The sequence below is a fragment of the Cupriavidus sp. CP313 genome (assembly GCF_054072015.1).
This window is the reverse complement of sequence record NZ_JBSVZB010000018.1, coordinates 1-183974: the sequence shown is the minus strand read 5'-3', so window position 1 is coordinate 183974 and position 183974 is coordinate 1. Positions and strand designations below refer to the sequence as shown.

The 183974-nt window shown below is 65.8% G+C and carries 188 protein-coding genes, 5 tRNA genes and 1 rRNA gene; 147 read left to right on the top strand and 47 right to left on the bottom strand.

Annotated features, from left to right (window positions below; all coding sequences use genetic code 11):
• Positions 1-146 precede the first annotated feature (146 nt).
• The 20 genes from rrf (at position 147) to rpsJ (ending at position 22216) form a co-directional block, all read left to right on the top strand.
• Positions 147-259 (top strand): 5S ribosomal RNA (rrf, locus tag ACW4E8_RS23810).
• Positions 260-548: 289 nt separating this feature from the next.
• Positions 549-634: transfer RNA gene (locus ACW4E8_RS23805), tRNA-Tyr, on the top strand.
• Between the two features lie 51 nt (positions 635-685).
• Positions 686-759: transfer RNA gene (locus ACW4E8_RS23800), tRNA-Gly, on the top strand.
• Positions 760-796: 37 nt separating this feature from the next.
• Positions 797-871: transfer RNA gene (locus ACW4E8_RS23795), tRNA-Thr, on the top strand.
• A gap of 45 nt (positions 872-916) precedes the next feature.
• Complete coding sequence (tuf, locus tag ACW4E8_RS23790; protein WP_456806762.1) at positions 917-2107, top strand: elongation factor Tu; 1191 nt, start codon at positions 917-919, stop codon at positions 2105-2107.
• A gap of 84 nt (positions 2108-2191) precedes the next feature.
• Positions 2192-2267 (top strand) — tRNA-Trp (locus tag ACW4E8_RS23785).
• A 59-nt stretch (positions 2268-2326) separates the two neighbouring features.
• A complete protein-coding gene (gene secE, locus ACW4E8_RS23780; RefSeq protein WP_456806761.1) occupies positions 2327-2707 on the top strand; it encodes a preprotein translocase subunit SecE in 381 nt (126 codons plus the stop codon).
• Positions 2708-2717: 10 nt separating this feature from the next.
• Positions 2718-3299 carry a transcription termination/antitermination protein NusG gene (nusG, locus tag ACW4E8_RS23775; RefSeq protein WP_010810468.1) on the top strand — a complete coding sequence of 194 codons (582 nt, stop codon included), beginning with the start codon at positions 2718-2720 and terminating at the stop codon, positions 3297-3299.
• A gap of 159 nt (positions 3300-3458) precedes the next feature.
• A complete protein-coding gene (gene rplK, locus ACW4E8_RS23770) occupies positions 3459-3890 on the top strand; it encodes a 50S ribosomal protein L11 (RefSeq protein WP_010810467.1) in 432 nt (143 codons plus the stop codon).
• Positions 3891-4586 (top strand): 50S ribosomal protein L1, encoded by a 696-nt coding sequence (gene rplA / locus ACW4E8_RS23765; protein WP_013958262.1) that lies wholly within the window; start codon positions 3891-3893, stop codon positions 4584-4586.
• Positions 4587-5008: 422 nt separating this feature from the next.
• Positions 5009-5536, top strand: coding sequence for a 50S ribosomal protein L10 (gene rplJ / locus ACW4E8_RS23760; protein WP_114133304.1), 528 nt, complete (start codon positions 5009-5011; stop codon positions 5534-5536).
• A gap of 68 nt (positions 5537-5604) precedes the next feature.
• Complete coding sequence (gene rplL, locus ACW4E8_RS23755) at positions 5605-5979, top strand: 50S ribosomal protein L7/L12 (protein WP_456806760.1); 375 nt, start codon at positions 5605-5607, stop codon at positions 5977-5979.
• Between the two features lie 418 nt (positions 5980-6397).
• Entirely contained in the window at positions 6398-10504 is a 4107-nt protein-coding gene (gene rpoB / locus ACW4E8_RS23750) for a DNA-directed RNA polymerase subunit beta (RefSeq protein WP_456806759.1), read from the top strand.
• 124 nt (positions 10505-10628) lie between these two features.
• Complete coding sequence (gene rpoC / locus ACW4E8_RS23745; protein ID WP_456806758.1) at positions 10629-14873, top strand: DNA-directed RNA polymerase subunit beta'; 4245 nt, start codon at positions 10629-10631, stop codon at positions 14871-14873.
• 185 nt (positions 14874-15058) lie between these two features.
• Complete coding sequence (gene recQ, locus ACW4E8_RS23740) at positions 15059-16906, top strand: DNA helicase RecQ (protein ID WP_456806757.1); 1848 nt, start codon at positions 15059-15061, stop codon at positions 16904-16906.
• 351 nt (positions 16907-17257) lie between these two features.
• A complete protein-coding gene (gene rpsL, locus ACW4E8_RS23735) occupies positions 17258-17635 on the top strand; it encodes a 30S ribosomal protein S12 (protein WP_010810460.1) in 378 nt (125 codons plus the stop codon).
• Positions 17636-17860: 225 nt separating this feature from the next.
• Positions 17861-18331 carry a 30S ribosomal protein S7 gene (rpsG, locus tag ACW4E8_RS23730; protein WP_010810459.1) on the top strand — a complete coding sequence of 157 codons (471 nt, stop codon included), beginning with the start codon at positions 17861-17863 and terminating at the stop codon, positions 18329-18331.
• Positions 18332-18448: 117 nt separating this feature from the next.
• Positions 18449-20557: an elongation factor G gene (gene fusA / locus ACW4E8_RS23725; protein ID WP_456806756.1), complete on the top strand. Its 2109-nt coding sequence runs from the start codon at positions 18449-18451 to the stop codon at positions 20555-20557.
• 81 nt (positions 20558-20638) lie between these two features.
• Positions 20639-21829, top strand: a complete 1191-nt coding sequence (gene tuf, locus ACW4E8_RS23720) for an elongation factor Tu (RefSeq protein WP_078198162.1) — start codon at positions 20639-20641, stop codon at positions 21827-21829.
• 78 nt (positions 21830-21907) lie between these two features.
• Complete coding sequence (gene rpsJ, locus ACW4E8_RS23715) at positions 21908-22216, top strand: 30S ribosomal protein S10 (protein ID WP_006160488.1); 309 nt, start codon at positions 21908-21910, stop codon at positions 22214-22216.
• A 98-nt stretch (positions 22217-22314) separates the two neighbouring features.
• On the opposite strand, the gene ACW4E8_RS23710 is transcribed toward rpsJ, so the two are convergent.
• On the bottom strand, positions 22315-23328 hold the full coding sequence (locus ACW4E8_RS23710; RefSeq protein ID WP_456806755.1) for an AraC family transcriptional regulator: 1014 nt from the start codon (positions 23326-23328) through the stop codon (positions 22315-22317).
• A gap of 282 nt (positions 23329-23610) precedes the next feature.
• Between ACW4E8_RS23710 and ACW4E8_RS23705 the strand changes: the two genes are divergently transcribed.
• From ACW4E8_RS23705 to dsbD, 34 genes are all read left to right on the top strand, one after another.
• On the top strand, positions 23611-24840 hold the full coding sequence (locus ACW4E8_RS23705) for a dienelactone hydrolase family protein (RefSeq protein WP_456806754.1): 1230 nt from the start codon (positions 23611-23613) through the stop codon (positions 24838-24840).
• Between the two features lie 83 nt (positions 24841-24923).
• Positions 24924-25712, top strand: a complete 789-nt coding sequence (locus ACW4E8_RS23700) for an SDR family oxidoreductase (protein ID WP_456806753.1) — start codon at positions 24924-24926, stop codon at positions 25710-25712.
• A gap of 33 nt (positions 25713-25745) precedes the next feature.
• Positions 25746-26987, top strand: coding sequence for a styrene monooxygenase/indole monooxygenase family protein (locus tag ACW4E8_RS23695; protein WP_456806752.1), 1242 nt, complete (start codon positions 25746-25748; stop codon positions 26985-26987).
• Position 26988: 1 nt separating this feature from the next.
• Complete coding sequence (locus ACW4E8_RS23690) at positions 26989-27489, top strand: flavin reductase family protein (protein WP_456806751.1); 501 nt, start codon at positions 26989-26991, stop codon at positions 27487-27489.
• 298 nt (positions 27490-27787) lie between these two features.
• Entirely contained in the window at positions 27788-28438 is a 651-nt protein-coding gene (gene rplC, locus ACW4E8_RS23685) for a 50S ribosomal protein L3 (RefSeq protein WP_013958246.1), read from the top strand.
• Between the two features lie 12 nt (positions 28439-28450).
• Positions 28451-29071, top strand: coding sequence for a 50S ribosomal protein L4 (gene rplD, locus ACW4E8_RS23680; protein ID WP_010812396.1), 621 nt, complete (start codon positions 28451-28453; stop codon positions 29069-29071).
• Positions 29068-29382 carry a 50S ribosomal protein L23 gene (gene rplW, locus ACW4E8_RS23675; protein ID WP_006576245.1) on the top strand — a complete coding sequence of 105 codons (315 nt, stop codon included), beginning with the start codon at positions 29068-29070 and terminating at the stop codon, positions 29380-29382. The genes rplD and rplW overlap by 4 nt, the downstream gene beginning before the upstream one ends.
• Positions 29383-29384: 2 nt before the next feature.
• On the top strand, positions 29385-30215 hold the full coding sequence (gene rplB / locus ACW4E8_RS23670) for a 50S ribosomal protein L2 (RefSeq protein WP_078198155.1): 831 nt from the start codon (positions 29385-29387) through the stop codon (positions 30213-30215).
• Positions 30216-30237: 22 nt separating this feature from the next.
• Positions 30238-30513, top strand: a complete 276-nt coding sequence (rpsS, locus tag ACW4E8_RS23665) for a 30S ribosomal protein S19 (RefSeq protein WP_010812394.1) — start codon at positions 30238-30240, stop codon at positions 30511-30513.
• 9 nt (positions 30514-30522) lie between these two features.
• Positions 30523-30852, top strand: coding sequence for a 50S ribosomal protein L22 (rplV, locus tag ACW4E8_RS23660; protein ID WP_013958244.1), 330 nt, complete (start codon positions 30523-30525; stop codon positions 30850-30852).
• A 9-nt stretch (positions 30853-30861) separates the two neighbouring features.
• Positions 30862-31662, top strand: coding sequence for a 30S ribosomal protein S3 (gene rpsC / locus ACW4E8_RS23655; protein WP_456806750.1), 801 nt, complete (start codon positions 30862-30864; stop codon positions 31660-31662).
• Between the two features lie 2 nt (positions 31663-31664).
• Entirely contained in the window at positions 31665-32081 is a 417-nt protein-coding gene (gene rplP / locus ACW4E8_RS23650) for a 50S ribosomal protein L16 (protein WP_013958242.1), read from the top strand.
• Positions 32082-32092: 11 nt separating this feature from the next.
• A complete protein-coding gene (gene rpmC / locus ACW4E8_RS23645; RefSeq protein ID WP_010812390.1) occupies positions 32093-32287 on the top strand; it encodes a 50S ribosomal protein L29 in 195 nt (64 codons plus the stop codon).
• Positions 32284-32562 carry a 30S ribosomal protein S17 gene (rpsQ, locus tag ACW4E8_RS23640; RefSeq protein WP_010812389.1) on the top strand — a complete coding sequence of 93 codons (279 nt, stop codon included), beginning with the start codon at positions 32284-32286 and terminating at the stop codon, positions 32560-32562. The genes rpmC and rpsQ overlap by 4 nt, the downstream gene beginning before the upstream one ends.
• A 279-nt stretch (positions 32563-32841) precedes the next feature.
• The gene (gene rplN, locus ACW4E8_RS23635; RefSeq protein WP_010812388.1) at positions 32842-33210 is read left to right on the top strand and encodes a 50S ribosomal protein L14; all 369 of its coding nucleotides are present in this window, start codon (positions 32842-32844) and stop codon (positions 33208-33210) included.
• A gap of 9 nt (positions 33211-33219) precedes the next feature.
• On the top strand, positions 33220-33528 hold the full coding sequence (gene rplX / locus ACW4E8_RS23630) for a 50S ribosomal protein L24 (protein WP_010812387.1): 309 nt from the start codon (positions 33220-33222) through the stop codon (positions 33526-33528).
• A gap of 25 nt (positions 33529-33553) precedes the next feature.
• Entirely contained in the window at positions 33554-34096 is a 543-nt protein-coding gene (rplE, locus tag ACW4E8_RS23625) for a 50S ribosomal protein L5 (RefSeq protein WP_010812386.1), read from the top strand.
• 9 nt (positions 34097-34105) lie between these two features.
• Positions 34106-34411 (top strand): 30S ribosomal protein S14, encoded by a 306-nt coding sequence (rpsN, locus tag ACW4E8_RS23620; protein ID WP_010812385.1) that lies wholly within the window; start codon positions 34106-34108, stop codon positions 34409-34411.
• 27 nt (positions 34412-34438) lie between these two features.
• Entirely contained in the window at positions 34439-34834 is a 396-nt protein-coding gene (gene rpsH / locus ACW4E8_RS23615) for a 30S ribosomal protein S8 (RefSeq protein ID WP_010812384.1), read from the top strand.
• A gap of 10 nt (positions 34835-34844) precedes the next feature.
• Positions 34845-35378 (top strand): 50S ribosomal protein L6, encoded by a 534-nt coding sequence (gene rplF / locus ACW4E8_RS23610; protein ID WP_114132188.1) that lies wholly within the window; start codon positions 34845-34847, stop codon positions 35376-35378.
• Positions 35379-35389: 11 nt separating this feature from the next.
• Positions 35390-35746 carry a 50S ribosomal protein L18 gene (gene rplR, locus ACW4E8_RS23605; protein ID WP_026201241.1) on the top strand — a complete coding sequence of 119 codons (357 nt, stop codon included), beginning with the start codon at positions 35390-35392 and terminating at the stop codon, positions 35744-35746.
• A 21-nt stretch (positions 35747-35767) separates the two neighbouring features.
• Positions 35768-36286 (top strand): 30S ribosomal protein S5, encoded by a 519-nt coding sequence (rpsE, locus tag ACW4E8_RS23600; RefSeq protein ID WP_006160449.1) that lies wholly within the window; start codon positions 35768-35770, stop codon positions 36284-36286.
• Positions 36287-36296: 10 nt separating this feature from the next.
• Positions 36297-36479: a 50S ribosomal protein L30 gene (gene rpmD, locus ACW4E8_RS23595; RefSeq protein ID WP_010812381.1), complete on the top strand. Its 183-nt coding sequence runs from the start codon at positions 36297-36299 to the stop codon at positions 36477-36479.
• Positions 36480-36501: 22 nt separating this feature from the next.
• Positions 36502-36936, top strand: coding sequence for a 50S ribosomal protein L15 (gene rplO, locus ACW4E8_RS23590; RefSeq protein WP_010812380.1), 435 nt, complete (start codon positions 36502-36504; stop codon positions 36934-36936).
• Between the two features lie 43 nt (positions 36937-36979).
• Complete coding sequence (gene secY / locus ACW4E8_RS23585; protein WP_456806749.1) at positions 36980-38323, top strand: preprotein translocase subunit SecY; 1344 nt, start codon at positions 36980-36982, stop codon at positions 38321-38323.
• A 23-nt stretch (positions 38324-38346) separates the two neighbouring features.
• On the top strand, positions 38347-38565 hold the full coding sequence (gene infA, locus ACW4E8_RS23580) for a translation initiation factor IF-1 (RefSeq protein ID WP_010812378.1): 219 nt from the start codon (positions 38347-38349) through the stop codon (positions 38563-38565).
• A 30-nt stretch (positions 38566-38595) separates the two neighbouring features.
• Positions 38596-38712 (top strand): 50S ribosomal protein L36, encoded by a 117-nt coding sequence (gene rpmJ / locus ACW4E8_RS23575; protein WP_008642959.1) that lies wholly within the window; start codon positions 38596-38598, stop codon positions 38710-38712.
• A 19-nt stretch (positions 38713-38731) separates the two neighbouring features.
• Complete coding sequence (gene rpsM / locus ACW4E8_RS23570; protein WP_010812377.1) at positions 38732-39097, top strand: 30S ribosomal protein S13; 366 nt, start codon at positions 38732-38734, stop codon at positions 39095-39097.
• A gap of 24 nt (positions 39098-39121) precedes the next feature.
• The gene (gene rpsK, locus ACW4E8_RS23565; protein WP_010812376.1) at positions 39122-39520 is read left to right on the top strand and encodes a 30S ribosomal protein S11; all 399 of its coding nucleotides are present in this window, start codon (positions 39122-39124) and stop codon (positions 39518-39520) included.
• 301 nt (positions 39521-39821) lie between these two features.
• Positions 39822-40445, top strand: coding sequence for a 30S ribosomal protein S4 (rpsD, locus tag ACW4E8_RS23560; RefSeq protein ID WP_456806748.1), 624 nt, complete (start codon positions 39822-39824; stop codon positions 40443-40445).
• A gap of 167 nt (positions 40446-40612) precedes the next feature.
• Complete coding sequence (locus ACW4E8_RS23555; protein WP_340521742.1) at positions 40613-41593, top strand: DNA-directed RNA polymerase subunit alpha; 981 nt, start codon at positions 40613-40615, stop codon at positions 41591-41593.
• A gap of 136 nt (positions 41594-41729) precedes the next feature.
• Complete coding sequence (gene rplQ / locus ACW4E8_RS23550; RefSeq protein ID WP_010812373.1) at positions 41730-42125, top strand: 50S ribosomal protein L17; 396 nt, start codon at positions 41730-41732, stop codon at positions 42123-42125.
• 119 nt (positions 42126-42244) lie between these two features.
• The gene (gene cutA, locus ACW4E8_RS23545; RefSeq protein WP_456806747.1) at positions 42245-42628 is read left to right on the top strand and encodes a divalent-cation tolerance protein CutA; all 384 of its coding nucleotides are present in this window, start codon (positions 42245-42247) and stop codon (positions 42626-42628) included.
• Positions 42629-42701: 73 nt separating this feature from the next.
• Positions 42702-44600 (top strand): protein-disulfide reductase DsbD, encoded by a 1899-nt coding sequence (dsbD, locus tag ACW4E8_RS23540; protein ID WP_456806746.1) that lies wholly within the window; start codon positions 42702-42704, stop codon positions 44598-44600.
• A gap of 16 nt (positions 44601-44616) precedes the next feature.
• On the opposite strand, the gene ACW4E8_RS23535 is transcribed toward dsbD, so the two are convergent.
• The 3 genes from ACW4E8_RS23535 to yihA all read right to left on the bottom strand — a co-directional run bounded on the left by ACW4E8_RS23535 (position 44617) and on the right by yihA (position 47812).
• Positions 44617-45831 carry a magnesium transporter CorA family protein gene (locus tag ACW4E8_RS23535; protein WP_456806745.1) on the bottom strand — a complete coding sequence of 405 codons (1215 nt, stop codon included), beginning with the start codon at positions 45829-45831 and terminating at the stop codon, positions 44617-44619.
• Positions 45832-45853: 22 nt separating this feature from the next.
• Entirely contained in the window at positions 45854-46846 is a 993-nt protein-coding gene (gene hemB / locus ACW4E8_RS23530) for a porphobilinogen synthase (RefSeq protein ID WP_010812369.1), read from the bottom strand.
• Between the two features lie 264 nt (positions 46847-47110).
• Positions 47111-47812 carry a ribosome biogenesis GTP-binding protein YihA/YsxC gene (gene yihA, locus ACW4E8_RS23525; protein WP_456806744.1) on the bottom strand — a complete coding sequence of 234 codons (702 nt, stop codon included), beginning with the start codon at positions 47810-47812 and terminating at the stop codon, positions 47111-47113.
• A gap of 497 nt (positions 47813-48309) precedes the next feature.
• Here yihA and ACW4E8_RS23520 point away from each other — a divergent pair, with 497 nt between their 5' ends.
• The 8 genes from ACW4E8_RS23520 (at position 48310) to msrQ (ending at position 56441) form a co-directional block, all read left to right on the top strand.
• The gene (locus ACW4E8_RS23520) at positions 48310-48969 is read left to right on the top strand and encodes a c-type cytochrome (RefSeq protein WP_456806743.1); all 660 of its coding nucleotides are present in this window, start codon (positions 48310-48312) and stop codon (positions 48967-48969) included.
• A gap of 187 nt (positions 48970-49156) precedes the next feature.
• Positions 49157-51355 (top strand): cytochrome c biogenesis protein ResB, encoded by a 2199-nt coding sequence (locus ACW4E8_RS23515; RefSeq protein ID WP_456806742.1) that lies wholly within the window; start codon positions 49157-49159, stop codon positions 51353-51355.
• Positions 51356-51371: 16 nt separating this feature from the next.
• Positions 51372-52574: a c-type cytochrome biogenesis protein CcsB gene (ccsB, locus tag ACW4E8_RS23510; protein ID WP_456806741.1), complete on the top strand. Its 1203-nt coding sequence runs from the start codon at positions 51372-51374 to the stop codon at positions 52572-52574.
• Positions 52575-52730: 156 nt separating this feature from the next.
• Complete coding sequence (locus ACW4E8_RS23505) at positions 52731-53159, top strand: COG4315 family predicted lipoprotein (RefSeq protein ID WP_456806740.1); 429 nt, start codon at positions 52731-52733, stop codon at positions 53157-53159.
• Between the two features lie 30 nt (positions 53160-53189).
• Positions 53190-53726, top strand: coding sequence for an RNA polymerase sigma factor (locus ACW4E8_RS23500; RefSeq protein WP_456806739.1), 537 nt, complete (start codon positions 53190-53192; stop codon positions 53724-53726).
• On the top strand, positions 53723-54562 hold the full coding sequence (locus tag ACW4E8_RS23495; protein ID WP_456806738.1) for an anti-sigma factor family protein: 840 nt from the start codon (positions 53723-53725) through the stop codon (positions 54560-54562). The genes ACW4E8_RS23500 and ACW4E8_RS23495 overlap by 4 nt, the downstream gene beginning before the upstream one ends.
• A 179-nt stretch (positions 54563-54741) precedes the next feature.
• Entirely contained in the window at positions 54742-55743 is a 1002-nt protein-coding gene (gene msrP / locus ACW4E8_RS23490) for a protein-methionine-sulfoxide reductase catalytic subunit MsrP (RefSeq protein ID WP_456806737.1), read from the top strand.
• The gene (gene msrQ / locus ACW4E8_RS23485; RefSeq protein WP_456806736.1) at positions 55743-56441 is read left to right on the top strand and encodes a protein-methionine-sulfoxide reductase heme-binding subunit MsrQ; all 699 of its coding nucleotides are present in this window, start codon (positions 55743-55745) and stop codon (positions 56439-56441) included. Before msrP ends, msrQ begins: the two co-directional genes overlap by 1 nt.
• Before the next feature lie 19 nt (positions 56442-56460).
• Here msrQ and lysA read toward each other — a convergent pair whose 3' ends face one another.
• Positions 56461-57720: a diaminopimelate decarboxylase gene (gene lysA / locus ACW4E8_RS23480; RefSeq protein ID WP_456806735.1), complete on the bottom strand. Its 1260-nt coding sequence runs from the start codon at positions 57718-57720 to the stop codon at positions 56461-56463.
• Between the two features lie 2 nt (positions 57721-57722).
• A complete protein-coding gene (locus ACW4E8_RS23475) occupies positions 57723-57956 on the bottom strand; it encodes a hypothetical protein (protein WP_316151727.1) in 234 nt (77 codons plus the stop codon).
• Between the two features lie 144 nt (positions 57957-58100).
• Between ACW4E8_RS23475 and cyaY the strand changes: the two genes are divergently transcribed.
• The gene (cyaY, locus tag ACW4E8_RS23470; RefSeq protein WP_456806734.1) at positions 58101-58436 is read left to right on the top strand and encodes an iron donor protein CyaY; all 336 of its coding nucleotides are present in this window, start codon (positions 58101-58103) and stop codon (positions 58434-58436) included.
• Between the two features lie 71 nt (positions 58437-58507).
• Here the strand turns inward: cyaY and ACW4E8_RS23465 are convergent, their stop codons facing one another.
• A complete protein-coding gene (locus ACW4E8_RS23465; RefSeq protein ID WP_456806733.1) occupies positions 58508-60883 on the bottom strand; it encodes a penicillin-binding protein 1A in 2376 nt (791 codons plus the stop codon).
• A 402-nt stretch (positions 60884-61285) separates the two neighbouring features.
• On the opposite strand from ACW4E8_RS23465, the gene pilM reads away from it, so the two are divergent.
• The 11 genes from pilM (at position 61286) to ACW4E8_RS23410 (ending at position 77082) form a co-directional block, all read left to right on the top strand.
• Entirely contained in the window at positions 61286-62356 is a 1071-nt protein-coding gene (gene pilM / locus ACW4E8_RS23460) for a type IV pilus assembly protein PilM (RefSeq protein ID WP_035820419.1), read from the top strand.
• A gap of 17 nt (positions 62357-62373) precedes the next feature.
• Positions 62374-63033 (top strand): PilN domain-containing protein, encoded by a 660-nt coding sequence (locus ACW4E8_RS23455; protein ID WP_456806732.1) that lies wholly within the window; start codon positions 62374-62376, stop codon positions 63031-63033.
• Between the two features lie 2 nt (positions 63034-63035).
• Positions 63036-63707: a type 4a pilus biogenesis protein PilO gene (locus ACW4E8_RS23450; protein ID WP_456806731.1), complete on the top strand. Its 672-nt coding sequence runs from the start codon at positions 63036-63038 to the stop codon at positions 63705-63707.
• Entirely contained in the window at positions 63704-64255 is a 552-nt protein-coding gene (locus ACW4E8_RS23445) for a pilus assembly protein PilP (protein ID WP_456806730.1), read from the top strand. The genes ACW4E8_RS23450 and ACW4E8_RS23445 overlap by 4 nt, the downstream gene beginning before the upstream one ends.
• Complete coding sequence (gene pilQ / locus ACW4E8_RS23440) at positions 64252-66384, top strand: type IV pilus secretin PilQ (protein ID WP_456806729.1); 2133 nt, start codon at positions 64252-64254, stop codon at positions 66382-66384. The genes ACW4E8_RS23445 and pilQ overlap by 4 nt, the downstream gene beginning before the upstream one ends.
• A gap of 345 nt (positions 66385-66729) precedes the next feature.
• Complete coding sequence (locus ACW4E8_RS23435; RefSeq protein ID WP_456806767.1) at positions 66730-67290, top strand: shikimate kinase; 561 nt, start codon at positions 66730-66732, stop codon at positions 67288-67290.
• Positions 67287-68393 carry a 3-dehydroquinate synthase gene (gene aroB / locus ACW4E8_RS23430; RefSeq protein WP_456806728.1) on the top strand — a complete coding sequence of 369 codons (1107 nt, stop codon included), beginning with the start codon at positions 67287-67289 and terminating at the stop codon, positions 68391-68393. Before ACW4E8_RS23435 ends, aroB begins: the two co-directional genes overlap by 4 nt.
• A 48-nt stretch (positions 68394-68441) precedes the next feature.
• The gene (locus ACW4E8_RS23425; protein ID WP_018313931.1) at positions 68442-69578 is read left to right on the top strand and encodes a deoxyguanosinetriphosphate triphosphohydrolase; all 1137 of its coding nucleotides are present in this window, start codon (positions 68442-68444) and stop codon (positions 69576-69578) included.
• A gap of 100 nt (positions 69579-69678) precedes the next feature.
• Positions 69679-70404, top strand: a complete 726-nt coding sequence (locus ACW4E8_RS23420; RefSeq protein WP_456806727.1) for a transposase — start codon at positions 69679-69681, stop codon at positions 70402-70404.
• A 288-nt stretch (positions 70405-70692) separates the two neighbouring features.
• A complete protein-coding gene (locus ACW4E8_RS23415) occupies positions 70693-75498 on the top strand; it encodes a glutamate synthase-related protein (protein WP_456806726.1) in 4806 nt (1601 codons plus the stop codon).
• A gap of 120 nt (positions 75499-75618) precedes the next feature.
• The gene (locus ACW4E8_RS23410; protein WP_035820399.1) at positions 75619-77082 is read left to right on the top strand and encodes a glutamate synthase subunit beta; all 1464 of its coding nucleotides are present in this window, start codon (positions 75619-75621) and stop codon (positions 77080-77082) included.
• Between the two features lie 84 nt (positions 77083-77166).
• Here ACW4E8_RS23410 and ACW4E8_RS23405 read toward each other — a convergent pair whose 3' ends face one another.
• On the bottom strand, positions 77167-77706 hold the full coding sequence (locus ACW4E8_RS23405) for a GNAT family N-acetyltransferase (protein WP_456806725.1): 540 nt from the start codon (positions 77704-77706) through the stop codon (positions 77167-77169).
• Positions 77707-77930: 224 nt separating this feature from the next.
• Between ACW4E8_RS23405 and ACW4E8_RS23400 the strand changes: the two genes are divergently transcribed.
• From ACW4E8_RS23400 to ACW4E8_RS23270, 27 genes are all read left to right on the top strand, one after another.
• On the top strand, positions 77931-79019 hold the full coding sequence (locus ACW4E8_RS23400; protein ID WP_456806724.1) for a Bug family tripartite tricarboxylate transporter substrate binding protein: 1089 nt from the start codon (positions 77931-77933) through the stop codon (positions 79017-79019).
• 144 nt (positions 79020-79163) lie between these two features.
• Positions 79164-79982 carry an ABC transporter ATP-binding protein gene (locus ACW4E8_RS23395; RefSeq protein ID WP_456806723.1) on the top strand — a complete coding sequence of 273 codons (819 nt, stop codon included), beginning with the start codon at positions 79164-79166 and terminating at the stop codon, positions 79980-79982.
• A complete protein-coding gene (mlaE, locus tag ACW4E8_RS23390; RefSeq protein WP_456806722.1) occupies positions 79979-80761 on the top strand; it encodes a lipid asymmetry maintenance ABC transporter permease subunit MlaE in 783 nt (260 codons plus the stop codon). The genes ACW4E8_RS23395 and mlaE overlap by 4 nt, the downstream gene beginning before the upstream one ends.
• Positions 80762-80846: 85 nt before the next feature.
• Complete coding sequence (gene mlaD, locus ACW4E8_RS23385) at positions 80847-81359, top strand: outer membrane lipid asymmetry maintenance protein MlaD (RefSeq protein ID WP_456806721.1); 513 nt, start codon at positions 80847-80849, stop codon at positions 81357-81359.
• Positions 81356-82411, top strand: a complete 1056-nt coding sequence (locus ACW4E8_RS23380) for an MlaA family lipoprotein (RefSeq protein WP_456806720.1) — start codon at positions 81356-81358, stop codon at positions 82409-82411. The genes mlaD and ACW4E8_RS23380 overlap by 4 nt, the downstream gene beginning before the upstream one ends.
• Positions 82412-82625: 214 nt before the next feature.
• Positions 82626-83255 carry an MlaC/ttg2D family ABC transporter substrate-binding protein gene (locus ACW4E8_RS23375; protein ID WP_456806719.1) on the top strand — a complete coding sequence of 210 codons (630 nt, stop codon included), beginning with the start codon at positions 82626-82628 and terminating at the stop codon, positions 83253-83255.
• 152 nt (positions 83256-83407) lie between these two features.
• A complete protein-coding gene (locus tag ACW4E8_RS23370; protein ID WP_456806718.1) occupies positions 83408-83704 on the top strand; it encodes an STAS domain-containing protein in 297 nt (98 codons plus the stop codon).
• Positions 83705-83955: 251 nt separating this feature from the next.
• Positions 83956-84906, top strand: coding sequence for an ABC transporter ATP-binding protein (locus ACW4E8_RS23365; RefSeq protein WP_456806717.1), 951 nt, complete (start codon positions 83956-83958; stop codon positions 84904-84906).
• Positions 84903-85724 carry an ABC transporter permease gene (locus tag ACW4E8_RS23360; RefSeq protein ID WP_456806716.1) on the top strand — a complete coding sequence of 274 codons (822 nt, stop codon included), beginning with the start codon at positions 84903-84905 and terminating at the stop codon, positions 85722-85724. The genes ACW4E8_RS23365 and ACW4E8_RS23360 overlap by 4 nt, the downstream gene beginning before the upstream one ends.
• 40 nt (positions 85725-85764) lie before the next feature.
• A complete protein-coding gene (locus ACW4E8_RS23355; protein ID WP_018313917.1) occupies positions 85765-86013 on the top strand; it encodes a BolA family protein in 249 nt (82 codons plus the stop codon).
• Between the two features lie 81 nt (positions 86014-86094).
• Positions 86095-87345: a UDP-N-acetylglucosamine 1-carboxyvinyltransferase gene (gene murA / locus ACW4E8_RS23350; RefSeq protein ID WP_114132220.1), complete on the top strand. Its 1251-nt coding sequence runs from the start codon at positions 86095-86097 to the stop codon at positions 87343-87345.
• Between the two features lie 9 nt (positions 87346-87354).
• Positions 87355-88029: an ATP phosphoribosyltransferase gene (gene hisG, locus ACW4E8_RS23345; protein ID WP_010812333.1), complete on the top strand. Its 675-nt coding sequence runs from the start codon at positions 87355-87357 to the stop codon at positions 88027-88029.
• A 29-nt stretch (positions 88030-88058) separates the two neighbouring features.
• Positions 88059-89399 (top strand): histidinol dehydrogenase, encoded by a 1341-nt coding sequence (gene hisD, locus ACW4E8_RS23340; RefSeq protein ID WP_456806715.1) that lies wholly within the window; start codon positions 88059-88061, stop codon positions 89397-89399.
• A 47-nt stretch (positions 89400-89446) separates the two neighbouring features.
• On the top strand, positions 89447-90547 hold the full coding sequence (gene hisC, locus ACW4E8_RS23335) for a histidinol-phosphate transaminase (protein ID WP_456806714.1): 1101 nt from the start codon (positions 89447-89449) through the stop codon (positions 90545-90547).
• 4 nt (positions 90548-90551) lie between these two features.
• Entirely contained in the window at positions 90552-91139 is a 588-nt protein-coding gene (gene hisB, locus ACW4E8_RS23330) for an imidazoleglycerol-phosphate dehydratase HisB (protein ID WP_456806713.1), read from the top strand.
• A gap of 92 nt (positions 91140-91231) precedes the next feature.
• Positions 91232-91855, top strand: a complete 624-nt coding sequence (locus tag ACW4E8_RS23325; RefSeq protein WP_010812329.1) for a YchE family NAAT transporter — start codon at positions 91232-91234, stop codon at positions 91853-91855.
• Positions 91852-92505 carry an imidazole glycerol phosphate synthase subunit HisH gene (hisH, locus tag ACW4E8_RS23320; RefSeq protein WP_456806712.1) on the top strand — a complete coding sequence of 218 codons (654 nt, stop codon included), beginning with the start codon at positions 91852-91854 and terminating at the stop codon, positions 92503-92505. The genes ACW4E8_RS23325 and hisH overlap by 4 nt, the downstream gene beginning before the upstream one ends.
• A gap of 138 nt (positions 92506-92643) precedes the next feature.
• The gene (gene hisA, locus ACW4E8_RS23315) at positions 92644-93390 is read left to right on the top strand and encodes a 1-(5-phosphoribosyl)-5-[(5-phosphoribosylamino)methylideneamino]imidazole-4-carboxamide isomerase (RefSeq protein WP_456806711.1); all 747 of its coding nucleotides are present in this window, start codon (positions 92644-92646) and stop codon (positions 93388-93390) included.
• A 66-nt stretch (positions 93391-93456) separates the two neighbouring features.
• Positions 93457-94227: an imidazole glycerol phosphate synthase subunit HisF gene (gene hisF / locus ACW4E8_RS23310; RefSeq protein ID WP_013958201.1), complete on the top strand. Its 771-nt coding sequence runs from the start codon at positions 93457-93459 to the stop codon at positions 94225-94227.
• Positions 94228-94229: 2 nt separating this feature from the next.
• Positions 94230-94634 (top strand): phosphoribosyl-AMP cyclohydrolase, encoded by a 405-nt coding sequence (gene hisI / locus ACW4E8_RS23305; RefSeq protein WP_010812325.1) that lies wholly within the window; start codon positions 94230-94232, stop codon positions 94632-94634.
• The gene (locus tag ACW4E8_RS23300) at positions 94631-95002 is read left to right on the top strand and encodes a phosphoribosyl-ATP diphosphatase (RefSeq protein ID WP_018313910.1); all 372 of its coding nucleotides are present in this window, start codon (positions 94631-94633) and stop codon (positions 95000-95002) included. Before hisI ends, ACW4E8_RS23300 begins: the two co-directional genes overlap by 4 nt.
• 60 nt (positions 95003-95062) lie before the next feature.
• A complete protein-coding gene (locus ACW4E8_RS23295; protein WP_456806710.1) occupies positions 95063-95452 on the top strand; it encodes a DUF4870 family protein in 390 nt (129 codons plus the stop codon).
• A gap of 63 nt (positions 95453-95515) precedes the next feature.
• Complete coding sequence (locus ACW4E8_RS23290) at positions 95516-95872, top strand: histidine triad nucleotide-binding protein (RefSeq protein ID WP_456806709.1); 357 nt, start codon at positions 95516-95518, stop codon at positions 95870-95872.
• A gap of 148 nt (positions 95873-96020) precedes the next feature.
• On the top strand, positions 96021-96254 hold the full coding sequence (tatA, locus tag ACW4E8_RS23285) for a Sec-independent protein translocase subunit TatA (RefSeq protein WP_010812321.1): 234 nt from the start codon (positions 96021-96023) through the stop codon (positions 96252-96254).
• A gap of 95 nt (positions 96255-96349) precedes the next feature.
• The gene (tatB, locus tag ACW4E8_RS23280; protein WP_018313907.1) at positions 96350-96862 is read left to right on the top strand and encodes a Sec-independent protein translocase protein TatB; all 513 of its coding nucleotides are present in this window, start codon (positions 96350-96352) and stop codon (positions 96860-96862) included.
• A 140-nt stretch (positions 96863-97002) separates the two neighbouring features.
• Complete coding sequence (gene tatC, locus ACW4E8_RS23275; RefSeq protein WP_153955126.1) at positions 97003-97800, top strand: twin-arginine translocase subunit TatC; 798 nt, start codon at positions 97003-97005, stop codon at positions 97798-97800.
• 242 nt (positions 97801-98042) lie between these two features.
• A complete protein-coding gene (locus ACW4E8_RS23270) occupies positions 98043-99143 on the top strand; it encodes a porin (protein ID WP_456806708.1) in 1101 nt (366 codons plus the stop codon).
• Positions 99144-99719: 576 nt separating this feature from the next.
• On the opposite strand, the gene ACW4E8_RS23265 is transcribed toward ACW4E8_RS23270, so the two are convergent.
• On the bottom strand, positions 99720-100913 hold the full coding sequence (locus ACW4E8_RS23265; RefSeq protein WP_456806707.1) for a Do family serine endopeptidase: 1194 nt from the start codon (positions 100911-100913) through the stop codon (positions 99720-99722).
• A 20-nt stretch (positions 100914-100933) separates the two neighbouring features.
• Between ACW4E8_RS23265 and ACW4E8_RS23260 the strand changes: the two genes are divergently transcribed.
• Positions 100934-101680 (top strand): Nif3-like dinuclear metal center hexameric protein, encoded by a 747-nt coding sequence (locus ACW4E8_RS23260; RefSeq protein ID WP_456806706.1) that lies wholly within the window; start codon positions 100934-100936, stop codon positions 101678-101680.
• Between the two features lie 72 nt (positions 101681-101752).
• On the opposite strand, the gene mscL is transcribed toward ACW4E8_RS23260, so the two are convergent.
• Positions 101753-102178, bottom strand: coding sequence for a large conductance mechanosensitive channel protein MscL (gene mscL / locus ACW4E8_RS23255; protein WP_456806705.1), 426 nt, complete (start codon positions 102176-102178; stop codon positions 101753-101755).
• Between the two features lie 214 nt (positions 102179-102392).
• Here mscL and petA point away from each other — a divergent pair, with 214 nt between their 5' ends.
• The 6 genes from petA (at position 102393) to ACW4E8_RS23225 (ending at position 106701) form a co-directional block, all read left to right on the top strand.
• The gene (gene petA / locus ACW4E8_RS23250) at positions 102393-103010 is read left to right on the top strand and encodes a ubiquinol-cytochrome c reductase iron-sulfur subunit (RefSeq protein WP_456806704.1); all 618 of its coding nucleotides are present in this window, start codon (positions 102393-102395) and stop codon (positions 103008-103010) included.
• Between the two features lie 2 nt (positions 103011-103012).
• Positions 103013-104416, top strand: a complete 1404-nt coding sequence (locus ACW4E8_RS23245; protein ID WP_456806703.1) for a cytochrome b — start codon at positions 103013-103015, stop codon at positions 104414-104416.
• A gap of 36 nt (positions 104417-104452) precedes the next feature.
• Positions 104453-105196, top strand: a complete 744-nt coding sequence (locus ACW4E8_RS23240) for a cytochrome c1 (RefSeq protein ID WP_035826002.1) — start codon at positions 104453-104455, stop codon at positions 105194-105196.
• A 219-nt stretch (positions 105197-105415) separates the two neighbouring features.
• Positions 105416-106027 carry a glutathione S-transferase N-terminal domain-containing protein gene (locus tag ACW4E8_RS23235; protein ID WP_010812311.1) on the top strand — a complete coding sequence of 204 codons (612 nt, stop codon included), beginning with the start codon at positions 105416-105418 and terminating at the stop codon, positions 106025-106027.
• Positions 106028-106084: 57 nt separating this feature from the next.
• The gene (locus ACW4E8_RS23230; RefSeq protein WP_456806702.1) at positions 106085-106573 is read left to right on the top strand and encodes a ClpXP protease specificity-enhancing factor; all 489 of its coding nucleotides are present in this window, start codon (positions 106085-106087) and stop codon (positions 106571-106573) included.
• A 52-nt stretch (positions 106574-106625) separates the two neighbouring features.
• A tRNA-Thr gene (locus ACW4E8_RS23225) sits at positions 106626-106701 on the top strand.
• Positions 106702-106799: 98 nt separating this feature from the next.
• Here the strand turns inward: ACW4E8_RS23225 and ACW4E8_RS23220 are convergent.
• A complete protein-coding gene (locus ACW4E8_RS23220) occupies positions 106800-108632 on the bottom strand; it encodes a DEAD/DEAH box helicase (protein ID WP_456806701.1) in 1833 nt (610 codons plus the stop codon).
• Between the two features lie 318 nt (positions 108633-108950).
• Between ACW4E8_RS23220 and ACW4E8_RS23215 the strand changes: the two genes are divergently transcribed.
• Both ACW4E8_RS23215 and ACW4E8_RS23210 read left to right on the top strand, forming a co-directional pair.
• Complete coding sequence (locus ACW4E8_RS23215) at positions 108951-109865, top strand: sensor histidine kinase (RefSeq protein ID WP_456806700.1); 915 nt, start codon at positions 108951-108953, stop codon at positions 109863-109865.
• Between the two features lie 15 nt (positions 109866-109880).
• On the top strand, positions 109881-110642 hold the full coding sequence (locus tag ACW4E8_RS23210; protein WP_456806699.1) for a LytR/AlgR family response regulator transcription factor: 762 nt from the start codon (positions 109881-109883) through the stop codon (positions 110640-110642).
• 38 nt (positions 110643-110680) lie between these two features.
• Here the strand turns inward: ACW4E8_RS23210 and ACW4E8_RS23205 are convergent, their stop codons facing one another.
• A complete protein-coding gene (locus ACW4E8_RS23205) occupies positions 110681-111004 on the bottom strand; it encodes a 2TM domain-containing protein (RefSeq protein ID WP_436222770.1) in 324 nt (107 codons plus the stop codon).
• Between the two features lie 305 nt (positions 111005-111309).
• Between ACW4E8_RS23205 and ACW4E8_RS23200 the strand changes: the two genes are divergently transcribed.
• The 6 genes from ACW4E8_RS23200 to ACW4E8_RS23175 all read left to right on the top strand — a co-directional run bounded on the left by ACW4E8_RS23200 (position 111310) and on the right by ACW4E8_RS23175 (position 116117).
• Entirely contained in the window at positions 111310-112044 is a 735-nt protein-coding gene (locus ACW4E8_RS23200; protein ID WP_456806698.1) for a FadR/GntR family transcriptional regulator, read from the top strand.
• 105 nt (positions 112045-112149) lie between these two features.
• On the top strand, positions 112150-113571 hold the full coding sequence (locus tag ACW4E8_RS23195; RefSeq protein WP_456806697.1) for an amidase family protein: 1422 nt from the start codon (positions 112150-112152) through the stop codon (positions 113569-113571).
• A gap of 15 nt (positions 113572-113586) precedes the next feature.
• A complete protein-coding gene (locus ACW4E8_RS23190; protein ID WP_456806696.1) occupies positions 113587-114591 on the top strand; it encodes a Bug family tripartite tricarboxylate transporter substrate binding protein in 1005 nt (334 codons plus the stop codon).
• Positions 114592-114854: 263 nt separating this feature from the next.
• Positions 114855-115262, top strand: a complete 408-nt coding sequence (locus tag ACW4E8_RS23185) for a hypothetical protein (protein WP_456806695.1) — start codon at positions 114855-114857, stop codon at positions 115260-115262.
• The gene (locus ACW4E8_RS23180) at positions 115259-115717 is read left to right on the top strand and encodes a DUF2846 domain-containing protein (RefSeq protein ID WP_456806694.1); all 459 of its coding nucleotides are present in this window, start codon (positions 115259-115261) and stop codon (positions 115715-115717) included. The genes ACW4E8_RS23185 and ACW4E8_RS23180 overlap by 4 nt, the downstream gene beginning before the upstream one ends.
• A gap of 145 nt (positions 115718-115862) precedes the next feature.
• Positions 115863-116117: a type II toxin-antitoxin system Phd/YefM family antitoxin gene (locus ACW4E8_RS23175; protein ID WP_456806693.1), complete on the top strand. Its 255-nt coding sequence runs from the start codon at positions 115863-115865 to the stop codon at positions 116115-116117.
• A gap of 195 nt (positions 116118-116312) precedes the next feature.
• Here ACW4E8_RS23175 and ACW4E8_RS23170 read toward each other — a convergent pair whose 3' ends face one another.
• From ACW4E8_RS23170 to ACW4E8_RS23155, 4 genes are all read right to left on the bottom strand, one after another.
• The gene (locus tag ACW4E8_RS23170; RefSeq protein ID WP_456806692.1) at positions 116313-116501 is read right to left on the bottom strand and encodes a hypothetical protein; all 189 of its coding nucleotides are present in this window, start codon (positions 116499-116501) and stop codon (positions 116313-116315) included.
• 357 nt (positions 116502-116858) lie between these two features.
• Positions 116859-117083 (bottom strand): hypothetical protein, encoded by a 225-nt coding sequence (locus ACW4E8_RS23165; protein WP_456806691.1) that lies wholly within the window; start codon positions 117081-117083, stop codon positions 116859-116861.
• Between the two features lie 46 nt (positions 117084-117129).
• On the bottom strand, positions 117130-118320 hold the full coding sequence (locus ACW4E8_RS23160; RefSeq protein WP_456806766.1) for a CaiB/BaiF CoA transferase family protein: 1191 nt from the start codon (positions 118318-118320) through the stop codon (positions 117130-117132).
• 130 nt (positions 118321-118450) lie between these two features.
• Positions 118451-119353, bottom strand: coding sequence for a LysR family transcriptional regulator (locus ACW4E8_RS23155; protein WP_456806690.1), 903 nt, complete (start codon positions 119351-119353; stop codon positions 118451-118453).
• A 157-nt stretch (positions 119354-119510) separates the two neighbouring features.
• On the opposite strand from ACW4E8_RS23155, the gene ACW4E8_RS23150 reads away from it, so the two are divergent.
• Positions 119511-120494, top strand: a complete 984-nt coding sequence (locus ACW4E8_RS23150; RefSeq protein WP_456806689.1) for a tripartite tricarboxylate transporter substrate binding protein — start codon at positions 119511-119513, stop codon at positions 120492-120494.
• Between the two features lie 54 nt (positions 120495-120548).
• Positions 120549-121037, top strand: a complete 489-nt coding sequence (locus ACW4E8_RS23145; RefSeq protein ID WP_456806688.1) for a MaoC family dehydratase — start codon at positions 120549-120551, stop codon at positions 121035-121037.
• A gap of 77 nt (positions 121038-121114) precedes the next feature.
• Here ACW4E8_RS23145 and ACW4E8_RS23140 read toward each other — a convergent pair whose 3' ends face one another.
• Entirely contained in the window at positions 121115-121288 is a 174-nt protein-coding gene (locus tag ACW4E8_RS23140) for a GTP-binding protein (protein ID WP_456806687.1), read from the bottom strand.
• Positions 121289-121415: 127 nt separating this feature from the next.
• On the opposite strand from ACW4E8_RS23140, the gene ACW4E8_RS23135 reads away from it, so the two are divergent.
• Positions 121416-122312 (top strand): endo alpha-1,4 polygalactosaminidase, encoded by an 897-nt coding sequence (locus tag ACW4E8_RS23135; RefSeq protein ID WP_456806686.1) that lies wholly within the window; start codon positions 121416-121418, stop codon positions 122310-122312.
• Here ACW4E8_RS23135 and ACW4E8_RS23130 read toward each other — a convergent pair.
• Both ACW4E8_RS23130 and ACW4E8_RS23125 read right to left on the bottom strand, forming a co-directional pair.
• On the bottom strand, positions 122297-122830 hold the full coding sequence (locus tag ACW4E8_RS23130; RefSeq protein WP_456806765.1) for a YgjP-like metallopeptidase domain-containing protein: 534 nt from the start codon (positions 122828-122830) through the stop codon (positions 122297-122299). The genes ACW4E8_RS23135 and ACW4E8_RS23130 overlap by 16 nt on opposite strands.
• Before the next feature lie 49 nt (positions 122831-122879).
• Positions 122880-123104, bottom strand: a complete 225-nt coding sequence (locus tag ACW4E8_RS23125) for a hypothetical protein (protein WP_010812270.1) — start codon at positions 123102-123104, stop codon at positions 122880-122882.
• 138 nt (positions 123105-123242) lie between these two features.
• Here ACW4E8_RS23125 and ettA point away from each other — a divergent pair, with 138 nt between their 5' ends.
• Positions 123243-124910 carry an energy-dependent translational throttle protein EttA gene (gene ettA, locus ACW4E8_RS23120; protein ID WP_456806685.1) on the top strand — a complete coding sequence of 556 codons (1668 nt, stop codon included), beginning with the start codon at positions 123243-123245 and terminating at the stop codon, positions 124908-124910.
• A 168-nt stretch (positions 124911-125078) separates the two neighbouring features.
• Positions 125079-125357 carry a hypothetical protein gene (locus ACW4E8_RS23115; RefSeq protein WP_456806684.1) on the top strand — a complete coding sequence of 93 codons (279 nt, stop codon included), beginning with the start codon at positions 125079-125081 and terminating at the stop codon, positions 125355-125357.
• A gap of 75 nt (positions 125358-125432) precedes the next feature.
• Here ACW4E8_RS23115 and ACW4E8_RS23110 read toward each other — a convergent pair whose 3' ends face one another.
• Positions 125433-126581, bottom strand: a complete 1149-nt coding sequence (locus ACW4E8_RS23110) for a metallophosphoesterase (RefSeq protein ID WP_456806683.1) — start codon at positions 126579-126581, stop codon at positions 125433-125435.
• A gap of 373 nt (positions 126582-126954) precedes the next feature.
• Between ACW4E8_RS23110 and ACW4E8_RS23105 the strand changes: the two genes are divergently transcribed.
• From ACW4E8_RS23105 to ACW4E8_RS23090, 4 genes are all read left to right on the top strand, one after another.
• A complete protein-coding gene (locus ACW4E8_RS23105; RefSeq protein ID WP_456806682.1) occupies positions 126955-129339 on the top strand; it encodes a carbohydrate-binding family V/XII in 2385 nt (794 codons plus the stop codon).
• A 199-nt stretch (positions 129340-129538) separates the two neighbouring features.
• Complete coding sequence (locus ACW4E8_RS23100) at positions 129539-130792, top strand: efflux RND transporter periplasmic adaptor subunit (RefSeq protein WP_456806681.1); 1254 nt, start codon at positions 129539-129541, stop codon at positions 130790-130792.
• Entirely contained in the window at positions 130789-133947 is a 3159-nt protein-coding gene (locus tag ACW4E8_RS23095) for an efflux RND transporter permease subunit (RefSeq protein WP_456806680.1), read from the top strand. The genes ACW4E8_RS23100 and ACW4E8_RS23095 overlap by 4 nt, the downstream gene beginning before the upstream one ends.
• Positions 133944-135392: an efflux transporter outer membrane subunit gene (locus ACW4E8_RS23090; protein WP_456806679.1), complete on the top strand. Its 1449-nt coding sequence runs from the start codon at positions 133944-133946 to the stop codon at positions 135390-135392. Before ACW4E8_RS23095 ends, ACW4E8_RS23090 begins: the two co-directional genes overlap by 4 nt.
• 33 nt (positions 135393-135425) lie before the next feature.
• On the opposite strand, the gene ACW4E8_RS23085 is transcribed toward ACW4E8_RS23090, so the two are convergent.
• The 3 genes from ACW4E8_RS23085 to ACW4E8_RS23075 form a co-directional block, all read right to left on the bottom strand.
• Positions 135426-136784 carry an MATE family efflux transporter gene (locus ACW4E8_RS23085; RefSeq protein WP_456806678.1) on the bottom strand — a complete coding sequence of 453 codons (1359 nt, stop codon included), beginning with the start codon at positions 136782-136784 and terminating at the stop codon, positions 135426-135428.
• Complete coding sequence (locus tag ACW4E8_RS23080) at positions 136777-137292, bottom strand: winged helix-turn-helix transcriptional regulator (protein ID WP_456806677.1); 516 nt, start codon at positions 137290-137292, stop codon at positions 136777-136779. The genes ACW4E8_RS23085 and ACW4E8_RS23080 overlap by 8 nt, the downstream gene beginning before the upstream one ends.
• Before the next feature lie 137 nt (positions 137293-137429).
• On the bottom strand, positions 137430-138344 hold the full coding sequence (locus tag ACW4E8_RS23075; protein ID WP_456806676.1) for a LysR family transcriptional regulator: 915 nt from the start codon (positions 138342-138344) through the stop codon (positions 137430-137432).
• A 125-nt stretch (positions 138345-138469) separates the two neighbouring features.
• On the opposite strand from ACW4E8_RS23075, the gene ACW4E8_RS23070 reads away from it, so the two are divergent.
• The 3 genes from ACW4E8_RS23070 (at position 138470) to ACW4E8_RS23060 (ending at position 141900) form a co-directional block, all read left to right on the top strand.
• On the top strand, positions 138470-139963 hold the full coding sequence (locus ACW4E8_RS23070; RefSeq protein WP_456806675.1) for an acyl-CoA synthetase: 1494 nt from the start codon (positions 138470-138472) through the stop codon (positions 139961-139963).
• A gap of 52 nt (positions 139964-140015) precedes the next feature.
• A complete protein-coding gene (locus ACW4E8_RS23065; protein WP_456806674.1) occupies positions 140016-141014 on the top strand; it encodes a Bug family tripartite tricarboxylate transporter substrate binding protein in 999 nt (332 codons plus the stop codon).
• 154 nt (positions 141015-141168) lie between these two features.
• A complete protein-coding gene (locus ACW4E8_RS23060; RefSeq protein ID WP_456806673.1) occupies positions 141169-141900 on the top strand; it encodes a hypothetical protein in 732 nt (243 codons plus the stop codon).
• 45 nt (positions 141901-141945) lie between these two features.
• On the opposite strand, the gene dapB is transcribed toward ACW4E8_RS23060, so the two are convergent.
• On the bottom strand, positions 141946-142755 hold the full coding sequence (dapB, locus tag ACW4E8_RS23055) for a 4-hydroxy-tetrahydrodipicolinate reductase (protein ID WP_456806672.1): 810 nt from the start codon (positions 142753-142755) through the stop codon (positions 141946-141948).
• Positions 142756-142800: 45 nt separating this feature from the next.
• On the bottom strand, positions 142801-143250 hold the full coding sequence (locus ACW4E8_RS23050; RefSeq protein WP_010809873.1) for an Lrp/AsnC family transcriptional regulator: 450 nt from the start codon (positions 143248-143250) through the stop codon (positions 142801-142803).
• Positions 143251-143378: 128 nt separating this feature from the next.
• Here ACW4E8_RS23050 and ACW4E8_RS23045 point away from each other — a divergent pair, with 128 nt between their 5' ends.
• The 3 genes from ACW4E8_RS23045 to ACW4E8_RS23035 all read left to right on the top strand — a co-directional run bounded on the left by ACW4E8_RS23045 (position 143379) and on the right by ACW4E8_RS23035 (position 146416).
• Positions 143379-144560 (top strand): saccharopine dehydrogenase C-terminal domain-containing protein, encoded by a 1182-nt coding sequence (locus tag ACW4E8_RS23045; RefSeq protein WP_456806671.1) that lies wholly within the window; start codon positions 143379-143381, stop codon positions 144558-144560.
• Positions 144557-146074: an L-piperidine-6-carboxylate dehydrogenase gene (gene amaB, locus ACW4E8_RS23040; protein ID WP_456806670.1), complete on the top strand. Its 1518-nt coding sequence runs from the start codon at positions 144557-144559 to the stop codon at positions 146072-146074. The genes ACW4E8_RS23045 and amaB overlap by 4 nt, the downstream gene beginning before the upstream one ends.
• 141 nt (positions 146075-146215) lie before the next feature.
• The gene (locus tag ACW4E8_RS23035) at positions 146216-146416 is read left to right on the top strand and encodes a hypothetical protein (RefSeq protein ID WP_078198041.1); all 201 of its coding nucleotides are present in this window, start codon (positions 146216-146218) and stop codon (positions 146414-146416) included.
• A gap of 69 nt (positions 146417-146485) precedes the next feature.
• Here the strand turns inward: ACW4E8_RS23035 and ACW4E8_RS23030 are convergent, their stop codons facing one another.
• The 6 genes from ACW4E8_RS23030 to hemA form a co-directional block, all read right to left on the bottom strand.
• Entirely contained in the window at positions 146486-147109 is a 624-nt protein-coding gene (locus tag ACW4E8_RS23030) for a UbiX family flavin prenyltransferase (protein WP_456806669.1), read from the bottom strand.
• 8 nt (positions 147110-147117) lie between these two features.
• Positions 147118-147429, bottom strand: coding sequence for a Grx4 family monothiol glutaredoxin (grxD, locus tag ACW4E8_RS23025; protein WP_456806668.1), 312 nt, complete (start codon positions 147427-147429; stop codon positions 147118-147120).
• Between the two features lie 121 nt (positions 147430-147550).
• Positions 147551-148444 carry a peptide chain release factor N(5)-glutamine methyltransferase gene (gene prmC / locus ACW4E8_RS23020; RefSeq protein WP_456806667.1) on the bottom strand — a complete coding sequence of 298 codons (894 nt, stop codon included), beginning with the start codon at positions 148442-148444 and terminating at the stop codon, positions 147551-147553.
• A gap of 144 nt (positions 148445-148588) precedes the next feature.
• A complete protein-coding gene (locus ACW4E8_RS23015; protein WP_456806666.1) occupies positions 148589-148918 on the bottom strand; it encodes a hypothetical protein in 330 nt (109 codons plus the stop codon).
• Positions 148919-149109: 191 nt separating this feature from the next.
• Positions 149110-150192, bottom strand: coding sequence for a peptide chain release factor 1 (prfA, locus tag ACW4E8_RS23010; RefSeq protein ID WP_456806665.1), 1083 nt, complete (start codon positions 150190-150192; stop codon positions 149110-149112).
• Positions 150193-150292: 100 nt separating this feature from the next.
• The gene (gene hemA, locus ACW4E8_RS23005; RefSeq protein ID WP_010809882.1) at positions 150293-151597 is read right to left on the bottom strand and encodes a glutamyl-tRNA reductase; all 1305 of its coding nucleotides are present in this window, start codon (positions 151595-151597) and stop codon (positions 150293-150295) included.
• A 146-nt stretch (positions 151598-151743) separates the two neighbouring features.
• Here hemA and ACW4E8_RS23000 point away from each other — a divergent pair, with 146 nt between their 5' ends.
• Positions 151744-151989: a hypothetical protein gene (locus ACW4E8_RS23000; RefSeq protein WP_456806664.1), complete on the top strand. Its 246-nt coding sequence runs from the start codon at positions 151744-151746 to the stop codon at positions 151987-151989.
• Between the two features lie 72 nt (positions 151990-152061).
• Here the strand turns inward: ACW4E8_RS23000 and ACW4E8_RS22995 are convergent, their stop codons facing one another.
• Positions 152062-152829, bottom strand: coding sequence for a 5'-methylthioadenosine/adenosylhomocysteine nucleosidase (locus tag ACW4E8_RS22995; RefSeq protein WP_456806663.1), 768 nt, complete (start codon positions 152827-152829; stop codon positions 152062-152064).
• Between the two features lie 153 nt (positions 152830-152982).
• Between ACW4E8_RS22995 and ACW4E8_RS22990 the strand changes: the two genes are divergently transcribed.
• Genes ACW4E8_RS22990 through ACW4E8_RS22980 form a run of 3 tightly spaced genes read left to right on the top strand, consistent with a single transcriptional unit; the run spans position 152983 to position 155635 of the window.
• Complete coding sequence (locus tag ACW4E8_RS22990; protein ID WP_456806662.1) at positions 152983-154020, top strand: DUF2157 domain-containing protein; 1038 nt, start codon at positions 152983-152985, stop codon at positions 154018-154020.
• A complete protein-coding gene (locus tag ACW4E8_RS22985; protein WP_456806661.1) occupies positions 154017-155135 on the top strand; it encodes a DUF4401 domain-containing protein in 1119 nt (372 codons plus the stop codon). The genes ACW4E8_RS22990 and ACW4E8_RS22985 overlap by 4 nt, the downstream gene beginning before the upstream one ends.
• Entirely contained in the window at positions 155132-155635 is a 504-nt protein-coding gene (locus tag ACW4E8_RS22980; protein ID WP_456806660.1) for a GDYXXLXY domain-containing protein, read from the top strand. Before ACW4E8_RS22985 ends, ACW4E8_RS22980 begins: the two co-directional genes overlap by 4 nt.
• A 75-nt stretch (positions 155636-155710) precedes the next feature.
• Here ACW4E8_RS22980 and ychF read toward each other — a convergent pair whose 3' ends face one another.
• Positions 155711-156802 carry a redox-regulated ATPase YchF gene (gene ychF / locus ACW4E8_RS22975; RefSeq protein WP_456806659.1) on the bottom strand — a complete coding sequence of 364 codons (1092 nt, stop codon included), beginning with the start codon at positions 156800-156802 and terminating at the stop codon, positions 155711-155713.
• A gap of 121 nt (positions 156803-156923) precedes the next feature.
• On the opposite strand from ychF, the gene ACW4E8_RS22970 reads away from it, so the two are divergent.
• The 5 genes from ACW4E8_RS22970 (at position 156924) to ACW4E8_RS22950 (ending at position 164451) form a co-directional block, all read left to right on the top strand.
• The gene (locus ACW4E8_RS22970; RefSeq protein ID WP_456806658.1) at positions 156924-158219 is read left to right on the top strand and encodes a UbiH/UbiF family hydroxylase; all 1296 of its coding nucleotides are present in this window, start codon (positions 156924-156926) and stop codon (positions 158217-158219) included.
• A gap of 51 nt (positions 158220-158270) precedes the next feature.
• Entirely contained in the window at positions 158271-159029 is a 759-nt protein-coding gene (locus ACW4E8_RS22965) for a DsbC family protein (RefSeq protein ID WP_456806657.1), read from the top strand.
• A gap of 112 nt (positions 159030-159141) precedes the next feature.
• Positions 159142-160146 (top strand): acrylyl-CoA reductase (NADPH), encoded by a 1005-nt coding sequence (gene acuI, locus ACW4E8_RS22960; protein WP_456806656.1) that lies wholly within the window; start codon positions 159142-159144, stop codon positions 160144-160146.
• Between the two features lie 70 nt (positions 160147-160216).
• Positions 160217-162031, top strand: a complete 1815-nt coding sequence (locus ACW4E8_RS22955; protein ID WP_456806655.1) for a M61 family metallopeptidase — start codon at positions 160217-160219, stop codon at positions 162029-162031.
• 50 nt (positions 162032-162081) lie between these two features.
• Positions 162082-164451, top strand: coding sequence for an FUSC family membrane protein (locus tag ACW4E8_RS22950; RefSeq protein WP_456806654.1), 2370 nt, complete (start codon positions 162082-162084; stop codon positions 164449-164451).
• Positions 164452-164461: 10 nt separating this feature from the next.
• On the opposite strand, the gene ACW4E8_RS22945 is transcribed toward ACW4E8_RS22950, so the two are convergent.
• Both ACW4E8_RS22945 and ACW4E8_RS22940 read right to left on the bottom strand, forming a co-directional pair.
• The gene (locus ACW4E8_RS22945; protein ID WP_456806653.1) at positions 164462-165805 is read right to left on the bottom strand and encodes an ABC transporter ATP-binding protein; all 1344 of its coding nucleotides are present in this window, start codon (positions 165803-165805) and stop codon (positions 164462-164464) included.
• A gap of 7 nt (positions 165806-165812) precedes the next feature.
• A complete protein-coding gene (locus tag ACW4E8_RS22940) occupies positions 165813-167564 on the bottom strand; it encodes an ABC transporter permease (RefSeq protein ID WP_456806652.1) in 1752 nt (583 codons plus the stop codon).
• Between the two features lie 212 nt (positions 167565-167776).
• Between ACW4E8_RS22940 and ACW4E8_RS22935 the strand changes: the two genes are divergently transcribed.
• A complete protein-coding gene (locus ACW4E8_RS22935; protein ID WP_456806651.1) occupies positions 167777-168055 on the top strand; it encodes an acylphosphatase in 279 nt (92 codons plus the stop codon).
• Between the two features lie 4 nt (positions 168056-168059).
• On the opposite strand, the gene ACW4E8_RS22930 is transcribed toward ACW4E8_RS22935, so the two are convergent.
• The 8 genes from ACW4E8_RS22930 to rpe form a co-directional block, all read right to left on the bottom strand.
• On the bottom strand, positions 168060-168836 hold the full coding sequence (locus tag ACW4E8_RS22930; RefSeq protein ID WP_456806650.1) for a uracil-DNA glycosylase: 777 nt from the start codon (positions 168834-168836) through the stop codon (positions 168060-168062).
• Between the two features lie 31 nt (positions 168837-168867).
• A complete protein-coding gene (locus ACW4E8_RS22925) occupies positions 168868-169497 on the bottom strand; it encodes a CYTH domain-containing protein (protein WP_456806649.1) in 630 nt (209 codons plus the stop codon).
• 3 nt (positions 169498-169500) lie between these two features.
• Positions 169501-170304, bottom strand: coding sequence for an indole-3-glycerol phosphate synthase TrpC (gene trpC / locus ACW4E8_RS22920; protein ID WP_456806648.1), 804 nt, complete (start codon positions 170302-170304; stop codon positions 169501-169503).
• Between the two features lie 11 nt (positions 170305-170315).
• Positions 170316-171344, bottom strand: coding sequence for an anthranilate phosphoribosyltransferase (gene trpD / locus ACW4E8_RS22915; RefSeq protein ID WP_456806764.1), 1029 nt, complete (start codon positions 171342-171344; stop codon positions 170316-170318).
• 65 nt (positions 171345-171409) lie between these two features.
• Positions 171410-171979 carry an aminodeoxychorismate/anthranilate synthase component II gene (locus ACW4E8_RS22910; RefSeq protein ID WP_456806647.1) on the bottom strand — a complete coding sequence of 190 codons (570 nt, stop codon included), beginning with the start codon at positions 171977-171979 and terminating at the stop codon, positions 171410-171412.
• Between the two features lie 20 nt (positions 171980-171999).
• Positions 172000-173517 carry an anthranilate synthase component I gene (gene trpE / locus ACW4E8_RS22905; protein ID WP_456806646.1) on the bottom strand — a complete coding sequence of 506 codons (1518 nt, stop codon included), beginning with the start codon at positions 173515-173517 and terminating at the stop codon, positions 172000-172002.
• Between the two features lie 432 nt (positions 173518-173949).
• Positions 173950-174693 carry a phosphoglycolate phosphatase gene (gene gph / locus ACW4E8_RS22900; RefSeq protein WP_456806645.1) on the bottom strand — a complete coding sequence of 248 codons (744 nt, stop codon included), beginning with the start codon at positions 174691-174693 and terminating at the stop codon, positions 173950-173952.
• Positions 174690-175391, bottom strand: a complete 702-nt coding sequence (gene rpe / locus ACW4E8_RS22895) for a ribulose-phosphate 3-epimerase (RefSeq protein WP_456806644.1) — start codon at positions 175389-175391, stop codon at positions 174690-174692. Before rpe ends, gph begins: the two co-directional genes overlap by 4 nt.
• 238 nt (positions 175392-175629) lie before the next feature.
• Between rpe and apaG the strand changes: the two genes are divergently transcribed.
• Complete coding sequence (apaG, locus tag ACW4E8_RS22890) at positions 175630-176004, top strand: Co2+/Mg2+ efflux protein ApaG (protein WP_456806643.1); 375 nt, start codon at positions 175630-175632, stop codon at positions 176002-176004.
• A 13-nt stretch (positions 176005-176017) separates the two neighbouring features.
• On the opposite strand, the gene ACW4E8_RS22885 is transcribed toward apaG, so the two are convergent.
• Positions 176018-176233, bottom strand: a complete 216-nt coding sequence (locus ACW4E8_RS22885; protein WP_456806642.1) for a hypothetical protein — start codon at positions 176231-176233, stop codon at positions 176018-176020.
• Positions 176234-176348: 115 nt separating this feature from the next.
• Here ACW4E8_RS22885 and mltA point away from each other — a divergent pair, with 115 nt between their 5' ends.
• The gene (gene mltA, locus ACW4E8_RS22880; protein ID WP_456806641.1) at positions 176349-177485 is read left to right on the top strand and encodes a murein transglycosylase A; all 1137 of its coding nucleotides are present in this window, start codon (positions 176349-176351) and stop codon (positions 177483-177485) included.
• A 64-nt stretch (positions 177486-177549) separates the two neighbouring features.
• Here the strand turns inward: mltA and paaK are convergent, their stop codons facing one another.
• The 3 genes from paaK to paaG are packed head-to-tail and all read right to left on the bottom strand — an operon-like array spanning position 177550 to position 180222.
• The gene (gene paaK / locus ACW4E8_RS22875) at positions 177550-178854 is read right to left on the bottom strand and encodes a phenylacetate--CoA ligase PaaK (protein WP_456806640.1); all 1305 of its coding nucleotides are present in this window, start codon (positions 178852-178854) and stop codon (positions 177550-177552) included.
• Positions 178855-178903: 49 nt separating this feature from the next.
• The gene (gene paaI / locus ACW4E8_RS22870; protein ID WP_456806639.1) at positions 178904-179356 is read right to left on the bottom strand and encodes a hydroxyphenylacetyl-CoA thioesterase PaaI; all 453 of its coding nucleotides are present in this window, start codon (positions 179354-179356) and stop codon (positions 178904-178906) included.
• Between the two features lie 41 nt (positions 179357-179397).
• Positions 179398-180222, bottom strand: coding sequence for a 2-(1,2-epoxy-1,2-dihydrophenyl)acetyl-CoA isomerase PaaG (gene paaG / locus ACW4E8_RS22865; protein WP_456806638.1), 825 nt, complete (start codon positions 180220-180222; stop codon positions 179398-179400).
• A gap of 267 nt (positions 180223-180489) precedes the next feature.
• On the opposite strand from paaG, the gene ACW4E8_RS22860 reads away from it, so the two are divergent.
• From ACW4E8_RS22860 to ACW4E8_RS22845, 4 genes are all read left to right on the top strand, one after another.
• A complete protein-coding gene (locus ACW4E8_RS22860; protein WP_456806637.1) occupies positions 180490-181275 on the top strand; it encodes an amino acid ABC transporter substrate-binding protein in 786 nt (261 codons plus the stop codon).
• Positions 181276-181385: 110 nt separating this feature from the next.
• Positions 181386-182039: an amino acid ABC transporter permease gene (locus ACW4E8_RS22855; RefSeq protein WP_010809912.1), complete on the top strand. Its 654-nt coding sequence runs from the start codon at positions 181386-181388 to the stop codon at positions 182037-182039.
• Positions 182040-182076: 37 nt separating this feature from the next.
• Complete coding sequence (locus ACW4E8_RS22850) at positions 182077-182829, top strand: amino acid ABC transporter ATP-binding protein (RefSeq protein WP_456806763.1); 753 nt, start codon at positions 182077-182079, stop codon at positions 182827-182829.
• Positions 182830-182922: 93 nt separating this feature from the next.
• Positions 182923-183699 carry an enoyl-CoA hydratase gene (locus ACW4E8_RS22845; protein WP_010809914.1) on the top strand — a complete coding sequence of 259 codons (777 nt, stop codon included), beginning with the start codon at positions 182923-182925 and terminating at the stop codon, positions 183697-183699.
• The last annotated feature ends 275 nt before the right edge of the window (positions 183700-183974 follow it).

Genomic DNA, 183974 nt, shown 5'->3' with positions numbered 1-183974 from the left:
CCCGTAAGGCTTGATCCTATAACCAGTGTGTTTCTCCTGGTGTGTGTGATCGCGACTGTGCCGAAACAGTTGACACAAGACGCACAACCCCCACTACATCCCTATTCGTGACGCTGGCTTCAACCCCAGCGCCACAACCCCTTATGCCTGGTGACCATAGCGAGCTGGAACCACCCCTTCCCATCCCGAACAGGTCCGTGAAACAGCTCCGCGCCGATGATAGTGCGGATACCCGTGTGAAAGTAGGTCATCGCCAGGCTCTTATTCCCAAAACCCCTCGACAGCGTGTGCTGCGAGGGGTTTTGTCTTTTCCGGCCGTGGTCGCGTGTGGCCTCGCGGCCCTGCCAGGCAGCCTCAGAGCCTCCAGGAGCCACGCTGGAAAGCCCCTATAGGGTGAGAACGCAGAAATCTAAACTGCGCTTGTGGGGGCGATCAGGCGGTTCAAGCGCCACGCTGGAACGCCTTCCCTGGTCTGGCCAAGTACAGCATCCGCAACGGAAAGTGCTTGACAGGCAAGGTGAGAAGCCCCATAATCGATAGTTCTCTGCGGAGAGGTGCCCGAGTGGCTAAAGGGGGCAGACTGTAAATCTGTTGGCTTACGCCTACGCTGGTTCGAATCCAGCCCTCTCCACCAGAATGCAAGACAGCAGCCGGCAGTGCCGGTGAAGAAGCAGGAAAGAACCGGGCGGGTGTAGCTCAATGGTAGAGCAGAAGCCTTCCAAGCTTACGACGAGGGTTCGATTCCCTTCACCCGCTCCAGTCGCGCGGTTGCTGTCAGAGTAGTACGTCAAGTTTCGCCCATGTGGCTCAGTGGTAGAGCACTCCCTTGGTAAGGGAGAGGTCGGCAGTTCGATCCTGCCCATGGGCACCAAATACCACGCACTGGCAATATCGCTACCGAGACAGGAGTCGCGAAATGGCAAAGGAAAAGTTCGAGCGGACCAAGCCGCACGTGAACGTTGGCACGATTGGTCACGTTGACCATGGCAAGACCACGTTGACGGCAGCGATCGCCACGGTGCTGGCTGCGAAGTTCGGTGGTGCCGCCAAGAAGTACGACGAAATCGACGCAGCGCCTGAAGAAAAGGCACGCGGTATTACCATCAATACCGCCCACGTCGAATACGAAACGGCCAACCGCCACTACGCGCACGTTGACTGCCCGGGCCACGCTGACTATGTGAAGAACATGATCACGGGCGCTGCGCAGATGGACGGCGCCATCCTGGTTTGCTCGGCCGCTGACGGCCCGATGCCGCAAACGCGTGAGCACATCCTGCTGGCCCGCCAGGTTGGCGTGCCGTACATCATCGTGTTCCTGAACAAGTGCGACATGGTGGACGACGCTGAACTGCTCGAGCTGGTCGAGATGGAAGTTCGCGAGCTGCTGTCGAAGTACGAGTTCCCCGGCGACGACACCCCGATCATCAAGGGTTCGGCCAAGCTGGCGCTGGAAGGCGACAAGGGCGAGCTGGGCGAAGTGGCCATCATGAACCTGGCCGACGCGCTGGACACCTACATCCCGACGCCGGAGCGTGCCGTTGACGGTACCTTCCTGATGCCGGTGGAAGACGTGTTCTCGATCTCGGGTCGCGGCACCGTGGTGACCGGCCGTATCGAGCGCGGCGTGGTGAAGGTCGGCGAGGAAATCGAAATCGTCGGCATCAAGCCGACGGTGAAGACCACCTGCACCGGCGTGGAAATGTTCCGCAAGCTGCTGGACCAGGGTCAAGCCGGCGACAACGTTGTCCTGCTGCTGCGCGGCACCAAGCGTGAAGACGTCGAGCGCGGCCAGGTGCTGTGCAAGCCGGGTTCGATCAAGCCGCACACCCACTTCACCGGTGAGGTGTACATCCTGTCGAAGGACGAAGGCGGCCGTCACACCCCGTTCTTCAACAACTACCGCCCGCAGTTCTACTTCCGTACCACCGACGTGACCGGCTCGATCGAGCTGCCGGCGGACAAGGAAATGGTCATGCCGGGTGACAACGTGTCGATCACCGTCAAGCTGATCGCCCCGATCGCCATGGAAGAAGGTCTGCGCTTCGCTATCCGCGAAGGTGGCCGTACCGTCGGCGCCGGCGTCGTGGCAAAGATCCTCGACTAAGTTGTTTGATAGCGAACGCGGCACCAACCGGCCGCGTTCGTTGCCAGAAGGGGTTGGCGCCAGCGCCGGCCCCACAGTTGTTTTAGGGGTATAGCTCAACTGGCAGAGCGTCGGTCTCCAAAACCGAAGGTTGGGGGTTCGATTCCCTCTGCCCCTGCCAAATCAATCAGCCGCGTCGCGAAGAGCAATCGTGACGCGGCTTAGTCTCGTTTGCGAAACATGGCCAATCCCAATGTTGAAACCGTGAACGCCAGCAGCGGCAAGTGGATGCTTGGCGTGGCGGTGCTGCTGGTGGTTGCGGGCGTCATCGGTTTCTATGCACTGGCACAGCAACCGTCTTATGTACGTGGCGCCGCACTGTTCGGTGGTATTGCACTGGGTATCGTGGTTGCACTGGTGTCGGCACCAGGCAAGGACTTTATCGGGTTCGCCAAGGAATCGTATCGGGAAGTTCGCAAGGTCGTCTGGCCGACGCGCAAGGAATCCGGGCAGATGACGGGGCTGGTCTTCGTCTTTGTCGTCATCATGGCACTGTTCCTGTGGTCGGCTGACAAGCTCATCGAGTGGGTCGTCTTCTCGCTCGTGCTGGGCTGGAAATAAGAGGTAGCACATGACGGATAACGCTCAGCAGGAAACCACCGCGCCGGAATCGCCTTCGTCGAAGAAGCGCTGGTATGTCGTTCACGCCTACTCCGGCATGGAGAAGAGCGTGCAGCGCGCGCTGCAGGAGCGCATCGAGCGCGCCGAGATGCAGGACAAGTTTGGCCGCATCCTGGTGCCGTCCGAAGAAGTCGTGGAAATCAAGGGTGGCCACAAGTCGGTCACCGAGCGTCGTTTCTTCCCCGGCTACGTGCTGGTGGAGATGGAAATGACCGACGAGACCTGGCACCTGGTGAAGAACACCAGCAAGGTCACCGGTTTCGTGGGCGGCGCCCGCAACCGCCCGAGCCCGATTTCGCAGCGCGAAGTCGACAAGATCATGACCCAGATGCAGGAAGGGGTCGAGAAGCCGCGTCCCAAGACGCTGTTCGAAGTGGGCGAAATGGTGCGCGTCAAGGACGGCCCGTTCACCGACTTCAACGGCAACGTCGAGGAAGTGAACTACGAGAAGTCGCGCCTGCGCGTCTCGGTCACGATCTTCGGGCGTGCCACCCCGGTCGAACTCGAGTTCGGCCAGGTCGAGAAGGTTTAAGAAATTTGCCGGCTGCGGCCTGAAAGGGCGGCAACTGGCAACGGCGACGCCCCGGTGGCGGCGCCAAGAGGAGCGTGAGGCCGTGCCGAAGGTGCGGCGACAGCGCGTTACGACTCAACAGGATCGCATCCCGCAGGGGCGATCCGGATTGGAGTAAAGATGGCCAAGAAGATCATTGGCTTTATCAAGCTGCAGATTCCGGCTGGTAAGGCAAATCCCTCCCCGCCCGTTGGTCCCGCACTGGGTCAACGTGGTCTGAACATCATGGAGTTCTGCAAGGCGTTCAACGCCCAGACCCAGGGTATGGAACCCGGTCTGCCGGTGCCGGTGGTGATTACCGCCTTCGCCGACAAGAGCTTCACCTTCGTGATGAAGTCGCCGCCGGCAACCGTGCTGATCAAGAAGGCAGCTGGCATCACCAAGGGTTCGCCGAAGCCCCACACCGACAAGGTTGGCAAGATCACCCGCGCCCAGGCTGAAGAAATCGCCAAGGCCAAGAACGCTGACCTGACCGCCGCCGACCTGGACGCCGCCGTGCGTACCATCGCCGGTTCGGCTCGTTCGATGGGCATCACCGTGGAGGGTCTGTAAATGGCTAAGGTTTCCAAGCGCGTCGCCGCCAACAAGGCGAAGATCGAGCGTACCAAGTTCTACCCGATCGACGAGGCCCTGGGCCTGGTGAAGGGCTGCGCTTCGGCGAAGTTCGACGAGTCGATCGACGTGGCCGTGCAACTGGGCATTGACGCCAAGAAGTCGGATCAGGTGGTTCGTGGTTCGGTGGTGCTGCCCGCGGGTACCGGCAAGTCGGTTCGCGTGGCTGTGTTCGCCCAGGGCGAAAAGGCCGAAGCTGCCAAGGCAGCCGGTGCTGACATCGTCGGCATGGAAGACCTGGCTGAGCAAGTCAAGGCCGGCAACCTGAACTTCGACGTCGTGATCGCTTCGCCGGACACGATGCGTATCGTCGGTACGCTGGGCCAGATCCTGGGCCCGCGCGGCCTGATGCCGAACCCGAAGGTCGGCACCGTGACGCCCGACGTGGCCCAGGCTGTGAAGAACGCCAAGGCTGGTCAGGTGCAGTTCCGTGTCGACAAGGCCGGTATCATCCACGCCACCATCGGCCGCCGCTCGTTCGAAGACGCAGCGCTGAAGAGCAACCTGTCCGCACTGCTGGAAGCACTGGTCAAGTCCAAGCCGGCTACGAGCAAGGGCGTGTACCTGCGCAAGATCGCCGTCTCGTCCACCATGGGCGTTGGCGTGCGCGTGGAACAAGCTTCGCTGTCGGCCTGAGCTGACGGCATAGGCTGACCGGACCCGATAACACCGGTCGGCCGCGAATTGAAGATCCTGGCGTAAGCGGGGATCGGCTCCGGACCTGGTTCCGCCAAGCGGCAGGACAAGAATAGGGAGCAAGGCTTTGGGCAGTGGCGGCAGTCGGACACATGGTGTTCAGGCAGTTGCCGCTGGTTATCAAAGACCGCTGGTGTCCACATGACCGCAGTCAGGCATGCGGGCTTAATCGGCCGGGACGTACAAGCAGGGCCAGGTGCCGTGCATGACGAACCCCGGGCAACCAGCGCAGATGGCGCACCCGAAGGGATTGATGAATCCGGGCCTGTCCCGGGTGATTCGGGCCAATCGGACGCCGTTCGTTTGGACTGATGTGCGTACGCCGGACTATCCGGATACAAGCATCGTTTTGGAGCTTAACCGTGCCACTCAATATTGAAGATAAGAAGGCCGTCGTTGCTGAGGTTTCGGCGCAAGTCGCTAAAGCCCAGACCATCGTCGTGGCCGAATATCGCGGCATAGCGGTTGGCGATCTGACCAAGCTGCGTGCCGCCGCTCGTCAGCAAGGCGTCTACCTGCGCGTTCTGAAGAACACGCTGGCTCGCCGCGCTGTTGAAGGTACGCCGTTTGCAGGCCTCGCAGAGCAAATGACCGGTCCGCTGATCTACGGTATTTCCGAAGATGCAGTTGCCTCGGCCAAGGTTCTGAACGACTTTGCCAAGACCAACGACAAGCTGGTCCTGCGCGCAGGGTCGTTTGACGGCAAGGTTCTCGACGCTGCCGCCGTGAAGGCGCTGGCTTCGATCCCGAGCCGCGACGAACTGCTTGCTCAGCTGCTTGGCGTGATGCAGGCACCGGTGTCGGGCTTTGCCCGTCTGCTGGCCGCGCTGTCCGCCAAGAAGAGCGAAGGTGCCCCTGCCGAGGCAGAAGGCACCCCGGCAGAGGCTTAGCCTCCCGCCTGGCTCGCAAAGATCGCAATACCGATACCGATACCGAATCAAATCTAGGAGTAATCCAAATGGCAATCACTAAAGACGACATCCTCGAAGCAGTAGGCGCGATGTCCGTGATGGAACTGAACGACCTGGTCAAGGCGTTTGAAGAGAAGTTTGGCGTGTCCGCCGCTGCCATGGCCGTGGCTGCTGCCCCGGGCGCTGGCGGTGCCGCCGCTGCTGAAGAGCAGACCGAGTTCAACGTGATCCTGACCGAAATCGGCGCCAACAAGGTTGGCGTGATTAAGGCTGTTCGCGAAATCACCGGCCTGGGCCTGAAGGAAGCCAAGGACCTGGTCGATGGCGCACCGAAGCCCGTCAAGGAAGGCGTGGACAAGGCTGCTGCTGCCGAGGCCAAGAAGAAGCTGGAAGACGCTGGCGCGAAGGTCGACGTCAAGTAAGGCATTGCTCGCGTGCCCTTCCGGCACGCGGATGGGGCTGGCAAAGGGAAATTCCCGGCGCCAGCCTTTTTGCGCTTGTGCGAAAGTGTTTTGAGAGGCACTCTTCGCGGCAAAAAGTGATGTTTGCGAGCCCCGGTGCCCTTGGGCATGCCGGAGTCTCAGCAGAGGCCAAACATCAGTGGCACACTAAGGGGTTGCTGCTGATGTTTGTCTTCTGAACCGACTGCAGAAGACAAGTTTGGTCGGGTGTCCCCCGGGCGAGTACAGGCGTTGCGCTTGATGCGACGACCACACCGCCCGCAGCGTGCGGACACCGTCAGCCAGAGGTTGGTAGCGGCCAACCGCCAAATCCCCTCCCAGTCGCTGAACACCTCAGGCGCGGCCAGGTCCAGCCGTCCTGCGATGATTCGGAGATCCCATGGCGTACAGCTTCACCGAAAAGAAGCGCATTCGCAAAAGCTTTGCGAAGCGCGCTACGGTACATCAGGTTCCATTCCTGCTTGCCACCCAGATTGAATCCTACACTCAGTTCTTGCAAGCGGAAACGCCGACCGCGCGTCGCAAGACCGAAGGCCTCCAGGCCGCTTTCAACGCAATTTTCCCGATCTCCTCGCATAACGGGCTTGCCCGTATGGAGTTCGTCTCCTATCACCTGTCCAACCCGCCGTTCGACGTCAAGGAATGTCAACAGCGTGGCCTGACCTTCCACTCGGCCCTGCGCGCCAAGGTTCGCCTGATCATCAACGATCGCGAGAATCCTGGCAAGGTCAAGGAAGTGAAGGAACAGGAAGTCTACATGGGCGAAATCCCGCTGATGACTTCCACCGGTTCGTTTGTGATCAACGGCACCGAGCGTGTCATCGTCTCGCAGCTGCACCGCTCGCCGGGCGTGTTCTTCGAGCACGACAAGGGCAAGACCCACAGCTCGGGCAAGCTGCTGTTCTCGGCACGTATCATCCCCTACCGCGGTTCGTGGCTGGACTTCGAGTTCGACCCGAAGGACATCCTGTACTTCCGCGTCGACCGCCGCCGCAAGATGCCGGTGACGATCCTGCTGAAGTCGATCGGCCTGACCCCGGAACAGATCCTCGCGCACTTCTTCGTGTTCGACAACTTCACGCTGCAAGCCGAAGGCGCGCAGCTGGAGTTCGTGCCCGAGCGCCTGCGCGGTGAAGTCGCGCGCTTCGACATCGCCGACAAGAATGGCCGCGTGGTGGTCGAGAAGGACAAGCGGATCAACGCCAAGCACATCCGCGACCTGGATTCGGCCGGCACCAAGCTGATCAGCGTCCCGGAAGACTACCTGCTGGGCCGCGTGCTGGCCAAGAACATCATCGACCCGGATACCGGCGAGGTGATTGCCAACGCCAACGACGAGCTGACCGAAACGCTGCTGGAAAACCTGCGCGAAGCCGGCGTCAAGCAGATCCAGACGCTGTACACCAACGACCTGGATCAGGGCCCGTACATGTCGCAGACCCTGCGCGTGGACGAGACCGCCGACCAGACCGCTGCGCGTATCGCGATCTACCGCATGATGCGCCCGGGCGAGCCGCCGACCGAAGAAGCCGTGGAAGCGCTGTTCCAGCGCCTGTTCTACAGCGAAGAATCGTACGACCTGTCGCGCGTTGGCCGCATGAAGGTCAACAGCCGCCTGGGCCGCCCCAGCGGCGAAGGCGCCATGGTGCTGCAGGACGAGGACATCCTCGAGACCATCAAGATCCTGGTCAACCTGCGCAACGGCAAGGGCGAGGTCGATGACATCGATCACCTGGGCAACCGTCGCGTGCGTTGCGTCGGCGAACTGGCCGAAAACCAGTTCCGCGCCGGCCTGTCGCGCGTGGAGCGTGCCGTCAAGGAACGTCTGGGCCAGGCCGAGACCGAGAACCTGATGCCGCACGACCTGATCAACTCGAAGCCGATCTCGTCGGCGATCCGCGAGTTCTTCGGTTCGTCGCAGCTGTCGCAGTTCATGGACCAGACCAACCCGCTGTCCGAGATCACGCACAAGCGCCGTGTCTCCGCACTGGGCCCGGGCGGTCTGACGCGCGAGCGCGCCGGCTTTGAAGTCCGTGACGTGCACCCGACCCACTATGGCCGCGTGTGCCCGATCGAAACGCCGGAAGGCCCGAACATCGGTCTGATCAACTCGCTGGCACTGTACGCCCGCCTGAACGAGTACGGCTTCCTGGAAACGCCGTACCGCAAGGTGGTCGACAGCAAGCTGACCGACCAGGTCGACTATCTGTCCGCGATCGAGGAAGGCAAGTACGTGGTGGCGCAGGCCAACGCGACTGTCGATGCCGAAGGCAACCTGACCGACGAACTGGTGTCGTCGCGTGAAGGCTCCGAGCGGGAAACCCGCATGGTGACGCCGGATCGCGTGCAGTACATCGACGTGGCGCCGTCGCAGATCGTGTCGGCCGCTGCCTCGCTGGTGCCGTTCCTCGAGCACGATGACGCGAACCGTGCACTGATGGGCGCCAACATGCAGCGCCAGGCCGTGCCTTGCCTGCGTCCGGACAAGCCGCTGGTCGGCACCGGCATCGAGCGCACCGTTGCGGTCGACTCGGGTACGGCCGTGCAGGCGATGCGTGGCGGCGTGGTCGACTACGTCGACGCAATGCGTATCGTGATCCGCGTGAACGACGACGAAGCCGTGGCCGGTGAAGTCGGCGTGGACATCTACAACCTGATCAAGTACACGCGCTCGAACCAGAACACCAACATCAACCAGCGTCCGATGGTCAAGGTTGGCGATATCGTTGCCCGCAACGATGTGATCGCCGACGGCGCCTCGACCGACCTGGGCGAACTGGCCCTGGGCCAGAACATGCTGGTGGCGTTCATGCCGTGGAACGGCTACAACTTCGAGGATTCGATCCTGATCTCGGAGCGTGTGGTGGCCGAAGACCGCTATACCTCGATCCACATCGAGGAACTGTCGGTCGTTGCCCGCGACACCAAGCTGGGACCGGAAGAAATCACGCGCGATATCTCGAACCTGGCCGAAGCCCAGCTGGCTCGCCTGGACGAGTCGGGCATCACCTACATCGGCGCTGAAGTCGAAGCCGGCGACGTGCTGGTGGGCAAGGTCACGCCGAAGGGCGAGACCCAGCTGACCCCGGAAGAGAAGCTGCTGCGCGCGATCTTCGGCGAGAAGGCTTCGGACGTGAAGGACACCTCGCTGCGCGTGCCGTCGGGCATGAGCGGCATCGTGATCGACGTCCAGGTCTTCACCCGCGAAGGCGTGACCCGCGACAAGCGTGCCCAGTCGATCATCGACGACGAACTGAAGCGCTACCGCCTGGACCTGAACGACCAGCTGCGTATCGTGGAAGGCGACGCGTTCCAGCGTCTGGAGCGCCTGCTCATCGACAAGACCGTCAATGGCGGTCCGAAGAAGCTGGCCAAGGGTGCCAAGATCACCAAGGAATACCTGGCGGACATCGACAGGTACCACTGGTTCGACATCCGTCCGGCCGACGAGGAACTGGCTGCCCAGCTGGAAGCCGTCAAGGAAGCCATCGAGCAGAAGCGCCACGAGTTCGACCTGGCCTTCGAAGAGAAGCGCAAGAAGCTCACGCAGGGCGACGAACTGCCGCCGGGCGTGATCAAGATGGTCAAGGTGTACCTGGCCGTCAAGCGCCGCCTGCAGCCTGGCGACAAGATGGCCGGCCGTCACGGTAACAAGGGTGTCGTGTCCAAGATCACCCCGATCGAAGACATGCCCTACATGGCCGACGGTACGCCTGCCGACATCGTGCTGAATCCGCTGGGCGTGCCTTCGCGGATGAACGTGGGTCAGATTCTCGAGACCCACCTGGGCTGGGCCGCGCGCGGTCTGGGCGAGCGCATCGGCAACATGCTGAAGGCGCAAGCCAAGGCAGCCGAAGTGCGCAAGCTGCTCACGCAGATCTACAACGAGAGCGGCAAGGTCGAAGACCTCGACAGCCTGTCGGATTCGGAAATCCTGGAGCTGGCCGAGAACCTGAAGAAGGGCGTGCCGTTCGCGACGCCGGTGTTCGATGGTGCGCATGAGGACGAAATCCGCCGCATGCTGGACCTCGCCTATCCGGAAGAGATCGCGAAGGAGAAGGGCCTGACGGCTTCCAAGCAGCAGGTCACGCTGCACGACGGCCGCACCGGCGAAGCGTTCGAGCGTCCGGTCACGCTGGGTGTAATGCACATGCTGAAGCTGCACCACCTGGTCGACGACAAGATGCACGCCCGCTCCACCGGCCCGTACTCGCTGGTGACGCAGCAGCCGCTGGGTGGTAAAGCCCAGTTCGGTGGCCAGCGTTTCGGTGAGATGGAAGTGTGGGCACTGGAAGCCTACGGCGCGTCGTACGTGCTGCAGGAAATGCTGACGGTCAAGTCCGATGACGTGAACGGCCGTACCAAGGTGTACGAGAACATCGTCAAGGGCGAGCACTCGATCGATGCCGGCATGCCGGAATCGTTCAACGTGCTGGTGAAGGAAATCCGCTCGCTGGGTATCGACATCGACCTCGATCGCTACTGATCGGGCAGGTGAGGGGAGCCGGTTGCGGCCGGCTCCCTGTCGACACTAAGGCGAAAGATTTCCCACAGGATGAATGCCATCGACCCGGACCAACTTCGGGGCGGTGGCGAAACAAGGAGTTGCAATGAAAGCATTGCTCGATCTCTTTAAGCAGGTACAGCAGGAAGAGCAGTTCGACGCGATCAAGATCGGCCTGGCCTCGCCCGAGAAGATCCGTTCGTGGTCGTATGGCGAAGTGAAGAAGCCGGAAACGATCAACTACCGTACCTTCAAGCCGGAACGTGACGGCCTGTTCTGCGCCAAGATCTTTGGCCCGATCAAGGACTACGAGTGCCTGTGCGGCAAGTACAAGCGCCTGAAGCACCGTGGCGTGATCTGCGAGAAGTGCGGCGTTGAAGTGACGCTGGCCAAGGTGCGCCGCGAGCGCATGGGCCACATCGAACTGGCCGCGCCGACCGCGCATATCTGGTTCCTGAAGTCGCTGCCGTCGCGCCTGGGCATGGTCCTGGACATGACGCTGCGCGACATCGAGCGCGTGCTGTACTTTGAAGCATTCGTGGTAATCGAACCCGGCATGACCCCGCTCAAGAAGAGCCAGATCATGTCCGAAGACGACTACCTGGCTAAGTGCGACGAGTACGGCGAGGGCGAGTTCGTCGCCATGATGGGTGCCGAGGGCATCCGTGAGCTGCTGCGCGGCATCGACATCGAGAAGCAGATCGAACAGATCCGCGCCGAGCTGCAGGCCACCGGCTCCGAAGCCAAGATCAAGAAGTTCGCCAAGCGCCTGAAGGTGCTCGAGGCCTTCCAGCGTTCGGGCATCAAGCCCGAGTGGATGATCCTCGAAGTGCTGCCGGTGCTGCCGCCCGAGCTGCGCCCGCTGGTGCCGCTGGATGGTGGCCGCTTCGCGACCTCGGACCTGAACGACCTGTATCGCCGCGTCATCAACCGTAACAACCGCCTCAAGCGCCTGCTGGAGCTGAAGGCGCCTGAGATCATCGTGCGCAACGAAAAGCGCATGCTGCAGGAAGCGGTTGACTCGCTGCTGGACAACGGCCGTCGCGGCAAGGCGATGACCGGCGCCAACAAGCGTCCGCTGAAGTCCCTGGCCGAAATGATCAAGGGCAAGGGCGGCCGTTTCCGTCAGAACCTGCTGGGCAAGCGTGTCGACTACTCGGGCCGTTCGGTCATCGTGGTGGGCCCGACGCTCAAGCTGCACCAGTGCGGCCTGCCCAAGCTGATGGCGCTCGAGCTGTTCAAGCCCTTCATCTTCCACAAGCTGGAAACGATGGGCATCGCCACCACCATCAAGGCGGCGAAGAAGGAAGTCGAAAGCCAGACCCCGGTGGTGTGGGACATCCTCGAAGAGGTGATCCGCGAGCACCCGGTGATGCTGAACCGTGCGCCGACGCTGCACCGCCTGGGTATCCAGGCGTTCGAGCCGGTGCTGATCGAAGGCAAGGCCATCCAGCTGCACCCGCTGGTCTGCGCGGCGTTCAACGCCGACTTCGACGGTGACCAGATGGCTGTTCACGTCCCGCTGTCGCTGGAAGCGCAGATGGAAGCCCGCACGCTGATGCTGGCCTCCAACAACGTGCTGTTCCCGGCCAACGGCGACCCGTCGATCGTGCCGTCGCAAGACGTGGTGCTGGGTCTGTACTACACGACCCGCGACAAGATCAACGGCCGCGGCGAGGGCATGACCTTTGCCGACATCAGCGAAGTGATCCGCGCCTACGAGAACAAGGAAGTCGAACTGGCTTCGCGCGTGAACGTGCGTATCACCGAGTATGAGCTGGTCGACAAGGACGCCGAGGGCGACGCCCGTTTCGCACCCAAGATCACGCTGCAGGCCACCACGGTCGGCCGCGCGATCCTGTCCGAGATCCTGCCCAAGGGCCTGCCGTTCTCGGTGCTGAACAAGCCGCTGAAGAAGAAGGAAATCTCGCGCCTGATCAACACCGCGTTCCGCAAGTGCGGTCTGCGCGAGACCGTGATCTTCGCCGACAAGCTGCTGCAGTCGGGCTTCCGCCTGGCAACCCGCGCCGGTATCTCGATCGCCATCGACGACATGCTGGTGCCGCCGCAGAAGGAAAAGATCATCGCCGAGGCTTCGGCCAAGGTGAAGGAATACGACAAGCAGTACATGTCGGGTCTGGTGACCGACCAGGAACGCTACAACAACGTCGTGGACATCTGGGGCGCCGCCGGCGACCAGGTGGGCAAGGCGATGATGGAGCAGCTCCAGCACGAAGACGTGGTCGACCGCGAAGGCAAGACCGTGAAGCAAGAGTCGTTCAACTCCATCTACATGATGGCCGACTCGGGCGCACGGGGTTCCGCCGCGCAGATCCGCCAGCTGGCCGGTATGCGTGGCCTGATGGCAAAGCCGGACGGTTCGATCATTGAAACGCCGATTACGGCGAACTTCCGTGAAGGCCTGAACGTTCTGCAGTACTTCATCTCGACCCACGGCGCGCGTAAGGGCCTGGCCGATACGGCACTGAAGACCGCGAACTCGGGTTACCTGACCCGTCGTCTGGTCGATGTGACGCAGGATCTGGTCGTGGTGGAAGACGATTGCGGCACCTCCAACGGCGTGGCCATGAAGGCCCTGGTCGAAGGCGGTGAAGTGATCGAAGCCCTGCGCGACCGTATCCTCGGCCGTGTGACCGTGGCCGACGTGGTCAACCCGGAAACCCAGGAAACCGCGATCGAGACCGGCACGCTGCTGGACGAAGACCTGGTCGAGCTGATCGACGCGATCGGCGTGGACGAAGTCAAGGTCCGCACCCCGCTGTCGTGCGACACGCGCTATGGCCTGTGCGGCAAGTGCTATGGCCGCGACCTGGGCCGCGGCGTACTGGTGAACTCCGGCGAAGCGGTTGGCGTGATTGCCGCCCAGTCGATCGGTGAGCCGGGCACGCAGCTGACCATGCGTACGTTCCACATCGGTGGTGCGGCATCGCGTGCGGCAGTGGCCTCGAGCGTGGAAGCCAAGGCAACCGGTACCGTGCGTTTCACGGCGACCATGCGTTACGTCACCAATGCGAAGGGCGAACTGATCGTCATCTCGCGTTCGGGCGAGGCGCTGATCACCGACGACCACGGCCGCGAGCGCGAACGCCACAAGATCCCGTACGGCGCCACGCTGCTGGTGCAGGACGGCCAGGCCATCAAGGCTGGTACGCAGCTGGCCACGTGGGACGCGCTGACCCGCCCGATCGTGTCGGAATACACGGGTACGACCAAGTTCGAGAACGTCGAAGAAGGCGTGACCGTCGCCAAGCAGATGGACGAAGTGACGGGCCTGTCGACCCTGGTGGTGATCGACGCCAAGCGCCGCACGGCTGCAACCAAGGGCATCCGCCCGCAGGTGAAGCTGCTCGACGCCAGCGGCCAGGAAGTGAAGATCCCGGGCACGGACCACTCCGTGACCATCGGCTTCCAGGTCGGCGCGCTGATTACCGTGAAGGACGGCCAGCAAGTGCACGTGGGTGAAGTGCTCGCGCGTATCCCGACCGAATCGCAGAAGACCCGCGACATTACCGGTGGTCTGCCGCGTGTGGCCGAGCTGTTCGAAGCGCGTTCGCCGAAGGACGCCGCCGTGCTGGCGGAAGTCACCGGCACGACCTCGTTCGGCAAGGACACCAAGGGCAAGCAGCGCCTGGTCATCACCGACCTGGACGGCAATGCCCACGAGTTCCTGATCGCGAAGGAAAAGCAGGTGCTGGTGCACGACGGCCAGGTGGTGAACAAGGGCGAAATGATCGTGGAAGGTCCGGCGGACCCGCACGACATCCTGCGCCTGAAGGGCATCGAAGAGCTGGCGCACTACATCGTGGACGAAGTCCAGGACGTGTACCGTCTGCAGGGCGTGAAGATCAACGACAAGCACATCGAAGTGATTGTTCGTCAGATGCTGCGCCGCGTGCAGATCGCTGACGTGGGCGACACCAAGTTCATCCCGGGTGAACAGGTGGAGCGTTCGGAACTGCTCGACGAGAACGACCGCGTGATCGCCGAAGGCAAGCGTCCGGCCACGTACGAGAACCTGCTGCTCGGTATCACCAAGGCGTCGCTGTCGACCGACAGCTTCATCTCGGCGGCATCGTTCCAGGAAACCACGCGCGTGCTGACCGAAGCCGCGATCATGGGCAAGACCGACGACCTGCGTGGTCTGAAGGAAAACGTGATCGTCGGCCGTCTGATCCCGGCCGGTACCGGCCTGGCCTACCACCGTGCCCGCAAGGCGCGCGAGGCCTCCGAGCGCGAACGCGCCCAGGCGATCGCCGAAGAAGAGCAGTCGCTCTTCATCGAGCCGGCGCCGGTGGTGCAGGCGACCGAGGGTGAAGGCGACAACGTCTGATCGCAGTAAGCTGTTTGCCGCCGCAAGGCGGCCCGAAAGCCCGGCTGATCCAGCCGGGCTTTTTTTCGTCTGCACGCGGCGTTTGCTTTCGTGAGAAACGTCGGAGAGTTTGCCCTGCGGTCGCGGAAGCGGGGTTCCTTAGTGGTATGGTTACGGCTTTTCCGGCTTCAGCAATTCCGTTGTCTATGTCGCACGCGTTGGCGATCCTCAAAGATGTCTTCGGCTATCACGCCTTCCGCGGGCGCCAGGCCGAGATCATCGATCACGTCGCTACCGGCGGCGACTGCCTGGTGCTGATGCCAACCGGCGGCGGCAAGTCGCTGTGCTACCAGATCCCGGCGCTGCTGCGCCAGCGTGCCGGCGACGGCGTCGGCATCGTGGTGTCGCCGCTGATCGCGCTGATGCAGGACCAGGTCGCGGCGCTGACCGAAGCGGGCGTACGTGCCGCGGTGCTGAATTCGACGCTGAGTGGCTCGGAAGCGTCCGCGGTGGAGCGCGACCTGCTCGCCGGCCGCATCGAGATCCTCTACGTGGCGCCGGAACGGCTGATGACGCCGCGTTTCCAGGACTTGCTCGAGCGCATTCGGGTCGGGCTCTTTGCCATCGACGAAGCGCACTGCGTGTCGCAGTGGGGCCACGACTTCCGCCCCGAGTACATCCAGTTGTCGGTGCTGCACGAGCGCTTCCCGTACGTGCCGCGCATCGCGCTGACGGCAACGGCCGACGCACTCACGCGCAACGAGATCATCGAGCGCCTGGCGCTGCACGAAGCGCGCGTCTTTATCTCCAGCTTCGACCGGCCCAATATCCGCTACCGCATCGTCGAGAAGGACAATGCGCGCCAGCAGCTGCTGGCCTTCATCAAGGCCGAGCACACCGCGGCCGACGGCACCCATGACAGCGGCATCGTCTATTGCCTGTCGCGCAAGAAGGTGGAAGACACGGCGCAGTGGCTGAGCGGGCAGGGCATCAATGCGCTGGGCTACCACGCCGGCATGGATGCCCAGGTGCGCCAGCACCACCAGGCGCGCTTCCGCGAGGAAGAAGGGCTGGTGATGGTGGCGACGATCGCCTTCGGCATGGGCATCGACAAGCCCGACGTGCGCTTTGTCGCCCACCTGGACCTGCCCAAGAGCATGGAAGGCTACTACCAGGAAACCGGGCGCGCCGGCCGCGACGGCCTGCCGGCCAATGCCTGGATGGCCTACGGCCTGGGCGACGTGGTGCAGCAGAAGCGCATGATCGACGAGTCCGAGGCGGACGAGGCCTTCAAGCGCGTGTCGTCGTCCAAGCTCGATGCGCTGCTGGGCCTGTGCGAGACCGCGGGCTGCCGGCGCGTGCGCATCCTGACGTATTTCAACGAGGCCAGCGAACCCTGCGGCAACTGCGATACCTGCCTGGAGCCGCCGGCCACCTGGGACGGCACGCGCGAGGCGCAGATGGCGCTGTCGTGCGTGTACCGCACCGCGCAGGCGAGCCGGGTTCACTTCGGCGCCACGCACCTGATCGACGTGCTGCGCGGCAATAGCTCGGAGAAGATCCGGCAGTGGGGGCATGACAAGGTGTCCACCTTCGGCATCGGCAAGGACCGCTCGGTGCATGAATGGCATACGGTGTTCCGCCAGCTGATCGCCCAGGGTTTGCTGACCATCGACCATGGCGGCCATGGCGCGCTGCTGCTGGGCGAGGACGCGCGCGCGGTGCTCAAGGGCGAGCGCCAGATCATCCTGCGCCGCCAGGCCACCAAGCCGGGCAAGTCCGGCGAGCGTGCTGCACGCGGCACCCGCACCGACCACACCGCCGACATGGATGCCGACATGCTGGCCAACTGGGAGGTGCTGCGCCGCTGGCGCACCGAGGCCGCGCGCGAGCACGGGGTGCCGGCCTATGTCATCTTCCACGATGCAACGCTGGCGGAGCTGGCCCGGACCGCGCCGGGTTCCCTGTCGGCGATGCAGGGCATTCCCGGGATTGGCGCTTCCAAGCTGGAGCGCTACGGGCAGTCCATCCTGGAAGCGCTCCGCGGGGTCTGATCAGGAGGGCAGCGTCACCGCGTCCCGGAGCGGGTATACGGCTTGACGGTATACGGTTCCCCTGCTAGGATGCCAGATTCGAGTTTTTGGCTTTGGATTTCGCTCGCCCGTCGGACAAGTGGCCTTGAGGCCGCTGCCGGCAAGCCTTCCGGACTGGGTTCCCATGGACCGGTGGCGGCAGACGCGGGATCCGGGTGCCGGCTCGCGCTCTTTGGCATGCTGTTACCGCACAGTCCCGTCTCCAGAGCGCGTCCGCTCACCTCTCCCGCCCAAAACCCGTAGTTGCCTCTCCATTTCGGTGTAGCTGCCGGTGCGAGGGGCGTTTTTCGTAAAACCAAGCTGGATTGAACAATGCCAACTATCAACCAACTGGTTCGCAAGCCGCGCGTCTCTGAAGTCGTCAAGAGCAAGAGCCCGGCGCTTGAGAACTGCCCCCAGCGCCGTGGTGTGTGCACCCGCGTGTACACCACGACGCCGAAGAAGCCGAACTCGGCACTGCGTAAGGTCGCCAAGGTGCGCCTGACCAACGGTTTCGAAGTCATTTCGTACATCGGCGGTGAAGGCCACAACCTGCAGGAACACTCGGTCGTGCTGATCCGCGGCGGCCGTGTGAAGGATCTGCCGGGTGTGCGTTACCACATCGTCCGTGGCTCGCTCGACCTGCAAGGCGTGAAGGACCGCAAGCAGGCTCGTTCGAAGTACGGCGCGAAGCGTCCGAAGGCAGCCTAAGCTATAGCAGCCTGGGTCGGAAAGACCCGAAGCAACAAACGATAGCCTGTGGCGCGAGTCATGGTGCTGTCACCAGGCGGCGGTACAACGGAGCGCCTTTTTGGCAACCGTGCCGTCGAGTAAGTGGTCACCCGGCGAATTTGCTGTCTATCGCATGCAAGCTAGTTGGTGGCCGGAGAGCGGGAACAACTGACCGCGCTCTCAACTGAATCTAAAGGAAAGAAGATGCCACGTCGTCGTGAAGTCCCCAAGCGGGATGTTCTGCCTGATCCGAAGTTCGGCAATGTTGAAGTTGCCAAGTTCATGAACGTGCTGATGCTGGACGGCAAGAAGTCGGTTGCCGAACGTATCGTCTATGGCGCGTTCGACCAGATCGAAAAGAAGGCAGGCAAGGCCCCCATCGAAGTGTTCTCCGTTGCGATCAACAACGTGAAGCCGGTGGTGGAAGTGAAGAGCCGTCGCGTGGGCGGCGCTAACTATCAGGTTCCGGTCGAAGTCCGTCCGTCGCGTCGTCTGGCATTGGCGATGCGTTGGCTGCGCGAGGCCGCGAAGAAACGCAGCGAGAAGTCGATGGCGCTGCGCCTGGCAGGTGAGCTGCTGGAAGCATCGGAAGGCCGTGGCGGCGCAATGAAGAAGCGTGACGAAGTGCACCGCATGGCCGAAGCCAACAAGGCGTTCTCGCATTTCCGCTTCTAAGCGCGCGATAGCGTTTGTTGGTTGCCGGGCGGGCTGTGTTTTTACACATCTCGCCCGTTTGTGTTAGGGGCGCGGGCCATGAGATGCCGGCGCCTCACGGACAAATAGAGGATTAAAGTGGCTCGTAAGACTCCCATTGAGCGCTACCGCAATATCGGTATCTCGGCTCACATTGACGCGGGTAAAACCACCACGACCGAGCGCATCCTGTTCTACACCGGTGTGAACCACAAGATCGGTGAAGTGCACGACGGCGCGGCCACCATGGACTGGATGGAGCAGGAGCAGGAGCGTGGCATCACGATCACCTCCGCTGCTACCACCGCTTTCTGGAAGGGCATGGCCGGCAACTACCCTGAGCATCGCTTCAACATCATCGACACCCCGGGCCACGTGGACTTCACCATCGAGGTGGAGCGTTCCATGCGCGTGCTGGACGGCGCGTGCATGGTGTACTGCGCAGTGGGTGGCGTGCAGCCGCAGTCGGAAACCGTCTGGCGTCAGGCCAACAAGTACAAAGTGCCGCGTCTGGCCTTCGTCAACAAGATGGACCGTACCGGCGCGAACTTCTTCAAGGTCTACGACCAGCTGAAGACCCGCCTGAAGGCCAACCCGGTGCCCGTCGTGGTGCCGATCGGCGCTGAAGACGGCTTCCAGGGCGTCGTCGATCTGCTGGAAATGAAGGCGATCATTTGGGACGAAGCCAGCCAAGGCGTGAAGTTCGAATACCAGGACATCCCGGCTGAGCTGCAAGCCACCGCTGACGAATGGCGCGAGAAGATGGTCGAGTCCGCCGCCGAAGCCAGCGAAGAGCTGATGGAAAAGTACCTGGGCGGCGAAGAGCTGACCCGCGCCGAGATCGTCAAGGGGTTGCGTGACCGTACCATCGCCTGCGAAATCCAGCCGATGCTGTGCGGCACCGCGTTCAAGAACAAGGGCGTGCAGCGTATGCTCGACGCCGTGATCGACTTCCTGCCGTCGCCGGTCGACATTCCGCCGGTTACGGGCACGGACGAGGACGACAGCGAGAAGAAGCTCGAGCGCAAGGCTGACGACAACGAAAAGTTCTCGGCACTGGCGTTCAAGATCATGACCGACCCGTTCGTTGGTCAGCTGATCTTCTTCCGCGTCTACTCGGGCAAGATCAATTCGGGCGACACCGTGTACAACCCGGTCAAGAGCAAGAAGGAACGCCTCGGCCGTATTCTGCAGATGCATGCCAACCAGCGCGAAGAAATCAAGGAAGTGCTGGCCGGCGACATCGCCGCTGCAGTGGGTCTGAAGGACGCCACCACGGGCGACACGCTGTGCGATCCGGCTGCACCGATCGTGCTCGAGCGCATGGTGTTCCCGGAGCCGGTGATCTCGCAGGCCGTCGAGCCGAAGACCAAGGCTGACCAGGAAAAGATGGGCATCGCCCTGAACCGCCTGGCCGCTGAAGATCCGTCGTTCCGCGTGCGTACCGATGAAGAATCGGGTCAGACCATCATTTCGGGCATGGGCGAGCTCCACCTCGAAATTCTGGTCGACCGCATGAAGCGCGAATTCGGCGTGGAAGCCAACATCGGCGCGCCGCAGGTGGCCTACCGCGAAACCATTCGCAAGACGGCCGAAGGCGTCGAGGGCAAGTTCGTCAAGCAGTCGGGCGGCCGCGGCCAGTACGGTCACGCTGTGATCACGCTGGAACCGCAAGAGCCGGGCAAGGGCTTCGAGTTCATCGACGCCATCAAGGGCGGTGTGATTCCTCGCGAATACATCCCGGCGGTCGAAAAGGGTGTCGTCGACACGCTGTCGGCCGGTATCCTGGCTGGCTTCCCGGTGGTGGACGTGAAGGTCACGCTGACGTTCGGTTCGTACCACGACGTGGACTCGAACGAAAACGCGTTCCGCATGGCCGGCTCGATGGCTTTCAAGGAAGCCATGCGCAAGGCCAGCCCGGTTCTGCTCGAGCCGATGATGGCCGTGGAAGTGGAAACGCCGGAAGACTACACGGGTACCGTGATGGGCGACTTGTCGTCCCGCCGCGGCATCGTGCAGGGCATGGACGACATGGTGGGCGGCGGCAAGATCATCAAGGCCGAAGTCCCGCTGTCGGAAATGTTCGGTTATTCGACGTCGCTGCGCTCGGCCACGCAAGGCCGCGCCACGTACACCATGGAATTCAAGCACTACGCAGAGGCACCGAAGAACATCGCCGAAGCCGTGATGACGGCCAAGGGCAAGTAATAAGCTGTTTGCCGCCGCACCCCGCGTGGGGTGCGGCGGCGTGATGAATCGACAAGACTGAATTCCATTAGGAGCTAAAAAATGGCAAAGGAAAAGTTCGAGCGGACCAAGCCGCACGTGAACGTTGGTACGATTGGTCACGTTGACCATGGCAAGACCACGCTGACCGCAGCGATTGCCACGGTGCTGGCAGCGAAGTTCGGCGGTGCCGCCAAGAAGTACGACGAAATCGACGCAGCGCCGGAAGAAAAGGCACGCGGTATTACCATCAATACCGCCCACGTCGAATACGAAACGGCCAACCGCCACTACGCGCACGTTGACTGCCCGGGCCACGCTGACTATGTGAAGAACATGATCACGGGCGCTGCGCAGATGGACGGCGCCATCCTGGTTTGCTCGGCCGCTGACGGCCCGATGCCGCAAACGCGTGAGCACATCCTGCTGGCCCGCCAGGTTGGCGTGCCGTACATCATCGTGTTCCTGAACAAGTGCGACATGGTGGACGACGCTGAACTGCTCGAGCTGGTCGAGATGGAAGTTCGCGAGCTGCTGTCGAAGTACGAGTTCCCCGGCGACGACACCCCGATCATCAAGGGTTCGGCCAAGCTGGCGCTGGAAGGCGACAAGGGCGAGCTGGGCGAAGTGGCCATCATGAACCTGGCCGACGCGCTGGACACCTACATCCCGACGCCGGAGCGTGCCGTTGACGGTACCTTCCTGATGCCGGTGGAAGACGTGTTCTCGATCTCGGGTCGCGGCACCGTGGTGACCGGCCGTATCGAGCGCGGCGTGGTGAAGGTCGGCGAGGAAATCGAAATCGTCGGCATCAAGCCGACGGTGAAGACCACCTGCACCGGCGTGGAAATGTTCCGCAAGCTGCTGGACCAGGGTCAAGCCGGCGACAACGTTGGCCTGCTGCTGCGCGGCACCAAGCGTGAAGACGTCGAGCGCGGCCAGGTGCTGTGCAAGCCGGGTTCGATCAAGCCGCACACCCACTTCACCGGTGAGGTGTACATCCTGTCGAAGGACGAAGGCGGCCGTCACACCCCGTTCTTCAACAACTACCGCCCGCAGTTCTACTTCCGTACCACCGACGTGACCGGCTCGATCGAGCTGCCGGCGGACAAGGAAATGGTCATGCCGGGTGACAACGTGTCGATCACCGTCAAGCTGATCGCCCCGATCGCCATGGAAGAAGGTCTGCGCTTCGCTATCCGCGAAGGTGGCCGTACCGTCGGCGCCGGCGTCGTGGCAAAGATCCTCGACTAAGCACTTCCTGGGACATGCCTGTCGGGCATGTCCCCATTCAACGGGCACGTTGCCCAATCGCTCTTTTAAGGAAATATCATGCAGAACCAGAAGATCCGTATCCGCCTGAAGGCTTTCGACTACCGCCTGATCGACCAGTCGGCCGCCGAAATCGTGGATACCGCCAAGCGTACCGGCGCGATCGTCAAGGGCCCGGTGCCCCTGCCGACCCGCATCCAGCGCTTCGACATCCTGCGTTCGCCGCACGTCAACAAGACCAGCCGCGATCAGTTCGAGATCCGCACGCACCAGCGCCTGATGGACATCGTCGACCCGACCGACAAGACGGTTGACGCGCTGATGAAGCTCGACCTGCCGGCAGGCGTGGACGTCGAGATCAAGGTGTAATCATGCTTCGGGCCGCGCCAGCGGCCTGCTGCAGCAAAACGGCGAACCGTATGGTTCGCCGTTTTTGTTTTCTGGCGCGCGCCGGATGCCGCCAGGGCCTAGCCCCGGCCGCGCCGCCTCAGCGTTTCAGCCGGGCATTCGCCGAAAGCACGCCGATAGTCGGCACTGAAGCGCCCCAGGTGCGCAAAGCCCCAGCGCAGCGCGGCGCTGGTCACCGATGACAGCGCCGCATCGTTGAGCAGATCGTGCCGTACCCGTTCCAGCCGGACGGTGCGCAGATAGGACATCGGGCTCAGGCCCCGGTGTTCGCGGAATCCCGCATACAGGCTGCGCAGGCTGACGCCGGCCACCTCGGCCAGCTGCGCTGGTGTCAGCGCCGCGGCGGCATGGGCATGGATGTATTCCTCGACCACCTTCACATGGCGCGGCGCCAGCGGCTTGCCGTGCTGCTGCAGCGCCTCCGTCAGGCTGTGCGGCTGCAGCGTCAGCAGCGTTCCGATCACCAGTTGCTCCAGCTGGCACGCCGTCAGCGGATGGCGGGCCGCTTCCGGCGCGACCGACAGCATCTCCGCCAGGTACTGCATCAGCTGGTACCAGCCGGGGCTGCGCCAGGCCATGCCGAGCTGGAAGCGCAGGGCCTGGTCCGGGCGATGGCCAAGGTAGGCCGCGCACACGCGCTCCAGCGCGCTGCGCTCCACGCGCACGACCAGCTGGTCGTTGTCGGCGCTCCAGCGCATCCGCAGCGGATCGCTGGGCGTGAGCACCGAGGCGCAGTCCGGGGTCGACAGGATCTCCTGGTTGCCGCAGCGGATCTCCGCCTGGCCGCTCAGCGGCATCTGCACCAGCAGGAAGTCGCCGAGCGGACCCGGATCGATGGTGACATCGGCACCGTAGGCCAGCCGGTTCAGGGATACCGCGCCAAGCGGCGCATGATGCATGCGCGCCAACAGGCTTGTACCGCGGATATCGAGCCGGTGCGGCTTGAAGACCTTGCTGACCGCCGCGCGCGTCTGCCCCAGGTCGGTGGAGGCGAACACCTGCCTGCCGGCATCCTGTAGCAGGGCATTGGCCAGCGGCGCCGGGGCCCTGGCAGTCGGGGGCAGCTGCAGCATTGTCTCGCTCCTCGGGCGTGGCCGCGGCGCTGGCCGGCGTCCGTGGCTTGGGTGCCGGGCCGCCATGCGCGCAGCATGGTCCACGGGACAACTATAGCGGATCGGCTCCCCGGCCCCGGCGCTGCGTTGACCGAAGCCACACTTTCCTGCACTAATCGGATAGCCGCTGCGCCCAGCGGCTAGTTTGTTGCGGTGCGGAGCCACCATCATGGAAGCCAGCACGGCAGCCCGACCAGACCCCATCAAGAAAGCGGACAAGAAAGCGACAAGGAGAGCAAGGCCATGGGCCAGACCATCCAGATCCAGACCCCCGAAGGCAGTTTCAGCGGCTATCTCGCCATCCCGGCGGCAAGCAAGGGCCCCGGCATCGTGCTGTGCCAGGAGATCTTCGGCGTCAATGCGACCATGCGGCAGGTGGCGGACTACTACGCCGAGGAGGGCTATACGGTGCTGGTGCCCGACCTGTTCTGGCGCATCGCGCCGGGGATCGAGCTGACCGACCGCGGCGAGGACTTCCAGCGGGCGCTGGGCCTGTACCAGCAGTTCGACGAAGCCAAGGGCGTGCAGGATGTGGGCGCCGCGCTTGAGGCGCTGCGGGCGCGGCCGGAATGCGTCGGCCAGACCGGCGTGCTGGGCTTTTGCCTGGGCGGCAAGCTGGCCTACCTGGCGGCCTGCCGGTTGCCCGACGTGGCCTGTGCGGTGGCGTACTACGGTGTGGGCATCGAGCACGCGCTGGGCGAGGCCGTCAACGTGCGCGGCCGCCTGGTGCTGCATATCGCCGAGAAAGACGGGTTCTGCCCGCCGCAGGCGCAGGCTGCGATCCGCGAAGCTCTGGCCGGGCGCGAGAACATCGAGGTCTACGTCTACGCCGGCGTAGACCATGCCTTTGCACGCACGGGCGGCGAGCACTTCGACAAGCCGTCGGCGCTGATGGCGCACCAGCGCTCGATCGCGGCGCTGCGCGGCGAGATGGGGCCGCACTACGATTTCTCCGCGCTGTGGGACAAGCACTGCGAGTATGAATTCGCCACCCGCGATGTCGACGCCACCATGGCGACGATGGTGCCGCAGCCCTATGTGAACCATATCCCGACCATGACCGGCGGCGTCGGCTACGCGCAGCTGCGGCGCTTCTACCAGCACCACTTCGTGCACAGCAACCCGCCCGACACCACGCTGATCCCGCTGTCGCGCACGGTCGGGGCCACGCAGATCGTCGACGAGATACTGTTCTGCTTCACGCATACGTGCGAGATCGACTGGATGCTGCCCGGCGTGCCGCCCACCGGCAAGCGCGTGGAGATCCCGCTGATCGCCATCGTCAAGTTCCGCGGCGACAAGCTGTACCACGAGCATATCTACTGGGACCAGGCCAGCGTGCTGGTGCAGATCGGCAAGCTGGACCCGGCGGGTTTGCCGGTGGCGGGCGTGGAGACCGCGCGCAAGCTGCTGGACGAGACGCTGCCGTCGAACACGCTGATGGCGCGCTGGCAGCAGAGCGAAGGCAAATAGGCAGCGCGCGGCATTGATCCGGAACGGGCCCGCAGAGGCCCGCCCGCAACCATCGCCGGCTATTGCCGGCACAGGAGACAAGCATGAAAGGACTGCAGGACAAGGTGGTCATTGTCACCGGCGGCGCCACGCTGATCGGCGCCGGCGTGGCGCGGGCCTTTGTCGAGGCCGGCGCCCGCGTGGCGATCTTCGATATCGATGCCGCCAACGGCGAGCGCGTGGCCGCGGCGCTGGGGGCGAGTGCGCTCTTCATCGCCACCGACATCACCCGCGACGAGCAGGTTCGCGATGCCGTGGCGCAGGTGGTGCAGCGCTTTGGCGGCGTGGACTGCCTGGTCAACCTGGCCTGCACCTATCTCGATGACGGCTTCCGCTCTAATCGTGCCGACTGGCTGGCGGCGCTCGACGTCAACGTGGTGTCGGGCGTGATGCTGGCGCAGGCGGTGCACCCGCACATGCGGGCGCGCGGCGGCGGCGCGATCGTCAATTTCACCAGTATCTCGGCCAACGTGGCGCAGACCGGGCGCTGGCTCTACCCGGTGTCGAAAGCCGCCATCGCGCAGCTGACGCGCAGCATGGCGATGGACCTGGCGCCGGACCGCATCCGCGTCAACGCGGTGTCGCCGGGCTGGACCTGGTGCCGGCTGATGGACGAGGTCAGCGGCGGCAACCGTGCCCGCACCGACGCCGTGGCCGCGCCGTTCCACCTGCTGGGCCGCATCGGCGAGCCCGAGGAGGTGGCCCAGGTAGTGCTCTTCCTCTGTTCCGACCATGCCAGCTTCGTCACCGGTGCCGACTATGCCGTCGACGGCGGCTATTCCGCCATGGGGCCGGAGCAGAATGTGCCCGCCATCGGCAAGCTGGCCGGCTGAACGCCGCCGAACGACCCTTCAGGAGAAAACGTCATGAGCCAAAGCATCGCAATCGTCGGAGCCGGCCAGTCGGGCCTGCAAATGGCCCTCGGGCTGCAAGCCAATGGCTACCGGGTCACGCTGCTGTCCAACCGGACACCCGAGCAGATCCGCGGCGGGAAAGTCATGTCCAGCCAGTGCATGTTCGACCGCGCGCTGCAGGCCGAGCGCGAGCTCGGGCTGAACTGGTGGGACGATGCCTGCCCGCCGGTGGAGGGCATCGGCCTGGCCGTGCCGCATCCCGAGCAGGCCGGTGCCCGCGCGATCGACTGGGCCGCGCCGCTGGACCGCCCGGCGCAAGCGGTGGACCAGCGCCTGAAGATGCCGGCGTGGATGGATGCCTTCGTTGCACGCGGCGGCGACCTGCGCATCGCCGATGTCGGCCTGGACGAGCTGGAGGACCTGACCCGCGAGCATGACCTCGTGCTGCTGGCCGCCGGCAAGGGCGAGATCGTCAGCCGCTTCGAGCGCGATGCCTCCCGCAGCCCCTTCGACAAGCCACAGCGCGCGCTGGCGCTGACCTATGTGACCGGCATGGAGCCGCGCACGCCGTTCTCGCGGGTTTGCTTCAACCTGATCCCGGGCGTGGGCGAATACTTCGTCTTCCCCGCGCTGACGCTGTCCGGGCCGTGCGAGATCATGGTGTTCGAAGGCATCCCGGGCGGCCCGATGGACCGCTGGGCCGAGGCGCGCACGCCGGCGCAGCACCTGGCCGAAAGCCTGCGCATCCTGCAGACCTACCTGCCGTGGGAAGCCGAGCGCTGTGAGCGGGTCGCGCTGACCGACGACAACGGCATCCTTGCCGGGCGCTTCGCGCCAACGGTGCGCAAGCCGGTGCTGACGCTGCCGTCCGGGCGGCTGGTGTTCGGCATGGCCGATGCCGTGGTGGTCAACGACCCGATCACGGGGCAGGGTTCAAACAACGCCGCCAAATGCTGCAAGGTTTATCTCGATGCGGTCCTGGCACGCGGCGACCAGCCCTTCGACCAGGCCTGGATGGAGCACACCTTTGACCAGTACTGGCAATACGCGGGCGACGTGGTGGCGTGGACCAACTCGCTGCTGACCCCGCCGCCGCCGCATATCCTGGCGCTGCTGGGCGCCGCGGGCCAGGCGCCGGCACTGGCCGCGCGCATCGCCAACGGCTTCGACAATCCGCCGGACTACTTCCCGTGGTGGACCGATCCGCAGGCCTGCCACCAGCTGATCAACCAGTACGTCGCCGAGGCCGCCTGACATGCACGCCGCCACGCCCGCCACTTCCGTCCATGATCCCCGCGAACTGCGCCGGGTTTGCGGCCGCTATGCCACCGGCGTGGCCGTCATCGGCGCCTGCGGGGCGCAGGGCCGGCCCGTCGGATTGACGGTGAACTCGTTTGCCTCGCTGTCGCTGGCGCCGCCGCTGATCCTGTGGAGCCTGGCGATGCACTCGCCGAATGCGGGCCTGTTCGTGCCCGGCGCGCCTTTCGGCGTCAGCATCCTGCGCGCGGGCCATGGCGAACTGGCGCGCCGCTTCGCCACGCCGGCGGCAGACAAGTTCGCGGGCGTCGCCCACGGGCGCTGCGAGCGCGGCGTGCCCTACCTGGACGAGGCGCTGGCGACCCTGGCCTGCCGCGTGGAGCGGGCGGACCCAGTGGGCGATCACCTGCTGATCGTCGGCGCCGTCGAGGCATTCGAGGCAGGAGAGGGCGAACCGCTGGTATTCTATGGCGGCGATTTCGTGCGCATCGCCGCCTGAGTAAGCCTTTCTGGATGCGCTTCACGGCGCTTTATCTACCGGCCGTCGCCTCCACACCACACCCCAAGCCACGCAAGCGCCACTACTGCGGCATACCTGCCTACAACCCTGCAGGCGAATCCGCAATTCATATTGCCCTTTCCAAACCGCTGCGATATAGTGTAAGGCTACCCGTTTCCTCGGGTAGTGGGCTGGCCATTTTGGCCGCGCGCAGTCTTCTTTAGCGCAGGTCCACAGCAAACACAGTTTTCGTGTATCAATCAGCCCCGGCCAATCGCAGCTGGGAATGGAGCAAACCATGAGCCTTGGCCTTGTAGGTCGCAAGGTTGGCATGACCCGTATTTTCACGGACGACGGTGATTCGATTCCCGTTACCGTGGTCGAGGTCGGCGACAACCGCGTGACGCAAATCAAGACGGACGAGACCGACGGTTATACGGCGGTTCAAGTCACCTTCGGCGCACGACGCGCAAGCCGCGTTACCAAGCCGCTGGCGGGTCATCTCGCCAAAGCCGGCGTGGAAGCCGGCGAAATCATCCGCGAATTCCGTATCGATGCAGCCAAGGCTGCCGAACTGCAAGCTGGCGGTTCGCTGTCGGTCGACCTGTTCGAAGTCGGTCAGAAGATCGACGTGCAGGGCGTGTCGATCGGTAAGGGCTACGCCGGTACCATCAAGCGCTATCACTTCGCCTCCGGCCGTGCCACCCACGGTAACTCGCGCTCGCACAACGTGCCGGGCTCGATCGGTATGGCGCAGGATCCGGGCCGCGTGTTCCCGGGCAAGCGCATGACCGGTCACCTGGGCGATGTTACCCGCACCGTGCAGAACCTGGAGATCGCCAAGATCGACGCAGAGCGCAAGCTGCTGCTGGTCAAGGGTGCCATTCCCGGCTCCAAGGGCGGCAAGGTCATCGTCACCCCGGCCGTCAAGGCCAAAGCCAAAGCTTAAGGAGCGCATGTAATGGAACTCAAGCTCCTCCAGGACAATGGCCAGATCGGCGCAGGCGTTGACGCTTCGCCCGAAGTGTTCGGCCGTGACTACAACGAAGCCCTCGTTCACCAGATCGTCGTCGCTTACCAGGCCAACGCTCGCAGCGGTAACCGTAAGCAGAAGGATCGTGAAGAGGTCAAGCACACGACCAAGAAGCCGTGGCGCCAGAAGGGTACGGGCCGTGCTCGTGCCGGTATGTCTTCCTCGCCGCTGTGGCGCGGGGGCGGCCGTATCTTCCCGAATTCGCCGGAAGAGAACTTCACCCAGAAGGTCAACAAGAAGATGTTCCGTGCCGGCATGCGCTCGATTTACTCGCAGCTCGCACGTGAAGGCCGTATCAACGTGGTGGACGGTTTCACTGTCGACGCGCCCAAGACCAAGCTCTTGGCCGACAAGTTCAAGGCCATGGGCCTGGACTCGGTGCTGATCATCACCGACAGCCTCGACGAAAACCTCTACCTGGCTTCGCGCAATCTGCCGCACGTGGCAGTCGTGGAGCCGCGCCAGGCTGATCCGCTGTCGCTCGTGCACTACAAGAAGGTGCTGGTGACCAAGGCGGCCGTCGCGCAGATCGAGGAGTTGCTGAAATGACGCAAGTAGCCAAGAACGATCATCGTTTGATGCAGGTGCTGCTCGCGCCGGTGGTTTCCGAAAAGGCAACCCTGGTCGCCGACAAGAATGAACAAGTCGTGTTCGAAGTGGCCCGCGATGCCAACAAGGCAGAAGTGAAGGCCGCCGTCGAACTGCTGTTCAAGGTCGAGGTGCAGTCCGTTCAGATCCTGAACCAGAAGGGCAAGCAGAAGCGTTTTGGCCGTTTCATGGGGCGTCGCAACCACGTGAAGAAGGCCTACGTTTCGCTGAAGCCGGGTCAGGAAATCAATTTTGAAGCGGAGGCCAAGTAATCATGGCACTCGTCAAGACCAAGCCGACTTCCCCGGGTCGTCGCTCGATGGTGAAGGTGGTCAACAAAGACCTTCACAAGGGCGCCCCGCACGCTCCGCTGCTGGAAAAGCAATTCCAGAAGTCGGGTCGTAACAACAATGGTCATATCACCACCCGCCACAAGGGCGGTGGTCATAAGCACCACTACCGCGTGGTCGACTTCAAGCGCAACGACAAGGACGGCATCGCCGCCCGCGTCGAGCGCCTGGAATACGATCCGAACCGCAGCGCCAATATCGCGCTGGTGCTGTTCGCCGACGGCGAGCGCCGCTACATCATCGCCACCAAGGGCATGGTTGCCGGCCAGCCGCTGATGAACGGCTCGGAAGCGCCGATCAAGGCCGGTAACAACCTGCCGATCCGCAACATTCCGGTCGGTACCACGATCAACAACGTGGAAATGCTGCCGGGCAAGGGTTCGCAGATCGCACGTGCCGCCGGCGGTTCCGCCGTGCTGCTGGCTCGTGAAGGTCTGTACGCCCAGGTTCGCCTGCGCTCCGGTGAAGTGCGCCGCGTGCACATCGAGTGCCGCGCCACCATCGGTGAAGTGGGCAACGAAGAGCACAGCCTGCGCGTCATCGGCAAGGCCGGTGCCACCCGCTGGCGCGGTATCCGCCCGACGGTGCGTGGTGTCGTGATGAACCCGGTGGATCACCCGCACGGTGGTGGTGAAGGCAAGACCGCCGCTGGTCGCGATCCGGTTTCGCCGTGGGGTACCCCGGCCAAGGGTTACCGTACCCGCAGCAACAAGCGCACGGACAGCATGATCGTCCAGAAGCGCCACAAGCGTTAATCGGTAGGTAGGAGCTAAAGATATGACTCGTTCCGCTAAAAAGGGTCCGTTCTGCGACGCCCACCTGCTGAAGAAGGTGGAAGTCGCCTCGAGCGGCAAGGACAAGAAGCCCATCAAGACTTGGTCGCGTCGCTCGACCATTCTGCCGGAGTTCATTGGCCTGACGATCGCCGTGCACAACGGCCGTCAACACGTGCCGGTGTACGTTACGGAAAACATGGTTGGCCACAAGCTCGGTGAATTTGCGATTACCCGCACGTTCAAGGGCCACGCGGCTGACAAGAAAGCGAAGAGGTAAGGTGCCATCATGGAAGTGAAAGCGATTCATCGCGGTGCCCGCATCTCCGCCCAGAAGACGCGCCTGGTCGCTGACCAGATCCGTGGTCTGCCGATCGAGCGCGCGCTCAATGTCCTGCAGTTCAGCCCGAAAAAGGCTGCCGGGATCGTGAAGAAGGTGGTCGAATCGGCCATCGCCAACGCTGAGCACAACGAAGGCGCCGACATCGACGAACTGAAGGTCAAATCGATCTTCGTCGACAAGGCAACCTCGCTCAAGCGCTTCACCGCACGGGCAAAGGGTCGCGGCAACCGCATCGAGAAACAAACCTGTCACATCACTGTGACGCTCGGCAACTAAGGAGTCACGATGGGACAGAAGATTCATCCGACTGGCTTCCGCCTGGCTGTCAGCCGTAACTGGGCTTCGCGCTGGTACGCCAGCAACACGAAGTTCGCCGGCATGCTGAAGGAAGACATCGAAGTTCGAGACTTCCTGAAGAAGAAGCTGAAGAACGCATCGGTTGGCCGCGTCGTGATCGAGCGCCCCGCCCGCAATGCACGCATCACCATTTACAGCTCGCGTCCGGGCGTGGTGATCGGCAAGAAGGGTGAGGACATCGAACTGCTCAAGGCCGAACTGCAGCGTCGCATGGGCGTGCCCGTGCACGTGAACATCGAGGAAATCCGCAAGCCGGAAACCGATGCTCAGCTGATCGCCGATTCGATCACCCAGCAGCTCGAGCGCCGCATCATGTTCCGCCGCGCCATGAAGCGCGCGATGCAGAACGCGATGCGCCTGGGCGCCCAGGGTATCAAGATCATGAGCGCCGGCCGTCTGAACGGTATCGAAATCGCACGTACCGAGTGGTACCGCGAAGGCCGTGTGCCCCTGCACACCCTGCGCGCCGACATCGACTACGGCTTCTCCGAAGCAGAAACCACCTACGGCATCATCGGTGTCAAGGTGTGGGTCTACAAGGGTGATCACCTCGGCCGTAACGACGCGCCGGTGGTGGAAGAGCCGCAGGACGACCGTCGTCGTCGCCCGGGTCGTCCGGAAGGCCGCCGCCGTGAAGGCGAAGGCCGCCCGGGTGGCAACCGTCGCGGTGGCGCCGGTGCAGGTGCCGGTCGCCGCGCTGCGCCTGGCGATGCGAAGAGTGGAGAATAACGATGCTGCAACCTAAGCGCAGAAAATACCGCAAGGAGCAGAAGGGCCGCAACACGGGTAAGGCTACCCGTGGTAACGCCGTGTCTTTCGGCGAATTCGGCCTGAAGGCCATGGGCCGTGGCCGCCTGACCGCTCGTCAGATCGAGTCGGCACGTCGTGCGATGACCCGCCACATCAAGCGTGGCGGCCGCATCTGGATCCGGATTTTCCCGGACAAGCCGATCTCGAAGAAGCCCGCCGAAGTCCGTATGGGTAACGGCAAGGGCAATCCGGAGTACTACGTGGCTGAAATCCAGCCGGGTAAGATGCTGTACGAAATGGATGGCGTGACCGAAGACCTGGCGCGTGAGGCGTTCCGCCTCGCAGCCGCCAAGCTGCCGATCGCCACCAATTTCGTGGTGCGCCAGGTCGGGACGTAAGGAGAGCAGGGATGAAAGCATCCGAACTTCGCGGCAAGGACGCCGCCGGGCTGAACCAGGAGCTCTCCGAGCTGCTGAAGGCCCAATTTAGCCTGCGCATGCAGAAGGCGACCCAACAGCTGCAGAACACCAGCCAGCTGAAGAAGGTTCGCAAGGACATCGCGCGTGTGCAAACCGTGCTGACTCAAAAGGCAAACGCGAAATGACTGAAGCTGCACAAACGGAAAAGTCGCTTCGCCGTACCCTGGTCGGCCGTGTCGTGAGCGACAAGATGGACAAGACCGTTACGGTCTTGGTGGAAAACCGTGTCAAGCATCCTCTGTACGGCAAGTACGTGCTGCGTTCGAAGAAGTACCACGCACACGACGAAGCCAACCAGTACAAGGAAGGCGACAAGGTCGAGATCCAGGAAGGCCGTCCGCTGTCGCGGACCAAGTCCTGGGTGGTTTCCCGGCTGGTAGAGGCTGCGCGCGTCATCTAAGAACAACACGTTCTTAGCTTGACTTGCAAGTCCAGGATTATGTAGCTATAATCCTGGACTTCCGCTTTGTTGCGTTCGCCTTTGCAGTACCACCCGGGCGGGCCTGTGGAGCGAGCCAGGGCCGAGCGGCCTCAGCAAGTTGTTGAGATCGCCTGGTTCCTACCGACTTCAAAGTTGATCAACCCATACGGAGCTGGCGCAATGCCGGAGCCGACGGGACCAAGACTGACCGATGGGCGCTTTTTGCACCTGACGGGTTAAGTTGGGAAGACAAACACCATGATTCAGACAGAAAGCCGGCTCGAAGTGGCCGATAACACTGGTGCGCGCGAAGTGCTGTGCATCAAGGTGCTGGGTGGCTCCAAGCGCCGCTACGCAAGCGTTGGCGACATCATCAAGGTGACCGTCAAGGACGCAGCGCCGCGCGGTCGCGTGAAGAAGGGCGACATCTACAACGCCGTCGTCGTGCGTACCGCCAAGGGCGTGCGCCGCGCTGACGGTTCGCTGATCAAGTTCGACGGCAACGCCGCCGTCCTGCTGAACAACAAGCTCGAGCCGATCGGCACCCGTATCTTCGGGCCGGTGACTCGTGAACTCCGTACCGAGCGCTTCATGAAGATCGTGTCGCTCGCTCCGGAAGTGCTGTAAGGAGCCGCCATGAACAAGATTCGCAAAGGCGACGAAGTCATTGTGCTGACCGGCAAGGACAAGGGCAAGCGCGGTACCGTGCAAGCCGTCCTGGGCGACAAGGTTGCGGTGCAAGGCGTGAACATCGCCAAGAAGCATGCCCGCCCGAACCCGATGCTGGGCACTACCGGTGGTGTGGTCGACAAGGTCATGCCCCTGCATATTTCCAACGTTGCGCTCGTGGATGCCAATGGCAAGCCGTCGCGCGTCGGCATCAAGGTGGAAGACGGCAAGCGCGTGCGCGTGCTGAAGACCACCGGCGCCGTCGTGGCAGCTTGATTCTGGGCACGTATAGGAGTTGAGCATGGCAGCACGTCTGCAAGAGTTTTACAAAGAACAGGTTGTGCCGAAGCTGATCGAACAGTTCGGCTACAAGTCGGTCATGGAAGTGCCGCGCATCACCAAGATCACCCTGAACATGGGTCTTGGCGAAGCCATCAATGACAAGAAGATCATTGAAAACGCCGTGGGCGACCTGACCAAGATCGCCGGTCAGAAGCCGGTCGTGACGAAGGCCAAGAAGGCCATCGCCGGCTTCAAGATCCGCCAGGGCTACCCCATCGGTGCGATGGTGACCCTGCGCGGCGAGCGCATGTTCGAATTCCTCGATCGTTTCGTCACCGTGGCCCTGCCGCGCGTGCGTGACTTCCGTGGTGTGTCGGGCCGGTCGTTCGACGGTCGTGGCAACTACAACATCGGTGTGAAAGAGCAGATCATTTTCCCCGAAATCGAGTACGACAAGATCGACGCACTGCGTGGTCTGAACATCAGCATCACGACGACGGCAAAGAACGACGAGGAAGCCAAGGCACTCCTCGGTGCGTTCAAGTTCCCGTTCCGCAATTAAGGGGTAACCGTGGCTAAACTGGCTCTGATTGAACGTGAGAAGAAGCGCGCCAAGCTGGTGGCGAAGTATGCCGCCAAGCGCGCCAACCTCAAGGCCATTATTGACGACCAAGAGAAGTCGGAAGAAGAGCGTTACAGCGCGCGTCTCGAGCTGCAACAGCTCCCGCGCAACGCGAACCCGACTCGCCAGCGTAACCGCTGCGCGATCACCGGTCGTCCCCGCGGTACCTTCCGCAAGTTTGGCCTGGCGCGTAACAAGATCCGCGAAATCGCCTTCAAGGGCGAAATTCCGGGTCTGACGAAAGCCAGCTGGTAATTACGCACAGGCTACAGGAGAAACAGTATGAGCATGAGCGATCCTATCGCCGATATGCTGACGCGCATCCGCAACGCCCAGGGCGTGCAGAAAGCGTCGGTTGTCATGCCGTCGTCGAAGCTGAAAGTGGCAATCGCCAAGGTCCTGAAGGACGAAGGCTACATCGACGACTACGCCGTCCAGGAAGATGGCGGCAAGGCACAACTGAGCATCGGTCTCAAGTACTACGCCGGCCGTCCGGTGATCGAGCGCATTGAGCGCGTCTCGAAGCCCGGCCTGCGCGTGTACAAGGGCCGCAGCGACATCCCCCAAGTGATGAACGGCCTGGGTGTGGCGATCATTTCGACCCCGCAGGGTCTGATGACCGACCGCAAGGCTCGCGCCACTGGCGTGGGCGGCGAAGTTCTCTGCTACGTCGCTTAAGGAGAGAACCATGTCCCGTGTAGGTAAGGCTCCCATCGCGCTCCCCAAGGGCGCGGAAGTGAACGTGGCGGCTGGCGTGCTCTCCGTAAAGGGCCCGCTCGGTACGCTGTCGCAGCCGATTCACAGCCTGGTCAAGGTCAATGTCGAGAACGACACGCTGACCTTCAGCCCGGTTGACGAATCGCGTGAAGCAAACGCTCTGCAGGGCACCATGCGTGCTCTGGTGGCCAACATGGTCAAGGGCGTAACCACCGGTTTCGAGCGCAAGCTGAACCTCGTCGGCGTGGGCTATCGTGCCCAGCTGCAAGGCGCTGCGCTGAAGCTCCAGCTTGGTTTCTCGCACGACGTGATCCATGAGATGCCGGAAGGCGTGAAGGCGGAAACGCCGACGCAGACCGAGATCATCATCAAGGGTGCGGACAAGCAGAAAGTCGGTCAGGTTGCCGCGGAAGTCCGCGCGTACCGCCCGCCTGAGCCCTACAAGGGCAAGGGTGTGCGTTACTCGGACGAGCGCGTCATCCTGAAGGAAACCAAGAAGAAGTAAGGGGTGCAATGATGAACAAGAAAGACGCTCGTTTGCGCCGTGCACGTCAGACCCGCGCCAAGATCGCGGAGATGAAAGTCAATCGTCTGACCGTGTTCCGTACGAATTCGCATATTTACGCCCAGGTCTTCTCGGAGTGCGGCACCAAGGTGCTGGCTTCGGCTTCGACCGCAGAGGCAGACGTCCGCAAGGAACTGACCGGCAATGGTGCTACCACCGCTGCCGCGACCGCGGTCGGCAAGCGCATCGCCGAAAAGGCGAAGGCTGCCGGCGTGGAAACCGTCGCGTTCGATCGCGCCGGCTTCCGCTTCCACGGTCGCGTGAAGGCACTGGCTGACGCTGCCCGCGAAGCCGGCCTCAAGTTCTAAGCGCACAAAGAGAGATACGTCATGGCAAAGATGCAAGCAAAAGTCCAGCAGGACGAACGCGACGACGGCCTCCGCGAGAAGATGATCTCGGTCAACCGCGTCACCAAGGTGGTGAAGGGCGGCCGGATTCTCGGTTTCGCCGCGCTGACCGTGGTTGGTGACGGCGATGGCCGCATCGGCATGGGCAAGGGCAAGGCCAAGGAAGTGCCGGTCGCTGTTCAGAAGGCAATGGACGAAGCCCGTCGCAAGATGGTCAAGGTCTCGCTGAAGAACGGCACGCTGCAACACGAAGTCGTTGGCAAGCACGGCGCCGCCAAGGTGCTGATGATGCCCGCCAAGGAAGGTACCGGCGTGATCGCCGGCGGCCCGATGCGCGCGATCTTCGAAGTGATGGGCGTCACCAACGTGGTGACCAAGTCGCACGGCTCCACCAACCCGTACAACATGGTTCGCGCCACGCTGGACGGCCTTCAGAAGATGAGCACGCCGGGCGAAATCGCCGCCAAGCGTGGCAAGTCGGTCGAAGACATCCTGGGTTAAGGTGAACGCAATGTCGCAGAAAACCGTAAAAGTGCAACTCGTGCGCAGCCTGATCGGCACGCGCGAGGATCATCGCGCCACTGTTCGTGGCCTGGGCCTGCGCCGCATCAACTCGGTGTCGGAGCTGCAGGACACGCCCGCCGTGCGCGGCATGATCAACAAGGTCTCGTACCTGGTCAAGGTTCTGGCCTGATACCGGGAACTCGGAGAGCAAGATGCAACTGAACAACCTGAAACCGGCCGCCGGTTCGAAGCACGCCAAGCGTCGCGTCGGCCGCGGTATCGGCTCCGGCCTGGGCAAGACTGCCGGTCGCGGCCACAAGGGTCAGAAGTCGCGTTCGGGCGGCTTCCACAAGGTGGGCTTCGAAGGCGGTCAAATGCCGCTGTATCGTCGTCTGCCCAAGCGCGGCTTCACGTCGCTGACCAAGGCGTTCAACGCCGAAGTCACGCTGCGTGACATCGAGCGCCTGGAAGCGGCCGAAGTCGACCTGCTGGTCCTGAAGCAAGCTGGCCTGGTGGGCGAGCTGGTCAAGAGCGCCAAGGTCATCAAGGCTGGCGAACTGACCCGCAAGGTGACGATCAAGGGTCTGGGCGCCACCGCTGGCGCCAAGGCCGCGATCGAAGCCGCCGGCGGCCAGATCGCAGCCTGATAGGCATTCATCGCAGCATAGGCAGTCATAGTCGGAGCATCGTTTGGCCACGGCGAAACCCAATGCAAGCGCGCAAGCTAGGAACACGGCGAAGTACGGCGACCTCAAGCGCCGGCTGATGTTCCTGGTGCTGGCCCTGATCGTGTACCGCATCGGCGCTCATATTCCGGTGCCCGGTATCGATCCGGAGCAGCTTGCGAAGCTTTTCCAGAGTCAGTCGGGTGGCATCCTCGGGATGTTCAACCTGTTCTCGGGCGGGGCGCTGTCGCGCTTTACCGTCTTCGCGCTCGGCATCATGCCGTACATCTCGGCGTCGATCATCATGCAGTTGCTGACGATCGTGCTGCCGCAGCTGGAAGCGCTGAAGAAGGAAGGGCAGGCAGGGCAACGCAAGATCACGCAGTACACGCGCTACGGCACCGTGGTCCTGGCCACGTTCCAGGCGCTGTCGATTGCGGTGGCGCTGGAGTCGCAGCCTGGGCTGGTGCTGGATCCGGGCCTGATGTTCCGGGCCACGGCAGTGATTACGCTGGTGACCGGCACGATGTTCCTGATGTGGCTGGGTGAGCAGATCACCGAGCGTGGTCTGGGCAACGGCATCTCGATCATCATCTTTGGCGGTATCGCGGCGGGCCTGCCCAACGCGATCGGCGGACTGTTCGAACTGGTCCGCACGGGTTCCATGAGCATCATCGCGGCGATCTTCATCGTGGCGATCGTGATCGGTGTGACCTTCGCCGTGGTGTTTGTCGAGCGGGGCCAGCGCAAGATCCTGGTGAACTATGCCAAGCGTCAGGTCGGCAACAAGGTGTACGGCGGCCAGTCGTCGCACCTGCCGCTGAAGCTGAACATGGCAGGGGTGATTCCGCCGATCTTCGCATCGTCGATCATCCTGTTCCCGGCGACGATCGCGGGCTGGTTCACGTCTGACGCGACGGGTGCGGTTGGCGGGTTCATCAAGGACCTGGCTGCCACGCTGTCGCCGGGCCAGCCGGTCTACATCCTGCTGTACGCTGCTGCGATTGTATTTTTCTGCTTCTTCTATACGGCCCTGGTGTACAACAGCCGTGAAGTGGCAGACAACCTGAAGAAAAGCGGTGCCTTCATTCCGGGCATTCGTCCGGGCGAGCAGACGACGCGCTATATCGACAAGATTCTGGTGCGCCTGACGCTGGCTGGTGCGGTCTATATCACACTGGTCTGCCTGTTGCCGGAATTCCTGGTGCTGCGGTGGAACGTTCCGTTCTACTTTGGCGGAACCTCGCTGCTGATCATCGTGGTCGTCACGATGGACTTCATGGCTCAGGTTCAGTCTTACGTGATGTCGCAGCAATATGAGTCGCTGCTGAAGAAGGCGAATTTCAAGGGCAATCTGACCTTGCGCTGACTTCGGATCGGTACAGGCTAGGTATGGCAAAAGACGACGTCATCCAGATGCAGGGGGAGGTCCTGGAAAACCTTCCCAATGCGACGTTCCGGGTCAAGCTGGAAAATGGCCATGTAGTACTGGGCCATATCTCCGGCAAGATGCGAATGAACTACATCCGGATTCTTCCGGGTGACAAGGTGACGGTCGAGCTGACCCCATATGATCTGTCGCGCGCACGAATCGTCTTCCGGACGAAGTGAGCGAACAGGAATTGAAGGAAGAGGAAAATTATGAAAGTGCTGGCTTCTGTTAAGCGCATTTGCCGCAACTGCAAAATCATCAAGCGCAACGGTGTCGTGCGCGTGATCTGCTCGTCGGATCCCCGCCACAAGCAACGCCAAGGCTAATCGGAAAGAGGATTGACGAATGGCACGTATCGCAGGGGTTAACATCCCGAACCACAAGCACACCGAAATCGGTCTGACCGCCATTTACGGTGTCGGCCGCTCGCGCGCTCGCAAGATTTGCGAGGCCACCGGTGTACCGTTTGACAAGAAGGTCAAGGATCTGACCGACGCCGACCTGGAAAAGCTTCGTGACGAAGTGGGCAAGGTCACGGTCGAGGGTGACCTGCGTCGTGAAACCACGATGAATATCAAGCGTCTGATGGACCTTGGTTGCTATCGTGGCATGCGTCACCGCAAGGGCCTGCCCATGCGCGGCCAGCGTACCCGGACCAATGCCCGCACCCGCAAGGGTCCGCGCAAGGCCGGCGTGGCTCTGAAGAAGTAAAGCCGAAGGCAGAGGAAGAAACTAATGGCAAAAGGTCCGAATAACGCCGCACGCGCGCGTAAAAAGGTCAAGAAGAACGTTGCCGACGGCATTGCGCACGTCCACGCCTCGTTCAACAACACCATCATCACGATCACCGACCGCCAGGGCAACGCCCTGTCGTGGGCGACCGCCGGTGGCCAGGGCTTCAAGGGTTCGCGCAAATCGACCCCGTTCGCTGCCCAGGTTGCTGCCGAGAACGCCGGCCGTGTGGCGCAAGACCAGGGCATCAAGAACCTGGAAGTGCGCATCAAGGGCCCGGGCCCGGGTCGTGAATCGGCTGTCCGCGCGCTGAACGCGCTGGGCATCAAGATCGCGATCATCGAAGACGTCACGCCGATTCCGCACAACGGCTGCCGTCCGCCGAAGCGCCGCCGCATCTGAGCGTTGGTGTGTCCGGGCCGGCGGGTTTACCTGCCGGCTTCGGGTATGGTAGTATCGCGCGTTGACCTGCTGCATTTTAATGCGGCAGGTTTTCGTTTTGCGTCGAGGGAATGTCGCTTACGGCACATTCCCATGACGGCGCACTGTAAATGCTTGCAGCGTCATACCCGGCAACGGGACGCGCTTAATAAGCCCACCGTCCGTCACGGTCTCCCGGGTGCAGAAATGCACTGCGGAAGGACTGCGTTGACGGACTCGCGGCGCGTCTTGAAGGCGTCGCGATCGATCAAAGGAAGACAACGTGGCACGTTATACCGGCCCGAAGGCCAAACTTTCCCGCCGTGAAGGCACCGACCTGTTCCTGAAGAGCGCCCGCCGCTCGCTGGCCGACAAGTGCAAGCTGGACAGCAAGCCCGGCCAGCACGGCCGCACCTCGGGTGCCCGCACCTCCGACTATGGCAACCAGCTGCGTGAAAAGCAGAAGGTCAAGCGCATCTACGGTGTGCTCGAGCGCCAGTTCCGCCGCTACTTCGCCGAAGCCGACCGCCTCAAGGGCAACACCGGCGAAAACCTGCTGCAACTGCTGGAATCGCGCCTGGACAACGTCGTGTACCGCATGGGCTTTGGTTCGACCCGCGCTGAAGCGCGCCAGCTGGTGTCGCACAAGGCGATCCTGGTGAACGGTCAGACCCTGAACGTGCCGTCGGCCCAGATCAAGTCTGGCGACATCGTCACCATCCGCGAACAGTCGAAGAAGCAAGTCCGTATCGCTGAATCGCTGTCGCTGGCCGAGCAGTCGGGCTTCCCGACCTGGGTGGCGGTGGATTCGAAGAAGTTCGAAGGCACCTTCAAGCAAGTGCCGGATCGCGCCGATATCTCGGGCGACATCAACGAAAGCCTGATCGTCGAACTGTACTCGCGTTAATCACGCGAGCGGAACGGCCCAGAGCTTGCGTTCGCCGCAAAGCTTCCCTTTCAGCCCGACGCGCTGTACGCGCGGTCGGGCTTCGCCCATCTCGCGATGGGATTTTCAGGTTCCAAACGTCAGCCTTATCGGTGTAACGAGCCGAGGGTATTGAAAAGGACAACCTAATGCAAACAGCACTCCTCAAGCCAAAAATCATTGCCGTCGAGCCTCTGGGCGACCATCACGCCAAAGTCGTGATGGAGCCGTTCGAGCGCGGCTACGGCCATACGCTCGGTAACGCCCTGCGTCGCGTGCTGCTGTCGTCGATGGTCGGCTATGCACCGACCGAAGTCACGATCGCTGGGGTGGTCCACGAGTATTCCACCATCGACGGCGTGCAGGAAGACGTCGTCAACCTGCTGCTCAACATGAAGGGCGTGGTGTTCAAGCTGCACAACCGCGACGAAGTCACGGTGTCGCTGCGCAAGGATGGCGAAGGCGTGGTCACGGCTGCCGATATCGAGCTGCCGCACGACGTCGAGATCATCAACCCGAACCACGTCATTGCCCATCTGTCGGCCGGCGGCAAGCTGGACATGCAGATCAAGGTCGAGCAAGGCCGCGGCTATGTGCCGGGCAACGTGCGCAAGTTCGGCGACGAGTCGGGCAAGGTCATCGGCCGCATCGTGCTGGACGCTTCGTTCTCGCCGGTGCGCCGCGTGTCGTACGCGGTTGAATCCGCTCGCGTGGAACAGCGTACCGACCTGGACAAGCTGGTGATGAACATCGAAACCGACGGCGTGATCTCGCCCGAGGAAGCGATCCGCCAGTCGGCCCGCATCCTGGTCGACCAGCTGTCCGTGTTCGCCGCGCTGGAAGGCACCGAGTCGGCAGCCGAAGCTGCATCGAGCCGCACGCCGCAGATCGATCCGATCCTGCTGCGCCCGGTCGACGACCTGGAGCTGACGGTGCGTTCGGCCAACTGCCTGAAGGCCGAAAACATCTACTACATCGGCGACCTGATCCAGCGTACCGAGAACGAACTGCTCAAGACCCCGAACCTGGGTCGCAAGTCGCTCAACGAGATCAAGGAAGTCCTCGCCTCGCGTGGCCTGACCCTCGGCATGAAGCTCGAGAACTGGCCGCCTGCAGGTCTGGAGAAGTAATTGTGGCGCGGGGCATTTGCCTCGCACCGCGGTAACCGCCCTGGCTTCGCGCCGGGGCTCGTATGACTACCGGCCCGCGTCCAGCCGCATCGGACGATAGAAGAGCTGGTCAAACACTTAACTGAAAGGAATCATCATGCGTCACCGTCATGGTTTGCGGAAACTGAACCGCACCTCGTCGCACCGTCTCGCGATGCTGCGCAACATGTCCAACTCGCTGTTCCAGCACGAGCTGATCAAGACCACCGTGCCCAAGGCCAAGGAACTGCGCAAGGTTGTCGAGCCGCTGATCACGCTGGCCAAGAAGGACACCGTTGCCAACCGCCGCCTGGCTTTCGCCCGCCTGCGCGACCGCGACATGGTCACCAAGCTGTTCACCGAACTGGGCCCGCGCTACGCCACCCGTCCGGGCGGCTACACCCGCATCCTGAAGTTCGGCTTCCGTCAGGGCGACAATGCGCCGATGGCGCTGGTCGAACTGGTGGATCGTCCGGAAATCACCGAAGCCCCGGCCGAAGAAGCCGCGGAATAAGGTAGTTTCCCGCCCGCCGCTGCGGCGACGGGTCCGGGCACACCGCTTACAATCGAGCCAGGCATCTGCCTGGCTCTTTTGTTTTGGGCCGCCGCCGTGCCTGCCGCAAGGAGATGTCGATGCAAAGCCATGCCAGCCAGCCGGACGCCGGCGCCCCGGGTGATCCGGCCGAGGTGATCGTCGTGATGACCAATACCCCCGATGCCGAGACCGCGGCGCACCTGTCGCAGGTAGTGCTGCAGGCGCGGGCCGCCGCCTGCGTGAACCGCCTGGCGCCGGTCGAGTCCGAGTACTGGTGGCAGGGCAAGCTGGAGCGCGCGCAGGAGTGGCCGCTGCTGATCAAGACCACGCGTGCACGCTACGCTGCGCTGGAGGCCGTGATCCGGCAACATCACCCCTACGACGTGCCGGAGCTCATTGCCTGGCCGGTGACGGCCGGTTACGCGCCGTACCTGGCCTGGGTCCGCAGCGAGACCGAGACCGCCGCAGCGCCGGCAAAATAGGGGGCAACGGCGCCCGCAGCGCAGCAGCAGGTACGCCGGCAACCCCAGTTCAAGACAGACAGGAAACAGCGACATGAACATCGGTTTGGCACTTCCGGAGCGCGCGCGCGGGCAGGTCTGGGCGCGGCATATTGCCGCAGCGCTGCTGGCGGCATTGGCCTGGGTGTGCCTGGCGGGCGGCGCGCATGCCGCCACCGAAGACGACTTCCTGCCGCCGGAGCAGGCCTTCCGCTTTGCCGCGCGCCAGCTCGACGACAAGACGGTCGAGGTGCGCTTCGAGGTTGCGCCCGGCTACTACATGTACCGCGAGCGCTTCGCCTTTGCCGCGCAGCCTGCCGACGTGAAGCTGGGAACGCCGGCGTATCCGCACGGCAAGGTCAAGTTCGACGAGACCTTCGGCAAGGAGATGGAGACCTACCGCGACAGCGTGGTCATCCGCGTGCCGGTGGACGCGGCGCCGGCCGACGGCAAGTGGTCGCTGACGGTCACCTCGCAGGGCTGCGCCGACAAGGGCCTGTGCTATCCGCCGATGGAGAGCGTGTACAAGGTTGGCGGCAGCGGGCTGGCCGACCTGTTCGGCAAGCGCGGGCGCTCGGATGCGCCGGCGGCCGTGCCCGCTCCGGCGCCAGCCGCGCCCGCGGTGCTGCGCGCCGATGACAGCGACCGCATCGCCGGCGCGCTGGCGAGCCGCAACCTGGCCCTGATCGCCGCGCTGTTCTTCGGCCTGGGCCTGCTGCTGACGTTCACCCCCTGCGTGCTGCCGATGGTGCCGATCCTGTCCTCGATCGTGGTGGGCGAGCACGTCACGCGCGGCCGTGCGCTGGTGGTGTCGCTGGCCTACGTGCTGGGCATGGCGGTGGTGTACACCGCGGTCGGCGTGGCTGCCGGGCTGCTGGGCGAGGGCCTGTCGGCCGCGCTGCAGACACCGTGGGTGCTGGGCCTGTTCGCGGCGCTGATGGTGGCCCTGGCGCTGTCGATGTTCGGGCTGTACGAACTGCAACTGCCGCAGCGCTGGCAGACCCGCCTGACCGAATCGTCGAACCGCCGCCAGGGCGGCCAGCTGGCGGGTGCGGCGGCGATGGGCGCGATCTCGGCGCTGATCGTCGGGCCTTGCGTCACCGCGCCGCTGGCCGGGGCGCTGGCCTATATCGCGCAGACCCGCGATGCCGTGATCGGCGGCGCCGCGCTGTTTGCGATGGCGATCGGCATGGGCGTGCCGCTGGTGCTGGTGGGTGTGGGCGCGGGCAACCTGCTGCCGCGGGCCGGGCGCTGGATGGAGGTCACCAAGCGCTTCTTCGGCTTCCTGCTGCTGGGCGTGGCGCTGTGGATGCTGGGGCCGGTGCTGCCGGCCTGGGTCTCGATGCTGGCGCTGGCGGCGCTGCTGCTGGTGGCGGCGGTGTTCCTGGGCGCCTTTGACGGCCTGGGCCCGGATCCGCGCAACCTGGCGCGGGTGGGCAAGGGCGTGGGCGTGCTGTTTGCGATTGCCGCGGCCATCGTGCTGATCGGCGTGGCCTCGGGCGGGCGCGATCCGCTGCAGCCGCTGTCGCACCTGAGCGTGGCACGCGGTGGCGCAGAAGCCGCTCGCGGCGCGCAGGCGGTGCGCTTCGAGCGCGTGCGCAGCGTGGCCGAGCTCGATGCCCGCGTGGCGCAGGCCGCGGCCGCAGGCAAGCCGGTGCTGCTGGATTTCTACGCCGACTGGTGCGTCAGCTGCAAGGAAATGGAGCGCATGACCTTCGTCGATCCGCGCGTGCGCGCGCGGCTGTCGGAGATCGTGCTGCTGCAGGCGGACGTGACCGCCAACAATGCCGACGACAAGGCGCTGCTCAAGCGCTTCGGCCTGTTCGGGCCGCCCGGCATCATCCTGTTCGGGGCCGACGGGCGCGAGCGCCCGGTGCGCGTGATCGGCTACCAGTCGGCCAACCGCTTCCTGGAAAGCCTGGAGCGGGCCTTCGGCACGCGTACCAGCACCTGAGGCGTACCTGGCGCGGCTACCGTTCCAGCCGCCGCCCCAGCGCCCACAGCGCGGCCAGCCCCAGCGCCACGGCGCCCATCAGGCCGATCGACCACCAGAACCCGTGCGGCTCGCGCAGCCAGGGCATGCGGTCGAAGTTCATGCCGAAGACGCCGGTGATCAGCGTCAGCGGCATGAACAGCGCCGTGATCAGCGTCAGCGTGCGCATGGTGCGGTTGGTCCGGTGCGCCACCGCCGAGAAGTGGATCTGCACCGCCGACTCGATCGAATCCTCCAGCCGCCTGGCATGCGCCAGCACGCGCTGGATATGCTCCATCACGTCGTTGATGCGCACCAGCAGCACCTCGTCGCGCCCCGGCGCATTGGCCGGGCCGCCGGGCTGGTCGCTGCTGTAGCGGTTGTCGAGCAGGCTGTCGCGGAATTCCTGCAGCGCGTCGCGCTGCTCTTCGCTCAGGTGCTCCAGCTTGCGCAGCTGGATGCGGGCATCCAGCAGTCCCTCCCAGCTTGAGAAGCTGCGGCGCGAGTTGAGCAGCGCGCGCTGCCAGCGGTCGAGCTGGCGCGTCAGCGGCGCGCGCAGTTCCAGGTAGCGGTCGACCATCGCATTGAGCAGGCGCAGCATCAGGTCCTCGGGCCGGCTGGGCGGGCGCACGCCGTGCAGCAGCGCCTGCCCGTTGCCGCGCACCGGCGTGGCCTGCGGGCGCGGTGCCTGGCATAGCTCGACCAGGCGCTGGCGCACCTGGTCGATGGTGCGCGATTGCCCCGAGCGCACCGTGACCAGCACCGTGTCGAACATGAAGAACGTGACCGGCTGTGTGTCGATCCTGGCCAGTGCCGGGAGGAAGCCGGGCGGATAGCGCTTCTGGCGGGCGGCGGTCTCGCCAGCGGGCGGCTTCGCCGTGCCGGCGGCGGGGTCCTGCGGCTCCGCCTCGGCAATGGCGCGGCTGGTCTCGAAGGTCAGCTTGCGGAAGATCACCATGTCGTACGCATTGGTCGTATCGAAATACGACGGATGCGCGGCATTGGTGGCGTCGGCCAGGTGCAGGTCCAGGATCGGCGCGCCGGCAAGCTGGCGCACGCTCTCGCGCCAGGCATCCGGCGCGGCGGTGACTTCCTCGGTGGAGAAATCCGCCCAGACGAACAGCGACGCGGCATTGCCGCTGAGGAAGTTGCCCGCCTCGGTGAGCGAGGCGAGCGGGTGTACCTGGCTGGCCGAGAAGCCTAGCAGTTCCATAGGCGCTCTGTCCGTTGGCCGCTCAGGCCGTCAGCAGCCGCGCGGCGTCGCGCGCGAAATAGGTCAGGATGCCGTCGGCGCCGGCGCGGCGGAAGGCCAGCAGCGATTCCATCATCACCTTGTCGTGGTCCAGCCAGCCGTTCTGCGCGGCGGCCTTGAGCATCGCGTATTCGCCGCTGACCTGGTAGACGTAGGTGGGGAAGCGGAACTCGTCCTTCACGCGGCGCACGATGTCCAGGTACGGCATGCCGGGCTTGACCATCACCATGTCGGCGCCTTCCAGGATGTCCTGCGCCACTTCGCGCAGGGCCTCGTCGGTATTGGCCGGGTCCATCTGGTAGGTCATCTTGTTGCCCTTGCCCAGGTTGGCGGCCGAGCCCACCGCGTCGCGGAAGGGGCCGTAGAACGCCGACGCATACTTGGCCGAGTACGCCATGATGCGCGTATGGATATGGCCGTTGTCTTCCAGCGCCGTGCGCACCGCGCCGATGCGGCCATCCATCATGTCGGACGGGGCCACGATGTCGACACCGGCTTCGGCCTGTGCCAGTGCCTGGCGCACCAGGATCTCGACGGTCACATCGTTGATGACGTAGCCGTTGTCGTCCAGCACGCCGTCCTGGCCGTGGCTGGTGTACGGGTCGAGCGCCACGTCGCAGAGCACGCCGAGCTCTGGGAAGCGGTCCTTGAGCGCGCGCACGGCACGCGGCACCAGGCCCTCGGGGTTGGTGGCCTCGATGCCGTCCGGCGTCTTCAGCGACGGGTCGATCACCGGGAACAGCGCGATCACGGGGATGCCCAGCTTGACGCAGTCTTCGGCCACTGGCATCAGCAGGTCGACCGACACGCGCTCGACGCCCGGCATCGACGCCACCGCCTGGCGCTGGTTCTGGCCGTCGAGGATGAAGACGGGGTAGATCAGGTTGTCCGGGGACAGGCGATGCTCGCGCATCATGCGGCGGGAGAAATCATCGCGGCGCATGCGGCGCGGGCGGTATTCGGGGAAGGTGGACATGGCGGGCGTCTTGACTGTAGAGCTGGACAGGAAAGCGGGCCGGCAAGCACGGCGCGCGCGGCAAAGCGCGGTCCAAGGCGGCTGGCCGAAGAAAAACTAAACTTTTGAGCGTGCCCGCTATCATACTCGCGGACACTTTGCGTTGCGCCTTGCGTGGCGCGGTGTCCCCCGCTACTCCTCCCTGAGCGGGTACCCGCCCCAGCGGCGGGAAAGTTTGTCCCCGCTGCTTGCAGCGGGGCTTTTTTTTGTGCGCTGACCTGGTGATTACACCGCCGGGTCGGCAGCAGGCGGCTCGGTCTTCTCCGCTGCGGACTTCGCTTCGGCCTTCTGCGCTTCCGGCAGGTTGAGCCAGCCGGCGATCACGCCCTGCGCCTCTTCGATGCCGCGGCGCTTCAGGCTGGAGAAGAGCTGCGCCGTCATCGGCACCGGTGTTTCCATCTGCTCGGCGTAGCCCTGCAGCATCTTGCGGGTCTCGCGCAGCGCCTTGGCGTTGTCGCTGTTGGTCAGCTTGTCGGCCTTGGTCAGCAGCACGTGGATGGGGCGCCCCGTCGGCAGGAACCACTCCACCATCTGGCAATCGAGATCCGTGAACGGACGGCGCGCGTCCATCATCAGGATCAGGCCGGACAGTTGCTGGCGCGTCTGCACATAGTCGCTCAGCAGCCCCTGCCAGTGGTACTTGGCCGAGCCCGAGACCTCGGCATAGCCGTAGCCGGGCAGGTCGACCAGGAAGGCGAGCGGGTCGGGCGCCTTGACCGGCGCCACCGAGAAATAGTTGATGTGCTGCGTGCGCCCGGGGGTGCGCGACGAGAACGCCAGCCGCTTCTGGTTGCACAGGATGTTAATGGCCGTGGACTTGCCGGCGTTGGAGCGGCCGGCGAACGCCACCTCCGGCACGGCCGTGGCGGGCAGGTCGCGCAGGTGGTTCACGGTGATGAGGAAGCGGGCCTGGTGAAGAAGGGACATGCGCTAGAGCGGTGGGGCGGGCCGCGGAGGCTGTGCGCATTGCGCATGCCGGGGCCGGGGTCTCGCCAGGGTGGGATGGCTGGCGGCCTGGGCCGCCCGCCGGGGTTGATCTGGCGCAGCCCGAAAGGGGCATGACAAGGCGCAAGGCATCAATCCGGCACATAACTTATTGTACAATACGCCGGTTTACGGTCTCCTGAACGGGTGACGCGTGGCATCCATGGCCGCGTGCCTCGGCTGCCGTCGTCCGGGCGGGAAGCCTAGTGTGTCGTTCCATCGTGGGCAGGGCCTTTGCCCCGCATTGCGCGTTGCACCGGAGGGTGCGGCGGCGGGAGCGGGCTGGCGGGGTCTGCCGCCACGGCCAGCGCTTTGCGGATCGGTCAGCCGCGCGCGGGTCGCCACGATACCAGCCTTTGCACCGGTGCGTCCTCACCGCCGGCAAAGCGCCGGGCCGGCACGCATCACGGTATCCAAAACAATTCAGAGAAGGTGTGCGAATGAACCGCATTGCGAAGATTCTGGGTGTCCTGGCTTTGGCCGTTCCTGCCGCCGCCCTTTCCGGAATGGCATCTGCCGCAGAGCAGGCCGCCGCAAAGGCTGACCCGGCCAAGGGTGAAACGCTGTACACGCAAGGTGCCCCCGACCGCAATGTGCCCGCCTGCCTGAGCTGCCACGGCGCCGCCGGCAACAGCGCCGCCGCCGCCAACCCGAAGCTGGCCGCCCAGCATCCTGAGTACGTCCACAAGCAGCTGGCCGACTTCAAGTCCAAGGCACGCAACAACGCGATCATGGTGCCGATGGCGTCGGTGCTGACCGACGAGGAAATGCGCAACGTCGGCGCCTACCTGGCCAAGCAGTCGCTCAAGCCGGCCACCGCCAAGAACAAGGAGACCATCGAAGCCGGCCAGAAGATCTACCGCGGCGGCATCGCTGCCAAGGGCGTGCCCGCTTGCGCCGCCTGCCACGGTCCTACTGCCGCCGGCATCCCCGCCCAGTACCCGCGCATCGGCGGCCAGTGGGCGGACTATACCGAAGCACAACTGGTGGCATTCCGCCAGGGCACCCGCAAGAACAACCCGGTCATGACGACCATCGCCGCCAAGATGTCGGATGCCGAGATCAAGGCGGTGGCGGATTACGTCGCCGGCGTTCGATAACGATTCCGCGACTCCGCTGGCGCCCGCCAGGCGCCGGCGCGTTGGTTTGGCGGCCCCCGTTCCGGCGGGTGTGCCGCGGCATGCAACCGAACGCGCCTGTCACAATCGAAAAGGGTGGCCTGCTTGCCAAAGCATGTCCGCCCTTTTTTCATTTCCAAGCCGCACGTTGTTTTAGGTTTCCCTGCACATGTCGACCGCTTCCACTTCAGGGCTGCACCTGAAGACCTCTCACCGCGTGCTGCGCGACGCGGTCGAATTGTTGTCCTCGATGCGCTTCGCGATCACGCTGCTGACGGTGATCTCCATCGCCAGCGTGATTGGCACCGTGCTCAAGCAGAACGAGCCGTATCCCAACTACGTCAACCAGTTCGGGCCGTTCTGGGCCGATGTGTTCCACACGCTGTCGCTGCAGAAGGTCTACGGTTCCTGGTGGTTCCTGCTGATCCTGGCCTTCCTGGTGGTGTCGACCAGCCTCTGCCTGGTACGCAATGCGCCCAAGATGGTGGCGGACATGCGCTCGTGGAAGGACCATGTGCGCGAGCGCAGCCTGCGCGCCTTCCATCACCGCGGCGAATTCGACGGCGCGCGCCCGCGCACCGAGGCGGTGAGCCGCCTGTCGGCGCTGCTGCGCAATCGCGGCTACCGCCTCAAGGCGGTCGAGCATGACGGTGCGACGCTGCTGGCTGCCAAGGCCGGTGCGGCCAACAAGGCCGGCTATATCCTGGCGCACACCGCCATCGTGGTGATCTGCATTGGCGGCCTGCTGGACGGCGACCTGCTGATCCGCGCGCAGATGTGGCTGGGCGGCAAGACCCCGATCAGCGGCAACGCGGTCATCAGCGAGATCCCGCCACAGCACAGGCTGTCGGCGAGCAACCCGGGCTTTCGCGGCAACGCTTACGTGCCCGAGGGCTCGACCGTGTCCACCGCCATCCTGAACGTCGCCGACGGCGCGCTGGTGCAGGACCTGCCGTTCGCGATCACGCTGAAGAAGTTCAAGGTCGATTTCTATGAGACCGGCATGCCCAAGCTGTTTGCCTCGGATGTGGTCGTGACCGACCGCGCCACCGGCAAGCAGACCGAGGCCACCATCAAGGTGAACGAGCCGCTGATCGTCGACGGCATCGCCATCTACCAGTCCAGCTTCGAGGACGGCGGCTCGCGCCTGAAGTTCGTCGGCTACCCGATGCAGGGCAGCGGCCACGCCACCTTCACCATCGATGGTGCGGTGGGCGGTAACAAGCCGCTGGCGGGCACCGGCACCAGCGCCGACAGCGATGGCCTGACGGTCGAATTCAGCGACTTCCGGCTGATGAATATCGAGAACGTCACCGATGCCTCGGGCAAGCCCGACGCGCGCGGCGTGGCGCGCAAGTCGTTCAACGAGACGCTGGACAAGCACCTGGGCGCCGCCGCCAGCACCGACCGCGCCAAGACGCTGCGCAATGTCGGCCCGTCGGTGCAGTACAAGCTGCGCGACCGCACCGGCCAGGCGCGCGAGTACAACAACTACATGGTGCCGGTGCAGATCGACGGCCAGTCGGTGTTCCTGGCCGGCATGCGCGAATCGCCCAGCGAACAATTCCGCTACCTGCGCATCCCCGCCGACGACCAGGGCAGCGTGGCCGACTGGATGCGCCTGCGCGCCGCGCTGCAGGACCGCGCGCTGCGCGGCGAGGCCGCGCGCCGCTTTGCGCTGGCGTCGATGCCGGGCGATGACAAGGCCGACCTGCGCCGCCAACTGGCGGAAAGCTCGCTGCGTGCGCTCGACCTGTTCGCCGGCGCCACGCGGCCCACGCCGGATTCGCCGCCGGGCGGCTTCACCGCGATCGCTGCCTTCCTGGAGAAGTCCGTGCCCCCGGCCGAGCAGCAGAAGGCCGCCGACGTGCTCCTGAAGATCCTGAACGGTTCGATGTGGGAGCTGTGGCAGCTGGCACGCGCCCAGGACAAGCTGCCGGTGGTGGCCAACAGCGCCCAGAGCGGCACCTTCCTGCAGCAGGCCATCAACGCGCTGTCGGACAGTTTCTTCTACGGCGCGCCGGTGTTCCTGCAGCTCGACGACTTCAAGGAGATCAAGGCCAGCGTGTTCCAGCTGACCCGTGCGCCGGGCAAGAACATCGTGTATCTTGGGTGTCTGCTGCTGGTGCTGGGCGTGTTCGCGATGTTCTATATCCGCGAGCGCCGGGTCTGGATCTGGGTGAAAGACAAGAACGCGGACAAGCCCGCCGAGGGCGACACCGAGCCTGGCAGCCAGGTGCTGATGGCGATGTCGACCCAGCGCCGCACGATGGATTTCGAAAAGGAATTCACGGCGCTGCGCGACGATATCGGCCGCGCCGCAGGGGGCCGCAGCGATGTGCCCGAGCCCGCCGGCACTCCCCACTGAATTGAGCAGGTACGCTATGTCCTCAAATGTGAACCAGGCCGGTCCCGCCACGCGCGGCACCACGCGCGCCGACACCGGCGCGACTGACGAGGCCTATCTCGAACCCTCCTTCCTGCGCCGCCTGACCTGGGTGGACTGGCTCTTTGCGCTGGCGCTGGCGGTTGGCGCCGGCGTGGCGCTGTCGCAATACGGCCGGTGGATGGACGGTTACGACAAGGCGGTGCTGATCGGCGCCGTACCCACTTTCGCGCTGCTCGGCTGGCACTGGAAGGCGGTGCGTCCGCTGATGCTGGCGCTGGCCGCGCTGTCGCTGTTTGCGATCCAGCTCTACCAGGGGCAGCTGGCGCGCGCGGACCAGGCTTTCTTCCTGAAGTACTTCCTGTCGAGCCAGTCGGCCATCCTGTGGATGAGCGCAATGGTGTTCCTGTCCACGCTGTTCTACTGGCTCGGGCTGGCGACGCGCTCGAACACGGGCTACAGCATCGGCAGCAAGCTGTGCTGGGGCGCGGTGGTGCTGGGCTTCACCGGCCTGCTGGTGCGCTGGTACGAGTCCTACCTGATCGGCACGGACATCGGCCATATCCCCATTTCCAACCTGTATGAAGTGTTCGTGCTGTTCACGCTGATCACTTCGCTGTTCTACCTGTACTACGAAGGCCACTACGCCACGCGCGCGCTGGGCCCGTTCGTGATGCTGGTGGTGTCGGCCGCGGTGGGCTTCCTGCTGTGGTACACGGTCAGCCGCAATGCGCAGGAGATCCAGCCGCTGGTGCCGGCGCTGCAAAGCTGGTGGATGAAGATCCACGTGCCGGCCAACTTTATCGGCTACGGCACCTTTTCGCTGGCGGCGATGGTCTCGGTGGCCTACCTGCTCAAGCAGCACGGCATCCTGGCCGAGCGCCTGCCATCGCTGGAGCTGCTTGATGATGTGATGTACAAGGCCATCGCGGTCGGCTTTGCCTTCTTCACCATTGCCACCATCCTGGGCGCGCTGTGGGCGGCCGAGGCCTGGGGCGGGTACTGGAGCTGGGACCCGAAGGAAACCTGGGCGCTGATCGTCTGGCTGAACTACGCGGCGTGGCTGCACATGCGGCTGATGAAGGGCCTGCGCGGCACGGTGGCGGCCTGGTGGGCGCTGGTCGGCCTGCTGGTGACGACCTTCGCGTTCCTGGGCGTCAACATGTTCCTGTCGGGCCTGCACAGCTACGGCGAACTGTGACGCGGCGCCATGCTGCAATGCAAAAACCTGCCTCCGGGCAGGTTTTTTTTCTTTTTTCAATTTTTTTGTACGCCCAGGGAATAAAGACATCACATCCGGTGTTTACTTGAGGAGCGGTGCCGGTTGGCGGCACCGGTTTGCATGGAGAACAAGATCATGGCAAGTCTGCGTCGTAACGCTGCAGCATCCCTCGTTCGTCCCGCCGCGCTCGCGCTCGGCTGTGCGGCGGTCCTGCTCGCCGGCTGTGCCGGCATGGGCGGCACTGCCGGCAATATGCCGCCCACGGTGAAGGTGGCCAGTGGCGTGCTGACCGATCCGCAGGGCCTGACGCTGTACACCTTCGACCGCGACACCGCCGGCAGCGGCAAGAGCGCCTGCAACGGCCCGTGCGCCACCAACTGGCCGCCGCTGATGGCAGCACCTGGCACCAATGCGTCGGGCCAGTACACCGTCATCACGCGCGATGACGGCGGCAAGCAGTGGGCGTACCGCGGCATGCCGCTGTACCGCTTTGCCAAGGACGCCAAGCCGGGCGACCGCGCCGGCGACAACCTCAACAACGTCTGGCACGTGGCCAAGCCCTGACGCTTCAGCGGCCACCACGGCAGCCACGGCATGGAAGGGTTTGACGGCCAGCTCGTCGCGCTGGCGCCGCGGCTGCGGCGCCATGCGCGCGGCCTCACCGGCGACGCGGCGCTCGCCGACGACCTGGTGCAGGACACGCTCGAGCGCGCGCTGCGCTACCGCTGGCGCTTCCGCCTGCGCCCCGGCGCCTGGTGGGGCGACGGCGCCGATGGCCTGCTGCCGTGGCTGCTGACCCTGATGCACCGCCTGCGCCTGAATACCGTGCGCAGGAAGGAACTGGTGGTCACCACCGATACGCTGCCCGAGGTCAGCGCCCCTGCTGACGACCCCGGCCTGCGCCGCGACCTGATTCAGGCGCTGGCCCAACTGCCGGAGGCGCAGCGCGCGGTGCTGCTGCTGGTCAGCCTGGAACAACTGACGTACGCCGAGGCCGCGCGCGTGCTCGACGTGCCGCAGGGCACGGTGATGTCGCGCCTGGCGCGGGCGCGCGAGCAGATGCGGAGGCTGCTCGACGGCGCCGCTCCAGCCCGGCCTGCCGCCGCCAGCCCCCTGCAGCGGGTGAAATGATGTCCGGCATCCACGAAGCCGATCTCCACGCCTACGCCGATGGCCAGCTGGCCGGCGCGCGCCGCGCCGCCGTGGAGGCGTACCTGGCGCAGCACCCGGAGGCGGCGGCGCAGGTCGCAGTCTGGCGCCGGCAGGCCGATGCACTGCACGGCGCGCTGGATCCCGTACTGAACGAACCCGTACCGCTCGCGGCCTTGCCGCCGGGGCTGCACGGAGATCGCCAGCGCAATGCCGCGCGAACCAGGCCGCGCTGGGCGATGGCGCTGGCGGCCACCTGCGCATCGGTGGCGCTGCTGGCCGTGGGCGGCGCTCTCGGCTGGCTGGCGCATGGCCGCCTCGGCGGCAGCACGCTGGTGCTGGCCCCCGGCGAGCGCTTTGCGCGCGAGGCGCTCGCCACGCACGCGGTCTACGCCCCGGAAATGCGCCACCCGGTGGAAGTCGCGGCGACGGACGAGGCCCACCTGATCGCATGGCTGTCCAAGCGCCTGGGCACGGCGCTGCAGGTGCCGGACCTGCGCGCGCAGGGCTTCCACCTGATCGGCGGCCGGCTGGGCGTGGCCGAAGGCGGCCCGTCGGCCATCCTGATGTATGAAGCGGACGACGGTACGCGCCTGTCGCTGCAGCTGCGGCGCATGGCACAGGGCACGCCCGATACGGGCTTCCGCGTCGAGCGCATGCCAGGCGCAGGCACCAGGCGGCCAGCCGCCGGCCGCGACCCGATGATGGCCTTCTACTGGATCGACCGCGACCTGGGCTTTGCGCTGGCGGGCCCGCTGGAACGGGCGCGGCTGCTGACGGTGGCGCAGGTGGTGTACCAGCAATACCAGGGCGGATAGCCGGGCGCGAGGTGCAGGCGGCACATTGCGTGCGTCTGACGCCTCATGACCCGCGGCATTCCGACGCAGGCACAAAAAACTGTCAGGACTGGCCCGCACTCTCCGACCAAGGCCAGAGTCCAATCCTGCAAGCGTGTGGGCGCGACCGGCGCCGGCACGGCCAGGCAACGAGGAAAACCATGCTGATCCCTTCCCCCAAATGGCTGCGCGGCGGCGATATCGCCGCTGGCGAGATCACGCCCCGTCACGTCTTCGAAGCGCGCCGCCGAGTGCTGGCGCTGGCCGCCGCCGGCGCCGCCGGCAGCACGCTGGCGCCGTGGTTTGCGCGCCAGGCCCTGGCGCAGGGGCAGCACGGCCAGAAGCTGGCCGCCACGCCCAACAACGCCTACGTCATCACCGACAAGCGCACGCCCTTCGAGGACGTCACCACCTACAACAACTTCTACGAATTCGGCACCGACAAGTCCGACCCGGCGCGCAACGCCGGCACGCTGCGCCCGCGCCCGTGGCAGGTGTCGGTGGAAGGGCTGGTGAAGAAGCCCAAGGTCTATGACCTGGACGAGCTGATGAAGCTGGCGGCAATGGAAGAGCGCGTCTACCGCCTGCGCTGCGTGGAGGGCTGGTCGATGGTGATCCCGTGGGTCGGCTACCCGCTGGCCGAGCTGATCCGGCGCGTCGAGCCGCAGCCTGGTGCCAGGTACATCCAGTTCATCACGCTGGCCGACAAGAAGCAGATGCCCGGCGTCAGCAGCGGCGTGCTCGACTGGCCGTACAGCGAGGGCCTGCGCATGGACGAGGCCATGCACCCGCTGGCGCTGCTGACCTTCGGCCTGTATGGCGAGGTCCTGCCCAACCAGAACGGCGCGCCGGTGCGCATGGTGGTGCCGTGGAAGTACGGCTTCAAGAGCGCCAAGTCGATCGTGAAGATCCGCTTTGTCGACAAGCAGCCGCCCACCAGCTGGAACCTGGCCGCGCCGCAGGAATACGGCTTCTACTCGAACGTGAATCCGGACGTGGACCATCCGCGCTGGAGCCAGGCCACCGAGCGCCGCATCGGCGAGGAGCGCGGCAGCGGCTTTGGCGCGCTGTTCGCCCCCAAGCGCAAGACCCTGCCGTTCAATGGCTACGGCCAGCAGGTGGCGTCGCTGTACCAGGGTATGGACCTGAAGAAGTTCTTCTGATGCAAGGCGAGCGCATGGCTACCTCTTCCACCAGCGCCGCCGCCGTGGCGGCGCGCAAGCCGGCCGGCCTGGCCACGCTGTCGCCGCAGCGCGTGCGCGCGCTCAAGCTTGCGCTCTGGCTGCTGGCGCTGCTGCCGTTCGTACGGCTGCTGTACCTTGGTGCCACGGAACAGTTCGGCGCCAATCCGCTTGAATTCGTGACACGCTCCACCGGCACCTGGACGCTGGTGATGCTGTGCCTGACGCTGACCATCACCCCGCTGCGCCGTCTCACCGGCTGGAACTGGCTGATCAAGCTGCGGCGCATGCTGGGCCTGTTCGCGTTCTTCTACGGCCTGCAGCACTTCCTGCTGTGGATCGGGGTGGACCGTGGGTTTGATCTCGCCTACATGATCAAGGACGTGTACAAGCGGCCCTTCATCACGGTGGGTTTCACCGCCTTCATGCTGATGATCCCGCTGGCGCTGACTTCGACCAACGGCATGGTGCGCTGGCTGGGCGGCAAGCGCTGGCAGGCGCTGCACAAGCTGGTCTATGCGATCGCCGTGCTGGCCATCCTGCACTACTGGTGGCACAAGGCGGGCAAGAACGACTTTGGCGAAGTGTCGATCTACGCGGCGGTGGTGTTCGTGCTGCTGGGGATGCGGCTGTGGTGGCGGCTGCGCAAGCCCGCGGGGGCGCGCCAGCCCGCCGTGTAGGCGGGCCGGGCTTTGGGATTTAGTCCTGCAGCAGGCGTTCGTCGCGGAACAGGTCCTCGACCAGTTCGCGCTCGCGCACCAGGTGCACCCTGGCGCCATCGACCATCACTTCGGCGGCGCGCGGGCGGGTGTTGTAGTTGGAGCTCATGGTGAAGCCGTAGGCGCCGGCCGACATCACTGCCAGCAGGTCGCCCGGCCGCACCGCCAGCGCGCGGTCGCGGCCCAGCCAGTCGCCCGATTCACACACCGGGCCGACGATGTCGTAGGTCAGCGCTTGCGCGTCGCGCAGCACCACCGGCTCGATGCGGTGGTAGGCCTCGTACATGGCCGGGCGTGCCAGGTCATTCATGGCGGCATCGACGATGCAGAAGTTCTTGGCCGCGCCGGGCTTGAGGAACTCCACCTGCGTCAGCAGCACGCCGGCGTTGCCCACCAGCGAGCGGCCCGGCTCGAACAGCACCTCGCGGTGGCCGTGGCCGCGCGCGGCCACGCGTTCCAGCAGCGTGGTGGCAAAGCCGGTGATGTCCGGCGGGGTTTCGTCGGTGTAGGTGATGCCCAGGCCGCCGCCCACGTCGATATGCTCCAGGCGGATGCCGTCGCGCTCCAGCGCCTCGACCACGTCCAGCACCTTGTCCAACGCCTCAAGGTAGGGCTCCACCTCAGTGATCTGCGAACCGATATGGCAGTCGATGCCAGTCAATTCCAGGTGCGGCAGCGCGGCCGCGGCGCGGTAGGTCGGCAGCACGTCCTCGAAGGCGATGCCGAACTTGTTGCCCTTCAGGCCGGTGGAGATATACGGGTGCGTCTTGGCATCGACGTCCGGGTTGATGCGCAGCGACACGCGCGCACGCTTGCCCACGCGGCCGGCCACTTCGTTCAGGCGGTCCAGCTCGGGGATCGACTCGACATTGAAGCAGCGCACGTCGTGTGCCAGCGCCAGTTCCATTTCTGCCGCGCTCTTGCCCACGCCGGAGAACACCACCTTGCGCGGGTCGCCGCCTGCGGCCAGCACGCGCTTGAGCTCGCCGCCCGAGACGATGTCGAAGCCGGCACCGAGCTTGGCAAACACCTGCAGCACCGCCAGGTTGGAGTTTGCCTTCATGGCGTACTGGACCTGCGCCTTGCGGCCCTGGCAGGCGGCGGCGTAGGCCTGGTAGGCAGCGGTCAGCGCCGCGCGCGAGTACACATAGGTCGGCGTGCCAAATTCAGCGGCAATGCGCGCCAGCGGCACCTGCTCGACGGCAAGCGCGCCGTCCTGGCGATGGAAAAATGCGGTCATGGTTATCGGGTGGTGGGGGCGGCAGGGGACGAGGCCGGTTGCGTGGCGGGGGCAGGGGTGGCGGGCGGGGCCGGCATGGCATCGGCGCGGCCCAGGCCCGGATCCGTCACGGTCGGCGGGGTCGGCTCGGGCGGCACTTTGGGCATGGTCAGCGGCCCGCGGATGCCGCATCCGCCCAGTAGGGGCATCGCAAGGGCGGCGGCAAACGCCGATACAATCGCAACACGACGCAGCATCGGGTCGTCCTTTAGGCTGTTGGCAAGGCGTTGGAGGCCCGACGCGCAACGGCCGGGCATCCGAAGGATTCTTAACAAAAAAGCCGTTCGCGCCACGTACGCCCGGTCCGGGCAGCGGCGGCAACGGCGGTCTCGGAGTTTAGCATGCCCCCCTTGAGCGAAAGCGAGTTCCTGGCCCTGGCCACGCAGGAGCTGGACCGCATCGAAGCCACGGTCGAGTCGGCCGCCGACGCGGCCGACACCGATATTGAGATCAGCCGCACCGGCAACGTGATGGAGCTGGAATTCGAGAACGGCACCAAGATCATCATCAACAGCCAGGCGCCCATGCAGGAACTGTGGGTGGCCGCGCGCGCCGGCGGTTTCCACTTCCGCCGCGACGGCGAGCGCTGGATCGACACCCGCAACGGCGGCGAGCTGTATACGGCGCTGTCGGGCTACGTCAGCGAGCAGGCCGGCGCGGCCCTCAGGCTGGGCTGACGCAAAGCCTGCCTCGCGGGCAAAAGAAAAGCCGGCCTCGTGGCCGGCTTTCTGCTGTCTGGCGGCCGTGATCAGGCGCCGCCGAACATCTCCAGGATCTTCTTCTTCTCGGCCTCGGAGTCGGCCGGCGCGGTGGCCGATTCCTCCGGCTTGCCCGGCCACGGATCGCCCAGGCCCACCGAAGCCACCCCGGCGCCGCCGGCGTTCTCTTCGAAGGTCCAGTCGCCGCCCACCATCAGCACGCCTTCGGGCGCAGGGCGCTCGGGCGACTCCGGCACGCCCTTGAGCGCCTTGCTCATATAGCCCACCCAGATCGGCAGGGCCAGGCCGCCACCGGTTTCGCGCACGCCCAGGCTCTTGGGCTGGTCGTAGCCCATCCAGGCGATCGCCACCAGGTTGGGCGTGTAGCCGGCGAACCAGGCATCGACCGCGTCGTTGGTGGTGCCAGTCTTGCCCGCCAGGTCGTTGCGGCCCAGGCGCTGCTTGGCGGGGTTGGCGGTACCGTAGCGCACCACGTCGCGCAGCATGGTGTCGGCGAGAAAGGCGGTGCGTGCGTCAAGCACGCGCACGGCGTCGGTGCCGGCGCGCTGCGGCTGGGTTTCGGAGATCACGTTGCCGCGCGCGTCCACCACCTTCTGGATCAGGTACGGGTTGACGCGGTAGCCGCCGTTGGCGAACACCGAGTACGCGCCCGCCATCTGCAGCGGCGTCACGGCGCCCGAGCCCAGCGCCATCGGCAGGTAGGCCGGGTGCTTGTCGGCCTCGAAGCCAAAGCGCGTAATGTAGTCCTGCGCGTACTGCGTGCCGATCGCGCGCAGGATCCGCACCGAGACCAGGTTCTTGGACTTGGCCAGCGCGCGGCGCATGGTCATCGGGCCCTCGAAGCGGCCGTCATAGTTCTTCGGTTCCCACACCTGGCCGCCGGTATCGGGGCCGATCGTCAGCGGTGCGTCGTTGATCACCGTGGCCGGCGAGAAGCCCTTTTCCAGCGCGGCCGAGTAGATGAACGGCTTGAAGCTGGAACCCGGCTGGCGCCAGGCCTGGGTCACGTGGTTGAACTTGTTGCGGTTGAAGTCGAAGCCGCCCACCATCGAACGGATTTCGCCGTCCTGCGGGTTGATCGACACGAACGCCGCGGCCACTTCCGGCAGCTGGGTCACCGACCAGTCGCGTTTCTCGTCCTGGGTCACGCGGATGACCGCGCCGGGGCGCATCTTCATCTTGGGTTGCGCGTTGGACGACAGCGACGGCGAGATAAAGCGCAGCGCCGGGCCTTCGATGGTTGCCACTTCGCCGGACAGCAGCGTCGCCTTCACCTGCTTGGCCGACACGCTGGTGACCACGGCGGAGCGCAGGTCGCCGCTGCCGGGGTGCTCGACCAGCGCATCGTCGATGGCCTGCTCGCGCTCGGCCGGGTCGGAAGGCAGGTCGATAAAGGCCTCGGGGCCGCGGTACCCGTGCTTGCGCTCGTAGTTCATGATGCCGCTGCGCACCGACTCATAGGCGGCATCCTGATCCGGCTTGGTCAGCGTGGTGTAGACCGTCAGGCCGCGCGTGTAGGTTTCTTCGCGGTACTGCGCGTACATCAGCTGGCGCACGATCTCGGCGACGTACTCGGCGTGGGTGGAGAACTCGTTGCCCTCGGTGCGCACCTTCAGCTCCGAGCGTACGGCCTCGTCGTACTGCTCGGGCGTGATGTAGCGCAGGTCGCGCATGCGCTGCAGGATGTACTCCTGGCGCACCTTGGCGCGGCGCGGGTTGACCACCGGGTTGTACGCCGACGGCGCCTTGGGCAGGCCGGCCAGCATGGCGGCCTCGGCCGGCGTCACGTCGCGCACCGACTTGCCGAAATACACGCGCGCGGCGCTGTCGAAGCCGTAGGCGCGCTGCCCCAGGTAGATCTGGTTCATGTACAGCTCGAGGATCTGGTCCTTGTTCAGGTTGGCCTCGATCTTGTACGCCAGCAGCATCTCGTAGATCTTGCGGGTGTAGGTCTTCTCGCTGGACAGGAAGAAGTTGCGCGCCACCTGCATGGTGATGGTGGAGGCGCCCTGCGACAGCCCGCCGCGCAGGTTGGCCAGCCCGGCGCGCAACACGCCGACGAAGTCGACGCCGCCGTGCTCGTAGAAGCGGTCGTCCTCGATCGCCAGGACCGCCTTTTTCATCACGTCCGGAATCTCGGCGATGGGCACGAAGTTGCGCCGCTCCTCGCCGAATTCGCCGATCAGCACATTGTCCGCGGTATAGATGCGAAGTGGGATCTTGGGCCGGTAGTCGGTGATGGTGTCCAGCGAAGGCAGGTTGGGCGCGGCCACCAGCAGCGCGTAGCCGAGCAGCAGCGCAATCATGACGGCACCGGCGACAACCAGTCCGACCGCCCAGAACATGAGTCGCGTCCAGATCGGACGGCGGGCAGGGTGGGACGGCTTCTGTTGTGCTGTGGCCATAAGGGAAATACCTAGTCAGGGGTGCCCGGGATTATATCTTCCGGCATCGGCCCGTCCGGGCGTACAGTGGCGCGGGCGCCGCTATCGCGCTGTTACAAGATGTAATGCGGCGAATGCCGGCATGCACGGCGATGTTGCCTGCTGCTAAAGGAGTACAGGCGGGGGCACAAGCGTGCACGGAATGGAACCCGACGACCGTGGGGTTTTGGCAACGGATTGGCGAGGGGTTTCTCAAAAAGAACTCGGCGCCAGTTCGGCACATTGCCACCGATGCTGGATTTTGTGAGAATCGACCAACATAAAAGAGCAAACGTTTCATTCAAGAAACAAGGCTCGCCCGATTAGAGCGTTCAAGCCAGGGGCGAGTTCAAAAGTCAGGGGGTCACCTTGCGTCGGGGCATTTTGTCGGGGCTTCTACGCCGGACTACGGTCGGTGTAGATATCGGGTCGTCCAGTGTCAAGGTAGTCGAGCTGTCCGTAGGGGGCAGCAGGCAAGACTATCGGCTGGAAAAATGCGCCAGCGAACTGCTGGACCGCAACGCCGTTGCCGATGGCAACGTCATCAATATCGAGGCCGTCGGGATCGCGCTTAAACGCGCGCTGGGCAAGGCCGGCATCCGTTCGAAGGACGTGGTGCTGGGCGTGCCATCCATGCTGACGGAGTCACAGACGGTCAGCCTGCCGGACAACCTGTCCGAAGACGAGCTGTATTCCCAGGTCGAATCCGAGGCGCACCGGCTTTATCCGCCGTCGCAGGCGGTCAACTTCGACTTCGCCGTGATCGGCCCCAGCGAGACTGAGGGCGGCATCGGCGTGCGCGTCACGGCGGCCAACAGCGACCGCGTGCAGGAGCGCGTGACCGCGGCCGAGATGGCCGGGCTCAAGCCCCAGGTCATGGATGTCGAGGAATACGCGGTGCAGCGCTCGATCGTGCAGATGCTGGGCGTGCCGCACGAGATGCCCGAGGCCGATGCGCGCGCGCTGCCGGTGGTGGCGGTGATCCACCTGGGCGGCAGCCGTTCCAAGGCGATCTTCTACCAGGGCTGGAAAGAACTCTACGAGCAGCCGCTGAACAGCTACGGCGACCAGCTCACGCAGAGTGCGGCGCGCATGTTCACCCTCGACGCGCTCAAGGCCGAGATCAAGAAGCGCAAGAACACGCTGCCTGAAGCCTGGCGCGCGCAGTTGCTCAAGCCGTCGCTGGATGCACTGGCGATGGAAGTGCAGTCCGCGGTCGGCAACTTCATCGCCAGTTCCAGCCTGGGCCGGGTCGACGAGATCCTGCTCTCGGGCGGGCATGCGTCGCTGCTCGGCGTGCAATCGGCGATCCAGCACCAGACCAAGATCACCACCACGCTGGCGAACCCGTTCGCCAACATGGCGACCAACGCCAAGGTCAACGAGCGCTACCTGCAGCGCGACTTGCCGGCGTACATCGTCAGTGCCGGCCTGGCCCTGCGCGGCCTGCAATAACGCACCGGAGGCATCAGATGTCTACGAACACACTGCCTTCGGTCAACCTGCTGCCTTACCACGAAGCCCGCAAGGCAGCACGCCGCAAGAAGGTCTATACGATGCTGGGTGGCGCCGCAGTGGCCGGCGCTGCCGTGGTGCTGCTGGGCGGCTTCTATATCGACGGGCGCATCGCTTCGGTGGTCGCGCTCAACCAGGTATTGAGCACTGAGAACGCCAAGCTGGACGGGCAGATCCGCGAGGTCAACAGCCTGAAGAAGGACATCGACGCGCTGCTGCAGCGCCAGAAGGCGGTCGAAAGCCTGCAGACCGAGCGCAACCGCCCGGTGCAGCTGCTTGAGGAACTGGTGCGGCAGGTGCCAGAGGGCGTCTACCTGACCAGCCTGAAGCAGACCGGCGAGGCCTTCACCATCGCGGGCGTGGCGCAGTCCAACGAGCGCATTTCCGAGCTGCTGCGCAACCTGAGCGGGGTGGCCTGGCTGGACAAGGCCGAGCTGGTCGAATCCAAGGCCGTCACCATGACCAACAACCTGCGCGAGCAGCGCCGGTTGTTCGACTTCTCGATGCGCTTCACGTACCGCGCGCCGGAAGCGGCGGCCGACGGCAAGAAGGCCGTGCCGGGCGCCTCCGCACCCGCAGCCGCCCCAGTTCCCGCACCCGCAGCCGGAAAGGCCTGACCATGGCGCTCAATACTGAAATCAACCTGGCCGACCTGACCGGCCAGTTCCGCGGGCTCAACCTGAACGAACCGGAGACGTGGCCGGCCGCGCCGCGCGTGCTGTTCGCGGTGCTGGCCGCGGCCGTGGTGCTGCTGCTGGGCTGGCAGTTCTACTGGAGCGCCAAGTTCGACGAACTCGACCGCCAGCGCCAGGAGCAGGAAAGCCTGAAGCAGGCGTACCAGTCCAAGGTGGCGCAGGTGGCCAACCTGGACGCGCTGCGCGAGCAGAAGAAGCAGGTGGAGCAGCGCGTGGCGCTGCTGGAGCGGCAGCTGCCCAACAAGGCCGAGATGGATGCACTGCTGGCCGACGTCAACCATGCCGGTGTCGCACGCGGGCTGCAGTTCGAGCTGTTCAAGCCGCAGGGGGCGGTGATCAAGCCCTACTTCGCCGAGATCCCGGTGAACCTGCGCGTGACCGGACGCTACCACGAGGTGGCGCAGTTCAATGCCGACGTGGCGGCACTGTCGCGGATCGTGTCGATGCAGAACCTGCAGCTGGCCAATACCAAGGAAGGCGGGATGTCGATGGAGGCGGTGGCGATGGCCTACCGCGCGCTCGACCCGGACGAGCAGGCCGCGCAGCGCAAGGCCGCGGCAGCCGCTGCCGCAGCCAAGGCAGGAGGTGCCAAATGAGCCGCACCGCCCGTACCCGCAGCCTCGCCTGGACCACGGCGCCACGCACGTTCGCGGCGGCGGCGCTGGCCGTCGGCCTGCTGGGCGCCTGCGGCGCCAGCGATGAAGACGCGCTGCGCCAGTGGATGGATGCTACCCGCAGCGCGCGCGCCAAGCCACCCGAGCCGCTGCCCGACGCCCGGCCCTATGTGCCGCGCGAGTACGCCGCAGCCAAGGCGCCCGAACCGTTCGCGCAGGCCAAGATCGGCGAGCTGAACAAGACGCTGGCGGATTCGCCCGAAGCCGGGCGGCGCCGCGAGCCGCTGGAGGACTACCCGCTCGAGAACTTCAAGATGCTCGGGATGATGAAGAAGCAGGGGGAAACCTTCGGCATCGTGCGGGTTGATAACAAGATCCACCATATCAAGGTGGGTCAGTATCTCGGCCAGAGCTATGGCCGGGTGGTCCGCATCACCGATCAGGAGATCGTGCTGCGCGAATTGGTCCGGGAGGGGGTATCAGAGTGGAAAGAGAAAATGACCAGCCTGAAGCTGGAGGTGGCGGCATGACCCTCACGCGCTGGTACCGTGCGCTTGCGGGCGCCGCAAAGACAACGATGGCGCTGGCGCTGTTGCTGGTGATTGCCGCGCCGGCCGCACTGGCACAAAGCAACCGGATCAAGGCGGTTGACGTCAGCATGGTCGGGGAGCAGACCGTGTTCACGATCGAGCTCGAACGGCCGCTGGCGCAGAAGCCGGCGGACTTCACCACGCAGAACCCGGCACGGCTCGCGATCGATTTCTTCGATACCGGCTTTGCCAACCGGCGCGCGCAGTACGACTACGGCGGCAAGCTGGTCAAGTCCGCCAACGTGGTGCAGATCGGCGACCGTACCCGCGTGATCCTTGACCTCACGCGCAATGCCACCTATCGCACCGACCAGCGCGGCAACTACTTCGTGGTGGCGCTGGATAACGTGACGCCGGCGCTCAAGAACGCTGCGCCCACGTTTGCGCCGGCTGCGACGGCGACGCCTGCAGCCGCGGCGGCGCGGCCGTCGGTGCGCAATGTCGACTTCCGCCGTGGTGCCGATGGCGCCGGGCGCGTGGTGGTGGACCTGTCCTCGCGCGATTCGGGCATCAATATCGCGCAGCAGGGCAAGAACGTAGTGGTCGATTTCCTCGGCACCACGCTGCCTGACAACCTGCGGCGGCGCTTCGACGTCAGCGACTTCGGCACGCCGGTGCAGGGCATGCACGCCTCGGACACCAACGGCAACGCGCGCCTGACCATCGAGCCGCGCGGCAACTGGGAATACAGCTCGTACCAGACCGACACCCAGTTTGTGGTCGAGGTGCGCCCGGTCAAGGAAGACCCGACCAAGCTGATCAGCGGACCGGGCTACCGCGGCGAGCGCCTGTCGCTGAACTTCCAGAACATCGACATCCGATCGCTGCTGCAGGTGTTCGCGGACTTTACCAACCTGAACATCATTACCAGCGAAAGCGTGCAGGGCAACATCACGTTGCGCCTGAAGGACGTGCCGTGGGACCAGGCGCTGCAGATCGTGATGGATGCCAAGGGGCTGGCCTCGCGCCGCAACGGCAATGTGCTGTGGGTGGCGCCCAAGGCGGAGCTGCAGACCAAGGAGAAGCTGGAGCTCGAGTCGCAGCAGCAGATCAATGACCTGGAGCCGATCCGCAGCCAGGTGTTCCAGCTCAACTACCAGCGTGCCGAAGACGTGCGCAAGATGCTGCTGGGCATGGGGGCGGGCGGCGGTGCCGTGGCCGCGGTCAGTACCGCCGGGGCGGCGGGCGCCAGCGCGCGCATGCTGTCCAAACGCGGTTCGCTGACGGCAGATGCGCGCACCAACCAGCTCTTCGTCTCGGATATCGCCAGCAAGCTGGAAGAGGTGCAGAACTTCATCGGCAAGATCGACATCCCGGTGCGCCAGGTGATCATCGAGGCGCGCATCGTCGAGGCCACCGATACCTTCAGCCGCAACCTGGGCGTGAAGCTGGGCTTTGCCGGGCAGTACAACAACGCCAAGGTCGGCAACACTTACAACAACGTGCTGCCGGGCTCCACCTCGGACAACGGCCCGTTCCTGAGCCTGCCGGCCGGCGCCATCAACGGCACCAACCCGGCCAATATCGCGGTCAGCCTGTTCAACAGCGCCGCCACGCGTTTCCTGGCGCTGGAGCTGTCGGCACTGGAAGCGGACGGCAAGGGCAAGATCATCTCCAGCCCGCGCGTGGTCACGGCCAACAACATCAAGGCGTTGATCGAGCAGGGCACCGAGCTGCCGTACCAGGCCGCCACTTCCAGCGGCGCCACCTCGGTGCAGTTCCGCAAGGCCAACCTGAAGCTGGAGGTGACCCCGCAGATCACGCCGGAAGGCAATGTGCTGTTGGACGTTGACGTGAACAAGGACAGCGTGGGCATCCAGACCACCTCGGGCTTTGCCATCGACACCAAGCACGTGCAGACCCAGGTGCTGGTGGAGAACGGCGGCACGGTGGTGATCGGCGGCATCTACACCCAGACCGAGTCGACCGACGTGGACAAGGTGCCGCTGTTGGGCGACATCCCGGTGCTCGGCTACCTGTTCAAGAACAACGCCAAGGTGCGCAACCGCACCGAGCTGCTGGTGTTCCTGACCCCGCGCATCCTGAACGAGAGCGTGTCGCTCAGGTAGGGACATGGCGTCCGGAGGCGCCGGATACAGTAGACTGGCAGGCCGCATCGAGGGATGCGGCCTTTTTTTGCGCGCCGCGGGGGGCCCGGAGACGGCCCCGGGACGGGCCAGCCATGTGGGCCATGCCGCATCCGCCACTTGCCGGCCGCGCCACAACATAAGAAGATGATGCAGTTCCCAACCGGGGAGGACGGCCCGCATGCCGCGCTCCCGAACGACAGTCCAGTGACAGCCTCAGCGACAGGCCCGGCGGCACAGCGCCAGGCCCAGGATCGGCGCGATGCCGATCGATCCGACTCCGAGCGACCGGAATCCGATCGACCCAACCTCTTTTTCGTCGGCCTGATGGGCGCCGGCAAGACCACCGTGGGCCGCACGGTGGCGCGGCGCCTGCACTATCCGTTCTTCGATTCCGACCATGAGCTTGAGGCGCACTGCGGCGTGCGCATCCCGGTGATCTTCGAGGTCGAGGGCGAAGCCGGCTTCCGCGACCGCGAGGCCGCGATGATCCGCGAACTGGCCGCGCGCCAGGGCATCGTGCTGGCCACCGGCGGCGGCGCCGTGCTGCGCGCCGAGAACCGCGAGGTGCTGAAGTCCCGCGGCACGGTGGTGTACCTGCGCGCCAGCCCGCACGACCTGTGGCTGCGCACCCGCCACGACCGCAACCGGCCGCTGCTGCAGACCGAGGATCCCAAGGGCAAGCTCGAGGCGCTCTATGCCGAGCGCGACCCGCTCTACCGCGAGGTCGCCGACTTCATCATCGAAACCGGCAAGCCCTCGGTGGCGCAGCTTGCTAATATGGTGTTGATGCAACTTGAAATGGCCGGTTTCCCGATCGATCCCCCGCAGCCGGCCTCCGCGCCGCCGGAAGAGTCGGAGCCGCCGGCGCAGGACCCCAATCCATGATTACGCTTGAAGTCGACCTGGGCGAGCGCAGCTACCCCATCCATATCGGTACCGGCCTGCTGGACAACGCCGAACTGCTGCGCCCGCATGTGCGCGGGCAGCACGCCGTCATCGTCACCAACGAAACCGTCGGCCCGCTCTATGCGGCGCGCGTCGAGGCCGCGCTGGCCGCGCTCGGCAAGACCGTGCGCACCGTCACGCTGCCCGACGGCGAAGCCTTCAAGCACTGGGAGACGCTGAACCGGATCTTCGACGCGCTGCTGCAGGCCGGCGCCGACCGCAAGACCACGCTGGTCGCGCTGGGCGGCGGCGTGGTGGGCGACATGACCGGGTTTGCCGCCGCCTGCTACATGCGCGGCGTGCCCTTTATCCAGATGCCGACCACGCTGCTGGCGCAGGTGGATTCGTCGGTGGGCGGCAAGACCGGCATCAACCACCCGCTGGGCAAGAACATGATCGGCGCGTTCCACCAGCCCAACGCGGTGATCGCCGACATTGACACGCTGCGCACGCTGCCCCCGCGCGAGCTGGCCGCCGGCATGGCCGAGGTCATCAAGCACGGCGCCATCGCCGATGCCGAGTACTTCGGCTGGATCGAGCGCAACATCAAGCCGCTGAATGCCTGCGACCCGGACCTGATGGCGCTCGCCGTGCAGCGCTCCTGCGAGATCAAGGCCGGCGTGGTGGCCCAGGACGAGCGCGAGGGCGGCCTGCGCGCCATCCTCAATTTCGGCCACACCTTCGGCCATGCGATCGAGGCCGGCATGGGCTACGGCGCCTGGCTGCACGGCGAGGCCGTCGGCTGCGGCATGGTGATGGCCGCCGACCTGTCGCACCGGCTGGGCTTTATCGACACCGAGACGCGCGCCCGCATCCGCGAGCTGACGCAGGCCGCCAACCTGCCCGTGGTGGCGCCGGAACTCGGTGCCGACCGCTATATCGAACTGATGAAGGTCGACAAGAAGGCCGAAGCGGGCAGCATCAAGTTCATCCTGCTGAAGAGGCTCGGCGAGGCGTTCATCACCACCGTGCCGGATGCTGACCTGCGCGCCACGCTCGCGCACGCCGTGCTCAAACCTCCCACCGAGGCCCCGGTCGCCTGACCGATCGGTTATGCCTCGCCACCCCGCCCCAGCCACCGGACGCGCCGCATGACCGACTTTGAAAGCCATCTCGCCCCTTACGCCGCCCGCTCTGCGCAGACGCGCGGGCGGGTGCATGCCGAACCCGCATCGCTGTCGCGCAGCGAATTCCAGCGCGACCGCGACCGGGTCATCCACAGCACGGCGTTCCGGCGGCTCGAGTACAAGACCCAGGTCTTCGTCAACCATGAAGGGGACCTGTTCCGCACCCGGCTGACCCACAGCCTGGAAGTGGCGCAGATCGCCCGCTCGATCGCGCGCAACCTGCGCCTCAATGAAGACCTGGTCGAGGCGATCTCGCTGGCACACGACCTGGGGCACACCCCCTTCGGCCACGCCGGGCAGGATGCGCTCAATACCTGCATGAAGAACCACGGCGGCTTCGAGCACAACCTGCAGAGCCTGCTGGTGGTGGACGAGCTGGAAGAGCGCTACGGCGGCTTCAACGGGCTGAACCTGACCTTCGAGACGCGCGAGGGCATCCTCAAGCATTGCTCGCGGGTCAATGCCTCGGCACTGGGCGAGCTGGGCCGGCGCTTCCTGGAGGGCACGCAGCCGTCGCTGGAGGCGCAGCTGGCCAACCTGGCCGACGAGATCGCCTACAACAACCACGATATCGACGACGGCCTGCGCTCGGGGCTGCTGACGCTGGAGCAGCTGGACGAGGTGCCGATGTGGGCCCGCCACCGCGCCGAGGTGGCCGCTGTCTTCCCCGGCGTCAACGGGCGGCGCGCCATCAACGAGACGGTCCGGCGCATGATCAATACGCTGATCGTCGACCTGATCGAGACCACCAGCCGCAATATCGCCGCGGCCAACCCGCGCAATATCGACGCGGTGCGCGCCGCCGGCCCGCTGGTCGGCTTCAGCCCGCAGATGCATGAAGAAGCGGCCGAACTCAAGCGCTTCCTGTTCCGGCACCTGTACCGGCACTACCTGGTGATGCGCATGTCGGCCAAGGCGCAGCGCATTGTCGGCGACCTGTTCCAGGCCTTCATGTCCGACCCGCGCCTGCTGCCGCCGCAGTACCAGGCCAGCCATGGGGGCGACCAGTCGCGGCTGATTGCCCACTACATCGCGGGCATGACCGACCGCTACGCGATCCGCGAGCACCGCCGCATCTTCGCGGTCAGCGAAGGCAACTGACGGCGCGTTCGGGCTGGCCCTCCGATCGGCGCGCCAGCCTGCCGCATAAATGGGGACGGATCAGGCTATCATGCGGGCATCAATGCTCGCATGACCTGTCATGGCACGCCTTCCCCGCTTTTCCCCCGCCGGTCTGCCCGCCCTGGTGTTGCAGCGCGGCAACAACCGCCAGCACGTGTTCCTGGGGCCGGACGACTACCTGCACTACCTCGACTGCCTGCGCATGGCCGCGCGCGAGCATGACCTTGCCATCCACGCCTACACGCTGCGGCCCAACCATGTGCACCTGGTGGCCACGCCCAAGCGGACAGACTCGCTGAGCCTGACCATGCAGGCGGTGGGGCGGCGCTATGCGCGCTACTTCAACCGGGTGGCCAGCCGCACCGGCACGCTGTGGGAAGGGCGCTTCCGTTCCGCGGTGTTCGACCCCGCCCGGTGGATGCTGCCGGCGATGCTCTATGTCGAGGGCAACGCTTTGCGCGCGGGCGAGGTGAGCACCCCCGAGGCCGATCGCTGGAGCAGTTACCAGCATCACGCCGGCATCGAGGCCAGCCCGTTTGTGAGCGACCACTCCGCGTACTGGGAGCTGGGCAATACGCCGTTCGAGCGGCAGTCGAACTACCGGATGCTGACCGCCGAGGGACTGTCGGGCAAGACCCTGGAGACACTGCGCGGCCATGCCCATAGCGGCTGGCCACTTGGCGACGAAGCGTTCCTGGCCCAATTGGAGCGGCACGCAACGCGGCGCGTGCAACCGTTGCCGAAAGGACGCCCCAAAAAGGTGCAAACAACATCGATAGATGTGCCAGGATCGCCGCATAATTAATATGTCCCTATTTAAATGGATCACAGAAACGGTGCGTAACTTAATGTTATCTGACCCCATTTAAAAATTTTGCGAGGCGAACGCGATTCCCATATAGTTGCTCCACCCACAGTCATTGTGCGGCGCGTCACGCTCGTGTACGCCGCTGCGGCCCGCTGAGAGCTTCGTCCCCATTTTCCGTCCCGCCGGTTTCCGGTTTGGGTGGAGGAATAAAGAAAACGAGAAAGCGCGCGGTCCCCGTTCCGGTACGCCCAGCCAGTTCGCGCAGCCTTCACCGGAATTCAGCCCGTGGACCAAACGAAAAATCTTTCGGCCCAAGCTCAGGCACAAGCGCAGACCAGCGAGTCTTCCCACGCCATTGACCTGCGCCCGCAAGCGCAGGGCATGTACGACCCCAGCAACGAGCATGACGCCTGCGGCGTCGGCATGGTCGCGCACATCAAGGGCAAGAAGTCCCACGAGATCATCTCGCAGGGCCTGAAGATCCTGGAGAATCTGGACCACCGGGGTGCGGTCGGCGCTGATGCGCTGATGGGCGACGGTGCCGGTATCCTGATCCAGATCCCGGACCAGTTCTACCGCGAGGAAATGGCCGCGCAGGGCGTGAGCCTGCCGCCCGCCGGCGAATACGGCGTGGGCATGATCTTCCTGCCGAAGGAACACGCCTCGCGCCTGGCCTGCGAGCAGGAACTGGAGCGCACGGTCCGCCTGGAAGGCCAGGTCGTGCTGGGCTGGCGCGACGTGCCGGTCGACGCCAAGATGCCGATGTCGCCGACGGTGCGCACCACCGAGCCGGTGATCCGCCAGATCTTCATCGGGCGCGGCCGCGACATCATGACCACGGACGCGCTGGAACGTAAGCTCTACGTCATCCGCAAGACCGCCAGCCACGCCATCCAGGCGCTCAAGCTCAAGCACGGCAAGGAATACTTCGTGCCGTCGATGTCGGCCCGCACCGTGGTGTACAAGGGCCTGCTGCTGGCCACCCAGGTCGGCGAGTACTACCTGGACCTGCTGGACCAGCGCGCCGTGTCGGCCCTGGCCCTGGTGCACCAGCGCTTCTCGACCAACACCTTCCCGGCCTGGGAGCTGGCCCACCCGTACCGCATGGTCGCCCACAACGGCGAAATCAACACGGTCAAGGGCAACGTCAACTGGATCAACGCACGCACCGGCGCGATCTCGTCGCCGGTGCTGGGCGACGACCTGCCCAAGCTGTGGCCGCTGATCTACCCGGGCCAGTCCGACACCGCATCGTTCGACAACTGCCTCGAACTGCTGACGATGGCCGGCTACCCGCTCGTCCACGCGATGATGATGATGATCCCGGAAGCCTGGGAACAGCACACGCTGATGGACGACAACCGCCGCGCTTTCTACGAGTACCACGCCGCCATGATGGAGCCGTGGGACGGCCCGGCTGCGATCTGCTTCACCGATGGCCGCCAGATCGGCGCCACGCTGGACCGCAACGGCCTGCGCCCGGCACGTTTCTACGTGACCGAGGACGACGTCGTGGTGCTGGCTTCGGAAGCCGGCGTGCTGCCGTTCCCCGAGTCGCGCGTCGTGCAGAAGTGGCGCCTGCAGCCGGGCAAGATGTTCCTGATCGACATGGAGCAGGGCCGCATCATCGACGACAAGGAACTCAAGGACAACCTGGCCAACGCCAAGCCGTACAAGAGCTGGATCGACGCCGTGCGCATCAAGCTCGACGAGCTCGACGCCAAGCCGGAAGACGTTGCCGCCGAGAAGAAGCCGGTGGCCAAGCTGCTGGACCGCCAGCAGGCCTTCGGCTACACCCAGGAAGACGTCAAGTTCCTGATGGCGCCGATGGCGCTGGCAGGCGAGGAAGCCACCGGCTCGATGGGCAATGACAGCCCGCTGGCGGTGCTGTCGTCCAAGAACAAGACGCTGTACCACTACTTCAAGCAGCTGTTCGCCCAGGTGACCAACCCGCCGATCGACCCGATCCGCGAGAACATGGTGATGTCGCTGGTGTCGTTCATCGGCCCGAAGCCGAACCTGCTCGAGCTGAACAACATCAACCCGCCGATGCGCCTCGAAGTGTCCCAGCCGGTGCTGGACTTCAAGGACATCGCCAAGATCCGCAACATCGAGCACTACACCGGTGGCAAGTTCCGTTCGTACGAGCTGAACATCTGCTACCCGAAGGCCTGGGGCAAGGAAGGCATCGAAGCGCGCCTGGCCTCGCTGTGCGCCGAGGCCGTGGATGCGGTGCGTTCGGGCTTCAACATCCTGATCGTGTCGGACCGCCGCGTGGATGCCGAGCATGTCGCGATTCCCGCGCTGCTGGCCACGTCCGCCATCCACCACCACCTGGTGGAGAAGGGTCTGCGCACGTCCACCGGCCTGGTGGTCGAAACCGGCACCGCCCGTGAAGTGCACCACTTCGCGCTGCTGGCCGGCTATGGCGCCGAAGCCGTGCATCCGTACCTGGCGATGGAAACGCTGGCCGAAATGGCCCAGGGCCTGTCCGGTGACCTGTCGCCCGAGAAGGCCGTCAAGAACTTCGTCAAGGCGATCGGCAAGGGCCTGTTCAAGGTGATGTCCAAGATGGGCATCTCCACGTACATGTCGTACACCGGCGCGCAGATCTTCGAAGCCATCGGCCTGTCGCGCGAACTGGTGCAGAAGTACTTCCACGGCACCCCGTCGAACGTCGAGGGCATCGGCATCTTCGAAGTGGCCGAGGAAGCCCTGCGCCTGCACCGCGACGCCTTTGGCGACAACCCGGTGCTGGAAAGCATGCTGGACGCCGGCGGCGAATACGCCTTCCGCATCCGCGGCGAAGAGCATATGTGGACCCCGGACTCGGTCGCCAAGCTGCAGCACTCGGTGCGCGCTGACGACGGCAAGGGCGCCTACCAGACGTACAAGGAATACGCCAACATCATCAACGACCAGAGCAAGCGCCACATGACGCTGCGCGGTCTGTTCGAGTTCAAGGTCGATCCGGCCAAGGCGATTCCGCTGGAAGAAGTGGAATCGGCCAAGGACATCGTCAAGCGCTTCGCCACCGGTGCGATGTCGCTCGGCTCGATCTCGACCGAAGCCCACACCACGCTGGCGCTGGCGATGAACCGCATCGGCGGCAAGTCCAACACCGGCGAAGGCGGCGAGGACGAGAAGCGCTACCGCAACGAGCTGCGCGGCATCCCCATCAAGCAGGGCGATACCCTCAAGGGCCTGCTGGGCGACAACGTGATCGAACGCGACCTGGTGCTGCAGGAGGGCGATTCGCTGCGCTCCAAGATCAAGCAGGTGGCGTCGGGCCGTTTCGGCGTGACCGCCGAGTACCTGGCTTCGGCCGACCAGATCCAGATCAAGATGGCGCAGGGCGCCAAGCCCGGCGAAGGCGGCCAGCTGCCCGGCCACAAGGTCTCGGACTACATCGGAAAGCTGCGTTACTCGGTGCCGGGCGTGGGCCTGATCTCGCCGCCCCCGCACCATGACATCTATTCGATCGAGGATCTGGCACAGCTGATCCACGACCTGAAGAACGTCAACCCGGTGTCGGACATCTCGGTCAAGCTGGTGTCCGAAGTGGGTGTCGGCACGGTGGCCGCGGGCGTGGCCAAGGCCAAGGCCGACCACGTCGTGATCGCCGGCCATGATGGCGGCACCGGCGCTTCGCCGTGGTCGTCGATCAAGCATGCCGGCACGCCGTGGGAGCTGGGCCTGGCCGAAACGCAGCAGACCCTGCTGCTCAACGGCCTGCGCAACCGCATCCGCGTGCAGGCCGACGGCCAGATGAAGACCGGCCGCGATGTCGTCATCGGCGCGCTGCTGGGCGCCGATGAATTCGGCTTCGCCACCGCGCCGCTGGTGGCCGAGGGCTGCATCATGATGCGCAAGTGCCACCTGAACACCTGCCCGGTGGGGGTGGCCACGCAGGATCCGCAGCTGCGCAAGAAGTTCCAGGGCAAGCCGGAGCACGTGGTCAACTTCTTCTTCTTCGTTGCGGAAGAAGCCCGCGAGATCATGGCCCAGCTGGGCATCCGCAAGTTCGACGAGCTGATCGGCCGCGCCGACCTGCTCGACACCAAGCCCGGCATCGAGCACTGGAAGGCGCGCGGCCTGGACTTCGGCCGCATCTTCCACCAGGTTTCGCTGGGCGCGGCAGTGCCGCTGTTCCACACCGACGTGCAGGACCACGGCCTGTCGGCCGAGGCCGGCAAGGCGCTGGACCACGTGCTGATCGCCAAGGCCCGTCCGGCAATCGAGAAGGGCGAGCGGGTCTCGTTCATCCAGCCGGTGAAGAACGTTAACCGTACCGTCGGCGCGATGCTGTCGGGCGTGGTGGCGCGCCAGCATGGCCACGAAGGCCTGCCTGACGACACCATCCACATCCAGCTGCAAGGCACCGCCGGCCAGTCGTTCGGCGCGTTCCTGGCGCATGGCATCACGCTGGACCTGGTGGGCGACGGCAACGACTACGTCGGCAAGGGCCTGTCGGGCGGCCGCGTGATCGTGCGCGCCCCGCACGAGTTCCGCGGCGACCCGACCCGCAACATCATCGTCGGCAACACCGTGCTGTACGGTGCCATCGCCGGTGAAGCGTTCTTCAACGGCGTGGCCGGCGAACGCTTCGCGGTGCGCAACTCCGGCGCGGTTGCCGTGGTGGAAGGCACCGGCGACCACGGTTGCGAGTACATGACCGGCGGCACGGTGGTGGTGCTGGGCGGCACCGGCCGCAACTTCGCGGCCGGCATGTCGGGCGGCGTGGCCTACGTCTATGACGAGGACGGTCTGTTCGACAAGCGCTGCAACACCTCGATGGTGGCGCTGGAGGCCGTGCTGGCCGCCGCCGACCAGGAGAAGGGCCAGGGCCCGGCTTCGTGGCACAAGGTCGACGGCAAGCGCGTGCTGGATGAAGTCATCCTGCGCAACCTGATCGAGCAGCATTTCCGCTACACCGGTTCCGAGCGCGCCAAGGCGCTGCTGGCTGACTGGACCACGGCACGCCGCAAGTTCGTCAAGGTCTTCCCGACCGAGTACAAGCGCGCGCTGGGCGAGATGTACGCCAAGGAACAAGCCGCCCGCGACAGCGACCGCGAAGCCATCGCGGCCTGAGCGAGCGCAACGCAACGACGCAGAGGGGCCGCGGCAGCCGCCGCGGCCCTGACAAGATTCTGACCCCACCGCAGGGCCGGCGACGCCGCCGGTCCCGCGCAGCATGACCAAGGACGCAACATGGGTAAGGCGACTGGCTTTCTCGAATTTCCGCGCCAGAACGAAGGCTACGAAGCGGTAGTCAAGCGCGTGAAGCACTACAAGGAATTCGTGTTCGCGCTGTCCGACAGCGAAGCGAAGCTCCAGGGTGCGCGCTGCATGGACTGCGGCATCCCGTTCTGCAACAACGGCTGCCCGGTCAACAACATCATTCCCGACTTCAACGACCTGGTGTACCGCCAGGACTGGAAGTCGGCGATCGAGGTGCTGCACCAGACCAACAACTTCCCCGAGTTCACCGGCCGCATCTGCCCCGCACCGTGCGAGGCCGCCTGCACGCTGGGCATCAATGAACTGCCGGTGGGCATCAAGTCGATCGAGCACGCCATCATCGACAAGGCCTGGGAAGAGGGCTGGGTCAAGCCGCAGCTGCCGCGCCACAAGACCGGCAAGACCGTGGCCGTGGTCGGCTCCGGCCCCGCCGGCATGGCTGTCGCGCAGCAGCTGGCACGCGCCGGCCATGACGTGACCGTGTTCGAGAAGAACGACCGCATCGGTGGCCTGCTGCGCTACGGCATCCCCGACTTCAAGATGGAGAAGACGCTGATCGACCGCCGCATCGAGCAGATGCAGGCCGAAGGCGTGACCTTCCGCGCCGGCGTGATGGTGACCGACGGCGAACTGCCGGCCGGCATCAAGAACTACGCCCGTGAAACCATCTCGGCCCAGGCCCTGATGGACCAGTTTGACGCCGTGGTGCTGGCGGGCGGCTCGGAAGTGCCGCGCGACCTGCCGGTGCCGGGCCGCGACCTGGCCGGCATCCACTTCGCGCTGGAATTCCTGATCCCGCAGAACAAGGAAGTGGCCGGCGACGGCGAAAACGAGATCCGCGCCGAAGGCAAGAACGTGATCGTGATCGGCGGTGGCGATACCGGCTCCGACTGCGTGGGTACGTCCAACCGCCATGGCGCCACCTCGGTGACGCAGTTTGAACTGCTGCCGCAGCCGCCGGAAGAAGAGGACAAGCCGCTGGTGTGGCCGTACTGGCCGATCAAGCTGCGCACTTCGTCGTCGCACGATGAAGGCTGCGAGCGCGACTGGTCGGTCGCGACCAAGGAATTCATCGGCGAGAACGGCAAGGTCACGGCTCTGAAGGCTTGCCGCGTCGAATGGAAGGACGGCCGCATGCAGGAAGTCGAAGGCAGCGAGTTCATCCTGCCGGCCGACCTGGTGCTGCTGGCGATGGGCTTCACCAACCCGGTGGGTTCGATGCTGGAAGCGTTTGGCGTGGATACCGATGCGCGCAAGAATGCCAAGGCCTCGACCGAGGGCGAGCGTGCATACCACACCAACGTGCCCAAGGTGTTCGCCGCCGGCGATGTGCGCCGTGGCCAGTCGCTGGTGGTGTGGGCGATCCGCGAAGGCCGCCAGGCTGCGCGTTCGGTCGATGCCTTCCTGATGGGCCACACCGAACTGCCGCGCTGATTCACCCCGGCAAGAACAAAAAGCCCGCCTGGCGCAAGCCGGCGGGCTTTTTGTCGTCCTGGCGCCAATGTGCTGATGGAGCGCTCAGTCGGCCAGCGTGCGCTCCATCAGCATCGCACTGGCGCCGTAGCTGGCCAGCTTGGCCGCATGGGCGGCGGCCGTGTGCGCTGCCACCGGGGCGTACCCGAGCCTGCGCCACCACGGCGCGGCCGACTGCACCGCGATCAGCCGCGAACGCCGCAGCCCCGCCGCGCGTGCGGCCGCCTGTGCCGCCGCGTACAGGCGCGGCGCCAGGCCGGCGCCGCGTCCGGCGGGCGCCACGGCCATGTCGTGCACGAACCAGGTGAGGGCGTCCGGCCCGGCGCCATGGCGCCAGCCATCGTCGAGCACGCCGTCCAGCGGCGGTAGGGTGGCTTCGGGCCAGGCGTGGGTAAAGAGGTAGGCGGCGAGCGCGCCGGGATGTCCGGGAACGTCCGCGACCCAGCAGGTGGCGGGGGACAGCGCCAGCCGGCTTGCCAGCGCGGCCTGGCTCTCCAGCAGTACCTCGGTATAGCAGCTGGCTTGCACCGCCAGCACGGCCGGCAGGTCGGCGGTGACCATGGGCCGCAGGGTGTAAATCGTCATCGGCCGATTATAGCCGGCGAGGTCCGTGCGTCCTGGCCGCCATGGCGCGTTTGGCAAGGCCTGGCGGGGCCTTCAGGGTTCTCCCGGCTATGGTTTACGTGTCTGTGGTGGCCTGGGTAATGTCCTTACAATTTTCAAAAAACAACTAACGGAAACTGCCTCGCAAATCCTTTTTCCCCAGAACCAGCTTGCCGCCTCCTCAGGAGACCGGTCGGAGGAAATTGATGCCCGAAGTGCGCAAGTTGTCGCGGCTTTGGCGAGGTAAAGCAAAGTTGGCGCAGCGCCCCTCAATTGGCGCAGTCCGGCGCTGGCTCCAGCCTTTCCTGTGCCTGTATGCCCTGGGGTGTGCCACGCTGGCGCTTGCGGTGCCAGCCATGCCGGCGCATGCCGGAACCCAGCAGCTCGCCCGCAGCATGTCGTTCCCCGACCGCCCGATGCGCCTGATCGTGCCGTTCCCGGCCGGCGGCGTTGCCGATGCGGTGGCGCGCATGCTGGCCGAGCGCCTCTCGGCCCGGCTGGGCGTGCCGGTGGAGGTCGACAACCGGCCCGGCGCCGCCGGCACCATCGCCGGCGACGTGGTCGCCAAGGCCAGCTCCGATGGCCACACCCTGTTGTTGCACCAGGCCAATATGCTGATCCAGCCCGGACTGGAGCCGGTGCCGTACGACGTCGTGCGCGATTTCACGCCGGTGGCGCGCGTGGCCACCACGCCGCTGTTCCTGGTGATCGATGCCAGGCTGCCAATGCGCACGCCGGAGCAATGGATGACCGCGGTGAAGTCGAACCCCGGCTCCTACAGCTATGGCTACGGCCAGCCGGGCAGCCCCTCCCACCTGTACGCCGAGTACGCCGTGCGCGGCATCCGCAGCGGCGTGCCGCTGGTCACCGCCAAAGGCGAAGCCGCGGTGGTCCAGGAGATGCTGGCCGGCCGCGTCAGTGCCTGTTTCTGTTCGTTCGCCGCGGTCCAGGGCCAGGTCAGGAGCGGCGGGCTGCGCCTGGTCGGGGTGACGGGCGTGGCCCGCTCGCCGCTGGCGCCGCTGGTGCCGACGCTGCAGGAGTCGGGGCTGGAAGGCTATGCCGCGGCCGCCTGGTTTGGCGTGATGGCGCCGGCCAAGACGCCGCGCGCGATCGTCGCCAGGCTGGCGGTCGAGCTCGACGCCGTCATGTCCGAGCGCGAGGTGCGTTCGCGCCTGCAGGCAGCGGGGGTCACGCCGCTGCGCGACTCGCCGGAGGCGTTTGCCACCGCGATCCGCTCGGAATCGATCCAATGGCAGGTGATCCTGAAGGACGTTGCGCCGATACAGGAGCCTTGAGCAGCAAGGGGGCGGGCCGGTTTGGGAGGCTAGGGCAAGTCTGAGAGACTCCCCCGACGGGGGGCATGTGGCGCGGGGCACACGGGTGCCAGCAGGGCTAGGTAGTACACCTTATAATGCGCGACTGTCCTGACCGGTGCCAACGTGACCGATTCTGCTCAAAACCTCGTCGAACTGACTGCGGTGGACTTCGCCTATGCGGACCACGGCAAGCCGATCCTGTCCGGCCTGACCATGCATTTCCCGCGTGGCAAGGTGATTGCGGTGATGGGCGGCTCGGGTTGCGGCAAGACGACGGTGCTGCGGCTGATCGGCGGCCAGGTCCGCCCGCAGGCGGGCACGGTCAGCTTTGCCGGCACCGATATCCACACGCTGGATGCCCGCGGCCTGTACGCGGTGCGCCGCCAGATGGGCATGCTGTTCCAGTTCGGCGCGCTGTTTACCGACCTGTCGGTGTTCGACAATGTGGCGTTCCCGCTGCGCGAGCACACCGACCTGCCCGACTCGATGATCCGCGACCTGGTGCTGATGAAGCTCAACGCGGTCGGCCTGCGCGGCGCGCGCGACCTGATGCCGTCGCAGATCTCGGGCGGCATGGCGCGGCGCGTGGCGCTGGCGCGCGCGATTGCGCTGGACCCGGCGCTGCTGATGTATGACGAGCCCTTCGCCGGGCTGGACCCGATCTCGCTCGGGCTGACCGCGCGGCTGATCCGCAGCCTGAACGACGCGCTGGGCGCCACCACGATCATCGTCTCGCACGACGTGCACGAGACCTTCCAGATCGCCGACTACGTCTATTTCATTGCCGACGGCCGCATCGTCGCGCAGGGCGAGCCCGAGGCGCTGCGCGCCTCCACCGACCCGTTCGTGCACCAGTTCGTCCATGCCGAGGCCGACGGCCCGGTGCCGTTCCACTACGCCGGACCTTCGCTGGCCGAGGATTTCGCCGGAGGTGCGCGGTGACGGACTTCTTTACCACCATCGGCGCGGCCGTGCGCCGCAGCGTGTCGGGGCTGGGCCACGCCACGCGCATGTTCCTGACGCTGCTGGGCCTGTCGCCGGCACTGCTGCTGCGCCGCTTCCGGCTGGTGACCGACCAGGTCTTCTTTGTCGGCAACCTGTCGCTGGTGATCATCGCGGTGTCGGGCCTGTTCGTGGGCTTCGTGCTTGGCCTGCAGGGCTACTACACGCTGAACCGCTACGGGTCAGAGCAGGCACTCGGGCTGCTGGTGGCGTTGTCGCTGGTGCGCGAGCTGGGCCCGGTGGTGACCGCGCTGCTGTTCGCCGGCCGCGCCGGCACCTCGCTGACTGCCGAGATCGGCCTGATGAAGGCGGGCGAGCAGCTGACGGCCATGGAAATGATGGCGGTGAACCCGCTGCAGCGCGTGATCGCGCCGCGCTTCTGGGCAGGCGTGATCGCCATGCCGGTGCTGGCGGCGATCTTCAGCGCGGTAGGCATCCTGGGCGGCTACGTGGTGGGCGTGCAGTTGATCGGCGTTGACGCCGGCGCCTTCTGGTCGCAGATGCAGGGCGGCGTCGACGTGCGCGCCGACGTGATCAACGGCGTGATCAAGAGCTTTATCTTTGGCATTGCCGTGACGTTTATTGCCCTGTACCAGGGCTTCGAGGCCAAGCCCACGCCGGAAGGCGTCTCGCGCGCGACCACCCGTACCGTGGTGATCGCATCGCTGGCCGTGCTGGGGCTGGATTTCCTGCTGACCGCGCTGATGTTCAGCAAATGACGCGGCCTGATAAACGAAAACACAAACAAAAACACAAACAACAAGTCAGCCACAAGACACTACGGGGTTGAAGAAAGAGATTCCAATGAAAAAGAATGCACTCGATTTCTGGGTGGGGCTGTTCGTCGCGGCGGGGTTCGTCGCTGTGCTGTTCCTGGCCCTCAAGGCGGGGAACATGAGCGCCTTTTCCTTCCAGGACACCTATAGCGTGCAGGCGCGCTTTGACAATATCGGCGGGCTCAAGCCGCGCGCGCCGGTCAAGAGCGCGGGCGTGGTGGTCGGCCGCGTGGCGGCGATCCGCTTCGACGACAAGACCTACCAGGCGACCGTCGAGATGAGCCTGGAGAAGCGCTACCAGTTCCCCAAGGACACCTCGGCCAAGATCCTGACATCCGGACTGCTCGGCGAGCAGTACATCGGCCTGGAAGCCGGCGGCGACACCGCCATGCTGGCCGAAGGCGGGCGCATTACCATGACGCAGTCGGCCGTGGTGCTGGAAAACCTGATCGGCCAGTTCCTGTACAACAAGGCGGCAGATGCCGGCGGCGGTGCGTCAGCCGGTGCCAGCGCGCCGGCGCCGGCAGGGGACGTCAAATGAGCGCGGCGCCATCGTTCTGCAAGGGCCTGGCCGCAGTGGCTGCCGCGGCCGTGCTTGCCGGTTGCGCCACGGGCCCCACCGCCAACCCGAAAGACCCGCTGGAGCCGTTCAATCGCGAAATCTCGAAGATCAACGAGGACTTCGACAAGGGCATCCTGCGCCCGGTGGCCCAGGTCTATGCCGACTACATGCCCACGCCGGTGCAGCGCGCGGTGGAGAACTTCTTCTCCAACGTGAGCGATGTCTACTCGGCGGCGAACAACCTGCTGCAGGGCAAGCCCACCCGCGCCGCCGAGGACTCCATGCGCGTGGCCATGAACACCGTGCTGGGGATCGGCGGCCTGATCGACATCGCCACCCCGGCCGGCCTGCCCAAGTACAAGGAAGACTTCGGCCAGACGCTGGGCGTGTGGGGCGTGCCGCCCGGGCCGTACCTGGTGCTGCCGCTGTTCGGGCCGAGCACGGTGCGCGACACCGGCGGCATGCTGGTGGACCGCAGTTTCGACCCGTCGGCCTATCTCTATCCGGTATCGCTGCGCAATTCGCTGACCGGCGTGCGCATCGTTGCCGGCCGGGCGCAGCTGCTCGGCGCCAGCAACCTGCTGGAGCAGGCGGCGCTGGACAAGTACTCGTTCCTGCGCGATTCCTACCTGCAGCGGCGCCAGTACCTGGTCTACGACGGCAACCCGCCCGAAGGCGACGAGGATGCAGACAGCGCCCCGGAGACCCCGGCGGCGCGCCCTGAAGCCCCGGCCGGGACCGAAGGCGAAAAGCCTGCCACGCCCGCCACGCCCGCCACGCCCGCCACGCCCGCCACGTCCGCCACGTCCGCCACGTCCGCCACGTCCGCCACGTCCGCCACGTCCGCTACGCCGGCGCAGCCTGCAGCACCGGCGCCCGCCGCGCCGCCGGCCGACGCCTCGGCTCCGGCCGCCACGCCGGCGCAGCCTGCGCAGACGCCCTCGGGCGACCTGCAGCCTGAGAGCCAGAGCCTGCCGATACCGCCCATGGATCCGATGCAGCGGATCATGCCAGGTGTCCGTATCCGCTGACCCTACGCGGCGCGGGCGGCTCCAGAGCCCGCGCCAGGCTGTGAATGCCCTGTGAGGGCTGAAACAAATTGTTTGTAAGTAGCGGGAAAGGCGCTTGCGGGTGCAACGACCGCCCCGCGCTTATGTTCCAATCACCGCAAGGCCGCGCGCCAGACCCATGGCGCCCGGCCAGTTCGCCCCGGCGAAAAACGTCTTTGATACAGAAGGAAAATCCATGATAAAGCGACTGTTGGTCCCCTTCCTTACGGTAGTTGCCTTCGCGGGCACGGCGCACGCCCAGGTGGTGGCCCAGGACGCGGCCACCCCGGACGGGCTGGTCAAGGCCGTGGTCAACGACGTGATGACGAGCGTGAAGGCCGACAAGGACATGCAGGCCGGCAATATCGGCAAGATCACCGCGCTGGTCGAGCAGAAGATCATCCCCAACGCCAACTTCCAGAAGACCACGCAGATCGCCATGGGCCGCAACTGGTCCAAGGCCACGCCCGAGCAGCAGAAGCAGATCACCGAGGAGTTCAAGACCCTGCTGATCCGCACCTATGCCGGCGCCATCGCCCAGATCCGCGACCAGACCGTGCAGTACCGCCCGTACCGCGGCACGGCTGACGATACCGATGCCACCATCCGCACCCAGGTCGTCAACAAGGGCGAGCCGATCCAGATGGACTACCGCCTGGAAAAGACCGCCCAGGGCTGGAAGGTCTATGACATCAACGTGCTGGGCGCCTGGCTGACCGAAGCCTACAAGGGCAGCTTCAACACCATCGTCGGCCAGCAGGGCGTCGAGGGCGTGATCAAGACGCTGCAGGACCGCAACCGCCAGCTGGCCAGCGCCAAGAGCTGAGGCGCGTGCACCAACGGTGCGCCGCTGCAATGCAGCACGGCGCGCCGATCTGCTCTACAATGGCCGTTCGCGGCACAGACTCCCGCCCGACGTGCGGGAGTCGTCGTTTTTGCCATCGTATTCAAGCTACCGACCCCCAGGCCACGCATCCCATGCTCTCGCTAGGTACCTCGCTGACCAACCAGAACGCCGCCGCCGTGCTGCGTGACGGGCTGGCACGCGTGGCGCAGGGCGAGGTGCAGGTCGACTGCACCGGCCTGGCGCAGGTGGATTCCTCCGCGGTCGCCGTGCTGCTGGCATGGAACCGCGCCGCCGCCGCGCGCAAGCTGGCGCTGTCGCTGCGCGGCGTACCGCCGCAGCTGTCGCAACTGGCCAGCCTGTACGGCGTGGACGGCCTGCTGGGCCTGGCCCCCGCGGCCGCACCGCAAGGGCACCACCACCGACATTGATCCGGCATCGCCGGTCGCCAGCACGGCGGCCGCCCGCGATGCCGCGGCGACGGCCCTGCGCGGTCGCCGAGCCCCTGGGGGCAGATCAAGCGGGACCCTCCCCGCATCCCCTATAATTCCGGGTTGTTCGCCCATCCCCCCGCCTGCTACCGGTTCATGTCACGCCGGGCCAGGAAGTCCGGGCACGCAGTTGTTCCCCAATTCCCGGCGGCCGGCCCCGAAAAAGCCGGACCCGCCACAAACAATCGGCCATGAAAGCCATTGAAATCCACGACGTTCGCAAGCGCTACCGCAACCTGCAGGCGCTCAAGGGCGTCAGCTTCACCGTCGAACGCGGCGAATTCTTCGGCCTGCTCGGGCCGAACGGCGCCGGCAAGACCACGCTGATCTCGATCCTCGCCGGCCTGAACCGCGCCGATTCCGGCCGCGTCAGTGTGCTTGGCCACGATGTCGTCGCCGACTACCGGATGGCCCGGCGTATGCTGGGCGTGGTGCCGCAGGAGCTGGTGTTCGATCCGTTCTTCACGGTGCGCGAGACGCTGCGGCTGCAGTCGGGCTACTTTGGCCTGACCCGCAACGACGACTGGATCGACGAGATCATGGCCAACCTGGACCTGACCGGGAAAGCCGACGCCAATATGCGCCAGCTCTCGGGCGGCATGAAGCGGCGCGTGCTGGTGGCGCAGGCGCTGGTGCACCGCCCGCCGGTGATCGTGCTGGACGAGCCCACCGCCGGTGTGGATGTGGAACTGCGCCAGACGCTGTGGAAGTTCATCTCGCGCCTGAACCGGGAAGGGCACACCATCATCCTGACCACGCACTACCTGGAAGAGGCCGAGGCCCTGTGCGACCGCATCGCCATGCTCAAGTTCGGCGAAGTGGTGACGCTGGACCGCACCAGCAACCTGCTGACGCAGTTTGCCGGCCTGCAGCTGGTGCTGACCTTTGCGCGCGGCGTCCTGCCGCCGGCGCTGGAGCCGCTGCGCATGCCGGACAACCCCGGCGAGCGCGCGGTGCGCCTGCGGTTGTCGGGCTACCAGGCGGTTGAACCGATCCTGGCCGCCTGCCGCGAAGCGGGCTGTGACATCGAAGACATGGAAATCAACAAGGCCGACCTCGAGGACGTATTTGTGCAGATCATGCGCCGCGAGGGGCATATGCCCGGTGCGCTGCCCGATCCGGCGATGGAGGCCGTGGCATGAAGCAGCCTGGCGATATCGAGGTCCTGGAAGACACCGGCCTTGGGCCGATGGCCGTGGGCGGCCTGGTGGGTTTCCGCACCCTGCTGTACAAGGAAGTGCTGCGTTTCTGGAAGGTGAGCTTCCAGACCGTGGCCGCGCCGGTGCTGACCGCGGTGCTGTACCTGCTGATCTTTGGCCATGTGCTGGAAGACCGGGTCAAGGTCTATGACCAGATCAGTTACACCGCCTTCCTGGTGCCCGGCCTGGTGATGATGAGCGTGCTGCAGAACGCGTTTGCCAACAGCTCGTCATCGCTGATCCAGTCCAAGATCACCGGCAACCTGGTGTTCGTGCTGCTGCCGCCCTTGTCGCACTGGGAGATGTTCGGCGCCTATGTGGTGGCCTCGGTGATCCGCGGGCTGACCGTGGGCCTGGGCGTGCTGCTGGTGACGGCGTGGTTTGCCAACCTGCATTTTGCCAATGTGGGCTGGATCCTCGTCTTTGCGCTGCTGGGTGCGGGCATCCTCGGCACGCTGGGCCTGATCGCCGGCATCTGGGCCGAGAAGTTCGACCAGCTGGCCGCGTTCCAGAACTTCCTGATCATGCCGGCGACCTTCCTGTCCGGTGTGTTCTATTCGATCCATTCGCTGCCCGCCTTCTGGCAGGCGGTGTCCCATGCCAATCCGTTCTTCTACATGATCGACGGCTTCCGCTATGGCTTCTTCGGCGTCTCGGACGTGTCGCCGCTGTTCAGCCTGGCAGTGGTCGGATCGGCGTTCGTGGTGCTGGCCGCGCTGGCGCTGCGCTTGCTGAAGTCCGGATACAAGCTGCGCCACTGAACTGTGGCCGGCCATACTGAATCACGCTGAAGAGAACCCCATGCTGCCTACACCGGAACAAGTCAGGGATTACATTGCCCAAGGACTGCCCTGCGAACATCTGCAAGTCGAGGGCGATGGCCAGCACTTCTTTGCCACCATCGTCAGCGCCGAATTTGAAGGCAAGCGGCTGATCCAGCGCCACCAGCGCGTCTATGCCGCGCTGGGCGACCGCATGCGTGCCGAGATCCACGCGCTGTCGATGAAGACGCTGACGCCTGCCGAATGGCAGGCGGGCGACGGCAAGTAAGCCCCGCCAATATGCGCCGCGCTACCCGCGCGGCCCCAGAACCATGACGCCGGGCGCGTGCCCGGCTCCAGATGACAGAACATGGACAAATTCCAGATCCACGGCAATGGCCCGCTGAAGGGCGAAATCCGCGTGTCGGGCGCCAAGAACGCCGCCCTTCCGATCCTGTGCGCGGGCCTGCTGACGGCGGATACCGTCTCGCTGGACAACGTGCCGAACCTGCAGGACGTGCGCACCACCCTCAAGCTGCTGCGCCAGATGGGCATGCAGGCCGAGCTGGACGGCGCCCGCGTGACCCTGAACGGCGCCGACGTCAACGTGCTAGAGGCCCCGTATGAGCTGGTCAAGACCATGCGCGCCTCGATCCTGGTGCTGGGCCCGCTGGTGGCCCGCTTCGGCGAGGCCCGCGTGTCGCTGCCCGGCGGCTGCGGCATCGGCGCGCGCCCGGTCGACCAGCACATCAAGGGCCTGCAGGCGATGGGCGCCGAGATCAGCATCGAACACGGCTTTATCCATGCCCGCGCCAAGCGCCTGAAGGGCGCGCGCGTGGTCACCGACATGATCACCGTGACCGGCACCGAGAACCTGCTGATGGCCGCCACGCTGGCCGAAGGCGAAACCGTGCTGGAAAACGCCGCGCGCGAGCCCGAGGTGACCGACCTGGCCCACCTGCTGGTCAAGATGGGCGCGAAGATCGAAGGCATCGGCACCGACCGCCTGGTAGTGCAGGGCGTGGAGCGCCTGCATGGCGCCAGCCACAGCGTGATCGCTGACCGCATCGAGGCCGGCACCTTCCTGTGCGCCGCCGCCGCGACGCTGGGCGACCTGGTGCTGCGCGGCGTGCAGCCGGACATCCTCGACACCGTGCTCGACAAGCTGCGCGAAGCCGGCGCAAAACTCGAGACCGGCGCCGACTGGATTCGCCTGGCCATGCCGCAACGCGCCAAGGCCGTGAGCTTCCGCACCTCGGAGTACCCGGCCTTCCCGACCGACATGCAGGCACAGTTCATGGCGCTCAATGCCGTGGCCGAAGGCACCGCGCGCGTGACCGAGACCATCTTCGAAAACCGCTTCATGCACGTGCAGGAACTGAACCGCCTGGGCGCGGACATCGCGGTCGAAGGCAATACCGCGGTGGTCAACGGCGTGCCGCGCCTGTCGGGCGCCAACGTGATGGCGACCGACCTGCGCGCCTCGGCCAGCCTGGTGATCGCCGGCCTGGTGGCCGATGGCGAGACCGTGATCGAGCGCATCTACCACCTGGACCGCGGCTACGACCGCATGGAAGACAAGCTGTCGGCAGTGGGCGCGAAGATCCGCCGCATTGCCTGAGGAAGTCCGATGAGCCCCACTTTCAACGCATCGCCCAACCAGCTGACGCTGGCGCTGTCCAAGGGCCGCATCTTCACCGAGACACTGCCGCTGCTGGAAGCCGCCGGCATCCGCGTCACCGAGGACCCCGAGACCTCGCGCAAGCTGATCCTGCCGACCTCCGACCCGGCCGTGCGCGTGGTGATCGTGCGCGCCTCGGACGTGCCGACTTACGTCCAGTACGGCGCCGCCGACTTCGGCGTGGCCGGCAAGGACGTGCTGATGGAAAGCGGCATGGCCGGCCTGTACGCGCCGATCGACCTGAACATCGCGCGCTGCCGCATGTCGGTGGCGGTGCCGGCCGGGTTTGACTACGCCAACGCGGTGCGCCAGGGCGCGCGCCTGGCCGTAGCCACCAAGTACGTGCAGACCGCGCGCGAGCATTTTGCGAAAAAGGGCGTTCACGTCGACCTGATCAAGCTGTACGGTTCGATGGAGCTGGGCCCGCTGGTAGGCCTTTCCGACGCCATCGTCGACCTGGTCAGCACTGGCAGCACGCTGCGCGCCAACAACCTGGTCGAAGTCGAAGAGATCGTGCAGATCTCGTCGCGGCTGGTGGTGAACCAGGCCGCGCTCAAACTCAAGCGCGAGCGGCTGGCGCCGATTCTCGACGCATTCGAACGCGCTTCAGCGGCGCTGGCCTGAGGCCGGGTCGCCTGAGAGGAACAGAAGTCATGAACGCAACCGAAATGGAAAACCTGCCGATCCGCCGGCTTGATTCCAGAGAGCCGGGCTTTGCCGAGGCGCTGGGCCAGGTGCTGGCCTTCGAGGCTGGCGAGGACGAGGCCATCGATCGCGCCGCGGCGCAGATCCTGGCCGACGTGAAGGCGCGCGGGGATGCCGCGGTGCTGGAATACACCAAGCGCTTCGACCGCGTGGAAGCGTCGTCGATGGGCGCGCTGGAGGTGTCGCAGCAGCAGCTGGAAGCCGCGCTCGAAGACCTCGAACCCAAGCGCCGCGCCGCGCTGGAGGCCGCCGCCGCGCGCGTGCGCGCCTACCACGAGAAGCAGAAGATCGAATGCGGCAGCCACAGCTGGGAATACACCGAGGCCGACGGCACCATGCTGGGCCAGAAGGTGACGCCGCTGGACCGCGTCGGCATCTACGTGCCGGGCGGCAAGGCCGCCTATCCGTCGTCGGTGCTGATGAACGCGATCCCGGCGCGCGTGGCGGGCGTGAAGGAAATCATCATGGTCGTGCCCACGCCGGGTGGCGTGCGCAATGAGCTGGTGCTGGCCGCCGCGCAGATCGCCGGCGTGGACCGCGTGTTCACCATCGGCGGCGCCCAGGCGATTGGCGCGCTGGCCTACGGCACGGCGACGCTGCCGCAGGTCGACAAGATCGTCGGCCCGGGCAATGCCTATGTGGCCGCGGCCAAGCGGCGCGTGTTCGGCACCGTCGGCATCGACATGATTGCCGGCCCGTCCGAGATCCTGGTGATCTGCGACGGCACCACCGACCCCGACTGGGTGGCGATGGACCTGTTCTCGCAGGCCGAGCACGACGAGTTGGCGCAGTCGATCCTGCTGTGCCCGGACGCTGGCTATATCGCCCGCGTCGAAGCCAGCATCCAGCGCCAGCTCGGCACCATGCCGCGGCGCGAGGTGATTGCCGCGTCGATCTCCGGCCGTGGCGCGCTGATCAAGGTGCGCGACATGGAAGAGGCCTGCGAGATCGCCAACGCGATCGCGCCCGAGCACCTGGAGATCTCGGCCGGGAACCCGCGCCAGTGGAGCGAGAAGATCCGCCACGCCGGCGCCATCTTCCTGGGCCCCTATACCAGCGAGTCGCTGGGCGATTACTGCGCGGGCCCGAACCACGTGCTGCCGACCTCGCGCACCGCGCGCTTCTCTTCGCCGCTGGGCGTCTATGACTTCCAGAAGCGTTCGAGCCTGATCGAAGTGAGCGAGGGCGGGGCGCAGATGCTCGGCCAGATCGCCGCCGAGCTGGCCTATGGCGAAGGCCTGCAGGCCCACGCCCGCAGCGCGGAATATCGTTTCACCAAACGCAGTTGATCTACTGAACCACGCTGCCTGATAAAGCAGCCAACTTTGGAGTTTCCATGTCAGCCGTAGAGCCCTCCCTGATCGAACGCATCATCCGTGACGACGTGCGCGCCATGGGCGCCTACCACGTGCCGGATTCGCACGGTCTGGTCAAGCTCGACGCCATGGAGAACCCGTACCGGCTGCCGCCCGCGCTGCGCCAGGAACTGGCCGCGCGGCTGGGCGAAGTCGCGCTGAACCGCTACCCCGTGCCCAGCAGCGAGGCGCTGCGCGCCAAGCTGAAGGCCGTGATGCAGGTGCCCGCCGGCATGGACGTGCTGCTGGGCAACGGCTCGGACGAGATCATCAGCATGCTGGCGCTGGCCGCGGCCAGGCCCGGTGCGAAGGTGATGGCGCCAGTGCCGGGCTTTGTCATGTACGCGATGTCGGCGCAGTTTGCCGGCCTGCAGTTCGTGGGCGTGCCGCTGCGTGCCGACTTCACGCTGGACCGTGCCGTCATGCTGGCCGCGATGGCCGAGCAGCAGCCCGCGATCATCTACCTGGCCTACCCGAACAACCCCACCGGCAACCTGTTCGATGCCGCCGACATGGAGGCCATCATCCGCGCCGCCCAGGGCGAGGTCTGCAACAGCCTGGTGGTGGTGGACGAGGCCTACCAGCCGTTCGCCCAGCAAAGCTGGATGCCGCGCCTGGCGGAGTTCGGCAACCTGCTGGTGATGCGCACCGTGTCCAAGCTGGGCCTGGCCGGCATCCGCCTGGGCTACCTGGCCGGCGCGCCGGAATGGCTGTCGCAGCTGGACAAGGTGCGCCCGCCCTACAACGTCAACGTGCTGACCGAGGCCGCCGCGCTGTTTGCACTGGATCATGTGTCGGTGCTGGACGAGCAGGCCGCGCAACTGCGCGCCGAACGCACCCGCGTGGCCGACGGCATGGCCGCGCAGGCCGGGGTCACGGTGTTCCCCAGCGCCGCCAACTTCCTGCTGGTGCGCGTGCCGGATGCCGCACAGACGTTCGACCGGCTGCTGGCCCGGAAGGTATTGATCAAGAACGTGAGTAAAATGCACCCGTTGCTGGCCAATTGTCTGCGCGTCACGGTCAGCACCCCCGAAGAAAACGCGCAGTTCCTTGAGGCATTCGCAGCGTCGCTGCAGGATTAACACCATGCGTGTTGCAGAGGTCACCCGCAATACTTCGGAAACGCAAATCCGCGTTTCCCTGAATCTCGACGGCAGCGGCCGCCAGAAACTGGCGTCCGGCGTGCCGTTCCTTGACCACATGCTGGACCAGATCGCCCGGCATGGCATGTTCGACCTGGAGGTCGAAGCCACCGGCGACACGCATATCGACGACCACCACACGGTGGAAGACGTGGGCATCACGTTCGGCCAGGCGGTTGCCAGGGCCATCGGCGACAAGAAAGGCATCACCCGCTACGGCCACAGCTATGTGCCGCTGGACGAATGCCTGTCGCGCGTGGTGATCGACTTCTCCGGCCGCCCCGGCCTGGAATTCCACGTGCCGTTCACGCGTGCGCGCGTGGGCAGCTTCGACGTCGACCTGACCATTGAGTTCTTCCGCGGCTTCGTCAACCATGCGGGCGTGACCCTGCATATCGACAACCTGCGCGGCATCAATGCCCACCATCAGTGCGAAACCGTGTTCAAGGCCTTTGGCCGGGCACTGCGCATGGCGGTAGAGCTGGACCCGCGCGCGGCGAACACGATTCCGTCGACCAAGGGTACGCTCTGACCTTTCCACCACGGTAGGCGTGCCGGCTGGTTGCGGCGCCCGCTGACCTTCCAAGCCTGAACCTGGCCAGCGATGCTGGCGACCCGCAACCGATGGATACGCTCAAGTCGTTTATTTCGCTGCTGGCGCTGATCAACCCGATCGGGGCGATCCCGTTCTTCATCAGCCTGACCAGCCTGCAGACGGAAGCGGAAAAGCTGCGTACCATCAAGATCGCATCGGTTTCAGTGGCGATCGTGGTGGCGGTGTCGGCCTTGCTGGGGCAGCAGATCATCGAGTTCTTCAATATCTCGGTGGCGTCGCTGCAGGTGGGTGGCGGGCTCATCATGATAATGATGGCCATGAACATGCTGAACGCGCAGACCAGCCGCACCAAGGCCACGCCGGAAGAAGAGGATGAGGCCGAGGTAAAGTCCAGCATCGCGGTGGTGCCGCTGGCGCTGCCGCTGCTGACCGGGCCGGGCTCGATCAGCACGGTGATCGTCTATGCGGGCAAGACGCAGCACTGGTACCAGTTGCTGATCCTGGTCGGCCTGGGCGTGGTGATCGGTGCGGTGGTGTACCTGGTGTTTCGCGCGGCAGACCCGATCGCCCGGGTGATCGGCCGCACCGGCATCAATATCGGCACGCGCCTGATGGGGCTGATCCTGTCGGCGCTGGCCGTGGAATTCATTGTGGACGGGCTGAAGACATTGTTGCCTGTTTTGAAATCATGACTACCATAGCAATTGTGGATTACGGCATGGGCAACCTGCGCTCGGTGGCGCAGGCGCTGCGTGCCGCGGCGCCGGAAGCGGACGTCCGCGTGGTGGATGCCCCCGAAGGCATCCGCTCGGCCGACCGCGTGGTGCTGCCCGGCCAGGGCGCGATGCCCGACTGCATGTCGGCGCTGGGCGCGTCCGGGCTGCAGGAGGCGGTGGTGCAGGCCGCCTCCTGCAAGCCGATGCTGGGCGTGTGCGTGGGCGAGCAGATGCTGTTCGAGTTCAGCACTGAAAGCCGGGCCGGCGCGGACCGTACGCCGGCGCTGGGCCTGATGCCCGGCCAGGTGGTGCGCTTTGCGCTGGACGGCATGACGCAGCCCGACGGCTCGCGCTACAAGGTGCCGCAGATGGGTTGGAACCGGGTGCGCCAGGCCAGGCCGCACCCGCTGTGGGACGGTATCCCGGACGACAGCTGGTTCTATTTCGTCCACAGTTACTATGTGCAGGCGCAGGACCCGGCCCATGTTGCCGGAGAAACGGAATACGGAGTCGTATTTACCAGCGCGGTAGCGCGCGATAATATTTTCGCGACGCAGTTCCACCCCGAGAAGAGTGCGGCCCTGGGCCTGCAGCTGTACCGGAACTTCGTCCACTGGAATCCCTGACCCGATTCGTTTTTTTACCGATCATCGACCGCTAACTCGACCCGTCACCCGACCTGTTTCCGATCGACTATCGACCCGACCTGACCGGCAGCGCCGGTCTCGCTCAATCCCTATCACTCAACCACGCTCGTCACGCATATGTTGCTCATTCCGGCCATCGACCTGAAGGACGGTCAGTGTGTACGCCTCAAACAAGGCGACATGGACCAGGCCACCGTCTTTTCCGAAGATCCCGCCGCCATGGCACGCCACTGGGTGGAGCAGGGCGCCCGCCGCCTGCACCTGGTGGACCTGAATGGCGCGTTCGTGGGCAAGCCCCGCAACGAGGAGGCCATCAAGGCCATCATCGCCGAGGTCGGCGACGAGATCCCGGTGCAGCTGGGGGGCGGCATCCGCGACCTGAACACCATCGAACGCTGGCTGGATGACGGGCTGTCGTACGTCATCATTGGCACGGCCGCGGTGAAAAACCCCGGTTTCCTGAAGGACGCCTGCTCGGCCTTCGGCGGCCATATCATCGTCGGCCTGGATGCCAGGGACGGCAAGGTGGCGACCGACGGCTGGAGCAAGCTGACCGGCCACGAGGTGGCGGACCTGGCACGCAAGTATGAAGACTACGGCGTCGAGGCCATCATCTACACCGATATCGGCCGCGACGGCATGCTGCAGGGGATCAATATCGACGCCACCGTCAAGCTGGCGCAGTCGATGTCGATCCCGGTGATCGCCAGCGGCGGGTTGTCCAACCTGGCCGATATCGACAACCTCTGCGCGGTCGAGCGCGAAGGTGTCGAAGGCGTCATTTGCGGCCGCGCGATCTACTCCGGGGATCTCAACTTTGCCGCCGCGCAGGCACTGGCGGACAAGCTGCGCGACGGGCAATAAGGCAACGCGCCGCGGGCGCAGCCGCCGCCGCCGCCAGACTGGAGCTGGCGGCGGACAAGGAATCTCATGCTAGCCAAACGTATCATCCCCTGCCTGGACGTGACCAACGGGCGGGTGGTCAAGGGCGTCAACTTTGTCGAGCTGCGCGACGCGGGCGATCCCGTGGAAATCGCGCGCCGCTACGATGAGCAGGGCGCCGATGAAATCACATTCCTGGACATCACCGCGACCAGCGACGGGCGCGACCTGATGCTGCACATCATTGAGGATGTGGCTTCGCAGGTCTTTATCCCGCTGACGGTGGGCGGCGGCGTGCGCACGGTCGAAGACGTGCGGCGCCTGCTCAATGCCGGTGCGGACAAGATCAGCGTGAACTCGTCGGCCATCGCCAATCCGCAGCTGGTGTCGGACGCGACCGCAAAGTACGGCTCGCAGTGCATCGTGGTGGCGATCGACGCCAAGCGCAGCTCCGCCCCGGGCGAAGCGCCGCGCTGGGAGGTCTTCACCCACGGCGGGCGCAAGGCGACCGGGCTGGATGCCGTCGAATGGGCCCGCGAGATGGCCGCGCGCGGTGCCGGCGAAATCCTGCTGACCAGCATGGACCGCGACGGCACCAAGAGTGGTTTCGACCTGGAACTGACCCGCGCCGTCAGCGACGCGGTGCCGGTGCCGGTGATCGCCTCGGGCGGCGTCGGCGGCCTGCAGGACCTGGCCGACGGCATCACCCAGGGCCGCGCCGACGCGGTGCTGGCCGCCAGCATCTTCCACTACGGGCAACACACCGTGGGCGAAGCCAAGGCATTCATGGCCCGCGAGGGCATTCCCGTGCGGATCTGATCATGGCAAAGAAGTGGCTCAACAAGGTCAAATGGGACGATAACGGCCTGGTGCCGGTGATCGTGCAGGAAGTCGGCTCGAACGACGTGCTGATGTTCGCGTTCATGAACCGCGACGCGCTGCAGCGCACCGTGGAGCTGGGCGAGGCCGTATTCTGGTCGCGCTCGCGCAAGCGCCTGTGGCACAAGGGCGAAGAGTCCGGCCATGTGCAGAAAGTGCACGAGATCCGCCTGGACTGCGACGAAGACGTGGTGCTGCTCAAGGTGACCCAGATCGACAACATCGCCTGCCATACCGGGCGCCATTCCTGCTTCTTCCAGAAGTTCGAGGGCGATGTGGAAGCCGGCGACTGGCAGACGGTCGAGCCGGTGCTGAAGGACCCTGCCCAGATCTACACCAAGCCATGAGCGACACCCAACTCAGCAGCAACGATGTCCTGGCGCGCCTGGCCGAAGTGCTGGAATCGCGCAAGCCCGCCAACGGCGGCGACCCCGACAAGTCCTACGTGGCGCGCCTGTTCAGCAAGGGCGACGACGCCATCCTGAAGAAGATCGGCGAGGAAGCCACCGAAACCGTGATGGCCGCCAAGGACGCACGCGCCGCCGGGCAGACTGGCGCCGAGGCCGGCAAGGTGGTCTATGAAGTGGCCGACCTCTGGTTCCACAGCATGGTATTGCTGGCCAACTTCGGCCTGACGCCGGCGGATGTGGTCAACGAACTGGCGCGGCGCGAAGGGCTGTCCGGCCTCGAAGAAAAGGCCCGGCGCAAGGACTAGGCGGCCCGCGCCGGCTGGTCTTCCGCCTGCCCAAGGCAGGCTCTTAATAAAAGGGCGATTATGGCGAACGACTACACCGGGCAAGTCACCACCCCCAGCGGCGAACAGCTGAGCAGCCTGCGCAAGCTGCTGCACATCCTGTATGCCCTGTATGCGATCTTCTGGCTTACCGGCGGCATCACCGCGCTGATCGCCATCGTGATCGACTACGTCAAGCGCGACGACGCGCGTGGCTCGCTGTATGCCTCGCACTTCGCCTGGCAGATCCGCTCGTTCTGGTGGTCGGTGGTTTGGGGTGTGCTGGGCGGGGTGCTGTTTGCGACAGTCGTGCTGATGCCGCTGGCCTTTGCCGTCTGGGGCGTGCTGTCGCTGTGGATGCTGTATCGTATCGTCAAGGGCTGGCTGTACCTGAATGACAGCAAGCCGATGTACCCGGATCAGCAGTTCTGATGCCGGGCAGGCCGGGCGCGCGAAGGTAACAGCGGGTGCCGCGGCCGCCGCAATAAAATCTTCATGAACGCTCAGGATAATTGCATCTTCTGCAGGATCGTGGCCGGCCAGCTACCGTCGCACAAGGTCTATGAAGACGACGACATGGTGGCCTTCCACGATATCCATCCCAAGGCCCCGGTACACTTGCTGGTCATTCCCAGGTCGCATGTCGACTCGCTGGCCGATTGCGGCGCCGGCGAAGGGGCGGTGCTTGCTAGAATGATGCTGAAGGTGCCTGAACTGGCGCGCGCGGCAGGCTGCACCAACGGGTTCCGGACGGTGATCAATACCGGCCCGGACGGTGGGCAGGAGGTCTACCACCTGCACCTGCATGTGCTGGGTGGGCCGCGCCACGCGTGGAAGGCACCGCTGCCCTGACCGGGCAGCCTTGGCATGGGAGCGCCCGCGGCGGCAACGCCCCGGGCAGAAGCTGCGCCGGCAACCGTCGCCCGGCGCGGCCATAACGGGACGGAACAACGGGTCCGGGCATATCTGATTGCGCCCGCGGCTTCATCAGGAGCAAGAAATGGGTTCGTTTAGCATTTGGCACTGGCTGATCGTGCTGGTGATCGTCATGCTCGTGTTCGGCACCAAGAAACTGCGCAATATCGGCCAGGACCTGGGCGGCGCGGTCAAGGGCTTCAAGGATGGCATGAAGGATGGCGAAGGCAAGGCGGCCGCCGATCCTGCCCAGTCCAAGGAACTGCGCGACTCCACCACCATCGACGTCGAAGCCAAGGAAAAGACCCGCCAGCAGTAATCCGGCGGTGTGCCATCCCTTCTACGCAAACCTCGCTGCCTGCGTGTCGTCCCGCGCCTGCGCTTTTCCGCATGTTGTCCGCATGATGTGTCCGCATGATTGATCTCGGCATTTCCAAGCTGGCGCTGATCGGCGCCGTGGCACTGATCGTGATCGGTCCCGAACGGCTGCCCAAGGTTGCGCGCACGGTGGGCGCCCTGGTCGGCCGGGCGCAGCGCTACATCAACGACGTCAAGGCCGAAGTCAGCCGCGAGGTTGAACTGGAAGAACTGCGCAAGATGCGCACGGAATTCGAGGACGCCGCGCGCGATGTCGAGCGCACCATCCACAAGGAAGTCAGCGAGCAGACCCAGGCGCTGAACGAAGCCCTGGGCGGTGCCGAGGGAACCAGCGGCGGCGGCAGCGCCGACGCCGGTGGTGGCTTCGTGCCAAGCTGGGATGCGGCCCACAAGGCGCACAACGGGCGCAAGAGCTGGCGCGTCAAGCAGGGCGCCCGCCCGCTCTGGTTCAAGCGCCAGCACAATGTCCGCGTCTGGGTGCAGTCAGGCGCGGCGCGCGTCAAGCGCCACCGGCCGGTCACCCGGCCATCCCGATCCTTCTTCGAGTGAGCATGCGCCGCGGCGACACCTTGCCGGCCGTCGTTCCGGCCGCTGCCGTCGTGGCCGCAGTCTTGGTTGCACTCGCGCGCCGCCGCGTTGCGGCCCCATCGATCCACCTTGCCAGCCCCCGCGGCTGAGCGGTTCACGCCATGAGCGACACCCGGTCCCCAGATCCCCAAGACCCGCAAGACGAGTCGCAGCAGGAAACCTTTATTTCTCACTTGGTCGAGCTGCGCCAACGCCTGGTCAAGGCGGTGGCCGGCATCATCCTGGTCTTCGTCAGCCTGGTCTACTGGGCGCCGCTCATCTTCAACCTGTTTGCCGCGCCGCTGATGGAGTCGCTGCCCAAGGGCGGCAAGATGATCGTGACCGATGTCACCGGCTCCTTCTTCGTGCCAATGAAAGTCACCTTGCTGGTGGCCTTCCTGATCGCGCTGCCGTGGGTGCTGTATCAGATCTGGCAGTTTGTCGCGCCCGGCCTGTACCAGCATGAGAAGCGCCTGATCCTGCCGCTGGTATCGAGCAGCTATTTCCTGTTCCTGTGCGGCGTGGCGTTCGCGTATTTCCTGGTGTTCCCCACGGTGTTCCATTTCATGGCGCACTACAACGCCCCGCTGGGGGCGGAGATGTCGACCGACATCGACAAATACCTCAGCTTTGCCATGACCACCTTCCTGGCCTTCGGCATCACCTTCGAGGTGCCGGTGGTGGTGATCGTGCTGGTGCGCTTTGGCGTGGTGGAGCTGGAAAAGCTCAAGCAGATCCGCCCCTACGTGATCGTGGGGGCCTTCATCATCGCGGCCATCGTGACCCCGCCCGATGTGCTGTCGCAGTTGCTGCTGGCCGTCCCGCTGGTGGCGCTTTATGAACTGGGACTACTGCTGGCGCGCTTTGTCGGCCGTCCGGCACCTGAAGCGACCGCTTCAGGGGAAACGCAGCCGGACTAATTCGGCTGAGGTAGGTCTTGTCGGCCTGCCACCCCCGTTTTTGCACCAAAGCGGGGATTTTTCCACCCATTCCTGTTGCTCCCCGACAACAAAAACCGCCAGTAAGCATGGTTTACGCCGAAAAAGCCTTCTGACGGCCGGGGGGGCTGGCACATAATACGCAGCAGACGTGAATGTAAATGCGTCGCCCAAGTACTTGGGCAACCAAGATTTCCCAATCAGTTGACAAGGAAAGTGTCGATATGAAGATGAAACTGTTTGCTGCTGCCGTCGCCGCTCTGGCCGCTGGTGGCGCGTATGCCCAATCGAGCGTAACCCTGTACGGCGTGGCTGATGTCGGCCTCGAGTACAACAGCAACGCTGGCGCCAATGGCGACAACCTGTTCCGCATGTCGTCGGGCAACCAATCCGGTTCGCGTTGGGGCCTGCGTGGCGTGGAAGACCTGGGCGGCGGCCTGAAGGGCGTGTTCGTTCTGGAAAGCGGTTTCGACCTCGACAACGGCACGTCGGCCCAAGGTGGTCGTCTGTTCGGTCGTCAAGCCTACGTCGGTCTGCAAAGCCAGTACGGCTCGCTGCTGCTGGGCCGTCAACAAACGTCGTTCTACGACTTTGGCCTGATTTATGACCCGATGGCCATTTCGTCGCGCTACGGCATCCTGTCGCAAGACGCTCAGTTCGCTGCGCGCGCCGACAACACCGTCAAGTACATCGGCACGTTCGGTGGCCTGACCGCTTCGGCCTTCTACAGCTTCAACAACAACGGCCAAGAGCAAGCCGGCGCATTCCGCCGCGGCCAACAGTACGGCGCCCTGGTGAGCTACGCAGCTGGCCCGTTCGCAGTTGGTGCTGCTTATGACGAAATCCACGGCTCCGTGTCGGCTGGTGGCGTTGACCAAAGCGGCCAGCGCACTCGCCGCGCTTCCGTTGGCGCCAACTACGCCTTCGGTCCGGCCAAGGTCTATGCCGGCTATCGCTGGGCCAAGGCCTTCGACGGCGCCGCGCTGCCTGGCGGCACGACGGTTGACAACGGTATCCTGACCACGGCTACCGCATCGAACCTGTACTGGCTGGGTCTGGGTTACCAACTGACCCCGGCGTTCTCGCTGTCGGGCGCTGCGTACTACCAAGACTTCCGCAAGACGGATGCAGATCCGTGGCAGTTCGTGATCACGGCCGACTACGCGCTGTCGAAGCGTACCGACGTGTACACGTCGCTGTCGTACACCCTGAACGACAAGGGCTCGGCCCTGGGCGTGAACGGCTTCAACACCGCCAGCGCCATCAACGTTCAGCCGAACAAGGATCAGTTCGGTGCTGTGGTTGGTCTGCGCCACAAGTTCTAATCTGACGCGGGCGTAAGCTCGCTTAGGATTGGCTTGAACCAAAAGGCCGGCATCCGTAAGGATGCCGGCCTTTTGTCTTATATGGCGGCGAGGTGCCGGCACAGGCGGGGCTGCGCTTGTTGCCGTGCTTCACCTGTCATGTTGTGTATTGGCAGCAGGGTGGGGGCGGGTGGCTCGCGGCGCGCAGGGGCTTATGCTTCGCCCTGCCGACGATCGGGGAGGCGTTGGCGGCGCCGATTGCGGCCCGCCAGCACGTTGGGCACGAATCGAGGCGCTGCCCTGCCCACGACCGCCACGGGCATTGCTGTGGGCCGCCATGCCATCGAGGCGCGGTGTCTGCTGCTCAGGTCCGTTGTTTCCCGTTGCATAACCGTGACGCGGCGGACTGCCTGACCGCCGGGCACAAAAAAACCCCGCCATCCAAGGCGGGGTTCTTTCTTCAAGGCCATGTCGTGCCCAGCCTCACTCTTCCTCTTCAGCATAACCGTGACGCGGCGGACTGCCTGACCGCCGGGCACAAAAAAACCCCGCCATCCAAGGCGGGGTTCTTTCTTCAAGGCCGTGTCGTGCCCAGCCTCACTCTTCCTCTTCAAACGGCAGCGAGCGGCGCGGCGGCGGAGGCCGTTTGCCGATCGTCACCGTCAGGTCCGTTGCCTTGCCGCGGCGGATCACGGTCATCTTGATGTCCACGCCCGGCTTGAGCTGGGCAATCGCGTTGAGCAGCGCGGTCGTGTCCGTGATCGACGAGCCATCCACCTTGGTCAGCACATCGCCGGGCTTCACGCCCGCCTTGTCGGCCGGCCCGCCCTGGACCACCGCGGCGATCAGTGCGCCCTCCTTGGCATCGAGGCCGAACGATTCGGCGATCTCGGGCGTCATGTCCTGCGGCTCGACCCCGATCCACCCGCGCGTCACGCTGCCGGTGGAGATGATCGATTCCATCACTTGCTTGGCGGTCGACACGGGAATCGCAAAGCCGATCCCCAGCGAGCCGCCCGAACGCGAGTAGATCGCCGTATTGATGCCCAGCAGGTTGCCCTGCGCATCCACCAGCGCGCCGCCCGAGTTGCCCGGGTTGATGGCCGCATCGGTCTGGATGAAGTTCTCGAAGGTGTTGATGCCCAGGTGGCTGCGGCCCAGCGCCGAGACAATGCCCATCGTCACCGTCTGGCCGACGCCGAACGGGTTGCCGATGGCCAGCACCACGTCGCCGACCTTCACGTTCTCAAGGCGGCCCAGCGTGATCGCGGGCAGATCCTTGAGCGTCACCTTGAGCACGGCCAGGTCGGTTTCCGGGTCGGAGCCCACCACCTTGGCGTTGGCCTTGCGGCCGTCGGTCAGCGCGATCTCGATTTCATCGGCGCCGTCGACCACGTGGTGGTTGGTTAGAATGTAACCCTCGGCGCTGACGATGACGCCGGACCCCAGGCTGGAGACCGGCTCCTGCCGCTCAGGCAGGCGGTCGCCAAAGAAGAAGCGGAACCACGGATCCTCGGCCTGCGGGTTGGGCGAGCGCTTGTGGCCGTTCTTGCTGGTAAAGATATTGACCACCGCCGGCATGGCCTGCCGGGCGGCTTCGCTGTAGGACCCTTCGGCCGCAGGACCAGACACGTTGGGCACGACTTCCTTGAGCGCCACGATGGGCGAACCGGACTGGACCGCGACGCGCCCCCTCTGCAGCCAATCAGGCTTGAGCGTTGCCACGACGAACCAGACCGCCAGCACGACGGTGACAGCCTGGGCAAAGAACAGCCAAAAGCGCCGCAACATATTGGAGTTTTGAGCAGAAAATGAAAACAAAAGAGCTTGAATTGTACTTGAACGACCTGTTGGAAGTTTCCCGCTACAAGGACTATTGTCCCAACGGGCTGCAAGTGCAAGGTCGCCCGGAGGTCACACACGTCGTGACGGGAGTGACTGCAAGCCTGGCATTGGTCGATGCCGCGATCGAAGCGGGGGCCGACGCCATCCTCGTCCATCACGGCTACTTCTGGAAAAACGAAGATGCTCGCGTGGTCGGGCAGAAGCACGCGCGTCTGAAGCGCCTGCTTGGCGCGGACGTCAACCTGTTCGCCTTCCACCTGCCCCTGGACAACCACCCGGAGTTCGGTAACAACGCCCAGCTCGGCCTGCAGCTCGGCTTTACGCCGACCGGCCGCTTCGGCGACGACCAGCTCGGCTGGACCGGCACGCTGCCCGCGCCGATGCCGCTCTCTGCGCTGGCCGCGCACGTTGGTGGCGTGCTGGGGCGCGAGCCGTTGGCCATCGGCGAGCCGGACCAGATGATCCGCACCGTCGGCTGGTGCACGGGCGGGGCGCAAAGCTATTTCGATGCCGCGGTAGCCGCGGGTGTCGATGCCTACCTGAGCGGCGAAGTCTCGGAGCAGACCACGCACCTGGCGCGCGAGAGTGGCGTGGCTTATCTTGCCGCCGGCCATCACGCCACCGAGCGTTACGGCATCCGCTCGCTGGGCGAGCATGTGGCCGAACGCTTTGGCCTGCGCCATACGTTTATCGATATTCCTAATCCCGTCTGATCTGACGCAAAACAAAACGGCCCCATCGGGGCCGTTTTATCTTCCGGGGTTGGCGCGCATACGGCGCACCAATCAGCGGGTCTTCAGGCTGTCGCGGATTTCACGCAGCAGCACGACTTCCTCAGGCGGTGCGGCGGGTGCTGCTTCCGGTTCCGCGGCGCGCATCTTATTAAAGGCACGCACCATCAGGAAGATGATGAAGGCCAGGATCAGGAAGTTGACAGCGATGGTCAGGAAACTGCCATAGGCAAACACGGGCACGCCGGCCTTCTTCAAGGCATCGAGCGTAGTGGGTGTTCCGGGTGGGGGATCCGCCAGCACGATGAACATGCTGGAGAAGTCCAGCTTGCCGATAACGCGGCCCACCAACGGCATGATCAGGTCGTTGACCACTGAATCCACGATCTTGCCGAATGCCGCGCCGATGATCACGCCGACCGCGAGGTCGATGACGTTGCCGCGTACGGCGAAGGTTCTGAATTCCGAGATCATGCCCATGGGGGGTTCTCCTTCTTGTCACTAGCAATGAACGGTTTCAAGCTCGAAGCCTGCCGCATCACTCACCGGAAAGCAAGCACCGAAGCCGCTTTCCGGGTTGCATGTCCGATAATCGCGCATGGCCGTGGCATTTTCTGCCTATCTAGTGCGCAGGTGTCTAAGGTACACTTTATGGTTGACGCAAAATCTAAATTGACTTCCCCTGGGGTTTGGAATGAGTGACCAGCAAGACGTGAAGAGCGTGGATAAAGGTCGCCGCAATTGGTTGATCGCGACATCCGTCGCTGGCGGCGTCGGAGGCGTAGCGGTAGCGGTTCCTTTCGTCAGTACTTTTGCACCATCGGAGAAGGCCAAAGCCGCGGGTGCTCCAGTCGAGGCGGATATTGGCGCGCTGAAGCCAGGCGAGATGATGACTGTCGAATGGCGCGGCAAGCCGGTCTGGATCATGCGGCGCACGGACGAACAACTGGCGTCGCTGAAGAAGACGGACGGCGAGGTGGCCGATCCCAATTCCGAGATTGCATTCACCATGCAGACGCCTGAGTACTGCAAGAACGAAACCCGTTCGCGCGCAGAACACAAGGACGTCCTGGTCGTGGTGGGTATCTGTTCCCACCTGGGCTGCTCGCCTTCGGGCCCCTTCGCCCCCGGTGCCAATTCGCAGCTCGGCACCGATCCCGGTTTCCTTTGCCCCTGCCACGGGTCGACCTTCGACCTCGCCGGGCGCGTCTTCAAGAACAAGCCGGCTCCGCAGAATCTCGATGTTCCCCCCTACCAGTTCCTGACCGACAGCAAGATCGTGATCGGCAAGGACGAGAAAGGAGAAGCCTGATCATGGCGGCCGAAAAACAAGTCAAGACGACCGGCCTGCTGGGCTGGATCGACGCCCGCTTCCCCGCAACCCAACTGTGGGAAGAGCACCTCTCCAAGTACTACGCGCCGAAGAACTTCAACTTCTGGTACTTCTTCGGTTCGCTGGCACTGCTGGTGCTGGTGATCCAGATCGTCACCGGCATCTTCCTGGTGATGAACTACAAGCCCGACGCCACGCTGAACGCCGCCGGCATTCCCGTGGCCTTCGCCAGCGTGGAATACATCATGCGCGAAGTCCCCTGGGGCTGGCTGGTGCGCTACATGCACTCGACCGGCGCCTCGGCCTTCTTCGTCGTGGTCTACCTGCATATGTTCCGGGGCCTGCTGTACGGTTCGTACCGCAAGCCGCGCGAGCTGGTCTGGATCTTCGGCTGCCTGATCTTCCTGTGCCTGATGGCGGAAGCCTTCATGGGCTACCTGTTGCCATGGGGCCAGATGTCCTACTGGGGCGCCCAGGTGATCGTGAACCTGTTCTCGGCGATTCCCGTGATCGGCCAGGACCTGTCGCTGTTCATCCGCGGTGACTACGTGGTGAGCGACGCCACGCTGAACCGCTTCTTCTCGTTCCACGTCATCGCCGTGCCGCTGGTGCTGCTGGGCCTGGTCATTGCCCACATCATCGCGCTGCACGAAGTGGGTTCGAACAACCCGGACGGCGTCGAGATCAAGGCCAAGAAGGATGAGAACGGCATCCCGCTGGACGGCATCCCGTTCCACCCGTACTACTCGGTGCATGACACGCTGGGCGTGGCCGGCTTCCTGCTTCTCTTCTCGGCCGTGATCTTCTTCTTCCCGGAAGTGGGCGGCTATTTCCTAGAACACAACAACTTCTTCCCGGCTGACCCGCTGAAGACGCCGCCGCATATCGCGCCGGTCTGGTACTTCACGCCGTACTACTCGATGCTGCGCGCCACCACGTCGAACTTCCTGCCGATCCTGTGGGTGTTCTTCGCGCTGCTGCTCGGCATGGTGTTCCTGCGCAGCAAGGATGCGCGCGTGAAGATCGGTGCCGTCGCCATCGCGGTGGTCCTGGCCGTGGGCTTCTACTTCATCGACGCCAAGTTCTGGGGCGTGCTGGTGATGGGCGGCTCGGTGGTGATCCTGCTCTTCCTGCCGTGGCTGGATTGCTCGCCGGTCAAGTCCATCCGCTATCGTCCCGCCTTCCACAAGACCATCCTGATCGTCTTCGTGGTGGTGTTCCTGGTGCTCGGCTATCTTGGCGTGCAACCGCCGTCGCCGGTCGGTGAGAAGGTGTCGCAGCTTGGTACGCTGCTGTATTTCGCCTTCTTCCTGACCATGCCGCTGTGGAGCCGTGTCGGCGAGTTCAAGCCGGTCCCGGAGCGTGTCACGTTCCACCCGCACTGAGCGAAGCGAACCCCGACAAGAGCACAAGGACACAAGATGAAAAAGCTGCTTTCGATCCTCGCGCTGGCCGGCGCCTGCTTTGCCGGCGCGCCTGCCATGGCATCCGAGGGGGGCTTCCCCCTCGAGCCGGCACCGGTGAACACTGCTGACCTGTCGTCGCTGCAGCGCGGCGCCAAGCTGTTCGTCAACTACTGCCTGAACTGCCACGGCGCATCGATGATGCGTTACAACCGGCTCAAGGACATCGGTCTGACCGACGACCAGATCCGCGAAAACCTGCTGTTCAGCGCGGACAAGGTCGGCGAGACCATGACCATTGCCATGCAGCCGAAGGAAGCCAAGGCCTTCTTCGGTGCGCAGCCGCCGGACCTGTCGGTGATCGCCCGCGCCCGCGGTGACGACTGGCTCTACACCTACCTGCGCACGTTCTACCGTGACGACAGCCGCGCCACCGGCTGGAACAACCTGGTGTTCCCGAGCGTCGGCATGCCGCACGTGCTGTGGGAACTGCAGGGCCAGCGCGCCGCCAAGTTCACGGAAGTGGAAGAGCACGGCGAGAAGGTGCACAAGTTTGCCGGCTTCGAGCAACTGAGCCCGGGCAAGCTGAGCAAGGTCGAGTACGACCAGGCCTCCGCTGACCTGGTCGGCTTCCTGGACTGGATGGCCGAGCCCGCGCAGAACCACCGCAAGCGCCTGGGCGTCTGGGTACTGCTGTTCCTGGGCGTGTTCACCGTCTTTGCCTGGCGCCTCAACGCCGCGTACTGGAAAGACGTGAAGTAAGCCATGTCAGGGGCCCGAATCCGGGCCCGGACAGGACAAAGGCCAGGGGTGGCCGCTGCGAAAGCAGCACCGCCCCTGGCCTTTTCTCTTGGAAAGCCTGCAGAAGCGCACCAATAAAGTGCGCCATTTACCACTAATTTGCTTTCTGGTGGCCGACTTTGGCAGAATGTCAGACCTTACTGTCCGACCCTGCTTCGGCTAAGCCCAAGGAATCCAACCATGATGGTGTTGTATTCGGGTACGACTTGCCCGTTTTCCCAACGTTGCCGCCTTGTCCTGTTTGAGAAGGGCATGGATTTTGAAATCCGCGACGTCGATCTGTTCAACAAGCCCGAAGATATTTCGGTGATGAACCCGTACGGCCAGGTGCCTATCCTGGTCGAGCGCGACCTCATCCTGTATGAGTCGAACATCATCAACGAATACATCGACGAGCGCTTCCCGCACCCGCAGCTGATGCCGGCTGACCCGGTGCAGCGCGCCCGCGCCCGCCTGTTCCTGTTCAACTTCGAAAAGGAACTGTTCACCCACGTCTACACGCTGGAGAACGAAAAGGGCAAGGCAGCGGAGAAGAACCACGAACGCGCCCGCGCCGCGATCCGCGACCGCCTGACGCAGCTTGCGCCGATCTTCGTCAAGAACAAGTACATGCTGGGCGAAGAGTTCTCGATGCTCGACGTCGCCATCGCGCCGCTGCTGTGGCGCCTGGACCACTACGGCATTGAGCTGTCGAAGAACGCCGCACCGCTGCTGAAGTATGCTGAACGCATTTTCAGCCGTCCCGCGTACATCGAAGCGCTCACCCCGTCCGAAAAGGTGATGCGCCGCTAACCGGCACCGGCCCGAAGGCATCCGCCCTCGGGCCACCACGGCGCCATTGGAAGCACAATGCCTGAAACCTCCACCAAGCCCTACCTGATCCGCGCCATCTATGAATGGTGCACGGACAACGGCTTCACGCCGTACATCGCCGTCTTCGTCGACGCCAACACCAGCGTGCCGCGCGAGTTCGTCAAGAACAACGAGATCGTGCTCAACGTCAGCTTCGACGCCACCAGCGGCCTGGACATGGGCAACGAGTGGATCACCTTCAGCGCACGCTTCGGCGGCGTCTCGCGCAAGATCGACGTCCCTGTCGAGAACGTGCTGGCCATCTACGCCCGTGAGAACGGGCAGGGCATGGCCTTCCCGGTCGAGCGCAGCGTGCCCGAAACCCAGGCCGCCACCGAGCGCGAAAACAACCCGCCGCCCAAGCTGGCCCCGGTGGAAGCCGAGACCTCGGCAACTACCACCGACTCCGGCCCCGGCGACGACGACACGCCGCCCCCGGTGCCCCGCATCGGCAGCAAGAAGCCCGCACTGAAAGTGGTGAAGTAAGCCATCCCAAAGCGGACCGCAATGCAGTAGAATCGCGGTCTGCACCAGACATGCCGGCTTAGCTCATCAGGTAGAGCAGTTGATTTGTAATCATCAGGTGGCGGGTTCGAGTCCTGCAGCCGGCACCAGAATTCAGGCGGCCTCCCAAAGTGGGAGGCCGTTTTCTTTTGGATTCCATGCCAGGCTACCTGTCGCTCGCCGCATGGAATTCCAGTGGGCCTGCAAGCTACTGCTGCAGGCGCCCAACCGCGTCCCGCAGCTTCCCGGCCAACCTCGACCCATCCCCAAACGTCATCACCAACTGCCGCATAGCCCGCGTCATTGCCACATACATCAGCCGCGCTTCGTCTTCATCCGCCTCATCATGCTTATGCGGCATCCCCGTGGCCGGAATGCACACCAGCGGAAACTCAAGCCCCTTGCTGCTATGCATGGTGATCACCTTGACGCTGTCCGCGCCGGGGGTAAATCGCTTGGTGATTTGGGGACATTCGAACGGAATGCCCTTGCGCGTCAGCGCGCTGGTGACGTGTCCGACCGTGTCCCAATGGCGATAGAGCACCGCCATCTCTGACCAGGGCGTGCCTGACCGGTTCTCGTCGGTCAGGATCTGCGCAATGCGCTCAGCTTCCGCCTCTACGTTTGGCAACTCGATCAGCAGCGGTTTGTTGCCGCGGCGCCCGGCACCGACAGGTTGCACTGTAGGCGCTTCATCTTCGGCTGCCTCAGTCGGCCGCAGCAACTCATCCGCAAAGCTGCGTGCGACGGCCAGTATCTCCTGCGTATTGCGGTAGTTCAGCTTGAGGATGGTCGTACGGCCTCGGGCCTGGATGCCCACACTGGCAAAGGTCATCCCGCGCTTCCTGGCGCCGCCATAAATGGACTGCGCATCATCGTAGAGCACCAACAGGGAATTGCTCTCTGGATTCACCATCTGCACGACCAGCTTGAACCACTCCGGCCGGAAGTCATGTCCCTCATCAATCAGCACGGCGTCGTACTGGCCTGCCGGGATCGATTTCCGGTCCACGCCCTGGATCACGCGATTTACCATTTCCTCAAAGAGCGCATCGCTAGGGCGTCCCTTCGGCCGGTCAATGTTGTAAGTCTCTAGTTGCCGCGAGCACCACGCGTGGAAGTTATAGACGTGGACCTTCTCTTCGATGCCTTTCTCGATCATCGTCGCCGCCAGCTTGGCGGCGAGGGTCTTGTTGTAGCAAAGCACGAGAACTGGCCGTGTGACGATCTTTGCCAGATGCTCAGCCCGGTAGCCGAGGATCATCGTCTTGCCAGATCCGGCGACGCCATGAATGACTCGGTGGCCTTCGCCGAGACTGCGTGCCAGCTGCTCCTGCTGGAGATCCATGACGCGAAGGATGTCAGGCATATCCAGCGGCTCCGCGGCATCCTCCGGAAAGAGCGCGCGTTGCTCCGGCATACGGATCTGCGGGAACAGGTGCCAGCGAATCCGCTCGATCTGCGGCAGGGAAAGCTTGAAGGTGAACTTGACCGGGAACATCTCCCACAGGCGCTGCTGGAAGTGTTCTGCGTCGACTGTCTCATACATCTCGTCCTGGCAAATCACCAGGTGCGGCGGCAGGACGTCCCCAAGGTTGGTCTTGTCGAACTGGGCACGCGTGATGTTGGACAGGATGACGCCGCAGCCGTAGGGAAAGAAGGGTTTGCCCTTCAGTGAGCCGCTGGGCCAGACCAGTTGCGGATCACGCTGCAGCAGGTTGGTGACATAGAACATGTACTGCCGGGCTTGCTCGAGGGGATTCATCTCCCGCACCAGCCCGCGATCCGTCTGCAGCGTGACATCGCGTTGGTCGATTTCCCGGATGGTATCCAGCCGCCAGTCCTTGACCTCCAGCACCAGCAGACCCCGGCTGGGATGGAAGACGATGAAATCCGGATGCCTGGTCTTCTCGCCGATGGCGACGTCATACCAGCACAGGTAGTCGTCCTCCAGCTTTGTCTCCAGACGCTCGGCGAAGCGTCTCTCTCCACTGGTCATGCGCGAAGTGACCGAACCCAGCGCGGGAATCAGCGTGGCCATGCGTTGTTGCTCTTCTTATTGCCCGTTCAGGAACTGCGCTGACCACGGCTTGTGTCGCGGACCCGGTGCGACGGTGGTCAGGCAGGTTTGTTATGCGGCAATTGTAGGCACAAAACAGTAACGGTGGCTATTTCGGTAATTTTGGTGATTTGCTGGTTGGCGACACTGGCGAGCCGGCGGCTCCGGAGGGCTGCCAAGCGGTCTGCGCCTGCTTTCCGGCGATCCGCGCCGCCGATCCGTCGATTCCCGCCACCCCCATATCAGAGCCCGGATCGCAGTGGTAACCTCCCGCTATCTCTGCCCCCCAGCCACCCGCCCGTGCACTCCCCCGACTCCCGCATCTGGCGATCCGCCCCCGAACAACGCGCCTACGAAGACGCCCGCCGCCGCGTCCGCGCGCTGCGCTTCTTCTATATGCACGCCATGGTCTACGTGGGGGTCAATGCATTGCTGATCGGCTTCCATCTGGTGGGATCGCCGCATCGGCCGTGGTCCGGTGGACCGCTCGTGGGTTGGGGCATCGGCCTGGCGATACACGGCGTGATGACCTGGGGTCGCGTCGGCCTGCTCGGGCGGCAGTGGGAAGAACGCAAGATCGCGGAATACATGGCGCAGGAACAGGTGCGCACGCTGTCGACGGAGAAGCAGTTGGTCGAAGCCCGCATGCGCCTGCTGCAGGCCCAGATCGAACCGCACTTCCTGTTCAACACCCTGGCAAATGTCGTCAGCCTGATCGAGCCCGCGCCGCAGAAGGCCACGCTGATGCTCGAGCATTTCATCGCCTACCTGCGCGCATCGCTTGCAGCCAGCCGCGCCACGCAAGGCACGGTGGCGCAGGAGGCGAAGCTGCTGCGCGACTATCTGGCGCTGATCCGCATCCGCATGGGGGACCGGCTGCACTACTCGGTGGATGTCGACCCCGAACTCGAATCGATGCCGCTGGCGCCGATGCTGCTGCAGCCCGTGGTCGAGAATGCGATCAAGCATGGGCTGGAGCCCAAGATCGAAGGCGGGCGGCTGCTGGTCCGGCTGGAGCGGCGCGGCCCGCGCATGCTTGCGACCATCGAGGACGATGGCATGGGCTTCCGTCCCTCGGCCGGCGCCGGCGTCGGGCTTTCGAACCTGCGTGAACGGCTGGCTGTGCTGTATGACGGTGACGCCCACGTACGGATTGAAGAACGCTCGCCCGGCACCGCCGTGCTGATCGAAATCCCGCTGCCGCGTGCATCCTGAAACGGAGACGCCCTCATGACGCCCACCGCCCTGATTGCCGACGATGAAGAGCACCTGCGCGCATATCTGCGCGGCAAGCTAAAACGTCTTTGGCCGGAGCTGCAGATCGTTGCCGAGGCGACCAACGGCATCGAAGCCGCCGACGCCATCGCACGGTTGTCGCCGAGCGTAGCCTTCCTCGACATCAAGATGCCCGGCCTGTCCGGCCTGGAGGTGGCGCAAGGGATTGAAACCGATACGCGGCTGGTGTTCGTCACGGCCTATGACGAATTCGCGCTCGATGCGTTCGAGCGCGCGGCAGTTGATTACCTGGTCAAGCCGGTCAGCGAGCAACGGCTCGGCCGCACCATCGAGCGGCTGCGCAAGGCGTTGCAGGAATCGGCGCCTTTGCCGGAGCTGGCACAGCTACTGAACCAGCTCACACGCGCCCAGCCGCGCGCGGAAAGCGGCGGCCAGTTGCGCTGGGTACGCGCCAGCCGCGGCAATACCACCAGCCATGTGCCGATCCAGGAGGTGATGTATTTCCAGAGCGACGACAAGTACGTGGTCGTGCATACCCGCGATGGCGAGCACCTGATCCGCACGCCGCTGGCGGAGTTGATTGCCGGCCTCGATCCCGGGGTGTTCTGGCAGATCCACCGCTCGTCCATTGTCAACATGGAATACGTGGCCGGCACGCGCCGCGATGAGGCTGGGCGGCTCTTTGTCCGGATGCGCGACAGCGAAGCCGAACTGCCGGTATCGCGCGCCTACATGCACCGGTTCCGGCAGATGTAAGGCGGCCAGCGGCGCCACTGCGCCGCCGGCTGAGGGATTCACTGGCGATCCATGAATTCCTGGATCTTGCGCTGTTCCCAGTCACGTCCGCGGCGCGACAGCCGCGTCCAGACCAGCAACCCATGCACCGTCAGCGCCAGGCCCCAGGCCAGGGTGGTGGTCAGCGGCCACGGCCAGCCGGTGCTGGCGTAGTGCGACCACCGCGGCGAGGGAAAGTAGAAGAAGCGGAACCAAAGCCAGCCATTGACGACAGCGTAGACCAGCAGGTGGATATACCAGCCGCGCAGGGCGCGCACCATGCGGCGCGCGCGCCAGTAGGCCATGGCGTTGGGGTCGTCGTTGGGCGGGAGGGCGTGGTGCATGGGATACCTCGTGATCAAGATGGTTGGCTTGCGTCAGGTATAGGCCACTGCAAAGCGCCGCTCCAGGCCCCTGGGCCGAATCGACGGATTTCGTTCGCCGTTGTGCGCGCGGATAGCGCGAATGTCGGCGGGTCCGACACCTCCATGACCACCGACATGCTGCGACCTGATCAGCTTTTCGCCCGTGCCGCCGGGAATACCCGCATAGGAAAAGCCCAGTCCTTCACCATAATCATGGTAATTATGATCATAAATACGAAGCGATGGACTCCAAGCCCACCCCTCAGATAGAGGGAAGCAAACGCGTGAAGCGTTCGGACCAGGTAGTCAACGATATCAAGCGCTGGATCGTGCAGACGCACCAGAAGGTCGGAGACAAGCTCCCGCAGGAAGCGGCACTGATCGAACAGATGGGCGTCGCACGCGGGACGGTGCGTGAGGCGCTTGCGTCGCTGCAGGCGCAGGGGCTGGTCAAGGTCAGCACGGGGCCGAACGGCGGTGCCACGCTGACGCAGCCGCCCTATGAGCGATGCCTGGAGGCGGTCTCCAACTTCCTGTACTTCCAGTCGGTCGACATCGTCACGCTGTACGCCCTGCGCCGCGCGGTTGAGCCGGAGCTGGCAGCCAACGCCGCCTTGCGCCTGACCGATGCCGATATCGCCGATCTCGAAGCCCTGGTCGGGCTGAGCCACCCGGAACATGGCGGCAGCACGGACTGGAATGAGCGGCGCGAAGCCGACCTGCTGTTCCACGACCGCCTGGCCGATGCCTGCAGCAGCCCGATGCTGGCGTTGTTCTGCCGCCTGCTCAACGACATCATCCGCCGCGTCATCGTGGTCCGTAATGCGCAGGATGATTTCGACGACTTTGATGAAGAGATCTTCCACAGCCACAACGCGCTGATAGAAGCCTTCCGGTCGCGTGACCCGGAGCGTGCGCGTGCCCTGATGCAGGAGCACATGGAGCATGCGGAATCCCTGGCCCTGGAGGCCGAATCCCGGGTGGACCGCGGGAGCTTGCTGATGAGCCCGGGCGACTGATCCCCTGACGCGCTAGCGTCCCCTTTTTTCTGCACACCCAACCGCCATCGTCGCATCCGACACGGCGGGTGGGATTCCTATTGCCTGAATCCTGGGAGCCTTGACGTGAAACCTGCTGAATTGCTTTGGCGCTGGAGCGCTGTCGATATTGCCGATGCCGTGCGGCGGCGCGAGATTTCCTGCCGCGAGGTCACGGCCAGCGTGCTGGCCCGCATCGACGCCCTTAACCCTCGTCTGAATGCGTTGCCGGAGGTGCTGGCAAAAGAGGCGCTGGCCAGCGCGGATGCCGCGGACCGCCAGGTCGCTGAGGGCGCAGAGCTGGGGCCGCTCCATGGCGTGCCGATCACGATCAAGATCAATGTCGACCAGGCAGGCCATGCCACCACCAACGGCGTGATCCCGCTGAAGCACAACATCGCGCGTGAGGATGCCCCCGTGGTCGCGAACTTGCGCAGTGCCGGGGCCATCATCGTCGGGCGCAGCAATACGGCTACCTATTCCTCGCGCTGGTTTACCGACAACGGCCTGCATGGGCGCACGCTGAACCCGTGGGATGCGGATATCACTCCCGGCGGTTCCAGCGGCGGTGCCGCGTCCGCGGTCGCTTCCGGCATGGGGGCGCTGGCGCATGGCAACGACATCGGCGGCTCCATCCGCTATCCGGCCTATGCCTGCGGTGTCGTCGGCTTGCGGCCGACGACGGGGCGGGTGCCCGCGTACAACCCGTCGGCCACCGCCGAGCGCAGCATCACGCCACAACTCATGTCCGTGCAGGGGCCGCTTGCGCGCAGCATTGCCGACCTGCGGCTCGGCTACCACGCCATGGCCCGTTATGACGGGCGCGACCCGGCCTGGGTGCCGGTGCCGATGGAACTGCCGCTGCCGCCCGGGCCGATACGCGTGGCGCTGTTCAGGCGTTGTCCGGGCATTCCCGTCGATCCCGCGGTCAGCGCAGCGCTGGACAGTGCCGCGCAATGGCTGCAGCAAGCGGGCTACGCCGTCGAGGAAGCCAGCCTGCCTGACTTCCTTGAAGCGGCTGCGCTGTGGCGCACGCTGACGGTCGACGACAGCCGCCGCAACATCATCGCAGGCGTTGACCAGCATGGCGACGAGGCCATGCGGCAAAGCCAGCGCAACATGCTGGACGGGATGCAGGAAACCGATCGCGATGGCTTTCTGGATGCCCTGGCACGGCGCCAGGCGATCGCACGCAACTGGTCGCTGTTCATGCAAACGTATCCGCTGGTGTTGATGCCGGTGTCGTGGCAGCGCCCGAGCGTGCAAGACGCGGATATCCGCACGCCAGAAGAGAACCGGGCCTTGCTGGACGCACAGAGCCCCATGCTGGCAACGGCGATGCTCGGCATGCCCGGACTGTCCGTGCCGACAGGCATGGCCGGCGGCGTACCCGTCGGCGTGCAACTGATGGCATGGCGCTTCCGGGAAGACCTGTTGCTGCGCGCCGGCCAGGCCATTGAAGACGCGGCGCGTTTTACCCCTTTCACCGACGTGCAAACCGGCATCTAGACCCAGGAGCTCCCCATGAACGAACGCAAACCTGCTTACGCCCCACGGCTGTCGCGCCGCGCCATGCTGGCCGGCACCGCTGCCGCCCTGTGTACCGGTGGCCTGCTCTCCAGGGCCGCATGGGCGCAGTCCGTATCGCGCATCATCGTGCCGTTCCCGCCGGGAGGGCCGGCCGACTACATGGGCCGCCTGCTGTCCGAGAAGCTGAAAGACGCCATGGGCCGCACCGTCATCGTCGACAACCGGCCCGGTGCCGGGACGCGCGTGGCGGCCGAAGTCCTGAAGAACGCGCCGGCCGACGGCACCACCGTGCTGCTGGCACCTGTCGATCCGATGTTCATCGGGCCGCTGATCTACAGCAATATGCGCTTCAACCCCGCCACCGACTTCACGGCGATCACCGATGTGACAGGCGTCCAGTTCGGCATTGCGGTCAGCGCCAACTCACCCATCAAGACACTGGCCGACTTCGTCAAGGCCGCCAGGGCCAAGCCGGCGGACTATTCGATCGGCATCAGCACGGTTGGCTCGCTGCTGCATTTCCTGGCCGTGGAATTCGTCAGCCAGTCGCGCACCGGTAGCACGCTGGTGCCGTATCGCGGTGGCGCGGCGATGGTGACCGAAATGATGGGCAACCAGGTCGCGGCAGGCATGGACGCCATCACGACGTTTACCGAGCTGCATCGCGGCGGCAAGCTCCGCGTGCTGGCCGTGGCAGGGGAAAAGCGCGCCGATGCCTTGCCGGATGTGCCTACGTTTGCGGAGTCTGGTTTCCCCAACCTTGTGACGTCGTCGCGCTATCTGCTTTACGTCCGCGCCAACACGCCGCCCGACGTGACCACGCAGTGGTATCAGGCCGTGCGCAAGGTGCTGGCCATGCCGGATGTGCGTGAAAAGCTGGCGCGCGCTGGCTATGACATCCTGCCGGGTGGCACTGCTGATGAGGTTGCCAAGTATGCGAGCGCGCTTTCGGCACGGTGGACGCCGGTGATCAAGGCGTCGGGTTTCAAGGGGGATTGAGAGGAATTTCGTAACCGCAGCCAAACTCGGATGGAGACGATTTCTATTTGTGCCAGCTTGCTGGAGAATTCCCGCGGCACCCTCCTCCTGTAGGGTGCCGCTTTGTATTAAGCATGTCTGTCCCAGTGTCGTAATTAGCCTCAGAAGACAACCTGGGCGGCGCCAAGGGAAAGTGCCAATGGCGCCGCATCGTGCCGCCTGGCGCAATTGCTGTGGGGCGCAGCCACACAGGCTGCGAGCCATACACCCGAGGGTATCCAGCCATGACCTCCTTCTCTTTCCGCGCCCGCCGCCTGTGGCTCGCAACAGGCTTTAGCCTGGCACTCTCCGCCTGCGCCCCCATGATCGCGACCACCCCGGCAACAGTGGAGCTCATGCAGCCAGCCGCCACGGCCAGGCGCGTCCAGCTTCTGTCGCCAGCCGAGATCAAGCTCGACACCGGCTATTCCCGCAACCTCGCCGCCAAGTCGACCTGGTCGCAAGTCGGGCGCCTTCCGCAAGGCGATGTCTACCGCCCCGTCGGCACCATTCTCACGATCGAGGGCCGCCACGTTCACGAGGCCTACCTGGTCGTTCGCAACAAGACGCTGGTGGGCTTCTATCTGCCTGGGGAGCAGAACTACTCCCCGCTAACGACAGCAGTACCTTTGAACTTGGGAGAATCGGAATGAAACGGATTGCGCGCATGCTGATCGCCGGACTGGCGGTGTCGTCGCTGCTGGCGGGATGCGCTTCGGGCGTGAAGCACGCCGAGATGGCCGCATCGATGCCCACGCTGAAGCCGGGTGAGGGTCGGATTTATTTCCTGCGTTCGGCGTCGATGTTCGGGGCGGCCATCCAGCCGGATATCCGCCTGAATAGCCAGGTCGTCGGCGAATCCAAGCCCGGCGGTTTCTTCTTCGTGGACCGCACGGCTGGCAAGTATGTCGCGGCGGCCTCGACCGAAACCGAGAAGACACTCAGCTTCGTGCTGGATGCCGGCGAGACGAAGTACGTGCGCAGCTCCCCGTCGCTGGGGCTGATGGTGGGCCGCGTGGTGCTGGAGCTGGAAACGCCGGAGAAGGCGAAGGAAGAGCTGGCTTCGCTGAGCTACACCGGGGACCAGGTGAAGACTGCGGCGAAGTAAGTGGATTGCCCCAGCCACGTTGCAGACTGAGTCGCGTTGACGACGCCGGTGCGTCGTCAATTGACGCATTTGTAGACAAAGCAGGGCTGTGCTGCTCTTTTGCTTGTAGTAACGTAACGCCATTGACGGTAACGGGAGTGTCATCATGACGATCACAACCCTATCGAGCCGAGAACTCAATCAGGACGTAACAAGAGCCAAGAGGGCGACGAAGGACGGCCCGGTCTTCATCACTGATCGCGGCAAACCTGCGCATGTGTTGTTGAGCTTCGAGGAATATCAGCGGCTCACCCAGCAGCGTCGCAACATCGCCGACGCACTCGCAATGCCCGGAGTTGACGGCGTCGAGTTCAATCCGCCACATGCCAACATCAGAATCCGCCCTGCTGAGCTCACATGATCAGTTGCGCGGCAAGCCTCGCCCTTCAGGGCGGGGAAGGATAGCGCGGATGGCTCGCTCCTGAGTTGGCGGAAGTGTACTGAGTTGGCGCGCGCTCCCACGCTCTTCAATTGGTGCATTCGCTGCGAGCCAACACCGGGGGTGGGAGAGGCTTCCCGACTTCACTGTCAACGCCTTTGCCGGGAAGCCTACCCGTTAAGACGCAGGCAACTCATCCGCCAACACACTCTCCAACTGCGCCTTCACCAGCCCCAACAAGCAAAATGCACTAAAGCAGCCCTCGAAATGCACACTCTGCTGTTCCAGCAGGGTAAGCACACCATCCATACCAGCCGAGACTGACTGAAGGCTGTACCGCGCCGTGGATAGATCGATTTCCGACATAGGACCTCCTATCGTTGAATGAAGGTCTGCCGCACAGATTTGGAATAAAAGGCGGCAGGCCTGACAACGAGGGTGGAAGACCGGTGCGCTCATCAACCCGGCCAGCCTTTCGGCTGCCTCGTGTCCGGCCTGCCATGGAGATGACGAGCGCGTACGCGAAAACAGGCGGCGTCAATGACGCCGTCCTGTGATGAGAACACTCGGGCTTCCACGCCCGGTCACCGTTGTTTGCGATGACCGTGTCAGTCTCCCGCGTCGGAGCCAACAACTCGATAAGACACTTCGCATTCCCATCCGGACGCCGCATCCTGCCCGAGCCCCGCTCGCCAGCAAATAGCCAAACGCCTAAACCCTCCCTCAATCCACCAGCGTTGCCAATGCCTCCCGCGCCTCCCGGCGCAGCTTCTCCAGATCCAGCCCCACGATCGCGCCATCGCGCACCACCTGACGCCCGCGCACCAGCACATCCCGCACCGGCGTAGGCTCGCCTGCCGCCACCGGTGCCGTGCCGATGTCATGGAAGCCATGGAACCGCAGCCCGCTGACGTCATAGATCGCCAGGTCGGCAGACTGCCCCGACACCCGTCCATCAGGCTGCCGGCGCCACGGGCAGGCAGACCTTCAGCACTCAGATCGTGCCCGCGGCCACCAGGGCTTCAATTTCTGCCTCGTTCATGCCGAGGGACTGCAGGACAAGGGCGGAGTGCTCGCCGACTGCCGGCACATTCCCCATGGAAGCCGGTACGCCCGACAGCGTAGCCGGCGGCAGAAGTGCCTGGATGGCGCCACCCGGCGTCTGGACTTCCCGCCAGCGATTCCGTGCGGCAAATTGCGCGTGCTGCCACACATCATGCATGTCGTTCAGGGGCGAGTTTGCAATGCCCCCGCGATCGAGACGCTTGACCAGCTGCTCCCGGGTCATGGAGCAGAGATGACTGGCGATCTCCTGGTCCAACGCCGCGCGATTGGCTACGCGTTGGAGATTGGAGTTGAAGCGGGCATCTGCCGCCAGGGCTGGGTCCTCCAGCACCTCGGTGCAGAAGCGCTCCCATTCCCGTTCGTTTTGCAGCCCGAAGATGACGCTGGCCCCATCGCCGGTCTGGTACTGGCCATAGGGGGCGATACCCGGATGTGCAACGCCGTTGCGTGCCGGCGGCGTGCCGCCATAGTGAGCGAAGTTCAGGGGATATGACATCCATTCGCTCAACGCCTCGAGCATGGTGACTTCAACCCTGAGGCCAGCGCCAGTCCGTGCGCGTTGCAGCAAGGCGGACAGGATGCCGGTATAGGCGTACATGCCAGCGGCAATGTCCGCGATGGAAATGCCGGTGCGCGACGGCGCAGGTTCCGTACCGGTTACCGAGATCAGGCCCGCAGCGGCCTGGATCAACAGGTCATAGGCCTTCTTGTCGCGATATGGCCCGCTGTCGCCATACCCTGAGATATCGCAAACAATCAGATCAGGATAGTCAGCATGCAATGACTCGAAGTCCAGTCCCATGCGTTGGGCGGCGCCCGGCGCCAGGTTCTGGATGAACACGTCCGCTTCGGCGAGCAGCTTGTGCACGATCGCCTTGGCCTCGGGCTTCTTGAGATCCAGCGTGAGGCTTTCCTTGCCGCGATTTGCCCAGACAAAGAACGACGACAGGCCGTGCACTGAATGGTCATAGTCGCGGGCGAAATCGCCAACGACCGGGCGTTCCACCTTGATGACCCGGGCGCCGAGATCGGCGAGCTGGCGGCTGGCAAAGGGCGCCGCTACAGCGTGCTCGAGCGCCAGAACGGTGATGCCATCAAGGGGGCGTAGACTGGGTTTCATGGAGGGGGAATGAAGGGACCTGGCGGCACGCGGGCCGGACGGCAAAGTATAGGAACAGTCCTCTTTCCCCGAACAGTCGAGAATTCCTAAGGCGGCTTCGAAGTCTTCGAAACTTGCTGCATGCGTGGTCTTACGGCGCAGCGTCCGGCGCGCCCCATTCGGCGACATACCGGATAAAGTCCCGCGTATAGGCCGGGAGCGCCTTCTGGCTTCGCACGACTATCCGCTGCTCGCGCCGGGCCCATGGCTCATCCAGGGTGACCCCTTCCACCACCCCTTGCTCAATCAGGGGACCCGCGACGGAACGTGGCACGAGGGAGATGCCGGCGCCTTCCTGTACGCAACGCATGGCCGCGGCAAAGTCGGGTGCATGCACGCGAACGCGTGGCTTGATGCCGGCACGCGCTGCCATGTCATTGAGGAAGAGGAAATTGCTGCTCTTGCTGCCGACGGATACCAGGTCGTGCGCCAACGCCTGTGCAAAGGACATCTTGTCGAGCAACCCTGACGGATGGCGTGCCGGAACCACGAACATCAGCTCATCGACGCCGTATCGAATGAACTCCAGGCCCCGCATGTCGATCGCGCCGGCCACCAGTCCGACGTCCGCGCGGTCCTCGATCACTGCCCGCACGCTGTCCTCGCTGAGGTGCTCCTCCAGGTCGACATTGACATTCGGGTACGCCGCCAGAAACCGGCTAAGCGCCGCGGGCAAGCTGGCCATGGTGCTGCTGTTCGCGTAGACACGAATATGCCCTTCAATGCCGTCGGTATGGCGCCGCATCTCCGACTGCAAGCGTTCGACGTTCTCCATGATCGCCTCGGCATAGCGCAGTACAGTCTCGCCCGCCGGTGTCAGGGCCATGCCCTTCTGCGTCCTGTTGAACAACGGGACGCCCATTGCCTGTTCGAGGTTCTTGAGGCGGTAGCTGGCCGAAGGCGCCGTCAAATGCATATCTGACGCTCCTGCCGTCACACTCTTGGCCTGCGCAATGGCGAGGAATACTCGCAGATCGGTGAGTTCGAAACGCACGCTTGTCTCCGTTGCCTGACAGTTCCAGGGGATGTTTAGAAGAATTCTAACGACACCCCAGGAGCTTTCGACTGGTGTCCTTGTAGGGTCCGATTCTATATTTCGGCTCGTCACCGCAGTTACCGCTGTGCTACGCGAAAAAGAATCGGAGACCAACATGACCATATTCTTCCGCAGGATCGCCAGCGCGCTGGGCAGCGCCGCGACACTCCTGGCCTGTGCGTCCCCTTCGGTGGCGCAGACAGACTACCCGATGCGGCCTGTCCGACTCATCGTTCCGTACCCCGCTGGCGGGCCGACGGACACGTTCGCCAGATCGCTGGCTGCAAGCTGGGGCCGCAAGCTGAACACCTCGGTGGTTGTCGAGAACAAGTCGGGGGCCGGCACGATAGTCGGCACCGAGCTCGCGGCGAAAGCCGCACCGGACGGCTATACGTTGCTGCTGACCACTGTCGCGCATGCCGTGAACCCAAGCATTCACGCTAGCCTGCCGTATCGCACGATCGAGGACTTTGCGCCAGTCGGGCTGGCGGCTCGTGCGCCCCTGGTGCTGGTCGTGAACAAGGGCGTTCCGGCGAAAACACTGCCGGAATTCATCGCTTACCTGAAGTCGCGTCCCGGTCAGGTCAACTATGGCTCAGCCGGAGTCGGCAGTGCCCCGCATCTCGCCGGGGAACTGTTGAACTACACGGCGGGAACGAAAGCCGTCCATGTCCCATATCGGGGGAGCGCACCTGCCATGGCCGATCTGATCGGTGGTCATGTGGAATTCATGATCGACAGTGCGCCGACAGGGCTGGCGCAGGTGCGGGCGGGAACGGTGCGATTGCTGGCAACGTCGATGGAAAAGCGCCTGCCGCAGACCCGGGAGACGCCGGCGATTGCGGAAGCCGTGTCAGGCTATGAGGCGTACACCTGGAACGCGGTATTCGTGCCAGCCCGAACACCGTCGGCAGTTATCCAGAAGCTGGTCTCGACACTTGGCGATGCACTCAGCGATCCCGCCCTGCAAAGCAAAGCCTTCGAGCTCGGATTGCAGCTGGAGACCCAGCCTACACCAGCAGGGCTCGACAAATTCCTGCGGGCGGAACTGGAGAAGTGGAAGCGGGTGGCTGTCGCCACGAATATGAAGGCCGACTGAGCGAAACCCGCGCACGCCAGCGCCGGAACGAACCATCAGGAATACGGAGAAGCCATGAATGCCTATCAACTTTGCCCGCAACGCTACTTTGAGGATTTCGAACTCGGAGAGCACTTCAATCTGCCGTCCCGCACCATGACCGACGCGCTGTTTGCGGCGTTCCAGCTGGCAAGCGGGGACAACCATCCGGTTCACTACGATGTCGAGTACTGCCGTGCTCACGGCATGCCGCACATGCTGGCACACGGCTTCCAGGTCGTGATACAGACTGCGGCGGGTGCAGGCCTGTTCCCCCATATGGTCGAGGAGTCCCTGAAGGGCTTTATCGAGCAAAGCAGCCGCTTCCTCGCGCCTGTCTTTGTCGGGGATACGTTGTACTGCCGCCTCACCGTCACCGAGCTGGTTCCCGGTCGTACAACCGGCGTGCTGGCCATGCGGTCGGAGGTGCGAAACCAGAACGACGTCTGCGTCATGGAGGGTACGCAAAGGTATTTGCTGCGCAAGCGCGTGCCGGCGCCAGTCGAACACGTCCGACCATCGTAGCCCATGGCTACGTGGACAACTGAGCCGGGCAGCAGCGGGGGCTGACGGGAAGTCGGCCCCCGCTGCTGTCAGGACAGTCAGACTGCCTGGGCCACGGGCAGGCAGACCTTCAGCAGCGTCTGCAAGCGCAGCTTGTCGAGGTGCCAGCCGATAAACACGAATTTGCTTTGCGCGGCTTCCGATCCCCAGGCGTCGGCGGGATGGAAATCCATCAGCCCATGTGTTGCGCCGCACGAACAGCAGGCGCACATGCATTCCAACCATGGTACGAATCCGCTACATTGCATGAACCGCGGTGGCAGGCCCGCCGGCGCGGGGCAGGGAGAACACGGGCCGATGGCATTGAACGGGGTTCATCACAGGGAAGGGGTGAAAAACATGCACGGCAACTATGCGGTGATGGCGGGGGCCATGCTGTCTGTTGCGCTGTCAATGGCGCTGGGCGGCTGCGGCGGGGACGGGGGCGCGACGGAGATGGCGTCGCCGGCGGCAGCAACGGCAACGGAAGCCACAAAGTACGGCACCACGGCTACCACCGTCACCAGCACAACCACGCGCTGGATGCCCACGATCACCGACACCTGGCAGATCCAGCTCACCGGCAAGCTCAATACCAGCTACCCGGTCGTGATGTACAACTTCGACCTGTTCGACACGCCGCAGGCCACCATCGACGCGCTGCACGCGAAGGGCCAGCGCGTGGTCTGCTATTTCTCGGCCGGCAGCGCGGAAGACTGGCGTCCGGACTACAGCCAGTTCACCGCGAGCGATCTGGGCAGCCCGCTGTCGGGCTGGGCCGGCGAGCGCTGGGTGGATACGCGCTCGGCCAACGTGCGCCGGATCATGCAGGCGCGCATGGACCTGGCCGCGTCCAAGCGCTGCGATGGCGTGGATGCGGACAATGTCGACGGCTATACCAACAGCACGGGTCTGCCGCTGACGGCCGACACGCAGCTGGACTACAACCGCTTCCTGGCGACCGAGGCGCATGCGCGCGGCCTTGCCATCGGCCTGAAAAACGATATCGACCAGGTCGGGCAGCTGGCGGCGGACTTTGATTTCGCCGTCAACGAGCAGTGTTTCCAGTACCAGGAGTGCGGCGCCTATTCGGCGTTCACCGGCCAGGGCAAGGCGGTCTTCAACATCGAGTACAAGTCGAGGTACAAGACCGTGTCCCAGCGCAATGCGCTGTGTGCCGCGGCCAGGGCAGCGAACCTGCGCACGCTGGTGATGCCGGCCAACCTGGACGGCAGCTCGCGCTACGCCTGCGACTGAGTAATTGCCGGGGCGGGGGCGGCCGCCGTCCCCGCCTTGTCCAGTTCGCGCCACGCCAGCCACAGGCGGGTGTCGAATTCCAGCTGGTGGTAGCGCGGCTCCATGTGTTCACAGAGCCGGTAGAAGGCCTTGTCGTGATCGCTCTCCTTCAGGTGGGCGAGCTCGTGCACGACGATCATGCGCAGGAATTCCGGTGGCGCCTCTTTGAATAGCGACGCCACGCGGATTTCCTTCTTGGCCTTGAGCTTGCCGCCCTGCACGCGCGAGATCGCGGTATGCAGGCCCAGCGCACGCTGGGCCGAATCGAGGCGCGCATCGAAGCCGACCTTGTGCAGCGGCGGCGCGCTGCGCAGGTATTCCTGCTTGATGTCCGTGGTGTACTCGTACAGCGCGCGATCAGTCTGCACGGTATGGCGCCCGGGGTAGCGCCGGGCGATATGGTCCCCGAGCCGGCCGGCGGCGATCAGTTCGCGCACCTGCTCCAGCACGCCGGGCGGGTAGCCGCCCAGGAAGCGCATCGGGTCCTTGCCGGCGGGGCGCCAGGTTTCACTCACGGCAGTGGCCTGCTCAGTGGTGGTGGTGATGGTGGTGCATCCAGCTGTTGTCCAGCGAGTTGACGAAGGACTCGACCGCGTCCTTGTCGCCGGTGGCGTGGCGCATCATCTCGCCGCACTTGCAGAAGCCCTGGTACGGGGTGATGTGCGAGCATGCCGACGTCTTCTGTAGGTACAGCGTGACGGGTTTGGTGCACTTCTTGCACTTGAACTTCAGGGTCAGGGCGGGTTTGCTCATGGCGATGGCTCGGGAAATCGGCGAAAAAACGAACCTGTCATTGTACCGGCCAGGGCGGAATCGAGCAGGAGCGCCTCAGCGCGCCGCGCCTGCCTGATACACTCCCGCCATTCCCGAACAACCCTCCAACACGCACCCATGGCACAGTACGTTTTCACCATGAACCGCGTGGGCAAGATCGTCCCGCCCAAGCGTCACATCCTGAAGGACATCTCGCTGTCGTTCTTCCCCGGCGCCAAGATCGGCGTACTCGGCCTGAACGGCTCGGGCAAGTCCACGGTACTCAAGATCATGGCCGGCCTCGACAAGGAAATCGAGGGCGAAGCCACGCCGATGCCGAACCTGAACATCGGCTACCTGCCGCAGGAACCGCAGCTCAATCCCGAGCAGACCGTGCGCGAGTCGGTGGAAGAGGCGCTGGGCGGCGTGTTCGAAGCGCGCAAGAAGCTCGACGAGATCTACGCGGCCTATGCCGAGCCGGACGCCGACTTCGACGCGCTGGCCGCCGACCAGGCCAAGTACGAAGCCATCCTGGCCGCCAGCGATGGCAATAACGTCGAACTGCAGCTGGAAATCGCCGCCGACGCGCTGCGCCTGCCGCCGTGGGAGGCCAAGATCGGCAACCTGTCCGGCGGTGAAAAGCGCCGCGTGGCGCTGTGCCGCCTGCTGCTGTCGCGCCCCGACATGCTGCTGCTGGACGAGCCGACCAACCACCTGGATGCGGAATCGGTGGAATGGCTGGAGCAATTCCTGACGCGCTTCCCGGGCACCGTGGTGGCCGTGACCCACGACCGCTACTTCCTCGACAACGCCGCCGAATGGATCCTGGAACTGGACCGCGGCCAGGGCATTCCCTGGAAGGGCAACTACAGCTCTTGGCTGGACCAGAAGGAAGCGCGCCTGAAGCAGGAAGAGGCCAGCGAATCGGCCCGCCAGAAGGCGCTGCACAAGGAACTGGAGTGGGTGCGCCAGAACCCGAAGGGCCGACAGGCCAAGTCCAAGGCGCGTCTGGCCCGCTTTGACGAGCTCAACAGCCAGGACTACCAGAAGCGCAACGAAACCCAGGAAATCTTCATCCCGGTGGGTGAGCGCCTGGGCAACGAGGTGATCGAGTTCGACGGCGTGAGCAAGGGCTACGGCGACCGCCTGCTGATCGACAACCTCAGCTTCAAGGTGCCGCCGGGCGCCATCGTCGGCATCATCGGCCCGAACGGCGCCGGCAAGTCGACCTTCTTCCGCATGCTGACCGGCAAGGAACAGCCCGACAGCGGCGAGATCAAGATCGGGCCGACCGTGAAGATGGCCTTTGTCGACCAGAGCCGCGACGCGCTCGATGGCACCAAGACCGTGTTCGAAGAGATCTCGGGCGGCTCCGACATCCTGACGGTGGGCAGGTACGAAACGCCGTCGCGCGCCTATATCGGCCGCTTCAACTTCAAGGGCGGCGACCAGCAGAAGCAGGTCGGCACGTTGTCGGGCGGCGAACGCGGCCGCCTGCACATGGCCAAGACCCTGATCGCCGGCGGCAATGTGCTGCTGCTGGACGAACCATCCAACGACCTCGACGTGGAAACGCTGCGGGCGCTGGAAGACGCGCTGCTGGAATTCGCGGGCTGCGTGATGGTGATCTCGCACGATCGCTGGTTCCTGGACCGGATTGCTACGCACATCCTGGCGTTCGAGGGCGATTCGCATGTGGAGTTCTTCCCGGGCAACTACCAGGAGTACGAGGCGGACAAGAAGCGCCGGCTGGGTGAGGAAGGGGCCAAGCCCAAGCGGATTCGGTATAAGCCGATTGTGCGGTGATGGGTTGTTGAGCGCGATAGAGAACCAGGTCTTCGGGCCTGGTTTTTTTATGAGCCTCTCAAACGACCACCACCTACAATTCCGCGAGGAACTTATTTATGGGGTTCTGTAGCGTAAGGAAATGGTTGGCGTAATCGTGCTGGTAAGTCGCGCCACTCTGGTAAATTGATGACTCCCAGTAAGGCAATACATCAGCTGGAAAGGAGGCAGGGCGATGAAATCCGCAAGATCTTCGGCATTGCCACCAACGCCCTCACCGCGGATGAAGCGGGTTACCTCATCGGTTTCCGTACAGTTGACGAAATCCGAAATCGCCGAGCTAAGACGGAACAAGAAACGCATCTCAGACTTGGCTCGAAAGGCATTCAGCTCGATGAACCTGAAGGGCAAGTAAGGCCATACGCCCCGAGCGCCGCCAGCTGTGAGTATCCGCGCAAAAAACAATAAGCCCCGACTCAAATGAGCGGGGCTTTTTTGCTGCGCCATGCCTGCGATTATTCTTCGGCCTTCTACGGCAATCTCCTAGCCCGCTTTCACCAGCCTAACCCGCGTAATCTCCGACGGCGCTCCAAACCGCTTCGGCGGTCCCCAATACCCGGTGCCACGGCTGATATAAATCCACAGCGAACCATGCCGCACCAGTCCGGCGGTGTATGGCTGCTGCATCGGCACGAACAGGTTCCACGGCCAGAACTGGCCGCCGTGGGTATGGCCGGACAACTGCAGGTCGAAACCGGCTTCCGCCGCGGCGGCAGCCGTGCGTGGCTGGTGGGCCAGCAGCACGCGCGCGCCGGCCTGTGCCGGGGCGCCGGCGATGGCGCGGTGCGGGTCGCTGCGGTGGCTTTCGTGGAAGCGGCCGGCGGAGTAGTCGGTCACGCCGCCGAGTACCAGCGTGTCGCCGTCGTGCTGCAGCACCACGTGTTCGTTCATCAGCACGCGCACGCCCAGGCGGCGCAGCTCAATGATCCACGGTTCCGCGCCGGAGTAGTACTCATGGTTGCCGGTGACGAAGTAGGTGCCGTGGCGCGCCTGCAGCCGGGCCAGCGGCGCGGTGTGGGCGGACAGTTCGCGCACGGTGCCGTCGACCAGGTCGCCGGTGATGGCGACGGCGTCGGCCTGCAGGCTGTTGACGCGGTCGACGATGCGGTCGAGGTAGGGCCGCTTGATGGTGGGCCCGACATGGATGTCGCTGATCTGGGCGATGGTGAAACCGTGCAGGGCGTCAGGCAGGCCGGCCACGGGCACGTCGACTTCAACCACGCGCGCCAGCCGGCGGGCATTGATATAGCCGGCCAGCGTGACCAGCAGCGCCAGCAGCGGCACCGCCGCGGCACTGCCCGCGGACAGGCCGGGCGCGTGCCAGCCGAGGAGCCGTTCCGCCAGCCAGGCGGCGGCCAGTGCCACGTCGCGTACCAGCGTCAGCACCAGCAGGGATGAGAAGAATCCCATTGCCAGCATGCCGATCCAGGAAACCAGGTCCGACCAGGGCTGGCTGATGCGCCGCGCCAGCAGCCCGGCCGGCAGCAGGGCGCAGGAGAGGGCCAGCCAGATGACGGCCAGTGCCTTGACCGCCATCGGCACCGGCATCGCCGGCAGCAGGCGCAGGCCGATATAGCCGTGCAGCAGGGCTGTCACGAGGGCGGCGGTCAGGATGGTGGTGCGTGGAGGCATGGGGGCGGGGCCAGGGTGGAGTCTTGGAAGATGAGGCCGCGACGTGCCGCCTTCAAGGGGCGGGGCGGTGGCGTCAGGCCAAGCAAGATGCACACCCGCGTCGCCTGCGCGCGTCGCAACGGCGCATTGCGGCTTGACATGGCGGCCCGCCGCCCCGACTCCTTCTTGTACGAAGGCCGCTATCCATGGTCCGCCACGCATGACCCATGCCGCCGGCTGATCTGTCTTTTTTTTGGCGGATCCTGAATGTTTTCGAATCAGATTGTTCGCCTTTGCGGCCTAATTTAGATTCGCGGGATGGGCCGGCTGTTGTGCAGCATCGTGCCCGCGGTGCCGACCCGCCGGCGCAGGCGGCTTCCTCCCGGAGAAACCCATGTCTTTTCGCCTGAAGCAAACCAGCGCCCTGATCGCCGCGGCGTGGCTTGCGCTCGCCCCGCTCAGCCCGCAGGCCGCCACGCCGTCCAAGCCAACCGCGGCTGCCCTGAGCTGGCCGCGCAACTTTGACGCCGCCAACGATCATGTGGAGCTGTACCAGCCCCAGATCGAGACCTGGGACGGCAACCGGCTGTCCGGGCGCGCGGCGGTGGCGGTGGGCGAGAAGTCGGGTTCGCCGACCTACGGCGTGGTGCATTTCTCGGCCACCGGCGATATCGACAAGCCCTCCGCGCTGGTGCAACTGACCCGGATCACGGTGGACAGCGTCGAAGTCCCGACCCGGCCCGACGCCGCCGACCGGGTGCGCCAGGCCCTGGTGTCGCGCCTGCCGGCCAACGGGCTGACGGTGCCGCTGGACCAGCTGCAGGCCAGCTACGCGGTATCCCAGCAACTGGCCAAGGCTGGCCGCGTGGCGGTGCGCAATGACGCGCCCCAGATCCTTTTTGCCACCACGCCGACGCTGCTGGTGCTGGTCGACGGCGAGCCGGCCTGGCGCGCCGTGCCGGGCACGCAGTACGAACGGGCGCTGAACAGCCGCGCACTGCTGCTGCGCGAATCCGGTGGCGAGCTGCACCTAAAGGCGGCCGGCTACTGGTATCGCTCCGAATCGGCCGGCGGCGCCTGGGAAGTGATGACGACCGTGCCCAAGGCGCTGGAGAGCGCGGCCACCAAGGCGGCGGCCGGCATGAAGCCCGATACGATGCTGCCGGCCGACGGCAAGCGGCCGGCCAGGGCGCCGGCGATCCTCTTTGCCACACAGCCGACCGAGCTGGTCATTACCAGCGGCGCGCCGCAGATGACGCCGGTCAGCGGCGTCAGCCTGCTGACGATGTCCAACGCCGACCACGCGGTCTTTGTCGATCCGGCCGCCAACCAGTATTACGTGCTGGTCTCGGGACGCTGGTTCCGCGCGCCGATGCTGACGGGGCCGTGGCAGTACGTGCCTGGCAGCCAGCTGCCGGCGGACTTCGCCAAGATCCCGGCGACCGACCCCAAGGCCAATGTGCTGGTCTCGGTGCCTGGCACGCCGCAGGCACGCGAGGCCGAGATCGCCGCCACCATCCCGCAGACCGCCACGGTGTCGCGCAGCAAGGCCAGCGTGACGGTGGCGTACGACGGCGCGCCGCGCTTCACGCCGATCACCGGCACTTCACTCAGTTACGCGGTCAACAGCGGCACGCCGGTGATCGAGGTCGACAGCAGCCACTACTACGCGGTGGCCAACGGCGTCTGGTTCACAGCGGCGGCGCCGTCCGGCCCGTGGCATGTGGCCACCGAAGTGCCGTCGGCGATCTACACCATCCCGCCGACTTCGCCGGTGTACTACGTGACCTACGTACGCATCTACTCGGTCACGCCGGAGACCGTGGTGGTGGGCTACACCCCCGGTTATATGGGCGTGGTGGTCAGCGCCGACGGCACGGTCGTGTACGGCACCGGCTATGTCTATCCGCCCTATGTGGGCGCGGTCTACTACGGCTATCCGGCCACCTATGGCTATGGCGCCGGCTTTGGCATCGGCATGGCTGAGGGCTTTGCCTTCGGCTTCGCCGCGGGCGCGTTCTGGGGGGCGGCGTCGCCGTACTGGGGCCCTTATTGGTGGGGTGGCGCGTACAACTGGAACTACGTCAACGTGAACCAGGCCAATTTCTACGGACGCTGGGGCCAGGGCACCGTGACCCACGCCCAGGGCTGGAACGCCTGGACCGGCACCGAATGGCGCGGCACCGCCGGCGCCGGCTACAACCCGGCCACCGGGGCGCGTTACCAGGGCAGCCGCGGTGCGGCGTTCAATCCCTATTCCGGTAACTATGCGGCGGGCCGCCAGGGCTCGTTCGCCAATCCGTCGACCGGGCGCGAGGGCGCGGCGCGCGGCGGCGCGGCCGGCAACACCTACACCGGCAACTATGCCGCCGGCCGCCAGGCGGCGGGCTACAACGCGCAGACCGGCCGCGTCGGCGCGGCCGAGGCGGGCATTGCCGGCAATACGCAGACCGGCCAGCACACCGCCGGCAGCCGTGGCTTTGTCGCCAATCCGGACAAGAACAATGCGGTGGCGTGGAACAACGGCAACGTGTATGCCGGCCACGACGGCTCGGTGTACCAGCGCACCGACGACGGCTGGCAGAAGCACACCCCCGGCGGCTGGGAGCCGGTGCAGTCCAACAACGACGCCACTGCACGGCTGGAGCAGCAGCGCCAGGCGCGCGAGGTTGGCCAGCAGCGCTTCCAGGGCGCGGCGCAGCAGTGGCAGGGGCGCGGTGGCGTCGGCCGTGCCGGTGGTTTCCGCGGGGGCGGCTTCCATGGCGGCTTCCGCCGCTGAGCCAGGGCCCTGGCAGCCCGCGCGGGCAACTGCGCGGGTGCGATCGAAAGCAAGTCGAAAGCAGTAAAGACGTCTACAAAAGAATTGAATTGGCGCCCGCAGGGCCGAGCCTTACCCTGCCGGTAAAGAGGCGAGTGCGGCCACCGGTCCGGCGCGACGGAACGTCGCCGGCGTGCGCGCGGCAATCGCGTGCATAACCATGGCGGGAGAGGGATCCGTGAACACTGCTTTCCATTGGCGCGGCGCGCTCTGGCTGGTCTGCGCGATGACGCTGGCCGCCTGCGGCAAGGACAAACCGGCGCCCAGTGCACCGCCCGCGGCCGAGGTCGGCGCGATGACGGTGGCGCTGCGCGATGTGCCGATCGTCTATGACTTCGTCGGCCAGACCCAGAGCTCGCAGCAGGTAGAGATCCGCGCGCGCGTCAATGGCTTCCTGGACCGGCGCGTCTATACCGAGGGCGCGGTGGTCAAGGCCGGCGAGACCATGTTCCTGATGGATCCCAAGCCGTTCGCCGCGGCGCTGGATGCGGCCAATGCCGAAATGGCGCAGCAGGTGGCGCGGCTCAAGACCGCCAATGCCGACCTGGCGCGGGTGCGCCCGCTGGCCGAGCGCAACGCCCTGAGCCAGCGCGACCTGGACGACGCCGTTGGCAAGCAGCAGGCCGCCGCGGCCGCGGTCGAGGGGGCCCGGGCCAATGTCACTAATGCCAGGCTGAACCTGGGCTATACCACGATCAAGTCACCGGTCACCGGCGTGTCGAGCTTTGCCAAGAAGCAGGCGGGCAGCTATATCGATCCGTCAAACAGCCTGCTGACCTATGTCGCCAAGCTCGACCCGATGTGGGTCAACTTCAGCCTGTCCGAGAACGAGGTGCTGGCCGCGCGCTCGGAGCAGGAGTCCGGCGCGCTCAAGTTCCCGCCCAAGGGCGCCTTTGACGTGGTGATCGTGCTGGCCGATGGCAGCCAGTTCCCGCATCACGGCAAGATCACCTTTGCCGATGCCTCGTTCAGCGCCGAAACCGGCACCTACATGATCCGCGCCGAGGTTTCCAACCCTGACGGCACGCTGCGCCCCGGCCAGTTCGTGCGCGTGAAGCTGCATGGCGCCGAGCGCACGAAGGCCGTGGCGGTGCCGCAGGAAGCCGTCATCCAGGGTCCGCGCGGACAGATGGTGTGGGTGGTCGGCGCGGACAACAAGGCCCAGCAGCGCGTGGTCGACGTGGGCCAGTGGACCGGTGACAACTGGGTGATCCGCTCCGGCCTGAAGGCCGGCGAGCGCGTGGTCGTCAGCGGCGGGCTGCGGCTGACGCCCGACGCGCCGGTCAAGGCCACCGAGGCCGTGCCCGGACAGAAGCCGCCGGCAGGTGCGGCGCCCGCCAGCGCGCCAGGTGCGCCAGGCGCGCCATCCCCCGGCCAGGCCAGGGGCGCGGAGAGCGCAGGGAGCAAGCCATGAAGCTTGCCCACTTCTTTATCGACCGGCCCATCTTTGCGTCGGTCCTGTCCATCATCATCGTGGTGGGTGGCCTGGTCGCGCTGACCAAACTGCCGATTGCCCAGTTCCCGGACGTCACGCCGCCGTCGATCACGGTGACGACGCGATACCCGGGAGCCAGCGCGGAAGTGGTCGCGCAGAACGTCGCAGCGCCGATCGAGCAGCAGGTCAACGGCGCGGACCGGATGATGTACATGAACTCGACGAGTTCCTCGACGGGTGACCTGACCCTGACGGTGTATTTCGAGATCGGGACCGATCCGCAACTGGCGCAGGTGGACGTGCAGAACCGGGTCAACCTGGCGCTGCCGACCCTGCCTGAAGCTGTCACGGCCCAGGGCGTTTCCGTGCAGAAGCGTTCTTCCGCGTTCATGATGGTGATTGCCATTTTTTCGCCGGACAACAGCTACGACCAGACCTTTGTCGGCAACTACGCCAACATCTATGTGCTGGATGCGCTCAAGCGCATTCCCGGGGCCAACCAGTCGGCGATCTTCGGCAATCCGGACTACGCCATGCGGATCTGGCTGCGGCCGGACCGGATGGCGTCGCTGGGCATTACCACGGAAGACGTCAAGAACGCTGTCAGCGCGCAGAACCAGCAGTTCTCGGCCGGCCGTATCGGACAGTCGCCGACCACGGGCACGGTCCTGCAGACGTTCCCGATTGCGACCAAGGGCCAGATGACCGAGCCTGCCGAGTTCGAGAACATGATCCTGCGCGCGCAGTCGGGCGACGCCGCGCTGGTAAGGCTCAAGGACATCGGCAGGGCCGAGCTCGGCATCAAGGACTATTCGCTGCGCAGCCGCTACAAGGGCAAGACCGCCACGCTGCTGGCGGTCTACCAGCAGCCGGGCGCCAATGCGCTGGACGTGGCCAAGCAGGTGCGCAGCACGCTGGCGGAACTGAAGAAGTCGTTCCCGCCGGGGCTGGAATATGAGGTCGCGCTCGACACCACCGAGTTTGTGAACGAATCGATCAACGAGGTGGTGCACACGCTGCGCGATGCGGTGATCCTCGTGATCCTGGTCGTCTACCTGTTCCTGCAGAGCCTGCGCGCAACCATCGTGCCGATCCTTGCCGTGCCGGTGTCGATCATCGGCGCCTTCGTCGGCATGAGCATGTTCGGCTTCTCGGTCAACATGCTGACCTTGTTCGGGATGGTGCTGGCCATCGGCATTGTGGTTGACGACGCGATCGTGGTGATCGAGAACGTCGAGCGCAACATGGTGGAGTTCAAGCTGCCACCAAAGGAGGCGGCCAAGCGTGCCATGGACGAGGTGAGCGGCCCCGTGGTTGCGATCGTGCTGGTGCTGCTGGCGGTATTCATCCCGGTGGCGTTCCTGTCCGGCATTACCGGCCAGCTCTACAAGCAGTTTGCCGTCACCATCGCGGTGTCGGTGGTGCTGTCCGGGGTGGTGGCGCTGACACTGTCGCCGGCGCTTGCGGCAATCCTGCTCAAGCCCGGCGAGCACAAGAAGAACCGGTTCTTCCAGTGGTTCAACAATTCGTTCGATCGCCTGATCCAGGGGTACGACAAGTCGCTGCAGGTCGTGATCAGGCGGACGGTGATTTCCATCGTCATCATCCTTGTCATGATCGGGGTGAGCGTGCTGATGTTCGTGCGGATACCGTCGTCGTTCCTGCCGGTGGAGGACCAGGGCTATCTGTTCGGTGCCGTGGTCATGCCGGATGCGGCCAGCCTGGACCGCACCGGCAACCTCTCCTCCCGTGCCGAGGCCTGGTACGCCAAGCAGCCCGGCGTCAGCTCGGTGGCGTCTGTGGACGGGTACAGCCTGATCGATTCGCAGAACAAGGCCAATGCTTCCACCTTGTTCATCACGCTGAAGGGCTTCCATGACCGCAAGGAAGGCGAGAGCGCGGCGGATCTGATCGCCAAAGCGAAGAAGGAGTTTGCGAGCTACCAGGACGGTGTGACCATTCCGATCAACCCGCCCTCGATCCCGGGCCTGGGAACAACCGGTGGTTTTGAGTTCTGGCTCCAGAGCACGGCGGACGGCACCTACCAGCAACTGGAGGAGCGGGTGCATGCCTTTATCGCCAAGGCGCGGCAGCGGCCAGAGCTGACCGGGATCAATTCCACCATCAACACGCGCTCGCGCCAGTTGCTGGTGGAGGTGGATCGCGAACGCTCCGAAACCCAGGGCGTGCCCGTCGAGCAGGTCTATTCCGCGCTGCAGACCATGTTCGGTTCGCTCTTCGTCAGCCAGTTCCCGAAGAACAGCCGGCTGTTCCAGGTGATCCTGCAGGCCGAGGCCGACTACCGCTCGCGTCCGGAGGATCTCGACAAGGTCTACGTGCGCAACCGCAACGGCGAAATGGTGCCGATCAAGGCGGTGACGACATCCCGGTATGTCCCAGGCGCCGATATCATGACCCGCTTCAACAATTTCCCGGCCGCCAAGATCATGGGCGATGCCGCGCCGGGCTACAGCTCTGGCCAGGCGCTTGCGGCCATGGAGGACGTGGCGCGGGAAGTGCTTGGCCAGGGCTACAGTTTTGCCTGGAGCGGACAGGCGTACGAGGAGAAGACCGCCGGATCGACGGCAGCGATGGTCTTTGCCTTTGCCTTGCTGATGGTGTTCCTGATCCTCGCGGCGCAGTACGAAAAATGGTCGCTGCCGTTCGGTGTCCTGCTGGCGGTACCATTCGCGCTGTTCGGTGCACTGGTTGCCATCCTGTTGCGCGGCATGCAGAACGACGTCTACTTCCAGATCGGGCTGACGGTGCTGATTGCGTTGGCGGCGAAGAATGCCATCCTGATCTTCGAGTTCGCGGTGGAAATTCGGCACAAGGAAGGCCTCAGTGCCTACGATGCCGCCTTGCATGCGGCCAAGCTGCGCCTGCGCCCGATCATCATGACCTCGCTCGCCTTTATCCTCGGCTGCGTGCCGCTGGCGATCGCAAGCGGCGCGTCGGCGGCCAGCCGGCAGTCGCTGGGCACCGGCGTGATCGGCGGGATGCTCGGCGCCACGGTCATTGCGCTGTTCTTCATCCCGATGTTCTTCTGGGGGCTGGAGGTGATGTCCGAGCGCAAGCCGAAGCCCAAGGTCGGGGCCGCGCCCACCACGCCACCGGCCGGAGAACCGTCATGAGCGTACGCCACCGGCTGGCCGGCGCCTGCCTGGCCGCGGCGCTGGGCGGCTGCGCCATCGGCCCCAACTATGAGCGCCCGGCCACGCCTGAGCCGGCGCAGTACCGCATCGATACCGGGGTGCTGTCCGTGGCCGCGGACAGCGCCTGGTGGGACAGCTTCGGCGACCCGGTGCTGAACACGCTGGTCGAGACGGCGCTGCGCAACAGCTACGACGTGCGCATCGCCGCGGCCCGCATCGATGAGTTCCGCGGCCAGCTGATGGTGGTGCGTTCGGGATTCTTCCCGCAGGTGAACCTATCGGCGGCGGCCACGCGCCAGCGCGCCGGCACCTTCAACGGCACGCCGTTCGCGTCGCTCGATGGCCCGCGCAACTCCTACCAGCTGCTCGCCAATGCCAGCTGGGAGATCGACCTGTGGGGTCGCATCCGGCGCCAGGCGGAATCCGCCGAGGCCAGCCTGTGGAATGCCGAGTACGCGCGCCGTGGCGTGGTGCTGTCACTGGCGGCATCGGTGGTGCAGGGCTACGCCACGCTGCGCGGGCTGGACGCGCAGCTGGAGATCGCGCAGCAGACGCTTAAGGCGCGCGGGGCTGGGCTGGATATCTTCCGGCAGCGCTATGAGGGCGGGGTCATCTCGCAGGTTGAACTGTCGCAGGCCGAGAACGATTTCTACGTGACCGAGGCGACGATCCCGGTGCTGCGCAGCGGCATCGCGCAGACCGAGAACGCCCTGTCGGTGCTGCTGGGCCGCGAGCCCGGTCCGATCGAGCGCGGCAAGCCGGTCAATGAACTGCAGCCGCCGCCGGTGGGTGCGGACCTGCCAGCCGCGCTGCTGTCGCGCCGGCCGGACGTGCTGCAGGCCGAGCAGTCCGCCATCGCCGCCAACGCGCAGCTGGGCGCCGCGCAGGCGTTGTACCTGCCGGCCGTCAACCTGAGTGGCCTGTTCGGCGCCATCGCCAGTTTGCCGGCGGGGCTGTGGCATAGTGCCTCGCAGGTGTGGGGGATCGGTGCCGGCCTGACCCAGCCGATCTTCCAGGGCGGCGCCATCCGCGGCCAGGTGCAGACCGCCTCGGCGCAGCGCGACCAGGCCATGCTGGCCTACCAGGGCACCGTGCTGGCGGCGCTGGCCGACGTCAACAGTGCACTGTCCAACGGCATCGAGACGCGCAACCGCCTGGTGAGCCTGCGCCAGCAGGAGAAGAGCCTGGTGGTCTATGCCGACCAGTCGAGCGCGCGCTACGAGGGCGGCTATTCCAGCTACCTGGAGGTGACCACGGCGCAGGAGAAGCTGTTCGCCGCGCAGCTGTCGGCGGTGCAGGGGCAGGTTGACGTGCTGACCGGCACCGCGGCGTTGTACAAGTCGCTCGGCGGCGGCTGGCCGTCGGTGCCGCAGGATGTGCGCGACGCGGGGATGCAGGGGGATGCGAAGGTGTTGAGGCGGTAGCAGGGGCGGCTGGCGCCCGCCAGCCGCTTGCTCCTACCGCGCCGACCATTCCCCTTGCCGCACCCCCAGTGCCGTGACCACGCCATAGGCCGTAATCCCCAGCGCCACCCCCAGGAAGTGTCCGTCCAGCCCCATCCCGAATACGTTGGCCAGCAGCCAGCCACCACCCACTGCCAGCGCGATCCGGCACAGCCCCGCGACCACCGGCCAGCGCATGCGGCCCGCGCCCATCGAGGCAAAGTACAGCGCCATGCCCAGGCCGAAGCCGCCGAAGGCCGGCCCTACCCATGACAGGGCGCGCGCGGCGATGGCGATCACATCGGCGTCATTGGTGAACAGGCTGGCAAAGCGCACCGGCGCCAGGCCCACGGCGGCGCCGGCGGTGCCGGCGATGACCAGCGCCAGGAACGCGCCGACCCATGCCGTGCGGCGGGCGGTATGCCAGTCGCCGGCGCCCACGGCGCGGCCGACCAGCGCGGTCAGCGCCGAGCCCACGCCAAAGGCCAGCGGGATCATCAGGAATTCCAGCCGCGCCGAGATGCCATAGGCCGCCACCGCCGCGGTGCCGTGGTGGCGCAGCTGCGCGGTGACCAGGATGGTGGTCAGGTTGGCCACCGAGGCCAGCGCGCACGCCACCAGGCCCACCGACAGGATGCGCGCGAACAGCTCCCACGACGGCCGCACCCGCAGCACCGGCACGAAGCCCGCGCCTCCGCGCGCCACCACGATCGCCATCGCCAGCGCCGCGGCCCACGACACCGCCGCCAGCGCGGCACCGATGCCGGCCAGCCCCATGCCGGCAGGCTCGGCCAGCAGCCACGACAGCACCGGGAAGGCGATCCACATCAGCGCCAGCACGCGTGCGGCCAGCGCATGGCGGCCGCCGCCGCGCAGCACCGAGGCCAGCGTATTGGCCAGCCACGCCGGAATGGCTCCGGCACCGAACAGCCAGATCGCATAGTTGGCAGCGGCCTCCGCCGCCGTGGCGCCGGCCACCGCGCCCAGCACGCCGCGCGGGAAGCCCGCCAGCACCACCGCAAAGGCCAGCCCGGCGGTCACTGCGATCAGCAGCGCGTGGACGACCAGCGAAGACGCTTCCTCGCGCTTGTTGGCGCCGAGCGCGCGGGCGATGGCCGCGACCACGCCGCCGCCCATCGCTCCAGTCGACATCTGCTGCAGCAGCAGCGCAAACGGCAGCACCACCGCCCAGCCGGCCAACGCCGCCGTGCCCTGGCGCGCGGCCAGCCAGGTTTCGATCAACTGGGCCGCGGCCTGCAGCACGGCGATCAGCGCGGTCGGCCCGGCCAGCTTGCCGATGCGGCGCGCAATTTCAGTGGCCGGTACCCCCTCGGCGGACATGGCGCCCGCGGGCAATGCGCGCGTGTCAGTCATGGCGGGCCTCCCCTTGCTCGCCAGCGGTCTCGGCCTCTCCAAAGCGCTGCCGCAGGAAGCGGCCGGCGCCCGGGCCGGGCAAGACGCGCACGTCGTCCAGCGTGATCGCGCTGCCGTCGGCGCGCGCCAGCGCCGGCTCGGCAATCTCGGTGCCGGTGCGGCGGTCCTGCAGCAGCGTCAGCGGACCTTTTTCATCGGCCATCCAGCGGTCGGCCCAGGCCTTGAGCCCGACATAGGCCGGGAAGAAGTCGCGGCCCTTGTCGGTCAGTTGGTAGACGTGGCGCCCGCCGCCATCGGGCGTGACGCGGACCAGCAGCCCGTGCGCCACCAGTGTCTTCAGGCGCGCACTGAGGATGTTGGGGGCGATGCCAAGGTTGCGTTCGAACTCGTCGAAGCGCGTGCTGCCGTAGAAGGCCTCGCGCAGCACAAGGATGGCCCAGCGTTCGCCCAGCACGGCCATGGAGCGGGCGACGGGGCAGGGCATCGAGGTGAAATCGGTAGGGGGCATGGTTTCCGCCGTTCTGGTCTTGCCGGCTTGCTTTCAAAATGCAAGTTTTCTGGAGCATAGCTTGCAAAACGAAAGTTTGCAGGGCGGGCTGCGACCCTGGGTCCAGAAAGCGTTCGTTCACCGGCCAGCGGTGCCGGCTACGCCACCGCGTCGTGGAACACCTCAAGCTTGTCCAGTTCCTCGCGCAGGAACCCGATCAGCGCGCGGGTGGCCATCGACGGGTGCAGGTTGGGCGTGGTGATGATGAAGAGCTTGTTGCCCAGCCCCTCCGGGCGCCAGTCGGGCAGCACCGGCACCAGCCGGCCGGCGCGCACTTCCTCCCAGCCGATGTAGACCGGCAGCATGCCGATCCCGTGGCCCTCGCGCACGGCGCGCGCCAGGAACAGGAAGTTTTCGGACTGCAGCTTTGGCGTCAGCGCCACGTCCACGCGCTGGCCGTCGCGGTAGAGCGACAGCGGGAACTGGCGCGGCGGGTACGGCGGGCACAGGAAGTTGCAGCCGGTCAGGTCCGGCGGCACTTGTACCGGCGGGATGCCTGCGAGGTACTCCGGCGATGCATACAGTTGCCAGCGGATGTCGCAGATTTCACGCGCCACGTGATCCAGTGGCGGCGCTGAGGTGACCTTCAGCGCGACATCGATCTCGGCCGCGATCAGGTCGTTGACGCGGTTGGCGAAGAACACGCGCAGCGTGATGCCGGGGTGCTTCTGCGCAAACTGCAGCAGCAGCGGCGCGATATAGGCATCGCCCAGCCCGGTGGGCACGCTCACGCGCACGTGGCCACGCAGGGTCTGGCCCAGGCTGTCGATCTCGGCCTGCGCCGAGGCCACTTCTTGCAAGATGCGCACGCCATGCTGGTACAGCGCATGGCCGGGCTCGGTCAGCTCCAGCCGGCGCGTGGTCCGGCGCAGCAGCTGGGCGCCGGCCTGGTGCTCCAGCTCACGCAGCTGGCGGCTGACCTGCGAGCGCGTAACGCCGCGGCGCCGGCCGGCTTCGGCCAGGTTGCCCGCATCGACGATGTCGACGAAGGCCTGGATCAGGTTGAGGTCCATCGGGGATTGCCTGCAGGATTGTCGCGTCTGGTGCAACATTGTGATTCCGTTACGCGTGATTGTCGATCCACGGCTACGCCGATACAGTGGTCGGCTGACAGAACGGATCGCACAGGAGACAACGGATGGCCACGGACCTCTGGTTTGAAGACATGCACCGCAGCGGCGAAGAACTGCTGGCGCGCGGCGCCCGGCTGGCTGGCGGCCTGCGCGCGCTGGGCGTGCAGGAGGGCGACGTGGTCGCCGTGCTGCTGCGCAACGATCCGGCCTATGCCGACGTGGTCCATGCCTGCCGCACCGCAGGCTGCTACTACTGCCCGATCAACTGGCACTTCACCGCCGAGGAAGTGCGCTTCCTGCTGACCGACAGCGGCGCCAAGGTGCTGCTGGTGCAGGCCGACCTGCTGCCCGCCGTGCGCGACGCCGTGCCGGCCGGCATGACGGTGCTGTCGGTGGGCGGCCCCGCCGAAGGCGCCATCGACTATGAAAGCTGGCTGGCGCAGCAGCCGGCCTACGACGGCCCGCGCGTGGCGCCGCGCGGCCATATGGCCTACACCTCCGGCACCACCGGCCGGCCCAAGGGCGTGGTGCGCCAGCCGCTGCCGCTGGACCGGCTGGAGGAACAGCTTGCGCGCATGCGCTCGGTGGTGCGGCAGACCTACGGCATCGAGCCGGGCTGCCGCACACTGATGTCGGCGCCGCTGTACCACAGCGCGCCGGGCTCGTTTATCCAGAACGCGCTGCAGATGGCCGAACGCCTGGTGCTCACGCCACGCTTTGATGCCGAGCAGGTGCTGGCGCTGGTGGAGAAGCACCGCATCGACGTGCTCTACCTGGTGCCGATCATGTACGTGCGCCTGCTCAAGCTGCCGCCCGAGGTGCGCGCGAAGTACGACCTGTCTTCGATCCGCTTCGTCGCCTCCACCGGCTCGCCGTGCTCGCCCGACGTGAAGCGCGCGATGCTGGAATGGCTGGGCCCGGTCATCCATGAGACCTACGCCTCGAGCGAAGCCGGCATGATCACCGTGGCCACGCCGGCCGATGCCGCCGCGCGCCCGGGCACCGCCGGCAAGCCGGTCGATGACGCGCAGCTGCGCATCCTCGACGAGGACGGCCGCCAGTGCGCGCCGGGCGAGATCGGCCTGGTCTACGTGCGCCAGCCGGCTTACCCCGACTTCAGCTACCGCAACAATGACGCCGCGCGCGCCGCCATCGACCGCGACGGGCTGGTGACGCTGGGCGACATGGGCTATGTCGATGCCGACGGCTACCTGTTTATCTGCGACCGCGCCTCGGACATGGTGATCTCCGGCGGCGTGAACATCTACCCGGCCGAGATCGAGCATGAACTGGCGCGCTACCCCGGCGTGGCCGACTGCGTGGTGTTCGGCATCCCCGACGACGAATACGGCGAGCGCCTGCTTGGCATGGTGCAGCCGATGCCGGGCGTGGAGATCCGCGAGGCCGAGGTGATCGACTGGCTGCGCCAGCGGCTGTCGGGCTTCAAGGTGCCGCGCAGCATCGTGGTCGAGGCGCAGCTGCCGCGCGATGAAACCGGCAAGCTCGCCAAGCGCCGGCTGCGTGACCGATACTGGGAAGGCCGCCAGCGCCGCGTCTGAGCGCCTGCCCGGCCTGCATGGATCACGACCGATAACAACATGAGGAGACGCGATGCAGAACAAACCGAGCGGACGGCGCGCCTGGCTCGCCGCGATGGCAGCCGGCGCGGGGTGCGCGCTGGCCATGTGGGGCGGGGCCGTGCAGGCCGCCTATCCCGACCACCCGATCAAGCTGGTGGTGCCCTACACGCCCGGCGGCTCGACCGACCAGTTCGGCCGCGCGCTGGCCGACGGCATGTCGCGCCAGCTGGGCCAAACCGTGGTGGTGGAAAACCGCCCCGGCGCGGCCACCATGATCGGCACCACCAGCGTGGCGCGTGCGCCGGCAGACGGCTACACCATGGTGCTGGCCACCAACGGCAGCATGGTGCTCAACCCGATGCTGTACAAGAAAATCAACTACGATCCGCCCAAGGATTTCAGGATCTTCAGCATTGGCGCCGAGGTGCCGCTGGTGGTGGTGACCAACGACAAGGTGCCGGCCAGCAATATCCGCGAGTTCGCGGCCTATGCCAAGGCCGCGGGCGGCAAGCTCAACTATGGCTCGGTCGGCCTGGGCAACGCGCTCCAGCTGGCCACTGAAATGCTCAAGACCGAGCTGGGCATCAGTGTCACCCACGTGCCCTACAACGGCAGCGCCCCGGCGCTGTCGGCGCTGCTGGCCAACGACGTGCAGCTGATGGTGGATGTGGTCAGCACCTCGCTGCCGCATATCAAGGCAGGCAAGCTCAAGGCCCTGGCGGTCACCGGCCGCACCCGGCTGGACGTGCTACCCAACGTGCCGACTGTGGCGGAAAGCGGCTATCCCAACTTCCAGGCCGCCACCTGGTTCGGCCTGGCCGTGCCCGCGCAGACGCCGCCCGATGCGGTGGCCAGGCTGCAGGCCGCCGCTGCCCACGTGCTGAAGGACGCGCAGTTCCGTTCCACCTTCAGCGCGCTGGGACTGGTCGTGCAGGCCCCGCGCACGCAGGCCGAGATCGACCGCTATATCGAAGCCGACCGCGAGCACTGGGGCAAGGTAATCAAGGCCAATAACATTTCGTTGGACTGAGTGGAAGTGCGGGAGCCGCCAGGGCCATGGGGTAAGCTACTGCTCGCCCCTGGCCCGGCAGGCCGCCGGTGACTTTTCCGTCACCGCCCGCGCCCCTCAGGAACAACCCGGCCGGGGCGGGCTCCAACCCGGAGCCGTTCATCAGGAGTCCGATTTGAAATTCCCCGTTGCCGGGCTGGCGCTTGCCGGCCTGCTGGGCGCCGCTGCCGGCGCCATTGCTGCCCCTGCTTCCGCCCCTGCCGCCAAGCCGGCGGCCCCCGCACCGGCCAAGGCCCAGGCCGCGAACAGCGCGCTGTCGCCGCTGCTGGCCATGCTGGAAATCGGCAACCCGCTGCCGGCCTTGCCGGACTGCGCCGACAAGCGCACGCCCGATGGCCGCGATGTCACCGGATTCTGTGTCGAACTGAAGGGTGATGGCCTGATGCGCCAGGTCGGCGTGCCGCGCGCGCAGCGCCCGTCCTTCATGGACGGCCCCTTTGTGCTGGCCTTTGTCGACCGCAACGCGCTGGTCGGCCTGGTGGTGCCGACCGCCGGCGCCAACTCGCAGCAGGCCGCGGCCGACAGCGTCAGCGCGCTGTACGGCAAGCCGTTCCGGCAGGAGCAGGTCGACATGCCCGACAAGGCTGGCAAGACCGTCAAGACGCTGCACGCCGGCTGGATGCACAAGCCGCTGACGGTTGAGCTCTACGCCATGCCGGAAGACCCCAACACCGGCACCATCGAAATGCTGCTGCCGCAGGCGCGCGTGCTGATGGCGGACAAGGATGCCGAGGTGGACAAGCAGCTCAATCCGGCCTCGGCACCCGCGGCCAAGGGCGGCAAGGGAGCCGCCGCCAAGCCCGCGCCGAAGCCAGCCGCCAAGCCGGAGAAGCCTGGCAGCTGGTAACCCCGCAGCAGGCGGCTAACTGCCTGCTCTAGCCGCTCGCGGGCCTCAGAGCCCTTCCATCACCTTGTCCAGCCCCCGCACCACGCCGCGCACGGTGTGGACCTTGCGGATCGCCAGCAGCGCGCCGGCGACATAGGGCGTGGAGCCGTCGCCGGCTTCGTGCTTCAGGTGCAGGCGCTGGCCGTCGGCGCCGAAGATCACTTCCACGCCAAGCTGGTAGCCCGGCAACCGCACCGCGTGCACCTGCGTGCCCGACATGGTGGCGCCGCGGGTTTCCTTCGGGCCGTTGACCTGGTCGACCGGCACCGCCTGCGCGGCGGCCTTGACCTGGCCGAGCCGGTAGGCCAGCTCGCGCACGGTGCCGGAGGGCACGTCGATCTTGCCGGCCTTCGCGTAGTCGATGACCTCCCAGTGCTCCAGGTGGCGCGCGGCCATCTCGGCAAACTTCTGCAGCAGCACCACCGTGATGGCGAAATTGCCGCAGGCGAGCACGCCGCGGTCGGCCTGGCGCGCGGCCGCGTCGATCTCGGCATAGTCCTCGTCGGTCAGCCCCGAGGTGCCCACCACCACGTGCGCGCCGTGCGCCAGCGCCTGCAGGATGTTGTGCTTGGCGATGCCCGGCTTGGTGTATTCGACATAGACGTCGTAGGGCGTCTCGCCCAGGGCCTCGATGCTGGCGGCCGCCACGCCCGGCGTATCGGCATGGCCGGTCAGTTGCGCCAAAGGCTGCCCGGCGGCGCCGCGCGACAGGCCGGCCACCAGGGTCATGTCGGCCGCATGGGCCACACCGCGCGCCAGTTCGCCGCCGGCCCAGCCGGTCACGCCGCCCACGGCGACACGGATCGGATTGTTCATGTTCTGTTTCTCCGCAAAGGCTGATGGGTTTGGCAGCATACCGCGTCAGCCGGCAGCGCGCCGGCGGTCGAGCTTGCGCGCCAGCACGATCGAGGTGGTGGTGTGGTTGACGCCGTCGAGCATGCCGATCTCGTCGAGCAGCCGGTCCAGCCGGTCATGCGTGTCGCAGCGGATCGCCACCAGGTAGTCGACCGGGCCGCTGACAGAATTGACCTCTTCGATCTCGGGCAGGCGCTGCAGCGCGCGCAGGATCGCGGGCGCGGCCTTGGGCTGCACCGACAGGCCGCAATAGGCCAGGATGGCGTTGTCTTCCATGCGCTGCCCCAGCCGCACGCCGTAGCCGGCGATCACCCCGCTGCGCTCCAGCCGCGCGATGCGCGCCACCACGGTGGTGCGGGCGATACCCAGGTGCCGGGCGAGGTTGGCGGCGCTTTCGCGGGCATTGGCCTGCAGCAGCGACAGCAGGTGCCGGTCGGTGGTGTCGAGCTCGGTCATTGCGTCGGGATGGTTCGTCGTTTCGTTCGATTATGGCGGGTTTTCGTCGTTCTTGTGGCTTCATTGTGTCGCGCGGGCTATCCATACTCCAGTCAACAGGACAACCTTTTCTTGTGGACGGAGACACCATGCAAGCCTCGAACCTGGGCCGGCAGGCCCCGCGCGACCTGCCCAAGGCGACCCGCCCGCTGCACGTGGCGGTACTGGGCGCGGGCAAGATCGGGCGCACCATTGCCACCATGCTGCATGACAGTGGCGACTACCGCGTCAGCGTGGTCGACCATGACGCACGCCGCCTCGACGGCCTGCCGCGCGGCGTGCTGGCGCGCGCCGGCGACCCCACCGAGCCCGGCACCTGCGCCGCGCTGCTGGCCGGCGCCGACGCCGTGCTCAACGCGCTGCCGTTCCACGCTGCGATCAGCGTGGCTTCGGTGGCGGCGCGCCTGGGCGTGCATTACTTCGACCTGACCGAGGACGTGGCAGCGACCCAGGCTATCCGCCAGCTGGCGCAAAGCGCGCGCTCGGTGCTGATGCCGCAGTGCGGGCTGGCGCCGGGCTTTATCGGCGTGGTCGGGCATGACCTGGCGCAGCGCTTCCTGCGCGGCGGGGGGGAACTGCTGGACCTGCAGATGCGGGTCGGCGCGCTGCCGCGCTACCCCAGCAATGCGCTAAAGTACAACCTGACCTGGAGCACCGAGGGACTGATCAACGAGTACTGCAACCCGTGCGAGGCCATCGTCGACGGCCGCCGCGTGGAACTGACGGCGCTGGAGGGGCTGGAAAGCTTTGCGCTGGACGGCATCGAGTACGAAGCCTTTAATACATCTGGCGGCCTGGGCACGCTGCCCGAGACGCTGGCCGGCCGCGCGCGCCATGTCGACTACAAGTCCATCCGCTATCCCGGCCATTGCGCACTGATGAAACTGCTGCTCAACGACCTGCGCCTGCGCGAACGCCGCGAATGGCTGCGCGATATCTTCGACCGCGCCATCCCGGTGACCGACCAGGACGTGGTGATCGTGTTCGCCACCGCCACCGGCTACCCGGCCGGGGGCGAACGCGGGCGCGGGCCGCTGACGCAGGCTTCGTTCTCGGTGCGCATCGGCGGGGTGGATGGCAAGGGTGGCCATGTCAACGCCATCCAGCTGACCACCGCCGCGGGCATCTGCACCGCGCTGGACATGGTGGCCACCGGCGCGCTGCCGCAATCCGGCTTCGTGCGGCAGGAGTCGATGCCGCTGGACGCCTTCCTTGCCAATCGCTTCGGCCGCCACTACACGCAGCATCCGCTACAGGAGACCCTCGTATGAAAGCGCAAGAGTTTGCTGCCTGCTGGGATTCGCTAGGCCTGCCGCGGCCGTGGCGGGAGGGCACGCCAGCCGGCGCCGTGACGGTCCGCTCGCCGGTCGATGGCGAGGCCATCGGCCATGTCCCGGCCTGCACGCCGGCGCAGGCCGATGCGCTGATCGCCCGCGCCCACGCGGCGCAGTCCACCTGGGCGCTGCTGCCCGCGCCCGCGCGCGGCGAGATCGTGCGGCGCTTCGGCGAGGTGCTGCGCGAACACAAGCCGGCGCTGGGTCGGCTGGTCTCGCTCGAGTCCGGCAAGATCCTGCAGGAAGGCCTGGGCGAGGTGCAGGAGATGATCGACATCTGCGACTTCGCGGTCGGGCTGTCGCGCCAGCTGCACGGGCTGACCATTGCCTCCGAGCGCCCGCAGCATGCGATGCGCGAGACCTGGCATCCGTATGGGCTGTGCGGCGTGATCTCGGCCTTCAACTTCCCGGTGGCGGTGTGGGCGTGGAATGCAGCGCTGGCGCTGGTGTGCGGCAACGGCGTGATCTGGAAGCCGTCGGAAAAGGTCACCCTGTGCGCGCTGGCCGCGCATGGCCTGCTGGAGCGCGTGCTGGCCGCGGCGGCGCCGCAGCACACCGGCATCTCGGCGGTGCTGCCGGGCGGGCGCATGCTGGGCAGCCACCTGGTGTCGCACCCGGCGGTGCGGCTGGTCAGCGCCACCGGCTCGACCCGCATGGGCCGCGAGGTCGGCATTGCCTGTGCCGGGCACTTCAAGCGCAGCATCCTGGAACTGGGTGGCAACAATGCCGCCATCGTCGCACCCTCGGCCGACATCGAGCTGGCGGTGCGGGCCATCATCTTTGCCGCGGCCGGCACGGCGGGCCAGCGTTGTACCACGCTGCGTCGCTGCTTTATCCACGCCGACCTGATGGATACGATGGCGAGCCGACTGATCACGGTGTTCGACCGCCTGCCCGTCGGCGATCCGCTCGCTGACGGCACCCTGGTCGGCCCGCTGATCGACACCGCCGCGGGTGATGCCATGGCCAATGCGCTGGCCGCCTGCCGCGCGCAGGGCAATATCGTCACCGGCGGCGAACGGCTTCTGGCCGACCGCTACCCGCATGCCTGTTACGTGCGGCCCGCGCTGGTGATGACCGACGCCCAGCACGACACCATGCTGACCGAAACCTTTGCCCCGATCCTGTACCTGATGCCGTACACCACGCTGGATGAGGCCATCGCGCTGAACAATGCCGCGGCGCACGGCCTGTCGTCGTGCATCTTCACGGAATCGATGCGCGAGGCCGAGCGCTTCCTGTCCTCGGCAGGCAGCGACTGTGGCATTGCCAACGTCAACATCGGTACCAGCGGCGCGGAGATCGGCGGCGCCTTTGGCGGGGAAAAGGCAACCGGCGGGGGCCGCGAGTCAGGATCGGATGCGTGGAAGGGCTATATGCGCCGCGCCACCAACACGATCAACTATGGCGATTCGCTGCCGCTGGCGCAGGGGATACGGTTCGAGATCTGACGGCATCCTTGGGTGTGTTACAGGGCGCGTAGGGAACGGTAACAAGCCTTACACGCCTTTGACGCCGTATTACGCTTTCTGCCCGTATAACGTCAGCAGGGCAGGCACATGCCCGTTCCACACCAAGGACAAATCATGAGAATGCTGACGATTGGACTGGCTGCCGCAGCGGCATCCGTCACCCTGCTGGGCGGCTGCGCCGTCTATCCCACGCCCGCCGGCCCCGCGATTGGTCCTGCGCCGGTGTACGTGGCCCCGGCGCCGGTCGTGGTGGCACCGCGGCCGTACTACTACGGCGGCTATGGCTATGGCTACTACGGCCGGGGATACCGCCACTGGTAAAGGCAGCCGTTGGCAGGACGATGCAGGAGGATGCCGGCGCGTAGAGAGAGGCTGCGCGCCGGCGGCATTTCAGTTGCCGGCGGCGTCGCCGGGCCGGGTATTCAGCCCGCCCCAGCTGGGCGCGAGCGTCTGGCCGATCTCCGGCAAATCCACCAGGTCGAGCACGCGCCCGACCGTATGATCGACCAGTTCGGCGATGCTTTGCGGCTTCTGGTAGAAGCCCGGCACCGGCGGGAACACGATCCCGCCCATTTCCGTCACCGCCGTCATATTGCGCAGGTGCGCAAGGTTCAGCGGCGTTTCCCGCACCATCAGCACCAGCTTGCGCCGCTCCTTGAGCGTGACGTCGGCAGCGCGCGTGATCAGGTTATCTGACAGGCCGTGCGCAATCGCCGCCAGCGTGCGCATGGAGCAGGGGGCCACCACCATCGCCTGTGCGCGGAACGAGCCGCTGGCGATGGTCGCGCCGATGTCGCGCACGTTGTGCACGACGCTGGCCAGCGCCTCCACCTCGGCACGGCTGATGTCCAGCTCGTGCTGCAGGTTCATCACGCCGGCCGGCGAAATCAGCAGATGGGTTTCCACCGAAGGCGCCGCGCGCAGCACCTGCAGCAGGCGCACGCCGTAGATGGCGCCGGTGGCGCCCGTGATGGCAACGATCAGCCGTTTGGGTGTGCCGCCAGTCACGGACATAAAGGAACTCAGCCCTTCAGCAGAGTTTGCAGTTCGCCGTTCTGGTACATCTCCATCATGATGTCCGAGCCGCCGATGAACTCACCGTTCACGTAGAGCTGCGGGATGGTCGGCCAGCTGGCGTATTCCTTGATGCCCTGGCGGATGCCTTCGTCATCCAGCACGTTGACCGTGGTCGGCGCGTCCACGCCGCAGGCCTTCAGGATCTGGATGGCGCGGCCCGAGAAGCCGCACATCGGGAATTGCGCGGTGCCCTTCATGAACAGGACTACCGGGTTGCCCTTGACGATCTGATCGATCTTTTGCTGCACGTCGCTCATGGTTTGCTTTTCAGTGGGGCGATGCCATGTCGCGGGCGCCGCCTGGGGAGAATGGGACACCACACGGCCTGGCCGCGTGGCGGGGATCTGACGGAGATTTTACCGGAATCGCCGCCGGGCTTCAGCGAGCGGCAGTGGTGCCGCCGGGCTGAGCGCCTTGCCAGCGTCCGCCGGTGCAGCGTTCCAGGCCGGCCAGGTCGCGGGCGGTGAAGACCTCGGTGAAACCGGCGGCTTCCAGCAGCTGGCGGGTGGCCTGCGCCTGGTCGTAGCCATGCTCCATCAGCAGCCAGCCGCCAGGCAGCAGCCGGGCGCCGGCACCGCCGACGATGGCCCCCAGGTCGGACAGGCCGTCGTCGTGGTCGGTCAGCGCGTCGATCGGTTCGAAGCGCAGGTCGCCTTCGGCCAAGTGCGGGTCGCCCTCGGCGATATAGGGCGGATTGCTGACGATCAGGTGAAAGCGCAGGCCCGGCGGCAGCGCCGCGTACCAGTCAGACACCAGGAAGTGGATGCGGTCGGCGCCGAGCGCGCTGGCGTTGTCCTGGGCCACCATCAGCGCGCCGGGCGAGATGTCGGTGGCCCAGACTTGCGCATCCCGACGCTCGCGCGCCAGCGTCACGGCCAGAATGCCCGAGCCCGTGCCCAGGTCCAGCACATTCGGCTGCGGCACCTCAGCCAGCCGCGCCAGCGAGGCTTCGGCGGCGACCTCGGTATCGGGCCGCGGGATCAGCACATCAGGCGTGACCCGGAACTTGCGGCCGAAGAACTCGCGCTCGCCGATCAGGTACGCCATCGGCTCGCCCGCCAGCCGCCGCGCCAGCAGCGTGGCAAAGGCGTCGCGCTGGGCGATGGTGAGGGTGTCGGTGTCGCGCGTGATCAGCTGGGTGCGGCTCAGGCCGGTGACATGCGTCAGCAGCATGCGCACTTCCAGGGCAGGCAGCCCGGCCATGGCGGCGAGGGTCTGGGCTTCGCGCAGCGTGGGGGTCGCCGGCAGCGCGGCAGAGTTTGGGGAAGACATCGAAAGGGAGGGGACGGTTCTTTTGCCGGCTACAAAAAACCCCACCGGCGCAAAGGCCTGGCGGGGCTTTGGGGCGGGACTTCCAGCTTGGCGCCAGTGTACCGCTCATCGACAGCGGGCGGCGCAATGCCCCCGCCCGGACGATTACTTATTGACGGCGTCCTTGGCCTTGTCAGCACCGGCGTTGACGGCGTCCTTGGCGGCCTGCTTGGCGCTTGCCATGGCGCTGCCGGCGTCTTCCTTGGCCTTGTCGGCGGCGGCCGAGACGTCGGCCGCAGCACCGCTGGCGGCGGACTTGGCGGCGTCTGCGGCGTTGCTGGCGGCAGCCGCGGCATCGCTGGCCGCGGCCTTGGCGGATTCAGCGGCGCTTTGCATGGCGCTCTCGGCGTTCGAGGCGGCAGGCGGGGCTTCTTCCTTCTTGCTGCAAGCGGCCATGGCCGCGGTGATCATCAACAGCGCGAGCAGTTTTTTCATGATTTCGTCCTAGGTATGTTCTCGGGAGAGACTACGCCGGCACCATTCTCCGTTTGCCGGTCGAAATCGATTATAGACAGCCGCCTTACCCCTGCCAGTGCTGTTTCAAGCATTTACAAGAAATACAAAGATATCGGCGACTTTACGCGGTGTTCGTGGCGGAAGCCTTTTGGGGATGCGTTTAGTGGCGCTTACGCACCTTCGCCAAGTGCTGCCAGCTGATCAGCCTGATGCTCCGAGGCCAGCGCCGACAGCAGTTCATCCATGTCGCCGTCCATGATCATGTCGATCTTGTACAGCGTCAGGTTGATGCGGTGGTCGGTCACCCGCCCCTGCGGGAAGTTGTAGGTGCGGATGCGGTCGCTGCGGTCGCCCGAGCCGATCAGGTTGCGCCGCGTGCTGGCCTCCTTCGCCTGTGCGGCGCGCGTCTGCATGTCCTTGATGCGGGCCGCCAGCACCTTCATCGCCTTGTCCTTGTTGCGGTGCTGGCTGCGGTCGTCCTGGCACTCGACCACGATGCCGGTCGGCAGGTGGGTCAGGCGCACCGCCGAATCGGTCTTGTTGACGTGCTGCCCGCCCGCGCCCGAGGCGCGGAAGGTGTCGATGCGCAGGTCGGCCGAGTTGATCTCGACCTCGCCCACTTCATCGGCTTCGGGCATGACCGCGACCGTGCAGGCCGAGGTGTGGATGCGCCCCTGTGCCTCGGTCGCCGGCACGCGCTGCACGCGGTGGCCGCCTGATTCGAACTTCAGCCTGGAAAACGCCGCATCGCCGGCGATCCGCACGATCACTTCCTTGTAGCCGCCCAGGTCTGATTCCGATTCGCTCATCACTTCGACCTGCCAGCGCTGGCGTTCGGCATAGCGCGTGTACATGCGCAGCAGATCGCCGGCGAACAGCGCGCTTTCCTCGCCGCCGGTGCCGGCGCGGATCTCCAGCAGCAGGTTGCGGTCGTCGTTGGGATCCTTGGGCAGCAGCAGGCGCTGCAGGCTGGCTTCCAGGGCTTCCAGCCGCGCGCGCGCGCTGGCGATCTCGTCGGCGGCAAAGTCCTTCATCTCCGGATCGTCCAGCAGCGCCTGCGCGGTGGCCAGGTCGTCCTGCGCCTGGCGGTACTGGCCGTATTGCTCGGCCACCGGCGACAACTCGGCATGTTCGCGGCTGAGCTTGCGGTACTGGTCGATCTTGGCGGTCGCGTCTTCGCGCGCGAGCAGGGCGTTGACTTCATCGAGTCGCTCGGCCAGTTGGTCGAGCTTGGCAAGCATGCTGGCTTTCATCGGATGCGGACGGGAATGGGGGTGGGCCGGGCCGCGCGCGGTAGTGGGCGGGCGGCGAGGGCGTGCCCGGCGCGGTGCGCCGGCGGCTGGGCAAGCGCGGCTAGCGCTCGGAGTGGCTGCTGTGGCGGAACAGGCCTGGCACCAGGCGCAGTAGCGCCTCGCGGTCTTCGCCCTGGGTGTGGTTCAGCGCGTGGGTGGGGCCGTGCAGGAACTTGCGGGTCAGCGCGCCGGAGAGGGCCTCGAGCACGGCTTCGGGGTCGTCGCCGCGTGCCAGCATGCGGCGCGCGCGTTCCAGTTCAGCCTGGCGGATGGCCTCGCCGCTGGTCTGCAGCTCGCGGATGACCGGCACCACGCTGCGGGTTTCCAGCCAGTGCATGAAGTTCTGCACCCGGCTTTCGATGATGGCTTCTGCCTGTGCGACCGCAGCCTGGCGCATCGCGTTGCCTTCACGCACGATCGCGCCGAGATCGTCGACGGTGTACAGGAAGACGTCGTCCAGGCGCGCGACTTCGGGCTCGACGTCGCGCGGCACGGCCAGGTCGACCATCATGATCGGGCGGTGCTTGCGGCGCTTGACCGCGCGCTCCACCGCGCCCAGGCCGATGATCGGCAGCGAGCTGGCGGTGCAGGACACCACGATATCGAACTCATGCAGGCGCTCACCCAGATCCGTCAGGCGGATCGCGTTGGCGGTCAGGCCCTGGCCGGAGAGCTGCTCGGCCAGTTTCTCGCCGCGCTCGACGGTGCGGTTGGCCACCACGATCTGGCGCGGCTGCTGCGCGGCGAAGTGCGTGGCGCACAGCTCGATCATCTCGCCCGCGCCAATGAACAATACGCGCTGGGTCGAGACGCTTTCAAAGATCCGCTGCGCCAGCCGCACCGCGGCCGCGGCCATCGACACCGAATGCGCGCCGATCTCGGTCTGGCCGCGCACTTCCTTGGCTACCGCGAAGGTGCGCTGGAACAGCTGGTTCAGGTACGTGCCCAGCGAGCCGGCTTCGCCGGCGGTGCGCACGGCGTCCTTGAGCTGGCCCAGGATCTGGGTTTCGCCCAGCACCATCGAATCCAGGCCGCTGGCCACGCGGAAGGCATGGCGCACGGCTTCGGACTGCGGCAGCGCGTACAGGTGCGGGGCCAGTTCGCCGGCCGGCACGTTGTGGTGCTGCGACAGCCAGCGCAGGGTGTGCTCGAAACCATCCGTGCCCGGCGTCAGGACGTCGGTCGCGCAGTAGATCTCGGTGCGGTTGCAGGTGGACAGGATGGCGGCTTCGGTGCCGCTGCGCCCCGACAGGTGGGAGCGCAGCGCACCCAGCGCGGGCTTGATCTGCTCGAGCGGAAACGCCACCCGCTCGCGCAGCGAGACAGGTGCCGTTGTGTGATTGATGCCGATCGCGAGCAGTTGCATTTGTTGGGGACAGGTACGGTCCGGAGCGTGGCCGGACCGGTTGCCATTATACCGCCGGGATCGCTAATTGCAGGCGCGGCGCCGGATTGCAGTATCGTTACGCCGCAGCCCTTGCGGTTGTGATGCTGACAACACAGGAGAAGCGGATGCTGGGCACCTTGATCGTGGGTTTGCTGGTGGGGCTGGCGGCGCGCCGGCTGCATCCGGCAGGGCGCGTGGTGACCCTGCCGGCCGCGCTGGTGCTGGGTGCGGCGGGTGCGGCGGGCGCTTTCTACGGCGGCCGGGCCTTGCATCTGTTTGTCGACGGGCAGCTCAGCAGCTGGCTGGCGGTGATCGCCGGCTCGGCGCTGCTGGTGGGGGTCTGGGGCGCGGTGCGGCCGCGTGGGCGGTAAGAACAGAAGTAATTGCCCGGTCGGGAATCTGCGCGCCGTTTGATCCCGGTCAGATGCGAACCGGGCCTTGGCTCAGGCCCTGGCCGCCAGCAGGCGGCGCAGCACGCCACTGGAATAGTGGCTGGCCACATCCTTCAGGAATGCCGGAAAGTCCACATGGGCGGTCTCGTCGGCACGGTCCGAGATGGTCCGCATCACGGCATACGGCACGCCGTACTCATGGCAGACCTGCGCCACCGCGGCGCCTTCCATCTCCACCGCCAGCAGCCCGGGCAGGCGCTCGCGCAATTCCGCGACCGCCGCGGGCGAGCCGATGAACTGGTCGCCGCTGGCGATCATGCCCTGGTGCAGCCCTGGCGAGGCGACCCCGAAGCGCTCGCGCACCTCAGGCGGCACTTCGGCGGCCAGGTCCTGCCGCAGGAAGTCCGCCGCGGCGGCATGCAGCTCGGCCGTCAGCGCCGGGTCGGCCGGGAATTCGGCGCGGTCCAGCAGCGGCACCTCATGGCGGCCGAAGAACGGGCGCGCGTCCAGGTCATGCTGGATGGTGCGGTCGGCGATAACGATGTCGCCTACCTGCGTGTGCGTCCCGATGCCGCCGGCCAGCCCGGTAAAGACGATCTGCGTGGCCCCGAACTCGCGGATCAGCGTGACCGTGGTGGCCGATGCCGCCACCTTGCCCATGCGCGCCAGCACCAGCACGCACGGCTGCCCGTACAGGTGGCCAGCGTAGTAGTCGCGCATGCCGATCGTGCGCACCGTGGCGCGGCTGTCGTCATGGCGCATGGCGGCCACCAGGCCATCGACTTCATCATGGATGGCGGCAAGGATTCCGAGGGTCATGGAACGGGCGAAGGACGAGAAAACCACAGCATACCGGCCCGCGCAGGCCGGGCATAGATTAGAGCGCGACCGCACCACCCCCTCCCACGGAACAGGTGCGGCCCCCGCGTCGCTTTGCTAAAGTCCCCGTCATCTCAGCACGCAAGGGCGAGCATGCAAGGCACACCCACCGTGGCAAACGGCGAACGAAGCGGCGAACGGCGCGCCATCCGCCGGGCACTGGCCGACTGGCGCGCACTGGGGCGCCTGGACGCGGCTGGCGTCCCTGGGCCGTGGGCGCGCACCGAGCCCGTCGCCACCGACTGGCGCCGCTGGCTGGACACGGCGCTGATGGCGCTGGGCACCGCGCTGCTGTGCGCGGGCGTAATCGTGTTTTTCGCCTTCAACTGGGAGGATCTCCACAAGTTTTCCAAGTTCGGCCTGCTGGCCGGCGCGCTCACGCTGCTTGCCGGCTTTGCCTGGCTGCGTCCGGCTGGCGATACCGCGGGCCGGGCCGCGCTGGGCGGCACGCAGGTCGTTGCCGGCGTGCTGCTCGCGGTGATCGGGCAGACCTACCAGACCGGCGCCGACGCCTGGCAGCTGTTTGCGCTATGGGCGCTGCTGGCGGTGCCCTGGGCGCTGGCGGCGCGCGCCGCACCGCACTGGTGGCTGGTGATCGTGGTCGGCAACGTGGCGTTGCTGCGCTATTTCAGCATCCGCTTCGGTGTCGAAGGCGTGTTCGCGTTGCTGTTCGATACGCGCTACATGCGCACCGCCACGCTGGCGCTGCTGGGCGCGGTGGTGCTGCAACTGGCGCTGTGGCAGCTGCTGTGCGCCCGGGCGCCGGGGCTGGGCTTCCGCGGGCAGACCGGCAGCCGCATGCTGGCCGCGCTGGCCTGTGTGCACGCCGGCTCGCTCGGGCTGGCCAGCCTGCTGGACAGCCACTTCGACGGCGCTGCATTTGCGCTGGCGGTGGTGGTACTGGCCGCCCTGGTCTGGTGGTTCCGCCAGCGCGCCTTCGACATCGTGGTGCTGAGCCTGGCCTGCCTGACCGGCATCGTGCTGGCGGTGTCCGCGATCGCCAAGGTGCTGTTCGAGGGCAAGGACGATTTCGGCGCCTTCCTGCTGCTTGGGCTGGTGACCATCGGTCTTGCCGCCGGCGCGGCCGCCTGGCTGATGCGTGCCTGGCGTGGCCAACTGGAGCAGGCATGACGACCGAACTGCAGACCGAGCAACGGCTCTGGCAGGACCTCGCCGCACGCGGCGAGGTACAGGGCGAGCGGCCCGACCACACCCACACGCCCTGGGCCGTGCGCTGCCTGATGGGCGCGGCGGGCTGGCTCGGTGCCTTGTTCTTCCAGCTCTTCCTGGTCGGCACGGTCTTCGTCGCCGCGCGCGAGAACGGCATCGCCATGGCGGTGACCGGCCTGGCCATGATCGCACTGGCCGCGCTGCTGTACTGGCGTGGCGGCGGCATTGCCGCGGGGCAATTCGCGCTGGCCGTGAGCCTGAGCGGGCAGGGCATGGCCGTGTTCGGGCTGGTCGAGGCCCTTGGCTTCACGCGCGTCACCGAGAGCGCAGGCTTCTGGGCCGGACTGGCACTGTTCGAGGCCGCGCTCGCCTTGCTGGTCCCTAACCGGCTGCACCGGCTGCTGTGCGCGGTGGGCGCATGGATCGGGCTGGCAGGCGCCGTGCATCTCGTCCTGGCCGGCAGCGAGCCGGAGGACTGGCGGTTGCTGACGTGGTCCCTCGGCTGGCTGGTGCCGCTCGGCTGCGCGCTGGTGGCGGGTTTCACGCTGGCCGAAGCACGCCTGTGCGCAGCCGGCCGCCACACGCTGCTGGAACCGCTGGCCAACGCGACGCTGCTGTTCACGCTGGCCGTCGCACTGGTTGTCACCGGCATGAGCCATCCGCTGGCCTGGCTGGGCGGCCCGGAAGCCGGACGCATCCCGCTGGCGCACTGGGTCGCGGGCGGGCTGGCCACAGTGGTGCTGGCTGGCTTTGCGCTCGCCGAATGCCGCCGGCTGGCACTCAGCCCCGCCATGCAGGGCGCCGTCCTTGCCGGCGTGGTGGCCTTCGGCGCGCTGATGGCGGCCGCGCCCGCAGTCGTGGCAGGGGTCCTCGCGCTCGGCCTGGCGCTGCGCCGCGCGTCGATGCCGTGGCTGGGCCTGGGCATCGCCAGCATCGCTATCGGCTTTATCTGGTACTACAGCGCGCTGCACTGGACCCTGCTGGCCAAGTCCGCCACGCTCGCCGCGGCCGGCGTACTGTTGCTGGCCGGCCGCTACTGGCTGCTGCGCACCCGCACCGGCAAGGAGGCCGCATGAAACGCTGGATCCTGATCGCCTGGGCCCTGACGCTGGCACTGGCCGCCGCCGGCATCGCCAGCAAGGAGCGCCTGCTGGCGCGCGGTGAGACCGTCTACCTCAAGCTCGCCCCGGTCGACCCGCGCTCGCTGATGCAGGGCGACTACATGGCGCTGAACTTCGAGATTGGCAACATGATCCGCGCCGCTCAGACACGGAAGCAGGACGACCGGCCTCCCCGCGATGGCGTGGCGGTGATCCGCCGTGACGAACAGGGCGTGGCCAGCTTCGTGCGCGTGCACGGTGGCGAGCCGCTGGCGGCAGGGGAGCAACTACTGCGCTACCAGGTCGCCCGCTCGCGCTGGGGCGGCATGCAGGTGCAGGTGTCGACCGATGCGTATTTCTTCCAGGAGGGGCAGGGCGAGCGGTTCGCGCAGGCCGGGTATGGGGAATTCCGCGTGGATGCCGACGGGCAGGCGTTGCTGGTGGGGTTGCGGGGGAAGGGGATGGAGAAGTTGTGAGGCGAAAGTGATGTCGCCCGGCCCAAAGAAAATAGCCACCGCATGCGGTGGCTATTTCATGAGGTCTGCCGGTCTTTAGACGTTGAACAGGAAGTTCATCACATCCCCATCCTTCACCACATACTCCTTCCCTTCCGCCCGCATCTTGCCGGCTTCCTTCGCGCCGGTCTCACCCTTGAGGCTGACGAAGTCCTCATAGGCGATGGTCTGCGCGCGGATAAAGCCACGTTCGAAGTCGGTGTGGATCACGCCGGCTGCCTTGGGGGCGGTGTCGCCGACGTGGATGGTCCAGGCGCGCACTTCCTTGACGCCGGCGGTGAAGTAGGTCTGCAGGCCGAGCAGCTTGAAGCCGGCACGGATCACACGGTCCAGGCCGGGTTCTTCCATGCCCAGGTCGGCCAGGAATTCGGCCTTGTCGGCGTCGTCCAGGTCGGCGATCTCGGCTTCGATGGCGGCGCAGACGGACACCACGGGGGAATCGGTCAGCTTGGCGTGCTCGCGCACGGCGTCCAGGTGCGGGTTGTTCTCGAAGCCGTCTTCACGCACGTTGGCGACGTACATGGTCGGCTTGGCGGTGATCAGGCAGAACGGGCGGATGGCTTCCCACTCCTCGGGCGCCAGGTCCAGGGTGCGCACGGCCTTGGCCTGGTCCAGCACGGCTTGCGCCTTTTCCAGCACGGCGACCAGGCGCAGGGCTTCCTTGTCGCCGGCGCGGGCCGGCTTGATGTAGCGGGCCAGCGCCTTCTCGACGGTGGCCAGGTCGGCCAGCGCGAGTTCGGTGTTGATCACTTCGATGTCCGACAGCGGGTCCACCTTGCCGGCCACGTGGATCACGTTGTCGTCCTCGAAGCAGCGCACCACGTGAGTGATGGCGTCACATTCGCGGATATTGGCCAGGAACTGGTTGCCCAGGCCTTCACCCTTGGAGGCGCCCGCCACCAGGCCGGCAATATCGACGAACTCGACCACGGCCGGCAGAACGCGCTCCGGCTTGACGATCTCCGCCAGCTTGGCGAGCCTCGGATCCGGCACTTCGACCACGCCCACATTGGGTTCGATGGTGCAGAACGGGTAATTTTCGGCGGCGATGCCGGCCTTGGTCAGGGCATTGAACAGCGTGGACTTGCCGACGTTGGGCAGGCCGACGATGCCGCATTGGAGGCTCATGGTAGAAGGCGGGAAATTGCAAAACCCGTATTCTAGCGGAAGGGGGCTTCGCCATCGGCCTGCCTGGCCGGGGCGTGCGGGCGTGGGGCAGGGCCAGGAGTGACGTGGCTATAATCCAGCCATGACCCGATCCCACGCGTCCGCGCGCCCGTCTGCGCGCAACTCCTCCGCTTTCCAGGTTGCTGTCGTTGGCGGCGGCATCGTCGGCAAGTCCTGCGCGCTGCTGCTGGCCCAGCAGGGCATGGACGTGGCGCTGGTCGCGCCCAGGCCGCCCCGCGCCAGCGGCCGTACGGCGGCCGGGCCGGATGACTGGGACAGCCGCATCTATGCTTTCTCGGCCAGCTCGCACGCGCTGCTGGAGCGCATGCGGGTGTGGGAAGCGCTGGACCCGGCGCGGATCCAGCCGGTGCGCGACATGCGCGTGTTCGGCGATGTCAGCGCGGCCGAGACTTCGCCCAGCCTGGACGGGGACCTGCATTTCTCGGCCTACGCGGCCGCGGTGCCGCAGCTGGCGTGGATCATCGAATCCAGCCACGTCGAGCGCGCGCTCGACACGGCGCTGGGCTTCCAGCATCAGGTGACCTGGCACGACGCCACGGCGAGCGCGTTCGAGCGTGATCCGGACGGCGTCACGCTGATCCTGGGCAATGGCGAGAAGCTGCGCACGGCCTGCGTGGTCGGCGCCGACGGCGCGCGCTCCTGGCTGCGCCAGCAATGCCATATCGGTGTCAGCACGCGCAAGTACCGCCAGTTGGGCGTGGTCGCCAATTTCGCCTGCGAGCGCCCGCACCACGAAACCGCATGGCAGTGGTTCCTGGGCGCGCCGGAAAAGCTGATGGCCGACGAGGAACCCGCCAACGGCGAAGTGCTGGCGATACTGCCGCTGCCGGACAACCATGTGTCGATGGTCTGGTCCGCCGACGAGGCCCACGCGCACGAGCTGCTGGCGCTGCCGCCCGAGGCCCTGGCCGCCACCGTGATGCAGGGCGCCAGCGGCGCGGTCGGTGCGCAGTTCGGCGCGCTGCGCTGCGTGACCCCGGCGCAAGGCTTCCCGCTGGTGCTGCAGCGTGCCGACCACTTCGTGCAGCCGCACGTGGCGCTGGTGGGCGACGCCGCCCACGTGGTGCATCCGCTGGCCGGCCAGGGCATGAACCTGGGCCTGCGCGACGTGGCGGAACTTGGCCGCGTGATGGCAGACAAAGAACCTTTCCGCAGCGAGGGCGACCTGCGCCTGCTGCGCCGTTACGAGCGCGCCCGCGCCACCGACCTGCTGTCGCTGACCGCGGCCACCGACGGCCTGCACCGGCTGTTTTCGCTGCCGGGCGGCGTGGCGCGCGTGGTGCGCAACACCGGCATGCGCGCGGTCGGCGGCCAGTCCTTGCTCAAGCGCTTCCTGATCGCGCGCGCGCTCGGCTGAACGCGGCCGCACCCACGTTTCGATCCCTTTACCGAATACTCTGGAGTCCACATGTTCCCATTCCTGCGCCGCCGCCCCGCCATGAGCGCCGCGATCACCGCCATCGCCGGCGGGCTGGCAGCGGCCGGCTTCGCGCTGCATGCCATGGCCGCGGGCGAGCCCGGCACCGACCGCATCAAGGAGTCGCTGCAGAAGATGGTGGGCGCCCGCGCCGAAGTGAAGAGCGTGAGCAAGACCCCGGTGCCGGGCCTGTTCGAGGCCAATATCGGCGGGCAGGTGGTCTACACCGACGCCTCGGGCCGCTACATCCTGAACGGCGAGATGATCGACACCCGCACCGGCGCCAACCTGACCGAAGAGCGGCTGGCCGAGATCAACCGCATCAAGTGGTCGGACCTGCCGCTGGCGCGCGCGATCAAGTGGAGCAAGGGCGATGGCAGCCGCCAGGTGGCGGTGTTCTCTGACCCCAACTGCGGCTACTGCAAGCGCATCGAGCAGACCTTCCAGCAGATGGACAACATCACCGTGTACACCTTCCTGTACCCGGTGCTGTCGCCGGATTCTGAAGCCAAGGCCAAGCAGGTCTGGTGCGCGTCTGACCGCACCAAGGCCTGGCGCGACTGGATGCTCAAGCAGGTGGCGCTGACCGGCAACGGCAGCTGCAAGACCCCGCTGGAAGAGAATCTGGCATTGGGCCACAGCATGAACGTGACCGGCACGCCGGCGGTGTTCTTCACCGACGGCACCCGCATCCCCGGCGCGGCGGACGTCGCCACGCTGGAACGCAAGCTCGCCAGCATCAAGAAATAAGCGCGCGCCGGACCTGTCCCGGCCCGATCGACGGCCGGACTTGTCCGGCCGTTCTGCTTTCTGCCTTCCCCCTGATTCCATGCGATCGCCGACAGGCGACAAAGGAGACACCATGACCTTCCAGGCATTGCTGCTGACCCAGGCCGACGGCGCCACCCAGGCCAATATCGCCACGCTCGACGACGCGCAGCTGCCCGCCGACGGCGACGTGCTGGTTGCCGTCGACTACTCCACCATCAACTTCAAGGACGGGCTGGCGATCACGGGCCGCTCGCCGGTGGTGCGCAAGTGGCCGATGGTGGCGGGCATCGACGGCGCCGGCACGGTGCTGGAATCCGCGCACCCGCGCTGGAAGGCTGGCGACAAGGTGGTGCTCAATGGCTACGGCGTGGGCGAGACGCATTGGGGCTGCCTGGCGCAGCGCGCGCGCCTGAAGGGCGAGTGGCTGGTGCGCCTGCCCGACGCCTTCACCACGCGCCAGGCCATGGCGATCGGCACCGCGGGCTATACCGCGATGCTGTCGGTGCTGGCGCTGGAGCGCGGCGGCGTCAACGGCCCGGTGCGCCCGGGCGATGGCGAGGTGCTGGTGACCGGCGCCTCGGGCGGGGTGGGGACGGTGGCGATCTCGCTGTTGAGCAAGCTTGGCTACAAGGTGGTGGCCTCGACCGGCAAGACCAGGGAAGCGGATTTCCTGAAGGCGCTGGGCGCCGATGAAGTGATCGACCGCGCCGAACTGGGCGTGCCCGGCAAGCCGCTGCAAAAGGAGCGCTGGGCCGCGGTGGTCGACTCGGTCGGCTCGCACACGCTGGTCAATGCCTGCGCCCAGGTGCGCTACGGCGGCGTGGTGACGGCGTGCGGGCTGGCGCAGGGCCTGGACTTCCCGGGGTCGGTGGCGCCGTTCATCCTGCGCGGCATCACCTTGCACGGCATCGACAGCGTGATGGCGGCGATGCCGCTGCGCGAGCAGGCCTGGCAGCGGCTGGCCAGCGACCTGGAGCCGGACCGCCTCAATGCGCTGACGCGCGAGATCGGCCTGGGCGATGCGATCGAGGCGGGCCGCAAGATCATGGAAGGCGGCATGCGCGGGCGCGTGGTGGTGGATGTGAATCGCGGCTGATCGCGCACCGTCGCCCTGATGCACCACCGCGTCGGCGCCGCCCGCAAGCGCCGACGTTACAATCCAGTCCATGACGCCGATCCGCTACGCCATTGCCCCGCTTCAGCCTGAAGCGCACCTGTTTGCCGTCACCGTCACCGTGAGCGAGCCCGATCCCGCCGGCCAGTGTTTCTCGCTGCCGGCCTGGATCCCGGGCAGCTACATGATCCGGGACTTCGCGCGCAATATCGTGCGCATCCGCGCCGATGCGGGCGGGCGCGAGGTCAGGCTGACCAAGCTCGACAAGCAGCGCTGGCAGGCCGCGCCGGTCAGCCTGGCCGACGGCCCGCTGACGCTCAGCTACGAGGTCTATGCCTGGGACCTGTCGGTGCGCGCGGCGCACCTGGACACCACCCACGGTTTCTTCAACGGCAGCTCGGTGTTCCTGTGCGTGGACGGGCAGGCCGAGCGGCCATGCACCGTCGATATCCATGCGCCCGCCGGCGAGGCCTATCGCGACTGGCGCGTGGCCACCGCCATGCGCGAAGCGCCGGGCCGCGCAGGCGCGAAGCGCTACGGCTTCGGCCGCTACCAGGTGGCCGATTACGATGAGCTGGTCGACCATCCGGTCGAGATGGGCACTTTCCAGCTGGCCAGCTTCCGCGCCTGCGGCGCGCAGCATGACGTGGTCTTCACCGGGCGCGTGCCGCAGCTCGACCTCGAGCGCGTGTGCCGCGACCTGAAGCGCATCTGCGAGACGCAGATCCGGCTGTTCGAGCCCAAGACCGCGCAGGCGCCGTTCCTGGACAGCAACCGCCGCTACGTCTTCATGACGATGGTCACCACCGACGGCTACGGCGGCCTGGAGCACCGCGCCAGCACCGCGCTGATGTGCGCGCGCAATGACCTGCCGGTGCGCGGCGACAGCGATACCAGCGAGGGCTACCGCACCTTTCTCGGGCTGTGCAGCCACGAGTATTTCCACACCTGGAACGTCAAGCGCATCAAGCCGGCCGCGTTCGTGCCGTACCGGCTGGCGGAGGAAACCTATACCCCGCTGCTGTGGCTGTTCGAGGGCTTCACCAGCTACTACGACGACCTGGTGCTGGTGCGCTCCGGCTGCATCACCGATGCGCAGTACATCGAGATGCTGGCCAAGACCTGGAACGGCGTGCTGCGCGGCAGCGGCCGCACCAAGCAGAGCGTGGCGGAAAGCTCCTTCGATGCCTGGACCAAGTACTACCGCCAGGACGAGAACGCCCCCAACGCCATCGTCAGCTACTACACCAAGGGTTCGCTGGTGGCGCTGGCGCTGGACCTGACCATCCGCGACAAGACCCGCGGGCGACGCTCGCTGGACGATGTCATGCGCGCGCTGTGGCGCCGCTACGGCCGCGGCTTCTATGCGCCGGGCGCGGTGCAGCGCGGCGTGACCGAGGCCGAGGCCCATGCGCTGTTCGATGAAGTCACCGGCCTGCGCATGGGGCCGCTGCTGCGCTCGCTGACCGAAGGCACCGGCGAGCTGCCGCTGCCGGCGCTGTTCAAGACCTTCGGCGTCAAGGCCGAGGCGCAGAAGCCGGCGCGCACCGCGGCGCTGGGGATCAAGGTCAAGACCGAGGACGGCTGGGTGCGCGTCACCCAGGTGCTGGACGGCGGCGCGGCGCAGGCCGCGGGCCTGTCCGCGGGCGACCTGCTGGTGGCCCTCGACGGCCTGCGCGTGGCGCCCGGCCAGCTCGACAAGCTGCTGGCGCGCTACCGCACCGGCGACCGCATCGAGCTGCACGCCTTCCGCCGCGACGAGCTGCAGGCGCGGCCGGTGACGCTGGCGCGCGAGCCGGCGGCGCAGTTCAAGGTGAAGCTGGAGAGCGGACGGCACGCGGCGCGCTCGCGCTGGCTGGGCCAGTGAACTAGTCTTCCGCCGCCACACCCGCCACCGCACGCCATCGCCCCCGCTGCATGCAATACGCGCACGATCCCCGCACCTTCCTGTATTCGCACTACGTCTACCGGGGGCTGCGCTCGGCCACCGGGGTGATCGGCGCCACGCTGATCGCGCTGCACTTCAGCGACCTGCCCACCGCGATGGTGGTGTCGATGGGCGCGCTGTGCACCAGCCTGATGGACTTGCCCAGTCCGCTGAACCACAAGTTCAACGAGATGCTGGCCAGCGTGCTGCTGTGCAGCGTGGTCACGCTGGTGGTGGCGCTGGCCACGCCGTTCCCGCGCGTGATGCCGTTCCTGCTGGTGCTGGTGACGTTCCTGGCCGGCATGATGACGGTGTACGGCAACAAGACGCTGCCGCTGCAGTTCGCGGCGCTGTTCGTGATGACGCTCACGATCAACGAAGACTTCCTGGTGCGGCGCGCGCTGGAGCACTCGGCGTTGTTCAGCATCGGCGCGGTCGCTTATCTCGGCTATGCGATGCTGGTGAGCTGGATCACCGAGCGCCGCACCAAGCAGCAGGTGCTGGCCGAATCGTTGTATGAGCTGGCCGGCTATCTCGAGATCAAGGCCGGCTTCTACGACGCCGGCAACGACTACGAGGCCCAGTTCAACCAGCTGGTGCGCCAGCAGATCGTGGTGGCCGAGCGCCAGCAGGCCGCGCGCGACCTGGTGCTGCGCGGCAACCGCACCCCGCACGACGGGCTGCTGGTGCAGGTGCACCTGCGCATGCTCGACCTGTACGAGTACATCCTGTCGACCAACACCGACTATCCGCTGCTGCGCCAGACGTTCGCCGGCACGCCGGTACTGGACCACCTGCGCGGGTTGGTGACGCAGATGTGCAAGGACGTGGAAGAGATCGCCTACGAGGTCACGCGCGGCCGCGCCTCGTACGCCACGGTGGAATACCGCCAGGGCCTGCGCGCGGTCGAGGCCGAGATCGCGCAGTTGCACCACCACCATATCAACCCGGCGGCGATGACGGCGCTGGTCGAAACGCTCGACATGATGCGCGGCGCGATCACGCTGGTCGGCCAGCTGCACGAAGCGTCGCGCACGCCGGTGGAGCCGGCCAGGGTGCTGCCCGGCACGGACATGACGCCCTTCCTGACGCGCCAGAAGTATGAGTTCAGCGTGCTGCGCGAGAACCTGAAGTGGAGTTCGCCGGCGTTCCGCTTCTCGCTGCGGATCTCAATGGCGGTGGCGCTGGGGCTGTGGATTGCCGAGCACCTGCCCTATGTGTCGCACAGCTACTGGATCCTGCTGACCATCATCGTCATCCTGAAGCCCAACTTCAGCATGACCAAGCAGCGCTACAACGACCGCCTGATCGGCACGCTGATCGGCTGCGTGGTCTCGGTCGCGATCCTGAAGGTGGTGCACCAGCCGCTGATCCTGCTGGGCGTACTGTTCCTGTCATTGGTGGCCAGCGCCGCGTTCGTGACCATCAAGTACCGCTACACCGCGATTGCCGCCTGCATCCAGGTGCTGATCCAGATCCACCTGCTGATGCCGGGGAGTCCCACCGTGGCGGGCGAGCGGCTGGTGGATACGGTGATCGGCGGCATCATCGCCTCGCTGTTCAGCTTTGTGCTGCCGAGCTGGGAATACCGCGCCATCCCCAAGCTGGTGGAAGGCGTGCTGCAGGCCAACCGCCGCTATATCGGCGCCACGCGCGACCTGCTGCTGCGCCGGACCAAGGATGACTTTGCCTACCGCGTGCAGCGCAAGCAGTTCATGGACAACCTGTCGGCGCTGATCTCGTCGTTCCAGCGCATGCAGGACGAGCCCAAGAGCCGGCACCGCGCGGTGGACAACCTGAACCGCTTTATCGTGCAGAACTACCTGGTGGCGGCGCACGTGGCGGCGGCGCGCATCCAGGTGCGCCAGCACTATGACGAGCTCGATATCCCGGCCGCGGAAGCCGCGATCGAGCAGGCCACCGAGGCCGCCAGCCACAGCCTGCAGGTGGCCAGCGAGCGGCTGCATGCCGATGAGCGGGGCGGCGCTCGTGGCGCGGGCTTTATCCGCAGCGGGAAAACGCCGGTGGAACGCAAGGCGGACGAAACCCCCGCTGAAGCTGTCGCCGGTGCCGAACCGGTAGCGGCTACCGTCAGCACCGAATTCGCCGAGGCTGCCAAAGACGCCGTCGCCGAACGCCGCGCCCGCCTGGCCGATTCGGCCGACAAGCGCCGCACCGACGTGCTGGTGCACGCGGCCGCCGCCGGCGAATCCAGCCATGAGGCCGGTCCCACCGCCAGCTCCACCGGCCGTCCGGCCAATGCGGTGCTGGACCGCCGCCTGCGCGCGTTGCGCGAGGATGCGGCCAAGATCGCGCTGCGCACGGGGGCCATCGGGCGCGCCATGCGTGCGCGCGTCTGAGCCTGGTGGCTCAGCCTTGGGCTGACGGCGCTTCGGGCAGCTCTTCCTCGGGCAGTGTCAGCATGCCGCTGTTGTAGCGGTACTCGTAGATCTCGCCGTAGCGCCCCCAGCCGATCGCCACGCTGAGCACGCGCTCGGCCTCGGCGGGCTTCAGGAACTGCTCCAGTTCGTGCAGCACCTGTTCCTCGCGGATCTCGCCGGCCTCGCTGGCCACCAGTTCGCGGCGGATGTGGGCGGCCAGTGCGATGTTGCCCAGCAACTGCTGGCCGAACATGACCTTGCGTTGCTGCGGCCCGGCGGCGTACCACGCGCGGCCGGCCTCGGTGACGGCGATGTCGCCGCGCTCGATCGACACCAGTTGCACCAGCTGCAGCGCTTCGCACGCAGGCAGCAGTTCGTCGTCGGTGAGGCCGGCTTCGTCGGCCAGGTGGGGCAGGTCGGCGCGGCAGTTGAAGGGCGCCTCGCACAGCAGGTCGAGGATGGCTTCCATCTGGCTGATGTCGGCGTCCGGCAGCCGATAGGCGATCTGGCGCGCGGGCGCTTGCGCGGGCACGCGCGCTTCGGCGGCGGGGGCGGTCATCAGCGCGTAGATCTCGTCGACCAGCGCGCGCACCTGCACGCTGTCGCGGTTGCGCGGGCGCGGCAGCGCCACCGGCACTTCGGCGCGGATGCGGCCCGGGTCGCTCGACAGGATCACGATGCGGTCGGCCATCATCACCGCCTCTTCGATATTGTGCGAGACGATCAGGATGCTCCGGATATTGGCGCGGCCGCTTTCCCACAGCGCCAGCATCTCGTCGCGCAGGGTCTCGCCGGTCAGCACGTCCAGGGCCGAGAAGGCTTCATCCATCAGCAACAGGTCCGGCTCGGTCACCAGCGCGCGCGCAATGCCCACGCGCTGGCGCATGCCGCCCGACAGCTCGCGCGGCAGCGCGCTGTTGAAGCCGGCCAGCCCGATCATGTCGATCGCGGCCTCGGTGCGGCGCTCGCGCTCGGCCCTGGGTACGCCCTGGGCTTCGAGCCCCAGCTCAACGTTCTGCTGCACCGTCAGCCATGGGAACAGCGCGAACGACTGGAACACCATGGCGATGCCTTCGGCGGTGCCGGCCAGGCGCTCGCCGCGAAAGTCCACCTCGCCACGGTCGGCGCCGACCAGCCCGGCCATGATGCGCAACAGCGTGGACTTGCCCGAGCCGGACTTGCCCAGCATGGCGACGATCTCGCCCTCGCGCAGCGTCAGGTCCACGCCTTCGAGCACGGCGCGGTCGCTCTGGCTGGCGGTGCGGAAGATCTTGCCGACGCCGCGCAGCTCGATCACGGCGGGGGCGGCGGTGGATGCAATGTTCTCTGCCATCGTTGCCTTACAAGCGGGTGCGCTCTTGCGCGAGTTGATACAGGCGGTTCCACAGCAGCCGGTTGAAGCCGACCACGAACAGCGCCATCACGACTATGCCCAGCGCGATGCGCGGGAAGTCGCCGCGCGCGGTGGTCTCGGCGATATAGCTGCCCAGCCCGGTGGCGACGATGGTGCGGTCGCCCCAGGTCACGTACTCGGACACGATGCTGGCGTTCCATGAGCCGCCGGCGGCTGTCACCAGCCCGGTCAGCAGGCTGGGGAACACCGCGGGGATCAGGAAGCGCTTCCACAGCAGCCAGCCACGCAGCCCGAAGTTGCGTGCAGCCAGCTTCAGCTCCGTGGGGATGCCGGAGGCCCCGGCGACCACATTGAACAGGATGTACCACTGCGTGCCGAAGATCAGCAGCGGGCTCAGCCAGATCTCCGGGTTCAGCCTGAAGCGCACGATCAGCATCACCGCCAGCGGGAACATCAGGTTGGCCGGGAAGGCGGCCAGGAACTGCGCAATCGGCTGGGCAATGCGCGCCAGTTCCGGGTTCAGGCCGATGCGGATGCCGATCGGCACCCACACCAGCGCCGCCAGCGCGATCAGCACCACGACGCGCACCATCGTAATCGTGCCGAGCCACAGCACATGGCCGACTTCGGCCCAGCCCACTTCGCTGTGCACGAAGTAGCCCACCCGTAGCAACGCGGCCAATGCCACCAGCACGATCACGGCGTCGCGCACGCGGCCGAACCACAGCGCGCGCCGCGGATTGTCCGGCTGCGCCGGGGCCTGCCCGCGGCGCGCGCCCCACGCCAGCGTGCGCCCGGCCAGCGCCGCCGTCTGCGCCAGCAGTGCACCCACCCACGCCGAGCGGCGCAGCAGGTCCAGCAGCCACGACTGCGGCAGCTTGTCCTGCGCCAGCGTCTCGAAGCGGAAGCGGTCGGCCCATGCCACCAGCGGGCGGAACAGCAGCTGGTCGTACACCAGGATGCCCACCAGCATCGCCAGGATGGCCCAGCCGATCGCGGCCAGGTCCTGCTGCTGGATCGCCAGCGCGATATAGGAGCCGATGCCGGGCAGGCGGATATCGTGGCCCGACACCGAGATCGCCTCGGACGCCACCACGAAGAACCAGCCGCCGGACATCGACATCATCATGTTCCACAGCAGCCCCGGCATGGCGAACGGCACTTCCAGCCGCCAGAAGCGCTGCCACGGCGACAGCCGGAGCATGGCCGCGGCTTCCAGCAAATCGCCCGGGATGGTGCGGAACGACTGGTACAGGCTGAACGCCATGTTCCACGCCTGCGAGGTGAAGATGGCGAAGATCGCCGCGCACTCCACCCCGGCGAGGTTGCCCGGGAAGAGGGCGATGAAGCCGGTCACGGTGATCGACAGGAAGCCCAGCACGGGTATCGACTGCAGGATGTCCAGCGCCGGCACCAGCACCTTCTCTGCCGTGCGGCTCTTGGACGCCAGCGCGGCAAACGCCAGCGAGAACAGCAGCGACGCCGCCAGCGCCGCCAGCATGCGGATGCTGGTGCGCATCAGGTAGTAGGGCAGGTAGGCCACGTCCAGGTGCACCGCCAGCTGCTGGTCGGGCTGGAACGGGACGTTCATCTGCTGCGCGGCGAACGCGACCATCACGATCACGGCCAGGATCATCGGCAGCAGCGCGAGGTCGAAGCGGTTGGGCGGCGCGCGCAGCAGCTGGCTGTCAAAGCCAGGGGCGGGCGGGGCCGCGCGGTGGTCGGCGGGTGGCATCATGGGCGCTTCTCGGGCTTGTATCGAGCTTGGATGGCAGGGCTTGTAACCCGGCCCTGGATCGCGGCCCCGGCGGACAATGGCAAAGCCCGCATGCCGCCGGCTTCACGCCGGGCGGCGCGCATCCCTTTGTAACGCCCGGCATGGCGGTCTAGTTTACTTGGTGTGGATGACAGATCGCGCACGCTGCCGGCGTGCACTCAAAGGGACAAGCCATGAAGAAGGAAACCTGGCGCCTGGTCGCGCATGGGCGCGTGCAGGGCGTGGGCTACCGCGCCGCCTGCGCCGACGCGGCGGACGACCTGGGGCTTGGCGGCTGGGTGCGCAACCGGATCGACGGCACCGTCGAGGTGATGGCGCACGGCACGGTCAAGCAGCTCGAAGCCCTGCAGGCGTGGATGGAACAGGGCCCGCCGGCGGCCCAAGTGACGCTCGTCGAGGTCGGGCCTGGGGAAGGGGAGTTTGCCGGCTTCGAGTTCCGGCCGACGATCTGATGGACTAGGCGGCAGTCCAGTCGACCGGCGTGCGGCCGTTCGCTTCCAGCCAGCGGTTGGCTTCGCGGAAGTGCCCGCAGCCCAGGAAGCCCCGGTGCGCCGACAGCGGCGACGGATGCGGCGCTTCCAGCACGCAGTGGCCGGCGCCCAGCAGCGGCCTCTTGGCCTGCGCGTGGCTGCCCCACAGCATGAACACCAGGTTCGGCCGGCTGGCGGCGAGGTTCTGGATCAGGCAATCGGTGACGGCTTCCCAGCCGCGCCGCGCATGGCTGGCGGCCTGGCCCTGTTCCACCGTCAGCACGGTGTTGAGCAGCAGCACGCCCTGGCGCGCCCAGCCTTCCAGGTTGCCGGAGGTGCGCGGCGCGCCGTTGCCGTTGGCGCCGAACTCGGCGGCGATTTCCTTGAAGATGTTGCGCAGGCTGGGGGGCACCTTGATGCCTTCCGGCACCGAGAACGCCAGCCCGTGCGCCTGCGGCAGCTCCACGCCGCCGACCGTGCCGGTGCCGTGGTAGGGGTCCTGGCCCAGGATCACCACCTTGACCGCGTCGGGCGGCGTCAGGTGCAGCGCGTGGAAGACATGGTGCGGGAATACCGGCTTGCCGGCGGCACGTTCGCCGTCGACAAAGGCGGCCAGCTCCTGCCACGCCGGCACGCGGATGCACGGATCCATCAGCGCGCGCCAGGCGGCGGGCAGGGTGTCTGCCTGGGCCTGCAGGCTGGCGGCAGGGGACGGTTCGCCGGGGGCGCGGGGGGCTTCGGCGGCGAAGAGATCGGCTTGCATGCGTGAGGAAAGCTTGGCGGGAAAACCGCGATTATGAGGCCTTGCCTTCGGCGATTCCTGCCAGGCGGTAGCCGCGGGCGGCTTTGCTGAGGTCCGAGGGTGCAAGCGCAGCAACGGTGGTCAGCCGCGCGGCAAAGGCGCGCAGGGCATCGGCCGCGTGCGCGGCGTCGCCATCGAGCCATTCCAGTTCGAGTTCCTGGATGGGTTCCTGTGTGGCGCTGGCAGGAGCGGTGATGGTGCCGGTGTCGAGCGCCGCTTCGATGCGCGCGCCGTCCTGCATGACCAGCCAGGTGCGGCGGACGAAGTCGGTGCGGAACACCGGCGCCAGCCTGCCGACCAGCGGCGCGAGCACGGCCTGCGCCTCGGCGGGGAAGCGCTGCAGGTCGATGGACTCGCCGGCGATTTCGGTTTCCCATTCATGCCGGGTGGCCAGTCCTGCCTGGCTGCTGCCGGCGGTCTTCAGCGTTTGCAGCCATTGCGGACCCTTGCGGCGCAACCGCAGCGCGGCACGCGCCTGCGCCAGGTCGCGTTCCGGGGTATCGAGGTAGACGTTGAGCAGTGTGGCTTCACCCTGCGGGGCGCCATTGGCGTCGAGCCAGGCGGCCAGCGGGGCCAGCGCGTCGTCGGGGACGGCCAGCTTGAGTTCGATTTCCTGGGCCATCGCTCAGGCAAACAGCCGTGCCAGCTCCACGCCCGGTTCCGGCGCCCGCATGAACGCTTCGCCCACCAGGAAGGCATGCACGTTGGCATCGCGCATGCGCTGCACATCGGCCGGGCCGAGGATGCCGGACTCGGTCACCACCAGCTTGTCGGCCGGCATGTGCGGCAGCAGGTCCAGGGTGTTGTCCAGCGACACCTCGAAGGTGCGCAGGTTGCGGTTGTTCACGCCGAGCAGCGGAGTCTTCAGGCGCAGTGCCGCGTCGAGCTCGTCGTCGCCGTGCACTTCCACCAGCACATCCATGCCGAGCTCAAGCGCACAGGCTTCCAGTTCGGCCATCAGGCCCGGGTCCAGCGCGGCGACGATCAGCAGGATGCAGTCGGCGCCCCAGGTGCGCGCTTCATACACCTGGTACAGGTCGACCATGAAGTCCTTGCGCAGAGCCGGCAATGGGCAGGCGCCGCGGGCGCGCTTCAGGTAGTCGGCGTGTCCCTGGAAGAAGTTCACATCGGTCAGCACCGATAAACAGGCAGCGCCATGGCTGGCGTAGCTTTCGGCAATGGCCTCGGGCACGAAGTGCTCGCGCAGCACGCCCTTGGACGGCGATGCCTTCTTGACCTCGGCGATCACGCCGGCCTGGCCGGCGGCGATCTTCTCGCGCAGCGCGCGCTCAAAGCCGCGCGGTGCCAGGCCTGGCTCAGTGCGCAGGCTTTCGGCCTCGGCGCGCAGGCTGGGCAGGTCGCGCTTCTTGCGCGCCGCGGCGACTTCGTCGGCCTTCACGGCCAGGATCTTTTGCAGGATGTCGGACATATTCGCGTCTCTTACTTGAACTGCTGGGTGGCGCGCACGAACTGGTCGAGCTTCTCGCGCGCCGCGCCGCTGGCAATCGCCTCGCGCGCGCGGCGGATGCCGTCTTCGACGGAGTCGGCCACGTTGGCGGCATACAGCGCGGTGCCGGCGTTCAGCGACACGATCTCGCGCGGGGTGCCCGGCACGTTGGTCAGCGCTTCAAGCAGCATTTCCTTCGACTCCGTCGCATCGGCCACCTTCAGGCCGCGGTTGGAGATCATCTGCAGGCCGAAGTCCTCGGGGTGGATCTCATACTCGCGCACCTCGCCGTCCTTCAGTTCGCCGACCAGGGTGGCGGCGCCCAGCGAGACCTCGTCCATGCCGTCCTTGCCGTACACCACGATGGCGTGCTTGGCGCCCAGGCGCTGCATCACGCGCACCTGGATGCCGACCAGGTCGGGGTGGAACACGCCCATCAGGATGTTGGGCGCATCGGCCGGATTGGTCAGCGGGCCCAGGATATTGAAGATGGTGCGCACGCCCATCTCCTTGCGGATCGGGGCGACGTTCTTCATCGCCGGGTGGTGCGTGGGCGCGAACATGAAGCCGATGCCGGTTTCTTCGATGCACTGGCCGACCTGCTCGGGCGTCAGCATGATGTTCACGCCCAGCGCTTCCAGCACGTCTGCGCTGCCCGACTTGGAGCTGACGCCACGGTTGCCATGCTTGGCGATCTTGGCGCCGGCAGCGGCCGCGACGAACATCGATGCGGTCGAGATATTGAAGGTGTGCGAGCCGTCGCCGCCGGTGCCGACGATATCGACGAAGTTCTCGCGATCGGCCACCGGCACCTTGTTGGCGAACTCGCGCATCACCTGCGCGGCGGCGGAAATCTCGCCGATGGTTTCCTTCTTGACGCGCAGGCCGGTCAGGATCGCGGCGGCCATCACCGGCGAGATCTGCCCCTGCATGATCTGCCGCATCAGGTGCAGCATCTCGTCATGGAAGATCTCGCGGTGCTCGATGCAGCGCGTCAGGGCTTCTTGCGGCGTGATGGACATGGCGTTCTCAGTATCGGAAGTCTGCGGGGCGTGGTGCGTGCTGGCGGGTGCGGAATCGAGCAGTCTCATCGCGGCGCCTTGACGAAGTTGGCCAGCAGCGCATGGCCATGCTCGGACAGGATCGACTCGGGATGGAACTGCACGCCTTCTACGGCGAGCGTCTTGTGGCGCACGCCCATGATCTCGCCGTCCGGGGTCCAGGCGGTGATCTCCAGGCAATCGGGCAGGGTTTCGCGCTCGATCGCCAGGGAATGATAGCGCGTCACGTCGAAGTGCTTGGGCAGTCCGGCGAACACGCCTTGCTGCGTGGTCTCGATGGTGCTGACCTTGCCGTGCATGACGTGCTTGGCGCGGATCACCTTGCCACCAAAGGCCTCGCCGATGGCCTGGTGGCCCAGGCATACGCCCAGCAGCGGGATCTTGCCGGCAAAGTGCTGCAGCGCCGCCACCGAGATGCCGGCTTCCTTCGGGCTGCACGGGCCGGGCGAGACGCAGATGTGGTCCGGCTTGAGCGCCTCGATCTCCTCGATGGTGATCTCGTCGTTGCGGTAGGTGCGTACGTCCACGCCCAGTTCGCCAAAATATTGGACCAGGTTGTAGGTGAACGAATCGTAGTTGTCGATCATCAGCAGCATGGCGTCTGTCTCCTGTTCTTTCAGATGTCGGAGTCCAGGCCATCCTGGACCTGCTCGGCGGCGCGGATCACGGCGCGTGCCTTGGCTTCAGTTTCCCTCCATTCGGCTTCGGGGTCCGAATCGGCAACAATGCCGGCGGCGGCCTGCACGTAGAGATTGCCATCCTTGACGATGCCGGTGCGGATCGCGATTGCCAGGTCCATCTCGCCGCCGAACGACAGGTAGCCCACCGCGCCGCCGTAGATGCCGCGCTTGCGCGGCTCCAGCTCGTCGATGATTTCCATGGCGTGGACCTTGGGCGCGCCCGACAGCGTGCCGGCCGGGAAGGTCGCGCGCAGCACGTCCAGGTTGCTGATGCCTTCGCGCAGCGTGCCTTCGACCGAGCTGACGATATGCTGCACGTGCGAGTACTTCTCGATCACCATCTTGTCGGTGACCTTGACCGAGCCGGTCTCGGCGATGCGGCCGATATCGTTGCGCGCCAGGTCGATCAGCATCACGTGCTCGGCGATCTCCTTGGGGTCGTTCAGCAGCTCGGTGGCCAGCTGGGCGTCCTTCTCCGGCGTATTGCCGCGCGGGCGCGTGCCGGCCAGCGGCCTGATGGTGACGATGTGTTCGCTGCGCATGTCCCCGTTGGTGCCGACCTTGCGCTCTTCCTGGCGCACCAGGATCTCCGGCGACGCGCCCACTATCTGGAAGTCGCCGAAGTTGTAGAAGTACATGTACGGCGACGGGTTCAGCGAACGCAGCGCGCGGTACAGCGACAGCGGTGCGTCGCGGTAGGGCTTGACCAGGCGCTGGCCGATCTGCACCTGCATCATGTCGCCGGCCATGATGTATTCCTTGGCCTTGTGCACCGCGGCCAGGTAGTCGGCCTTGGCGAACTCGCGGTAGACCTCGGTCTGCACCGACGGGCTGGTGACCGGCACGTCGACCGGCTGGCGCAGCTTCATGCGCAGCTCGCGCAGGCGCTGGCGGGCGCGAGGGTAGGCCTCGGGCGTGGTCGGGTCGGCGTAGACGATCAGGTAGAGCTTGCCCGACAGGTTGTCGATGACGGCCAGTTCCTCGCACAGCAGCAACTGGATATCGGGCAGGTTCAGGTCATCGGGCTTCTGCGTGTCGGCGAGCTTCTTCTCGATATAGCGCACCGCGTCGTAGCCGAAGTAGCCGGCCAGGCCGCCGCAGAAGCGGGGCAGCCCCGGGCGCAGCGCCACCTTGAAGCGCTGTTCGAACTCGGCGATGAAATCGAGCGGGTTGCCTTCGTGGGTTTCCACCACCTTGCCGTCGGTCACCACCTCGGTGCGGTTGCCGAAGGCGCGCAGCAGCGTGCGGGCATGCAGGCCGATAAACGAAAAGCGCCCGAAGCGCTCGCCGCCCACCACCGATTCCAGCAGGAAGGTGTTGACGCCGCGGGTCTGCGACTGGGCCAGCTTCAGGTACAGCGACAGCGGCGTTTCCAGGTCGGCAAAGGCCTCGGCGATCAGCGGGATGCGGTTGTAGCCCTGGTCGGCCAGCGATTTGAATTCCAGTTCGGTCATGTCGGTCCTCTTGTACGGCCCGCGCTGCAGCATGGGTCAGGCGCGGCGCCGCTTGTCGGCAGGTAAGGCTGGAGCGTATGGAATCCCGCCCCGGTGGCGGACCGTGGTGCAGCAAGCTTGCGGACAAGGCTGCACACGGCCGGAGAGAGGGCGTGCGGCGCGTTCTTGAGCTAAACGTAGCAGAGAAATATGGCTACGCTGGCTTTTGGCGGGTTTGGGTGGTGATGCCCGGCATGGCTTGGTGCCTTGGCCGGTGGTGGCGACGCCCTCGGGTCGAGGGCGTGTCAGCAGACTCGCGAACGCACTTTACGCCTGTTGGGAGGCGCGCCAGCGACGCCAGGGCCAAGCCTGCCGATCACTGCCAGAAGAGATGCGTTTGCGGTTAAGAAACATGAAATGTTTGGGATTTGGTCGGGATCGACGAAATTCGGACTATCGATGACCTGCCCAGTGTGCCGCAAACAGCGCTGCGGCGTGGACAATGGAATCGACTATACCATCGGCGTCAACGCCTTGTACAGGGTTGCCATGGTTGTAGCCATAGGGCACCAGCAGCACGCCCATGCCGGCCGCGCGGGCCGCCTGCGCGTCGTTTTCCGAGTCGCCCAGCGCCGCCATGGCCGACGGCTCCAGCCCGAAGGCGTCGGCCACTTTCAGCAGCGGGAAGGGGTCGGGCTTGCGCAGCGGGAAGGCGTCGCCGCCGTAGACCAGCTCGAAGTACTGGGCCAGCCCGGTCTTGGCCAGCAGCGGCTCGGTGAAGCTGTAGGGCTTGTTGGTCACGCAGGCCAGGCGCAGCCCGGCCGCCTTCATCGCCGCCAGGCCTTCGCGCACGCCGGGGTAGACCTGCGAGAACTGGCCGTTGATGCGGATGTACTCGCGGTCGTACAGCGCATAGGCGTCGGCAAACAGGCCGTTGGCATGCAGCGGCGAGAAGCGCGCGTCCAGCACGCGCCGGATCAGGTTTTCCGAGCCCTTGCCGACATAGCTGACGATCTCCGCCTCGGACATCGGCGCCGCCGGGCCCAGGTTGGGATGCTGGCGGCCCAGCGCCAGCAGCATGGCGTTGATCGAGGCGTGGAAATCGCCCGCGGTGTCGACCATGGTGCCGTCGAGGTCGACGATCACGCCTTCGATGCCGCGCCAGTCGTTGCGGCGCAGGAACACGCCCTCGGTCATTGGCCAGCCTTGGCCAGTTCGCGGCGCAGTGCCGAGATGATGCCGCGGTAGCCGCCGTCCGCATCGGGCTTGCCGAACACGGCCGAGCCCGCCACGAAGGTGTCGGCGCCGGCCGCGGCGATCTCGGCGATGTTGTCCACCTTCACGCCGCCGTCCACTTCCAGCAGGATGGTGCGGCCGGTGCGGGCGGTGTATTCGTCGATGCGCTGGCGCACGGCGCGCAGCTTGTTGAGCGTCTCGGGGATGAACGACTGGCCGCCGAAGCCCGGGTTGACCGACATCAGCAGGATCACGTCCAGGCGGTCCATCACGTGGTCCAGGTGGTGCAGTGGCGTGGCTGGGTTGAACACCAGGCCGGCCTGGCAGCCGTGGTCGCGGATCAGCGCGAGCGAGCGGTCCACGTGCTCGCTGGCTTCCGGGTGGAAGGTGATGATATTGGCGCCCGCCTTGGCAAAGTCCGGGATGATCCGGTCCACCGGGCGCACCATCAGGTGCACGTCGATCGGCGCGGTCACATGCGGGCGGATCGCCTCGCACACCAGCGGGCCCACGGTCAGGTTGGGCACGTAATGGTTGTCCATCACGTCGAAATGGATCCAGTCGGCGCCAGCCTCGGTCACGCGGCGCACTTCCTCGCCCAGGCGGGCAAAGTCGGCGGACAGGATGGACGGGGCGATGCGGTAGGTGGGCGTGCTCATGTCGGCGGCTAGGAGGTGGGGTGCTGGGGAATGCTGTTTGCGTCTCTGGCGCGCCCAGGGGCGGGCGCCAGAGGGGGTCAGGCGGGGCGTCCGGCACGGCCCGGCCCTGAAAGGGCTATATTCTACCGCTGCCCCGACGCGCGGTGATCCTGCCGGTGCTCTTGCCCGTGCCGCGGCCATCCCGCACAATGCGGCTACCCACTTCCCTGCCTGGCGTCTCAAGCCGGCCCTGCCCACGATGAGCGAGTACGCTTTCTCCGTCTCGGTACGCACCCAGTACCTGCCGGACCAGTCAGAACCTGAGCGCGGGCGCCATGCCTTCGCCTACACCATCACCATCCACAATACCGGCGAGGTGGCGGCGCAGCTGATCTCGCGCCACTGGGTCATTGCCGACAGCGACAATGGCACGCAGGAAGTGGCGGGCCTGGGCGTGGTCGGCCACCAGCCGCTGCTCAAGCCGGGCGAGCATTTCGAGTACACCAGCTGGGCCACCATCTCGACCCCGGTGGGCTCGATGAAGGGCGAATACTTCTGCGTGGCCGAGGACGGCCACCGCTTCGAGGTGCCGATCCCTGAATTCGCGCTGGTGCTGCCGCGCATGCTGCACTGACCCTGCGGGGAACCTATTGGCGCGATGCGCTGTCCTGATCCTGCGACGGCGCTTCAGCGGCGCCCTGCGCCGGCTGGCGCGACGGATGCTCGGACGGGGCGCGCGTGGGACGCGGGTTCTTTTTCGCCGTGCCCATGGTCCAGACCACGATAAAGATCAGCAGGAACAGCGCCACGCCGGCTTCCAGGGCGAACAGCAGCATGGGATGGGCTTCGAAGAACTTGCTCATGGCGGATGCAGCGCAGGCCCGCGGGGGCGCAGGCGATGGTTGAAGGATGACGGTGGGATTGTAGGGGCAATCGGCCCCGCAAGCTGCGCCGGCCCGGACTTTGAACAATAGCAAGATGGCATACGCAGACTCTTTCCCGATTTCCCCAGTTTCTCCCTGGCGCTCGCTCCGCATTCGCGGCTGGCTGGCGCTGGCCGGCGCGGCCGTGCTGCTGGCCGGCTGCATGAGCGGCCCGCCGCCGCGCATCGAGACCGGCCCGGCCGGCACCACGCCGCCGACGGCCTCGTCGCAGAAGGGCAGTCTGCAGGCCGCCAGCTGGGCCGAAATCGGCGGCTGGGCCCAGGACGACGTGCGCGCCGCCTGGCCCGCGCTGCAGGCCAGCTGCCAGGCGCTGAAGAAGCGCGCCGAGTGGGGCCGCGCCTGTGCCGCCGGCATGATGGTCGATGCCGGCGACCTCAACGCCATGCGTGCCTATTTCGAAAGCAACTTCCAGCCGTACCGCGTGGTCAACGGCGACGGCACTGACAACGGCCTGATCACCGGCTACTACGAACCGATCCTGCACGGCTCGCGCACGCGCCAAGGCAAGTTCCAGGTGCCGCTGTACCGCAAGCCGGCGCAGTTCGCCAACCGCCCGCTGCCGGCCCGCGCCGAGCTGCTGCAGAACCCGGCCATGCGCGGCAGCGAGCTGGCATGGGTGGATGACGCGGTCGAGGCCGCCTTCCTGCAGATCCAGGGCTCGGGCCGCATCCGCATGGCCGACGGCACCATCATGCGGGTAGGCTTCGGCGGCACCAACGACCAGCCGTTCCGCTCGTTCGGCAAGTGGCTGCTGGACCGCGGCGAGATCACGCCGGCGCAGGCCACCATGCAGGGCATCAAGGCGTGGGCGCGCGCCAACCCGGGCCGCGTCGACGAGATGCTCAACATCAACCCGCGCTTTGTCTTCTTCCGCGAGCTGCCGGCCAACAACGACGGCCCGGTGGGCGCGTTGGGCGTGCCGCTGACCGCGGAGCGCTCGATCGCGGTCGACCCGGCCACCATCCCGCTGGGGGTGCCGGTGTTCCTGTCGACCACGCGCCCGCTCTCGACCGAGCCGATCCAGCGGCTGATGTTCGCGCAGGACACCGGCAGCGCCATCAAGGGCGGGGTGCGCGCGGACTTCTTCTGGGGCGCCGGCGACGCCGCCGGCGAGACCGCGGGCCGCATGAAGCAGGGCGGCCGCATGTGGGTGCTGATGCCGCGCAGCTGAGCGCAGCAGCCGGCAACGCAAAAAGGGCGCCATCGCGGCGCCCTTTCTTCATGGTGGACAGCCCTCAGCGCGGGCGCTGGTCGACGATCCGCCGTGCCTTGCCCACCGAGCGCTCGACGCCGCCCTCGGGCAGCACCTCGATGCCGGCGGTGACGCCGATATAGGCCTTGATCTCCTGCGCCAGCCGCTCGCGCGCGCCTTGCGCCAGCGTGGGCTCGCTGCCGTGGGCGCATTCCACGCGCACCGTCAGCGTGTCCATGTGGCCGTCCTTGGTCAGCACGCACTGGTAGTGCGGCGCCAGCTCGGCGTGCTTGAGGATCAGTTCCTCGATCTGCGACGGGAACACGTTGACCCCGCGCACGATCATCATGTCGTCGGTGCGGCCGGTGACCTTCTCCATGCGGCGGAATGCCGCACGCGCCGTGCCCGGCAGCAGCCGGGTCAGGTCGCGGGTGCGGTAGCGCACCACCGGCATCGCCTCCTTGGTCAGCGAGGTGAACACCAGCTCTCCGAACTCCCCGTCGGGCAGCACCGCGCCGGTGTCGGGATCGATGATCTCGGGGTAGAAATGGTCTTCCCAGATGGTCGGGCCGTCCTTGGTCTCGGCGCACTCATTGGCTACGCCCGGGCCCATCACCTCTGACAGGCCATAGATATCGACTGCCGAGATGCCCATGCGCTTCTCGATCGCCAGCCGCATTTCCGGCGTCCACGGCTCCGCGCCGAAGATGCCAACGCGCAGCGAGCTGCTGGCCGGGTCGATGCCCTGGCGCTCGAACTCGTCGGCGATCGCCAGCATATAGCTGGGGGTCACCATGATGACCTCGGGCTTGAAGTCCTGGATCAGCTGCACCTGGCGCTCGGTCTGCCCGCCACCGAAGGGGATCGCGGTCAGGCCGGCCTTTTCCACGCCGTAGTGCGCGCCCAGGCCGCCGGTGAAGAGGCCGTAGCCGTAGCTGATGTGCACCTTGTCGCCGCGCCGCGCGCCCGAGGCGCGGATCGAGCGCGCCATCACCGTGGCCCAGTTGTCGATGTCCTGGAGCGTGTAGCCGACCACGGTGGGCTTGCCGGTGGTGCCGGACGAGGCGTGGATGCGCGCCACGCGGTCCTGCGGCACGGCGAACATGCCGAACGGGTAGTTGTCGCGCAGGTCCTGCTTGCTGGTGAACGGGAAGCGCGCCAGGTCGGCCAGCGAATGCAGCTGGTCGGGGTGGACCCCGGCTTCGTCGAACTTGCGGCGGTACACCGGCGAATTGGCGAAGGCGTGGTTGAGCGACCATCTCAGCCGTTCCAGCTGCAAGGCCTGCAGCTCGGCGCGGCTGGCGGTCTCGATCGCATCCAGGGGCAGATCGGTCAGGCGCGTGCTCATGTCGTCTCCTGCACGGGGGCGTTTGTCTTAAGTATCTTGCCGGATTTGCTCAGGTGCCTTCTGTCCCTTCAGGCGGCGGCACCACGTGTCCCTTGATCTGCGCCGACTTGCCGCGGAACATCGCCACCACCTGGCCCGCGGCGTTGGTCACGCGGATATCGTAGATGCCGTGCCGGCCGGACAGGACCTGCTCGTTGGCCTCGGCGGTCAGCACGTCGCCGCCGTGCACGGGCTTGAGGAATTCGATGCTGCAGCCTGCCGCCACGGTGTTGATGTTATGGCTGTTGCAGGCAAAAGCGAAGGTCGAATCGGCAAGCGTGAACATCAGGCCGCCGTGGCAGATGCCGTGGCCGTTGAGGAATTCCTTGCGCACCGGCATGGTCAGCCGGGCATAGCCGGGCCGCACGGCCTCGACCGTGATGCCCAGCCAGCGGCTGCAGGTGTCGGCTTCGTACATGGCGGCGGCGGCCGCTTCGGCGAGGGCCTGGGGGTCCTGTTTCAAGCTGGTCTCCTATATATAGGTGCGGGGCAGGCCCGCGCGGCTTACTTGCCGGTGAAGTGCGGTGCGCGTTTTTCGAGGAAGGCGTTGACGCCCTCCGCATAGTCGGCGGACTGGCCGAGCTCGCGCTGCAGGTCGCGTTCCAGGTCCAGTTGGGCGTCCAGCGTGGCGGTGGCGCTGGCATACATGGCGCGCTTGATCGCGGCCAGCGCACGGGTCGGCTGCCCGGCCAGGTGCGTGGCCAGCGCCAGCGCCTGTTCCGGCAGCAGCGGGTCGTCCATGGTCTCCCAGACCAGGCCCCATTTCTCGGCCTCTTCGGCGGTCAGCCGCTCGCCGGTCATGGCCAGGCCTAGCGCGCGCGCCATGCCGATGCGCTGCGGCAGCAGCCAGGTGCCGCCCGAATCCGGCACCAGCCCGATCTTGACGAAAGCCTGGATAAAGCTGGCCGAGCGCGCCGCCAGCACCATGTCGCAGCCCAGCGCCAGGTTGGCCCCGGCGCCGGCCGCGGTGCCGTTGACCGCCGCCACCACCGGCAGCGGCAGGGCCTGCAGCCGGCGGATCAGCGGGTTGAACCAGGTATCGATCAGCTCGCCCAGGTCGGTCATGTGCCCGGGCGTGAAATCCAGGTCGGCCAGGTCCTGGCCGGCGCAGAAGCCGCGGCCCGCCCCGGTCAGCAGCAGGGCACGCGCGCCGCCGGCCTCGACATGGTCGAGCGCCTGCTGCAGCGCCTGGTGCATCGCGCGGGTGAAGCTGTTGAGCTTGTCGGGGCGGTTCAGGGTGATCACGGCCACCGGGCCCTGCCATTGCAGCAAGACCGGGCCGGCATCGATGCTGACCGGCTGGCCAGCGGAGGTGGATATCGGGGGCATTGGGTTGTCTCCTGCCGGATATTTTGTCGCGGTCGGCGCGGGCGGCTGTTGTCGACGGCGCCTCTTAAATAAACCGACCAGTCGGTCGGCAAATGTTAGCACTAATTTTTGGCTGCGGGTTGGCACGTGGCTTCCAATGCCGGCACGGTCCGCAATGCCGGGCGCGGGCGTCGCTCTATAATCGCGCTGCCAACAACAATCTGAAACCTGCCGGCCGACATCTGTGTGCGGATCCCGGCATGCTCGCCTATTCGCATTGGAAATCCTATGAAGAAGATCGCTGCATTACTCCTGATTTCGTCCGTGGCGCTGTTTGCGGCGTGCGGCAAGAAAGAGGCGGCCCCTGCTGCCGGCGCCGACACGGCCACCAAGATCATTGTCGGCCTGGACGACAATTTCCCGCCCATGGGTTTTCGCGATAACAACAACGAGCTGGTCGGCTTCGATATCGATATGGCCAAGGAGGCCAGCCGCCGTCTCGGCATGACGGTCGAATTCAAGCCGATCGACTGGAGCGCCAAGGAGGCGGAACTCAACGGCAAGCGCGTCGATGTGCTGTGGAACGGGCTGACCATCACCGAAGAGCGCAAGAAGAACATCAGCTTCACCGCGCCCTATATGACGAACCACCAGATCGTCATCGTCGGTGCCAACTCGCCGGTGAAGGCCAAGGCCGACCTGGCCGGCCGCATTGTCGGCGCGCAGGACGGCAGCAGCGCGGTGGACGCGATCAAGAAGGAAAGCCAGGTCGCCGCCAGCCTGAAGGAACTCAAGACCTTCGGCGATAACGTGACGGCCCTGATGGACCTGTCGACCGGCCGCCTCGACGCAATTGTGGTGGATGAAGTGGTGGGCCGCTACCTCATCAGCAAGCGTGCCGGCGAATACAAGGTGCTGGAGGAAAACTTCGGCACGGAAGAATATGGCGTCGGCGTGCGCAAGGATGACGCCGAGCTGCTCGGCAAGCTCGACAAGACCCTGGCTTCCATGAAGCAGGATGGCACGGCAGCCCGCATTGCCACCCAGTGGTTCGGCACTGACATCACCAAGTAATCCAGACGCTGCGTGACGCCCTGCGCCGTTCCGGCAGGGCGCCGCGCCACATCCGGACTCACGCGCCGGCCCGGCGCCTGGGATCCCACCTCCTTCTGTTTCGCGCGAGCATGGACTACGTCTTATCTCTTCTGGCGCCATTGGCGCAGGGTGCGCAAGTCACGCTAACACTATTCGCCATCACGCTTGCCCTGTCGGTGCCGCTGGGGCTTGCGCTGGCGCTGGCCCGCATCTCGTCATGGCCGTGGCTGAGCGGCCTGGTCAATGGCTACATCTGGCTGATGCGCGGCACGCCGCTGATGCTGCAGATGCTGTTTATCTATTTCGCGCTGCCGTTCGTGCCGGTCATCGGCGTGCGCCTGCCTGACTTTCCCGCCGCGGTGGTGGCCTTCGCCCTGAACTACGCGGCCTATTTCGCGGAAATCTTCCGCGCCGGAATCAAGTCGGTCGATCGCGGCCAGTATGAAGCCAGCAAGGCGCTGGGCATGACCTATTTCCAGACCATGCGGCGGGTCGTGTTGCCGCAGATGGTCAGCCGGGTGTTGCCGCCGGTCAGCAATGAAACCATTACGCTGATCAAGGACACGTCCCTGATCTACGTGCTGGCCCTCAACGATATTCTTCGCACCGCGCGTGGCATCGTGCAGCGTGATTTCACCACCACGCCTTTCCTGGTCGCCGCGCTCTTCTATCTGGTGATGACGCTGATTCTGACCTGGTTCTTCCAGAATCTCGAAAAACGCTATGCCAAACATGATGACTAGCCCGACCGGCGCCCATTCCCACCATGCGCCCGGCATCATGATCGCGGCGCGGGATCTCTTCAAATCGTTCGGGCCACTGGAGGTCTTGCGCGGTGTCTCCCTGACCTTGCACAAGGGGGATGTCACCGCGGTGATCGGGCCCTCGGGCTCGGGCAAGAGTACCTTGCTGCGCTGCCTGAATCATCTCGAAGTGATCGACCGCGGCACCATTGAGATCGAAGGCGAGGCGCTGGCGGCCGCCGGCCCTGACGGCGCAGCCAGATATGTGGCGGACGCGGAAGTGCGCCGCATCTGCCGGAAGATGGGCATGGTGTTCCAGTCGTTCAACCTGTTTCCGCACATGACGGTGCTGCAGAACATCATCGAAGCCCCCATGACCGTCAAGGGACTGGCGCGCGATGCGGTGGTGCCCAAGGCCGAGGAGCTGTTGCGCAAGGTCGGCCTGCTGGCCAAGCGGGACAGCTACCCGGCACGCCTGTCCGGCGGCCAGAAACAGCGGGTGGCGATTGCGCGGGCGCTGGCGATGGAGCCCGACATCATGCTGTTCGACGAGCCGACCTCCGCGCTGGACCCGGAGCTGACCGGGGAGGTGCTGCGCACCATGCGGCAACTGGCCGAAGAACATATGACCATGCTTGTCGTGACGCATGAGATGGGGTTTGCGCGGGAAGTGGCAAACCACGTCGTGTTCATGGATGAGGGCAGGATCCTGGAGGAAGGGCCGCCTGTGGAAGTGTTCGGTGCACCAGCTCACGCGCGCACCCGCGAATTCCTGGCACATATGCTCTAGGCGGCGCCTGCGCCGCCACGCCGCAACAGGTGGCAGAATAGCCCGCAGCCGGTGGCGACGGTGCCATCCGCCTGCAAATACATAGGAGAAGACATGCCGTACGAAAACATCCTGGTCGAGACCCGTGGCCGTGTTGGCCTGGTCACGCTGAACCGCCCGAAGGCCCTGAACGCGCTCAATGACGCGCTGATGGACGAACTGGGCGCCGCGCTGACCGCCTTCGACCAGGATGAGGGCATCGGCGCCATCGTCATTACCGGCAGCGAACGTGCCTTCGCCGCCGGCGCCGATATCGGCATGATGGCCAAGTATTCCTTCATGGATGTGTACAAGGGCGATTACATCACCCGTAACTGGGAAACCATCCGCAAGATCCGCAAGCCGGTGATTGCGGGCGTGGCCGGCTATGCGCTGGGCGGCGGCTGCGAGCTGGCGATGATGTGCGACATCATCATCGCGGCAGATTCGGCCAAGTTCGGCCAGCCCGAGGTGAAGCTGGGCACCATGCCCGGCGCCGGCGGCACCCAGCGCCTGCCGCGCGCGGTGTCCAAGGCCAAGGCCATGGACTTGTGCCTGACCTCGCGCATGATGGACGCCGCCGAAGCCGAGCGCTCGGGCCTGGTGTCGCGCGTGGTGCCGGCCGACAAGCTGCTGGACGAAGTGCTGGCGGCCGCTGAGACCATCGCCGGGTTCTCGCTGCCGGTGGTCATGATGATCAAGGAGTCGGTCAACGCCGCCTACGAGACCACGCTGGCCGAAGGCGTGCACTTCGAGCGCCGGCTGTTCCATGCCACCTTCGCCAGCGAAGACCAGAAGGAAGGCATGGCCGCTTTCGTCGAGAAACGCAGCCCGAATTTCCAGCATCGCTAAGGCCTGAATCAGGGAATACCCGAGAGCAGTGCGGGGGTATTAAGTTTCTCCCGCACTCGTCTTTTCCGGGATTTCCTTTGCCACTCAATGGCTTACGACATAATCCCCGGAACCCCTAGCGGATCGTTGTGACAAAGTTGTTGCAAGGTGCGCGAATCCGGCCTACTATTCGCCCCCTCGCAACACACAACGCAGCGCTGCAAAGCAGACGCAGCAAGGGTTGCGGGGTCGACCGGGAGGTTGGCGCAGCGAAGTTTGCAGCGCTGACCGCAGCG

What these genes read in the sequence shown, in the direction of transcription:
- tatB (WP_018313907.1), top strand. Translation starts at nt 96,350, where the DNA reads ATGATTGATCTCGGCATTTCCAAGCTGGCGCTGATCGGCGCCGTGGCA.
- ACW4E8_RS23075 (WP_456806676.1), bottom strand. Translation starts at nt 138,344, where the DNA reads ATGGACCTCAACCTGATCCAGGCCTTCGTCGACATCGTCGATGCGGGC.
- ACW4E8_RS22990 (WP_456806662.1), top strand. Translation starts at nt 152,983, where the DNA reads ATGCAAGGCACACCCACCGTGGCAAACGGCGAACGAAGCGGCGAACGG.
- ACW4E8_RS22925 (WP_456806649.1), bottom strand. Translation starts at nt 169,497, where the DNA reads ATGGCCCAGGAAATCGAACTCAAGCTGGCCGTCCCCGACGACGCGCTG.
- murA (WP_114132220.1), top strand. Translation starts at nt 86,095, where the DNA reads ATGGACAAATTCCAGATCCACGGCAATGGCCCGCTGAAGGGCGAAATC.
- aroB (WP_456806728.1), top strand. Translation starts at nt 67,287, where the DNA reads ATGATTACGCTTGAAGTCGACCTGGGCGAGCGCAGCTACCCCATCCAT.
- ACW4E8_RS23555 (WP_340521742.1), top strand. Translation starts at nt 40,613, where the DNA reads ATGCAAACAGCACTCCTCAAGCCAAAAATCATTGCCGTCGAGCCTCTG.
- petA (WP_456806704.1), top strand. Translation starts at nt 102,393, where the DNA reads ATGAGTGACCAGCAAGACGTGAAGAGCGTGGATAAAGGTCGCCGCAAT.
- ACW4E8_RS23355 (WP_018313917.1), top strand. Translation starts at nt 85,765, where the DNA reads ATGCTGCCTACACCGGAACAAGTCAGGGATTACATTGCCCAAGGACTG.
- ACW4E8_RS22995 (WP_456806663.1), bottom strand. Translation starts at nt 152,829, where the DNA reads ATGACCCTCGGAATCCTTGCCGCCATCCATGATGAAGTCGATGGCCTG.
- ACW4E8_RS22980 (WP_456806660.1), top strand. Translation starts at nt 155,132, where the DNA reads ATGAAACGCTGGATCCTGATCGCCTGGGCCCTGACGCTGGCACTGGCC.
- amaB (WP_456806670.1), top strand. Translation starts at nt 144,557, where the DNA reads ATGAAAGCGCAAGAGTTTGCTGCCTGCTGGGATTCGCTAGGCCTGCCG.
- rplB (WP_078198155.1), top strand. Translation starts at nt 29,385, where the DNA reads ATGGCACTCGTCAAGACCAAGCCGACTTCCCCGGGTCGTCGCTCGATG.
- ACW4E8_RS23425 (WP_018313931.1), top strand. Translation starts at nt 68,442, where the DNA reads ATGACCGACTTTGAAAGCCATCTCGCCCCTTACGCCGCCCGCTCTGCG.
- rpsL (WP_010810460.1), top strand. Translation starts at nt 17,258, where the DNA reads ATGCCAACTATCAACCAACTGGTTCGCAAGCCGCGCGTCTCTGAAGTC.
- ACW4E8_RS22850 (WP_456806763.1), top strand. Translation starts at nt 182,077, where the DNA reads ATGATCGCGGCGCGGGATCTCTTCAAATCGTTCGGGCCACTGGAGGTC.
- ACW4E8_RS22855 (WP_010809912.1), top strand. Translation starts at nt 181,386, where the DNA reads ATGGACTACGTCTTATCTCTTCTGGCGCCATTGGCGCAGGGTGCGCAA.
- ACW4E8_RS23145 (WP_456806688.1), top strand. Translation starts at nt 120,549, where the DNA reads ATGAATGCCTATCAACTTTGCCCGCAACGCTACTTTGAGGATTTCGAA.
- mscL (WP_456806705.1), bottom strand. Translation starts at nt 102,178, where the DNA reads ATGGGCATGATCTCGGAATTCAGAACCTTCGCCGTACGCGGCAACGTC.
- gph (WP_456806645.1), bottom strand. Translation starts at nt 174,693, where the DNA reads ATGACCGAGGGCGTGTTCCTGCGCCGCAACGACTGGCGCGGCATCGAA.
- ACW4E8_RS23375 (WP_456806719.1), top strand. Translation starts at nt 82,626, where the DNA reads ATGATAAAGCGACTGTTGGTCCCCTTCCTTACGGTAGTTGCCTTCGCG.
- rplK (WP_010810467.1), top strand. Translation starts at nt 3,459, where the DNA reads ATGGCCAAGAAGATCATTGGCTTTATCAAGCTGCAGATTCCGGCTGGT.
- rpsH (WP_010812384.1), top strand. Translation starts at nt 34,439, where the DNA reads ATGAGCATGAGCGATCCTATCGCCGATATGCTGACGCGCATCCGCAAC.
- hemB (WP_010812369.1), bottom strand. Translation starts at nt 46,846, where the DNA reads ATGTCCACCTTCCCCGAATACCGCCCGCGCCGCATGCGCCGCGATGAT.
- hisB (WP_456806713.1), top strand. Translation starts at nt 90,552, where the DNA reads ATGCGTGTTGCAGAGGTCACCCGCAATACTTCGGAAACGCAAATCCGC.
- ACW4E8_RS23505 (WP_456806740.1), top strand. Translation starts at nt 52,731, where the DNA reads ATGGCAAGTCTGCGTCGTAACGCTGCAGCATCCCTCGTTCGTCCCGCC.
- infA (WP_010812378.1), top strand. Translation starts at nt 38,347, where the DNA reads ATGGCAAAAGACGACGTCATCCAGATGCAGGGGGAGGTCCTGGAAAAC.
- paaK (WP_456806640.1), bottom strand. Translation starts at nt 178,854, where the DNA reads ATGAGCACGCGCCTGACCGATCTGCCCCTGGATGCGATCGAGACCGCC.
- tuf (WP_456806762.1), top strand. Translation starts at nt 917, where the DNA reads ATGGCAAAGGAAAAGTTCGAGCGGACCAAGCCGCACGTGAACGTTGGC.
- ACW4E8_RS23370 (WP_456806718.1), top strand. Translation starts at nt 83,408, where the DNA reads ATGCTCTCGCTAGGTACCTCGCTGACCAACCAGAACGCCGCCGCCGTG.
- ACW4E8_RS23090 (WP_456806679.1), top strand. Translation starts at nt 133,944, where the DNA reads ATGAGCGTACGCCACCGGCTGGCCGGCGCCTGCCTGGCCGCGGCGCTG.
- yihA (WP_456806744.1), bottom strand. Translation starts at nt 47,812, where the DNA reads ATGTCCCTTCTTCACCAGGCCCGCTTCCTCATCACCGTGAACCACCTG.
- trpC (WP_456806648.1), bottom strand. Translation starts at nt 170,304, where the DNA reads ATGTCCGACATCCTGCAAAAGATCCTGGCCGTGAAGGCCGACGAAGTC.
- lysA (WP_456806735.1), bottom strand. Translation starts at nt 57,720, where the DNA reads ATGACCGCATTTTTCCATCGCCAGGACGGCGCGCTTGCCGTCGAGCAG.
- ACW4E8_RS22845 (WP_010809914.1), top strand. Translation starts at nt 182,923, where the DNA reads ATGCCGTACGAAAACATCCTGGTCGAGACCCGTGGCCGTGTTGGCCTG.
- pilQ (WP_456806729.1), top strand. Translation starts at nt 64,252, where the DNA reads ATGACCCTCACGCGCTGGTACCGTGCGCTTGCGGGCGCCGCAAAGACA.
- ACW4E8_RS22930 (WP_456806650.1), bottom strand. Translation starts at nt 168,836, where the DNA reads ATGCAAGCCGATCTCTTCGCCGCCGAAGCCCCCCGCGCCCCCGGCGAA.
- ACW4E8_RS23050 (WP_010809873.1), bottom strand. Translation starts at nt 143,250, where the DNA reads ATGACCGAGCTCGACACCACCGACCGGCACCTGCTGTCGCTGCTGCAG.
- ACW4E8_RS23475 (WP_316151727.1), bottom strand. Translation starts at nt 57,956, where the DNA reads ATGCTGCGTCGTGTTGCGATTGTATCGGCGTTTGCCGCCGCCCTTGCG.
- ACW4E8_RS23230 (WP_456806702.1), top strand. Translation starts at nt 106,085, where the DNA reads ATGCCTGAAACCTCCACCAAGCCCTACCTGATCCGCGCCATCTATGAA.
- ACW4E8_RS23135 (WP_456806686.1), top strand. Translation starts at nt 121,416, where the DNA reads ATGCACGGCAACTATGCGGTGATGGCGGGGGCCATGCTGTCTGTTGCG.
- rpsM (WP_010812377.1), top strand. Translation starts at nt 38,732, where the DNA reads ATGGCACGTATCGCAGGGGTTAACATCCCGAACCACAAGCACACCGAA.
- paaG (WP_456806638.1), bottom strand. Translation starts at nt 180,222, where the DNA reads ATGCCCCCGATATCCACCTCCGCTGGCCAGCCGGTCAGCATCGATGCC.
- ACW4E8_RS22970 (WP_456806658.1), top strand. Translation starts at nt 156,924, where the DNA reads ATGACCCGATCCCACGCGTCCGCGCGCCCGTCTGCGCGCAACTCCTCC.
- rplC (WP_013958246.1), top strand. Translation starts at nt 27,788, where the DNA reads ATGAGCCTTGGCCTTGTAGGTCGCAAGGTTGGCATGACCCGTATTTTC.
- ACW4E8_RS23455 (WP_456806732.1), top strand. Translation starts at nt 62,374, where the DNA reads ATGTCTACGAACACACTGCCTTCGGTCAACCTGCTGCCTTACCACGAA.
- ACW4E8_RS23515 (WP_456806742.1), top strand. Translation starts at nt 49,157, where the DNA reads ATGTCGACCGCTTCCACTTCAGGGCTGCACCTGAAGACCTCTCACCGC.
- cyaY (WP_456806734.1), top strand. Translation starts at nt 58,101, where the DNA reads ATGCCCCCCTTGAGCGAAAGCGAGTTCCTGGCCCTGGCCACGCAGGAG.
- ACW4E8_RS23400 (WP_456806724.1), top strand. Translation starts at nt 77,931, where the DNA reads ATGCCCGAAGTGCGCAAGTTGTCGCGGCTTTGGCGAGGTAAAGCAAAG.
- rplV (WP_013958244.1), top strand. Translation starts at nt 30,523, where the DNA reads ATGGAAGTGAAAGCGATTCATCGCGGTGCCCGCATCTCCGCCCAGAAG.
- dapB (WP_456806672.1), bottom strand. Translation starts at nt 142,755, where the DNA reads ATGAACAATCCGATCCGTGTCGCCGTGGGCGGCGTGACCGGCTGGGCC.
- ACW4E8_RS22955 (WP_456806655.1), top strand. Translation starts at nt 160,217, where the DNA reads ATGACGCCGATCCGCTACGCCATTGCCCCGCTTCAGCCTGAAGCGCAC.
- ACW4E8_RS23130 (WP_456806765.1), bottom strand. Translation starts at nt 122,830, where the DNA reads ATGCGCTTCCTGGGCGGCTACCCGCCCGGCGTGCTGGAGCAGGTGCGC.
- ACW4E8_RS23300 (WP_018313910.1), top strand. Translation starts at nt 94,631, where the DNA reads ATGAGCGACACCCAACTCAGCAGCAACGATGTCCTGGCGCGCCTGGCC.
- trpD (WP_456806764.1), bottom strand. Translation starts at nt 171,344, where the DNA reads ATGTCCATCACGCCGCAAGAAGCCCTGACGCGCTGCATCGAGCACCGC.
- ACW4E8_RS23690 (WP_456806751.1), top strand. Translation starts at nt 26,989, where the DNA reads ATGCACGCCGCCACGCCCGCCACTTCCGTCCATGATCCCCGCGAACTG.
- rplA (WP_013958262.1), top strand. Translation starts at nt 3,891, where the DNA reads ATGGCTAAGGTTTCCAAGCGCGTCGCCGCCAACAAGGCGAAGATCGAG.
- trpE (WP_456806646.1), bottom strand. Translation starts at nt 173,517, where the DNA reads ATGACCGAACTGGAATTCAAATCGCTGGCCGACCAGGGCTACAACCGC.
- rplX (WP_010812387.1), top strand. Translation starts at nt 33,220, where the DNA reads ATGAACAAGATTCGCAAAGGCGACGAAGTCATTGTGCTGACCGGCAAG.
- ACW4E8_RS23465 (WP_456806733.1), bottom strand. Translation starts at nt 60,883, where the DNA reads ATGGCCACAGCACAACAGAAGCCGTCCCACCCTGCCCGCCGTCCGATC.
- ACW4E8_RS23495 (WP_456806738.1), top strand. Translation starts at nt 53,723, where the DNA reads ATGATGTCCGGCATCCACGAAGCCGATCTCCACGCCTACGCCGATGGC.
- prfA (WP_456806665.1), bottom strand. Translation starts at nt 150,192, where the DNA reads ATGAAAGCCAGCATGCTTGCCAAGCTCGACCAACTGGCCGAGCGACTC.
- rplR (WP_026201241.1), top strand. Translation starts at nt 35,390, where the DNA reads ATGAACAAGAAAGACGCTCGTTTGCGCCGTGCACGTCAGACCCGCGCC.
- ACW4E8_RS23535 (WP_456806745.1), bottom strand. Translation starts at nt 45,831, where the DNA reads ATGGAACTGCTAGGCTTCTCGGCCAGCCAGGTACACCCGCTCGCCTCG.
- ACW4E8_RS23220 (WP_456806701.1), bottom strand. Translation starts at nt 108,632, where the DNA reads ATGGCCACGCTGATTCCCGCGCTGGGTTCGGTCACTTCGCGCATGACC.
- hisF (WP_013958201.1), top strand. Translation starts at nt 93,457, where the DNA reads ATGCTAGCCAAACGTATCATCCCCTGCCTGGACGTGACCAACGGGCGG.
- ACW4E8_RS23210 (WP_456806699.1), top strand. Translation starts at nt 109,881, where the DNA reads ATGACGCCCACCGCCCTGATTGCCGACGATGAAGAGCACCTGCGCGCA.
- rpmJ (WP_008642959.1), top strand. Translation starts at nt 38,596, where the DNA reads ATGAAAGTGCTGGCTTCTGTTAAGCGCATTTGCCGCAACTGCAAAATC.
- ACW4E8_RS22860 (WP_456806637.1), top strand. Translation starts at nt 180,490, where the DNA reads ATGAAGAAGATCGCTGCATTACTCCTGATTTCGTCCGTGGCGCTGTTT.
- rplQ (WP_010812373.1), top strand. Translation starts at nt 41,730, where the DNA reads ATGCGTCACCGTCATGGTTTGCGGAAACTGAACCGCACCTCGTCGCAC.
- ACW4E8_RS23180 (WP_456806694.1), top strand. Translation starts at nt 115,259, where the DNA reads ATGAAACGGATTGCGCGCATGCTGATCGCCGGACTGGCGGTGTCGTCG.
- rplL (WP_456806760.1), top strand. Translation starts at nt 5,605, where the DNA reads ATGGCAATCACTAAAGACGACATCCTCGAAGCAGTAGGCGCGATGTCC.
- hisC (WP_456806714.1), top strand. Translation starts at nt 89,447, where the DNA reads ATGTCAGCCGTAGAGCCCTCCCTGATCGAACGCATCATCCGTGACGAC.
- ACW4E8_RS22965 (WP_456806657.1), top strand. Translation starts at nt 158,271, where the DNA reads ATGTTCCCATTCCTGCGCCGCCGCCCCGCCATGAGCGCCGCGATCACC.
- ACW4E8_RS22935 (WP_456806651.1), top strand. Translation starts at nt 167,777, where the DNA reads ATGAAGAAGGAAACCTGGCGCCTGGTCGCGCATGGGCGCGTGCAGGGC.
- tuf (WP_078198162.1), top strand. Translation starts at nt 20,639, where the DNA reads ATGGCAAAGGAAAAGTTCGAGCGGACCAAGCCGCACGTGAACGTTGGT.
- rpsK (WP_010812376.1), top strand. Translation starts at nt 39,122, where the DNA reads ATGGCAAAAGGTCCGAATAACGCCGCACGCGCGCGTAAAAAGGTCAAG.
- ACW4E8_RS23290 (WP_456806709.1), top strand. Translation starts at nt 95,516, where the DNA reads ATGAACGCTCAGGATAATTGCATCTTCTGCAGGATCGTGGCCGGCCAG.
- hemA (WP_010809882.1), bottom strand. Translation starts at nt 151,597, where the DNA reads ATGCAACTGCTCGCGATCGGCATCAATCACACAACGGCACCTGTCTCG.
- rplW (WP_006576245.1), top strand. Translation starts at nt 29,068, where the DNA reads ATGACGCAAGTAGCCAAGAACGATCATCGTTTGATGCAGGTGCTGCTC.
- ACW4E8_RS23710 (WP_456806755.1), bottom strand. Translation starts at nt 23,328, where the DNA reads ATGCTGCAGCTGCCCCCGACTGCCAGGGCCCCGGCGCCGCTGGCCAAT.
- ACW4E8_RS23100 (WP_456806681.1), top strand. Translation starts at nt 129,539, where the DNA reads ATGGCGGGAGAGGGATCCGTGAACACTGCTTTCCATTGGCGCGGCGCG.
- hisA (WP_456806711.1), top strand. Translation starts at nt 92,644, where the DNA reads ATGTTGCTCATTCCGGCCATCGACCTGAAGGACGGTCAGTGTGTACGC.
- rplD (WP_010812396.1), top strand. Translation starts at nt 28,451, where the DNA reads ATGGAACTCAAGCTCCTCCAGGACAATGGCCAGATCGGCGCAGGCGTT.
- ACW4E8_RS23695 (WP_456806752.1), top strand. Translation starts at nt 25,746, where the DNA reads ATGAGCCAAAGCATCGCAATCGTCGGAGCCGGCCAGTCGGGCCTGCAA.
- ccsB (WP_456806741.1), top strand. Translation starts at nt 51,372, where the DNA reads ATGTCCTCAAATGTGAACCAGGCCGGTCCCGCCACGCGCGGCACCACG.
- ACW4E8_RS23360 (WP_456806716.1), top strand. Translation starts at nt 84,903, where the DNA reads ATGAAGCAGCCTGGCGATATCGAGGTCCTGGAAGACACCGGCCTTGGG.
- ACW4E8_RS23035 (WP_078198041.1), top strand. Translation starts at nt 146,216, where the DNA reads ATGCTGACGATTGGACTGGCTGCCGCAGCGGCATCCGTCACCCTGCTG.
- rplO (WP_010812380.1), top strand. Translation starts at nt 36,502, where the DNA reads ATGCAACTGAACAACCTGAAACCGGCCGCCGGTTCGAAGCACGCCAAG.
- ACW4E8_RS23365 (WP_456806717.1), top strand. Translation starts at nt 83,956, where the DNA reads ATGAAAGCCATTGAAATCCACGACGTTCGCAAGCGCTACCGCAACCTG.
- hisD (WP_456806715.1), top strand. Translation starts at nt 88,059, where the DNA reads ATGAACGCAACCGAAATGGAAAACCTGCCGATCCGCCGGCTTGATTCC.
- rpsJ (WP_006160488.1), top strand. Translation starts at nt 21,908, where the DNA reads ATGCAGAACCAGAAGATCCGTATCCGCCTGAAGGCTTTCGACTACCGC.
- rplP (WP_013958242.1), top strand. Translation starts at nt 31,665, where the DNA reads ATGCTGCAACCTAAGCGCAGAAAATACCGCAAGGAGCAGAAGGGCCGC.
- ACW4E8_RS23235 (WP_010812311.1), top strand. Translation starts at nt 105,416, where the DNA reads ATGATGGTGTTGTATTCGGGTACGACTTGCCCGTTTTCCCAACGTTGC.
- ACW4E8_RS23125 (WP_010812270.1), bottom strand. Translation starts at nt 123,104, where the DNA reads ATGAGCAAACCCGCCCTGACCCTGAAGTTCAAGTGCAAGAAGTGCACC.
- prmC (WP_456806667.1), bottom strand. Translation starts at nt 148,444, where the DNA reads ATGTCTTCCCCAAACTCTGCCGCGCTGCCGGCGACCCCCACGCTGCGC.
- ACW4E8_RS22885 (WP_456806642.1), bottom strand. Translation starts at nt 176,233, where the DNA reads ATGAGCAAGTTCTTCGAAGCCCATCCCATGCTGCTGTTCGCCCTGGAA.
- ACW4E8_RS23110 (WP_456806683.1), bottom strand. Translation starts at nt 126,581, where the DNA reads ATGCCTCCACGCACCACCATCCTGACCGCCGCCCTCGTGACAGCCCTG.
- rpsE (WP_006160449.1), top strand. Translation starts at nt 35,768, where the DNA reads ATGGCAAAGATGCAAGCAAAAGTCCAGCAGGACGAACGCGACGACGGC.
- apaG (WP_456806643.1), top strand. Translation starts at nt 175,630, where the DNA reads ATGAGCGAGTACGCTTTCTCCGTCTCGGTACGCACCCAGTACCTGCCG.
- ACW4E8_RS23435 (WP_456806767.1), top strand. Translation starts at nt 66,730, where the DNA reads ATGGGCGCCGGCAAGACCACCGTGGGCCGCACGGTGGCGCGGCGCCTG.
- dsbD (WP_456806746.1), top strand. Translation starts at nt 42,702, where the DNA reads ATGAACATCGGTTTGGCACTTCCGGAGCGCGCGCGCGGGCAGGTCTGG.
- rplN (WP_010812388.1), top strand. Translation starts at nt 32,842, where the DNA reads ATGATTCAGACAGAAAGCCGGCTCGAAGTGGCCGATAACACTGGTGCG.
- msrP (WP_456806737.1), top strand. Translation starts at nt 54,742, where the DNA reads ATGCTGATCCCTTCCCCCAAATGGCTGCGCGGCGGCGATATCGCCGCT.
- rplE (WP_010812386.1), top strand. Translation starts at nt 33,554, where the DNA reads ATGGCAGCACGTCTGCAAGAGTTTTACAAAGAACAGGTTGTGCCGAAG.
- ACW4E8_RS23160 (WP_456806766.1), bottom strand. Translation starts at nt 118,320, where the DNA reads ATGAAACCCAGTCTACGCCCCCTTGATGGCATCACCGTTCTGGCGCTC.
- rpe (WP_456806644.1), bottom strand. Translation starts at nt 175,391, where the DNA reads ATGAGCACGCCCACCTACCGCATCGCCCCGTCCATCCTGTCCGCCGAC.
- ACW4E8_RS23240 (WP_035826002.1), top strand. Translation starts at nt 104,453, where the DNA reads ATGAAAAAGCTGCTTTCGATCCTCGCGCTGGCCGGCGCCTGCTTTGCC.
- tatC (WP_153955126.1), top strand. Translation starts at nt 97,003, where the DNA reads ATGAGCGACACCCGGTCCCCAGATCCCCAAGACCCGCAAGACGAGTCG.
- hisG (WP_010812333.1), top strand. Translation starts at nt 87,355, where the DNA reads ATGAGCCCCACTTTCAACGCATCGCCCAACCAGCTGACGCTGGCGCTG.
- ACW4E8_RS23150 (WP_456806689.1), top strand. Translation starts at nt 119,511, where the DNA reads ATGACCATATTCTTCCGCAGGATCGCCAGCGCGCTGGGCAGCGCCGCG.
- rplF (WP_114132188.1), top strand. Translation starts at nt 34,845, where the DNA reads ATGTCCCGTGTAGGTAAGGCTCCCATCGCGCTCCCCAAGGGCGCGGAA.
- ACW4E8_RS23175 (WP_456806693.1), top strand. Translation starts at nt 115,863, where the DNA reads ATGACGATCACAACCCTATCGAGCCGAGAACTCAATCAGGACGTAACA.
- ACW4E8_RS23405 (WP_456806725.1), bottom strand. Translation starts at nt 77,706, where the DNA reads ATGACGATTTACACCCTGCGGCCCATGGTCACCGCCGACCTGCCGGCC.
- ACW4E8_RS23265 (WP_456806707.1), bottom strand. Translation starts at nt 100,913, where the DNA reads ATGTTGCGGCGCTTTTGGCTGTTCTTTGCCCAGGCTGTCACCGTCGTG.
- ACW4E8_RS22910 (WP_456806647.1), bottom strand. Translation starts at nt 171,979, where the DNA reads ATGCTGCTGATGATCGACAACTACGATTCGTTCACCTACAACCTGGTC.
- rpoB (WP_456806759.1), top strand. Translation starts at nt 6,398, where the DNA reads ATGGCGTACAGCTTCACCGAAAAGAAGCGCATTCGCAAAAGCTTTGCG.
- rpsG (WP_010810459.1), top strand. Translation starts at nt 17,861, where the DNA reads ATGCCACGTCGTCGTGAAGTCCCCAAGCGGGATGTTCTGCCTGATCCG.
- grxD (WP_456806668.1), bottom strand. Translation starts at nt 147,429, where the DNA reads ATGAGCGACGTGCAGCAAAAGATCGATCAGATCGTCAAGGGCAACCCG.
- ettA (WP_456806685.1), top strand. Translation starts at nt 123,243, where the DNA reads ATGGCACAGTACGTTTTCACCATGAACCGCGTGGGCAAGATCGTCCCG.
- ACW4E8_RS23700 (WP_456806753.1), top strand. Translation starts at nt 24,924, where the DNA reads ATGAAAGGACTGCAGGACAAGGTGGTCATTGTCACCGGCGGCGCCACG.
- ACW4E8_RS23450 (WP_456806731.1), top strand. Translation starts at nt 63,036, where the DNA reads ATGGCGCTCAATACTGAAATCAACCTGGCCGACCTGACCGGCCAGTTC.
- ACW4E8_RS23520 (WP_456806743.1), top strand. Translation starts at nt 48,310, where the DNA reads ATGAACCGCATTGCGAAGATTCTGGGTGTCCTGGCTTTGGCCGTTCCT.
- ACW4E8_RS23705 (WP_456806754.1), top strand. Translation starts at nt 23,611, where the DNA reads ATGGGCCAGACCATCCAGATCCAGACCCCCGAAGGCAGTTTCAGCGGC.
- rpmD (WP_010812381.1), top strand. Translation starts at nt 36,297, where the DNA reads ATGTCGCAGAAAACCGTAAAAGTGCAACTCGTGCGCAGCCTGATCGGC.
- hisI (WP_010812325.1), top strand. Translation starts at nt 94,230, where the DNA reads ATGGCAAAGAAGTGGCTCAACAAGGTCAAATGGGACGATAACGGCCTG.
- hisH (WP_456806712.1), top strand. Translation starts at nt 91,852, where the DNA reads ATGACTACCATAGCAATTGTGGATTACGGCATGGGCAACCTGCGCTCG.
- ACW4E8_RS23445 (WP_456806730.1), top strand. Translation starts at nt 63,704, where the DNA reads ATGAGCCGCACCGCCCGTACCCGCAGCCTCGCCTGGACCACGGCGCCA.
- rpsQ (WP_010812389.1), top strand. Translation starts at nt 32,284, where the DNA reads ATGACTGAAGCTGCACAAACGGAAAAGTCGCTTCGCCGTACCCTGGTC.
- ACW4E8_RS22945 (WP_456806653.1), bottom strand. Translation starts at nt 165,805, where the DNA reads ATGGCAGAGAACATTGCATCCACCGCCGCCCCCGCCGTGATCGAGCTG.
- ACW4E8_RS23190 (WP_456806696.1), top strand. Translation starts at nt 113,587, where the DNA reads ATGAACGAACGCAAACCTGCTTACGCCCCACGGCTGTCGCGCCGCGCC.
- msrQ (WP_456806736.1), top strand. Translation starts at nt 55,743, where the DNA reads ATGCAAGGCGAGCGCATGGCTACCTCTTCCACCAGCGCCGCCGCCGTG.
- rpsS (WP_010812394.1), top strand. Translation starts at nt 30,238, where the DNA reads ATGACTCGTTCCGCTAAAAAGGGTCCGTTCTGCGACGCCCACCTGCTG.
- ACW4E8_RS23065 (WP_456806674.1), top strand. Translation starts at nt 140,016, where the DNA reads ATGCAGAACAAACCGAGCGGACGGCGCGCCTGGCTCGCCGCGATGGCA.
- ACW4E8_RS23500 (WP_456806739.1), top strand. Translation starts at nt 53,190, where the DNA reads ATGGAAGGGTTTGACGGCCAGCTCGTCGCGCTGGCGCCGCGGCTGCGG.
- ACW4E8_RS23070 (WP_456806675.1), top strand. Translation starts at nt 138,470, where the DNA reads ATGGCCACGGACCTCTGGTTTGAAGACATGCACCGCAGCGGCGAAGAA.
- ACW4E8_RS23140 (WP_456806687.1), bottom strand. Translation starts at nt 121,288, where the DNA reads ATGTGCGCCTGCTGTTCGTGCGGCGCAACACATGGGCTGATGGATTTC.
- ACW4E8_RS23080 (WP_456806677.1), bottom strand. Translation starts at nt 137,292, where the DNA reads ATGCCCCCTACCGATTTCACCTCGATGCCCTGCCCCGTCGCCCGCTCC.
- ychF (WP_456806659.1), bottom strand. Translation starts at nt 156,802, where the DNA reads ATGAGCCTCCAATGCGGCATCGTCGGCCTGCCCAACGTCGGCAAGTCC.
- acuI (WP_456806656.1), top strand. Translation starts at nt 159,142, where the DNA reads ATGACCTTCCAGGCATTGCTGCTGACCCAGGCCGACGGCGCCACCCAG.
- ACW4E8_RS23015 (WP_456806666.1), bottom strand. Translation starts at nt 148,918, where the DNA reads ATGAAAAAACTGCTCGCGCTGTTGATGATCACCGCGGCCATGGCCGCT.
- ACW4E8_RS22950 (WP_456806654.1), top strand. Translation starts at nt 162,082, where the DNA reads ATGCAATACGCGCACGATCCCCGCACCTTCCTGTATTCGCACTACGTC.
- mltA (WP_456806641.1), top strand. Translation starts at nt 176,349, where the DNA reads ATGGCATACGCAGACTCTTTCCCGATTTCCCCAGTTTCTCCCTGGCGC.
- rpoC (WP_456806758.1), top strand. Translation starts at nt 10,629, where the DNA reads ATGAAAGCATTGCTCGATCTCTTTAAGCAGGTACAGCAGGAAGAGCAG.
- rpsC (WP_456806750.1), top strand. Translation starts at nt 30,862, where the DNA reads ATGGGACAGAAGATTCATCCGACTGGCTTCCGCCTGGCTGTCAGCCGT.
- ACW4E8_RS23260 (WP_456806706.1), top strand. Translation starts at nt 100,934, where the DNA reads ATGAAAACAAAAGAGCTTGAATTGTACTTGAACGACCTGTTGGAAGTT.
- ACW4E8_RS23095 (WP_456806680.1), top strand. Translation starts at nt 130,789, where the DNA reads ATGAAGCTTGCCCACTTCTTTATCGACCGGCCCATCTTTGCGTCGGTC.
- rpmC (WP_010812390.1), top strand. Translation starts at nt 32,093, where the DNA reads ATGAAAGCATCCGAACTTCGCGGCAAGGACGCCGCCGGGCTGAACCAG.
- tatA (WP_010812321.1), top strand. Translation starts at nt 96,021, where the DNA reads ATGGGTTCGTTTAGCATTTGGCACTGGCTGATCGTGCTGGTGATCGTC.
- ACW4E8_RS23325 (WP_010812329.1), top strand. Translation starts at nt 91,232, where the DNA reads ATGGATACGCTCAAGTCGTTTATTTCGCTGCTGGCGCTGATCAACCCG.
- nusG (WP_010810468.1), top strand. Translation starts at nt 2,718, where the DNA reads ATGACGGATAACGCTCAGCAGGAAACCACCGCGCCGGAATCGCCTTCG.
- ACW4E8_RS23270 (WP_456806708.1), top strand. Translation starts at nt 98,043, where the DNA reads ATGAAGATGAAACTGTTTGCTGCTGCCGTCGCCGCTCTGGCCGCTGGT.
- ACW4E8_RS23420 (WP_456806727.1), top strand. Translation starts at nt 69,679, where the DNA reads ATGGCACGCCTTCCCCGCTTTTCCCCCGCCGGTCTGCCCGCCCTGGTG.
- ACW4E8_RS23000 (WP_456806664.1), top strand. Translation starts at nt 151,744, where the DNA reads ATGCTGGGCACCTTGATCGTGGGTTTGCTGGTGGGGCTGGCGGCGCGC.
- ACW4E8_RS23245 (WP_456806703.1), top strand. Translation starts at nt 103,013, where the DNA reads ATGGCGGCCGAAAAACAAGTCAAGACGACCGGCCTGCTGGGCTGGATC.
- ACW4E8_RS23085 (WP_456806678.1), bottom strand. Translation starts at nt 136,784, where the DNA reads ATGACTGACACGCGCGCATTGCCCGCGGGCGCCATGTCCGCCGAGGGG.
- ACW4E8_RS22985 (WP_456806661.1), top strand. Translation starts at nt 154,017, where the DNA reads ATGACGACCGAACTGCAGACCGAGCAACGGCTCTGGCAGGACCTCGCC.
- recQ (WP_456806757.1), top strand. Translation starts at nt 15,059, where the DNA reads ATGTCGCACGCGTTGGCGATCCTCAAAGATGTCTTCGGCTATCACGCC.
- ACW4E8_RS22940 (WP_456806652.1), bottom strand. Translation starts at nt 167,564, where the DNA reads ATGATGCCACCCGCCGACCACCGCGCGGCCCCGCCCGCCCCTGGCTTT.
- ACW4E8_RS23045 (WP_456806671.1), top strand. Translation starts at nt 143,379, where the DNA reads ATGCAAGCCTCGAACCTGGGCCGGCAGGCCCCGCGCGACCTGCCCAAG.
- ACW4E8_RS23205 (WP_436222770.1), bottom strand. Translation starts at nt 111,004, where the DNA reads ATGCACCACGCCCTCCCGCCCAACGACGACCCCAACGCCATGGCCTAC.
- ACW4E8_RS23115 (WP_456806684.1), top strand. Translation starts at nt 125,079, where the DNA reads ATGACTCCCAGTAAGGCAATACATCAGCTGGAAAGGAGGCAGGGCGAT.
- mlaD (WP_456806721.1), top strand. Translation starts at nt 80,847, where the DNA reads ATGAAAAAGAATGCACTCGATTTCTGGGTGGGGCTGTTCGTCGCGGCG.
- ACW4E8_RS23170 (WP_456806692.1), bottom strand. Translation starts at nt 116,501, where the DNA reads ATGTCGGAAATCGATCTATCCACGGCGCGGTACAGCCTTCAGTCAGTC.
- ACW4E8_RS23295 (WP_456806710.1), top strand. Translation starts at nt 95,063, where the DNA reads ATGGCGAACGACTACACCGGGCAAGTCACCACCCCCAGCGGCGAACAG.
- ACW4E8_RS23380 (WP_456806720.1), top strand. Translation starts at nt 81,356, where the DNA reads ATGAGCGCGGCGCCATCGTTCTGCAAGGGCCTGGCCGCAGTGGCTGCC.
- ACW4E8_RS23185 (WP_456806695.1), top strand. Translation starts at nt 114,855, where the DNA reads ATGACCTCCTTCTCTTTCCGCGCCCGCCGCCTGTGGCTCGCAACAGGC.
- cutA (WP_456806747.1), top strand. Translation starts at nt 42,245, where the DNA reads ATGCAAAGCCATGCCAGCCAGCCGGACGCCGGCGCCCCGGGTGATCCG.
- ACW4E8_RS23410 (WP_035820399.1), top strand. Translation starts at nt 75,619, where the DNA reads ATGGGTAAGGCGACTGGCTTTCTCGAATTTCCGCGCCAGAACGAAGGC.
- ACW4E8_RS23105 (WP_456806682.1), top strand. Translation starts at nt 126,955, where the DNA reads ATGTCTTTTCGCCTGAAGCAAACCAGCGCCCTGATCGCCGCGGCGTGG.
- ACW4E8_RS23030 (WP_456806669.1), bottom strand. Translation starts at nt 147,109, where the DNA reads ATGTCCGTGACTGGCGGCACACCCAAACGGCTGATCGTTGCCATCACG.
- secE (WP_456806761.1), top strand. Translation starts at nt 2,327, where the DNA reads ATGGCCAATCCCAATGTTGAAACCGTGAACGCCAGCAGCGGCAAGTGG.